The sequence below is a fragment of the Micromonospora sp. LA-10 genome (assembly GCF_051853095.1).
Classification (GTDB): domain Bacteria; phylum Actinomycetota; class Actinomycetes; order Mycobacteriales; family Micromonosporaceae; genus Micromonospora; species Micromonospora echinospora_A.
Genome location: NZ_CP195710.1, coordinates 6,086,813 through 6,317,498, shown reverse-complemented (window position 1 = coordinate 6,317,498; position 230,686 = coordinate 6,086,813). Strand labels below are relative to the sequence as shown.

The following is a 230,686-nucleotide window of genomic DNA, read 5'->3' as shown; positions in this document are numbered from 1 at the left end:
CATCAGCGTCACCCCGGGAGCCACCGGCACCACCGTCGACATGCAGGCGAGGATCACCGCATGAGCGCGTCCCTGACTCTGACCACGAGCGACCGACCCGACGGCGTACGCGTGCTGACCGCCGCCGGCGAGATCGACATGAGCAACGCGTCGTCGTTCGCCGAGGCGCTGGCGGAGGAGGTACGGCCCGAGGGCGAACCCCTGGTCGTCGACCTCACGAAGGTCGAGTACCTGGACAGCGCCGGGCTGGCCGCGTTGTTCCCGCACGCGGACCGGATCGCGCTGATCGCCGGTCCGATGCTGGAGCCGCTGCTGACCATCTCCGGGCTCGCCGACCTCACCACCGTCCGCCGCGCCTGACGTCGCCGCCCGGTCAGGAGGCGTTGCGCACGATCACCAGCGGCGAGTGGGCGTGGTGCAGCACCGCGTGGCTGACCGAGCCGAGCAGCAGCCCGCCCAGCGCGCCCCGCCCGTGCGCGCCGACCACCACCAGTTGGGCGTCCTTCGACTCCTCGACCAGCACCCGGGCCGGGGCGCCGCGGAGCGACCGCTGTCGCACCGGCACGTCGGGGTAACGCTGCGACCAGCCGGCGATCGACTCGGCGACGACGCGCCGGGACTCCTCGGCGAGCGCCTCCGGGTCGTACACCAGGGGCAGGATGTCGCCGGGGCCCATCGGGGTGGGGTACAGCCAGGCGTGCACCACGATCAGCGAGGTGCCCCGGCGGGCGGCCTCCTCGTACGCGAAGCCGACCGCCGCCGTGGACAGCTCGGAGCCGTCCACACCGACCACGACGGGGCCGTCCGCGCGCGCCTCGCCGCGCGTCACCAGCACCGGGCAGTGGGCGCGGGCGGACACCTGGAGCGTGACCGAACCGATCAGCAGGCCGGCGAAGCCGCCCAGGCCGCGGTGGCCGAGCACGATCAGCGCGGCGTCGCGGGACTCGGCGACCAGCACCGCCGCCGGCGCGCCGTCGACGACCACACCGGTGACGGGTACGTCCGGCGCGACCTTGCCGGCCTCGGCGACCGCCTCGGTGACGCAGCGTTCGGCCTGGTTACGCAGGCCGGCGCCGGCGGGCGCGCCAGGGGCCGGGGTGAGCGGCGCGCGGGTCAGCGGCCAGATGAACGCGTGCACCACCTGCAGCGGCCGGTTCCGGTCGGCGGCCTCGCGGGCGGCCACCCGGACCGCGTCCAGCGAGGTGGCGGAGCCGTCCACGCCCACCACGACGGGGGCCTGCGAGTGGATTGTCATGTCGTCCTCCTTCACTGGTCCTCAGCCTGCCCGTCAGGCGGCGGGCCGGGCAGGGTCCGGGGCCCCGGTCCGGGGGCCGTTGGTCCCGTGGAAGCGGCGGGTCAGCCGCAGCACCAGCCCGGGCAGCACGCCGATCGCGGCGCAGGCGAGCAGGTCCAGCGCGCTGAGCGGGGACGTGCCGAGCAGCTCGCGCAGCGGCGGCAGCAGCACGCCCGCCACCTGGAGGACCGCGGAGATCGCCACCGCCACCGGCAGCGCGAGGTTGCGCTCACGGGAGCCCGGGGTGCGGATCGCGCGGACGGCCAGCGCCACGCCCAGCTGGGCCAGGCCGAGCACCACGAAGACCACCGACTGCCACGGCCGGTCCGTCGCCGCGGCCCACACGCCGGCGCCGAGCGTCGCGGCGGCGATGAGCGCGCCGGTGACCAGCACGTCCCGGCCGAGGCCGCCGCCGAGCACCGACTCCTGCGGCGAGCGGGGCCGGCGGTTCAGCGTGCCCGGCTCGGCCGGCTCCGCGCCCAGCGCCACCCCGGGCACCCCGTGGGTGAGCAGGTTGATCCAGAGGATCTGTGCCGGCAGCAGCGGGACGGGCAGCCCGAACAGTGGGCCGAGCAGCATCACCGCGATCTCGGCGACCCCGCCGGCGAGCGCGTAGCGCAGGAACCGGCGGATGTTGTCGTAGATGCGGCGGCCCTCGCCGATGGCGGTCGCCACAGTGGTCAGATCGTCGTCGACAAGCACCAGGTCGGCGGCCTGCCGGGCGACCTCGGTGCCGCCGCCCATGGCCACGCCGATGTCGGCGCGGCGCAGCGCCGGGGCGTCGTTGACGCCGTCGCCGGTCATCGCGACCACGTGTCCCCGGTCCTGGAGGCCGGCGATGATGTCGAGCTTCTGCTCCGGCTGGGTCCGCGCGTACACCCGGGTGTCGGGGTGGGCGCCGCCCGGGTCGCCGTCGTCGCCGTTGGCGAGCGGGTCGCCGTCGCGCCAGAGCCCGAGCCGGCCGCCGATGGCGGCGGCGGTCGCCGGGTGGTCGCCGGTGATCAGGACCAGCCGGATGCCGGCCTCCTCGAAGCCCGCGGCGATGCCGGGGGCGGCCGCGCGCAGCGGGTCGCCGACCGCGACCAGTCCCAGCGGGCGCAGGCCGGTCGGCCGGGCCGGGTCCGGCGCGGTGTCGACCACGGCGGAGGCGACCGCCAGCACCCGCAGCCCTTCGGCGGCGAGCCGGTGCGCGGCGTCGGTCAGCTCGGCCAGCTCCTCGGCGCCGGCGTCCATCAGCGGCGGGGCCAGCAGGTTCTCCGGCGCGCCCTTGCAGACCACGAGGTAGCGCCCGTCGCCGCGGCGGTGCACCGTGGTCATCCGGCGCAGGTCCTGGTCGAACGGGGCCTCCGCCACCCGGGGCCAGGCCTCGCGGGTGGTCTCCGGGTCGAGGCCGCAGCGGGCCGCGAACGTGACGAGCGCCGCCTCCAGCGGGTCGCCGATCGCCGTCCACTCCGGCCGCTCGTCGGTCGGCGGGGTCAGCGTGGCGTCGTTGCAGAGCAGTCCGGCGCGGGCCAGGCCGCGCAGCTCGTCGGGGGCGCTCACCGGCTCGCCCCGGTGGTGCACCTCGCCGTCGGGCGCGTAGCCGGTGCCGGTCACGGCGTAGCGGTCGCGGCCGGGCACGACGGCGTGCTGGACCGCCATCCGGCCCTCGGTGAGCGTGCCGGTCTTGTCGGAGGCGATCACGGTGACCGACCCGAGGGTCTCCACCGCGTGCAGCCGCCGGGGAATGGCCCGGCTGCCGGCCATCCGGCGCGCGCCCAGGGCGAGCGCGAGCGTGACGACGGCGGGCAGCGACTCCGGTACGGCCGCCACCACGAGGCTCACCGCGGTGACCGCCATCTGCGTGACGGGGCGTCCGTCGAACACGCCGATCGCGAAGACCAGCCCGGACAGCACCACCGCGGTCAGGCCGAGCACCCGGCCGAGCGAGGACAGGCGGCGTTGCAGCGGGGTGGGCGCCGGGCGGGTCGCGGCGACCAGAGCGCTGATGCGGCCCAGCGCGCTCGCCGCGCCGGTGCGCATCACGGTCCCGGTGGCGCGGCCGGTGGTGACCACCGTGCCGGCGCTCGCCTCCTCCCCCGCGACCCGGGTCACCGCCACCGACTCACCGGTGAGCGCCGACTCGTCCAGGCTGAGCCGCACCGCGTCGGTGAGGTCCAGGTCGGCGGGCACCACGTCGCCGGCCTCCAGCCGGACCAAGTCGCCCCGGACCAGGTCGGCGGCGGGCAGCACGAGGTCACGGCCGTCGCGGACCACCCGCGCGGTCGGCGCGGCGAGCCGGTCCAGCGCCGCCACCGCCCGGTCGGCGCGTACCTCCTGCACCACGCCGATCGCCGTGTTGATCAGGACGACCAGCACGATCACCGCGGTGTCGGGGTAGTCGCGCAGCAGCGTGGTCACCACGGCGGCGGCCAGCAGCAGCGCCACCAGCGGGTCGGTGAGCTGGCGGAAGATCCGGCCGGCCAGCCCGCGCTTGCGCGGCGCGGCCACCGTGTTCGGCCCGTCGGCGCGCAGCCGGGCGGCCGCCTCGGCCGAGCCGAGGCCGGTCGCGGGGGCTGGAGAGATCTCGGTGGGCGTCGCTGTGCCCTGCCCGCCGTTGCTCACCACATTGCCCTCCATGTCGTCGCCGCCCGCGCCGGGCACTCCCAGCATGCCGCGCGACCCTACGTGGGTCGCAGGGCCGTGGGCCTGTCGGACCCGGGACCAACGGCCCCCGCGGCAAACGGGGCAGCGCGGCGCGCGGCGCGTCGGTAACGTCCGCGCGATGAACCGGACAGGCTACGCCACCGGGCCGAAACCGCCGTCGCGTCACCGGACGGCCGGCTGGGCGCTCGCGGTGCTCCTGCTCGCGTCCGCCGGCTGCGGCAGCGGATTCGGGGAGCAGAGCGGCGACGATCTGGCGCGCGACACCGCGGCGGTGGAGGCGAAGCAGCTCAACACGGAGCTGGGGCACCGCAACCGGGTCCGCGACGCCGGGTCGATCGCGGCCGCCGAGATTGTCCAGCAGGAGCGGGACGCTACGTCGGGCGGAGGCGGGACGGTCCGGCGGGAGGCCCTGGCGTGGTCCGGCCGCACCGCCGGGGACGAGCGGGCCACCGTCGACGTCCGGTTCGTGGTGACGGTGCCGGAGCGGCCGCCGGTGTCGATCGGCGGCGCGAGCAACACCGCCGGCGAGGCCGCGCGCTGCTACCGGTACGAGTTCGAGCTCTACCGCTACACGACGTACCACGAGATCGACTGTCCGAGCGGCCCCGCTCCCTCGCCGCCCACCGCCGCGCCGGTGCCGAGGGTGCCCGAGGACGGGCGGCAGCGGCTCACCGCCGTGCTGCGCACGGCCACCCCGGACACGCTGGCGGGCGCCGTGCGGGCGGCCTTCCCGCAGGACTGGATCACCGTCGACACGACGGTGCACGAGGGCGCGCTGGTCGCCGCCGTCGGCGTACCGGCCGAACGGGACTGCCTCCTGCTCGTCCGCACACCGGCCGGGAAGATCGAATCCCCCGGGTACGACCGGATCTGGCTGGAGCCGGGCGAGACCGGCTGCCGGACCGCGCTGTACGTCGCGCCGCCGCGCTGACGTGCCGGTTTGCCGCGCGGCCGCCGGGGCACCTGACGGTCATGACTGATCCGGAGCAGTTCCAGCGGCAGCAGGAGGGCGCGCTCGAGCGCGGGCAGGTGTTCCAGGACGCCGAGGGACGGCGTACCCGGGACCCGGGCGCCGGGGCGGAGAACGCGGAGAGCGAGGCCGACCGCAACGCCGAGCGCCTGGCGCGCGGCGAGGTGGGCCCGGGCGTCCCGCAGGAATGACCGTCAGCGGCCGCCTGTCAATGTAGCGTTGACGGGTGGCCCTGGACCGCCTGTCCGAGATCGCCGCGGCCCGGGTCCGGCTGGACGACCACGAGCTGGATCTGATCGACCGGGCGCGACACGACGGCGTCACCTGGGCCGACATCGCGCAGGCCCTGGGCCTGGGCAGCCGGCAGGCCGCCGAGCAGCGCCGGCAGCGTCTCGCGGCGGCCCGGCGGGCCCGCGTGGCCCGGCTCGACCCGGCCGGCTCCCCCGGCGTGCCGGCGCTCCGGGCCGCCGTCGCCGACCTGCACCGCTGGATCGAGGCGGACCGCTCGTGGGACGCCCGCTTCCCCCGCGCGGCGTTGACGCGCCGCACCTGCGCGCTCGCGCTCGACGCCACCGCCGGGCCGCTGTACGCGCTGGCCGCGCACCTCGCCGACGACCTGGCCGGGGCCGGGCCCCGGCTGCCGGCCCCGGTACGCAACGCCGCCGGGCGCATCACGGCGACCCTGTCAACAGGACATTGACGCCACGCAGCGCTATTGCCCCACCCCGACTCAGGTCCCGAGGATGAGTCCTCCAGACTCAACTCTCGGGGGAACCCATGCGCCGCAACGCCAGCCTGTTCGTGGCCATCTCGCTGCTGTCCGGCCTGGGCGGCAGCGCCATGGCCCTGGTCTCCGGCATCTGGATCCTGGATCTGACCGGTTCCACCGGGCTCGCGGCGCTGGCCGGCCTCTGCGTCTACGCCCCGACGCTGGCCGGTCCCTGGCTGGGCGGCCTGCTCGACCGGGTGCCCCGGCGTCCCCTGGTGATCGGCGTGGACCTCGTGCTCGCCGCCGCGTTGCTGAGCCTGCTGGCGGTTCGCGGCCCCGGCGACGCGTGGCTGATCTACGCCGTCTCGCTCGCATACGGGATCGGCTACGTGCTCGTCGACGCCGGTGAGACCGCGCTGCTGCCCGCCGCGCTCCCCCCGGCCCGGCTGGCCGACGTCAACGGCTGGCGGTCGAGCGCGCAGGAGGGCATGAAGCTGGTGGCGCCGCTGGCCGGGGCGGGCCTGTACGCGTGGCGGGGCGGGCACGTCGTGGCGGTGCTCGCCGCCGTCGTACCGGTGCTCGTGGCCGTCCTGTACGGCGCGCTGCGCCTGACCCGGGCGGAACCCGCTCCCCCGGCCGCCCCCGCCGCCGGGCTGCGGGACGGGCCGGCCGCGCTCCTGGCCCGGCGGGCGGTACGCGTGCCGGTGGCGCTCGCGGCGGTGTCCATCGCGATGTCCGGCTTCACCACTGCGGCGCTGTACGACGTGGTGGTGACGGACCTGGCGCTGCCGTCGACGTTCCTCGGCGTGCTGGCCAGCGCGCAGGGCGGCGGCTCGCTGCTCGCCGGGCTGGTCGTCGGCCGGCTCGTGCGCCGCCGCGGTGAGATCGCGGTGGGGGTCGCCGGCGCGGTCCTGTTCGCCGCCGGCTGTCTGGGACGCTGCCTGCCGTGGTGGCCGGGCACGCTCGCCGCCTCGGTGGTGATCGGCGTCGGCCTGCCGTGGACGCTCGTCGCGGCGGTCACCGCCGTGCAGAGATACACGCCGCGGGCGATGCTCGGGCGGGTCGCCGGGACCGCGAACACGGCGATGTTCGGCCCGATCACGCTGGCCATCCCGCTCGGGTCGGCGGCGGTCGCCGTCGGCGGCCGGCCGCCGCTGGTGGCTGCCGCCGTGGCGTGCCTGGCCGCGGCGCTCGCGGCGGCTCGCGGCGGGCGCCGCCCGAGCGCGACCGCCGTCGGTGGCGGCGCCGGACTGCGGGCGGCCGACCGGGACCAGCGCGTGGTCGACGCCCGGGTCCGGACGGGACCGGATGCGGCCCGCCCCCAGGGGTGACGGGGGCGGGCCGCACGATCGTCAACGCCAGGTGTCGGTGACGGCGCGGGTGCCGCCGGCCGGCGTGGTGAGCGTCCGGTTCGTGCCGGACTCCCAGGTCACCGTCCCGTCCGGGTTCTTCTTGACGTACTTGTACTCGACAGCGGTGTTCGCGGGCAGGTCGACGGTGGCCCGCCAGACCGGGTACGCGGCCGACGAGAGCGCCACGGCCGCGGCCGGGTTCCAGCTGCCGAGCGCCGGCGTGTTGCCGACGACGAACACGTTCTGCCCGTAGACGGTGGTCGCGGTGACGGAGAACGTGGTGGCGACCGCCGTGGAGACGGTGTCCCCACGGAACGTCTCGGTCACCGCGTACGTGCCGGAGGCCGGGGTGGTGAGCGTCCGGTTCGCGCCGGACTCCCAGGTGACCGCGCCGGCGGCGGTCAGCTTGACGAACTTGTACTCCACAGCGGTGGACCGGGGCAGGTCGACGGTGGCGCGGTAGACGCCGCCGCCCTGCGCGGTGAGCTTGACGCCGCCCGCGGGCGTCCACGACCCGAGCGCGGGGACGCTGCCGACGACGCGGACGTCCTGCCCGGCGGCCAGGTTCGCGGTGACGGTGAACGTGGTGGCGATCCGGTCACTCGGGCTGACCGTTGGGGACGCGGTCGGCGAGGCCGTCGGCGACGCGGTGGGCGACACGGTCGGCGAGGCCGTCGGGGACGGGCTCGCGCCGGGACGTGCGTTCACGTGGATCGCGACCGCGTCGTTGGCCGGGACGGTGACTGTGGCCCGGCCGCCGGACACGGTCACCGTGCCGCCGGTGCAGCCGCTCGCGGTCGCGACGCCGGAGATGACGTCGCAGTAGCGGCCGTCGGCGAGCCCGGTGGTGAAGGCGGCGGTGGTGGCGGACCCGGAGTCGTTGATGCCGATCCAGGCCCGGTCGCCGCGGTGGAAGCCGATCACGTTGCTGTTCACAGTGGTGAAGTCCGAGACGGTCTTCACCGGGCGGGCGGCGTTGGCCCAGCCGACCATGCCCTTGACGCCGGTGGTGCGGCTCAGGCAGGTCCAGGCGGCGCCGCAGACCGTGTCGGTGACCCGTCCGGTGCCGTCGTGCGGCGGGGACTGGTTGCGGTTGGACCAGGTGAAGCTGTCGTACACCGACGGCTTGCCGTGCGGGTAGGCCAGCGCGAAGTAGTTGGCCAGCACGTAGTCGGTGCCGTTCTTGTACGACAGGACCACGCCGTCACGCTCCAGGTCGTGGTTGGTGACCATGGCGAAGACGTTGGCGCCGGGCGCGTCGAGGTTCCAGTTCGGCACGTTCGCCAGCGCCGAGACGGAGCCCTGGAACGCCGAGCGGATGCCCTTGGCGTACGCGAAGTCGAGCACGTCGCCGTTGCCGATGTACGCGCGGGCCTGCAACGCGGGGTTGCTCGCCCCGTCGAAGATCTCCTGCGCGACGTACGGACGGCGGCCCTCGACGACGGTGTTGTTCAGCTTGCCGAGGATGGCCGCGAAGTCGTCCTTGCGGATGTGCTTGACCGCGTCGACCCGGAAGCCGTCGACGCCGAGCCCGATCAGGTCGTTGAGGTACGCGGCGATCTTGTTCCGGACCGCTTCCTTTTCGGTGTAAAGGTCCGACAGGGACAGCAGCTCGCAGCTGGTCACCTGGGCCTCGTTGTTCCAGTCGCTGATCGTGCCGCCGGTCGGGCAGTTGTCGCCGGGGCGGTGGAAGTCGCCGGCGCCGTACGGCACGGCCGGGTAGCTGTAGCCGGAGAACTCGGTGCCGGCGTAGCCGCGCGAGCCGGCCGGGTTGTTGGTGCCGGCCATGTGGTTGACCACCGCGTCGACGTAGACGCGCACACCGGCGTTGTGACAGGCGTTGACCATGGCCGCAAACTGCTGGCGGTTGCCGAAGCGGCTGTCCAGCTTGTACGACACCGGCTGGTACACCTCGTACCAGGGGTAGGCGCCGTCGGCGCTGGCGGGCAGCTGCACCGACTCCTGGGGCGGGGCCACCTGAACCGCGCCGTAGCCGGCCGGTCCGAGGTGGTCGGTGCAGGCGGCGGCGACCGAGGTCCAGTTCCATTCCCAGAGGTTGGCGGTCACCTCGCTGTCGTTGAGCACGACGGCGGCGCGGGCGGGTGCGGCGGTGGTGGTGGCGGCCGCGACGGCGACCGTGCCGCCCGCCGCGACGAGCGCGGCGGCGAGCAGCAGGCGACCGGCACGGCCGCGGGGGTGTGGCCTGACGGAATGCATGGCTGGGGGACCTCTTCCGTGGGTTCGAAAGGGTGAGCGGGGGTGGGGCGGCCGTCCCGGGTAGCGAACACCATGCGACATTCATGAAAGGCTTTGCAATACCTTGCGGCAAAGTTTTCGAAACCAGCAGGCAACACCGAGGCGCTTGGACGGCTTTCCCCCTGGCTTTATCCACGCAGGACGGTGCGAAGCGGGCGTCGGCGCGAGTCCCGAGGCCCGGGAAGGCCGGGCTGCTTCGCGGGACGGCCGCAAGTTCCGAGCAGGTTTTCCAACGTTTGCAGCCGGACGGTCAGTACCGCCGGCGCGGCAGCCATCCCAGGAAGCGCGCCCTGGCCTGGGCGAGCGGCATGGCCGGCATGTCCTTGGTGGCGGCGACGAGGCAGGCGCCGAGATAGACGGCGAGCCCCGCTGTCGTGCCGCCGAACTCGACGAGCAGCTGGCTCTGCTTGGTGGGACAAGGCCAGGCGGCGGCGCAGCCGCTGCACTGCCAGCTGGGCGGCAGCGGCAGGTGCGCGGGCGGGGCGTAGCGGCGGGCCGCGCTGTTGCGGCTTCGCCGGTCCGGGCGCCCGGCGTCCCGCGCCGGCCCCGCGAGACGCTGGCGGGCCCGGGTCAGCGCCGCGCCGACCTGGACCAGCGCCTCCACACCCACCCGCTGGGCCAGCACGGCGGTGAGCAGGTGATGCCCCAGCGCGTCGAACTCCGCCAGGGTCCATTCGCGCCGCTGGCAGAACTCGCGCAGCGCGTGGCCTTCGGCGCTCGACGGATGCGCCAGGGCTTCCTGCAACGTCTCCCGCACCGCGGCGCCCAGCGCCGGCTCGTGCCCGCGGAGCCGGCCCACCACACGATGATCGTCCACCAGTTGCCGGAGCGAGTCCGCGGCCGCCTTCCGGGCCACGTCCCGCGCGTACGCCATGTCCACCTGCGCCCCCTCGACCCCTCGCGACGAGCCACAACGGCGTCGACTTTCCCGCACCGTCCTATGCGGAGCTAGACCCGTCAGCGCACAGAAGGTGCGCCACTGATCGCTTAGCGCAAAAACCATTGATGGGATTCGGGATATGCAGGAATCCCATCAGGCAATAGCATTGAGAGAGGTGAGAATGTTTCGCGCTCGTTACGACGACTTCCATTTCCGGGCGAATGCGGCAGGAGGGCGACGTGAGGTCCCACTCCATCGCCAGCCACCACTTCAGCAGCCGGCGGCCGGACCTCATTCACCATTACCTCACCGAGGCGTACGGCACGCAAGGCATGCGCATCCGCGGCGGCGGCGGGTACCGGCTCAGCCACCGCCGGCTCAACGCCGGCTCGTTCCGGATGGACCAGGTGGCGCAGTCCGGCGATCTGCGCATCGAAGTCGAGCAACTCGATTCCGTCGTCGTGTGCCAGAGCACAAGCAGCATGGTGAGCCGTGTCAGTGACGGCGAACTGCGTCCCTTCCGCCCCGGGGACGTGTTCCTGAACGCGCATCCGGGCCGTCCGTACCGGATGCGGTGGCGCCGCGGCGAGGTGCTCCTGGTCCAGTTGGACATCGGCCTGCTGCACCAGGTCGTCTCCCCCGCGCCCGGCCGCCGGCCCGCGCCGATCCGGTTCACCGACCTCCAGTCGGCCTCCCCGGTCCTCGCCGAACACTGGCGGTCCACCGCCCGCTACGTCCGCCACGCCGTGCTGGGCAACCCCGAGGCGAGCCGCCAGCCGCTGGTGCTCGGCACGGCGGCGCGTACCCTCGCGACGGCCGCGCTGGCCGTCTTTCCCAACACCGCGCTGACCGACCCGACGCGCCAGGACCGGCGGGACGCCGGAGCGCCGGCGCTCCGGCGGGCCATCGCCTTCATGGAGGAGAACGCCCACCGGGACATCAGCCCGGCGGACGTGGCCGTCGCCGCCGCCGTGTCCGTGCGATCCCTGCAACTGGCCTTCCGGCGGCATCTGGACAGCACGCCGGCGGCCTACCTGCGGCGCATCCGGCTGGAGCGGGCCCACCAGGAGCTGTGCATGGGCGACCCGCGACGCGAGACGGTCAGCCGGATCGCCACCCGCTGGGGTTTCCTGAGCCACAGCAGGTTCACCGCTCACTACCGGTCCGTGTTCGGCATCCCGCCGAGCCGTACGCTGCACGGCTGACCGGACGAGCCCCGGCCCGTCGCGGCGCGACGGACCGGGGCTCGCTGATAATCGACGGATCAGGCCAGGTCGAAGCGGTCCAGCTCCATGACCTTCGTCCAGGCGGCGACGAAGTCGCGGACGAACTTCTCCCGCGCGTCGTCGCTGGCGTAGACCTCGGCGAGCGCCCGCAGCTGCGAGTTGGAGCCGAAGATCAGGTCGACCGCGGTGGCGGTCCACTTCACCTGGTCGGTCGCCAGATCCCGGATCTCGTACACGTGCTCCTCGGACTCCGACGTCTTCCACCGGGTGCCCGGGGAGAGCAGGTTGACGAAGAAGTCGTTGGTGAGCACGCCGGGCCGGTCGGTGAGCACGCCGTGCGACGCGCCGCCGACGTTGTTGCCGAGCGCGCGCAGGCCGCCGACCAGCACGGTCATCTCCGGCGCGGTCAGGTTCAGCATGTACGCCCGGTCAATGAGCAGCACCTCCGGCTGGGTCTTCTCACCCGGCCGCAGGTAGTTGCGGAACCCGTCGGCGCGCGGCTCCATCACCCGGAACGACTCGACATCGGTCTGCTCCTGGGTGGCGTCGGTACGCCCCGGGTGGAACGGCACGGTCAGCTCGACGCCGGCGTCCCGCGCCGCCTGCTCGACAGCGGCCGAGCCGGCCAGCACGATCAGGTCCGCCAGCGAGATCTGGGCGCCGCCCGCGGCGTTGAACTCCTGCTGGATGCCCTCCAGGGTGGCCAGCACGGTGGCGAGCTGCTCCGGCTGGTTGACCTCCCAGTTGCGCTGCGGCTCCAGCCGGATCCGCGCGCCGTTGGCGCCACCGCGCTTGTCGGTGGAGCGGTAGCTCGCGGCCGAGGCCCAGGCGGTGGAGACCAGCTGGGCGGTGGTGAGGCCGGACTCCAGCACCTTCGCCTTGAGCGCGGCGACGTCGGAGTCGCTCACCAGCTCGTGCGCGACGGCCGGCACCGGGTCCTGCCACAGCTGGGCCTCCGGCACCCAGGGGCCGAGGAAGCGGCTGACCGGGCCCATGTCACGGTGCAGCAGCTTGTACCAGGCCTTGGCGAACGCCAGCGCGAACTCGTCCGGGTTCTCCAGGAAGCGGCGGGAGATCTTCTCGTACGCCGGGTCGACGCGCAGCGACAGGTCGGTCGTCAGCATCGTCGGCCGGTGCTTCTTCGACGGGTCGTGGGCGTCCGGGATGATCGCCTCGGCGTCCTTGGCGACCCACTGCTTGGCGCCACCCGGGCTGGTGGTCAGCTCCCACTCGTAGCCGAAGAGGATCTCGAAGAACCGGTTGGACCACTGCGTCGGCTTGTCGGTCCACGTCACCTCGAGACCGCTGGTGATCGTGTCGCCGCCCTTGCCCTTGCCGTACGTGCTGAGCCAGCCCAGGCCCTGCGCCTCCAGCGGCGCGGCCTCCGGCTCGGGGCCGACGTGCTGGTCGGCGGGGCCCGCGCCGTGGGTCTTGCCGAACGTGTGGCCGCCGGCGATCAGCGCGACGGTCTCCTCGTCGTTCATCGCCATCCGGCGGAACGTCTCGCGGATGAAGTGCGCCGCCGCGAGCGGGTCGGCGTTGCCGCGCGGGCCCTCCGGGTTGACGTAGATCAGACCCATCTCGGTCGCGCCGACGCCGGCCGTCATCTCCTTCTCGGAGGCGTAGCGCTCGTCGCCGAGCCAGGCGTCCTCGGGGCCCCAGAAGATCTCCTCCGGCTCCCAGACGTCCTCACGGCCGAAGCCGAAGCCGAAGGTCTTGAAGCCCATCGACTCCAGGGCCACGTTGCCGGCGAGCACCAGCAGGTCGGCCCAGGAGATCTTCTGGCCGTACTTCTGCTTGACCGGCCAGAGCAGCCGGCGGGCCTTGTCCAGGTTGGCGTTGTCCGGCCAGCTGTTCAGCGGGGCGAACCGCTGGCCGCCGTCGCCGGCGCCACCGCGGCCGTCCTCGATGCGGTAGGTGCCCGCGGCGTGCCAGCTCATCCGGATCATCAGGCCGCCGTAGTGGCCGAAGTCGGCCGGCCACCAGTCCTGCGAGGTGGTGAGGACCTCGGTGATGTCCCGCTTGAGCGCCTCGACGTCGAGCGTGGCGAACTCCTTGGCGTAGCTGAAGTCCGGGCCGAGCGGGTTGCCCTTGTGCGAGTGGGCGTGCAGCACCGACAGGTCGAGCTGGTTGGGCCACCAGTCGCGGTTGGTGCGCGGACGACCGCCGGTCTTCGGGGTCGGCGAGTCGATCGCCGGGTTCTCGCTCTCGCTGCCGTGCGCGGTCACGGAGTCGTGCGCGACCGGGCAGCCGGCCGCCTCCTTGGCGTCCACGCCCTGCGGGCTGACGGGCCGGTTGTCCTGGGTGTCGCTCATCTGTTTCCTTCCGAACTGGCGGATCACTGGGCGGTGCGGTCGGCCGCGCAGCCGGGGCAGGTGCCCCAGTAGACGACCTCCGCCTCGTCCACCACGAAACCGTGGTCGTCGGAGGCGGTGAGACAGGGGGCGTTGCCGACGGCACACTCGACGTCGGCGATGGCGCCACAGGAACGGCACACGACGTGATGGTGGTTGTCTCCCACCCGAGACTCGTAGCGGGCCGTGGCGCCGGCCGGCTGGATGCGCCGGATCAGGCCGGCGTCGGTGAGTGCCCGCAGCACATCGTAGACCGCCTGGTGGGACACGGTGGGCTGCTCTGCGCGGACCAGCGCGATCACGGTGTCGGTGTCGACGTGCGGGTGGTCGCGCAACGCCGCGAGCACCGCCAGCCGGGGCCGGGTCACCCGCAACGAGGCCGCCCGGAGCTGCGTCTCGAAGTCGGCCGTCATGCGACGACCTTAGCCCGGTCTTTTGGAATGAATCAAGTTTTTGCCCAGGTGTGTCGGCCACCACCGCGGCCGTCCGCACACACGAAAACGGGGGTGCCGCGCCAGGCGCGGCACCCCCTCCCCGGAAGAGGGTTCAGGCGGCTGAGCAACTCGCGGTGGGCGTGTTGCTGTTGCCGTTCTTGTAGAGCGTGATGCCGAAGTTGTTGCCGTTGCCGTTGGGACGTGCGGTGAGCGTGCCGCTGGTGCCGCTGACCGACGCGTTCCAGCTGTTCTGCAGGCTCTGGCCGCCCTGGGTCTGGATGCTGACGACCCAGTTGCTGGTGCCGCTGACCGAGAAGGTCACGTTGAACCGGTCGCCCCACTCCTCGGCCCGGCTGACGCTGACCGTGCAGCCACCGTTGTTCGGCGGCGGGGTGGTCGGGTTGCCGCCACCGGTCCCGCCGATCGTGATGTTGGAGTTGCCGCTGCTCTGGTAGCCCTCGGTGGCCAGGATCTGGTAGTCGTGCGAACCGAGGTTCATGCCGTAGCGGGACCAGGCGTCGAAGTGGTTGCCCGAGGTGATCGTGCCACCCACGCGCTTCTGCTGACGGACGCTCCAGTACTGGTAGAACGTCCGCGTGCCCTCGATCGAGGGGGCGTTGACCCGCTGGGTGCGGTAGACGTCGTACGTGCCGCCGTCGGAGGACACCGAGCCCATGTAGCCGCTGCCCGGCGGGCGCCAGCTGCCCCAGCTGTCGACGATGTAGTACTCGACGAGCGGGTTGCGGGTCCACCCGTAGAGCGTCAGGTAGGCGTTGCCGGACGGGTTGAAGCTGCCGGAGTAGCTGACCGTGCGGCGGCCGCCCGGGTTCCAGCCCTTGCCGGCGACGAAGTTGTTGATGTTGCTCCACTGGGTGCTGTACTGACCACCGTTGCCCATGGTCATGGAGACGTTGCCACTGTCCTTCCAGAAGGAATAGAAGTAGCCGTTGTTGGTGCCGGTCGAGTTCGACGTGACGGTGGTGTCGGCGTAGGCCGGGCCGGACATGACCGCCGTCGTCCCGGCGGCGATCAGCGCCACGGCACAGGCGCCGCCGAAGAGCATCCGGAGGCGTCCGCGCCTGCGGATGCCCGGGCGGACGGGGGCGTCGTTCATGGACGGGTTTCCTCCCTGTGACGGCTGGCGCGGCCAGCCGGGTGGCGCGAGCTGCGAGCGCTCGTCCCTGATGGACGGCGGGACGGGCGACGCCGCGCCACGGCGGTGGACGGAAATCGACGTCAATCGAGATACGCCGATGGCCACAGTATTGGAGGATCGATTCACCGTGTCAACAAGTTCCGGAAATGTTGTGGAAACCCGAAGTACCATAAATCGGGCGTAGCGCTGCCGAGCGAGCCTGGCGAAGTCCTTCCGGAGGGATAGAGAGCGGGCTCGGGGAGTGGTGGCGACCGGAAGTTTCGGTGGCTTTCCGGATCAAGCCCGGACCCGCGCCCGGGCGCCGCTATCCGGTCGAGCCCAGCATCACCCCGAACACGCCGCAGCAGGCCACCCCGCCGACGACGAGCGTGAGGAGGGTGACCGAGTAGTTCGACCACAGGCCGAACCGCGTCACGTCGGTGCCGTACCCGTCGTGGACCCGGTTGCGCCACCCGCCGAAGCGGAACACCAGGTGGTGGGCGGCGCCCGGCTGGACCATGAGCGACGTGGTCATCAGCGGGACGCCCATGAAGTCGGTGTAGCGGATGTCGTGCCCGCCAGCCGGGACGGCGACGTGCCACGTGCCCTCGCCCGGGATCGCGACCAGCTGGCGGTCGATCTTGAAGCGGCTGGTGACCGGCGCGGGAATCATGTACGGCCCCCGGTTCACCGAGACCACGAGCACGCCGCACCCCGGCGGCGGGGCGATCGGGTGCGGGTAGGCGACCAGCGGGATGACGCCACCGTGCATCGGCGGGTACGGCTGCGAGGGGAGGTAGGACACGGCCAGATTCTGGCACGGTCGCGCCAGGTGTCGATCTCCCCCGGATCAGTCCGCGCCCGGCGCAGCGGCGCCAGCAAGCAGGCGCTGTCGCATCAGGAACTTGCGGACCTTGCCGGTGGGTCCCATCACCACGTCGTCGTCCGGGACGGTCACCACCCGGCGCAGCGTCGCGGCCACCGCCGGGCCGAGCGCGGCCCGGACCCGGTCGGTGCGGTCGCGCGCCGGATCCGCGTCCTCGGCGAGCAGGAGCAGCACGTCGGTCACGGTCGTGCCGTCCTCCCCCGCCGCCGCGACCACTGTGCAGTCACGGACGTCCGGGCAGTGCCGCAGGACGCGCTCCTCGGACAACGCGGTGTACAGCCAGGTCCCTCCACCCAGGTCGACCGCGTCGCTGGCCCGGTCGACGTGGTGGTAGTTCCCGTCGGCGTCGCGGTACATCAGGTCACCGGTCAGGTAGTAGCCGCCCAGCCGGGTGCGGTACGTGGTGACCGAGTCGTTCCAGTACCCGAGCGCCAGCGTCGGCGACTTCAGGCCGACGTGCCCCACCTGCCCCGGTGCGACCTCCTCGCCGGTGTCCACGTCGAGCAGCGCGATCTCGGCGAACGGGTACGGCCTGCCGACGCAGCGGTCGTAGCGGTCGCTGCCCAGCCGGTGGGTGATCCGGAACGCGCCGTGCCCCATTTCGGTCGAGCCGAGCATGTCGACGAACTTCGAGCCGGGGACGTCGACCATGCCGTCGCGGGTGTACGCGGGATGGCTGCCGACCGCGACCAGCCGGCGTACGTGCGACTCGTGCGCGCAGTCACCGGTGTTGAACCAGTTGCGCACCGAGCTGAGGTCACGGGTGGTGAGGTCGACCCGGGCCAGCTCGGACCAGGTCACCGCGAAGCCGAAGACGCCGGTGGGGCGCCACCGTTCGATCGCGTCCAGGATCGTCTCGGCGCTGCGCGCGAACGGGCCGCCCTGCGCGGACAGGCAGAGCAGCTGGTAGCCGTTGCAGAGCGCCTGGTTGAGCGTGATGATGCCGGCGGCGTGCGCGGCCGGCAGCGCGGACATCTCCCGGACCTCGCCGTACGGCCGGGACTCGGTGAGCCGGACCGCGCGGATCGCGGCGAACAGGCCGTGGTGCGAGTGGACGATCGCCGCCGGCACCCGGGTGGTGCCCGAGGAGTGGGTGATGACCACCGGGTCCTGCGGGTGGTGCCGGTGGTGCGGCGGGGCCTGCGCCGGGTCGCCGGCGCCGGTGTGCGCCGCGTCGCCGAGGACCGGTGCGCCGAGGTCGTGCCCGGCCAGGGCGGCGTGGTCGGCGTCGACCACCACCCCGGTGCCGCGCAGCCGCCGCACGAACTCGGCCGCCAGCTCGATCGGCATGTTGCCGTTCATCAGCGCCGGGATCGCGCCGAGCCAGGTCAGCGCCAGGAAGTTGAGGAACACGTCGGGCGCGGAGGTCACGTACACCGCGATCGGGTCGGCCCGGCGGACGCCGCGCTCCCGGAACCACGCCGCCCGTGCCGCGACCCGCTCGGTCAGGGTGGCGAGCGACAGCGGCGTCCACGCGGGGATGCCGTCGACGTCGACGTCGAACGTCACCCGGGGCATGTCCATGTCGGCGCCGTGCTCGGCCAGCCGGAGCAGCACGTTGCCCGCGCCCAGCTCCATGTCGGCCGCCAGCGTCGCCCGGAAGTTGTCGGCACCCAACGAGTGGCCTCCTCAGCTGACACACGTCACGGCCGCGCCCCGTACCGGCCGCCGAGCGGGGACACGATCAGGCTAGAGCGCCCACCACGCTGAGACAATGCTCGATGTACGCTCGGTCAGGAGACGTCGCGGTTGAACAGGTGCGACGACCAGAACAGGCTCGCCGCGGCCAGCCCGGACATGATCAGCGCGCCCTGCCACACCACGGCCTGGGTGATGTGGCCGGCGAACAGCGCCCGCATGCCGTCGGTGGCCCAGGCGAACGGGTTCCACACCGCGACCCGCTGGATCCACATCGGCGCCAGCACGAGCGGGATGAGCACGCCGGCCAGCAGCGACACCGGCTGCCCGACCGTGTTCACCAGCACGCCGAGGCTGTTCTCGTTGCGGACCAGCAACGCGATGTCGTACGAGATCGAGGTGCTCAGCAGCACCATCACCGACAGCAACGCGTACGACACCAGCAGGTTCGCCAGGTGCACCCGCAGGCCGAACGGCAGCGCCACGAGCGTGACCACCATGGCCTGCACCACGTTGAGGCACACGTGCATCAGCGCCCGGCCCAGCAGCAGGCCGGTGCGGCTCACCGGCGTCACCCGGCACCTGTCGATGATGCCCGCGCGCAGCGCGCTGAGCAGCCCGTAGCCGGCGAACAGGCCGCCGAACAGGCCCATCGCCACGAACAGGCCGGGCACGTAGATGCGGTACGCGTCGGCGTAGGTCGAGGCGCCCCGGTCGACCATCACCACCTTGAGGAACGGCGCGAAGAGGATCAGGTAGGTGATCGGCTGGGCCAGGCTGAACGCCACCATCACCGGGTTGCGCACCATCAGGCCGGCCTCCTGCTGGAAGATCAGCCAGGTGTCGCGGACGAGTTTCACGCCGTACTCCTCTCGGCGTCCGGTCACTCCGCGAGCGACCGGCCGGTCTTGGCCAGGAACACGTCGTCGAGGCTGGGCCGGCGGGCCTCGATCGCGCCGGGCTCGATGCCCCTGTCGTAGAGCGCCCGCATGACCTGCGGGATGGCAGTGGCGGCGCTGTCGACGTAGAGCCGCAGCGTGCCGTCGACCGGCTCGGCCGCGTGCACGTACGGCGCCTCGGCCAGCAGTTTCGTCGCGACCGGCAGATCGCCGCCGGTCTCGTCCGCGACGTCGGCGGAGGCGAAGTCGACAGCGACCACGTCGCCGGAGATCTCACGCTTGAGCGCCGACGGGGTGCCCTCGGCCACGATCCGCCCGGCGTCGATGATCGAGACCCGGTCGCAGAGGCTGTCGGCCTCGTCCAGGTAGTGCGTGGTGAGGAAGATGGTCATGCCCTCCTCGCGCAGCCGCCGGACCTCCTGCCACATCCGCACCCGGCTGGGCGGGTCGAGCCCGGCGGTGGGCTCGTCCAGGAACATCACCTGCGGCGAGTGGATGACGCCGAGCGCGACGTCGAGGCGGCGGCGCTGCCCACCCGAGTACGTCTTGATCTTCCGGTCGGCGAAGTCGTCGAGCTGGAACGCGCGGATCGCCGTGACGGCCAGCTCCTGCGCCACCGATTTCGACAGCCCGTGCATCCGGGCCTGGAGCACCAGGTCCCGCCGGGCGGTGGAGTCGTCGTAGGTGCCGCTGGCCTGCGCCACGAAGCCGATCCGCCGCCGTACCTGCGCGGGCGCGCGCAGCAGGTCGACCCCGGCGATGGTGGCCACTCCCCCGCTGGGCCGGATCAGCGTGGCGAGCATCCGCAGCGTGGTGGACTTGCCCGCGCCGTTCGGGCCGAGGAAACCGACGATCTCGCCGCGCCGTACCGCGAAGTCGACGCCGCGCACCGCCTCGACTGTGGTGGCGCCACGGCCACGTCCGACCCGGAAGGACTTGCGTAGGCCGGTGGCCTCGATCATCGAGCCTCCTCGTGCGGCGCGACGCCGGCGCGGGTGCGTCAGGTCAGGCTAGTTCGGCCCCGACGGTTGGACAACGGTCGATGCGTCAGGCCTCGGCGGCCGTCCGGGCCAGCGCGGCGAGACGGGCCGCCGCCGCGCGGGCGCCGCCGGCCGCCGCGAACGACTCCCCCACCCGGCGCGCTCCCGCCCGGTACGCCGGATCGTCGAGCACCGCGCTCAGCGCGGCGGTCAGCTCCGCCGGGGTCGCCGAGTGGAAGGAGACCTCCAGTCCGGCCCCGGCCCGGCGCACCTGCCGCGCCACAGTGGGGTGGTCGTGCCGGATCGGCGCGACCACCACCGGCACGCCGTGGGCGAGCGCCTCGGACACCGTGCCCAGCCCGCCGTGCGACACGAGGGCGTCCAGCCGGGGCATCAGCTCCAGCACCGGCACCCGGGGCGCGACGAGCACGTGCGGCGGCGGGTCGGGCACCAGGCCGGCGCCGGCGACGAGGATCACCTGGACCCGGTCGGCCAGCGGCGCGGTCGCCGCCGCCACCCGCCGGTAGAAGTCGGCGGCGAGGTGCTCGGCCATCGTGCCGACGGTGACCAGCACGTGCCGGCGGCCCGGATCCCACTGCGGCCAGGCGAACGCGGGCGCGTTCGGCCGCCGTCCCAGCGCCGGGCCGGTGAGCACGCAGCCGGGCGGCAGCGGCGCCGGGCCGGTGAGCGCCGTCGTGGTCAGGCCGATCACGAGGTACGGCGAGAAGCGCAGGTCGACCGTCTCGTCCACCGGCAGGTCGGTCATCGCCCACACCCGGCGGACCTGGGCGCCCACCCAGTCGGCGAACTCGGGCATCTCCTCGGTCGGCGGCGTCAGCTCCAGCACGCCGACGCAGAACGTCGCCCACGGCAACCCGCGGCGGTGCGCGGCGAGCGCGCCGGCCAGCGCGTACTGGTCGGCCACCACCACGTCCGGCCGGTACCGCTCGACGGCCGCGTCGGCGGCGTCGCGGATGAACCGGTTCGCGGGCAGCACGTGCCCCTCCCAGAGGCTGCGCACCGCTGCCATGCCGGACTCGCCGTCGGAGCGGTAGTAGCGCTTGCCGGTCGGGAACAGCGTGGCGTCCGGGCCGACCAGCGGGCGCAGGTCGCTGCGCGGCCCGACCCAGGCCACCTCGTGCCCGGCCGCCTCCAGCTCCTGGGCGATGGCGACCGGGGCGTTCAGATGGGACTCCACCGGCAGGACGACGAACAGGAAGCGAGCCACGTCGATATGATCGCACGCGCGTTGACATCCATCGGCGTCACTGATCTGATCCGTGTCGTGACGGTACGCGCATGACGGCGATCGACGCCGTCTCGGTGTTCCTGCCGCGGCGCCGGGTGCCGGTCGAGAGCCTGGCCGCGCCGCTGGGCCTGACCGACATGCAGGTCCGCCTGTTCCGCCGCTTCCACGGCCTGACCGAGGTCCGCCGCGACCCCGACCTGTCCCTGACCGACCTGCTGCTGCACGCCGCGGACGGCCTCACCGCGCTGCGCGCGCTGCGGCAGCGGGTGCGGTTCGTGGTGTACGGGCGGGCCTTCCCGGTCGTCACCCCCTATCCGGTCAACCCGCTGCACGAGGTGTGCCGCACGCTCGGGCTGGGCCACGCGCTCGCGTTCACGCTCACCCAGCAGTCCTGCGCCAGCGCGCTGGCCGCGATCGACGTGGCCGGGCGGCTGCTCGCGTCCGAACCGGACACGCCGGACGGCCCACCGCTGGCGCTCGTGCTCACCGGGGAGAAGGCGTTCACCCGCGACGCCCAGTTCATCCCGGAGACGTCGGTGTTCAGCGAGGGCGCCTCGGCCTGCCTGCTCAGCGCCGGCGGCGGCCGGGACCGGCTGCTCGCGTACGCCTGCCACCAGCGCGGCGAGTTCGACGTGGCCGGCGGCGAGTCCCCGGCGAGGTTCCAGCGGGCGTACCGGCCGGCCTTGGCCGAGGTGATCGGCCGGGCGCTGGAGCGGGCCGGCACGGCGCTGTCCGAGCTGCGGCTCGTGCTGCCGCACAACGTCAACCTGATGACCTGGAAACGGCTGTGCCGGCTGATCGGGCTGCCGCTGGACCGGGTGCTGCTGGACAACGTCACCGAGACCGGCCACGTGTTCTGCGCCGACGCGTTCGTCAACTACCGCACCGCCCGGCAGCGCGGCCTGCTCCGCCCGGGCGACCGGTACCTGGTCGCGGCGGTGGGCGCCGGGGACGGCGCGACGTTCGCCGCCATGGTCTTCGAGCACTGAACGGCGGAGGTCACATGACGACCGGAATCCGCCTGCTGCGGGCCGCGCGGCGCACGTTCACCGGCCCGGCCGCGCTGCTCGGCGACCCCGTGCTGCGCGAGCGCGCCGCCGGCTACCTGACGGACCTGACCCGGCCGTACGGGCTGCGGGTGCCCGGCGGCCTGTTCAACGCGCCCTCGGCGGCGCTGGGCCAGTCGTACGGGGAGATGGCCGCCGAGCTGATCCCCGCCGTCGTACCGCCGGACGAGCCGGTGGACCTGCTCGTGCTGGCGTTCGCCGTGCACGACATGCTGCCCGGCCGGGCCACCGCGGCGTATCTCAGCCACGTCTGCCCGGGCACCCCGATGTCGTTCGCGCTCTGCGACCAGGGTTCGGCTGCGGCGTTCACCGGGCTGCGGATCGCCCGCGAGTACGGGTGCCGCCGCGCCCTGCTGGTCACCGTCGAGCAGGCGGTCCTGCCGTACGACGCGGCGGTGGCCGTGCCGGCCCGCCACCGGGCCGTGGCCATGCTCTACGGCGTGACGACCGCCGGCGCCGCCCGCCACGGCGACGACCGCGCGACCGGCGGCCGCACCGACGGCGACGGCGACGGCGACGGCGACGGCGACGGCGACGGCGACGGCGACGGTAAGGCTGGCGGCAGCGGCGACGGTCGGGCCGGCGGTCCGGAGCGAATCGGGCTGGGCGGCGGAGCGCGGGTCACCGCGCTGCGCCAGCACGCGGACGTCCGCGGGGACGACGTGGCTGCGCTCGCCGCGGCCGAGGTGGCCGACCTGGCGGCCGGGCGCGGCGACGTCGCGGTCGTGCTCGGCGCGGACCTCGCGGCGGCGTGGCCCGGTCCCGGCAGCCACGCGGTGACGACCGGTCCGGGGAGACAGCCGTCCACCGGTGTCTGGTGGGCGCTGCTGGACCGGCTCGCCGGGGACGCGGCGCGGCCCCGGACCGTCCTGGCCGCCGACTACGAGCCCGGCCTGGGCTACCTGAGCGTGGTGGCGCTGGCGCCGGTGGACCGGTCAGAGCCCGTCGGCGAGCGCCGCGCGGACGAACGCGAGCAGCCGCTCGTTCGCCTCCGGGGAGCCGACCGTGATCCGGACCCCGGCGCCGGGCAGCGCCATGACCAGGATGCCGGCCTCCCGGGCCCGGTCGGCGAACGGCACGGCCCGCTCCCCCAGCGGTAGCCACACGAAGTTGGCCTCGCTGGGCGCCACGGTGAGCCCGAGGCCGCGCAGCGCGCCGATCAGGCGGGTACGTTCCGCCACCAGCTCGGTGCACCGCCGGGTCAGCTCGGCGCCCACCTCCGGCGTCAGGCTCGCCACCGCAGCCGCCTGGGCGAGCGCCCCGGGGAAGAACACCGCACCGGTGAGCGCGGCGGCCCGGGTGAGCCGGGGCGGCACCACGGCGTACCCGACGCGCAGCGCGGCGAGCCCGTACGCCTTGGAGAACGTGCGCAGCACGCAGACGTTGTCGTACGCCCGGTACAGGTCCATCCCGTCCGGCGAGCGCGGGTCGGTGACGAACTCGCGGTACGCCTCGTCCACGATGACCGGCACGTCGGCCGGGATCCGGTCCAGGAACGCCTCGACGTCGTCGCGGCGCAGCGCCGCCCCGGTCGGGTTGTTCGGGTTGCACAGCAGCACGCAGCGGGTCCGTTCGGTCACCGCGTCCGCCATCGCGGGCAGGTCGTGGGCGTACCCGTCCATCGGCACCGGCACGGCGCGGGCGCCCGCGTTGCCGATGATCAGCGGGTAGCCCTCGAACGACAGGGCCGGATGGACGACGTCCGGCCGGGGCCCGAGGGACTGCACGAGGTGCTGGCACAGCCCGGCCGAGCCGGGGCCGACGAGGATCGACTCCGGTCCCACACCCAGCCGCTGCGACAGCGCGGCCACCAGCGCCGCCGACGTGCGGTCCGGGTAGCGCTGCAGCGCCGCGGCGGCGTCGGTGACCACCCTTCGGACGCCCGGCAGGGGCGGGTAGGGAGTCTCGTTCATGGACAGGTCGGCCGGCGGGTGCGTCCCGACGGCGGTGCCAGGCGTCATTGTCGCTCACTTTCCGAGGGGACCGGCGGGGTGTGCGCGTGCCGGTCGGCCAGGAGCCCGAGCTGGTAGAGCCGGTCGACCGCGGACAGCGGCCGGACGGCGGTGCCGGAGAGGTTGCCGGCGGTGAGCCCGAGCAGGCGGGGGTTGGCGGCGGTGCGGCGCATCATCCGCGCGCCGAGCAGCTTCGGCAGCCCGGACACCGCGGTGATCATGCGGGAGGCGTTGTGGCTGACTGTCGCGACGTGGTCCAGGCGGGGCCGCCGTGCCGCCTCGAAGGCGAGCAGCGCCCGGTCCACCGCTTCCGGCTCCGGCGTGCCGCCCTGCGCCGCCAGGCAGGCGGCGAGCGTCTCGGCGTCGCCGAGGGAGCTGTTGACGCCCTGCGCCGCCATCGGGTGCACCGCGTGGGCCGCCTCGCCGGCGAGCGCGAGCCCCGGCACGGCCAGGCGCGCGCTGCGCAGCCGGTAGACCGCGAGCAGCTGGCGCCGGTCCAGGCTGGCGCGCAGGGCCGCGCCCAGCGGGCGGATCGCCGGCACGTCGGCGAGCAGCCGGTCGCACCACGCGCCCAGGTCGACGCGTCCCCGGAACTCGTCCGGCGCCACCTGCGCGTACAGGCGGCACCGCCCGCCCGGCAGCGGGTAGACCAGGCAGAGCCCTCGGCCGGTGCGGTAGGCGGACACCTCCTCGGCCACCTCGGCGCCGGTCACGTCGAAGGCGACCAGGCCGTGCGGGTACTCCTGGCGCCGCACCCCGATCCCGGCGCCGCGGCGCAGCGGTGACGACATGCCGTCGGCGGCGACCACCAGCGGCGCGCGGATCTCCTGCTCGGCGCCGTCCGCGACGACCCGGACGCCGCCGACGCGCCCGTCGCCGTCGCGCAGGACGTCTGTGACCCGCGCTCCCCACCGGATGCGCACGCCGGGGGGCAGCCGGTCGGTGAGCACGCGGCGCAGGTCGCCGTAGTCGGCGCAGAGGATCTGCCGGTACGCGCCGGGCAGCCCGGCGTAGTCCAGGCAGAGCAGCGGCTCCCCGGCCGGGTCGCGGATGGCCAGCCGCCCGACCGGGCGCGCGCCGGTGGCCCGCAGGGCGTCCAGCAGCCCCCAGGAGTCGAGGATGCGTACCGTCTCGGGCTGCAGGATCTCGCCCTTGGCGATCGACGCGGGGGTGCGCTGCCGGTCCAGCACCAGGACCCGCAGGCCGAGCGCGGCGAGCGCCCGGGCGCAGGCCAGACCGCCGGCGCCCGCGCCGGCCACCGCCACGTCGGTGGTCATCGGGTCACCGCGCCCGGCGCGACGTCCGGCCGCGCGGCGGCGCCCCGGCGGTACTCGCCGAGCGCCCGCAGCGCCAGCGCCTGGGTGATCACCGCGTTCGGGTAGCGCATGTGGTGGCGGATGTAGTTGCACACCCGGGCCGCCGGCCAGGTCCCGTCCGGCCCGGCCGCCGAGACCAGCCAGGCCACGCCCCGGTCCACCGCGCCGGCGGCGTCCGGGTCTCCGGTGGCGAGCAGGCCCTGGACCGCCCAGGACGTCTCCTCGACCGAGCCCGCGGTGCCGTCGCCCGGCCCCCACGAGCCGTCCGGCAGCTGGGTGTCGCACAGCCACCGGGCCGCCCGGCGCACCACCTCGTGCCGGGCGCGCCCGACCCGGGACAGCGCGCCGACCACGACAGCGGTGCCGGAGGTGTGGTCGCGGTACCAGAGGTTCTCGAACGTGCCGTCGGGCGCGGCCCGGGTCAGCAGCCAGGCCGCCGCACGGGCGATCGCGGGGTGGTCGTCCGGGTGGCCGGCGTCGTGCAGCGCGAGGATCGCCTGGCTGGTGATGGCCGGGCAGGGCCCGTCGTTGGCGAGCCGGGTGTCGCGTACCCACAGGCTCCACGAGCCGCGGCTGTCCTGGCGGCCGACGAGCCACGCCAGCCCGTCACGCAGGACCGGGTCGGCGTCGGCGCCGGGGAAGCCAGCCAGCGCGGAGAGGATCTCGGCCGACTCCAGCGTGACCGGCCAGCCACGCGCGTTCGAGTAGCTCCACCCGCCCGGCGGCACGTCCAGCACCTCGAACGCCTCCGGTTTACGGCCGGCGTGCAGGAACTCCCGGGTCGCGCGCAGCCGGGGGTCGTCGGCGTACCCGGCCGCGATCAGCCCGGTCGCCGCGTACCCGGTGCGGGTCAGGTCCAGGTTGGTGACCGCGTCCCAGGCGCCGTCGGGGCGTACCGCCCGGCGCAGCCAGCCGGCGACGGCGCGGGCGATGTCCGGCGCCTCACCGCTGCGGGCCAGGCCGAGCAGCACCAGCGCGGCCGGCCACGGGTCCTCGCTGAGCGCGCCGGTGCCGCCCTCGTGGTCGTGGATGGACCGCAGCAGCCGCAGCGCCACCGGCCGGGCCCGGCGCAGCGTGGCCCGGCGCAGGCGGCCGGTGGGCAGCAGGTCCGCCTGCATCAGGGCGAGCCCGACGAACGGCGCGGTACGGAACGACAGGCGCTGCCGGCGTACCCGGTCGAACAGGACGATCTCCAGTGGCAGCCGGCGCAGCGGGCCGGCCTCGGCGGTCATCCCGGCCATGGTGAGCAACTGGCGGCAGAGCAGGGAGATGGCCGGGTCGGTGACGGTGTCGACGCCGCCCAGCGCGGCCAGCCGGGCCCGGCCCGCCGCGATCGCCTCGGCGCCCTCGGACGGCGCGGTCAGGGCCAGCGCCGCGATCGCGACGGCGGTGGGCACGACAGCGGTTTCGGCGCCCACCACGCCGCCCCAGCCGCCGTCGTCGTGCTGCTGCTGGCGCAGCCACGCGGTTCCGGCGTCGACCAGGTCCGCGCAGCCGGCCGGGTCGGCGGCGTGCAGCGCGGCCACCGCGCCCGCGGTGCCCAGCACCGAGGCGGGCGGGTCGTCGCCGAAGGCCCCGTCGGGGCGACGGCGGCGGAACAGCGCCTCGGCGCCGGCGGTGACGGCCTTCCCGACGGCCTCGGCGGTCACAGTGGTCATCGGGCGTCCTCCACCGGTACTCGACTGTGTGTGGCGAGGGTCAGGCCCGCGACCGGCGGGCCGAGTTCGTGCCGGGCGCGCATGGCGCGCTGCGCGACCCAGGTCAGCACGACCATCGGCAGCGCGAGCGCGAGCTGCACGGCGAAGCCGAGGCCCAGCCCGACCGCCGCCGAGGCCAGCGCGACCCGCTCGACCACCAGGACCGAGTGCGCGCGCAGCGCCACCACGACCGGCATGCCGCCGCGCCGCCGCACCAGCGGGGCCAGCGCGACGACGCCGGTCAGCACGACCACGAGCACGGTGACCAGGTACGCGGTCCGCGCGCCCCGGCCGGCGAGCAGTCCGGCGGCGACGGCGGCGGCGATCGCGACGGCGTAGAGCGCCAGCACGGTCCGCACCGCGAACGGGACGCCCCGCCCGACCGGCAGCGTCCGGTAGCCGCCGGCGCGGTCACCGTCGATGTCGCGCAGCGCGCCGACCAGGTTGGACATCGCGTCGTGCGACCAGAACGCGACGACGAGCGCGAGCAGCACCGGGGCCGCCGAGGCGTGGTCCGGCGCGAGGCCGGCGGCGAGCGCGCCGTAGACGAGCGCGACCGCGCCGAGCGCGCCGCGCACCAGGTTGCCGGCGATGCCGCGGGCCTTGAACCACCTGCTGTACGCGACGATGCCGAAGCCGGCCAGCAGCGCGGCCAGTGTGGTGCCCCACCCGCCCAGCACGGCCAGCACGCCGAGCAACGCGAACCAGGCGCAGCCGCACCACAGCGCGGTGCCCGCGCCGAGGCGGCTGGAGGGGATCGGCCGGTGCGGTTTGCTGCCGGCGTCCAGGTGCCTGTCGAAGTAGTCGCCGAGGTAGTGACCGCCGAGCCAGCCGGCGGTCGGCGCGGCCCACGCCGACAGCAGCACCCACGGATGGTGCGGGCCGCCGGCCACGGCGGCGCCGGCCAGCCCGACGAGCCCGACGTACCAGAGGGTGTAGGGACGCCAGGTCTCGACGTGGGCCCGCAGGGCCCGCACGGCGGCGGCCGTGCTCACGCCGTCCCGCTCGTCATCCAGGCCGCGATGCCGGTGAGCACGTCCGCGCCGGCGGACGGGGTGAGCACGGCCAGCTCGGCACGGGCCAGCTCGGCGTGCCCCACCATCCGCAGGCGGGCACCGTCGACCGCGCCGACGTCGCGCAGCAGCGCGGCGATCCACTCGACGTCGCCGGGACCGGCGCCGCGCCGGTGCAGCACCGCCAGCAGCTCCACCCGGGTCGCGTCGGTGACCGCGTCGTACGCCAGCAGCAGCGGCAGCGTCGGGCGGCCGTTGTTCAGGTCGCTCGTCGCGGGCTTGCCGGTCTGTTCCGGGGTGGCCAGATAGGACAGCAGGTCGTCGCGGATCTGGAAGGCCATGCCGAGGTGCTCGCCGTACCGGGCCAGCGCGGAGGCCACCGGCTGGTCCGCGCCGCCGAGCAGCGCGCCGATCTCGCACACCGCGCGGAACAGCGCGCCGGTCTTGAGCCGGATCATTTCCGGGTACCAGCGGGCGCCCGCGTCCAGGTCGCCGACGAGCCGCGCCTCCAGCGCCTGCCCGCGGCACAGGTCCTGTCCCGCCTCGGCCAGCGCGGTCACGGCCGCGACGACAGCGCCCGGGGGCAGGCCCCGGCCGCCCTCCACGACGGCCTGGAAGGCGTGGAAGATCAGGTGGTCGCCGGCCACGATGGCGCCGGGGATGCCGTACGCCACCGGGACCGCCGGGCGGCCGCGGCGCAGCGTGTCGGCGTCGATGATGTCGTCGTGCACGAGCGTGGCGACGTGCAGGTACTCGGTGGCGAGCGCGGCGGCGAGGACGTCGTGGGGCGAGCCGCCCACCGCCTCGGCCGCGTGCAGCGTCATCATCGGGCGCAGCATCTTGCCCGCCGGCAGCAGCGCGTACCGCACGATCGCGTCGAGCTGGTCGGGTGTCTCGGGCCATCGCCGTCCGAGTTCGGCGCGCAGCAGCCGCCCCGATTCGCTGCGGGCGAGATCGTCGATGAAGGGCGGATATCGCGTGGAGCCAGCAACCGTCATGACGCGTCGACCCTTTCGCGAGGGATCGGCTAGTCGCCACGCGAGACGTTACCGGTGACCCCCTCCGCGAACAACCATTGATAAATGTGCACGGATATGGGTGGGCGCAAATGTCGTGACCGCAATTCTCAGCACATTGACCGATGCCCAGAGAAATCCGCCGTTCCACCCAGGGCCGCCATGTCGATGCATATACGTCAATGATCGGGCGCACGGGACGGCACCGGACAGGTGCGACGCGCCTCAGGCGCCGGCGGCGAACTCCATGAGCGTGAGCCCGTCGGCGCCGTGGTAGGTGCGCCGGGGCGACAGGCCCGCGGCGGCGGCCAGCCCGGCGTACTCGGGCACCCCGCGCTCGCGGCCACCGACGAGCACCAGCATCCGCAGGTCGTACGGGGACAGGTGCGGCACGTGCGGCACCGTCGGCAGCACCTCGATGACGAGCACCCGGCCGGCCGCCCCGGCCGCCTCGGCGCAGCGCCGCAGGATCGCGGCGGCGTGCGCGTCGCTCCAGTCGGTGAGCGCGCGCGAGACCACGTACACGTCGGCGCCGGGCGGCAGCGGGGCGAAGAAGTCGCCGGTCACGGTCTCGGCCCGGCCGACCAGGCCGCACTCGGCGAACGTGGCGGCGGCGGTGGCCACCGGCTCGGCCCGGTCGACGAGCGTGCCCCGCAGGTGCGGATGGGCGCCCAGCACCTCCCGCAGCAGCCCGCCGGCGCCCCCGCCCACGTCGACCACGTGGCGCGCCTCGTGCCAGGGGTAGAGCGCCGCGACCTCGGGCGCGGTGAACCGCTGCTGGCTGAGCATCAGCGCGTCGAAGTAGGCCCGGTGGTCCGGGTGGGCGTCCAGGTCGGCCCAGAAGTCCCGCCCGTGCACCTCGCGGTAGCCGGGCCCGCCGGTGCGGATCGCGTGCGGCAGCCCGGCCCAGGCCAGGTCCATCCGCGCGCCGAGGCCGCCGAGGTCCAGGTAGGCGCCGAGGCCACCGCCCTCACGGTCGCAGAGCAGCTCGCCGACGTCGGTCAGCGCGAAGACGTCCGGCGACACCTCGACGAACACGCCCCGGTGCGCGAGGTAGCGCAGCAGGCGGCCCAGCGCGGCGGCGTCGGCGCCGCAGGCGCCGGCCAGGTCGGGCAGAGCGGTGACGCCGTCGGCGATCAGATCCGGCACGCGCAGCGTCACCACCGTGCGGACCGCGAACGGGGTGGCCAGGTCGGTGAGCCGGTCGAGCCGCTCCGCCGCGTCACCCTCGATCGGGGCATCGATCGCCACCCGCGCCCTCCTCCCACGTCGCGGGCCGGCCTCGCCGCCCCCGCCGGCACCGAATGGTTCCAGGTGCACGGCGGGTGAGTCAACGACGACGGCTGGTGAGGACATTCACGGACGTGGAACAATGCGCGGACCAGCCGTGGCGCGCAGACCGGAGGGATCATCGATGACCACATCCATCGCGGCCGAGGTCCGGCTCGTCGCCGGCGCGCTGGGCGCCGAGGTCCACGGCATCGATCTCAACACGCTCACCGACGAGGGGTTCGCGCTGGTCCACGACCTGCTGCTGAAGCACCAGGTGGTCTTCCTCGCCGGCCAGACCGGGCTGACGCCGCAGGCGCACGTGGCGTTCGGCCGCCGCTTCGGCGAGGTCGAGCTGCACCCCTACCTGCCCCGGCTGGAGGGGCACCCGGAGATCGTCCTGATCGACTCCGCCGACGGCGGCAAGGTCGACGTCTGGCACACCGACATGACGTTCCACCAGAGCCCGCCGATCGCCTCGATCCTGCACCTGGTCCAGTTGCCCGAGGTCGGCGGCGACACCATGTGGACGAACCAGTGCCGGGTCTACGAGGCGCTGTCCGCGCCGATGCGGGACCTGCTCGACGGGCTGACCGCGGTGCACGTCATCCGAATCGGCACCGAGTTCACCAGTCGCGCGGAGCACCCGGTGGTCCGGGTGCACCCGGAGACCGGGCGCCGCTCGCTGTACGTCAACCGGCTGTTCACCTCGCACATCCCGCAGCTGACCCGCAACGAGAGCGACGCGCTGCTGGAGCACCTGTTCACCTTCTCCGAGAGCCCCCAGTTCACCTGCCGCTACCGGTGGCGGGCCGGGGACGTCGCGGTGTGGGACAACCGGGTCACCCAGCACTACGCGGTGAACGACTACGAAGGACTGCGCCGCGGGCAGCGGATCACCGTGCTCGGCGACCACCCGGCCGGGGACCCGCCGCGCTGGGAGCACTACGTGCCGGCGCCCGGCCAGCGCTACTGGCCGGACCGGGTCAACGCGGTGGAGAGCTACTGACCGCCGTTCACCAGGTGACCGGGAACGAGGCGATGCCGCCGTTCATCCGGTCGTGCCGCCACGGGATCTGCGCCGGCGGCACCGCCGGCGACAGCGCCGGCATCCGGGTCAGCAACGCGCCCAGGGACAGCTCCACCTGCATCCGGCCCAGCGCCGTGCCGAGGCAGAAGTGCGGCCCGAAGCCGAAGGTCAGGTGCGGGACGGCGGGCCGGCGGTCGATGTCGAACACGTTCGGCTCCGGGAAGAACCGGGGGTCGCGGTTGCCGGCCCACGGGACCGCCATCACGCAGTCCCCGGCCCGCATGGCGACGCCGCCGAGGACCAGGTCCTCCCGGACGACCTGTACCCGGAACATGGCGCTCACCGAGGTGTAGCGCAGGATCTCGTCGGTGGCCGCGGAGAGCTTCTCCGGCGCCGCGCGCAGCTTGGCCAGCTGCTCCGGGTGCTGGAACAGCGCGAGCAGTCCCGCGCTCGTCGAGTTGATCTCCAGCCCGCCGAGCAGCACCCCCATGGCCAGCTCGACCAGTTCGGCGTCGGCCAGCTCGTGGGTGCCGCGGACCCAGGCCGAGAGCAGGTCGTCGCCGGGCTCGGCCCGCTTGCGCGCGAGCTGACCGGCCAGGTAGTCCCGCAGCTGGGCCTGCGCGTCCGCGGCGTCGGCCGAGCCGTACGCGGTGACCGAGTTCAGCCCCTCGGTCCAGGCGTAGAAGCGGGGACGGTCGGCGGCCGGCACGCCGAGCACGTCGCACACCACGAACACCGGCAGCGGCGCGACCAGCCCGGCCACCACGTCGGCCGGGCGCGGGCCGGCGAGCATCGCGTCGACCAGCTCGTCCACCAGCCGCTGCACCCGGGGCCGGAACGTCTCGATGCGGCGCGCGGTGAACGCCCGGGCGGCCACCCGGCGCACCGCCGCGTGCGGCGCACCGTCCATGTTCAACTCCCGGGGACCGCCGCCGTCCGGCGTCGCGGTGGCGCCGAGCGGAAGCCGCGAGAAGCGGGGGTCGGCCAGGACCGTGCAGCAGTGCTCGTAGCCGAGCACCAGCCAGGCGGCCCGCCCGTCGGGCAGCCGCACCCGGCTGACCGGCTCCGCCACGACCATCTCCAGCAACTCGGCGGGAAGATCGCCGGTGAATGGTTCGAACGGATAGGAACGCAACCCGGAATTGACGCTCACCGCACCACCCGCCTGCTGATCGCGGCCCACCTCGGGCATCGGCTAAGACTCCAGCATCGGTTAGCCCGGCGTCAATATCCATTGCGGCCGTCCGCGGCCTTCCGCGTACCCGCGTCCATCACCTAGCATCGGTTGGCCAGGACTGCCGTTTCGCGCGCGGATTGGTGGGATTTGACTGCGGCTCTGCGAATTCTGATCTCGACGTGGGGCTGGCGGTCGCATTTCTACAGCCTGGTCCCGCTCGGCTGGGCGCTCCAGGCCGCCGGCCACGAGGTGCGGGTGGCCAGCCACCCCTCGATGGTCACCTCGATCAGCTCGGCCGGGCTCGCCGCCGTGCCGCTGGGCGCCGACGTCGACTTCGCCGCCGCGTTCGCCGGCCGGATCGGCGCGGTGGCCCCGCTCGGCGGGCCCGCCACGGCGGGCGCCGTGGAGCCGGCGATCACCGCCGACGGCGGGGTGGTCCGGTTCGCCGACGCCGTCCTCGACGAACTGGTCTCCTTCGGCCGGTCCTGGCGGCCGGACCTCCTCCTCTGGGAGCCGTTCAACCTGGCCGCGCCGGTGGCCGCCGCCGCGCTCGGCCTACCCGGCGTGCTGAACCTGTGGGGACCGGACTCCTCGACCACGCTGCGCCTGGACCCGGACTCGGTGATCGGGCCGCTCGCCGCCCGGTTCGGGCTCGCCGCCGCCGAGGTGGCGTTGGACGGCGTGCTGACGCTCGACCCGGTGCCGCCGCCGATGCAGGTGCCGATGCGGCGCCCCGGCCGCCCGGTGCGGTTCGTGCCGTACAACGGCCCGGCCGTGCTGCCGCCCTGGCTGCGCCGCCCGGCGGACCGGCCACGGGTGTGCGTCACGGCGGGCACCATGATGGCCGGCGCGGGCCTGGACGACCGGCTCGACCTGGCCGGGGTGATCCGCGCGGTCGCCGGGCTGGACGTGGAGGTCGTCGTCGTGGTCGAACCGCGCCAGCGCGCGGCGCTGGGGCCGGTCCCGGCCGGGGTCCGCCTGGCCGACGGGCCGCTGGCGATGCGGCTGGTGCTGCCGACCTGCGCCGCGCTGGTGCAGCAGGGCGGGGCGGGCACCACCATGACCGCGCTCGCGTACGGCGTGCCGCAGCTCGTCCTGCCGCAGGTCAGCGACCAGCACTTCAACGGCGCACGGCTGGCGGCCACCGGCGCGGGCACCTGGCTGACGGACGAGCAGGCCACCGGCGCCGCGGTGCGGGACCTCGTCGGCGAGCTGGTCGCCGACGGACCGTGGCGGCGCGCGGCGGCGCTGATGCGCGACCGGGTCCGCGCGATGCCCTCCCCCGCCGAGCTGGTGCCGACGCTCGCCGCCCTGGCCCAGGGCCGCCCGATCTGACCGCCCTCGAAGGAGTCGCAGATGACGCAGGAGCCACCGGCCGTCCCGTACCCGCTCGCGCCGGCTCCCACGATCTACCACCCGTCGCCGGACTACACCCGGATGCGCGAGACGTGCCCGGTGGCCCGGGTCGAGCTGCCCGACGGGGCGTGCGCGTACCTGGCCACCCGGCACGCCGACGTGCGGCGCGTCTTCACCGACCAGCGGTTCAGCCGGGCCGCCGCGGCCGGCCCGAACCGCCCGACCCGGGAGCTGGGCTCGCTCGCGGAGGACTCGCTGATCGGGATGGACCCGCCCCGGCACACCACGATGCGCCGGGCCGTGTCGCACGCGTTCACCGTCCGCCGGGTGGAGGAGCTGCGCCCGAGGGTGGTGGCGCTCGTCGACGGCATGATCGACGAACTGGTGGCCGCAGGTCCGCCCGCCGACCTGATCACCCACGTCTCCGGTCCGCTGCCGATCTCCGTGATCAGCACGCTGTTCGGCATCCCCGAGCGGGACCGGGAGCGGGTACGCCGGTGGTCGGACGCGCTCGTCGGCGACTGGGACGCCGACCCGGAGGCGCCCCGGGCCGCGCTGGAGGCGTTCCGCGAGCTGATCGAGCAGCGCCGGCACGAGCCCGGCGACGACCTGATGAGCGCGCTCATCGCGGTCTGGGACGAGCACGACGACCTGACCGAACGGGAGCTGGTCTCGGTCACCGCCGGCATCTTCGTCGGCGGGCACGAGACCACCACCAACCAGCTCAACCTGTTCCTGCTCGTGCTGGCCCGCCACCCCGAACAGCTCGCCGCGCTGCGCGGCGACGACCCGGTCGCGGTGGCCCGGGCGGTCGAGGAGCTGTCCCGCTTCATCCAGCTCGGCGACAACGGGGTGCTGCTGCCCCGGGTGACGACCGAGGAGGTGGAGCTGGGCGGCGTACGCCTGCCGGCCGGCGCCGCGGTGCTGCCGGCGATCGCGTCGGCGAACCGCGACGCCACGGTGTTCCCGGGCGCTGACACGCTCGACCTGACCCGCGCGCACAACCCGCACCTGGCGTTCGGCGCCGGCCCGCACCACTGCCTCGGCGCGGCGCTGGCCCGGATGGAGCTGCAGGAGGCGCTGGGCGCGCTGCTGCGCCGGCTACCAGGGCTGCGGCTCGCCGTCGACGAGTCGCAGCTGCGGTTCCGGCCGGGGCTGGTGGTGCGCAGCCTGGAGTCGCTGCCGGTGACCTGGGACCGGTGACCGGTCAGCCGCCCGCCGATCCCGGGGTCACCCAGGTCGGCGCGGCGGGGTCCAGGGCCGCCTCCACCGCCACCTCCTCCACGCCGCGCAGCAGCCGTTCCGCCTGCTCCTCGGTGAAGCACCCGAAGTCGAAGATCACCTGGAGGTGGACCGTCTCCGGCTGGTCCTCGACGGTGATGAACACCTGCTCGGGCAGGTGGTCCAGCGGGCCGTCCCAGACCAGGTACGTCTCGTCGGCCCGGCGGCGGATCCGCTCGGCGGTCACCGGATCGTCGTGCAGCCCGCCGTCGGCCGCCTGCCGCGTGACCACCCGCCGGTCGTTGATCCGGCAGCTGATCCGGGCCGGATATCCGCGTTCGGCGTCCAGCTGCTCGGAGACCTCCGCGAGCTGCGCCGGGTCGTAGTAGGCGTACTTCCCGGCCGAGACCGCGGCCCGGCGGGCACGCGCCACCACCTCGTCCACGGTGGTGTCGGCGGTGTCGACGCGCAGCACGCCGTTCTGGCTCAGCGGGGCGATGGCCTCGGCGAAGCCCGGCCGGAACCGGTTGCCGACGATGAGCTTGGCGGTGAGCGGGCTGACGCCGGTGGCCCGGCCGATCGCGACCGCGATGACCGCCAGCAGCACGCGCGAGGTGTCGGTGCGGGTCCGCGCCGCGATGGCCCGCACCGCCAGGTACGCCGCCGGGGAGCTGAACCGGCCGTGCCAGTACCGGTGCCCCCGGCGCCCACCGGCGGCCGGCTCGCCGAACGTCAGCGGCGGGATGTCCCGCAGGTGCTCCGCCCAGTGCCGGACGGCCCGGTCGCTGACCCGGCGCAGCGGCGGCGTCTCCTCCCGCCGGCCCAGGTCGAGGATCTGCACGGTGCGCGGGTCGGCGACCCGGCGGACCGGGCGGCCGGCCAGGCCCAGGTCGGCCAGGAGAAGCGACGTGGCGGTGCCGTCGACCACGAGGTGGTCGATGGTCAGCACCCGGTGCACCAGGGCGCCCCGGTGCCGGATCACCGCCATCTTCACCGACCAGTCGCGGTAGAGGTCGTAGTGGCTCAGCAGCCGGGCGTGGCCCAGGTCGTAGGCGAACGTGGCCACGTCGGCCGGGTCGGCGTCGTCCGGTACGTCCACCACGTCCAGGACCGTCTCGCCGCTCGCGGACACGACCTGGCACGGGCCGCCCCCGTCGCCGGCGCCCAGCCGCATCCGCAGCGCCGGATGACGGGCCATCAGCGCGGCGAACTCGGCCGCGACCTGCTCGACGGTGACGCCCGGCGGCACCGGGTGGGCGCCGCTGACGTTGTGCGTCCAGCCGGTCTCCCGCATGTCCTGCATGATCGCCTTCTGCCCCCAGGTCAGGGGCGCGGCGCCGGCGCCCGGCCCGGCGAACGCGACGGGAACGTGGGCCTGGACCGTCTGCGCGAACACCGGTCAATCAGAGCAACGGGCATCGGTGTGTGTCAACGCGACGGCGCACCGTTACGCTGCCGTCCATGCGCGACGCCGTGCGGGTCTGGGTGCTCGCGGCCGGGGCGGACCCGGACGAGCTGGCCCGGTATCGGACGGTGCTCGACCCGGCCGAGCGGGCCCGGGCCGCCCGGCTCGCCGCCGGCGCGCTGCGGGACCGGTTCACAGTGGCGCACGGCGCGCTGCGCGTGCTGGCCGGGCGGGCCACGGGCGCGTCACCGGGGGCGCTGACCTGGCGCCGCGGCCGGTACGGCAAACCGGCGCTGACCGGGCCGTGGCACGGCCTGCACACCAGCCTGTCCTACTCCGGCGATCTCGTCGCGGTGGCGCTCAGCGAGGGCCGCCCGGTCGGGGTGGACATCCAGCACGTCGCGCCGGGCGGGGACCCGGTGTCGGCGTCCGCGCGCTTCTTCCACCCGCGGGAGGCGCGGCACGTCGCCGCCGGATGCGACCAGGCCGCCCGGGCACGGCGGTTCGTCCGGCTGTGGGCCCGCAAGGAGGCGGCCGTCAAGGCGGCCGGGGGCCGGCTGTGGCCCAACCTCGGGATGCCGGTGGACCGGGCCGACGTGGTCGAGTGCGCCGACCCGGCCGGGTTGCACCGGCTCGCCGACGTGGCCGCGCCGCAGGGGTGCGCGGTGGCGGTGGCGCTGGCCGGCGACGAGCCGTACGCCGTCGAGTGCCGCACCGAACTCGGTGACTGTCGGTGACCACCACCGCACCCGTTGACACTCGCCGATGTCCCCTGCTCTGATGACTCCATGCTGGAGCGCGTGATCGACCCGTGGGAGCCCCGGTGCTAGAACACGACGCGCCGCCGCGGGACGAGGTAGTGGAACGCCTGACCGTGCTGCTGACCCGCATGCTGCGGCCGGACGCGCCGGTCACCGAGCAGACCCAGCTGATGGACGAGCTCGGCCTCAGCTCCTCGCTCGGCCTGGAGCTGCTGCTGACGCTGGAGGACGAGCTGGAGATCCAGATCGACGTCGAGGAGCTGGACGAGGACCGGATGGCGACGCTCGGGGACCTGGCCGACTACATCACCGCCAACTCCACCGCGCGCTGAGCATGCCCACTGTGGACCGGCCGAGCCTGAGCGTGGTGGTGCCCGCGCACGAGAACCCGTCCGCGCTCGACACCACCCTGCGCTCGCTGACCCGGCAGACGCTGCCGGCCGCCGACTTCGAGGTCGTCGTCGGCGACGACGGGTCGGCCGTCGCGCTGGAGCCGGTGGTGGACGCGTACCGGGGCCGGCTGCGGATCGAGTACGTGCGCAGCGAGCGCAACCGGGGTCGCAGCGCCAACCGCAACGCGGCGGCGGCCCGGGCCCGCGCGGCCACGCTGATGTTCCTGGACGCCGACACGGTGGCGCATCCCACGCTGCTCAAGCGGCACCGTGACTTCCACGCCGGACGCGCCGGGCGGCCCGGGGTGCTGCTCGGGCAGCGGTACGACCTCGACTGGGCCGGCGCGGACGCGCTGCGCCGGGGCGACCCGGTCGTGCCGGCGATGCTCGACGCCGAGCGCGGCGACCCGCGGCTGGAGGACACCGCCCTTCCGCAGCGGATGGCCGACTTCCCCAGCGCGCCCTGGGTGCTCGGCCTGACCCACAACGCGTCGGTGGACCACGAGTCGTTCCGGCGCGTCGGTGGCTTCGACGAGGCGATGGTCAAGTGGGGCTTCGAGGACCTGGAGTTCTTCTACCGGGTGTTCCACCTGCACGGCGCCCCGCCGGAGCTGTTCCGGCTGGACGTCGACGCGCTCTCCTACCACCTCCCGCACTTCCGCAAGACGTCCAACGGGATCGCCTCGATGGACAACATGAAGTACCTGCTGCGCAAGCACCTGCGGTACGACGTCGAGGCGCTGTACGGCATCAACACGTTCGGCCGGCACCTGGGCCGGATCCGGCTCTACGGCGCGGCGATCGAGGCGTACCGCTCCGGTGGCCTGGGCCGGCCTGCAGTGCTTCCGGAGTCGCTGCGCGACGAGCTGACCACGAGCGCCGCGCTGGTCGTCGGCAACGGCGTGTCCGCGCTCGACCTGGGCCCCGGGTCGCACACGTTCGACCACGACGCGCCGGTCGGCGAGACGAACTCCCACCTGCTCGGCACCGTGCTCCAGCAGTTCAAGGCGGGTGCGCTGGACGTGATCGTCAACGTCGACATGTGGCGCTGCCTGCTCCCCGAGGACCTGCCGGCGTTCCTCACCCGTGGGCTGCTCAAGGCCGACCGGATCGACCTGGTCGCCTCCCGTACCGGCCCCGATCAGCGCGCGCTGCTGCCGGTGCCGCTCGTCGCCGACCTGGACTACGTGGCCGACATGCTGCGCCCGCACTTCACCGTCGCCGTCGCCGCGTACGACGTCGCCACGGTGATCACGCTCCGCTGACAGCCGTTCAGGCGGGCCGTGCCAGGACGAGGCTGACGTTGTGGCCGCCGAAGCCGAACGAGTTCGACAGCACCGCTTCCACGGCCGTCGCGCGTGCCCGCTGCCGGATGTGGTCGACCTCGCCGTCGCGCTCCGGCTCCTCCAGGTTGCGGGTGGGCGGCAGCAGGCCGCGGCGCAGCGCCTCGACGCCGATGGCCGCCTCGATCACGCCGGAGACGCCGAGCATGTGCCCGGTCACGCCCTTCGTCGAGCTCAGCGGCGGCGGGTTCGCGCCGTAGACGTCGGCGAGCGCGGCCAGCTCGGCGGCGTCCCCGGCCCGGGTGCTGGTGCCGTGCGCGTTGACGTACCCGACGTCGCCGGGCGCCAGGCCGGCGTCGCGGACGGCCAGGCGCATGCACCGGGCCGCGCCGGCGCCGTCGGGGCGCGGCGTGGTCGGGTGGTGGGCGTCGTTCGTGGCGCCCCAGCCGAGCACGTCGGCGTGCCGGCGGGCGCCGCGCGCGGCGGCGTGCGCGGCGCGTTCCAGGACGAACACGCCGGCGCCCTCGCCGAGGACGAGCCCGTTGCGGCGGCGGTCGAAGGGGCGGCTCGCGGCGGTCGGGTCGGCCCAGCCGTGGGCGAGCGCCCGGGCGTTGCCGAACGCGTCGGCGAACGTCGGGAACAGTGGAGCCTCGGCGCATCCGGCGAGCACCACGTCCGCGTCGCCGGCGCGCAGGATGCGCAGGGCCTCGCCGATGGACTGCGCGCCGGCCGCGCACGCCGTGCCGATCGACGAGGTGTAGCCGTGGATGCCGAACTTGATCGCGATCCGGGCCGCGCCCATGTTCGGCAGCGTCCCGGGCAGCATGTACGGGCTGACCCCGAACCGCCCGCGCGCGGCCCGCTGGAGCACCTGCTCCTCCAGTGTGGACAGCCCGCCGACGCCGGAGACGACGACTGCCACCCGGTAGCTGTCGACGTCGTGGCCGATCCGCAGTCCGGCGTCGGCGAGCGCGTCCTCGGCCGCGCGCAGCACCATGACGATCGACCGGTCCACGACGCGGGACTCGGGGCCGGGCAGCACGGTGGCCGGATCGATCGGCGGGGCGAACGCGGCGACGTCGACCACGCCGTGCAGCGGATGGCCGGCCGGTGGCCGGGTGAGCCCGGAGCGGCCGTCGCAGACCGCGTCGAACACCTCGGCCGCGGTGGCGCCGACCGGGCTGACGAGCCCGATGCCGGTGACAGTGACCCGTTCGCGCACGCTCACCGGACCCGGTGCGGCCGGGCGCCGTGCCCTGGCATCGGTCAGTGCGCCGAGGCCGGCGCGATACGCGCCGCCACCGCCTGGCAGAACTCGCCGACGGTCATCATCGCGAGATCCTCCGCCTCGTCGTCGTCGAACGCGACCCCGAACCGGTCCTCCACCCGTACCGCGAGCTCGGCCAGGCCGAGGGAGTCCACGTCGAGCCCGGCCGGGCCGAAGACGGTGTCGTCGTCGACGTCGCTGACGTCGTACTTCATCTCGGTCAGTGCGGCGAGGAGGAACGCGCGGATCTCATCGGTCATGTCCGGTGTTTCCCTTCCACGGTGCCCTGGCGGCGCTCGGCCTGCTCGACGGAACCTCGGTGAGACACGGAACCGACACTCCGCGTAGCATCGACCTTACTCGATCAGGTTGGTTTGGCAAGGTACCCGGTCGGCCGATGGGCGGGCGCCGGTCAGCCGTACCGGCAGCCGGTCGTACCCGCGCAGCATCAGCGCGCGGCGCGGCCCGGGTTCGGCGGTCAGCGCCGGGAAGCGCTCCAGCAGGCGGGGCAGCACCAGCCGCCCTTCGGCTCGGGCCAGCGTCGCGCCGAAGCAGTAGTGCGGCCCGGCACTGAACGCCAGGTGCCGGTTGTCGGCGCGGGACGGGTCGAACCGGTCCGGATCGGGGAAGCGGCGCGGGTCCCGGTTCGCCGCGCCGGTCAGCACCACCACCGTCCGCCCGGCGGGCACCGGCAGGCCGGCGACCTCGGTGTCCGCTGCGGCGTACCGGACGGCGAAGTGCACCGGCGGCTCGTACCGCAGGATCTCCTCCACGTAGGACGCGGCGAGCGACGGATCGGCGCGCAGCTCGGCCCGCGCGGCCGGGCGCTCGGCGAGCAGCACCAGCCCGTTGCCGAGCAGGTTCGCGGTGGTCCGGAACCCGGCGTTGTACATGATGATCAGGTTGGCCAGCAGCTCGTCGGCGGTCAGCCGGCCGGGTTCGGCCTCGACGCCGCGCAGCAACGCGGAGACGAAGTCGTCACGCGGCGTCGACCGGCGCGCGGCGATCAGGCCGGTGAAGTACGCGGTCAGCTCCGCCGCCGCGACGTTGGCGGCCCGGACCTCGCGCATGGACCGGCGGCCGATCTCCAGCACCGCGTCGAACGCGCGGACCCGGGGCGGGAACCACTCCCGGTCCTCCTCCGGCACGCCCAGCAGCTCGCCGATGACATCGCTGGGCAGCCGCAGCGCGAAACGCGCCATGAAGTCGACGGGCCGGCCGTCCGCGCCGGCCTCGGCGAGCCGGTCGAGCAGGTCGTCGGCGATGCGCTCGATCGCCGGCTCCAGCGCGGCGACCCGGCGCGGGGTGAGCGCCTGGGAGAACAGGTGCCGGACGCGGAGGTGGTCGCGCTCGGCGGCGTTGAGCATTGACGACTGGAGGATCCGTGTCACCTGGTGCTGACGCCAGCGGACGCCGGCCCGGTCCAGGTAGTCGGCGCCGAGCACCCGGAACTCGGGGTCACGCAGCACCCGGTTGACCGCGTCGTAGCCGTGCACGACGAGCGCGTGCGGGTCGGCGGGCCGCAGCCGGGCCGCCTCCCCCGCCTCGTGCAGCCGGGCGTAGAACGGGTACGGGTCGCGCCGCACCTCGTCGCCGAGCAGCTCGTCGAGGGAGACGGGGACGCCCATGGCCACTCCTCGCGGTCACCGCAGTCCCGTGACCATAGACTCACCGCTGCCGATGTGTCCACGGACCGCCGGCGGTCACTCCTGGCCCGCCCCGCAGGCGTCCTCGCGTACGCCGGCGAGCATGTCGGCGGTGGTGTGCGCCTGGATGCCGGACGGCACCGGATCGGCGAACCGCGCGACGACCGCCCGGACGTGGCGCTGCGCGGGTTCGGCCAGTCCGTCGTAGACGGCGGTGAACAGGTCCCGGGCGGGCCGGCGCAGCCACCCGGGCGGAAGCAGCTCCAGTGGCAGCCGCGGGTCGAGCGTGGGGAACCGCCGGTAGGTGTCCATCACCTCGGTGCGGGCTCGCACCGCCGCCGGGCCGTCGACGGACTCCAGCCGGGACGCCAGCGGAGTCCACCGGCGCAGGAACTCCTCGTACTGGGCGCTGATCGCGGCGATGTCCCAGGCGTCGACGGGGGCGCGCTGGCCGGTGACGTCCAGCGCGTCCTGCCGGCCCCGGAACACGGTGACCGCGCCGGGCGCCAGTTGCGCCAGGCGCGACCGGGCCGGCTCCCCCAGCTCGTACGGGGAGATCCACAGTCCGTCGTACAGCGGCGCGAAGCCGAGCCAGCGCAGTTGCCCGCGCAGCGCGCGGCGTTGCGTGCCGCGGTCCTGCGGCAGCGAGAACGCGACCACCGTCCAGCATCCGTCCCACGGCTGCGGGTCGACTGTGGAGGCGACGATCCAGCTCCCGCCGGCGGAGAGGTCGGCGGCGACGGCGCGGCTGAGCCGGTAGAAGCTGTTGCGGCCCTGCCGGCTGCCCTCCAGCACGCCGCGGCGGGCCAGCCGGCTGATCGCGGTACGGGCACCGGCGCTCGTCACCCCGGTCTCGGCGAGCAGCTCGACGATCGCGGCGGACGGCAGCGGGGCCCGGGTACGCAGCGTGTAGTCGGCCAGGAGGGTCACCGCCACGCTCTGCGGAGAGGTGCCGGCCTGCCGCCGGGGCAGCCGGGGCGTGGGCGCCTCGTCCGGGTAGATCTCCTCGATGTCGAACGGGCTTGGCACACGCGCTCCGGGCTCGGCTCAGGGACGGAGCACCGACTCTAGACGAACGCCGCCGCGACACATCGGCGCGCTTCGATTGACAGTTCACCGCCCGACGGGAACACTATGTGCCATATGAGCGCGGAGCCGGGCCGGGCGAGCCACATTCCGTGAGCGAGGCGCGACACCGCTGCCGTCCGGGCGGCCGGCGCGGCGCGTGACCGCTCATTCCCGCCTGCACACAGGCGATCGAAGGAGTCTCCGTGAGAATCAGAGCCAAGATGGTGGTGGCCCTGGCCGCGTCGCTGGTAGCGGCCGGCCTGGTGATCCCCACCGTGCAACCCGCGTACGCGGCGTCGCTGACCGAGGTAACCAGCTTCGGCGACAACCCGGGGCGGATGCGCATGCACGTCTACGTGCCGGACAACCGCCCGTCCCGGCCGGCCACGGTGGTGGCCATGCACGGCTGCGGCGGTTCCGGCCCCGGCTTCTACTCCGGCAGCGAGTTCGCCGGGCTGGCCGACCGGTACGGCTTCATCGTGATCTATCCCAGCGCGACCCAGCAGGCCGGCTTCGGCAACTGCTTCGACACGTGGTCCGACGCGGCCAAGCGCCGCGGCGGCGGCAGCGACCCGGTGTCGCTCATCTCGATGGTTCGCTACGTGCAGCAGCAGTACGGCGCCGACCCGGACCGGGTCTACGCCACCGGCAGCTCGTCCGGCGGCATGATGACGAACCACATGCTGGCGCTCTACCCGGACGTCTTCAAGGCCGGCGCGGCGTTCATGGGCGTGCCGTTCAACTGCTTCGCCGGCGCCGCCGACTACCCGCCCGGGTCCAGCCAGTGCACCGGCGGGAACATGAACCGCACCCCGCAGCAGTGGGGCGACGCGGTCCGCCAGGCGTACCCCGGCTACACCGGGCCCCGTCCCCGGGTGCAGCTCTGGCACGGCACCAACGACACGCTCGTGCCGTACTCGCTGCTGCAGGAGACGATCGAGCAGTGGACGAACGTGTTCGGGCTCAGCCAGAACCCCACCTCCACCGACACGCCGCAGTCCGGCTGGAACCGGCGGCGCTACGCCGACTCCACCGGCACCGTCCAGGTCGAGGCGTACAGCATCCAGGGCGCCGGGCACAGCCTGCCGTCGTCCGGCATGGCCGCGGCGGCGGTGGCCTTCTTCGGCCTGACCACCACGCCCGGCCCGACCACGCCGCCGCCGGGACCGACCACTCCCCCGCCCGGGCCGACCACGCCGCCGCCCGGCCCCACCACGCCGCCGCCGGGTCCGACCACGCCGCCGCCCGGCACCGGCGCCTGCTCGGTGAGCATCGAGCTGAACGCCTGGAACAACGGGCTGACCGAGAACATCACCATCAGCAACACCGGCTCGACCGCGGTGAACGGCTGGTCCCTGGCGTTCACCCTGCCCGGCGGCCAGACCATCACCTCGGGCTGGAACGCCTCGTACTCCCCCTCGTCGGGCCAGGTGACGGCGCGCAACGTCTCCTACAACGCGGTCATCCCGGCCCGCGGCTCGACCACCATCGGCTTCCAGGCCACGCACACCGGCAACACCGCGCGACCCAGCTCGTTCACCCTCAACGGCCAGCCCTGCACGCTGACCTGACCGGAGCGCCTCGACACCGGTGACGTCCGGCCGGCGGCCCCGCGACCCGAACGGTCGCGGGGCCGTCGCGCGTGTGCGGAACGCACCGCGCCGCGTCGGCCGAGAACATTGAACCGGGAGGTTCAGTGTCGTACAGTGAACCATGTGGTCCAGCAAGAGACGCTCGACCGGGTCTTCGCCAGCCTGGCCGACCCCACCCGACGCGACATCCTGATCCGGCTCGGCACGGGTCCGGCCACCATCAGCGAGCTCACCGAGCCCACCGGGATGAGCCTCACCGGCATGCGCAAGCACGTGCGCGCGCTGGAGGACGCCGGTCTCGTGGTGACGCAGAAGGTCGGCCGGTCCCGGCAGTGCCGACTCAGCGAGGCCCCGCTGGACGCGGCGATGGCCTGGATCAGCTTCTACCGGCGCCTCTGGGCACGCCGCCTGGACGGCCTCGACGCCTATCTCACTCTCACCACGGAGGACCGCGACCATGACGCTCCAGATCCACCTGACCCGGCTCCTTCCGGGCACGCCTGAGGAGGCGTTCGACGCCTACACCGACGCCGGCAAACAGAAGATCTGGTTCGGCATCCTGGACGAGGAGCCGGGCATCGTGGAGATCGACGTCGACCTGCGGGTCGGCGGGAAGCAGACAGCGGTCTGGGGCCCCTCCCCCGACATGCTGTTCCGCGAGACGCAGACGTTCCTGGAGATCGACCGCCCGCACCGCCTGGTCACCGAGTCCGCCGGCAGCAGCCCGGACGGCGAGACGATGACCACCCGCGTCGAGGTCACCTTCGAGGAGAAGGACGGCGGCACACTGATGACTGTGACGCAGAGCGGCTTCCCGGCCCCGGAGCTGCGCGACTTCTTCGCCACCGAGGTGTGGACGGGGGCGTTCGCCCGCATCGAGGCGTACCTGGCGCGGGAGCGCGGGACGCTGCCCTCGTCCGGCTGACCCGGGCCGCGCCGTCACGGAGTGTGGTCGGATAGACAGCGGCGCGTCCCGCCTTTTGCCGACACCGTGTTGATAAGATCGCGACATGGTGTCGACAAATGTGAGAGGTGACGGCTGATGTTCCTGGCCATTCGCGAACTGGGGTTCGCGCGGCTGCGATTCGCCCTGATGGGGGCCGTGATCGCGCTGATCTCGGTGCTGATGGTGATGCTGTCCGGCCTGTCCGTCGGGCTGGTCCGCGACGGCGTCTCCGGCCTGCAGAACCTGCCGGTCACCTCGTTCGCGTTCGCCCACGGCGTGCAGCACGACTCGGCGTTCTCGCGCAGCGTGGTGGACGCCTCGGCGGTGGACACCTGGCGCGACCAGCCCGGCGTGGCGGAGGCGACCCCGTTCGGCAACACGCTCATCAACGGGCGTACCGACGGTGGCACCGAGGTCGACCTGGCGCTGTTCGGCGTCGAGACCGACTCGTTCCTGTCGCCCGCCGTCAGCGAGGGCGACCGGCTCGGCCCGGCGGACGGGATCGTGGTGAGCCCCACCGCGATCGACGCGGGCCTGCGCGTCGGCGACACCGTGACGGTGGACCGGCTGGGCACGCGGCTGCGCGTCGTCGGCGTCACCGAGCAGCAGGACACCTTCGGCCACGTCGACGTGGCGTACGTGCCGCTGGCCATGTGGCAGGCCGTCAAGTCCGGCACCCCGGCCGGCACGCAGGTGCCGGCGCAGGCCGCCCAGGAGATCACCGCCGTCGCGGTCCGCGCGGCCGACGGCGACTCGGTGGACCTGGCCGCGGGCGACAAGGCCGCCGGCACGGAGAGCCTGACGCTCGAGGAGTCCTACGGCGCCTCGCCGGGCTACACCGCCGAGACGACCACGCTCCAGTTGATCCAGGGCTTCCTCTACGCGATCTCGGCGCTCGTGGCCGGCGCGTTCTTCGCGGTCTGGGCGATCCAGCGCAAGCAGGAGGTCGCCGTGCTGCGGGCGCTCGGCGCCTCGACCCGCTGGGTGCTGCGCGACGCCCTCACCCAGGCACTGATCCTGCTGGCCGTCGCCATCGCCGTCGGCATGGGGATCGGCCTCGGCCTCGGCGCGCTGATCTCCGGCGGCAACGTTCCGTTCGCGTTGCACCCGCAGAGCATCGCCGCCGCCGCTGCCGGACTGCTCGTGCTCGGCCTGGTCGGCGCGGCAGCCGCCGTCGTCCGCCTCACCTCCATCGACCCGGCGACCGCCCTGGGAGGCAACCGATGAGCAGCCGGCCCACCCCGTCCCCCTCGACATCGGGCACCGCCCCGGCCGACCTCGGCCTGGTCATGCGCGGCGTCCACCTGCGCCACGGCGACGGCGCGGAGACCGTGCACGCGCTGGACAACGTGGACCTGACCGTCGCGCCGGGCGAGCTGGCCGCGGTCGTCGGGCCGTCCGGCGCGGGCAAGTCCAGCCTGCTCGCCGTCGCCGGCGGGCTGGCCCGCCCCGACCAGGGCACCGTCACCGTGGCCGGCCACGACATGACGGTGTCCAGCCGCCGGGCGCGCACCGAGCTGCGCCGCCGGCACGTGGGGTTCGTGTTCCAGTCGGGCAACCTGCTGCCCGCGCTGACCGCCGCCGACCAGCTGCGCCTGCCGCTGCGGCTGGGCGGGCGGCGGGACCGCGCCGGACGCGACCCGCTGGAGATGCTCGCGCACGTCGGCCTGGCCGGTAAGGCCGACCGCCGGCCGCACCAGCTCTCCGGCGGCGAGCGGCAGCGCGTCGGCATCGCCCGGGCGCTGATGACGCAGCCGTCGGTGCTGCTGGTGGACGAACCCACAGCGGCGCTGGACCGGGCCCGCAGCCACGACATCGTCCAGTTGCTCGCCCAGGAGGCACGGGAGCGGTCGGTGGCGGTGGTCATGGTCACTCACGATCACGACGTGCTGCAATACTGTGACACCGTCTACGAGATGATCGACGGCAAGCTCGCCACGAGCAGCTGACCGCGACGGCAGGGCGCGACGCGGACCCGGTGCACACACCGGAGACTTGGAGGTTGGCGTGCCGAAGATCCAGGCCTCAACCGTCGCCGAGCACCGGGCCGCCCAGCGGGCGGCGCTGCTCGACGCCGCCCGCGCCCTGCTGTCGCAGGACCCGGACCAGATCCCCAGCCTCGCCGACGTGGCGCGGCACGCCGGCCTGGCCCGGTCCAGCGCGTACTCCTACTTCAAGTCGCGCACCGACATGTTCGACGTGCTCGTCGCCGACACCTTTCCCCGGTGGTCGGCCTTCGTCGAGAACCAGATGGCCGAGGCCCGCACGCCGGGGTCGAGGATCCTGGCGTACGTCGAGGCCAACCTGCAACTGGTTGCCCGGGGCGACCACGCGCTGGCCCGGGCGATGGCGACCGTGGGCAACAGCGAGGTGCTGGCAACCTCCAGCCGGCTTCTGCACGACAGTCTCGAGGCACCGCTGCGCGCCGCTCTCGCCGAGCACGGGGCGAGCGACCCGAACCGGATGGCCGAGGTCATCCAGTCGATCGTCTACGCCCTCAGTCGCATGATCGAGAACGGCCTCGACCTTCCGGCGGCCACCGGCCTCGCCCGCGAGCTGCTCACGCCGTACGTGCGCACCGCCGCGGCCTGACCCGCACCCCCCGTCCCGCTCCGCGACCGCGGCTCTGACCGCCGTCGCGCGCGCCCGGCCGCCCGCCGGCGGCTGTCCCTCCGAACCGGACGGTGCGGGTCCGGCCGACCGAACGATCGACGCGACCGCCGCCCGGTAGCCGGGCGGCGGCACTGTCATCGGGTCCGGCCACCCGAACGATCGAGCCACGAATCGACGAACCTTGCCCGCCTGCGTTCCGCCTAGTGGAACAGCAGGTCAGAGGCGGTGCAGATGCATTAAGTTACCGATCAGTAGCCTGTTGACGGAGACCGGCGTCACCCCTACCGTTCCACTCAATCGAACGGCGTACGGTTCATCCGAACGCCCTCGGCCCAGCCGAGCGCGGCCCGAACAGGAAGCCCGGACATGCCTGACGACAAGCTTCTCGCCCTCCTCTCGCCCACCCGGCTCGGTCGTCTCACGTTGCGGAACCGGGTCTTCGTCCCCGGGCACACCACCAACTTCGGACTGAACAACGTGCCCACCGGGCGCCACGTCGCCTACCACGCGGAACGAGCCCGTGGCGGCGTCGGCCTGATCATCACCGAGGCGATCCGCGTGCACCCCACGAGCGCGGGCCGCAGCATCAGCCTCGGCAGCTTCGACGACTCGTCGATCCCGGCGTACGCGGCGGTGACCGAAGCCGTGCACGAGCACGGCGCGCGCATCTTCGCCCAGATCATGCACGCCGGCCGGCAGGCGAACGGGGACGCGACCCGCACCGCCGCCTGGTCCTCGTCGCCGGTACCGTGGGCGGCCGGCTCGCACGTGCCGCACGCGATGGGACGCCGGGACATCGCCGTCGTCGTCGAGGCGTTCGCCGCCGCCGCACGCCGGATGCGCGAGGCCGGCTTCGACGGCCTGGAGGTGCACGCCGGCCACGGCCACCTGCTGCAGCAGTTCCTCTCGCCGCACACCAACACCCGCGACGACGCGTACGGCGGCAGCCTCGAAAACCGGATGCGACTGACCCGCGAGGTGCTCACCGCAGTGCTGGCCGCCGCGCCGGACATGCCCGTCGGCCTGCGGGTCAGCGCCGACGAATTCCTGCCCGGCGGCCTCGACCCGGCCGCGGTGCTGGAGATCGTCGGAAAGCTGCGCGCCGACTTCCCGCTCGCCTACGTGCACGTCAGCCACTCCGCCTACCACGGCAGCTGGTCGCTGGCGACGCAGATGGCGGACATGAGCTTCGGCCACGCCCCGTTCCGGCACCACGCGGCGCTGTTCAAGCAGGAGTTCCCCGACCTGCCGGTGCTGGCGGTGTGCCGGCTGGACAGCCTGCCGGAGGCCGCCGAGCTCGTCGCCGCGGGCGAGGCCGACCTGGTCGGCCTGGCCCGCCCGCACATCGCCGACCCACACCTGGTCCGCAAGGCCGAGCAGGGCCGCCAGCACGAGGTGCGCGCCTGCCTCGCCTGCAACCAGGGCTGCATCGGCCGGCTGGAGACCAGCCTGCCGATCTCCTGCGTGGTCAACCCGGAGGTCGGCGCCGAGCGGGAATGGGCGCAGGCCTGGCCGGAGCTGCCCGGGCCGTCCGGCGCGCGGAAGGTCCTCGTCGTCGGCGGCGGTCCGGCCGGCCTGGAGGCCGCCCTCTCCGCCCACCGGGCCGGGCACCAGGTGTCGGTGGTCGAGGCGCGCGGGCACCTCGGCGGGCAGGTGGAGCTGGCCGCGCGGGTACCCGGACGGGAACGGCTCGGCCTGCTCACCCGCGACCTGGCCCGCGACGTCGAGGCCGCGGGCATCCCGGTACGCCTGGACCACCGGATCGGCGTCGAGGACGTGGTGGCCGGCGGGTACCAGGACGTCGTCCTGGCCACCGGCTCCCGGCCCACCCGGCGGGAGCTGCCCGGCGGCCCGCCGGTGATCGACATCTGGCAGGCCGTCGACGCCCTGACCGACCCCGGCTTCCGCCCCACCGGCGCTGTCGTCGTGCTCGACGACGAGGGCACCTGGGCCGCCGCCTCGGTGGCCGAAGGGCTGGCCCGGCGCGGCGCCCGCGTCCACCTCGTCTCCCCCACCTCCTCGGTGAGCGCCAAGATCACCACGTACTCGCGGCTGGCGCTGCTCAAGCGCTTCGCGGACCTGGGGATCGCGGTGCACCCGATGCGCACGGCGCGCCCGGCCGGCGCCGACGCGGTCGCCCTGGGCGGCCCGCTCGCCGGCGCCGACACCCTCGTCGAGGACGTCACCACTGTCGTCGACGCCGGCTCGGCGCAGGCCGCCGACGAGTTGTACCGGCAGCTCGACGCGCTGCCCGACGGCCCCCGGATCCACGTCGTCGGCGACGCGAACGCCCCCCGCACGGCCTTCGAAGCCGTCTACGAGGGACGCATGGCGGGTGCGTTCCTCGGCAGCTACGACACCGCGTCCGCAGATCGCGTGCGGTACGCCCACTGACCCGTCCATCCCGGTCGCGGCCCGCCGCGGACCGGTCCTCCCCCACCTGAAGAGGAGACAAGCATGCTGGACATCGAGGAGCGCCTCACCCTGGATGAGCGTTCCGCCGTGGACTTCGTCCTCGGCCTGCGCAAGCGCTGGGCGGACACCGTCTACCCGGCGCTGCGCGAGGAGTACGGCGCCACCGGCGCGGCGGCCGCCACGATCACCGACGCGAGCCAGGTGCTGCGCGGGCTTCCGCTCTACCCGTGGTTCAGCCACCTGGAGCGGGTGCAGCAGAAGATGCTGTGGAAGATCGCCGGCGACGCGGTGCTCAGCCGCCGCGAGGAGCTGACCGACCAGCTGACGTCGGTGCCCGAGCAGCCGAAGGGCTCGCTGGAGCTGAACCCCGACCTGGAACTGCCCGACTGGTACACCGACTACGACATCCACATCCAGCCCGGCAGCTTCTTCTCCGACGACATGTCGGCCTACGTGTACGAGTTCGGGGCGCGCATCGTCATGCTGCGCGACAACGACGGCTACAAGTTCCACACGCTGTTCGCCAAGACCGCCCTGCCCGAGCTGCCCGCGGTGACCCGGATCGTCGACATCGGATGCGGCTTCGGCAAGAGCACCCGGCCGCTGCCCGCCAAGTACCCGACCGCGCAGGTGATCGGCGTGGACCTGGCCGCGCCGGGTCTGCGGCTGGCCCACGCCGAGGCCGAGGCGACCGGACTGGCGATCGACTACCGGCAGGCCGACGGCCGGGCCACCGGCATCGAGTCGGGCAGCTGCGACGTGGTCACCGGCACGATGGTGCTGCACGAAATGCCGTCCACCGCGATCCGGGAAACGATCGCGGAGGCGGCCCGCCTGCTCAAGCCGGGCGGCTCGCTGCGCTTCCTGGAGTTCATGCTCACCGGCGACCCGCTGCGCGACGCCACCGTCTACGAGCACGCCGAGCGCAACAACGAGCCGTTCTTCCACGACCTGTTCGGCTCCGACCTGATCGAGGTCTGCGCCGAGGCGGGCCTGACCGACGTCTCGTGGACCCCGTTCGACGAGCGCCGCAACGGCGTCCAGCCGCAGGGCTGGGGCGACCGTCCCGAATGGCACTTCCCCTGGGCCGTACTGGCCGCGACCAAGCCGGAGGCGTGATGAGCACCGAGTTCGACTACTTCGGAGACCCCAAGGTCGGCAAGCTGCTCGACCTGGTGCTGCAGCTCTCCACCGAGCTGCACGTGACCCGGCAGCGGGTACGTGTGGTCGAGACGCTGCTGACCCGTTCCGGCGCGCTGACCGAGGGCGCCGTCGACGGGTTCGTCTCCACCGAGGAGGAGCAGCGGGTCCTCGACCGGGACCGGGACGCGCTGCTGGCCCGCCTGATGCGCATCCTCACCGAGCACGGCCCCGCGGAGCACCCGCTGCGGGACCAGTGGGAGGCGGCGCTGAGCGAGAAGACCGGCTGATGAGCGCACCGGACGCGCCCGGCCTGATCGACCGGTACCTGCAGCTGTGCGAGGACCGCCGGCTCGACGAGGCCGGGGACTTCCTCGCACCGCAGGCCCGGCTGGTCTTCCCGGGCGGCCGGGAGTACTCCTCGCTGCGGGAGATGGCGGCCGCGTCGACCGGGACCTACCGGTGGGTCCGCAAGCACCGGGACCGCTACCTGGTGGGTGACGACGACGGGCGGGTCACTGTGACCTCGCTCGGGCGGCTGTACGGAGAGTGGCTCGACGGCACGCCGTTCGACGGCATCCGCTACGCGGATGTGTTCGTGCTCGACGGCGCGCAGATCGTCGAGCAGCACGTCTACAACGACCTGGCACTGGTCGCGTCGCTCCGCGACGCCTGATGGCAACGGTCGCGTCGCTCCGCGACGCCTGATTCCCCACCTCCGCCGCCACGGCGGCGGAGGTGGTCTCCCCCGACTCACGACGAGGTGTGTGCATATGAAACGGAAGTGGGCACTGCTCCCGGCGGCTCTGGCCGCCACGCTGGTTCTCTCCGCCTGCGGCGGCGGCTCCGACGACGAAGCCGGCGGCGGCGAGGGCAAGGAGGCGAAGCTGACCATGGCCATCGCCTCGGCCGTCATCGGCCCGAAGGAGGAGGTGGCCGTCTACGCGGTCGCCAAGGAACTCGGCTACTTCGCCGAGGAGAAGCTGACCGTCGACACGATCAACACCGACGGCTCGGTCGCCGCCCTCCAGGCGGTCGCCTCCGGCAGCGGCGACATCACCCCGGCCGACGCCGGCTCGGTGCTCGGCGCGGCGGAGAAGAACGTGCCGGTCAAGGCCGTCGGCGGCCTGGTGCAGAACTGGCCGTGGGTGATGGCCGTCAAGCCGAACTCCCCGATCACCGGCGGCGCGGACCTGCGCGGCAAGAAGATCGGCGTGATCAGCCTGGCCTCCGGTTCGGCCCCGTACGCCCGCGCCTACGTCAAGGCGGCCGGGCTGGACCCGACCAAGGACGTCGAGCTGCTGCCGGTGGGCGTCGGCGCCCAGGCCGCCGCCGCACTCAACGACGGCAAGGTCGACATGCTGGCGCTCTACACCCAGGCGTACGCGGTCATCGAGAACGCCGGCACCGAGCTGAAGTACCTGACCAACCCGGACGTGTTCACCGGCATCCGGTCGCTGACCTTCAGCGTCGGCGCCCGTGACTTCGACGCCAAGAAGGACTCGTACGAGCGGTTCCTGCGCGCGGCGTACAAGGCGATGCTCTTCTCGGCCAAGAACCCCGAGGCCGCCATGAAGATCGGCTACAAGGTCTTCCCGCAGATCCTCGCCGGCAAGTCCGCCGACGAGCGGCTCAAGGCGGACACCGAGAGCCTCGTCGCGTGGCTGAAGACGGCCACGCCGGCCAGCGGCGAGCCGGAGCAGTTCGCCGACTGGGGCGCGATCAGCGACGACGAGTGGGCGAAGACCCAGGCGTACACCAAGGAGGCCGGCCAGATCTCCGGTGACGTCGACCTGAAGAAGCTCTGGGACCCGAGCCTGCTCTCCGGCGCGAACAACTTCGACAAGGCCGCGGTGCTGAGCAAGGCCGCGAACTACACCGCCTAGGCAGCGGAAAGCGGAAGGGATTTCGATGGCCACCAAGGCGACGGCCCGCCGGGCGCAGACGCAGGCTCCGGCATCGGTGTCGGAAGACTCCTGGATCGAGATCGACGGGCTGGACAAGGAATACCGGCCCCGAAAGTCGGCACCGACCCTGGCGCTGAGCGACATCAACCTGACGGTACGTCGCGGCGAGTTCATCTCGGTCGTGGGACCGTCCGGGTGCGGCAAGACCACTTTGCTGAAGATCCTCGCCGGGCTCAGCCCGAAGACCGGCGGCGCGGTAAGGATCGCCGGGCGGGACGTGACGAAGCCCCTTCCCGAGGTCGGGATGGTGTTCCAGGCACCGACGCTGCTGCCCTGGCGCACCATCTTCGACAACGTGATGGTGCCGGCGGAGATCCAGCGACTGGATCCCCGCCGGCACCGGGAACGCGCGCAGCAACTGCTCGAGATGGTCGGTCTCAACGGCTTCGAGCAGAAGTACCCGCACGAGCTCAGCGGCGGCATGCAGCAGCGGGCCGGCATCTGCCGCGCGCTCGTGCACGACCCGGCGGTGCTGCTGATGGACGAGCCGTTCGGCGCGCTCGACGCGATGACCCGCGAGTACATGAACGTGGAGCTGCTGCGCATCTGGCAGGAGAGCAACCAGACGATCGTGCTGGTCACGCACTCCATCCCGGAGGCGGTCTTCCTCTCCGACCGGGTGGTCGTGCTCAGCCCCCGGCCGGGCCGCATCGCGGAGGTCATGGACATCGACCTGGAGCGGCCGCGGGAGCTCGGCATCATGTCGTCCGACCGGGCCGGGGTCTACGTGGAACGGATCCGCCGACACTTCAACGCCGCCGGCGTAATCGACTGACGAGGGACAGCCATGGCAACAAGCAACCTGGTCCGCAAGCCGGCCCAGCCACCGGCGCCGTCCGCCCGGCCCGCCCGGCGCAAGTTCGACCTGCGGGAGAAGCCCCAGCTCTGGCTGGTCCCGACGGTCTTCGTCGTGGTCGTGCTGGCCTGGGAGTACGGCGTCCAGCTCCTCGGCGTGGACGAGTACGTCCTGCCGCTGCCGTCGAGCGTGGTCGAGTCGCTGTGGCAGCAGCTCGGCGACGACCAGTTCTGGGGTCACTTCTGGGTGACCACGCAGGAGGCGCTGCTCGGGTTCGTGATCGGTGTCGGCGCCGCTCTGGTGCTCGGCACGTTCATCTCCCAGATCAAGATCGTCGAAGCCACGCTGATGCCGTACATCGTGGCCTTCCAGACCGTGCCGAAGGTCGCCCTGGCCCCGCTGTTCGTGGTCTGGTTCGGTTTCGGCCTGACCAGCAAGGTGGTCATGGCCGCGGTGATCTCGTTCTTCCCGATGCTGGTGAACGTCATCGAGGGTCTGCGCGCGGCCGACGCCGACAAGATCCAGATGCTGACGGTGTTCGGCGCGAGCAAGACGCAGATCTTCCGGATGGTGCGGCTGCCCAGCGCGCTGCCGTTCATCTTCGCCGGCCTGGACATCGGCATCGTCTTCGCCATCCTCGGCGCGGTGGTCGGCGAGTTCATCGGCGCCAAGGAGGGTCTGGGCTACCTGCTGCTGCAGACGAACTACAACTTCGACATCGCCGGCATGTTCGCCGTGCTTGTGGTGCTGTCGGTGATGGGTCTGGTGGCGCACTTCGTGATCCGGCTGCTGCAGAAGCGGCTGGCCTTCTGGGCCGAGGACACGAAGGTGATCGGCGCGTGACGGCAGTTGACGGGACCGCCGTCACGTGTTGGGGGCACCGGTCGGGCGTGCGGCACGCCCGCCCGGCCGGTGGCCGGACCGGAAAGGCAGGACACAAGACATGAACAGCGATCCGAACCGGTTCGACGGCCGGGTGGCGGTGGTGACCGGGGCGGCCCGTGGCATCGGAGCCCGCATCGCGGCGACGCTCGCCGACCGCGGGGCCACTGTGGCCCAGGCCGACCTGCTCGACGACTGGGCCGAGGCCGAGCTGTCCGGCGGCGCGCACACCCGGCACCGGGTGGACATCCGGTCGGCCGGCTCCTGCGCCGCTCTGGTCGACGAGGTCCTGGACCGGCACGGCCGCCTGGACCTGCTGGTCAACAACGCCGGAATCGTCCGGCGCGGACCGGCGGCCACCATGTCCGAGCAGGACTTCACCGACGTCCTGGACGTCAACCTCACCGGCACGTTCCGGATGTGCCAGGCCGCGTACCCGGCGCTGCGCCAGACAGGCGGCGCGGTGGTGAACCTCGGCTCCACGAACGGGCACATCGCGGTGCTGAACACGCTCGGCTACTGCGTGAGCAAGGCCGGCGTGATGCACATGGCGCGCGTGCTGGCCCTGGAGTGGGCGCCCGACCGGATCCGGGTCAACGCCGTCGGACCGACCATCGTGCCCACCGACATGACCTCCGACGTCCGTGGCGACGAGGCGTACCTCGCGGACAAGATGGCGAGCATTCCGCTGGGCCGGATGGCGCAGCCGCAGGACGTCGCCAACGCGGTCGCCTACCTGCTGAGCGACGCCGCCGCCATGACCACCGGCCAGACGATCTTCGTCGACGGCGGCGTCACCATCCACTGACTTCCCCTGTCCGACCCCTTCTGTGAGGACCACCATGCCCAAACCGGATACCGCGGCCGCGCTGGCGGCCGTCGACGCCCACTTCGACGAGTTCGTCGAGGAGCTCCAGCAGCTGTGCCGCATCCGCAGCCGCCGTCAGGAGCCGGAGCAGATGGAGGCCACCGCCGAGTTCATCGCCGGATCGGTCCGCCGCTGGGGCGGCGAGGCCGAGATCATCCCGTGGGAGCAGTCGTACCCGTACGTGCTGGCCGAGGTGGCCGGCGAGGGCGACAAGGCGCTGCTGCACTTCACGCACTACGACGTGGAGGTCGAGCCCGCCGGTGACGACGCCGAATGGATCAGCCCGCCGTACGCGGCGGAGATCCACGACGGCCGGCTCTACGCCCGGGGCGTGGCCGACGACAAGGGCGTCATCATGTCCCGCATCCACGCGGCGGCGGCCTGGAAGCTGGCGGGGCTCACCCCGCCGGTGACCAACCGGATCATCTTCGAGGGCAAGAAGTGGCTGCACAGCCCGGGCCTGGGCTCGTTCGTGCAGGCGCACGCCGACCGTCTCGCCAGCGACGCGGCGCTGTGGGAGAACTCCTGGCTCGACGGCGAGGACCGGCTGCTGCTCAAGCTCGCCGAGAAGGGCGTGCTCTACCTGCGGCTCACCGCGCAGACCCTGCCGCGTGACCTGACCAGCCAGAACACCGCGCTGCTGCCGGCCGCCACGGCGCGCCTGGCCGCCGCCCTGGCGCAGCTGCAGCGGCCCGACGGCACCGTGACGATCCCCGGCTTCGCCGACGACGCCCGGCCGCCGACGGACGAGGAGCGGGCGCTGCTGGAGAAGGTGGCGTTCGACGGGGACTTCCTGCGCAAGCGGGCCCAGGTCGAGCGGTTCACCGGCGACCTGGACGACCAGGCCGCGGCCGTGGCCATCCGGACCGTGCCGACGCTGACGGTGGCCGGTATCGCCGGTGGCGACATGCGTGACGACGTGACGCTGGGCATCCCGTCGACCGCCTCGGCGAAGCTGGAGATCCGGCTGGTGCCGGGCCAGGACCCGGAGCGCGTCCTCGGTTGCGTGCGCGACCACCTGGCCGCGACCGGCTTCGGTGACCTGCGCATCGAGGTGATGGCGACCAGCCGGCCCAACCTCACCGACCACCGGGACCCGTTCGTCGCGCTCGTCGCGGACGCGGCCCGCCGGGTGTACGGGACCGAGCCCGTCATCGAGCCGTACACGCAGTGGATCGGCAACCAGGGTGTGATCGCCGACCGGCCCATCGTGGGCGTCGGCGTCTCCCGGGCCGACTCCGGCGTGGACGGCCCGAACGAGAACATCCGGCTCGACGACTACAAGGCCGGCATCAAGCACGTCATCGAGGTCATGGCGGCGCTGGCGGTGGCCGAATGACCCGGGCCCGCGGCGTGGCCCGCCGCGCCTACGTCGACCTGCCGTGGGGTCAGGTGCACTACCGGCACGGCGGCGACGCCGACGCCCCGGTGCTGCTGATCCTGCACCAGTCCCCGCTCTCCTCGGCCACCTACGACGCGGTGATCGAGCCGCTGGCCCGCCGCGGCCTGCGGGTGATCGCCCCGGACACGCCGGGCTTCGGCATGTCCGACGCGCCGCCGCGCCCGTGGTCCATCCCGGAGTACGCGGCCGGGGTGTGGCAGTTCGCCGACGCCCTCGGGCTGTCCCGGGTGCACCTGCTCGGGCAGCACACCGGCGCGATCGTCGGCGCCCAGGCGCTGATGTCGGCGCCGGAGCGGGTGCACCGGCTGATCCTGCAGGGCATCCCGCTCTACGACGAGCAGGAGCGGGCGGAGAAGAAGCGGTCGTACGCGCCCGGCTACGTGCCGGACCGCGACGGCGGGCACCTGAAGGTCATCTGGGACCGGGTGTACGGCCTGTACCCGGCGCTGACCCCGGAGGAGGCGAACCGCCAGGTCACCGAGTACCTGCTGACCGGTCCGGACTACGCCACCGCGTACCGGGCGGTGTTCGACCACCACGTCGACACGGCCGCCCTGGACGCGCTGCCCATCGTGCTGCTGCACGGCGGCGACGACCTGCTGGACCGGATGACGCCGCAGGTGCGGGCCGCGCTGCCCAGCGCCGAGCTGGTCACCATCCCCGGCGGCACCGACTTCGTGGCCGACGAGCAGCCGGAGGCGTTCGCCGACGCGGTCGCCGCGCAGGTGCACGCCGACCTGGGGCGGGAGGTGGCGGCATGAGCGTCGGCACCCCGGCGTCCGAGGCGAAGGTCGTACCGGCGAACACGGTCTACACCGCGAAGGTCGAGGTGTCCGGCGGCCGGGGCGGCAGCGCCCGGTCGCTGACCGGGTCGCTGCGGGTCGATCTGACCCGTCCCGCCGAGCGGGGCCCGGACGCGCCCGGCACCGACCCGGAGGAGCTGTTCGCCGCCGGCTACGCGGCCTGCTTCGACAGCGCGCTCGCCGTCGCCGCCCGCCAGGCCGGCGTACGGCCCGGTCCGACGACTGTCACCGCCTCGGTCTCCCTCGGGCAGACCGACGACGGCCGGTACGCGATCGCCGTGGTGCTGGACGTGTCCGCGCCGCAGTGCCCGCAGGCCGACCTGGAGCGCGCGGTGGAGCTGGCCGACCGGATGTGTCCGTACTCGAACGCCCTGCGGGGCAACACCGCGGTGGCGATCCGGGTCGATGGACACCGCTGACCTGACCCGGCCCGCGGCGGTCCGCCACCCGGCGGATCCGCCGCGGCCCGCCGGCCCGATGGCCCTGGCCGTCGGGCTCGGCGCGGTCTACCTGATCTGGGGCTCGACCTACCTGGGCAACCGGGTGGCCCTGGACAGCATTCCGCCGCTGGTGGCCACCTCGGCCCGGTTCCTGGCCGCGGCGCTGATCCTGTTCGCGGTGGCGGCGCTGTGGCGGGGGCCGGCGGGACTGCTGCTGCCCCGGCGGCAGTGGACCGGGGTGGGGGCCAGCGGGCTGCTGATGGTCGGCGCGGGCAGCGCGCTGCTCGCGCTGGGCCAGCAGTACGTGGCGACGGGTCTGACCTCGCTGCTGGTGGCCGGCATGCCGCTGTGGGTGCTGGTGCTGCGGCTGGTGGTGGGTCCGCGGCCGTCCCCGCTGGCGGTCGTGGGCGTGCTCGGCGGCGTGGTCGGGCTGGCGCTGCTGTTCTCGGTGCCCACGCAGGGATGGCACCTCGGCGGGATGCTGCTGGTGGTGCTCTCCACGATGGTGTGGGCGCTGGGCTCGACGCTGTCGCAGCGGCTGCGCATGCCGGCGGACCACCTGGTCGGCACCGGCTGGCAGATGCTCGTGGGCGGTGTCGCGGTGGCGGTGGCCAGCGTGGTCAGCGGTGAGCTGGGACGGTTCCGCCCGGGCGACGTGACGGGCCGGTCCTGGCTGGCGTGGACCTACCTGATGCTGGTGTGCACGGTGGTCGGCTTCAGCGTCTACACGTGGCTGCTGCGCAACGCGCCGATCCAGCTGGCGTCCACCTACGCGTACGTCAACCCGGTGGTGGCGGTTCTGCTCGGCATGATGGTGCTGGATGAATCGTTGTCCGGACGCCAGGTGCTCGCCGGCGCCGTGGTGCTCGCCTCGGTGGCGCTGGTCATCGCGCGGGAGCGACCCCGGCAGGCGGACGGCCTGCCACCCGGGAAGACGCCCGTGGCGCCCGCCTGACGCCCGGCCGTCCCGCCCAACGTCGACAGTGGAGGAGATAAGATGATCACCACAGCGGTTGTCGAGAGCGCCGCCGCCGGACGCACCCGCTCCGGCCTCGGGCGCGCCCTCGACATCGTCAACATCATCGCCGAACGGGCCCCGGAGACCCTCGGCGTGTCGACGATCGCGCGGGAGCTGGGACTGCCCAAGGCGGTCGCGCACCGGATCCTCAAGGAACTGGTGGCCGACAGCTTCCTCACCTTCAACGAGGAGACCAAGCGGTACCGGCTGGGCAGCGGCGCGCTGGCGGTGGGACTCGCCGCGCTGCGCGCGCTGGACGTGCCGGACATCGCACGCCGGTACCTGGTCCGGCTGGTGCGCGACAGCGGCGAGACCGCGACGCTGTCGGTGCGGCAGGGCTGGACCCGCGTCTACATCGACCAGGTGCTCTCGCCGCACGAGGTACGCATGTCGGTGTCGCTGGGCACCAGCCACGTCCTGCACTCCGGGTCGTCGTCGAAGGCGATCCTCGCGGCGCTGCCGGACTCGGAGGTCGAGGACTACCTCGACCATCACCCGCTGGACGCGGTCACGTCGGCCACCATCACCTCCACCGCGAAGCTGCGGTCCGAGCTGGGCCGGGTCCGCCGCCTGGGGTACGCGGTGAGCATGGGCGAGCGGCAGAACGGCGCGGGCAGCGTGGCCGCGCCGGTGCGCTACGCGACCGGGCAGGTGTTCGGCTCGATCTCGCTGTGCGGGCCGCAGAACCGGTTCACTCCGGAGGTGTGCGCCGCGCACGGCGCGCTCGTCGCCGCGGCGGCGGCGGAGATATCCGCCGAACTGGGTTTCCGGCCGCTGGCGCAGCGCGCCGCCGGCCGAACGGGTCAGGAACAGAACTGGGGAGGTGGAACAGGTGAGTGACGGACCGCTGACGGGCCTGCGCGTGCTGGACGTCTCGACGATCCTCGCCGGACCGCTGTGCTGTCAGATCCTCGGCGACTACGGCGCCGACGTGGTGAAGATCGAGCACCCGACCATGGGTGACAGCATGCGCGGCCACGGCAAGACCAAGGACGGCCATCCCCTGTGGTGGAAGGAGATCTCCCGCAACAAGCGGCTGGTCGGGCTGAACCTGTCCGCGCCGGACGGCGCGGCGCTGCTGCTGCGGCTGGCCGAGCGGGCCGACGTGCTGGTGGAGAACTTCCGCCCGGGCACGCTGGAGCGCTGGGGCATCGGCCCGGAGGAGCTGCACCGGGTCAACCCCGGCCTGGTGATCGCCCGGATCACCGGTTTCGGGCAGACCGGCCCGTACGCCTCCCGTGCCGGGTTCGGCACGCTGGCCGAGGCGATGAGCGGCTTCGCCCACCTGACCGGCACGGCGGACGGCCCGCCCACGCTGCCCGCGTTCGGGCTGGCCGACAGCATCTGCGGCATCGCCACCTCGTCCGCGGTGATGATGGCGCTGTGGCACCGGGAGCGTTCCGGCGGCCGGGGCCAGGTCATCGACATGAGCCTGCTGGAGCCGATCATGACCGCGGTCGGCCCCGGTCCCACCGTCTACGACCAGCTGGGCGTGGTGGAGCACCGGCAGGGCAACCGGTCGACGAACAACGCGCCCCGCAACACCTACCGGACGAAGGACGACTCGTGGGTCGCCATCTCCACCAGCGCCCAGGCGATCGCCGAGCGGGTCATGCGGCTGGTGGGCCACCCGGAGGTGATCGACGAGCCGTGGTTCCGCACCGGCGTCGGCCGGGTCGCGCACGCGGACCTGCTCGACGAGTACGTCGGGTCCTGGATCGGTGAGCGGACCCGCGACGAGGTGGCCGCGGCCTTCGCCGAGGCCGGCGCCGCGGTGGCCCCGGTCTACAGCGCCAAGGACATCGTCGAGGACCCGCACGTGCAGGCCACCGAGATGATCACCAAGGTCGACGACCCGGACCTCGGCGCGATGCGGATGCACAACGTCATGTGGCGGATGTCGGAGACGCCGGGCCGGATCCGCTTCACCGGCCGCTCCCCCGGCGCCGACACCGACGCCCTGCTCGTCGAGGAGCTCGGCTGCGACCCGGCCGAGATCGCCGACCTGAAAGCCCGTGGCGTCGTCGCCTGACGACGCCGACAGCCGAAACGCGAGGAACCCCGTGGGCACCACTGCCAGAACCGCCGACCGCCTGCTCGACGCCGTGCAGGCCGGCGTCACGATCTACGACCTGGGCCGGCGGCTGACCGTCGGCATGCCGCAGTCACCGAACCACCCGGCGTTCGGGCTCACCCTGCCGCGCCGCCACGGTGACATGGTGCGTGCCGACGGCGGCTCCGCCGCCAACGACCTGCTGGTCATGGGCACGCACGTCGGCACGCACGTCGACGCCCTCGCGCACGTGTCCCAGGACGGCCGGCTGCACGGCGGCGCCGACGCCGCCGCGGCGCAGGTCGGCGGCCGGTTCGACGAGCTGGGCGTGCACACCGTCGCGCCGATGGTCCGCCGCGGCGTGCTGCTGGACGTGCCCGCCACCCTGGGCCTGGAGAGCTGCGAGGCCGGCTACGAGATCACCCCCGCCGACCTGGACGCCACCGTGTCCCGGCAGGGCACGCCGGTGGGCGCGGGCGACGTCGTGCTCATCCGCAGCGGCTGGGGCCGGCTGTTCGACCACGCGGACCGCAACCAGTACATCGGCAAGGACTCCGGCGTACCGGGTGTCGGCGCGGAGGGCGCCACCTGGCTGGCGCAGCGGGGCGTGCACGCGGCCGGCGCGGACACCATCGCCTTCGAGTGCCTGCCGCCGGGCAAGGGCCACAGCACGCTGCCGGCGCACCGGATCCTGCTGGTGGAGCACGGCATCTACCTGATCGAGACGATGGCGCTGGAGGAACTGGCCCGCGACGGGGTGCACGAGTTCACCTTCGTCATGGCCCCGCTGCCGCTGTACGGCGCCACCGGCTCCCCGGTGCGTCCGCTGGCGGTGGTCGGCCGTGGCTGAGCAGACCCTGGGCCAGCACCTGGCCGCCTTCGCCGCCGACACCTCCGCCGCGACGCTGCCCGACGAGGTGGTCGCCAGCGTCCGGGCCCGCGTGCTGGACGTGCTCGGGCTCTGTGTGGCGGCGCAGCCGCTGCCGACCAGCCAGGCCGCCCTGGCCTACGTCGCCGAGCAGGGCGGCCGTGGCCAGGCCACCGCCGTCGGCGTGGACGAGAAGGTCCCGGCCGCGCTGGCCGCGTTCGCCAACGGGGTGCTGGCGCACTCGCTCGACTACGACGACACGCACCTGCCGTCGGTGCTGCACCCCAGCGCCACAGTGGTGCCGGCCGCGCTCGCCGCCGCCGAGCTGTCCGGGGCCTCCGGGCAGGAGACGGTGGCCGCCATCGCGGTGGGCCTGGAGGCGTGCGTACGGCTCGGCATGGCCGGGTACGACCCGGCGGCCGGCAACTCGGTCTTCTTCGAGCACGGCCAGCACGCCACCTCGATCTGCGGCACGCTGGGCGGGGCGGTGGCCGCGGCACGGCTGCTGAAGCTGGACGCGGGCGGCACGCTCGACGCGCTCGGGGTGTCCGCCTCGATGGCGGCCGGGCTGATCGAGTCCAACCGCAACGGCGGCACCGTCAAGCGGATCCACTGCGGCTGGGCGGCGCACGCGGCGGTCAGCGCCGCGCAGCTGGCCCGGCACGGCGTGACCGGCCCGCCGACCGTGCTGGAGGGGCGCTTCGGCTTCTTCCAGGCGTTCCTGCGCGGCGAGTTCGACGGCGACGAGATCGTCCGCGGGCTCGGCTCCGAGTGGGCGGTTCCCGGCATCTTCTTCAAGCCGTACCCGGCGAACCACTTCACCCACGCCGCCATCGACGCGGCGATCGCGCTGCGCGAACGCGGGCTGCCGCTGGACGAGATCGAGTCGATCACGCTCGGCGTACCCACGCCGACGGTGCGGACCATCGGCCAGCCGATCGAGCGCAAGCGCGCGCCGCAGACCGGCTACGAGGCGCAGTTCAGCGGCCCGTACGCGGTCGCCGCCGGCCTGGTCGGCGGTGGCGGTCTCGGCGTGGAGCTGGCCGACTTCACCGATGCCCTGGCGCACGACCCGCAGCGGCGGGCGCTGATGGCGCGGGTCGACGTGGTGGCCGACGAGCGGTGCGACGAGATCTTCCCGCACCAGTTCCCGGCGGTCCTGCGGATCGTCACCCGGGACGGACGCGAGTGGGTGCAGGAGGTCCTGGCCAACCGGGGCGGCCCGCAGCGTCCGCTGAGCGACGCCGAACTGGCGGTGAAGTTCCGCACCAACGCCGCCGCCCTGCCCGAGGCCACCGCCGCCCGCATCGCCGACGAGGTCCACCGGCTCGACCAGGCCCCCGACGTCCACGGCCTGATGGGCCTGATCAACCGCCGCTGACCCGAGCACGAGGAGCAACACCATGAGCACCTACGACCTGCTGTTGACAAACGTCCGCGTCGTCCGGCACGACCGGCCCGAACCCGAGCTGATGGACATCGGCGTCACCGACGGGCGGATCAGCCGGATCGCTCCGCACATCGACGCCGCCGGGGCCGCCCAGGTCGTCGACGGCGGCGGCCGGCTCGCCTTCCCCGGCGTGGTCGACGCCCACCAGCACTGGGGCATCTACAACCCGCTGAGCGAGGACGCCGTCTCGGAGAGCCGCGCGTCGGTGCAGGGCGGCGTCACCACGGCGCTGAACTACATGCGCACCGGGCAGTACTACCTCAACCGCGGCGGCCGGTACGCGGACTTCTTCCCCGAGGTCCTGGCCGCGACGCAGGGCCGCTCCTACATCGACTACGGCTTCCACCTGGCGCCGATGTCGAGCGAGCACATCGGCGAGGTGCCGTCGCTGGTGGAGGAGCACGGGGTCACCTCGTTCAAGATCTTCATGTTCTACGGCAGCCACGGCCTGCACGGCCGGTCCGCCGACCAGAACTCGTTCCTGATGATCCCGGAGGGCGAGCGGTACGACTACGCCCACTTCGAGTTCGTGATGCGGGGCGTCCAGGCGGCCCGGGAGCGTTTCCCCGAGCTGGCCGACGAGATCTCGCTGTCGCTGCACTGCGAGACCGCCGAGATCATGAGCGCGTACACCAAGCAGGTCGAGCAGGACGGCACGCTGCGCGGGCTGGAGGCGTACCACGCGTCGCGGCCGCCGCACTCCGAGGGACTGGCCGTGTCGATCGCGTCGTACCTGGCGCACGAGACCGGGCTGCCGAAGATCAACCTGCTGCACCTGACCTCGGAGAAGGCGGTCGACGCGGCGCTGCGGATGGCGCGGGCGTTCCCGCACATCGACTTCCGCCGCGAGGTGACCATCGGTCACCTGGTCGCCGACATCCACACCGCGCACGGCCTGGGCGGCAAGGTCAACCCGCCGCTGCGCCCGCGCGCCGACGTCGAGGCGCTCTGGGGGTACGTCCTGGACGGCAAGATCGACTGGGTGGTCAGCGACCACGCCTGCTGCAAGGACGAGGTCAAGTTCGGCGAGCCGCGCGACGACATCTTCCTCGCCAAGTCCGGGTTCGGCGGCGCCGAGTACCTGCTGCCGGGCCTGATCACCGAGGGCAACCGGCGCGGCCTGTCGTACCAGCGGGTGGCGGAGCTGACCTCGTGGAACCCGGCGCAGCGTTTCGGCCTGCGCAACAAGGGCGCGCTGGCGCAGGGCTACGACGCCGACATCTGCCTGGTCGACCCGAACTCGACCTGGACGGTGCGCGCGGAGGACTCCGAGTCGACGCAGGAGTACACGCCGTTCGAGGGCTTCGAGCTGACCGCCCGGGTCACCGACACCTTCGTCCGCGGGCAGCACGTGCTCGTCGACGGCAAGGTCGCGGGCGAGCCGTCCGGCCGCTACGTCGCCCGCCCGCAGCGGTAGGGGGAACGACTGATGGCGGCGGTGGCGCGCAGTTACCTGTACGTGCCGGGCGACCGGGCGGACCTGCTGGACAAGGCGGCCGGGCGGGGCGCGGACGCGCTCGTGCTCGACCTGGAGGACGCGGTCACGCCGGCCCGCAAGGCGCAGGCCCGGCAGACGGTCACCGGGTTCCTGGGCGCCGCCGCCCCGTCCGGACCCGAGCTGTGGGTGCGGATCAACAGCGACCAGGTCGAGGCGGACGTCGAGGTGCTCTCGGACGCGGCGGCCGGCGTCTGGGTGCCGAAGGCCGAGCCGGAGCTGCTCGCGGAGGTCGACGCCGCGCTGACCCGGGTGCAGCGGCGGCTCGGCCCGGACGCACCGGCGTTCCGGGTGGTGGCGCTGATCGAGACCGCCCGGGGCGTGCTCACCGCGCCGCAGGTGGCCGCCGCGCCGCGGGTGCTGCGGCTCGGCCTCGGCGAGGCGGACCTCGCCGGTGAGCTGGGGATGCAGCCGGGGCCGGACCGGGCGGAGTTCGCGCCGATCCGCTCCCAGATCGTCGTCGCGTCGGCCGCGGCCGGGATCGCCCCGCCGGTGGGACCGGTCGAGACGACGCTGCGTGACCCGGAGCGGCTGGAACGGACCACCCGGGCGCTGCTGCGACAGGGCTTCCGGGCCCGCAGCGCCATCCACCCTGGCCAGATCGCGACGGTCAACGAGGTGTTCACCCCCACCGAGGCGGAGGTGGCCAAGGCGCGGGCCGTGCTGGAGGCGCTGGAGCGGGCCGAACGCGGCGGCTCCGGGGTGGCCACCGACGCCGACGGGCGGCTGCTGGACCGGGCGGTGGTGCGTGCCGCCGCCGAGGTGGTGCGCCGCGCGGAGGCGTCCGCGGGCTGAACCGTACGTCCGGGCCGGGGACCGTCGGCAGGTGCGACGCCGCCGGTCCCCGGCCCGGCGCGCGTCCAGGGCATGTGCGGCGCCGGTTCTCCCACGAAGTCGAGAACGGACCGGGCGGGGCGCCCCACCGCGCCCCGCCCGGTCCGTTCTCGCCGTCCGGCCCGTTCAGACCACAGCGGGCTGGGCCTCGGTGGCCATGGCGAGCGAGCCGAGCAGCGCGGCGTCCTGCGCGAAGTCCGACAGCACGATCTCCGGCGGGTACGGCAGCGTCCGGGTGAGCCGTTCGGTCAGCATCGCCCGCACCAGGTCGTTGCCCGCGACGCTGCCGACCAGCACGATCCGCTGCGGGTCGAGCAGCAGGCAGCACGTGACCAGCTGGCGGGCCAGCTCGTCGACGCGCAGGCGGAGCTGGTCACGGATCGGGCCGGGCTGCTCCGCGGCCGCGCACAGGCCGGCCGCCCGGCCGTCCACGTCCAGCCGCTGCGCCAGCTCGTCCAGGGCCCGGCCGGAGAACGTCGCCTCCAGCATCGGCTCCAACCGGGGCGGCCAGCTGTTGTCGGTCAGCCCGTACGCGATCTCGCCGGACGCGCCGTGGCGGCCCGGCAGCACCTCGCCGTTGACGGTGACCGCCGCCGCCACCCCGGTCCCGAGCCCGACGACGAGTCCCGGATCGGCGTCGCGCAGCGCCCCGAGCCGCAGCTCGGCGTAGGCGGCGGCCTTCAGGTCGTTCGTGACCCGCACGTGCGCCACGCCCAGGTGGGCGCGGACCGCGTCGGCCAGGCGCAGCTGCTCCCAGCCGGGCACGTTCGGCGCCAGCTCGATGCCGTCGTCGTGGACCACGCCGGGCGAGGCGATGCCGGCCGCGACGATCGTGCCGCCGGTCTGCTCGGCGAGTTCGCGGGCCCGGTCCAGCGCCCGGGTGAGGGCCTGCTGCGCGCCCTGCTCGGCGTTCGTGGGCAGGCGCTCGGAGACGAGCAGCCGGCCGTCGGCGTCGCCCACGCCGATGGCCATCTTGGTGCCGCCGAAGTCGATGCCGAGCAGGCGTGGATTTGCCGGTCGTTCCATGGTGATGTCAGATCGCCCTTCGGGCCGTCGGTCCAGATCACGTGGTCGCCGCGACACGACGTCCGCGACCACGGCCAGCTGCGTCTGTCGCCCCGTCACGGGCCTACCCTCGCCGCGACCGCCTCGGCGAGAGCCGTGTCGGCACGGGTCAGCCGCTCGCGCAGCTCCTGCGCCCGCTCCTGCACCGTGTCGAGCATTGTAGACAGTCGCCCGACCTGGTCCCGGACGGCCGCCTCGCCGGGGCCGTCGGCCTGGGCCCGCCGCAGCACGAGTTCGGGTCGGACCGCGGCGGCCAGGAGGTCCCTGACCGCGGCGTCGTCGAGCGTCAGGCCGAGGTCGGCGGCGGTGGACCGCACGAGCTCCCCGGTCCACGTCGCCGGCGCGCCGCCGCGTACCAGCCGGCCGAGCAGCGAGTGGGCGCCACGGAACGGCACGCCGTGGCGGGCCAGCGCGTCGGCCGCGGCGGTGGTGGTGGCGCCCGAGGCGACGATCTCCTCGCCGGACGGCGGGCGCAGCGGGTCCAGCTTCGCGATCAGGCCGCCGAGCAGCGAGAAGAACCGGTACGCCCGGTCGTCGCCGTCCCAGAGCCGCGCCTGCACGTCGGTGGTGGCGTTGTTGGAGTCCTCCCACCACGCGGCGCCGACGTTGTTCAGCACACTCGCCGCGTCGGCCGCCGCGGCGCCGGCCATCGAGACGAGGTGCTCCAGCACCACCGGGTTGCGCTTCTGCGGCATGATGCTGCTGCCCTGGGTGAACTCGCCGGGCGTGACCACCCAGCCCCAGCTCAGCCAGTCCATCAGCGTGCGGGCCAGCCGGGCGCCGGTGGCGAGCGCCTGCGCGTTGAGCGTGGCGACCCGGACCAGGTGGTCCGCGCCGGCCACCGCCTCGTACGAGTTGACGATCAGCTGGTCGAAGCCGAGCAGGTCGGCCAGCCGGCGGGGCGAGATGTCCAGGTCGGTGCCGGCGAAGGCGCAGGAGCCCAGCGGCGAGCGGTTCATCTCGTCCAGCAGGTCGGCGTACGCGGCCGCCTCGCCCGCCAGCGCCTCGGCGTAGCCGGCGAAGACGTGCCCGATGCTCGTCGGCTGGGCCGGGCGGCGGTGCGTGTAGCCGGTGACCACCACGTCGGCGTGCCGGTCCGCGCGGTCCAGCACGGTACGGCCGGTGGCCAGCAGCGCGTCGAGCACCTGGAGCAACTGGTCGCGCAGCACCATCCGGAACACGCCCGCGTCGAGGTCGTTGCGGCTGCGTGCGAGCTGCACGCTGAGCTGCGACACCTCGATGCCGGCCGCGGCGGCGAGGCGCTTCTCCAGCGTGTAGTAGACGTCCTCGACGCTGCCGTCGTACTCCAGCTCCTCGGGCCGGTCCCCGGTGAGGGTGACCAGCCCGCGCAGCATCGTGGCGGCGGCCTCGTCGGTGATCAGTCCCTGCTCGGCGAGCATGACGACGTGGGCCTTGCTGGCCGTGACCATCGCCGGGTAGAGGTGGGCGACGTGGTGGTCGAACACCACGCGGAGGTGGTGCTGTTGATAGACGGTCAGTGACGGGCTCATGGTGGCCTCCCGAGGTGGTGCGTTGTCGCGCGGCAGGACGCGCGTGGTCATCCGGTCGCCTGTTGCGGCCGGTCGGCGCCGGGCGGTCCGGGCAGCGGCGCGGCCAGCCACGCCTCGACCAGCTCGCGCAGCCGGGCGCCCGCGGTGACGCGGATCCGGTCGCCGGCCTCCTCGCCGGCCAGCGAGACATGCCCCGACCAGCCCTGCCACGGGTCGGGCCGCGACTCCACGAGCACGTACGGGTACGGGGTGGGCAGTTTCGGCTTCGGCGGCAGGTCCGGCGCGGCGTCCAGGCGTACCGCGGCCGGGTCGAAGCCCAGCACCGCCGAGCTCTCGTACGCGCCGCCGTGGCCCCGGGCCGGCAGCTCACCGAACATCTCGGTGGTCTCGTCCGGGCCGACGAGCTGGAACCAGTTCACCAGCATCATGCTGGCCCGCTGCCGGCCGGACACCCACTCCATCGCGGCGCGGACGGTGGACATGTTGGCGTCGTGCCCGTTGACCACGAGCACCCGGGGGAAGCCCGCCTCGACGATGCCGGCGAGCACGTCGGCGAGGTAGCCGACGGCGATCTCCGGCCGCAGCGCCACGGTGCCCGGCCACTGCCGGGTCTGGCCCGGGCAGGCGGCGTACGGCGTGGCCGGGAACAGCACCGCCCGGGCGGACCCGGTGGCCAGTTCCCCGGCGAAGCCCTCGGCCAGGATCAGGTCGGTACCGATCGGCAGGTGCGGACCGTGCCACTCGACCGCGCCGACCGGCAGCACCGCCAGGTCGGCCGTCGCGGTCACGGCGGCGAACGCGTGCCCGGGCACCCGGGTGACCGGGAGCAGCCCTCCCCCGGTCCGCCACCGCTCGATCAGTTCGTCCACTGCTCGGCCCTCCGGGTCGCGGTCCGGCTGGTCTCCAGCCGCCCGGAGAACCACATCACCACGAAGATGAGCAGCACCTGGAGCATGCCGTAGGCGGCCGCGGTGCCCAGCTCGAAGCTGTACATCCGGTTGTTGATGGCGACCGAGATCGGCACCGTCGACGAGGTGTAGATGAGCACCGAGGCGACGAACTCGCCGACGCCGTGCACGAACGCCAGCAGCGCGCCGGCGAGCACGCCGGGCAGCATCAGCCGCACGGTGATCGTGTAGAACGCGCGCAGCCAGGAGGCGCCGAGGTTGCGGGCGGCGTCCTCCAGCGACGGGTCGATCAGCGCCAGCGTGGCGGAGCTGGACCGGAACACGATCGGCAGGAACCGCACGAAGTAGGCCAGCGGCAGGATCCAGAACGTGCCGACGAGCACCTGCCCGAAGCTGAACGCGTTGCCGGTGCTGAACGCCGAGATCAGGTTGATCGCCACGACCGTGCCGGGCAGCGCCCAGGCGATCATCACGGCCACGTCGAGCAGGCCGCGCCCGACGAACTTCAGCCGCCGCACCGCGTACGCGACGAGCACGCCGATGATCACGCAGCCGACGACCGCGAGCAGGCTCATCTGCACCGAGTTGAGGATCGGCTCGAACGCCTTGGGGTCGGTGAAGATGGTGACGAAGTTCTCCAGCGTGTACGTCGGCGGCAGCACCTCGGTGGTCCAGGACCGGTCCTCGGAGAAGGCGACGAGCGCGATCGCGGCGACCGGGGCGAGCAGGACCAGCGTGGCCAGCACCGAGGCGAGCGGGGCGAGCCAGCGGCCGATCGGGTTGGTGATCTCCCGCCGGACGGCCGAGATGCCCTTGGACTGCGACTGGTAGTTGCGCCGTCCCTCGTACCAGCGCATCGCCAGCAGGAAGATGATCGAGACGATGCCGAGCACCGAGGCGTACGCCGAGGCCATCGGCAGGTCGCCGTTGGTGCGGTTGATGTAGATCTGCATCGTCATGGTCTGGCTGACGTTGAACAGCAGCGGCGCGGTGTAGGACGCCAGCGACGTCATGAAGACCAGCAGCGACGCCGAGATCAGCGCGGGGGTGAGCATCGGCAGCAGGACCGTGCGCCACACCCGTGCCCGGCCCGCGCCGAGGTTGTACGCCGCCTCCTCGACCGACGGGTCCATCCCGGCCAGTGCCGCGGAGGCGGCCAGGAAGAAGAACGGGTACATGGTGAACGTGTGCACCACGAGCACGCCGGCGATGCCGTCGAAGGCCAGGACCGGCTTCTCGGTGCCGAGCAGCGCCTGCAGGCCGCGCGGCACGATGCCGATGTTGCTGTAGAGCAGCTGGAAGGAGACCGCGCCGATCAGCGGCGGCAGCGCCGCCGGCACCAGGATGATCGCCTCGATGAGCCGCCGGCCGCGGAAGTGGAACCGCTTGAGCAGGAACGCCATCGCCACGCCGACGATGCCGCAGAGCAGCACGCTCGCGGCCGAGATGAACAGCGAGGTGAACAGCGACTCGCGGGCCACCCCGGAGGAGGAGAGGAACTGGAGGTAGTTGTCCGTGCCGTTGGCGCTCACGCTCTCGCGGAAGGTGGCGAACATCGGCTGGACGACGAAGCCCCAGAGCACCAGGACCAGCGGCAGCACCAGCAGGTACGGGAACCACCGGGAGTTGGTCCCGCCGGCCAGGCGCCGGCCGAGGGCCACCGCCCAGGCGGGGGCGGTTCGGGTAGCAGCGGTCACGGCTTGACCACCCAGAGGCGCTCCGGTACGAGCCGCAGCCCCACCACGTCGCCGAGCTGGAGGCCGGCCGGCGCGTCGATCAGGGCGGCCATCACCTCGTTGCCGTCCACGTCGACGCTGATGTGGGTGGCCATGCCGGTGAACTCGACGTGGCTGATCCGGCCGCGCATGGCAGCCGTGTCGTCGTCGCCGCCGAGCGCGATGTGCTCGGGACGCGCGGAGACGAGCGCGGTGTCGCCCTCGCCGAGCCCGTGCCCGGCGGGGGCGCCGACGTCGATGGTGGCGCCGCCGGGCAGGCGCACCGCGACGCTCTCGTCCGTCGCGCCGGTCACCGGCAGGCTCAGCACGTTGCTGCGCCCGATGAACCGGGCCACGAACGCGTTCGCCGGCTTGTAGTAGATCTCGTGCGGGCTGCCGACCTGCTGGACCCGGCCGGATTCCATGACCGCGATCCGGTCCGACATCGCCATCGCCTCGGCCTGGTCGTGCGTGACGTAGATCGAGGTGGTGCCGCTCTCGCGCTGGATGCGCCGGATCTCGGCGCGGGTCTCCTCGCGCAGCTTCGCGTCGAGGTTGGACAGCGGCTCGTCGAGCAGCATGGTGCGCGGGCGGATGACCAGGGCCCGCGCCAGCGCGACCCGCTGCTGCTGGCCGCCGGAGAGCGCGTCGATGCGCCGGTCGCCGTACCCGTCCAGGTGCACCTGGGCGAGCGCCTCCTCGATCCGCCGGGCCTGGTCGGCGCGGGAGACCCGCCGGACCTTGAGGCCGTACGCGACGTTCTGCGCCACCGTCATGTGCGGGAACAGCGCGTAGTTCTGGAACACCATGCCGGTGTCCCGCTTGTTCGGCGTCCAGTGGGTGACGTCGTCGTCGCCGAAGTGGATACGACCGGAGGTCGGGAAGTAGAAGCCGGCCACCATGCGCAGCGTCGTCGTCTTGCCACAACCGCTCGGCCCGAGCAGCGTGAAGAACTCGCCGGCTGCGATGGTGACGGTGACGTCATCGACCGCCGCGGAGTCGCTCGACTTGGCGAAGCGCTTACTGACCGCCGTCAGTCGGACATCGATCATTTCTTGGGTCCTTCCAGGACGAAGCCGGGCCGTGCCGTGGCACGGCCCGGTTCCGAGCGTCTTAGCCCTTGCCCTTGATCTGGGCGTTCCAGTGGGTGATCCAGGCGGTCTCGTTCTTGCCGATCACGTCCCAGTCGACGTTCATCGGCTTGAGGTCGAGCTTGGTCAGCCACTCGGGCTTCTCGGCGATCTCGACAGCGGGGATCTGGAAGTAGTCCTTGGCCAGGCTGGCCCGCAGCGAGTCGTCGAAGAGGAACTCGAGGAACTTCTTCGCGCCCTCGGTGTTGCCGCCCTTGACGGCGGCCACGCCGTCGACGAGCACCGGCGCGCCGGAGGCCGGCATGACGTAACCGAACGGCATCTTCTCGTTGGCCTGCAGCAGGATGTCCTGGAGGTTCCAGGCGCTGACCACGCCCTGCTCACGCGACATCTTCAGGTAGAGGTCGCTGGGGTTGGCGGCGTACTCGACGGTGTTGGCGTCGAGCTTGCGCAGCCAGTCGTAGCCGGGCTGCGGGTTCGACCCGTCCGGGGTGTAGCGCTGGATCATCGAGGCGTAGATCGAGCGCATGGTGCCGGAGGCGGCCACGTCCCGGATGATGATCTTGTCTTTCCACTTCGGGTCGACCAGGTCGTCCCAGTCCTTCGGCGCGGTCTCCGGGGTCAGCGCCTTGTTGTTGTACATGATGACCTCGGGCAGCAGGATCTCGCCGAACCAGCGGCCCTCGGCGTCCTTGTACCGCGCGTCGATCTTCGAGGCGAACGACGGCTGCCACGACTCCAGCAGGCCCTCGGACGCGCCGGCGGCGAGACCCTGCTGGGTGCCGCCCCACCAGACCGACGCCTGCGGGTTGGCCTTCTCGGCGCGGACCCGCTCGAGCACCTCCTGGGCGCCCATGTTGAGCACCTCGACCTTGCCCTTGTACTCGGGGTTCTTGGTCGTGAACTGCTCGACGACGTAGTCGGTGACCGACTTGTCGCGGGCACTGTAGATGACGACCTTCTCGGCCGGCGCGGCGCCGGTGGAGCCGGTGTCGTTGTCGTCGTCACTGCTGCCGCACGCGCTGACGGCCAGCAGCGCGCTGAACGCGACGGCCAGGGCCAAACGACGTTTCATTGGTACCTCCATTTTGCGGGGGAACTATCGGAAGCGGAGAAAGACGGTGTGCGCCCGTCCCGGGGGCGCGGGCGGTGTGCGCCGGTCCCCCGGGGACGGGGTCGAAGGTCCGCGGGTCGCGCCCCGGAGCGGGGCGCGCCGCATCGCGCCGCGACCGGTCGTCCGGGATACGGACGCGGTCGCCGCGACGGTGACGGTGACGGTGGGTGGGGTGTCGGGTCGGAGGGCGTCGGGGTCGTCGGGGGCCGGGGTCGGGTGGTGGTCAGGGAAGCGAGGGCCGGGGCACCGCCGCGGAGAGCGCGTAGCTGATCGCTCCGTGCAGCACGGCCTGGTCGCCGAGGGTGGCCCGGCGCACCTCGGTGGGGGCCGGGGTGCGGGCGGAGACGAGGGTCTGAAGCTGGTCGAGGGCCGCGTCGTCGAGTTCCGCGGCGGCGCCGCTGAGCAGCACCAGTCCCGGGTCGACCACGCAGGCGCAGGAGAGGATCAGCCCGGCCCAGGCGCCGAGGACCTCGTCGAGGTAGTCGCGGGCGGGCGCCGACGTCGCGGCGAGCCGGCTCAGCTCCCGTACCGGCGAGTCGGGCCGGCGGCCCGGGTTGAGCGCGACGACCCGTTCCGCGATGGCGTTGACCGACCACCGGGCCTCGAAGTCCCCGACGCCGCTGTAGCGGCGCTCGGTCGCGCCGCCCAGCGGCAGGAAGCCGACCTCGCCGGCGGCCCCGCTGGCGCCGCGGCGGACCTTGCCGTCGAGCACGAGGCCGGCGCCGATGCCGTCGGCGACGTGGATCAGCAGCAGGTTCGCCACGTCCGCGCCGGCGCCGGCCACGCACTCGCCGGCGGCCATCAGGTTGACGTCGTTGTCGACGACCACGGGTACGCCGAGCCGCCGTTGCACGGATTCGCCGATCGGCCACGCCTCGACCAGTCCGACCGACGGCGCGAGGCGTACCGCGCCGTTGCTGGACACGCCGGGCACCGCGATCGCGACGCCGCGAAGCGAGGGCAGGTTGTCGCCGACCAGGTCGAGGACGAACTCGCAGACGGTCTCCACCACGTTCGCGCCGAGCCGCGCGACGCGGTGCGCGATGACCGCGCCCTCGCTGTCGGCGATCTCGCAGCTGATCCGGGGTGGCTCCAGCGACACCGCCGCGACGAGTTCGGCGCGGGGGTTGAACTCGAGCATCTCCCGGGGGCGGCCGGTGGTGGGCGCGCCGGGCCCGCGTTCGATGAGGTAACCCTCGGCGACCAGCTCCCGCACGAGCGCGGTCACAGTGGCCGCGGAGAGGCCGGTCATCTCGGCGAGGTCCACTCGGGACAGCCGCCGGGCCTGCCGGGCGGCCAAGATCACCGAGAGACGCTTGATCTCACGGGACCGCTCACGGCTGACCGGGCTGGTCGGGGCTTTGTCAGACACGCTTTCTTCCTAGTGAGAAAAAAATCAGACGTCAAGTAACGAGATGATCTCGGGCCCGCAGCCAGCGGAAAGATGGGAAGCGGCAAGCCGGGCGCGCCGGGCCACACCGACATGGCGCGCAAAACCGGGCCCTCGCCTCCACATTGGGCACCCAAAGCCGGACAAAGAGTCCCCTCTGGCCGGTGCCGCCCCGGGAGGCGGGTCGCTGAGCTGCGGGGATCGTTTCTTCGAATAAGGAAGAAAGTCGTCCGGACCTATTGACGACGGCTCCGCAAGATCCCTAGGTTACGGCCCGAAGGCCTTCCGGTGGACCGACCAGTCGCCACCGTGTGCACCGCTCACACCGTGACGGTGCGCGTACACCACCATCCCGTTGTCGAGCACCACGACCAGCGAGGACCCGACGGTCCTCTATGGACAGCTGTCCGCGTCACGACCCGGCGCGAGCCACCGTGTCAGCCGGCCCGCGCCGGGCCCGTGACCCGTCCCCCAGCCGCAGCACTCCCGCTTCGAGACGAAGAGGTATGCCCATGAGATGGCGCACCACGGCGGCGATCGCCATGTGCGGTCTGCTGTCGTTGGGCCTGGCCACTCCGGCCCAGGCCAACCCCCAGAAGGCAACACCGAAGCCACAGGCCAAGAAGTCCGACAAGCCCGTCGACCTGGACATCATGTTCATCGGCGCGCACCCGGACGACGAGGCAGGCCAGCTCGGCATGCTCGGATACTGGAACGAGTATCACGGCATGAAGGCGGGCGTCATCACCACCACCCGCGGCGAGGGCGGCGGCAACGCCACCGGCCTCGAAGAGGGCCCCGAGCTCGGCATCCTGCGGGAGGCCGAGGAGCGCAAGGCCGTCGCCTGGGCCGGCGTCAACCACATCTACAATCTGGACGCGCTCGACTTCTGGTACACCGCGAGCGCCCCGCTGACCGAAGAGGTCTGGGGTCACCAGGAGACGCTGTCCCGGATCGTGCGGGTCCTGCGCACCACCAAGCCCGAGGTCATCCTCACGATGAACCCGTCGGCGACGCAGGGCAACCACGGCAACCACCAGAAGGCGGCCATGCTGGCCGTGGAGGCCTTCTACGCGGCGGCCGACCCGAAGGCGTTCCCGGAGCAGATCAAGAAGGAAGGGCTCGAGCCCTGGCGGGTCTCCCGCATCTTCCAGACCGGCGGCAGCGGCACCACCGGCACCAACGGCCCCGCCTGCGAGACGACGTTCACGCCGGCCGAGGCCAGCAACGTCATCTTCGGCACCTGGCAGGGCTACGAGTCGGCGCGGCACGACGGCAACCGGTGGAACACGGTCCAGACCTGGGCCCGCCGGGAGTACGTGTCGCAGGGCTGGGGCAACAGCTCCTTCCCGACGACCAACCCGGCCAACATCGGCTGCAACCGGCTGACGCTGATCGACACCCGCACGCCGTACCCGGACCCGAACGTGGGCGCCGGCACCGGCGCGCTCCAGGGCGCCACCCTGCGTGCCCCGGGCGGCCTGCCGCTCGGCACCGAGATCCACGTGCGTCCGCGCACCTGGGAGGCCCTCGCCGGCCAGCCCATCACGGTCGACACGGTGCTCTACGCCGAGAAGGCCATCCCGGGCGCCAAGGTCACCCTGGACGTCCCGGCCGGCTGGACGGTGAGCGGTAACGGCAACGTCGGCACGCTCACCCCGCGCAAGGAGGTCGTGAAGACCTTCACTGTCACCCCGCCGGCGCAGGTCGAGGTGGGCACCCGTTTCAAGCTCAACGCCACGCTGACCAGCAAGAAGGACGGCAGCGGCACCAGCAGCGCCCGAGTGCAGGGCACCGCTCCGGTGCGCGGCACCCTGGAGCCGCTGGAGGAGATCGCCGACTTCCGCGCCTGGACGGTGCGGAACAAGACGCAGCAGCTCGACGCGCTCATCGAGTCCCTGCTGAGCATCCCCAGCGGCGGCACCCGCAGCGTCAAGGTCAACCTGACCAACCACGGCACGCGGGTCCAGTCCGGCACGGCGAAGCTGAACGTCCCCGCGGGCTTCTCCGTGGCCGAGCAGCAGCTGCCGTACAGCGGGCTCCAGCCGGGCGCCACCACCTCGGTGACGTTCACCGTCACGAACACCGACACGTCGCTGCCGACGGCCAACCGGGCGCCGGACAACGGCGCCTACCGGGTGCAGATCGAGACCAGCTACGTCGGTGGCAGCGCCACCGAGCCGGGCGTGTTCAACCTGGTCCCGACCACCACGATCCCGAAGGCGGCCACCGCGCCCACGGTGGACGGTCACGGTCACGACCACGAGTACACCGGCGAGGTCATCGACATCTCCACCCGCTGGGAGGGCACCGCCGCCCCGGCGTCGGACATCTCCGGCACCGCCCAGCTGACCCACACCGACGACGCCCTGTACGCCATCTTCAACATCACCGATGACGTGCTCGGCACCGTCCTGCCGCCGGAGGACTGCAAGCGTCCGCGGCGTAACGACAACATCGAGTTCGGCATCGACCCGCGCGGCAACTCGGCGAACACCTCCACGGTGTTCAACATGGCGCTCTTCCCGGCCACCCGGGACCCGGGCAACGGCAACCCGCCGTGCTTCGCCCGGGAACGGGACAACCACCAGGGCGGCCCGGAGACCGCGCCGGGCGTGGAGATCGCCTCCGTGGTGACCAGCAACCCGTACACCGGGTACCGGATCGAGGTCAAGATTCCGTTCAGCGTGCTGCCGGACACCATCGACCCGAGCCGGATGGGCCTGAACATCCTGGTCAACGACTCGGACACGCAGGACCTCAGCTCGCAGACCCGGGTCGGCTGGTCGACCTGGAGCGGCGTACGGGCCGACCCGTGGCGCTGGGGCAACGCGATCCTGCCGGACCTGCCGGCGAGGCCGGCGGCGCCCAAGGCTCCGATCATGCCCGACACCGCCGCGCTGAGCGTCGACTCGCCGCAGACCCTGCTGCAGTCGGTCTCGGACGGGGTGGCACCGGGTGGGTACGCCAAGCTGGCGGACAACACCGTGAAGCTCAAGAAGGTCAACCTCAAGGCCGGCAAGGTCTCGGTGGACCTCCAGGTGAAGAAGGCCGGCACCGCCCGGGTCTTCGTCTGGGACGGCAACCAGGTCGTGGCGCAGGCCCAGGCCGACCTGCGCAAGGACGGCACCCTCGTCCTGCCGCTGAGCGGGTCGCTCCCGGCCGGCACCTCGCTGCTCGTCTCGTACGAGAGCGGCGGCGCCACCACCGCTCTCGCGAAGCAGCTGAGCTGACGGTGAACGCGTCGACCTGACGCGCTGACGCGATGGGCCGGGCCGTGAGGTCCGGCCCATCGTGCCGTCTCCGGGCGGCTCAGCGTTCCGTTGCCGCGACCGGCCGAGGCCGGTCCGGCGACGGCGCGGCCGGGGCCGGCCACCAGCGGCGCGAGGCCAGCGCGGCCAGTCCGGCGCCGACGGTGTTGAGCAGGACGTCGTCCACCGAGGAGACGCGGTCGAGCCGCAGGACGTACTGCGCGACCTCGACCAGGACCGAGCAGCCCGCCGCGAGCGCCAGGATCCGCGGCACCGACGCCAGCGCCGCGAACCGCAGCGGGCCGAAGAATCCGAGCGCCGCGAACACCAGCAGGTTGCCCACGATCTGCACGGTGACCGTCAGCGGCCCGCTCGCCAGGACGGTGAGCAGGTCCCGCAGCGGCACCAGGCTCACCCGGCCGGGAACGGCGCCGGCCCGGTCACCCGGCAGCATGATCATCCAGACCCACGGCACGGTGCCGTAGACGATGCCGACCTCGGTCAGCGACCGGCGCCAGGCCGGCCCACCGCCGCGCCGGCGCGCCAGGAGCCACACCACCAGCGCGGCCAACGGCAACGCGGCCACCGTGATGAGCACGACCCCGTTGATCGTGCCGAGCCAGCCGTGCCACCCCTTGATCACGCCGCCCCCACTTTCCGTACGGCCGAGGACCCGCCCGGCCGGTGCGGGCCGGCGTCCCCCGACTCGCTCAGGGTGCCATCCTGCCCCCGGCGGTCCCGCCCTCGGCCCGGTGGCCTCCACCCCGGCAGCCGCGCCCGCAGGACGGCGGGGGCAGGAGCACGGCACGGGCCGGTGAGGTGAGTCAGCCCGGGCCGTTGACGCCCCGCCCCCACTTTGGTAAGACCTTAACATTATGGATGTCGCCACACTCTCGGCACAACGCCTCGTGCTCACGCTTCACCGCGCCACCACGCTCGTCGACCGCGTCGCCGACACGCACCTGCGGAACACGCACGACATGACCCTTTCCATGTTCGCCGCGCTGGTGACGATCCACGCGATCGGTCCTGCGCGGCAGAGCAAGATCGCCCAAGCCCTCGACGTGTCCAGAGCGGCCGTGACGCAGCGCCTGGTCGAGCTCGTCGCGCGCGGGCTCGTCGAGGTCGCTCCGGATGCCACCGACCAGCGCGCGAATCGCGTCGCCGTCACGAAAAAGGGCCGGGAACTCCTCGACGCGGCATGGAAAGGGCTCGCGGAGATCGACGACGGCATCGAGGACGGCATCGATCTCGAAGCGCTGCAGAGCGCCCTGGACACGCTTGCCGCCAACGCCGCACGCTATCTCGCCGGCCAGGAGGTGACGGCATGAGCGTCGCCGCCATCGTGGCCACCCTCGTACTCACCGCACTCGCTGCGCTCCAGGTGCTCGTCGCGGCCGGCCGGCCGTACGGGCGACTGGTATGGGGTGGGCAGCACGAGACACTGCCGCGGCGATTCCGCGTCGGCAGCGCAGTGTCGGTCGTCGTCTACGCCGTCATGGCCTGGGTGCTGCTCGCGCGCGCCGAAGTCTTCGGGCCTTTCAGGCCGTTCGTCGGCGTCGCGACGTGGGTGCTCTTCGGGTACTTCGCAATCGGGATCGCGCTCAACGCAATCTCGCGAAGCCGCGCCGAACGCCTGGTGATGACGCCCGCATGTGTGGTCCTGGCGGCGTGCTCGCTCACCGTCGCGCTCAACTGAACCCGAACCCCTTGACCGGCGGCGAAGAGTTGCGCGCGCCGGGATGCGCGCGCACCGGTCCGGCGCCCCCGGTAATGCGATTGCCGCACCGGCGGCGAAGCCGATTACCGGTTCCGGCCCGTCGATTTACGCGCACCAATTCGGGTACCCGATCGGTGCCCCAACTGCTGCGATCGACGCTGCGCACCGGGACCACTCTGGGTACCCGGACCAGCGCCAACGGGGCGCCGCACGCCCACCTCGCGCCGGCAAACAAAGCCTTTCCTAACGAAGGTAAGCCTCATCTTCGTCGGTCCGGGAGTTCACGCGAAAACGGCGACTAACCGCCGCCGACGCCGCATTCCGCTGCTACGGTGAGCACGATCCTCACTTCGGGCGGACAGGTTTGAAGCCCGGCCCGCACGGCTAATACCGAATGGCATTCGAGCACCACGAGGCCGGCCCATTGCTTCCCGCCGGCCCGCATGACTTGGAGGCACCATGAAGACCCTGTTGCAGTCTCCGCCGGTACGTGAATGCGCCGCCACCGCGTGCAGCTTCAACGACAACGGGTGTCACGCCCCCGCGATCACCGTGGCGGCGAGCGCCGACGCGGCGTCCTGCGCGACGTTCGTCGAGTCGTCGCTGAGCGGCGGGATCGCGGAGGTCACCGGCGCGGTGGGCGCGTGCGCCCGCGCCGAGTGCGTGTTCAACACCAACCTCGCCTGCACGGCCGAGTCGATCACGGTCGGCCCCGGCGCCACGGTCAGCGACTGCCTGACCTACCAGCCCGCCTGACAAAGCGGACACCACGCCCGGACGGGTCACGACGGTCACCGTCGTGGCCCGTCGGCGTTGTGCAGCACCCGACCCGCCGTTGCACAGGTAAGCCTTACCTATTACCGTCTGACCTGGGCCGACTTCACCCTTCCCGGCCGAGGAGACAGACATGGCGTTGCACCCCGCCGGGCGTCCGGCCCCGCCGGCCGGCCTCGCCCCGGTCGCCGCAGGGCCGTCGACGCTCCCGTCCACGCCCCGCGACGCCGTCGCCGCGCGTTGCGCGCTGAGCGCCGCCTCCTCGCTGCGGCTCACGCTCGGCGACACCACCGCCGACCTCCTCTCCGCCCACGCCGTCCTCCCGGACGGCACGATCGTCCTCGCCGTCGACGCGATGAGCCGCACCGGCGGCCTGCTGGTGGCCGCGCGCGGCCAGAGCGGCGCGGTACGTCTCGACGTGACACACCTCGCCCCGGTCGCCGTACGCTCCCGGGTACGCGCCCGGCTGCGGATCCTCGGCACCGCCCGCCGCTTCGACCCGGCCGCGCTCGACGCCTGCGACCCGGCCACCGTGATGTCGCTGCTCGACCTGCCGCCGGTGGCGTTGTGGGCGGTTGCCCCGGACGAGATCGTCCTCGACCGGTCCGCCGATCCCGTCGCGGTGGACCCCGGCGCGTACCGTGCCGCCCGCCCGGACCCGATCGCCGTCGACGAGGCCGCCCACCTCGCCCACCTGTCGCGGCACCACGGCGACGTCCTGGACCGGCTCGGCGCACGCGTCGACCCCGGCGCCGGGGCGACGCGGATCGTCCCGGTCGCGCTCGACGCCGAGGGCATCGTGCTGCGCGCGGAGCGGCCGGGCGGCCACACCGACACCCGGCTGGCCTTCGCCCGCCCGGTCACCGCAGGCGCCGGCCTGGCCGAGGCGCTGCGGACGCTGCTCACCTAGGACCTTCCGCTCCCTACGGAGCGCATCGCGGCGGCGGCGAGAACGCAGGCGGTGGTGACCGCGGCGAGCAGGAGGTGGTAGCCGCCGTACGCCAGAAGCACGGCGGCAAGCAGGGGCGCAGCGGCTTTGGCGGTGGTGACCGGGGCGGTGAGTCGCCCGGCGATGGTGGCGTAGGCGGCGGTTCCGTAGCGGTCGGCGAGGATCGCGGGGGTGGCGAGGCTGGCGACGCCGAAGCCGAGGCCGAATCCGGTGACGGTGATGACGGCGCCCACCCGGCTTCCCGCGGTGAACGGCATGGCGAGGACCGCGGCGGCCTGGACGGCGAAGACCGTGGCGACGACGGTGGTCATCGGGAGGCGGCGACGGGCGCCGGTGAGGACGAGTCGTCCGGCGACCGACAGGACGCCGAGGAGACCGGCGACGGCAGCGGCGAAGGTCGCGGGGTGGCCGCGGCTGGTCAGGTAGCCGACGAGGTGGACTCGATGGTGCCGGTCGCGGCGCCGTGCGCGACGAGGGCTGCGGCGAGGATCCAGAACCGCCGGTCGCGCATCGCGGAGCGGGCCGCAGCTTGTCGCGCGACGACAGGTGACGCCGCAGGGCCGGCCGGGGTGCGGTGCGGCGGTCGGCGGATGGCGAGGGCGTGCAGGGGGATGGTCACCGTGCCGTGGACGGCGGCAAGGACGAGGAGCGCGTCGCGCCAGCCGAGGTGGGCGGCCAGCACGCCGGTGAGCGGCATGAAGATGGTGCTGGCGAACCCCGCCACGACGGTGATCGCGAGCAGCGCGGTGGGGCGCCTGTCGGGGGTGAACCAGGAGATGACGACGGCGAAGGCGGGTTCGTAGAGGACCATCGCGCCGGTGATGCCGATGCCGACCATGACGACGTAGAGCTGTCCGATGGTTCGGACCTGGGACCAGGCGATCAGGAGGGCGGTCGCGGCGATCGAGCCGGCGGTCATGAGGGTTCGTCCGCCGTGCCGGTCGAGCCACCTGCCGACGGGTATGGCCATCAGCGCGCCGGCGAGGACGCTGGCGGTGAGGGCGCCGGTGACGGCAGTGGTGGAGGCGCCGAGGCCGGCGGCCATGGGGCCGAGGAGGACCGCGTAGGCGTAGTAGAGGGTGCCGTACCCGATGGTGCTGGTGACGGCGAGGGCTGCGACGACGCGCCACCCGTGACGCCCGCCGACAGTGGGGTCGGCGGGCGCCGTCGTGGTGGTCATCAGCTGGTGCAGCAGCCGCCGGTCTGGCCCCCGGCCGGGGTGTCGAGGCTGACCAGGGTGAGCGGTGCGGACAGCAGGCCCCCGGAGATCCCGGTCGCCAGCCCTTGCGCGGCCGGTGATGCCGCCGGGTCAGGGCCGCAGCAACTGTCGGCGCCGGTGGAGTCGGCGGGATTGCTGTTGCAGACGCCGGTCTCGGGCAGGTCGAGCTGGACGTCGCGGGCGGCGTCCCAGTCGCCGGCGAGAGCGGCGACGACGGAGCGGACCTGCTCGTATCCGGTGGCCATGAGGAACGTCGGCGCACGGCCGTAGCTCTTCATGCCGACGGCGTAGTAGCCGGCCTCGGGGTGCGCGAGCTCGGCGGCGCCGTGCGGGGGAACGGTGCCGCAGGAGTGCTCGTTCGGGTCGATCAGCGGGGCGAGGGCGCGGGTGGCGCCCATGACCGGGTCGAGGTCCAGGCGCAGCTCGGCCGCGATCGAGTGGTCGGGGCGGAAGCCCGTGGCGGCGACGACGCGGTCCACGGTGACGGACTCGTCGGTGCCGTCGGCGTGACGGACGACCACGGCGACCCGGCCCTCGGCCGGGGTGAGGGCGTGCACGGAGAAGCCGGTGAGCAGCCGGATGCGGCCGGCGTCGACGTGGTCGCGCAGCCGGGCGCCGAGCGCGCCGCGGGCGGGCAGGGCGTCGGCGTCTCCGCCGCCGTAGGTGCGGGCCGGGCTGGCCGAGCGGATCGCCCAGATCACCTCCGTGCCGGGCTCGGCGGCGGCCAGTTCGGCCAGCGAGAGCAGGGTGTTCGCGGCGGAGTGGCCGGCGCCGACGACGAGGGTGCGCCGGCCGGCGAAGCGGTGCCGGTCGCTGCCGAGCACGTCGGGCAGGGCGTGCTCGAGGAACGCTGCCGCGTCCTTCTCGCCCCGGGCGGGCAGGCCGGAGGCGCCGAGGACGTTGGGAGTGCCCCAGGTGCCGGAGGCGTCGATGACGGCGCGGGCCGACAGCTCGTCGCCGTCGGCGAGGCGGATCAGGAACGGCGTCTGTTCGCGGCCTGCAGTACGCAGCCGGTCCAGGCCGAGCCGGCTGATCGCCGTCACCCGCGCGCCGTAGCGCAGGTGGGGCTTGAGCTGCGGCAGCTCCGCGAGGGGCTGGAGGTAGTCGGTGGCCAGCTCGGCGCCGGTGGGCAGGGCGTCCTCGGCCGGGGCGACCCACCCGGCGTCGACGAGCAGCCGGCGGGCGGCCGGGTCGACGTTGTACCGCCACGGCGAGAACAGGCGCACGTAACCCCACTGCCGTACTGCCGCGCCGGCGGTGTCGCCCGCCTCCAGGACGAGGAAGGGCAGGTCACGCTCGCGCAGGTGGGCGGCGGCGGCCAGACCCACCGGGCCCGCGCCGATCACCACGACGGGCGGCTCGTCCAGGACACTCATCGGGAACTCCTCTGTATTGATAATTGTCGAATCAAGGAGGTGCGGTGGTGCCGCGCGGACGGCACGGACCGGGATCAGGTGACGGCGCGGCCGGCCGTCAGCAGGCTCCGACCGGATCGGGAGCCGGGCGGCCCATGACGACGTCGGCGGCGGACGGGAAGCATCCGACACAGGCGTCGTTGATGCGGTAATGGCGTGCGGTGCCGACCGGCTCGACGAGCACGAACCGCACCTCGGTGAGGATCTTCAGGTGCTGGGAGACGGTGGACTGGGCGAGCCCGACGGCGGCGACGATCTCCCCCACGCTCATCGGCCGGGCGTGGCGGGCCAGGTACTCCACGAGCTGCACCCGCGTCGGGTCTGCGAGTGCCCGGAACCACGAGGCATAGGTCTGCGCGGCGCCGCGGTCGAGGAGGTCGCCCACCACCACTCCCTCTATCGTTAATCGCCGATTAACGATCGAAGCGTAGCAGGTGCGGAACGGTGACCCGACGGGCGGTGCCCCCTTCTCAGCGGGGGGCGGTCAGCGCGTAGGCGGCGGTGCGGGCGCGGTCGTGGAGGCGTTCGATCCGCTGCGCGGTTGTGGACACCCGGGCACAGGAGTCGCAGAACCGGACCCCTGCCAGGACTGACAGCCGGCGACGCGGGAAGCCGAACATGGCGAGCCTCATTTCCTCGGGGAACTCCATCTTGATGCCTGTCTAAACAGAGATTTGCACGCTGATTAGATAGATGTCAACCTAGAGGCATGTCGAAGCACCAGGCGCCGATCCCGCTCCTCGACCTCAACGCCGACGCGCCCTGCTGTCCCCCGCTGGCGCAGCGCCGGGTCCCGGCCGAGACGGCCGCGGTGCTCGCACCCGCGTTCAAGGCCCTCGGCGATCCGGTACGGCTGCAGCTGATGTCAATGATCGCCTCCGCCGACGGCGGCGAGGCCTGCGTGTGCGACCTGACGCCGGCGTTCGACCTGACCGGGCCGACGATCTCCCACCACCTCAAGACCCTGCGCGAGGCAGGCCTGGTGGACGCCGAGCGGCGGGGCACCTGGGTCTACTACCGGGCGCGGCCACAGATCCTGCGCCAGCTCGCCAGCCTGCTGTCGATCGAGCCGACCGTCGCGACGCAGCGGTAGACCGCCGCTCGGCGTCCTGCGCTTCGATCCGCTCGATGCCGGCTTGACGCTCCCAGATTACTCAGCGATGATTGAGTCAATGGATACTGAGCCTTCATCCCTCGCCGCCCGTGCGCGGATCCATGCCGCGCTGGGCGATCCGGCCCGCCTGGCCATCGTGGACGCACTCACCCTGGGCGACGCCTCCCCCGGGGAGATCGCCCACGCCCTGGACATGCCGACGAATCTGGTCGCCCACCACGTCAAGGTCCTCACCGACGCCGGCCTCGTCGCCCGGGGCCGGTCGGAGGGCGACCGGCGGCGCACCTACCTGCGGCTCCGACCAGCCACCCTCTCCGCTCTCACGCCGCCGCCGCTGGCGGGAGCGCATCGGGTCGTCTTCGTCTGCACCCACAACTCCGCCCGCTCGCAGCTCGCCGCTGCGCTGTGGAAGCGACGCACCAGCGGCGACGCCGCGTCCGCCGGCACCAAGCCGGCACCCCGGGTCCATCCCCGCGCGCTCGCCGTGGCCCACCGCCACGCCCTTGACCTCAACCCGGGCGGCACCGCACACGTCGACGACATCGTCCGGGACGACGACCTGGTCATCGCCGTCTGCGACAACGCCCACGAGGAACTCACCGGGCCGGTCCGCCCCCGCCTGCACTGGTCCGTGCCGGACCCGGCCCGCATCGACACCGACGAAGCGTTCGAGGCGGCCTACGCCGACCTCGCCGACCGCGTCGACCGCGTCGCCCCGCACACCGCGGCGACCGCACCCGACGCGCACGCGCCGGCACCCATGACCCACGGGAGACACCCATGAGCACCGCCACCAGAGCCGACCACGCCCCGCCGGTGGTGGCACGCCTGCCGCGCCTCGACCGGTTCCTGCCGGTCTGGATCGGCCTGGCCATGGTCGCCGGTCTGCTGCTCGGCCGGATCGTTCCCGGCCTGGACGACGTTCTCGACGCCGTCGAGGTCGGTGGCATCTCCCTGCCCATCGCTCTCGGCCTACTGATCATGATGTATCCGGTACTGGCCAAGGTCCGCTACGACCGCCTCGACACCGTCACCGGCGACCGGCGCCTCCTGGTCTCGTCGCTGATCCTCAACTGGATCGTCGGTCCCGCCGTCATGTTCGCCCTCGCCTGGTTGTTCCTGGCCGACCAGCCGGAGTACCGCACCGGTCTGATCATCGTCGGCCTGGCCCGCTGCATCGCAATGGTCATCATCTGGAACGACCTGGCCTGCGGCGACCGGGAGGCCGCAGCGGTCCTCGTCGCCGTCAACTCGGTGTTCCAGGTCCTCGCCTTCGGCCTGCTCGGCTGGTTCTACCTGTCGGTGCTGCCGGGCTGGCTGGGTCTGGACGGCGCCGCGCTGGAGGTCTCCGGCTGGGAGATCGCCGGTAACGTGCTCGTCTTCCTCGGCATCCCCCTGCTCGCCGGCTACCTCTCCCGCCGCCTCGGCGAGCGCACGAAGGGCCGCGACTGGTACGAGCAGCGGTTCCTGCCCAGGGTCGGGCCCGTCGCCCTGTACGGACTGCTGTTCACCATCGTCGTGCTGTTCGCCCTGCAGGGCGAGGCCATCACCGACCGGCCGGCCGACGTGGCCCGCATCGCCCTGCCGCTGCTGGCCTACTTCGCCCTCATGTGGGCCGGCTCCTACCTGCTCGGCCGGGCCATCGGGCTGAACTACGAGCGCACCACCACCCTGGCGTTCACCGCGGCGGGCAACAACTTCGAACTGGCCATCGCGGTCGCGATCGGCACCTTCGGGGTCGCCTCCGGCCAGGCCCTCGCCGGCGTCGTCGGCCCGCTGATCGAGGTCCCGGTTCTCGTCGGCCTGGTCTACGTGTCGCTGTGGGCCCGCGCCCGCCTGTTCCCCGCCCGCGCGGCAACCACCTGAATCAGGGAGACCCGATGAGTGACAAGCCAAGCGTCCTGTTCGTCTGCGTGCACAACGCCGGCCGTTCCCAGATGGCCGCCGGGTGGCTGCGCCACCTCGCCGGCGACACGGTCGAGGTGCGCTCCGCCGGCAGCGCGCCCGCCGGCCAGGTCAACCCGGCCGCCGTCGAGGCCATGCGGGAGGTCGGCATCGACATCACCGGCCAGACCCCCAAGCTCCTGGCGTACGAGACGGCGGAGTCCTCGGACGTCATCGTCACGATGGGCTGCGGTGACGCCTGCCCCGTCTTCCCGGGCAAGCGGTACGAGGACTGGAAGCTCGACGACCCCGCGGGCAAGGGCGTCGACGCGGTACGCCCGATCCGGGACGAGATCCGCACCCGGGTGGAACGGCTGCTCGTCGAACTGCGCCCCGCCGCCTGACGCCCCTGTCGTGCGACTCACCATGATCCGGTCCTGGTTGCACCGGCAGGCGGCCGGTGTTGGTGCGACGATGCAGGCGTGGGAACTGCGAAAACTGCCACCCCTGCCATCTCGCCGCTGACCGGCGAGCCGATCAAGCGTGCCGACGCCGAACGCCTCGCGGGCGTCCTGAAGGCGTTGGCCGACCCGGCCCGGCTGCGGCTGCTCAGCCTGATCCAGTCCGCTCCGGAGGGCGAGGCGTCCGTAACCGACCTCACCGCGCCGCTCGGCCTCTCCCAGCCGACCGTCAGCCATCACCTCCGGATCCTCACCGAGGCCGGTCTGATCGAGCGGGAGAAGCGGGGTGTGTGGGCCTACTACCGCCTGGTGCCGTCCGCGATCTCGGCGATCGCCGAGTTGCTGACGCCGCCTCGTAAACGGCCGACGAAGAAGGTCCGCTGAGCGGGGGACTGCCGGGCTGCCGCGCGTGCCCGCCGGCCTGACCGGGCCCCGGAACGTCAGCCGGCCACCGGGAAGTTGGATCGGACGAGCGCGTCCGGGTCGTGGCGGCGCTTGACCGCCCGGAGCCGGTCGAGGACGGCGGGAGTGAACGCGTCGGCCACCGTCTCGTCCCGGTTGAGGAACGTCACCGGCTTGCGTCCGCTGACCGGCAGGGCGCCGGCGAGGTCCCGCTGGCGCGCCGTGACCGCCGCCGGGTCGGTGGCGGCACCGAACAGGTAGAGCGCGTACGGCTCGGTGAGCGGGCCGTGCGGGCTGTCGGAGGCCCGGGCGAGGGCGCCGCCCAGGTGCCGGAGCTGGACGCTCAGCAGCGGGGCGATCGGGTCGGCCAGCAGTGCCTCGGCCGCGTCGTCGTCGAGGCGGGTCAGCAGCTCGGCGCGGGAGATGCCCGGGCTGGGGTCGGTGGGTTCGGCCGTGATGCCGCCGAGTTCGGTGACCGGCATGACCCGCCTGCTGTCGGAGATCGGCGTCGCCAACCGGTCCAGCGGCGTGAGCAGGCTCCGCGCCCCGGCCTCGTCGCCGAGGTAGGTGACGTCGAGGGCCACCATCGGTTCGCCGCCGGGGAAGTGCAGCAGGTCCATCCACACGGTCAGCTCGTCGGGCGCGGTGGCGGTGATCCGCCGGAACGCCCGCAGCACGTCCCGTGACTGCGCCGCCGGCCACAGCATCCGTCCGCCGAACAGGCTCGGCGCGGGGTGCAGCGCGAGTTCGAGCGCGGTGACGATCGCGAAGTCACCGCCACCGCCGCGCAGCGCCCAGAACAGGTCGGGGTCGGTCTCGGCGGTGACGTGCCGGTGCCGCGCCTCGGCGTCCACGACGTCGAACGCGGTGACCGCGTCGGACACCCAGCCGTACGCGCGGCCGAACCAGCTCAGCCCGCCGCCCAGCGCCACCCCGGTCACGCTGACGACCGGTGAACTGCCGGGCAGCCCGGTGAGCCCGTGCGGCGCGGCGGCGGCCTGGAACCGGCCGGACGGCACACCCGCGCCGACCCGGGCCCGGCGGGCGTCCGGGTCGATCTCCACGGTGTCCAGGCGGCCGGTGCGCAGCAGGATCGTGCCGTCGGCACTGCCGCTGGCGCCGTGCCCGTTGGGCTGCGCGGCGATGCCCAGTCCGGCCGAGCGGGCGTACCGGACGAGCGCGACGACGTCGTCGGCGTCGGCGGCCTCGACAACGGCCACCGGCGACTGCTCGACGGCCAGGTTCCAGGCCCGGCCGGCCATGTCGAACCCGGCGTCCCCCGGCAGCAGGACCCGGCCCCGGACGGCGGAGCGCAGCGGGTGCGGGGCGTTCGTGATCGTGTCCATGAGCCCACACTAGGGTCGAAAAAGACCCGGACTAGGGTGCATTCGCATGACGGATTCGTGGGCCAATCCGGCGCGCCGGCTCGGCAGCGACCTGCATCTGGAACTGGCCGGCGCCGGTGGCCGCCGGTCCGCGCTCACCCGTGCCCTGCGGGAGGCCGTCCGGGACGGGAGGCTGGCCGCCGGCACCCTCCTGCCGCCGTACCGTTCCCTCGCCGCCGACCTGGGCCTGGCCCGCAACACAGTCGCCGCCGCGTACGCCGAACTGGTGGCCGAGGGATGGCTGGTCGCCCGGCAGGGGTCGGGGACGCGGGTGGCGCCGCGCGCCGAGCCCGCCCGGGTCGTCCGCGTCCCGAGGCAGACGCCCGCGCGTCCGGCCCCGGCCGTGCATCACCTGCGTCAGGGGCAACCGGATGCCGCCTCCTTCCCGCGCGCCGCGTGGCTGGCGTCCGCGCGCCGCGCCCTGACCGCCGCGCCGAACGAGGCGTTCGGGCCGGGCGACCCGCGGGGCCGCCCGGAACTGCGCCGGGCACTGGCCGCTTACCTGGCGCGGGCCCGGGGTGTCCGTACCACCCCGGAGCAGATCGTGGTGTGTTGCGGCGTCGCGCACGCGCTGCGGCTGCTCTTCGGCGGCCGGGTTCTGCGCGGCCCGCTGGCGGTGGAGTCCTACGGGCTACCGTTCCACCGCGCGGTCCTGGCGGCGGCAGGCGTGCGTACCGTCCCTCTCACGCTCGACGCGGACGGGGCCCGCACCGAGGAGCTGGCGGGCCTCTCCGGGGTGCGGGCGGCGCTGCTCACGCCGGCGCACCAGTTCCCCACCGGTGGCCCGCTGCATCCCGGGCGGCGTCTCGCCGCGGTGCGGTGGGCGGAGGCGCGGGACGGGCTGATCCTGGAGGACGACTACGACGGCGAGTTCCGGTACGACCGGGATCCGGTCGGGGCGGTGCAGGGCCTGGCCCCGGAGCGGGTGGTCTACCTGGGTTCGGTGAGCAAGAGCCTCTCCCCCGCGCTGCGTCTGGGCTGGATGGTGCTGCCCGAACGGCTCGTCGGCCCGGTGCTGGCCGCCAAGGGCGAGCGGGAGGCGTGGGCGGGCGTGACGGACCAGCTCACCCTCGCCGACTTCCTCGACTCCGGCCGGTACGACCGGCACGTGCGCCGGATGCGGCAGCGGTACCGCGCGCGTCGCGACCGCCTCGTCGCCACGCTCGCCGCCCACGCCCCGCACGTCACGCCGACCGGCGTCGCTGCCGGGCTGCACGCCGTGCTGCGCCTGCCCCCGGGCACCGAACGCGCGGCGGTCGAGGCCGCCGCCGGGCGGTCGATCGCGCTCGACGGGCTGGCCGGCTTCCGCCACCCGGACGCCGTCATGCCCGCCCCCGACGGCCTCGTGGTCGGCTACGCGACGCCGCCCGAGCACGCGTACGCCGCCGCGCTGGAGGCGCTGTGCCGCATCCTTCCCCCGGACCCCGCTCTCCCACCGGTCCGGCGGGACGGCCCTTGAGGACCGCGGCCCGACCCGGTAGAAACGGCGGGGCCGACAGGAGAATCAGCCATGACCGATATCGACGGGCGGTTGTCCGCGACGCCGCGTACGACCCTGCGCCGGATGAAGGAGAAGGGGCACCGCGACCGCGCCGCCCTCTTCGACGTGCTGCGGGCCGCCTTCGTCTGCCATCTCGGGGTGCTCGTCGACGGCGGTCCGATGGTGGTGCCGACCGTCTACGGGTTCGACGACCGGCACCTCTACCTGCACGGCTCGGTGGCGAGCCGGAGCCTCACCACCGACGCCGAGGTCTGCGTCACTGTCACAGTGGTCGACGGCCTGGTCCTGGCGCGGTCGGTGTTCGAGCACGGCGTCAACTACCGCAGCGCGATGATCTACGGCCGGCCCCGGTGGGTGACGGACACCGAGGAGAAGCTGCACGGCCTGCGGCTGCTCACCGAGCACGCCGCCCCCGGCCAGTGGGACCACGCCCGCCGCCCGAACCGCCGCGAGCTGGCGGCCACCGCCCTGCTGGCGCTGCCGCTGGCCGAGGCGTCGGTCAAGACGCGCAGCGGCCCGCCGGACGACGGCGACAGCCCGGACGCCGCGCTCGGACTCTGGGCCGGCGAGCTTCCGCTCGTCGCCCGCTGGGAGCAGCCGGTGACCGATCCGGCGCTCCCGCCGACCGCGCCGGTGCCGGCCCACGTGGCCGCCCGCGCGGGCACCCGCGCCGACCGGCGCTGACCGCCGGGGCGCCCGCGCTGCCACGCGACCGCCCCGGTCCACCGGTCCGCTACCGCAGTTGACGGGCCACCTCGGCGAGCGGCAGCCGGGGCGCGACGGCGGCGCGGGCGGCGACCACCGCCAGCGCCCGGGGCACGCCCGCGCAGTGGGCGATGATCTGCCGTACCGCCTCGCGTTCGGCGGTGAGGCGACGCTCGCCGAGACGGGCCGCCAGCAGCTCCCACGCCTCGCCGGCCGCCAGCTCGTCCACCACGACCGGACGCGCGGCCTCGCCGACGACCAGCCCGGTGAGGCGGTCCCGGCTGGTCACCACCACCATGCAGCCGGGGACGCCGGGCAGCAGCGGCCGCACCTGGTCGGCGTCGCGCGCGTCGTCGAGCACGATCAGCATCCGGCGCCCGGCGAGGATGCTGCGGTACAGCCCGGCGCGCGCGGCCGGGCCGCAGGGCATGCCGCCGGGCACGTCGAGCGCCTCGATGAGGCCGCCGAGCGCCTCCGCGGGCGTCACCGCGGGCCGGCGCGGGTCGCTGCCGCCGAGCTGGACGTGCAGCACCCCGTCGACGAACCGGGCGGCGGACCGGTGGGCCCAGCGCAGCGCCAGCGCCGTCTTGCCGATCCCGGAGCGTCCGGTCAGGACGCACACCACGACACTGGACATCCGCCGCGGTCCGCCGTCGAGCAGCCGGTCGAGTTGCCGCAGTTGTGCCGATCGGCCGGTGAAGCCGGGGATCTCCAGCGGCAGCTGCATGGGGCGGATCCGGGCCGGCGCCGGATGGGCGGGCAGGCCGAGCACGTCGCGCAGCAGCCGCACGGTCGCCGGCCGCGGACGGGTCACCCGCGACGACTCCAGGTTGCGGATGCTCCGGACGCTCAGTCCGGTGCGGGCGGCCAGTTCCTCCTGAGTCAGGTTGGCCCGTCGCCGAGCGGTAGCAATTTCGTCACCCAACGTATCCATGTAGCCGATCACAGCGTCGTCTCCGTACCGGTTCTGGTGGATTCGTGCAGGCGGACCACCACGCCGCGGCCACTGAGCGGGCAGTCAGCGGCGCCATTGCCGGTGATCTGCCGGTGAAGCGCCTGTTGGCCAGACGAGGTTAGGTCCACAGTGGGACCGACGCTATCGACCGCAGTCGAATTGCCACTTCGGCAGGCGGCGGGCTCGGCGTCGCAGAAGCACCACTTCCGGTCACTCTCCGCAAACCCTGATCCGTCCGGCGCGCCCGACGGGCGTCGCGCCGTCCAGGAGGACGAACATGCGAAGGTACGTCAGCGACACCGCCGAACTCACCGACGAGTACGGCATCCAGATCGGCCGCTGGACCCAGTACCGCGATCTGGGCCCGTTGCCGTTCGACGCCATGTGGTGCGTGATCCCGCCCGGTGGCAGCAGCACCGAGGACGTCCACCCCGAGGTGGAGTTCGCCGTGGTGACCCGCGGCACCGCCATCTACGAGGCGGGCGGCGAAAAGGTCGAGGTGCCGACCGGCGGGGTGATCCTGCTCGAACCCGAGCAGCGCCACGTCATCCACAACCCGTCCCCCGAACAGCCGCTCACCATCCTGAGCGTCTACTGGATGCCGCGCCCCGAGACCGGGCAGCCGGACGCGGGCGACGGGGCCGACCGTGCCTGACGGTCCGGCCGGGCGGGGCGCGGTTCTCCTGGTCACCCCGCCGCCGACCCCCAACGGTCCGCTGCACCTCGGGCACCTCAGCGGCCCGTACGTCGCCGGGGACATCGCGGCCCGCGCGTTGCGCGCCGCCGGCCGCCGAGTGGTCACCCAGTGCGGGCTGGACGCCCACCAGAACTACGTGCTCGCCCGGGCGGAGGCGCACGGCGAGACGCCCGCCGATACCGTCGCCCGCTACGGGTCGCTGATCCACGCCGCGCTGCGCGCCGCGCGCATCCGGTACGACGTCATGGCCGACCCGCTGGCCGACGAGGCGTACCGCCGGGCGGTGGCCGGCCTGCTCACCGAACTGGTCGAGGCGAAGGTGGTCGAGGTCGCCCCGGTGTCGCTGCGCGCCTGCGCGGCCTGCCGGCGGACCCTGCACCACGTCCGGGTCGCCGGGCGCTGCCCGGCCTGCGGGGCCGGCGCGAACGGCGGCACCTGCGAGGGGTGCGGCGGCTTCTGCACCGCCGCGAACCTGGTCGACGCGCTGTCGACCTGCTGCGACGCGCCACCGGAGCCGGTCACCCACACGGTCCCGGTGCTGCGGCTCGACGAGCACCGGGAACGGCTCGCCGAGTTCTGGTCCGGTGCGGTGCTGCCGCCCCGGCTGCGCCGGCTCGTCGCGTCGTACCTGGACGGCGGGCTGCCGGAGGTGCCGCTGGCGTACCCGACGGACTGGGGCATCGAGTGGGACGACGACCTGCGCATCGACGTCTGGGCCGAGATGGCCCTGGCCAACCTGCTGCTGCCCGCCCGCCACCTGCGGCCGGGCGCGGACACCCTGGCCGGGTACCTCGACGCGTGGCGGGACGTGGACGAGCAGTGGATCTTCCTGGGGGTGGACAACGCCTTCTACTACGCGCTGCTCATTCCCGCCCTGCACCTGGCGGCCGGGCTGCCCGACCGGCCGACCGGCCTGGTCGTCAACGAGTTCTACCGGCTCACCGGCGTGAAGTTCTCCACCAGCCGTGGGCACGCGATCTGGGCGCACGAGTTCCTGTCCGGCGAGGACCCGGCCGTGGTGCGGGCGTTCCTGAGCTGGGACCGGCCGGACCGCTACGAGTCGGACTTCCGGCCGGAGGTGTACGAGGCGTTCAAGGCGCGCTACGCCGCCACGCTCGCCGGTGACGTGCCCGGCCTGGACGGTGTGCTCGCCGACGTCGAGCTGACCCGGGGCGAGCAGGCGCTGCGCCCGGCGCACTTCGACCCCGCCACTGTCGTGCGGGCGGCGCTGGCCGCGTACCCCGGTGACCCGGACCGGGCGGCCCGCCTGCTCGGCGTCGTCGGCGGCGCGGAACGGGCGGGCTCCGATGGGTGAGCCCCGGGTGCTCGTCGTCGGCGCCGGCCTCGCCGGCGTCCTGCTCGCCCGGCGGCTGCGCGACGCGGGCGCCGAGGCGGTGCTGGTCGGCCCGCACGGCGGCGGCCCGGGCGGGCGGCACGCCGACGCCACCGCCGCCTCGGGCGGGCTGGTACGCGCCTTCGAGCCCGATCCGGCCGCCCGCTCCCTGGCCACCGCGAGCCTCACCGAACTGCTGGACGATCCGGCCCTCGCGACGGCCGCCGGGTGGCGGGCCACCGGTTCGCTCTACCTGCTCGACGCCGTCGGCGCCCAGGCGGCGGCCGGGGTGACCGGGGCCGAGGTGCTGACCCGCGACGAGGTCGCCCGGCGGTTCGGCTTCGACCGGCTCCCGGACGGCACGGTGGCGGTCTGGGAGCCCGGGGCCGGCCACCTCGACCCGGACCGGTTGCGCCGGGCCGTGCTGCGGGGCCTGGACCGGACCGAGACCACGCCGGTGGCCCGCCTCGGCGACGGCGCGGTCGAGCTGCGCGACGGCCGCCGGCTCACCGGCGACCTCGTCGTCGTGGCGGCCGGGGCCTGGACGCCGGGCCTGCTGCGCGCCGCCGGGCTGCCGACCACGTTGCGCACGAAGCACATCCAGTACGCCCACGTCCGCACCGGCCGGGCCGACCTGCCCTGTTTCGTCGACGAGACGAGCGGCCTCTACGGGCGGCCCGCCGGTCCGGGGCGCGTCCTTCTCGGGCTGCCCAGCGACCGCTGGGACGTCGACCCGCCGGCGCCCGCGCCGGACACCGGGCTGGCGGCGCGGGTCCTCGCGGTCGCCGCACGGCGGCTGCCCGGCCTGGACCCACGCCCGGACGGCCCGCCGGTCAGCGCCGCCGACTGCTACAGCGACCCGCCCGGCCTGGCCCTGCGCGCCGTGGCCGGCGCCGTGCACACCTTCACCGGCGGCAGCGGCGGCGCCGCCAAGACCGTCCTGGCCGCCAGCCGGCTCGCCGCCACCGCGCTGCTGAACTCCCGATCCGCGATCCGTGTCCCGCACGGCTAGACACAGAGGCAGACTGATGACGCAGACCTATCACACAGTGGGAATTGGCGCGGGGCCGGCGAACCTGAGCCTCGCCGCGATGTACGACGCGCTCGCGCCGCACGACATCGCGCTGTTCGAGGCCCGGGACCAGCCGGGCTGGCACGACGGGATGCTGCACAGCGGCGTACGCATGCAGACCGGCTGGGTCAAGGACCTGGTCTCGCTCTACGACCCGACGCACCCGCTGTCGTTCCTCAACTACCTGGTCACCACCGGCCGGGTCTACGCGCTGCTGGGCGCCGGGTTCGACACCATCCCCCGGATCGAGTACCAGCAGTACCTGGTGTGGGCGGCGGAACAGCTGCCGCGCATCACCTACGGCACCCGCGTCGACCGGGTCGAGTTCGACGGCGCGCTCGTCAGCCGCAGCGGCGGCACGGAGGTCGCCCGCTCCCAGCACCTGGTGCTCGGCAGCGGGACCGTCGCCTTCGTACCGGAGTTCCTGGACGCCCTGGACCCCCGGCACCTGTTCGTCGCCGACGAGCTGAACCGGCGCCTGGCCGGCGTGCCCGACGAGCCGGACCTGCCGTGGGTCGTGATCGGCAGCGGCCAGACCAGCGCGGAGTGCGTCGCGGCGCTGCTCGCCCGCGGCTGCCGCGACATCAAGTGGATCGGCCGGCGGTCCTGGTTCACGCCGCTGGAGGACTCCCCCTCGGCGAACGACCTGTACCGGCCCGCCTACCAGGAGGCGTTCCTCAACCTGTCCCGCGACGTGCGGGAACGGCTGGTGTCCGGGCAGATCCTGACCAGTGACGGCATCTCCCCCGGCACGCTGCGCGGCGTCTACCAGCACAACTACGAGGAGCGGCTGCGGACCGGGCGGTACCCGGTCACGATCATGCCGAGCCGTACCGTGACCGGCGCGCGGCAGCTCGACGGGGAGGTCGAGCTGGAGTGCCTCACCGCCGGCAGCGGCGAGGAGCGGCACCGGGCGGTGAACGTGATCGTCGCGGCGGGACGGCGGCTGGCCCCGCTGCCGTTCGATCCGGAGATGTCCGCGCTCATCGACGTGGACGAGCGCGGCGAGCCGGTCATCGAGTCGGACTACTCGATCCGGTGGAAGCACGCCGACGACCACAAGATTTTCGTGCTGAACCGGGGGCGGTACGTGCAGGGGCTCGTCGACTCCAACCTGAGCATCCTGCCGATCCGCAGCGCGATGATCCTGAACTCCATCGCCGGCCGCACTGTCTGCCGGTTCCGTGACGACTACGTGAGCACCCGGTGGGCGTGAGGGCGATGACGTCATTCGACTACGACGGCCGTGTCTTCGTCTCGGTGGACCACGACGCCGGTGCCGGCGCGGAGCCGCTGCGGGGGCACTACCACCAGCGTGGCGACCTGGTCTGGGCGGAGATCACCGGCGGCCCGGTGCGGCACGGCCGGCTGGCCGGCACCTGCGACGCGCAGGGCGTGGTGCGCTTCGCCTACCTGGAGGTGCTCACCGACGGCACCATAGTGGTCGGCGAGTGCGAGTCGCGGCCCGAGCGGCTGCCGGACGGCCGGATCCGGCTACGGGAGCAGTGGCGGCGGCACGGACCACGCCAGGACAGCGGCGTCTCCGTCATCGAGGAGGCAGCGCCGGCGCTCGCCGGAGGACAGGAGAGCCGGCGTCGTGTCTGACATCCAGATCATCAGTTTCGTCGCCGCCAGCCTGCTCATCATCATCGTGCCGGGCGTCGACTTCGCGCTCGTCACCCGGCAGACCGTCAGGTACGGCCGGCGGGCCGGGTTCGTGGTGCTGGCCGGGCTGTTCGTCGCCGCGCTGGTGCACGCGTCGTTCGCGACCGCCGGCCTGTCCGCCCTGCTGGTGTCGTCGCCGACGCTCTACACGGTGCTGCGCGTCGCCGGCGCGCTGTACCTGCTCTACCTGGGCGGCACGATCCTCTGGGCGACCCGGCCGCGCCGGGCGGTCCCGGCGGCGCAGCCGGTCACCGTCGGCGCGGGAGCCGCCGGGGCGGGCACGGACACGGACACCGGCGCCGCCGGGCCGGTTCCGGACCGGCCGGCCGCCGACGAGCCGCACGTGGCCCGCCGCTCGTTCGTCATGGGCGTCACCAGCCAGCTGCTGAACGTCAAGGTGGTCGTCTTCTACGTCTCGTTCGTGCCGCAGTTCGTCAAGCCCGGCGACGGGGCGGCGGCCCGTACGGCGGTGCTCGCCGCCACGTTCATCGGTCTCGCCGTGCTCTGGTGGGCCTGCTACATCATGCTCATCGACAGGTTGCAGCCCTGGCTGACCCGGCCGTCCGTGCTGCTGGTGATCGAACGGCTGACCGGGCTCATCCTGATCGTCCTGGCGATCCGGATCGCGCTGAGTCACTGAGCCGCCGAGCGACGACGGCGCCCGCCGACAGCGGCGGGCGCCGTCGGTCTCACGCGTTGCGGGGGCGGTGGGCGACGGTGAGGACGTGGGTGGTCGGCCAGTCGAGCGGCCGGCCGTCCAGGTCGGTGAGGGACGCGACGGGCGCGATCCGGTTGTCGATCACCCACTCGTTGCGCACCGGCGCCGAGGCCGGGCCGATCTCGAACCCCGCCTCGGTGAGCAGGGCCGTCCAGTCGGCGAAGCTCAGCCCGCAGAACTGCTCCTGCGTCTCCGACAGCCAGTTGTCCGTGTAGTCCTTGCGGGTCAGGTAGTCCATCGCGGCGCCCAGCGCCAGGCGCACCGCGCCGTCCGGGAGCGGCTCGTAGGCGAAGTCGAACGCGAAGTCGACGGCGAACTGGTCCAGCCGCGCCCGCGTCGACAGCCCCGCGACGTAGCGCCGGACCTCCGCCGAGGTCAGCTCGGCGAGGTCGCGGCGGGGCGCGGCCGGGTTGTCGCCGTCGTCGGCGCTCAGCCGCAGGATCACCTGCCGGCCGGGGTCGTCCGGGCCGCACACGTCGCTGTTGATCCAGACGCCGCCGGGCACCGTGTGGTCGTGGATGCGGCGGGCGAACTGCAGCAGCGACTCCCGCCGCCGCCCGTACGACCAGATCTCGTGGGTCAGCGCGAACGTGAGCGTGGTGTCGACCGAGCGGTCCTTGAACACCGCACCGCCGAGGACGTTGCGGTGGAAGAAGTAGACGTTGGCGTTGCGGAACACGCCCTGCGCCTTCTTGTGCAGGCACTCCTGGTAGAGGTGGCGGGCGACCTCCACGCCGATCAGGTCGCTCTCGCGCAGCGCGGCCTCGCGGTCGGCCAGTTCCAGGACCGCGCCCGCGCCGCAGCCGATGTCCACGATGCGGCCGGGCTGCACGTACCGGCGCACCGAGTCCCACTTGCGCTGCGCGGCCGTGGCGAACGCCTCCACGTACGTCCGGTAGTCGCGGGTCACGGTGAGGCCGCCCTCGTCGCCGACGAGCGGGTCGTTCACCACCGACCGGATCGACTCGACCAGGCGGTAGCGCTCGAACACGTCGATCGTGGCCGGGTGGGTCAGCCTGCGCCAGGTTTCGTCCCCGGCGGCCAGGCGCAGCAGCACGTCCCACGGCCGTTCGGGCGGCTCGGGCAGGCCCGGGTCCGCCTCGACCTGGGCGATCGGGAAGCCGAGCTGCTCGTACAGCTTCGCGACCTCCGGCGTTGAGCAGGCCAGCAGCGTGTCGGCGGCTGTGAGTTCGAGCCCGGTGGCCACCGCGATGGACTTCAGCGTCACCTCGGCGAACGCGTCGGTGTACGCGGTGTCGAAGATCGGCACCACCACCGAACGCAGCCCGCTCAGCACGCTGAACCGCTCGATCGCGGCTTCCCGCCGGTGATACGGCACCGGGTTGCGCCGGGTGTTCTCGTGGTTGGCCGAGGTCACCGCCCAGACCACTGTGGCCTCGTCCCCGGCCAGCTGCCGCAGGTAGTCGGCCTGGAACCGGGTCAGCAGGTGGTGCCGCCCCGGGAAGAGCACGAAGCGGGCCGGCGCGTCGGTCATGTTCCCCTCACCTGGGCCGATGGGCGGTGCGCGATCATACCGGGACGCTCCAGGAGCGCCAGAGACGCCCGTACCGGCCGTCGGCGGCGAGCAGTTCCGAGTGCGTGCCCTGCTCCACGATGCGCCCGTGGTCGAGCAGGACGATCCGGTCGGCGGCGACCGCCTGGCTGAGCCGGTGGGCCACGATCAGCGTGGTCAGTCCCTCGGTCGCGGCCAGCGCCGCCCGGTCCAGGTCGCGGGCGCCGGCGCTGCCGGCCTCGGCGGTGGCCTCGTCCAGCACGGCGACGGCGGGCGCGGCCAGCACCAGCCGGGCCAGGGCGACCTGCTGGGCCTGCGCCGCGGTGAGCCGGTGGCCGCCCTCGCCGACAGCTGTGGCCAGCCCGTCCGGCAGCGCGCGCAGCCAGGTGGTCGCGCCGACCCGGTCCAACGCGTCGAGCAGTTCGGCGTCGGTGGCGTCCGGGGCGGCCAGGCGCAGGTCCTCGGCGAGCGGTCCGGCGAAGACGTGCACCTCCTGGCTGACCAGCGCGATGTCGCGCCGGACGGCGTGCTCGCCCCGCTCGGTCAGCGGCACGCCGCCCAGGCGTACCGACCCGTCGGTGGGCGCGATGATCCCGGCGGCGATGCCGGCGAGCGTGCTCTTGCCCGCGCCGCTGGCACCCACGAGCGCGACCCGCTCGCCCGGCGCCAGGCGCAGCTCGACGTCGGCCAGGACCAGCGGGCCGTCGTCGTCGTAGCGGTGCCGGCGGACCGTGACGTGCAGCGCCGCCGGGCCGCGCCGCCCGGCCCGCGCGGGTGCCGGGCCGGACGGGGCGGTGTCGGGCAGCGTGGCCACGCCGACCAGCCGGGCGAGGCTCGCGCCGGCCTGGAGCACCGAGTCGGACTCCATCAGCAGCAGGCCGATCGGGTTGAACAGGCGGTGGAAGTAGAGCGCGGCGGTGGTCGCCGCGCCCACCGTCACCAGGTCGGCGCGGACCAGGAAGAAGCCGGCGACGAGCACCGCGGCCAGGCCGAGGAACTCCGACCTGTTGATCCGCAGCCCGAAGCGGGTGTGCAGGTTGAAGATCTCCAGTGACAGGTCGCGGGCCACGCCCGAGCGCTCGGCGATCGCCGTCACGTGCGCGTCCTCGGTCCGGTACGCGCGCACGGTGGCCGCGCCGCGCAGCGCGCCGGCCATCGCCTGCGTCCGCTCGCCGGTGGCGACGCGCTCGCGGGCGTAGTACGGCATCGACCGGCGCAGGTACCAGCGCAGCGCCAGCGCGTAGGCGGGCGCGGCGACCAGTCCGGCGAGGCCGAGCCGCCAGTCGAGCGCGACCAGCCCGAACACCGTCAGCACCACGGACAGCAGCGCGCCGACGAACGCCGGGCCGCTGACCGCGATCACGTTCGTCACCACCGCCACGTCGTCGCCCACCCGGGCCAGCAGGTCGCCGGTGCCGGCCCGTTCCAGCGTCGCCGAGGGCAGGTGCAGCGCCCGGTCGAGGACCCGCTCGCGCAGCCGGGCCAGCACGGTCTCCCCCAGGCGGGACGCGAGCGCGGCCCCGGCTGCGGTGAGCAGTCCGGTGAGCACGGCCGCGGCGGCGATCACCGCCACCCGGCCGGCGATCCGGGAGACCGGGGCGTCGGCGATGACGTCGTCGACGAGGCGGCCGAGCACCCAGGGGGCGACCAGCCCGCCGGTGGCGGCGGCGACGAGCACGGCGGTCGCGGCGGCGCTGAGGCCGGGCCGCCGCCGGAACTCCGCGCCGAGCGTCGTCCAGGTCCGCCGGGCGGTCGCGGTGGGCAGCAACGCCCGGGCGGGTTCGGCGGTACGCGGGTCAGCGGTCACCGCAGTGTCTCCTCGCGGTAGCGGGCGTCGGTGGCCAGCAGGTGTTCGTGCGGCCCTTCGGCGGCCACCCGGCCGTCGGCGATCACCACCACCCGGTCGGTGATCCGCAGCAGGGCGGGGCTGCTGGTGACCAGCAGCGTGCCCCGGGGCGCTTCGCGGCGCGCGCCGGCCAGTCCGTCGGCGAGCTGGGCCTCGGTGGCCGCGTCCACGGCGGTGGTGGGGTCGTGCAGCACCAGCACCGGCGGGTCGGCGTGCAGGGCCCGCGCCAGCCCGAGCCGCTGTCGTTGCCCGCCGGAAAGGTTGGCGCCCCGCTCGACGAGCCGGTGGCCGAGGCCGCCGGGGTGCGCGTCCACCACGTCGTCCGCCGCGGCCGCCCGGACCGCGGCGCGCAGGCGCCCCTCCTCGGTCCTGCTCCCGGCGGCGAGGTTGGCGGCCACTGTGCCCTCGAACAGCGTCACGTCGTGCGGCTCGACCAGCACGGCGCCGCGCAGCGCGTCGACGTCCAGGTCGTCGGCGGGTACGCCGTCGACGCGTACCGTGCCCCGGCGCAGGTCCGCGGGCACCCGTCCGGACAGCAGCGCCACCAGCGCGTCCGCGTCGGCCGGGTCGTACGCCAGTACGCCGACGATCTCCCCCGGGTCGACGCGCAGGCACACCCCGTCCAGCGCGGCGTGCCCGACGTGGTCGAGGACGAGCCGCGGCCCGTCCGTGCTCTCCGGCCGGGGCGCGTCGCCCGGCCGGGTCAGCGGCTCGGCGCCGAGCACGCGCGCGACCCGGGCGGCGGAGGCGCGGGCCATCGCGAACAGTTGCACGCACCAGCCCAGCGTCTGCACCGGTTCGGCGACGAACTGCGCGAGGCCGACCACTGTGACCAGTTCGCCGATGGTGAGCCGGCCGCGCAGGGCGAGCCAGCCGGCGACCCCGGCGACGGCGGCGAGGAAGAGGCCGTTCGCGGCGGTGGTGAGCCCGAGGTGCAGGCCCTTGGTGTTGGCGGCGCGCAGCGTCACGGCGAGGGCGCGCCGGCTGGCCTCGGCGTACCGGCCGGCGGCGTGGTGCTGGGCGCCGATGCCGCGCAGCACGCGCAGGCCGGAGACGAGGTCCACGGCGAGCGCCGTGGTCTCCGCGAGGGCCTCCTGCTGGGAGGCGCTGCGCCGGGACAGCAGCGGCGCCATCCGTTGCAGCGCCAGGACCAGCACCGGTACGCCGATGAGCACGCCGAGTCCGAGCGGGACGTCGATGACCAGCAGCGCGATCGCCGCGACGGTCAGCGCGCTCACCGCGGCGACGCCGAAGCCGGCCACCCGGACCACGTACGCGGAGAGCTCGGCGTCGGAGGCGGCGACCGAGAGCAGTTCGCCGTCGCGCAGGCCGGAGCGGTGTCCGCGCGGGTCGAGCGCGCGCTCGGCCAGTTCCACCCGCAGCAGGTGCGCCTCCCGTTCCACGGCCGCGAACGCCTGGCGGGCGCCGTTGCGGTAGGCGAACGCCAGCACGGTGAACAGGGCGGCGAGGCCGGCGACGGAGTACGCGAGCGCCCACGGGTCGCCGGTCACCACGGCCCGGTCGATGATGACGCCGATCGCCACCGGCACGAGCGCCTCGGTGACCTGGTGCAGCCCGAGCAGGCTAACGCCGATCAGCACCGGGCGGCGCTGGCGGCGCAGCGCCTGGCGGAGCACGTGCCGGGCGGTGACGGCGCTGCCGGGGGGAAGCGGGGACACGAGGGGATGCCTCCAGTGCTGGGAAGTGAGGACAGCCTAACCTCAGCTTCGCGGGTGGCCGCACCGCCGGGGGTGGCCGGGCTCACCACGCGCTCCGCCAGCGGGGCGCGATCACCGCCGGTAATGTTGATCAGGCCGAGAGTGTACGTAAATGTCCGCTGCCCCGAGGAGTGACAATGCTCGATCACGCATCCGGCCGCATCGACATCACGCGCCTGCGGGAAACGCTCGACGGCCGGTGGGCCGAGGTCCGCCGGGCGCACCGCGAACACCTCGACGAACGCTTCCTCCCGGTGTACGGCGAGACCGGCGACCAGGCCCGCGAGCGCATCACCCAGCTGCTGTCCGAACTCCCCGTCGAGCTGGGCATCGCCTCCGGGTTCCCCGCCGAGTACGGCGGCCGCGGCGACGTCGGCGCCTCGATCGTCGCCACCGAGATGCTGGCCCAGGTGGACCTGTCACTGATGGTGAAGGCCGGCGTGCAGTGGGGCCTGTTCGGCGGCGCGGTCGCCGCCCTCGGCACGAAGCGGCACCACGACGCCTACCTGCGGGACATCGTCGCCGGCCGGCTCTTCGGCTGCTTCGCGATGACCGAGACCGGCCACGGCTCGGACGTGCAGCAGCTGCGCACCACCTGCACGTACGACCCGCAGACGCAGACCTTCGACCTGCACACCCCGCACGAGGCGGCGCGCAAGGACTACATCGGCAACGCGGCCCGGGACGGGCGGATGGCGGTGGTGTTCGCGCAGCTGATCACCGGCGGGCGCCGCCACGGCGTGCACGCCTGGCTGGTGCCGATCCGCGACGAGCACGGCAAGCCGATGCCCGGCGTGACCATCGGTGACGCCGGATCCAAGGCCGGCCTGCTCGGCGTGGACAACGGGCGGCTCAGCTTCGACCACGTGCGGGTGCCGCGGAACATGCTGCTGGACCGGTACGCGCAGGTCGCCGAGGACGGCACGTACTCCAGCCCGATCGAGAACGACTCCCGGCGCTTCTTCACCATGCTGGGCACCCTGGTCCGGGGCCGGGTGAGCGTGGGCGGCGCCGCGTCGGCGGCCACCAAGTCGGCGCTGGCCATCGCGGTGCGCTACGGCGACATCCGCCGGCAGTTCAGCGACGCCGACGGCGACCGCGAGGTGCTGCTCAACGACTACCTGGCGCACCAGCGCAAGCTGCTGCCCGCGCTGGCCACCACGTACGCGCTGACCTTCGCCCAGTCGGAGCTGGTCGCGGCGCTCGACGACATCCAGGGCGGCGACGGGCCGGTCGACGAGCACCGGCAGCGGGAGCTGGAGTCCCGGGCCGCCGGTCTGAAGGCGGCGCAGACCTGGCACGCCACCCGCACCATCCAGATGTGCCGGGAGGCGTGTGGCGGCGCCGGCTACCTGTCCGAGAACCGCCTGCCCAGCCTCAAGGCCGACACCGACGTCTTCACCACCTTCGAGGGCGACAACACGGTGCTGCTGCAACTGGTCGCCAAGGGGCTGCTGACCGGCTACCGCGACGAGTTCGGCTCGCTCGACGGCTGGGGACGCGCCTCCTTCGTCGCCGAGCAGGTACGCGAGATGGTGCTGGAACGCACCGCCGCGCGGGCGCTGATCGCGCGTCTGGTCAGCGCCGTGCCCGGCCGCGACGACGAGGTCGCCGTCACCGACCGGGGCTGGCAGCTCAAGCTCTTCGAGGACCGCGAGGAGCACCTGCTCGACAGCGCGGTACGCCGCCTGCGCGGTGGCGCGTCCAGCAAGAAGGACCGCCCCTTCGACATCTTCAACGACGTCCAGGACCACGTCCTCGCCGTCGCCGCCGCGCACATCGACCGGGTGACGCTGGAGGCGTTCGTCGCCGGGATCGACGCCACCGCCGACCCGGCGGTCAAGGAGCTGCTGTCCCGGGTCTGCGACCTGTACGCGCTCACCGTGATCGAGGCGAACAAGGGCTGGCTGCTGGAGCACGGCCGGCTCACCCCGGCCCGCTCGAAGACCATCACCAGCGTGGTGAACGGGCTGCTCAAGGAGCTGCGCCCGTACATGCGCACGCTCGTGGACGGCTTCGCCATCCCGGACGCGTGGCTGCACGCCGCGATCCTGCGCGAGGAGCCCGCCCGGCAGGAGACGATGGCCGCGCACGACGCCGCCGGCGATCCGCAGGCCGTCGCGGCCTAGCCGGCCGGCACCACGGCCCCCGGGTCAGCCTCCGGGGGCCGGCGCGGGTTCCGGCCGGGCCGGTGGGCCGGGCGTCGCGGCGGGCTCGCCGTCGGTTGCCCGCGACGCGGCGTACGCGCCGGCGCCGAGCGCCAGGTACAGCCCGCCGAAGAGCCAGAACGCGGCGAACAGGAAGCCGCGCTCGGTCATCGCGAGGACCATGACCAGCGCGCCGGCCAGCGCGGTCACCGCGTACCCGGCCCGGATCCCGTAGGCGCACAGCGCGCCGGCCGCGAGCGGCCCGGCGATCCACAGCGCCGCGCCCATCCAGCCGACGCTGACCGATTCGCCGGCCGACGCGACCGCCACCAGTACGCCGGGCATCGCCACGACGCCACCGGTCAGGTAGCGCCACCACCGTCCACCGGCTCCGCGTCGCACGGCCCACGGCACGATCGCCGCCGCCCAGGCCATCAGCGCGAGCGGGAAGTAGTACAGGCCCGTCTCACCGGCCGCGCAGGCGAACATGGTCAGGACCGCCGCGCCGGCGAACCGTACCCCGGCGCGTACCCGGGCGGGCGCCACGAGCGGCGCGGCCGCGACGAGCGCCGGCAGCAGCGTGAGCAGTGCGATGCCCGGGCCCAGCCGGCGGAGGACGCCCTGCTCGCCGGCGTCGGCCTGGATCGGCTCCACCGGCACTGTGGACGGCAGCAGGAAGCTCACGCACACGGCGATCAGCACGCCGGCCGCCACCGCGACCAGGGACAGGGTCCGCCCGGCCCGGTCCGTGCGGTCCTGGGCGGGCAGCCCCAGTTCCTCCCGCGCCGCCCGGGCCACTTCCGGCGCGCCGCCGAGGCCGGCGAGGATCTCGCCGATGCTCCGTCCGCTGTCCAGGGCGTCGGCGATGTGCGCGCGGACATCCGCGACGATCTCCTCCGCCGTGCCGGACGGGACGTCCGACAACTCCGCGTCCAGCTCGCGCAGGTAGGTCCACGCCGCCTCCGGGAGGCCGTCGTCGCTCATGCTTCCTCCCCCATCAGATCGTCCACGTGCGGCTGGATCTCCCGCCACACCGCCGCGAACACCCGCAGGTGCGCCCGCCCCTGGTCGGTGATCGCGTAGTACCGCCGGGCGTGCCCCTGCTCGGGGGCCACCCACCGGGTCTGCACGGAGCCGGCCTGCCGCATGCGGGCGAGCAGCGGATACAGGCTGCCCTCGCTCGCGGTCAGCCCGCGGACGGCGAGCCAGTCGGCCAGCTCCAGGCCGTACATGTCGCGCCGCGAGAGCAGCGCGAGCACGCAGTACTCCAGCACGCCCTTGCGGATGTTCGTGGTGATCCGCTCACGTGCGCCGTCCATGCTTCGCAAGATACCTTGCTATGCAAGCCATCTTGCGAGGGGGCCGGAACGCGTACTGCCGGCCGCGCCCGTGGGCGCGGCCGGCAGCGTGAACCGGTACGCGAGGGGTCAGTGCCCGTTCAGCTTGCTCTGGACGAAATCGAACGCACGGTCGCCGATCTGCGGCGCGTACTGGTCGGCGGCCGCCACCGAGGCGGGGAAGTTCTCGCCGGCCCAGACCCGGCTCTGCCCGCACTCGGCGGCCCACTCCGAGTAGCTGTTCCAGGTGAGCATCATGTCGGCGGCCGGGGTCACACCCGGCTCCACGATCGAGGAGCCCTTGCGGATCGGGATCACGACGGTCAGCTTGTCCGTGCCGGTGAACCGGCGCGCGACCTGGGCGTAGGCGACGCAGACCGCCGCGTTGACCGACGGGTACTCCGGGGCGGCGATGGCGACCGAGCTGAGGTAGCTGCGCCACTCCTTGCCGGTGATGTCGTTGACGGTGCCCCGGCCCGGGCCGCCCCACGCGGTCAGCTTCTTGTTCGGGTACAGGTGGCGGATCGCGCTGAACGGCTGCACCGAGTCGTACTTGCGCATGTGGTACCAGGACGCGATCGCCACGTCGAACCCGGCGACGTCCGTCATCACGATGAACCGGACGGAGTCCTCGGTGTTGTACCGGCCCCGCAGGAGGGTGTGCGCGATCGCGCCGTACGGCGTGATGTTGTCGCTGAAGATCTCCGCGGCCATCTTCTTGTGGTCGTCCAGGCCCGCCGAGGCGCGCAGCACCTCGTCGGCCTGCTTCCGGTAGCCCTTCGGGTTCAGGAGGTGGTGGTTCGGCGGCGGGGTGACCCGGAACTGCTCGGGCCGCTCGAAGGTGATCGGCTTGGCCCGGCCGAACTGGGGCGTCGCGAACTCCTGCGTCAGGACGACCTCGCGCTTGGAGATGGTGTTCGGCTGCCAGCGCGACGGGAAGCGCAGCTCGTACGGGCTGTTGACCGGCCGGTAGCCGGTGTAGTCGGCGTACGGCTCACGGTTGTAGCGACGGCCGCCCTCGTCGCCGTCGCGGTTCGTGCCGTCGTTGCGGCGCACCGCCATCGCGTTCTTCGCGGCGAGGATGCCGATGCCGCTGGCGGTGGTCCGGTCCTCCGTGGTGACGGCCGGGTCCAGGCCCGCGGTGGCCATCATCCGCTGCCAGGTCGCCTCGTGCTGCGGGTAGAGCTTGCTGAGCGAGGTGTAGGCCGAGTAGATGACGGCGATGTTCTTGTTGCGCGTCGTGTGCTCCTCGGCGGGACGGCGGCCGATGGTGGAGAAGATGCCGACGGCGGTGGGGTGGTACGCCGCCAGGGCGTCGAACCACGGCAGTTCGATGAGCATGGCGCGGTCCGCGGCCCAGGACCCGGGCCGGCCGCTGTACTCGACCCGCGGCTCGGTGTTGAGGGCCGGGTAGATGACGTCGGTCAGGGCGTTCCCGTTGTCGAGGTCGAAGGTCGGCGCCTGCGGGGCAGCCGCCACACCGTTTGTCAGCGACGCCACCAGGGCGATCGCCGCGGCGACGGCCGCGACACCCCCGAGATGCCGTTTCCGCGGCCGCCTCAGAATGTTCACCGGGAATTCTCCTCTCCATTGGACCGCCGCAGAAATGTGCTCACCGAAAAATGAGGGCAGCGGATCGAAGGAACATTAACGCGCGTTATTCAAGCCGGTCCACTACTCGATCGGGTAGTGGCCGCGACAGTGGAATTCGACGCGCTGTCGGCAACCACCGTAAATATGCCGGTCGCCAATTTCACGCCCGGTCCTCCAGTTCCTGGGCGAACGCCAGCCAGGCGCCGGCGCACGAACGGGCCAGCTCGGCCACCGATTTGCGCCAGTACGGCGGCACGGCGTCGACGAACTCGCGCAAGGCGGCCGGCTCCACCACGTGCCCGTCGGCCCAGCGGACGAAGGCCCGGCCCACCTCGGCGTACTTCACCGCGGGGTCCCGGATCAGGTTGCCCCGTACCGCCGGCCAGTCGACGGGCGGCGCGGAGGGCTGACCGGGCCGGCGCCGGCGCGCCTCCGGCCCGTCGTCGGCGGCCGGCTCGGGCTCGGCCGCCGGTCGCTGCGGGGCCAGGACGGGGTCCCGGCCGGCCTGCAACCGGGCGCGCACGTCGCGCGCCGTGCCCACCGACACCCCGGCCTCCTTCGCGATGGCACGCAGGGGCGCGTCCGGCCGGAGCGCGATGACCGCGCTGGCCCGCCGCCGGCCCGCCGAGCCGTCCAGCGGGCGCACCCGCCCGTCCCGTCCCACCCGGCTGCCCTCCCGCGCCGCCGGTTGCAGCAGGCGGCGCCGGATGCCGCTCGCCGTGGTCGGCGACAGGCCGGCGGCCGCGGCGACGGCGCGATCCGACCACTGCGGAAACAACCGCAGGATGCGGGTGGCGGCGGCCTCCCGGTCGGCGCGGGACAACGGCAGCCCGTGTTTGATGTTGGCGTCGACGGAGAGCAGGAACGCCTCGGCGTCGTCGCCGTCGAAGAACGTCACCCGCACGGTCTCGTCGCCGCGCAGCTTGGCGGCCCGCAGCCGGTGCATGCCGTCGATCACCCGCATCGTGCCGCGCTGCACGAGGATCGGCGGGAGGTCGCGCATCGCGGCCAGCAGCCGGATGTGCTCGACGTTCTCGCCCGCCAACCGCGGGGAGTCACCGGGCAGCAGCGCGGAAACCGGAACCGTCTCGCCAAGCACAGACCGATCCTCCGTAGCTGCATCGGGCAGGGGAAATCTCTCGTCGTTGCCCTTCACTTCCAGCGTGTTTGAGCTGCCCCACATTGGAAACACTCGCTTCAGCTGAGACAGGATTCAGTGCGGATAGGATGAGGTGCGCGCGTCACCGATCGAAGGATTACACCTTCCCAGACATCATTGCGATGGGATTCCTGCTGAGCAACACCACCAGCGGTCCCGGCACGGGTAGTTGACACTACCCACGCAAGTAGTGGACGACGAACTGCGGCACGACTAGCCTGGCCGAATTTGCTCCGGCAGGTCTCCTTCTGTCAATTTTCCCGCAGTTCGGAAACGGTCGCCGCGAAGACCGGCGACGTCAGGCGGCGGCCTCCGGCCGCGCCGAAGGGCCGGGGCGCCGCGGTGCCGGCCCGACCGTCGCGGTGTCCTTGGCCCACGCCTCGATCAGCTCGGTGGCCTGGCCCGGGTTGAGCCGCGGGTCGCACAGCGAGGTGTAGTGCCGCGGCAGGTCCTCCTCGCCGGCCACCGAACCGCCGACGCACTCGGTCACGTCGGTGGCGGCGACCTCGATGTGCAGCCCGGCGGCGTGCTGCCGCTGCTGGTCGAGGATGTCGCGGAACAGCAGCGCCTCGGTGACCACGTCGGCGAGGTGGCGCGTCTTCAGGCCGACCGAGGCCTTGACGGTGTTGCCGTGCATGGGATCGCTCAGCCAGAGCACGGGGTGCCCCGCGTTCACCACCGCGCGGACGATCGGGGGCAGGGACTCCCGGATCCGGTCCCGGCCCATCCGCGGGATCAGCACGAGACGGCCCGGTTCGCGGCGCGGGTCGAGCGCCTCGCACACCCGCAGGACGTCGTCCGGGTCGGCGTCCGGCCCGATCTTGCAGCCGACCGGGTTCACCACTGTGGACAGCATCGCCACGTGCGCCTCGGCGGACCGGCGGGTCCGCTCCCCCACCCACGGCAGGTGGGTCGACGCCAGGTAGTGCTCGTCCGTGTCCGGATCCCGGCGGATCAGGCGGGACTCGTAGTCGACGACCAGGGCCTCGTGGCTCGACCAGGGCCCCTCGGTCCGCACGGCACGCCGGTTGCCCTCCCGGTGGGCGCGCAGGACCCGCTGCACCCGCTCGCTCGCCTCGTACGCCCACCACATGCGGCGCGGGTCGGCCTTGCGTGTGCCGGGCGCGGCCAGCTCGGAATTGATCATGTGGCCGCGGAAGGACGGGATGCTCAGCGCGTCGTGCCACTCCGTCGCCTGCGACCGGGGCTTGGCGAACTGCCCGGCCATCCGGCCCACCCGCAGCACGTTCTGCCCGGTGAGCTCACTGAGCCGGTCCCCCAGCCGGTCGATGACCTCGATCTTGTCCGACGTATGCCGGGGGGTGCACTCGTAGAGGCTCTCCGCGCAGTCGCCCAACTGCAGCAGGAGCCCGTCGGTCGACACCAGCTCCGACAACGCCTGCCGGAACCCCCGTACCTCCCCGGGCGGGACCAGCGGCGGGGCCGAGGCCAACGCCTGACAGGTCTCCGCGTACGCCGGGTGGTCCTGCCAGTCCGGTTGCTGGACCGCCGGCATGCCCTCCCAACGCCCGAGTGGGCTGCGTTCCGCCGTTGAACCGGATTGCTGCATCTGTCCTCCAGTCGAGAGTCAGCCGGACCGGCCGGTCGCGTGTGCGCGTGACCCGGCCGCCGGTGACGGCACGTCGCGCCTATCCGCCACCGCTTACGCGCTGGACCACGGCGTCGGGGTCCGGCGGCACGGTGTTTCCCCGCCAGGCGACGTGGTGGTCCGGCCGCAGCAGGACGAGGTCGCGTTCCCACAGCTCGCGGGCACGGGGGTCGGCCACCACGGTGTGGGTGACCGGCAGCCCCCGCGCGGCCGCCGCCGCCAGCAGCGGATCGGCGGCGCCGTCACCGGTGAAGTCCACGAGGGTGAACGAGGCCGGATCGAACCGGTCGAAGATCTGCTGCCCGTCGCTCAGCAGGAGGCTGGGCGGGCGGGCGCCGGGCCAGGTCGTCGGGGCGTACGCCCGCGGGTCGTCCGGGGGTTCCCCCGGGCCCTCCGGCCAGAGCACCGGCGAGCCGGAGTAGCGGTAGCCGAGTTCGATCCCCCGGTACTCGTTCTCGCCCCGCTCGGCGTCGAGGAAGGCCGCGACGGACGGCAGCGGGGCGCCGCCGCGCAGCAGCTCCCCCGCCCGCAGGTGCACGCCGAGGTGCCGGTGCGAGGTGTGCATGTTGCGCCGCCCCACCGGGCGACGTTCGGCGTCGTAGCTGTCGAGCAGCGCGGGGCCGCCGAAGCCCCGGAGTACCGCGGCGAGCTTCCAGGCCACGTCGACGGCGTCGCCGATGCCGGTGTTCATGCCGTACGCGCCGGTGGGGAACATCCGGTGCGCCGAGTCACCGGCGAGGAGCACCCGCCCGGCGCGGTACCGGTCGGCAAGCATGAAGCCGGGACGCCAGCGCGAGGTGAGCAGCACCTTGTCGATCCGCAGCTCGGCGCCGATCGTGTCGAGCAGGAACGCCTCCGGGTCGGCCGGCGGCTCGTCGAACTCGTTCGGGTCGACGCCGTTGACGTGCGCGGTCCAGGTGTCCACCTCGTCCTGCGCGATGATCACGTACCGGAACGCGAAGTAGTGCCAGAACCGGCCGTGCCGGTGCAGGCTGTCCAGGTCCCGGCTGGTGAAGTGCACCATGAAGGCGCCCGGCAGGCCGGGCACGTCGAAGCCCTCCTCGCCGATGCCGACGGCCCGGCGGACCTGGCTCGACGCGCCGTCGCAGCCGACGACGTACTCCGACCGCACCCGGACCTCGTCGCCGTTGTCGTCGGCGAGGACGCTGGTGACGCCCGCGTCGTCCTGGGTCAGCGAGTCGAACCGCACGCCGAGGCGCAGGTCGACCAGGGGCTCCCGCCGGCAGCGGGCCCGCAGGACCGGTTCCAGGTCGATCTGGGAGATCCGCTGGCCGGGCTCGGCCGGCTGGGTGCCGTCGTTGTGCTCGGCGATGCGGCGCCACTCCTGCGCCACCGAGGGCAGGCCCCACCTGGTGATCGGTTCACCGGCCAGGCCGGTCGACCAGATGACGTCGGCCCGGTGCTCGGGCGCGACGCCGGCGGCACGGACGTCGCCGGCGAGGCCGAACTGCCGGAGGAACTCCATGCTGCGGGCGTTGACGTAGTCCAGCTTGGGATGGACGGACGTCTCGAAGCCCTGATCGACGAGGACGCAGGCGACGCCGTGACGGGCGAGCGCCAGCGCGGTGACCATGCCGACCGGGCCCGCGCCCACGACCAGAACCGGTACCGGATCCACAGTTGCCTCCCGAGGGGGGTGTGGGGCGGCGGAGGGGGCCGCCCCACACCGTTGCGGATGTTCAGCTGACCGGGCTGGGCGCCCGGTCCTGGCGGCCGTCGCGGTCCTCGTCGTCCACGGCGGCCGGCCGCGCCGGTGCCGTGACGAGCGCTCCGGTGAGGGACCGGACCTGCATCTCGGCGAACGCGGCGTCGTCGCGCTCCCGGCTGGTGATCGAGCCGAGGAAGCCGAGCAGGAAGCCGACCGGCACCGTGATCAGCGCGGGCTCGACGTCCACGAACTTGAAGTTGAGGTCCGGGAAGATGGCGTCCGGCTCACCCGAGACGCCGTTGGAGAACAGCACCAGGAACGCGGTGAGCGCGAGGCCGCCGTAGACCGTCCACTGCAGGCCGCGGGTGTTGAAGCGGCGCCAGAACAACGCGTAGACGACGATCGGCAGGACCACCGCGCCGGCCACGTCGATCGAGGTCGGGATGAAGATGTGGGTCCGTACCGGCAGCATCACGACCGCCAGCAGGACGGAGCCGACGCCGATGATCAGGGTGTTGCGCTTGATGTCGCGCAGCTCGGCGACCGGGTCGAGCCGCCGCCCACGGAGCACGTTCAGGTCCTTGGTCACCGTCGTCACGGCGCTGTGCAGCAGCGGCGCGAAGACCCCGACGATCGTCAGGACCGCGACGCCGGCGAGCGAGCCGACCATCACCGGCCCACCCAGCTCGTCGGCGAGCTTGGGGAAGCTGATGTCGCGGTGGGCCTTGATGACGCCGATGTTGTCCCGGCCGAGGATCGCGACCGCGCCCAGCCCGACGACGGACAGGCACAGGTAGAACCCGACGATGATCATCGACGCCCACCCGGTGGACCGGCGCGCGTCCCGCCCGCTGGTCACCGCGAAGTTGCGCATGAACAGGAACGGGATCGCCGCTACCCCGACCGCGATGGCGAACAGCTTCGACAGGTGCACGAGCGTCGTCGCGCCCTCGCCGAACAGCCGGCCCGGGCCGAGCAGGTCGCTGCCGCTGGGCACCGGCGCCGCGTTGGCCTCGGCCCGCTCCAGCAGGCTGAACAGGTTCAGGTCGAAGCGGGCCAGCACCCAGGCGGTCAGCACGCCCACCACGACCACCGACAGCACCAGCTTGAACACCAGGATGCGGGTGACCCCGAGCATCCCGCCGAGGTACACGTACCCGACGGTGATCAATCCGACCACGAACACCGGGAGGACCAGGCCGACGAGGGCGTCGACGCCGAACCAGCGGTTGAAGATGAACGCGATGGCGGCCATCATGATCACCGTCAGCATGACGTACGTCAGCAGCGTCAGCACCGCCGAGGCCATCCGCGCCGGCCGTTCCCGGGTACGCACCGCGAGCAGGTCACCGAGCGTGTAGCCGCCCACGTTGCGCACCGGCCCGGCGAAGAGGAACAGCGCGAGCATGGTGCCCATCGTGAACGCGGTCATCAGCAGGATCGCGTCGTAGCCGCTGAGCGCGATGTGGCCGGTGATGATGTACATCGTCGAGTACATCAGCGGCGCGGATGCCACCGCCAGCGCGTTCTGCACCGGCCCGATCCGCCGGTCGGCCAGCAGGAAGCCGTCAGCGGTGGTGGTGCTGGCGCGCGCCGACCGGACAAGGTAGAGCACCGCGAGCGCGAGGACGATGGTGACCGGGACAGCGATCGCGGGCGTCGCCCACGTGTTGTCGACCGGGGGCGGCGGGTCGGCGAGGACGACGCTCATCGGGACGCTCCTTCCAGCTCGGCACGGATCTTCTCGCTCAGCGGATCGAGACGCGTGCGGGCGTAACGCAGGTAGAAGGCGGCGAGCGTCACCACGAAGGCGAACGACAGGAAGACGAAGAGCAGGCCCACGTTGACCGGGCCGGCCACCTTCTCCCGGAAGAAGTCCGGCGCGTAGGTGGCGAGCAGGCTGCCGAGGAACCACCATCCGAAGAAGGCGACGCTGGCCCAGAGCGTGAACGTGCTCGATCGTCGCCGTAGTTCCCTGAACTCTGCGCTGTGATGGACGGCGAGGTAGCGACCGCCGTCCGTTGCCGGAGCTGCCGTGTCCATTGCTCTCTCCCCCTGGTGAGAACGTCGCAGACGATGCGGAGATGGGTGCGGCGTCAGTCTCGGCGACCGCTCACGCTCCGGCATGGCTTAATCACGGGATTTCCGGGCGTGGGCGGCGCATTGGCGTGCCGGCTCCGGGCCGAACCGCGTGAACGGGTGATGTCCGCGCCCGGCCGGCGTCCGATGGTGACTGCATGACGTCGGCACTGAGAACCAGCGCGTGGACGTACGACGACTTCACCAGCCGCGAGCTGGACCCCGCCCGCTGGGCGATCATGTCGATCGCCGGCGCGGACGGCCGGACCCACAGGTACCAGGACCGCAACGCGCGCGTCCGTACCGGCGACGGGCGGCTGGAGCTGACCGTCGACCCGTTCACCCGCTTTCACGACACCGACCCCCGGCAGAACAACGCCAAGCAGATGTACCGGTCGGTGCGGCGCTTCGCCGTGCCGGCGGAGGGCGCGCTGACCGTCGAGGTGGAGATGGGCGTGCGGACGTACCGGCAGATCCCGCACGACCTGCTGGACGCGTTCGGCACGGTGGCGCTGTTCGACCTGGAGACCGGCGTCGTGTTCAACGCCGCCGCGACGAACGACACCGTGTACGCGACGGTCGAGCGCCTGGCGCTGCCCGGCGTGACCCAGCCGCACGAGCACTACATCCACCGGGTGGTCCTGGACGTGCCGACGGAGCCGGGCCGGGCGCACGGATACGCCATCACCTACCGGGCGCCGACGTCGGAGGTGGAGTTCCACGTCGACGGCCGGCTCGCCTACTGGGCGCGGGTCCCGGTGCCGGTGACCGGATTCCACGCCGGCATGGCGCTGTTCTCCGCCCGCGACCTGGCCCGGTACTCCCGCGAGCAGCGGGAGCACGGGCAGGGCGCGACCGGGTGGTGGGGGCCGTGGCGGATCGCCTCCGGCGTCAGATGAGCACGTCCCCGCCGTCGATGTTCAGGTTGACCCCGTTTATCGAACGGTTCGTCAGCAGGAAGTCGATCGCCTCGGTGCAGTCCTGCATGGTGACCGGCCGCCGGCTGAGCGCGCGGGTCGCGGCGGCCTCCCGCGCGGCGGGCTTGTCGCTCCAGAACGGCGTGTCGGAGACGATGCTCGGGTGCAGGGCGTTGACCCGGATCGGCGAGAGTTCCACGGCCAGGGTCCGCACCAGCGCGCTGATCCCGCCGTTGGCGGTGGTGACGGTGGTGGAGCCGGGATACGGCCGGTGGCTGGCCAGGCCGCCGAGCAGCACGACGGCGCTCTCGTCGGTCATCCGCGGGGCGAGGGCGTGCAGGACCGCCGTGTAGCCGACCAGCTTCACGGTCAGCAGCCGCGCCGCGTCGCCCGGCCGGTACGCGCGGACGGTGTTGTAGTCGCGGTCCAGCGCCGCGACCACGAGCCGGTCGACGTGCGGCACGTCGGCGAGCGCGTCCGCGATCGTCTCCGGCTCGGCCAGGTCGAGCGCGAGCCCCCGGGTCCGGCCGCCGATCTCGTCCGCGACGGTCTTGGTCCGGTCCGCCGAACGGCCGGTGATCACCACGTCGTCTCCGCGTTCGGCGCAGGACCGGGCGAAGTGCAGCCCGATCCCCGAGGTACCGCCGACGACCACGACCCGGGTCCGATCCGACATCGATGCTCTCCTCATCGTTGGGTGCTGCTCTGATCCGGACGTGCCGCGCCGGCGGCGCCCGCCAGCCCGTCCAGCACGTCCGCCGTCCACAACGGCACCGCGCAGCGGTCCGCGGCGTAGCGCAGCGCCATCAGGTGGTCCTCGCGCGACAGGTCGGCCAGCGCGTCCGCCACCAGGAACGCCTCGATGTCGCGGCTGAACGCGTCGCAGGCGGTGATCAGGCACCCCATGTGCGCGTACACGCCGCACACCACGAGCTGGTCCCGTCCCGCGCCGCGCAGTCGCTCCTCCAGGTCGCTGCGGAAGAACGCGCTGTAGCGCCACTTGGTCAGCACCGTGTCGCCCGGCTGCGGGGCGACGTCGTCGACGATGCCCCGGTCGTCCTCGGCGCTGCTCATGCCGGGGCCCCACAGGTCGTGCAGCAACCCGCGGTCCTGCCGGCTCATGCCGCCGGGCTGCGCGGTGTACAGCACCGGCACGCCGGCCGCCCGCGCAGTGGCGAGCAGCTTCGCGACGTTGGGGAGCAGCTCGGCCAGCGGTGACTCCCCGGCCGCGAACGGGCGCAGGAAGTAGCGCTGCAGGTCGTGCACCAGCACGGCGGCCCGGTCCGGGTGCGGACGCCAGGGCAGCGTGGTGCCGGGCAGGTCGCCGTCGCCGGGCATGCGGTACGGCGCGATCGGGGTCATGGCCATCGGTTCTCGCCTCCGGTTTGCGTGCGAGGGCGTCACACGTGCAGGGCCGCGCCGCCGTCGACGTACAGGTCGTGCATGGTCACGTGGCCCGCCTGGTCGGACACCAGATAGGCGACCGCCTCGGCCACGTCGCGCGGCTGGGCCAGCTTGCGCAGCGGGATGCCGACGCGGTACGCGCCCGGCGTGCCCTCGATCACCGCGCTCGCGTCGGCGCCCTCGCCGAGCATGGCCCGCAGCATGGGGGTGTCGGTGGAGCCGGGCGAGACCACGTTGCACCGGATGCCGTAGGCGGACAGCTCCAGCCCCAGGCAGCGGGTGAACTGCGCGGACGCGGCCTTGGAGGCGGCGTACGCGGCCATCTCGGTACGCGGCACCCCGGCGGCGTTCGACGCCACTGTGACGATCGCGCCACGACGGCGGTCCACCATCCGCCGCGCCACCGCCCGGGACACGTGGAACACGCCGTCGGCGTTCACCGAGAAGGTCCGGCGCCACTGCCGGTCCGACAGCTCGACGACCGGTCCGGTGTGCAGCACGCCGGCGGCGTTGACCAGGATGGCGACCGGCCCCATCTCGTCCTCGACGCGGCGCACCAGCGCGTCCACCGCCTCGCTGTCGCACACGTCGACGCAGTAGGCGCGCGCCGAGTCCCCCTCGGCGGCGAGCTTCGTCACGACTGTGGTCAGCGCCTCGGCGTTGCGGTCCACTGCCGCGACCTGCGCGCCCGCCCCGGCCAGCACACCGGCCACGGCGGCGCCGATGCCCTGCGCCGCGCCGGTGACCAGGGCGACCCTCGACTCGATTCCGGTCAGTTCCATCAGGCGCTCCCGCTGGTCGTGGTGGCTTTCTCGGCGTCGTACCCGAAGAGCCATTCGTGGCGGTCCAGGCCGGACGAGGACTGTGCGGCGACGTCCCGGCGGCGCTGGTCGGCGCCGTCGGCCAGGTGGAACATCTCGGCGTTGGCCCGGGACTGCCGCTGGATCCGGGTGGTCCGGGGCAGGCGGATCCGTTCGTAGCGGCGCAGCGCGGCGCCCAGGCCCGCCGGTTCCACGCCGGCCAGGCAGACCGCGAGCACCACCGCGTCCTCGACGGCCTGGTTCGCGCCCTGCGCCTGGAACGGCAGCATCGGGTGGGCGGCGTCGCCGATCAGGGTCACCCGTCCCGCGCTGAGCCGGTCGATGCTGTCCCGGTCGTGCAGCGCCCACCGGCCGACCCGGTCGGCCGCGGCGATCAGCCGGGTGACGTCCGGGTGCCAGCCCGCGTACGCGGCCGCGAGCTGCGCCACGTCGCCCCGGCCCGACCACGACTCCTGCCGCCAGTCGGTGGCGGGCACGGTCGCGCCGAAGCTCACCTGCCGGCCGGCGGACACCGGGTAGCAGACGCAGTGCTGGTCCGGCCCGAACCACAACTGCACCCGGGGTTCGGTGAGCAGGAACGGCACCCGCTCGGCCGGCACCAGCCCGCGGTAGATGGACTGCCCGGAGAAGCGCGGCCGGTCCGCCACGATCTGCTCCCGCGCGACCGAGTGGATGCCATCGGCGCCCACGACGAGATCCGCCGCGACCGTGGTGCCGTTGGACAGGTGCAGGTACGCCTCGTCGGCGGTCTGCGTCACGGCGGTGAGGCGGGCGCCCAGGTGCACCCGGTCCGGCGGCACCAGCGACAGCAGGCTGCTGTGCAGGTCCGCGCGGTGCACCACGTAGTACGGCGCGCCGAAGCGGCGTCCGCACGCGCTGCCCAGCGGGGTGCGTTGCAGCAACGTGCCGTCGTCCCAGCGGCGCATCTCGATGGCCTGCGGCGCGACCGCCACCGTACGCAGGCGGTCACGCAGGCCCAGCCGGTGCAGCAGCCGGGTGGCGTTCGGCGCCACCTGCACGCCCGCGCCCACCTCCATGAGCTGCTCGGCCTGCTCGTACACGTGGCAGTCGATCCCGGCCCGACGCAGGGCGGCGGCGAAGGCGAGCCCGGCGATGCCGGCGCCGGCCACGGCGACCCTCATCTGCGACATGTCGGTTCCCTCAGTAGTAGAGGAGCGCTTTGCTCCAGTCCTCGTCCGGACCGAACAGGCTGCGTGGCTTCACCACGTCCGGCATGCTGGTCAGCGCGTCGAGCGGGATCAGGGTTCCCGGCGCCAGGCCGGTGACCTCGCTGTCCACGCCGAAGGCGGCCCGGATCGCGGCGGTCAGCTCCGCCTCGGCGGCGACGCGGTGCGCGGCGGCCACCTCGATCTCGACCCGCAGCAGCGCCGGTTCCGCCTTGGCCCGCCAGAACATCACCCGGTACATCTCCGGCAGGGAGAAGACCAGCTCCTCCAGCTGGTGCTGGGTGATCGTGGTGCCGCCGACCCGGTAGCCGAACGCCGACCGGCCGAGCACCCGCACGGTGGGCAGCTTCCAGCCGCATCCGCAGTCGTCGTAGGAGACCGACACGTTGTCCTCGAGGTTGTACCGCAGCAGCGGCATCGCCTCCCGGAACAGCGGCGTGACCACGAGCTGGCCGTCGCCGTCCGCGCGGACGGTCCCGGTGCCCGGGTCGTACACCTCGAACAGCGCCCGGTCGGCCCACAGGTGCAGGCGGCCCTCGGGGCACTCCCCGGCCAGGCTGCCGGTCTCCGTCGAGCCGTACTCCTCGATGACCGGCACCCCCCACAGGCGGCTGATCCGCCGCCGGCGGGCGTCGGTCATCGGCTCGCCGCCGACGAACAGCGCGCGCAGCGCCGGGAAGTCGATGTCGGGCCGGTGCCCGGCCGCGATCGCCGCGGCGGCCCAGATCAGGCATTCCGTCGGCACCGACCAGGTGAGCGTGACGTCCAGGTCGTGCATCACCCGGACCACCCGGGCGTACGGCATCGCGAGCGACCGGTTGTCGCCGGGCACCACAGTGGCTCCGCGCAGCCGGGCGGCGGCGTGGGCGAGATGCCCGGTCAGCAGCAGCGCGTACGGCGTGCGGACCAGGAAGACGTCGTCGGCGGACATGCCGATCCACTTGCGGGCGAAGCGCTCCGCCAGGTCGGTCCAGTCCTCCGCGGTGTAGTAGGAGGGCGTGGGCTTCCCGGCGGTCCCGCTCGACTCGTGGTAGGTCGCCAGCCGTTCGCGGGGCACGGCGAGCATGCCGAAGGGGTAGTTGTCCCGCAGGTCCTGCTTGGTGGTCAGCGGCAGGTCGGCCAGGTCGGCCGGCGTCACCGGCGGGGCGCCGGACGTCAGCCGCGCCCGGTAGAACGGCGACCGGGCCGCCCAGGTGAACGTCTCCGCCAGTTGCTTCTCCTGGAGGCGCCGCAGGTCCTCGAGGCCGTGCCACTGGCCGAGCCGGGGCAGGCCCGAACTTGGCTCGCTCACCGCTTCTCCTCTCCTAGCAGTCGATGCGCGTTGTCCCAGGCGACGCGCCGCCACTGCTCCGGCGGCAGTCGCAACGCCTGGAACTTGGCCAGCTCCACGGCCGGGTGCTGCAGCGGGTACTCGGAGCCGAACACCACCCGGTCGTCGCCGAGGCGGCGCAGCGCCGCCTCGGCCACGCAGGTGTAGCCGCCGGAGGTCTCCAGCGCGATGTTCGGCTCGTCCTGGATCAGGGTCAGGGCGTAGAGGTCGATGTTGCCGATGCCGCTGTGCCCGAGCACGAAGCTCACCTGCGGGAACCGGCGGCTCAGGCCGACCAGGTCGGCCACGCCCGCGCCGGGGCGGTCCAGGCAGACCACGTACACCGGATGGTCGAACTCCGCCGCCACGGCCACCAGGTCGGCGACCCGCGGGTCGGTCAGGGCGACGCCGTGCACGGCGGGTGAGATTTCCAGGCCGCGGAACTCGGCGGCGCGGGCCCGGTACGCCTCGGCCGGCCGGTGCGGGTTGGCGAAGAAGAACGGCACCAGCCGGCCGTCGGTGCCGGCGCAGGCCGCCGCCACCGCGTCGTTGTCGGCGTCGGTTTCGACATGGCCGCCGGTGACGAGCTGGCGGGACAGCCGGTCCAGGTCGATGGTGCCGCCCGCGCACACCACCGCCCGCGCCAGCCCGCACTCGCGCAGCGCGGCGAGCAGCCGCTCCCGCGCCCCGGGCCGGGGCGCCAGGCGTACGTGGAAGTCCAGCACCGGCTGCGCGGTCATCGCCCGCTCCCCTCCCCGCCGCCCGTCACTTCTCGATGCAGAACTCGTCGATCGGGTAGCCGACGTGCCGCTTCTCCACCGGCAGGTAACCGAGCACCTTCGTGCCGGCGGTCAGCTCGGTCACGTTGAGCACGGTGCCGCCCGGCCCGAGCACGCGCACGTGCCAGTCGTCCTGGACGATGAGGTTGACCCGGGTCCCGGAGGGGGAGACCGCGTCGATCGCCAGCAGCGGACGCGTCTCAATCTTGACCCGGCCCACGGTGACGACCCGGGACTTCCCCTGCGAGTCCACGGCGAGCACCCGGCCGCCGGAGACCAGCTCGCTGAGGTAGTTGGTCCGCCCGCCGGCGGACAGCGTGTACGAGTGCAGCGCACCGGCGTTGACCCGGAACGGCCGGGTCGGCATGTACGGCAGCGGGTGCGTCTCGCTGCAGCACAGGATCATGCCGGTGGAGTGCGAGCCGACCAGGATGCCCTCGTCCAGGCGGAAGTTCGTGCACGTGTCGACGCAGGCGCGCTCGCCCATGCCGACCCGCCGGATGCCGGTGACCTCCAGCTCCACGAGCGACAGGTCCGCCGCCGTGCTCACCGCCGCGGTCCGCAGCTCGGTGGCCTCCCCCACGGCGCGGGGCGCCAGCATCACGCCGTCCGAACCGTGCTCCAGGACGCCGAAGACGATCTCCGCCTCCTCGACGTCGGCGACCTGGGTGATGATGCTGCCCTCCGCGCCCGCCGCGGCGGCCAGCACGATCTCCAGCGGGATCTTGGTGGGGTCGCGGAAGTACAGCAGGCTCCACCGGTCGTGGCGCGCGGACCGGCAGGCGTCCTCCAGGCTGTCCGCGTCGACGATCTCGACGAACCGGCCGAACTCCACGTCCGGGTACCGGGCCGCCAGCTCGGCGGGCTCGCCGTGCCGGGCCGGCTCGACGATCACCAGGTCGGCCGGTTCCAGCTTCTCCGGCAGCGCCTCGCCCTGCGGGAACAGCACCTTCTTCACCGTCGGGGGAAGCGTCTCCAGGTCGGCCGGATCGGCCGCCACGACGGCGTCCACCCGCTGATGGACCGCCTCCTCGACGATTGCCTCCTTGGCGCCGTTGACGTTACGGATGTCCAGCCAGCACAGCTTCACGGGTTTCTCCTCGGTGGACGGTCAGGGAGTCTCAGGACGTAAGGGCGAGTCGGTCGTCGACGTCGTACCGGTCCGGCACGTGCCGTGGCTCGTGCACCAGCCGGGCCACGGCGGCGGCCATCAGGCCGGGCTGCTCGGCCTGGAACACGTTGCGGCCCATGGCCATCCCGGCCACGCCGCCGCGCAGCGCGTCCGAGACGTACGCGAGCACCGTCTCGGTGTCGGCCGAGCGCGGGCCGCCGGCCACGATCAGCGGAATCGGGCAGCCGCGCACCACCTCGGCCATCTGCTCGGGCGTGCCCACGTAGTCGGTCTTGACGATGTCGGCGCCGAGGTCGGCGGCGAGCGTCGCCGCGTGCGCCACCAGCTCCGGCGCCCGGGAGTCGGTGATCTGCGGCCCGCGGGCGTACACCATCGCCAGCAGCGGGACGTTCCAGCGCTCGCACTCCCCCGCCACCGCCGCCAGGTCGGCGATCTGCCGCGCCTCCTGCGGTGAGCCCAGGTTGACGTGCACGCTGACCGCGTCGGCGCCCAGCCGCAGCGCCTCCTCCACGTGGGCGACCAGGTACTTGGCGTTCGGGTCCGGCGCGTGCCGGGTGCTCACGCTCAGGTGCACGATCAGCGACATGTCGCCGAACCAGCCGTGGTCGACGTGCCGCAGGCTGCCCTTGTGCAGCACCACGGCGTCCACGCCGGTGCCGGCGAGCTCACCGAGCAGCGAGTTCAGGTCGCCGCGGCGCAGCGGCCCGTCGGTGACGGAGTGGTCGAGCGGGACGACGAGCAGGCGTCCGTCGCCGCGCCGGAACAGTCGGCGCAGACGCAGGCCACGAGCGAACGAAGCGTTGAGTACGGCCACGGTTTCCTACCTCTCTCAGGCGGTGGCGGAACGACGGGAGGTCAGGGACGTGGCGTCCGCCGGCTCGGACCGGTCGAGGCGGAACGCGCGGTGCAGGGCTTCGACGGCGTCGACGGTGCGGTCCCGCGACACGATCACCGACAGCCGCATCTGGGAGGTGGAGATCCAGCTCGTCGAGATCCCCGCCTCGGCCAGCGCCGCCATCAGCCGGGCCGTGTGCTCGGGGCGGCTGAGCAGGCCCATGCCGACCACCGACACCTTGCCGACGTTCTCGTCGAAGTGGACCCCGCCGTCGAAGGACGCGGTGAGGTCGTGCAGCGCGGTCCGCACTGCGTCGGCCTGGCTGCGGCGGATGGTGAACCCCATCCGGAACTCGCTCTCGTGGGGTCCGGACCGGGCCACCAGGTCCGCCACCGCCCCGTGCGCGGCCAGCACCTCGAACACGTCGGGCGCCATGTCCCGGCGGCCGTCACGGCAGTGCACCAGCACGCGCACGACATCGGTGTCGTGGGTGACCGCCACCACGGCCCGCCGGGTCTCCAGCGGCCGGTCGTCCGGCCGGTCCACGACTGTCGTACCGGGCGCCTGCGACGCCGCGTTGCGCACGCGCACTTCGACCCCTTCCATGGCGGCCAGCTCGATGCATCGGGTGTGCAGGACCCGCGCGCCGGCGAACGCCATCTCCGCCATCACGCCCGGCTCGACCCACGGCAGGCAGCGGGCCGCCGGCAGGATGCGGGGATCGGCGCTGAAGACGCCGTCCACGTCGGTGTAGATCTCGCAGGCCGACGCGCGGAGCCGGGCCGCGAGCGCCACCGCCGTCGTGTCGGAGCCGCCACGCCCCAGCGTGGCGACGTCACCGGCCCGGTCGATCCCCTGGAAGCCGGTCACCACGGCGACCTCGCCCCGGGCCAGCGCCGCCTCCACCCGCGCCGCCCCGATCCGCGAGATCAGCGCGTCGCCGTGCCGGTCGGTGGTGTGGATCTCCGCCTGGTGCCCGGTCAGCGAGACGGCCGGCACGCCCAGCCCGGTCAACGCCAGCGCCATCAGCGCCGCCGACTCGGACTCGCCGACGGCCAGCAACTGGTCGAGTTCCCGGGACGGGCCCGCGGCGCCGACGTCGGCCGCCAGCCGCAGCAGGTCGTCGGTCCGGCTGCCGCGCGCCGACACGACCACAGTCACGGCCGAGCCGTCGCGCCGCGCCGCCGCGATCCGCAGGGCGGCGTGCCGAACGCGGTCGAGGGTCTGCAACGAGGTGCCCCCGTATTTCTGGACCAGTACGTCCACAGTCGTCTTCACCGCCCTCGTCGTATCGGCATTGCGGTCGACAGTAATCGCGGTCGATCTGCGTGGGCACTACTCGCCCGAGTAGTAGCCCGCCGATTCAGTCGTTCACGCCATAACGTCGGCGCGTTACCGGAAACACGTGATGCCGTCGGCGACAACACGTCATGCGCGACGCCTTTTGCCGGACGCAGTATCGACAGGCGATCTCTCAGGCAAAGGGAGCGACATGGACCGTACGGATTCGAACGTGGCCGGATTCCCGGATCTGCTGTCCGGTCTCGGCGGCGACGGGCGCGCCTTCGCCCTGCTGCACCGGCCCGGCGCGGCCGGGTGCGCGTACGTGGAGGTTCTGACCGGTGAGGTGTGCGACGTGGACACCCTCGGCGGACTGCCCCTGCCCGCCGAGCCGGCGACCGGCGCGCGGCACGACCTGCTCGTGGCGGTGCCGTACCGGCAGGTCACCGAACGGGGGTACGACTGCCACGACGACGGCGCGCCACTGCTCGCGATGCGCGTCCATGAGCAGTTCGGGCTCGACCGCGGGCAGGCGCTGGCGGGACTGCCCGAACGCGGCGTGCCGGTGACCGACGCCGACTTCGACCTCAGCGACGAGGACTACGCGGCGATCGTCAAGCGGGTGGTGGGGGACGAGATCGGGCTGGGCGCCGGATCCAACTTCGTCATCCGCCGCACGTTCACCGCGCGGCTGGCCGACTACTCGGTCGCCACGGAACTGGCGCTCTTCCGCCGGCTGCTGACCGGCGAGCTGGGTTCCTACTGGACGTTTCTGTTTCACTCCGGGGCCGGCACGTTCATCGGCGCGTCACCGGAACGGCACGTCAGCATGATCGACGGAACCGTCTCGATGAATCCCATCAGCGGGACCTACCGGCACCCCCCGAACGGCCCGGCGGTTTCCGGCCTGCTGGAATTCCTGAACGACCGGAAAGAGGCGAACGAACTCTACATGGTCGTCGACGAGGAACTGAAAATGATGGCGCGGATGTGCGCATCCGGCGGCGGCCAGGTGCACGGCCCGTTCCTCAAGGAAATGGCGCGCGTGACGCACTCCGAGTACATCCTGACCGGCCGCAGCGAGCTGGACGTGCGCGACGTGCTGCGGGAGACGCTGCTCGCGCCGACGGTCACCGGCAGCCCGATCGAGAACGCGTTCCGGGTCATCACCCGCCACGAGACGACCGGCCGCGGCTACTACGGCGGCGTGCTCGCGTTGATCGGCCGTGACTCGGCCGGCAGCCGTACGCTCGACTCGGCCATCATGATCCGCACCGCCGAGATCGACGGCGCGGGCACGCTCCGCCTGGGCGTCGGCGCCACCCTGGTGCGGGACTCCAAGCCGGAGTCCGAGGTGGCCGAGACGCGGGCCAAGGCGGGCGCCATGCGCGCCGCGCTCGGCCTCGGCGTCGACCCGGACGGCCCGGACGGCGGGCGGACGACGGCCGTGCGGGCGCGTTCCTCACTGGCCACCGACCCCCGGGTACGGCGGGCGCTGCGCGAGCGCAACACCACACTGTCGAGGTTCTGGCTCGACGGTGCGGAGCGGCGAACCCCGAACCCGGCGCTGACCGGGCGTCGCGTGCTCGTCGTCGACAACGAGGACACGTTCATGGCCATGCTCGACCACCAGTTGCGGGCCCTCGGGCTGCGGTCGAGCATCGCCCGGTTCGACAGCCCGCTGCGGCCGGAGGGACACGACCTCGTCGTCGTCGGTCCCGGCCCCGGCGACCCGGGCGACCTGACCGACCCGCGTATGCGGACCCTGCGCGGGCTCACCCGCGACCTGCTCGCCGGGTCGGTGCCGTTCCTGTCCATCTGCCTGGGCCACCAGGTGCTCGCCGCCGAACTGGGGTTCCCCCTCGCCCGGCGCGCGGTGCCCAACCAGGGTGTGCAGAAGCGGATCGACCTGTTCGGCCGGCCGGAACTCGTGGGTTTCTACAACACCTACACCGCCCGCTCCGCGCACGACGTGGTGGCCGGCGGCCGGCGGGGCCCGATCGAGATCAGCCGCAGCCCGGACAGCGGTGACGTGCACGCGCTGCGCGGCGCGGGATTCCGGTCCGTCCAGTTCCACCTGGAGTCCGTCCTCACCCAGCACGGTCCGCAGATCCTGGGTGACCTGCTGGTCTCCCTGCTCGCCGACGGTGCGGGCGCCGCCGCGGCCGAGGCGGCGGGACGGCGCGGAACCCGCCAGTGACGCCTGAGCGTTCAACTGTCCACGTTGACTGCCGTCGTGGCGTCCCCGCATTCTCCCGAGAACACATCGAGGCACCGGACCGGAGGCAACGCCGTGGATGAGGCCACTCCCCGCACTCCCGTCGCGGCGCGGCCCACCCGGTCGCCGGCCACCGCTCCGGTGTGGCTGGTCGGCGTGGTGGCCACCCTCGCCGGGGCCGTGGCAGCGGAGGCGTTCACGCTCGCCGCGCGGGGCTTCGGCGTACCGATAGAGGCGGCCGGCGTCTGGGAGGAGCAGGCGCAGGCGATCCCGGTGGGGGCCATCGCCCGCAGCGTCGTGCTCTGGTCGATCGGCGGGATCGTCCTGGCGGTGATCGTGGCGCGGCGGGCCCGGCGGCCCGTGCGTGCCTTCGTGGCCGGCACCGTCGCGTTCACCGTGCTGTCCCTCGCCGCGCCCGCCTTCGCCCGGGACACCGCGGTGTCCACGCAGCTCGTCCTCGCCGGCACCCACGTGATCGCCGGCGCCGTGATCATCTCCATCCTGGCCGCGCGGCTCGCCGCGTCCGCCCCGAACCGGTAACCCCGGCACCACGTCGCGGCCACGGTCCCCCGTGGGTCGCGACGCGGGCGGGCCACGGAGCTGCTCCGGTACGCCGTGGAGCTGCGCTCGATGACCGCCGGCACGGACACGTTCCGCCGCGAGTTCGCCCGCCACGAGCCATGCCCACCAACCTGGCCAACCAGGCCGGTCCACCACCCACTGATCCCGCCGCCACCCTCCCGATCCCCGCGATCTTGCACTTTCGGCCCCCGCAAAAGAGGCATTCCCGGCAAGGCAAGGACGGTAAGTGCAAGATCGGCGCCGACGGTCAGGGCAGAGGGCAGGCCGTCAGGCCCGTCGGCGGCTCAGCCGCGGGCTGCGGGCTCGAACACCTCGACCAGGTTGCCCGCCGGGTCGGCGATGAGGAACTGGCGGCCGCCGGGCCCGGCCACGACGTCGCTGCGCAACGTCACGCCGGCGCGCTCCAGCCGCTCCCGTTCGGCGTCGAGGTCCTCGACGATCAGGTGGATGCGGTTGCGCCCGCACCCGGCCGCGTCCGCCGGGGTGACCCGGGCGCCCGAGCTGGTCGGCCCGGACAGCAGGAGCCGCAACGGCCCGCGCACCACGTCCGCGAAGGCCGGCGGGAACGCGGTCGACACAGTGAAACCCAGGTGGGTGGTGTAGAACTCGATCGCCGCCGACACGTCGTCGACGATGTAGCGGACGCTGGCCAGGCCGTGCAGGTCTGCGGTCATGCGAGTCCCCTCAGTGTGCGTGGCTCGTGCTGGCGAAGGGCGTGGTGACGCCGTCGTAGACGAGCCGCAGCATCATGCCCTGCTCCTGGTGCGGCAGGTTGTGGCAGTGGTTCATCCAGACACCCGGATTGTCCGCCCGGAACGCCACCTCCCACACCTCTCCGGGCCGCACGTCGAAGGTGTCCATCCACAGCGGGCTGCCGGAGTAGCGCCGGCCGTCGCGGGACAGGATCAGCACCGGATGGCCGTGCAGGTGCCACGGGTGGGTTTCGAGGCTCCGGTTGACCACTGTGAAGCGCACGACGTCTCCCTCCCGGACGAGCTGGTCGGGGACGGAGGGGTGTGCGCGACCGTCGACGGTCTGGGCGTAGGCCGGCTTTCCGTCGACCATGGCCAGGGCTCGGTCGAGGACGATGGTGAAGTGGCGGTCGGCGTCGTCGGCGTCGAACGGCACGGGCGCCGGCTCGCCGTATTCCAGCAGGTCGAACTCGGGCCACCCGGCGGTGTCCGGCAGCGGACGGTCACCGCCGCCGACGCCGGACGGGCGCAGCATGACGCCCTGGTCGGAGTCGTTGTCGAGCAGCAGCGTGACCTTGGCGTCCGGCATGGTCAGTGTGACGTCGTACCGGCCTCCGGCGGGCAGGCGGAGCCCGACCTCGCGCACCTCGCCCGGCTGGTTGAGATCGCGGCCGTCGACGGCCACCACCCGGAAGGGCGAGCCGACGACGGCGAACCAGTGCGGGTTGGAGTCGGTGTTGATCAGACGCAGCCGCACCGGCCGGCCGGGGCTGACGTCGTGGACGGCGCGGCCCTCCTGGTCGCCGAGGATCACGACGTCGTCGAACGTGTGCACCGGTAACGTCAGGTCCAGCCCGCGCTCCGCCTCCGGCCGATCCTCGCGCGGCGTCACGACGAGCGTCCCGTACAGCCCCTTGCGCACGGCGGGGTGCGACGCCTGGTGGGTGTGGTACCAGTACGTCCCCACCTGGTCCGCCTGGAACCGGTAGACGAACTCGCCGCCGGGCTGCACCGCGTGCTGCGTGGCGCCCGGCGCGCCGTCCTCGCCGCACGGCACGTCGTACCCGTGCCAGTGCACGGTGACGCCGTCCTCGATGTCGGCGTTGCGGAGCGTCACCTCGATCAGGTCGCCCTCGGTCGCGGTGATGGCCGGCCCGGGCAGCCGCCCCTCGTAGCTCCAGGCGTCGATCGGACGCCCGGACGGAATGGTCACCGTGCCCGTCCGGGCGGTGAGCACGTGGCGTCGCGCCGTGCCGCCCGCCGCCGGAGCGCCGGGGCCGCGCAGGTCCGCCACGGAGACCTTCGGGCGGGCGCCGCCGGCGTGTCCGGGGCCGCCTCCGGTGACCATCGGCTCGGGGTCACGGAAGAGCAGGCCGACGCCGGTGGCGCCGGCACCCGCCGCGACCACTCCCCCGGCCACGCCGAGGAACCGGCGGCGGGACAACGCCGAGGGCCCGGCCGCCGCCGGCGTGCGCTCCGGGGAGCCGGCCTCGGCCGCCGACGGCGACTGTTCGGGGGAGCCGGCCTCCGCGACCTGAGCGGCGGGTCGTCCGACCACCCGCGCGGTGAGCAGCGCGGCGGCGCAGACCAGGGCGACGGCGATCAGCGCGGTGCTCCACGTCAGCGGGTACCCGGCGGTGAACGTCACCACCAGGCCGGCCAGCGCGGCGAATCCGGCGGTCAGCAACGCGACCAGCGCGCCGGCCGGCAGGGCCGCTGCCGGCGACTGCCGGGCCGCGAGCAGGCGCGGGCCGGCCAGGAGCACCGCGACGAGCGCCGCGGCGCCGAGCATCGGCAGCCCCAGCAGGACCTTCTCCTGGACGAACCACCAGCCGCGGTCGGCCAGCAGCGCCACGGTGCCCAGGCGGGCGACGGTCACCAGCACCGCGGCGCCGAGGAGCGCCAACGCGATCCGGTGGCGGCCGAGAGCCGCCGTGACACCCGTTGCGAACCACGTCGCGACACCGAGCAGTGCCACGACGTGGTCCACGAGGATCCATTGGAGCGTGCTCATGACGCCGTTCGCGCCGAGTCGGCCGCCGGGCCGGTGACCGTCGTGCCCACGCCGGGCGTGCTGGTCGTGTCCGGCGCCGCCCGGACGCTGCGCAGGATGACGCGGGCGACGGCCACCATCACGAGCCCGTTGACCGCGTGCAGGCCGAACACGTACCGGCCGGCGGCCGAGTCGCCGGCCGAGTCGCCGAACGCCTTGGCGATGACCGCGATCAGGGCCTGCAGGATGCCCAGTCCGGCGACCAGGCCGGACAGGCCGATGATCCGGCCCGGCATCCGCATCACCGCGGCGGCCACCGTCAGCACGACGGCGACCAGGATGCTCCCCAGCCCCAGGATCCGATGGGGGCGGAACGCCTCCTCGGTGGCCTCGTTGCTGAACGCGCCGCTGGCGGCCAGGAAGAACTGCACCACGAGCACGAGCAGCAGGAACGCTGCCAGTCCGGCGAACACTTTGCGCATGGGACTCCCCTTCGGGTCGGTTGGGTCACCGGGGTGTTCGGTCGGCAGCGCCGGTCAGGCGGCGCGCCGGGAGCGGGTGAATGCCAGGCCGCCGACGGCGATCCCGATCAGCGCCAGCACGACTGCAACGATGGCGCCGCCACGGCCGTTGCCGCTGCCGACACCGCCGTCGGAGCCGGCCAGGGCGACAACGCCGGCGATCAGGCCGGCCGCCGCGAGCACCAGCGCTGCGATCGCGTTGCCACGACCGCCGCCGCGCCCCGCGGAGCGCAGCGCCCACCCGCCCAGGACGAGGCCGAGCAACGCGAGCGCGAGCGCCAGCACGGATCCGGCGCGGCCGGAACCACCGTCACCGTCGGCGGCCGTCACCTGCGCGGCCGCCGGTGCGACGAGTGCGAGCCCACCGAGGACGCCGGCTGCGGCGGCGGTGAGCAAACGACGGATGAACATGGAAGCCCCTTCGGCTGCGGGAACAGGCATCTGCGCCAGCGTAGGTAACGACCCCGCTACGGGTCGTCATGCCGAAGGAGACAATCGATCTACTGCGGTGACGGTATCCGCGGGCTCCGGCGTCTGCACCGGGAGCAGCCGCATACCGCGTTCGCAGCACTGCCGGGCCGGCTGACCGGCCGGTTCGCCCGGTCAGCGATTGCCGGGTGACACCAGGCCGGACTCGTAGGCGAAGACCACCAGCTGCGCGCGGTCGCGGGCCTGCAACTTTGTCATGGCGCGGTTGACGTGGGTCTTCGCGGTCAGCGGGCTGATCACCATACGATCGGCGATCTCGTCGTTGGACAGGCCCCGGGCGGCCAGCGCGACCGCCTCGCGTTCCCGGTTGGTCAGCTCCTCCATGCCGGGCGTGACGTCCGCGCAGAGCGGCTCCGACACGTACCTGTTGATCAGCATCCGGGTGATCGACGGCGCGAGCAGCGCGTCCCCGCGCGCGGCGACCCGCACGGCGTGCAGCAGGTCGTCCGGCTCGATGTCCTTGACCAGGAAGCCGGTGGCGCCGGCGCGCAGCGCGTGGAAGACGTACTCGTCGAGGCCGTAGTTGGTGAGGATGACGACGCGCACCCCGGCCAGCGCCGGGTCCGCGACGATCTGCCGGGTCGTCTCGACGCCGTCCATGACCGGCATCTGGATGTCGATCAGGGCGAGATCGGGCAGGTGCTGCCGGGCCAGCGCCAGGCCCTCCCGGCCGTTCCCGCCCTCGGCCACCACCTCGATGTCGTCCTCGGCGTCGAGGAGCGCGCGGAACCCGCTGCGCAGCAGCGGCTGGTCGTCGAGCAGCATGATCCTGATCATGGGACGCGCACCACCGGAAGCTCGGCCTGGACGGTGAAGCCGCCGCCGGTGCGGGGTTCCGCCCGCAGCCGGCCGCCCAGCGCGAGGACGCGCTCGTGCATCCCCAGCAGCCCGACGCCGGGCACCGTGACGGCGCCCGGCCGGGCCGTCCCGTCGTCGTCGATCCGGATGCTCAGCGCGTCCGGGCGGTAGTCGATCCGGACCGCGGCGGCCGCGGCGGAGGCGTGCCGGGCGGTGTTGGTGAGCGACTCCTGGACGATCCGGTACGCGGTGCGGCCCACCGCCTCCGGCACGTCCCGCTGGTCACCCTCGATGGTCAGCGTGGTGGCCAGACCGATCTTCTCGGCCCCGGCCAGCAGCTCCGGGAGGTGGTCGAGCCCGTGCGACGGGGACTTGGTCAGGTCGCGCAGCGTCTCCAGGGTCGCGCGCAGCTCCCGGGTCGCCGCCCGGCCGGCCTCCTGGATCGCCAGCAGCGACTCCGGCACCTGCTCGCCCCGCTTACGGGCCAGGTGGACCGCGACCTCCGCCTGCACCTTGATGATCGAGATCTGGTGGGTGAGCGAGTCGTGCAGCTCCCGGGCGATGTGCAGCCGCTCCTGGGTGGCGCGCAGCCGGGCGGTCTCCTCGCGGGTGCGTTCCGCCTCGTCCGCCCGCCGTTCGGCCTGCCGCAGCGCCTCACCGGCCGCCGCCGCGGCGATCAGCCAGGCCAGTTCGAGGACGCCCCGCGACTGCGCGAGCGCCTCCTTGAGGGCGCCGTCCGTGGGCGAGACCATGATCGCCAGCGGCAGCACGACGAGCAGGGCGGCGCTCGCCCCGAGCGTGACGAGCCGGTGCCCGGCCCGGACCGCCGCGTAGACCGCGAACAGGTACGCGATGGCGGGCACCCCGAAGCCGAGCGCGTTGTAGCCCACCACGCACAGCCCGGTGGCGACCAGCACGGCGACCGGGGCCCGACGACTGGCGGCAAGCGCCAGGCCGCTCGCCGCCACCAGCGCGAAGCCGAGCAGACCGAGGCCCTCGGGGGCGGGATGGTCACCGGCCAGCGCGCTGATCATCAGCACCGCCGCCACAGCCACCGCGATGACCCAGTTCTTCACCCGGGCCCACACACTGGACAGTCCAGTCGTCATATTCGCACTTTAGCGGAGCGCGCCAGTGTTGAACCCCGAGCGAACAGGCATTGATCCCGGTTCCGCCGCCCGGCGCGTTCTCCGGCCGCGTGTCACCCCGGCCGGGCGGCGGAACCGGCAGGTGTTCAAATGAAGTTCACCGCGCCCGGCTTCCATTTGTAGTGCGACTCGAGTTTGTAGTACTCCCCCTTGGGGGTCAGCGCCACGCCGTAGACGAACTTGCGGTCCCCGCCGCCGTACGGGACGCTTTTCACGAACTTCTCGATCTCCGGTTCAACGGGCACCGGAAGCGTGGTCAGGTCCGTGGTCGCCGCGGCATAGCAGATCCGCTCGATCTCCGGGGAGTCCCAGCCCAGCGTGATGTAGAGCCCGAACGCCCCGGCGCCGAGCCGGAGCATCTGCTCGCTCGGCTCGGCCATCCCGGTCCGGCGCAGCGTCGACCGGATGGTCTCCGGCTCGAAGCACTCACGCGGCACGTCGTTGAAGTAGACGTTCACGGTCCGGGCCGGGTAGTCGAATCCCAGCACGCCGACCCGGTCGTCGAGGCCGTGCCGCGTGAAGAAGTCGGCGTTCGCGGCGAGGCTGCGGGGCATCGCCGGAATGTCGGCGAGCGCCGTGGCCACCTGAAGCTCGTCCGGGGCGAAGGCCGCGTAGATCTTCTTGAAGCCGCCGACCACCCCGAAGTCGATGCCGTGGCTCTCCACCGGGCAGCGCCGGTGGACCTCGGAGAGCAGCGCGCCGATGGGGTGGTCCGTGCGCGGGGTGAGGCCCCGGGTGAGCGCCGAGGCGTACGGGTCCCGGTCGTCCGGATGCGTCCGGAACCGGCAGTCCAGCTCGCCCGCGTGACGCAGCGCGGTCGCCACCCGGAAGGCGACCACCGCCTCGGGATGGGCGAACGCGTCGCCGTACGCGGACAGGATGGGCCAGACCCGTTCGCGCGAACAGGGCACGTCCAGCTGCCGGGCCGATTCCTCGATGGTCGAGTAGAGCTCGGCCACCTCGGGATTTCCGGACATCGATCCTCCAAGCGTGGGTCGTTCGGTCAGGGCGGCCGGCGTGGCCGGTCCTATCGCGGCTCGTAGACGCGCTTGTGGCCGGAGAGCCCGGCCAGCCGGTACGGCCCGGTGGTCACCGCGGGCGCCGGATAGTCGCCGCCGTCGACCGGGAAGGCGTGTTCGTGCAGCTCCCGGTACGTCGCGTAGTCGATCTCCTGCCGTCGGTCGATCGCCGCGCGGTGCTGGTCGGGTCGCGTGTGCGCGCGGTACCCGGGCACGACGGTGCCGGCGAAGAACTCGGCGACGCTGCCGGAGCCGTAGCTGAGGAAGCCGACGGTCCGGCCGGTCAGGTCGTCGGCGGTGTCGAGCAGCGCCGCGAGCCCGAGATACATCGACGCGGTGTAGCTGTTGCCGATCTCGGCGTTGTACGCGGTGGTGTGCCCGATGGCGCCGGCGACCAGCGCGTCGTCGACGTCGCGCCCGCAGTAGTTGAGCAGGTGCCGGTGCGCCTTGTCGGCCATCCTCGGGAACGGCTGGTGATAGCAGAACGCGCCGAACTCGTCCAGGCTGCGACCGCCGCGCTCGGTGTAGTCCTTCCACGAGCCCTCCAGCGCCTGCAGGTAGGCGGAGATGGACTCGTGCCCGTCGACCAGGGCGGTGGTGCGGTAGTTCGGCCGCCAGAAGTCCATGACGTCGGCGGTGAACATGCCCGACGGGTCCTCGACGCGTACCAGCGCCGGGTCCGCGCCGACGAGCATGGCGACCGCCGCGGCGCCCTGGGTGGCCTCGCCGGGCTCGCCCAGCGCGTACTTCGACACGTCGCTGGCGATCACCAGGACCTGCTGCGACGGGTCGCGGTGCACCAGGCCGATGGCGAACTGCAGTCCCGCCGTACCGCCGTAGCAGGCCTGTTTCAGCTCGACCACCCGGGTGGCCGAGGGGAGGCCGAGCAGGGAGTGGACGTGTATCCCGGCGGCCTTCGCCTGGTCGACCGACGACTCCGTGGCGAACACGACGGTCCGGATCCGGTCGGTGCCGTGGCGGGCGACGACCGGCGCCGCGGCGGCGGCAGCCATGGTCACGATGTCCTCGTCCGGCGCGGGCACGCTCATCGCCCGCAGCCCGATGCCACGGTGGTACTTGGCCACGTCGGCGCCGTTGGTCGCGGCCAGGGTCTGGTGCGTCAGCACGTGATGCGTCGTCGCGGCGGACAGGTCGTGGATGCCGACGGCTAGTCTCTCGGCCATCGTCAGGCTCCGATCTTCGTGGTCTCGGTCGGGCGTTCCAGCAGGACGTGCGCCCGCATCAGCTCGCCGGGGTTGGTCTGCGCGGCGAGCAGGGACAGTTCGCCGCAGAGCACCGTCGCGGCCGCGATGACCGCGAGCCGGCGGGCGTTCTCCCCCGGATCACGCGAGGCGCGGCAGCCGAGCCGCTCCAGGTTCTCCTCGACGAAGCCGAGCCCCTTGCCGTTGCCGACGGTGCCCACGATCAGGTTGGGCAGCGTGCAGGAGAAGTAGAGGTCGCCGTCGCGGTCCTCGGCGACAGTCACGCCCTGGGAGCCCTCGACGATGTTCGCGGCGTCCTGGCCCGTCGCCAGGTAGAACCCGAGCAGCATGTTCGCGTAATGGGCGTTGGCCGAGCGGATACCGCCGGCGAGCAACGTGCCGATCATGTTCTTGTGCACGTTCAGCTGGGCGATCGCGGCCGCCGCCGTGTGCAGTCTCTGGTGGACGATCTCCCGCGGTACGAGCAGCTCGGTGACCACGTTCTTGCCCCGGCCGAGAATGCCGTTTATCGCGGTGGCCTTCTTGTCGGTGCAGTAGTTGCCCGAGATCGAGCCGTACGAGATTCCCGGAATGGTGTCCAGGATGTGCTTCAGCAGCGCGTCGGCGGCCAGCGTCGCCATGTTGTGCCCGGACGCGTCGCCGGTGGTGAAACTGAACCGCAGGAACAGCAGATTCGCGGTGATCTCGTGGTGGAACCCGATCAGCTCGACGAACCTGCCGCAGGTGCGCACGATGTCACGCAGTTCGTCGAACCGCGCGTCGACCTCCAGCGAGGCCAGGTAGGCGGTCTGCGCGTCCTTGGCGCGCACGAACACCGAGCGGGTCATTCGCTCGTCGACGAGCGTGGCGACGATGCCCGCCTCGACCATCCGGGAGATCTTCGCGCCCCGGCCGACGGACGGCCAGAGCGGCGACTCGTACGTGGCGAGCGGAACCTCCGTCTCGATCTGCGCCACGTTTCCCGAGATCCGCACGGGACCTACCCATTTCATGGGCACACCGGCGATCGCGTCGTTCATCGAATGCCTCCGATCATCTCGTGGGTGGCGCCGGAGCGGGTGGCGAGGCGGTGGGTGTCGATGCCCCGGGCCGCGCAGAACGCGTTGAGCCGGCCCTGGATCAGCAGGTCGCAGCGGGTCAGGTCGGCCGGGGTCCGCGCGCCCAGGGCGGTCATCAGGGCTTCGATCTGGTCGAGCCAGGTGGAGATCAGCGACAGCAGCGCCGGCACGCCGCCGTCCAGGAGCGTGCGCAGGAACAGTCCGGACGCCCCGGCGGCGCCGGCGCCGAGCGCCAGCCCGCGAACCACGTCGAGCGGGTTGCGGATGCCGCCGGAGGCCAGCACGGGCAGGTCCACGCCCTGGGCGTCGAGCAGGCAGGCGGGTGTCGACTGCCCCCACCCGTCCAGGAAGGAGTAGTCGGCGGCGTCGCGCCGGTCGTTCTCGATCCGCGCGAAGTTCGTGCCGCCGCGGCCGGCGACGTCGGCGACCCGGACGCCCATGTCCCGCAGCCGCAGCAGCGTCTCGCGGCTGAGCCCGAAGCCGACCTCCTTGACGATCACCGGCACACCGACGCCGGCGACGATCTCCTCGATCCGCGGCCCCCAGGCGGCGAACGACCGGTCCCCCTCCGGCATCACCGTCTCCTGGATGGTGTTCAGGTGGATCTGCAGCGCGTCGGCCCGCATCAGGTCGACGGCCCGCCGGGCCCGCTCGACGGAGGCGGTGGCGTTGACGTTGGCCATGATGAACCCGTCGGGGTTCTCCCGGCGCATCACGCTGAACGTCTCGGCCACCGACTCGTCGGCGAAGTAGGCGCTCATCGACCCGGTGGCGATGGGTACGCCGGTCTCCCGGGCCGCGATCGCCAGGTCCCGGTTGATCAGGCCGGTCTTGGTGCTGCCGCCGGTCATCGCGTTGATGCACAGCGGCACCGGCCAGTCGATGCCGCCGAACGAGGTGGCCAGCGAGACGTCGGACCGGTCGATGCCGGCCAGGGCGTGGTGCACGAAGGACACGTCGTCGAACTCGTGGTGACCGCCGAGCCGGTCCTGCTGCTCGGCGGCGAGCCGGACGTGGTCGTCCTTGCGGTTGGCGATCATCACGCGCTCCCGTTCGTCTGATGGACCTGGATCGGCATGGGGAGCACCCCGGCGGCGGCCCACTGCTCGCGCAGCCGCGCGGTCTGCGTCGCGGCGGTGGCGTCCAGCAACGCGATGCCGCAGTCCCCGCCACCGGCGCCGGACGGCTTGGCCGCGCCGCCGACGGTCTCGGCGGCGTCGCACAGCGCCGTCAGCCGGGGGGTGAAGATGCCGAGCCGGACCTCGTCGTCCAGCTCGGCAAGCACGTGCCGGGCCCGCCGGACCTGATGCAGCAGTTCCTGGTCGTCGCCCCGCTCCAGCGCGTCGATGGCGGTACGGACGCACTCCTGGCTCCGGCTGGTGAAGCTCCATCGTGCCGCGCTGCCCCGCCACCGGGAGGCGGCCAGCCGCCCGGTCAGCGTGCTGCTGCTGGCCGGCTCGCCGGTCCAGCCCACCTCCAGCGCGAGGCCACGCGGTGGCGGCAGCCGCCGGACCCGCAGGCCCGGCCAGGGCGCGCGCATCGTCGCCTCGACGCCGCACCGCCGCGCCATCTCCCGCACGGCCGCGCGGTCGGGCGCCTGGTAGGCGAGCCAGCCGCCCCAGACGCTCGCGGCCAGATCACCGCCGGAGGCGTCGGCGCCGTCGCGCACCGTCGCCAGCATCGCCAGCCGGAAGCGCGATTCGAGGGACAGCTCCACCCCGTGGTACGCGGCCACCGCGGTCACCGCGGCGACTGTCACCGCTCCGCTCGACCCGAGGCCGAACTTCGTTCCGCCCCGGTGCAGCCGGCTGGTGATCGCCACCCGCATCGGCAGCGGGCGCAGCCCTCGCCCGGCCAGGAGTTCGCCGACCACCTCGATCGCCGAGACCACGGCGCCGAGGGCGTCTGGCGCCGGCTGCCCGTCGTCCGCGCCGACGAGCCGGCCGTCCCGCCACCGCAGACGCGCCTGCTCCGGGCAGAGGTCGGAGTCGACAACGAGGTGGGCGTCGGCGCCGGAGACGGTGACGTCCACTCCCCGGTCGACCGCCACCAGCAGCGCCGGGTGCCCCGGCTCCAGCACCGCGTACTCACCGGCGATGAACAGCTTGCCCGGCGCGTGGCGGCGCACGGCGCCCGGAGGAGTCACGGCCGGCTGCCCGGGTCCGGCCGGGCCGCCGGCCCCGGTCCGGCGACGACAACGGCGCAGCCCGGCGCGGCGTCGCGCAGGGTGTCGGCCACCCGGTCGGCGTCCGCGCGGCGGCAGAGCACCTTGACGTTCGGTCCCGCGTCCATCGTGGCGTAGGCGGAGACGCCGTCGGCGCGCAGGCGCAGCACGGCGTCGAGCACGGCCACCGTGACCGGTGCCAGGTAGCGCACCGCCGGCCGGGCGGCCAGCATGGTGGCGTGCATGCCGAGGGCGTTGCGTTCGGCGATCTCGCCGACGGCGTCCAGGTCTCCCTGGAGCAGCGCGGCCCGCATCTCGGCCAGGTCGGCGCGGCCGGAGGCGACCCACGACGGATAGAGCGGGGAGGTACGGACGGTTCGCCGCATCCCCTCGCGGCTCGACACCGCCTTCGGCCCGGCGTCGACGATCGCGATCACCAGCGCGACGTCGAAGGGCGCGACCGGCACCGGCTCGGCGTAGGAGCCGAGGTCCGCGGTGGCCCCGGCGCCCGGGCCCGCGTGGCACATCGCGAAGCCGCCGAAGATCGACCGGGAGGCCGACACGGATCCCCGCCGGGCCAGGCGGGACAGCGCGGTGGTGTCCAGGTCGAGGCCGTACGCGGCGGCGCCGGCGAGTGCGAGAGCGGCGAATCCGCTCGCCGAGGACGCCAGGCCGGCGCCGGTGGGCACGGAGTTGCGGGTGTCGACGCAGGCCCGTTCCGTGCGCCCGGCCAGCTTCCGTACCAGTTCCAGGAAGGTGACCACGCGTTCCCGCCGTTCGCCGTCGGCGGGCGAACCGTCGAGGACGACCTCGTCGGCCGTCGCGCCGCTGTCGATCCGGACGGTGGTGGTGGTCGGGAAGACGTCGAGCGTCATCGACAGGCTGTCGGCGTACGGGATCATCAGCTGCTCGTCGCGCTTGCCCCAGTACTTGATCAGCGCGATGTTCGGATGGGCCACGGCGGTCGCCGGCCGGTCGAGCGCGGGCGCGGACGGCTCCGCCCGGTGGTCAGTCGTCATGGCCGGTGAACCTCCCCATCGGGACGGTCCAGGTGCGGACGGCGCCGGCCTGCTGGACGCTCCGCACCACCGCCGCGGACTCCCGGCGGTCCCCGGCCAGCGCGATCATGCAGCCGCCCAGCCCACCGCCACTGATCTTGGCGCCCGGGCTGCCCGCCGCGAGCGCGGCGTCGACCATCCGGTCGATCCGGTCGGTGCTGATGCCGACGTCTCGCAACAGCCGGTGGTTCTCGGTCAGCCGCGCGCCGAAGTCGGCGACCCGGCCCTGGAGCAGGTCGTGCGCCGCCGCCTCGGTCAGGCTGGTCACGCGGCTGACGAACTCGTCGCGCGTGCGCGGGGAGCGCTCGAAGGCGCCCCGCAGCAACTCCACGGCGTCGCGGGTGCTGCCGCTGACGCCGCTGTCGGCGATGACGAGCACCGCGTCGAAGCCGGCCGGGCCCGGCAGTCGCGCGGCACGCGCGGCGCCCGCCATGGCGACCGGCAGTTCCCGGCCCACGCCGTTGCGGAAGATCAGCGGCGCGGTCGCGCCGGTGGCCAGGGCGTCGATGCCGCTGGCCCGGCCGTGCGCCACGTTCTCCGAGGTCTGCACCAGATCGAACACCGTGGCGGCGTCGAGGCGGCGGTCGAACGCGTCCGCGAGGGCCAGCACTGCGGCGCGGGCGCAGGCGGCGCTCGACCCGAGCCCCCGGCCCTGCGGGATGGCGCAGTCGACGAGCACGTCGACGCGCATCGGCTCGGTGACGGCGGCCCGCTGACGGAACTCCGTCACCAGATGTTGCAGGCCGTCGGTGGGCAGCGACGTCACCTCCGGGCTCTCCAGTCCGGCGATGGCGAAGGAGATCTCGTCGCCGCCGTCGCCGCCGGCCCGCCGCGCCTTCGCCACGGCGGTCAGTTGCGGCACGGGGACGGCGAGCGCCGGAGCGCCGTACACGACGGCGTGTTCGCCCAGCAGGATGGCCTTGCCGTGGGCGCGGCCGGTGCCGAGGCGGCCCGGCCCGTCATTCCGGCCGTCGAGGACGCCGCGGGCGACGACGGTCACCGGTTCCGTGGACATCACTGGGCCCGCTGGGTGGCCTTGATCGCCATGTCGGCGAGCTGATGTTTCGCGGGGGCGGTGGCGCTGCTCGCCTCCAGCGCGGCCAGCGCCCGCTCGGTGCGCAGCGAGATCTGCCGCTCGATCTCCTCGACCGCGCCGACGTCGCGGAAGATGGCGCGGATGCGGGCGATCTCCTCGTCCGCGAGGTCCGTGCCGACCTTCGCCCGCAGGTAGGCCGCCGCGTCCGGGTCCCGTTCGTCGGCGCGCTTGAGCGCCGTGGCGAGCAGGACCGTCCGCTTGCCCTCCCGCAGGTCGTCGCCGGACGGCTTGCCCGTCACCACCGGGTCGCCGAACACGCCGAGCAGGTCGTCGCGCAGCTGGAAGGCGATACCCACGTCGGCGCCGAAGGCCCGGTAGGCGGCGAAGAGGTCGTCGTCCGCGCCGGCGATCGCGGCGCCGAACTGCAGTGGCCGCTCCACCGTGTACGACGCGGTCTTGTACTGGTTGATACGCAGCGCCGCGTCGACGTCCTCGCTCCGGCTCACCTGGCTGATCAGATCGAGCAGCTGGCCGTACATGACCTCGGAGCGCACCGCCGACCACACCGGCGAGACCCGCACGTGCGCGTCGGCCGGCAGGCCGGAGGCGCGGACCAGCACGTCGGCCCAGATCAGGACCAGGTCTCCGATCAGGATGGCGGTGCCGGTGCCGAACGTTCCCGGGTCACCGGAGAAGCGCCGCGCCCGATGCCGTTCGGCGTACGCGACGTGCGCGGCGGGATGGCCGCGGCGGGTCTGGGACGCGTCGATGATGTCGTCGTGGATGAGGCCGGACGCGTGCAGCAGCTCGAACCCGGCGCAGGCGTTCAGCACCGCGCCGGCCACCGGGTCCTCCGGGTCGCCGCCGGCGCCGATCCAGCCCAGCCAGGCGAAGGCGGGCCGGATGCGCTTGCCGCCCCGCAGGACGTAGCTCTCCAGCTCGGCGACCAGGGCCGCGAAGTCGTCGCCGAGCTCATGTGCCTCGGCGCGGCGCTCGGCGAAGAAGTCCCGCAGCGCGGCGTCGACGGGCGCCGAGTCGGTGACCGTCCCGAGATATCCGACGGTCATGCCCGCGTCTCCCGATCAAGACGGCAGTCACCATTACACTCACGCATCTCGGACTCCCCTGGATTCGCTGGACCAGTCGCGTCGAGCGGCGATTAGTCGATTCCGTTCCGGACGTTTGCGCCGGCGCGGAAACGACGCCGATCTCCCCATCGGCGCCGCCATTTCGTCCGCGCCGGCACGCCGAGTCCGGCATGGCCTGACAGTAATCGCGGCCCGTCACCCTGCCCACTACTCACGCGAGTAGTGCGCGCTGCCAGCGACGTCGCCGACGAACGGCCGCAGATCCCGTATAACTGAGTAGCCCGCCCCGGTCCGGCGTTCAACTGTCCAAGACGGACGGTCGAACGCGGTGGGACATCGGCTCGCGGCGCACGTCGGACGATTCAGCAGAGGAAAACGGGATGGTCATCATGAATCGCATGGCGGGGCGCGAGCAGGAATTGTCCTCATTGGGGGAACTGCTCGACGCCACCGTGCGGGGATCCGGGGGCTGCGTCGTCGTCGACGGGCCGTTCGGCATCGGCAAGACCCACCTGCTGAAGGTCACCGGCCTGGAGGCGGCGGCCCGCGGGCTGACAGTGGTGGCCGGGCGGGCGAGCGTCACTGATCAGCCGGTGCCCGTTCACCTGCTCGTCAATTTCCTGCGCCACGCGATGCCCGGCGAAGCGGCGGTCGAGCAGCTCGCCCAGCCGGGCGCCAACCCGTTCTGGCTGATCGACCGGGTCGGCGACCTGGTCGAGGTCGCGGCGCGCCGGCGCCCGCTCGTGGTCGCCCTGGACGACGCACAGCGCATCGACGACGTCAGCGCCCTCGCGCTGCGCGGGCTCGTGCCGCGGCTGGCGTCCTCGCCGGTGCTCTGGCTGCTGGCCCGCCGGCCGGTTGCCGCCGGGTCGATCGCCCAGCACGCCGTCGACTGGCTGGCCGAGCACGCCGCGGTACGGGTACGGCTGCGCGAGCCGGGCGAGGAGGCGGTGGCGGACCTGTGCGCCGGCATCCTCGGCGCCCGGCCGGACGCCTCCGTCCTGCGCTGGGCGGCCCGCTGCGGCGGCAACCCGAAGGTGATGGAGATCGTCTTCAGCGCGTTCATCAAGGCCGGCCAGATGATCATCGTGGACGGGGCGGCGTCGGTATTGTCCGACGAGCTGCCCGACGGTGTCCCCGCCGCCGTCCGCGGGCTGCTGGAGGAACTGCCGCCCCCGCTGCGGCGCCTGCTCACGGCCGGCAGCCGGCTCGGCCACACGTTCCCCGTCGACCGGGTGACGGGCCTGCTCGACGGGTCCGCCGCCGACGTGTCCGCCGCGATCGACGAGGCGGTACGGGTCGGGCTGATGCGGCGCGACGGCGCGGAGCTGACCTTCGCCCACCAGGTACTCGGCGAGGCGCTTCGCCACGCCGCGTATCCGGAACCGGAACGCGCCGGGCCCGCATCGGCGCCCGCGCCGGCGGCGGGCGACCCGGTCCGGCGCGGGCGGCCCGATCCGCGGCCCGTGCCGACCCACTCCCCCGCCGGCCTACGCGTCACGCGCTCCGCGCCGGACACGGCCGCGCCCGCCGCGACAGCGGGGCCGCGCTCCGGCCGATGCGGGTGCGACGAGGTGGTGGCGGCCGCCGTGTCCCACCTGGAAACCAGATCCGCCGAGGCGCCGCGAGCGCTGGCCCGCGCGCTGCGCCTGCTGGCCGGGGCGGGACGGGCCGCCGAGGCCGGCCGCCTCGCGGAGGTGATCCTCCGCCGTGACCTCCCGGCGGACGCCGAGGCGCAACTCGTGCTCGAACTCGGACACGGCATGCGGGCCGCCGGCAGCCACCGCCTGGCGGCCGGCTTCCTGCGGCGCACGCAGGCCCGCCACGACGTGTGCGAGCTGGACCGCGCCAAGCTCGACCGGGCGCTCGCGGACACCACGAAGCACCTCGGCGGCGCCGCCCCCGCCGGGCCGGAGCCCCGGCGCCCGTCACCGGGCTGCGCGCCCGGCCGGCGGCCGCTGTGGACCTGGCTGGTCCGGGCGCTGGGCGCGGCCGATCAGCTCGACGAGGCGCAGGCGGTGCTGGACGCCGTACGACCACTGGCGCAGGAGCCCTCGCACACCGGCTCGGAGTCGCTCTGGCGCGGCCACCGGGCCGAGCTGCTGGCGGCGGCCGGGCGGCTGGACGAGGCACGCGCCGAGGCGGAGGCGGCGCTGCGGGCCGCCGACCACTCCCGGCCGGCCGACTGCGTACCGGCGCGCCTGGTCCTGGCCCACCTGAGCGTGCACCACGGTGACCTCGCCACGGCCAGCGACCAGTTGCGGGCGGCCGAGCGGCTGGCATCCGCCGACGACGCGGCGCGGATGGACTGGGCGCTGGCCCGGTTCCATGCGGCCAGCGGCCGTCCGGCGATGATGGTGCAGACGCTGATCAACGTCGCCGGGCAGGTCGTACCCGATCCGCTGCTGTTCACCGAGGCGCCGGCCGCCGCAGCGACGCTCGTACGCCACGCCCACCGGGCGGGGCTCGACGCGGAGGCCGAGCGGGCCGTGGAGGTCGCCCGGCGCGTCGCCCGCGGCAACCCGTTCGTCCAGTCGCTGGCGGCGGCGGCCGAGCACGCAGCGGGTCTCCTGCGCGACGACCCGGCGGCGCTGCTGCGGGCCGCCGATCTGCACCGGCTCGCCGGCCGTACGCTCGCGGCGGCCGCCGCGGTGGAGGACGCGGCCCGTAGCACCCGGGACCGGGCCGAGGCCACCCGTCTGCTCGAAGCCGCGACGGACGCCTACCGGGAGTGCGGCGCGCGACGCGACCTGGAGCGCGTGGAGGCCGAGCTGCGTGGCCTGCCGGCACACAACGTCCGCCCGTTGGTCCCCGACCGGCCGCGGTCGGGGTGGGAGAGCCTGACCAGCGCGGAGCTGCGGGTCGTACGGGCCATCGTGGACGGGATGACCAACCGCGAGGCGGCGAGTTCGCTGTTCCTGTCCCCGCACACCGTCGACAGCCACCTGCGGCGCGTCTTCTCCAAGCTCGACATCAACAGCCGGGTGGAACTGACCCGCTGCTTCATCGCGCACGAGGCGGTCCGGCCGGCGCTGGCCACCACACGCCAACCGGCGTCCGCCGGCTGAACCGGCCGACCGGCGTACGCCGGGGCGCGGTTCGACCGGCGGACGCCGGGAATGCGGTTCAGCTGGCCTTGCCGGTCATGGAACCGGCGCCCCAGTCCTGGTCGCCGCTCATGGAGTAGATCGCCGCCCGGCTGGAGTACGTGGCCGCGGCGTGCGCCAGCTCGGCCCGGGTGTTGAAACCCAGCTTCCGGTAGATCTTCCGCAGGTGGTAGTTGACCGTGTGCGCGGACAGGTGGACCTGCTTGGCGATCTGCCGGTTCGTCAGACCCACGCTCACCAGGTAGGCGATCCGCTGCTCCATGTCGGACAGGGTCGACCAGCAGCTCGCCGGTGGGGTGCCGGTCTCCTCCGGGCGGGCCGGCGTCACCGGCCGTCCCCCCGCCTGGGCCTGCGCGGCGTAGAGCTTGGCGAGTTCCTCGGTGGCCAGCGCCACCGAGATCGGGTCCCGCGACTGCACGATGATGAGCGACAGGGCCGCCGGGGCGCTGTTCGCCAGCGCGTGGGCGTGCATGGCGGTGAGGCTGGCGACCTGGATTCCGGGGTTGTCCGCGGCGAGCCCGTTGACCGTGTCGAGGACGCGGCGTTCGAGGTCACGGTCGTCCACGTCGCGGGCGAGCAGGACCAGGAAGGCGGCGGCGCTCGGCACCTCGACGTAGAGGCGGCGCTGCGTCGGCAGGCGGTGGTGCTTGCCCGCCAGCAGCTGGGCGGCGGCCCGCGGGCCTTCCTGCTTGACCGTGATCAGCACTTCGGCCCAGGAGTACTGCACCGAGTCGAGGACCACGTGGCGGTCCGCGTCCCGCTGCCCCAGCCTGAGGTACTCGATCGCGGCGGGCAGGTCCCCCATGTAGAAGGAGGCGGTGCTGAGCACCGCGTAGGCGAGGGGCCGCAGCATCGGCACCGCGTCCCCCTCCACGGCGGTGGTGGCCAGCGCCGCCTCGCGGCGCGCGTCCCCGATCCGCCCCGCCTGGAGCAGCAACCGGGCCCGCATCACCGCCGGCGCGGCAGTCCAGATCGGCGCGGGCAGTCCGCGCAGACCCGCTTCCGCCTCGTTGATCAGTGCCTCGGCCTCGTCGAACTCGCGGAGGTTCGCGAGTTTCCCGGCGAGCGCGAGCTGGGCGTGCAGGCGCCACACCGGTTCGGCCTCCGCGCCCGCCCGCACCGCCGCCCGTCCCAGCTTCAGGCCCTCCGCCAGCTTTCCCGCCGACCACAGCCCGGTGGACCGGGCGGTCAGCGCCATCGCCAGCGCGGCGTCACCGGACTCGGCGTCGCGTTCGCGCAGGATCGCCTCGGTCACCGGGTCGCCGCCCTCCCCGCCGAGCAGGAGATCGGCCAGCACCAGACACGCCTCCGCGTCACGCCGGGCGGCCGGCGACGCGGCCGGGCCGGCGAGAACCGCCTCGGCGACGCGTATACCGGCTTTCGCGTTCCCGTTCATTATCAGGCGGTGCGCCCGGGAACAGGATCCGGTGGCGTCCTCCCTGGCCGCGCTCACCGGCGCGGCAGGCGCGGCGTCCGACCGGCGATTCCGGTCGGCCGCCGGGCGCCGTCGCCCGGAAAGGCTCATCGCCTCACGTCGTAAGGCGTCGCGGGCGGGCCCGGGAATGGACTCGATGATGCCGCGCAGCAGGAAGTCGCTCTGAAAGGCGAGCTGATGCTCGGCGGTGACGACGAAGCCTGAGGCGATCGCCTCGTCCACCGGCGGGAGCAGGGCCGCCGACGATCGGCCCAGCATTCTCGAAACGTCCTCCAGCATGAAGGATCTGCCCAATGCGGCGGCCACCTTCAAGAACTGCTGACAGCCGGCGCTGACATCATTCAATCGCCGCATGACGAAACTCAGCACGCGCCGGGGAATTCGCCGGGACACCAATTCCGCCCGACCGTTTCTTTCCCGGATCAATCCCTCTTCGGCGAGCCCGCGTGCGAGTTCGGCGACCAGGTGCGGATTTCCGCCGGCGCCGCTCGCGAAGTCAATCACCTCGCGGTGCACGTCGACCCCGAGGATCTCGCGCAGGACCTGCTCGTCGCTCCCTTCGCCCCACGGCTGGGACGCCGGCCCCCCGGCGGCGAACACCGGATTTCGTGCTGCGTCTGTCGCCTGGTTCTCCCGCGGCCGTCCCGTTGTCATAATCCCCCCGGAATATGCGCACACAGCTCAAGAAAAGCCTGGACTCGGCGGTGACGCTACCCCACAGCAACAACATTTGCCATCGATCACCGTCGTCGCTCATCATAGCTATCCGGCAGGCCCGGGCGCAGCCGTCATATATCAGGCAGCATCCCGCTGATATCGGACTTAACTAAACAATGCCACGATTGGCAGAACTCGCTCGCATGACCGAAATAGCCCTCGCCGCGAGCCGCCCGGACCGGCGGGCCGAACTCCTGACGACCCCATTGAACAGGTGAAACAGGCTTCGGCCGTGCAACGGCGCCGCGCCGGGCGGTCCGGACCCGACCGGTCCCCGGGCGCATCGGCGGCGGCGGGTGACCGCGCCGCTCTGCCGACAGAGAAAGCGCAGGATACGGCGCTGACCGGATACCGACAGGTGTACTGCAAATGGAGTACCGCAAACGTGGTAGCAGCAGCCAGGAAGTGCCTGCATCCGTACGGCGACACAGAAGTGCCTGTTCACGACCATTAGGTAGAGCGCTTATTGACTTGAGGAGAAGATGATGCCTACCGAGACTCCCCGCACAGACGGAGTTCTGGCGGGATTGGCGCGGTTCTGTTACCGGCGTCGTCGACTGGTGCTCCTGACCTGGGTCGTCGGCGTCATCGCGCTGGCGTTCCTGGGCTTCCGCTACGGCGCCGCCCCGGACAACGTCTACTCCGGCGGAGACTCCCACTCGGCACGAGCCCAGGCCCTGATCGAGAAGCACTTCCCCGAGCAGCGGGGAGACACCCTCACCCTGGCCATCAAGGCCGAGCGGGGGATCGACGACCCGGCGGCCCGGCAGAAGATCGAGAAGGTCATCTCCGATCTGGACGCCTCACCGGTGACCGGGCCGATCGTGTCGCCCTACGACGACCGCAACCTGGTCACCTCCGACCGCCGCATCGCCCGGACGACGATCCCGCTGACCTCGATGGACGTGGAGAAGGCCGAGGCCAAGCCGCTCGTCGACACGGTCAAGGACGCCTCCGGCGACGGCGTGACGCTGGGGCTGGGCGGTGAGCGGGCGGAGAAGGCCGAGACGCCGCCGCAGGGCCCGGCCGAGGCGGTCGGCGTGGTGACCGCCGCGGTGATCCTGTTCCTCGCCTTCGGCTCGCTCGTGGCGATGGGCCTGCCGATCGTGACCGCGTTGCTGGCGGTGCTCGGCGGGGTCGCGCTGATGAAGCTCGTCGGGCACCTGGTTCCCTCGCCGGACTTCACGGTGCTCATCGCGGTGCTGATCGGCCTCGGTGTCGGCATCGACTACGCGTTGTTCATCCTGACCCGCTACAAGGACAGCCTGGTGGAGGGGGACGACCCCGAGAGCGCCACCGTCAAGGCCATCACCACCGCCGGTCACGCCGTCCTCTTCGCGGGCACCACGGTGATGATCGCGCTGCTGGGCCTGATCGCCATGGGCCAGAAGATGATGAACGGCGTCGCGCTCGGGGCGTCGGCGACAGTGCTGGTGACGATGATCGCCGCGGTCACGCTGATGCCGGCCTTCCTGGGCTTCGCCGGCTACAAGATCCAGGGTCTGCGCGTGCCGCGCCGGGGCCCCCTTCGCCAGACCGACGCCGACTCGTCGAAGCAGCAGCGCCGCACGCTCGCCGAGCGCTGGGCCGGCGTGGTCCAGCGCCGTCCTGTCACCGCCGCGCTCCTGGCCACCGCGGTCCTGCTGGTGCTGACCGCGCCGATGCTGTCGATGCGGCTGAGCCTGCCCGACGCCAGCGTCCAGCCCCGTGACCGCAGCAGCTACACCTCGTACGAGATCCTGTCCGAGGGCTTCGGCCCCGGCTACGGCGCTCCCCTGATCTTCGCCACCGAGGTCGGCGACGGGAACAGCGACCTCGGCCCGGTCGTCGCCGCGGTGAGCGGCACCGAGGGCGTCGCGTACGCCACGCCGCCCCGGATCAGCCAGGACGGGCAGGCCGCCGTCTTCATGGCCTTCCCCCGTACCGGCGCCCAGGACGAGGCCACCGCGGATCTGGTGCACAAGTTGCGCGACGACGTGCTGCCCGCGGCGTCCGGCGGCCGCGAGGTGTATCTCGGCGGCCCGAACGCCGGCGCGATCGACCTCGCGGAGGAGACCAGCTCGCGGCTGCCCGTGATGATCACCGTGGTCATCCTGCTGTCCCTGCTGCTGCTCGTCGTGCTGGTGCGGTCGGTCACCATCGCGCTCCAGGCGGCGGTGATGAACCTGCTGTCCATCGGCGCCTCCTTCGGTGTGCTGGTGGCGATCGTGCAGTGGGGCTGGCTCGGGTCCGCCCTCGGCTTCCCCACCTCCATGCCGATCACGACATGGGTGCCGATGATGATGTTCCCGCTGCTGTTCGGCCTCTCCATGGACTACGAGGTCTTCCTGATCTCGCGGATCCGCGAGGAGTACGAGCGCACCGGCAACACCCGCCAGGCGGTGACCCGCGGTCTGGCCCGGACCGCAAAGGTGATCACGGCGGCCGCCGCCATCATGATCGCCGTCTTCACCACCGGCATGCTCGGTCCCGACGTCTCGGTCAAGCAGGTCGGCCTGGGTATGGCCGTGGCGGTGTTCGTCGACGCCACCATCGTCCGGATGATCCTCGTCCCGGCGGTGATGGAGCTGTGCGGCAAGGCCAACTGGTGGATGCCCGGACGGCGGGCGAAGACGGCCCCGGTTCCCCCGGCCGGGGTCGAGGAAGCGGCCAGGATCTGAGCCCCTTCCCCCAAAGAGTGCGGGGAACCCCTGGACGGGTTCCCCGCACTCGCTGTCGTCCGGAACCGACGTAGGGTCACGCCATGCCCGAGCTGCTTCCTCCCCTCGTGGTCGCCCCGATGGCCGGAGGTCCGTCGAACCCGGCGCTGGTCACGGCCGCCGCCCGGGCCGGCTCGGTCGGCTTCCTCGCCGCCGGCTACCAGTCCCCCGAGGCCGTCGAACACGAGATACGCGCCGTGCGCGCGGCCGGCGTGCCGTACGGACTCAACATCTTCGTGCCGACCCCGGCCGAGCCGGACCCGGCGCCGGTGGGGGCGTACCGCCGGTTGCTGCTGCCGGAGGCGGAGCGGTACGGGGTGGATCTTCCGCCGCCGCGCCTCCACGACGACGACCACTTCGCCGCGAAGGTGGACGTGGCGGTGGCGTACGCGGTCCCGCTCGTGAGCTTCGCGTTCGGCGTACCGCCGGCGGGCGTGGTGCGGGCGCTGCGCGACGCCGGATGCTACGTGCTGATCACCGTCACCTCGGCCGACGAGGGCCGCCGGGCGGTCGCCGCCGGCCCGGACGCGCTCGTCGCGCAGGCGGGCACGGCGGGCGGGCACGCCTCGACCACCGATCCGGCCGGCTACCGGCCACGCGGCGAGGCGCGGGACCTGCTCGCCGCCGTACGGGCGGTCACCGACCTGCCGGTCGTCGTGGCCGGCGGGACGTCGTCCGCCGAGGATGTCGCGCGGCTGCGCGCGGCCGGCGCGGCGGCGGTCCAGAGCGGCACCGCGTTCCTGCTGGCCGACGAGGCCGGCACCCGGCCGGCGCAACGCGCCGCGATGCTCTCCGGCGACTTCCGCCGGACCGTGGTCACCCGGGCGTTCACCGGTCATCCGGCGCGGGCCCTGCGTAACCGCTTCACCGACGCCTACTCCGAGGCGGCGCCGGTCGCCTACCCGGCGGTGCACCACCTGACCGCGCCGATCCGGGCCGCGGCCGCGCGTCTCGGTGACGCCGAGGCGCTGAACCTGTGGGCCGGGACCGGTTTCGCGTCCGCCGCGCCGGGGCCGGCCGTCGACATCGTCGCCCGCCTGACGGGCTGACGGCTGGGATGCCCTCGCGGGCGGGCGGGCCGGCCGGGCGCGGTCGCTCCCCGGCGGGCCGGCTCCACCTGGTCTGCCGGTGCAGCCGGCCGGCCGGTCACCGGCGCCGCTGCGGCCCGGTGTCGACAGTCGTCAGGATGCGGCGGGACCGGCGGTGCCCAGGCCGGCGGGGTTGCTGATGACGCAGCGCCAGGCGCCGTCCGCGCCGCGCCGGAGCACGTCGACGGCGGTGCCCTCGATCCGGAGCGGGGTGCCGTCGGGCCCGGTTCCCTCGTGGACGTAGTCGTTGATCACCAGAGCGATGTCGCCGGTGACGTACTGGTGGCGGACGGCGACCTTGATCGGCAGGAAGTGCTGCTCCTCCCGGCTGCGCGCGCGCCTCTCCTCGCCGGTCAGGACCGTGCCGGGGGCGAGGATCAGCAGGGCGTCCGGCTCGTAGAGCCGCTCCAGCTGGTCGAGATCGCGGTTGTTGAACGCGCGCTCGAACAGGGGCAGGAGCGCGGCGGGGTCGGTGGGTGCGGCGGACTGTTCCGCGGAAGCGTTCGACATGGGCGCAGCACACCCGGATCAGGACGGACCGGTCAACGGCGACGAGCCGGTTCTGTCAGGTCGCGGGCCCTGTGGACGCCGAGGTGACTAACTAAGATCCGCGCCGTTTGCCGTACGGGTCGCGGCCGACAGGATGCCCGTAGATGGTCCATGCGATGCCCAGGCGCATCGACTCGTGAGGAGCGTTCCTGTGATCAAGGTGGCAATCATCTTCCACTCCCGCAGCGGGAATACCTACCAGATGGCCGTGGCCGCCGCGGCAGCGGCGGTGAAGGCCGGCGCGGAGGCGCAGCTCTACAAGGTGCCCGACCTGCCCAGTCCGATGGTGCTCGACCACAAGGCGTACGCGGAGCTCAACGCCGAGACCGCCGACGTTCCGGTGGCCACCCTCGCGGACCTGGTCGCGGCGGACGCCATCATGATCGGCACTCCGGTGCACTACGGCCTGCCGGCTCCGCAGATCCTCGACTTCATCGACCACTCCGGACCGGTCGCGATCCCGGGTGATCTGGCGAACAAGGTGGTGTCCGTCTTCGCGTCCGGCTCGATGCCGCACGCCGGTCAGCAGGCGGCCATCCTGGCGCTGCACAACTGCATCTGCCACTGGGGCTCGCTGATCGTCCCGAACGGCTCCAGCGTGGAGGTGCTCGGCCTGCCGAACAACGGCGCTCCGTACGGCACGTGCAGCGTCTCGCGGCACGAGGCGAACAACGTCCACGAGGACAACCTCGCCGCCATCGAGTACCAGGCGCTGCGGCTGGTCGAGGTGGCCACCGCGTACAAGATCGGCCGCGAGCAGACCACGTCGGCGATCAAGTACGTGGACCGCCGGCTGCTGGCGGAGAAGTTCGGTCTCTGACTCCGACGTGAACCGGCCCGCCCGGCGCGGGCCGGTTCGGCGTGTCCGGGGTCAGGTGGCGCCGACTCCGGCGCGGGCGGTCAGACCGTCGAGCACGTACGCCAGCCCGAGCGTGAAGTTCGTGTCCCAGTCGTCGTCGAGCAGGTGCCGCTGCGCGGCCAGGGTGGGATAGCGGGCGCTGTGCCGCTCCAGCATCAGCTGGCCCTCCCGGCGTTCCTCCGCCGACCACCGCAGCGTGGCCTGGCTGGCCGCGGAGCCCTGGACGTGGCTGTAGAGCACCCAGCTCGCCGCGGTGACGTCCCGGGAGGTGAACCCGCCGCGGGTCAGGGCGGCCTGGAGGAACTCCATCCAGGACAGGAAGCCGGGGCCGACCGCGGGACGCCGGCGCATCACCGTCGACCACGGGTGCCGCAGCAGCGCGGCGCGCCGCTCGGTCAGCAGCGTCGTGACGTCCGCCCGCCAGTCGTCGCCCGGTGGCGGTGGCGGCGTGGCGGCGAACACCGCGTCGACCGCGAGGTCGATCACGTCCTCCTTGGTGTCCACGTGCCAGTACAGCGTGGTGGTGCCGACGCCCAGGCGGTCGGCGAGGCGGCGCATGGTGAGCTGCCCGATGTCGTTCTCGTCCAGTAGCTCGACCGCGGCGGCCGTGATGCGTTCGACGGTCAGTGGCGGATCGGGCCGCCCGGGGGACGTGGTCCGCAGCCACAGACTCCGGCTCCGCTCCGCCATGCCGTCACCTGCCTTGCCCGAAATCTGCCTGTTCCGCCCGTGAGCGTAGTACATTGGACGGGTACCGGAACGTTGTTCGAGTGCCGGACCGTCGTTCGACTCTCGCGCCGGCGAAGAGGTGAGGCCAGATGAGACTCGTGGTGTTCGGCGCGAACGGCCCCACCGGCCGGCTGGCCACGGAGATGGCAATGTCCCGGGGGCACGACGTCACGGCCGTGACCCGGCGTCCGGAGTCCTTCCCGCTGCGGGGCGAGAGCCTGCGGGTGGTGGGGGCGGACGTGCTGGACGCCGCCGCCGTCGACGCCGCCGTCGCCGGTCAGCAGGCGGTGATCTCCGCGCTGGGCGTGCCGTACACGAAGGAGACCGTGCGGACCTACTCCCAGGGCGCCGCCAACATGATCGCCGCGATGCGGGCCCACGGCCTGCGCCGGCTGGTCTGCGTGACCTCGACCGGCACCAGCGGCGAGCACGCCGAGGGCGAGACGTTCACCTTCAAGAAGATCATCGCGCCCATCCTGCTGCGGATGGGACGCACCGTCTACGACGACATGGCGCGGATGGAGAAGGTGGTGGCGGAGAGCGGTCTGGACTGGACCGTCATTCGCCCGGCGGGCCTCTTCGACGGTGACGGCGTCACCGACTACCGGGCCGAGCCGCGCCGGCTCCCCGGCCGGTTCACCTCCCGTACCGACCTGGCCGACCTGCTCGTCCGGGAGGCAACCGAGGACATCCACGTCGGCCAGTTCATCGACGTGGTGACCACCACCGGCGCGCCGACCTTCGCGCAGATGTTCATCCGGGAGGCGCTGCACATCGGCAAGTGACCGCCGCCCGCCACGCGGGCCTCCCGGCGACCTGCGCCTCGGCCAACCACTGTGGCCCCGAGGGCGGTGCCGGCAGCACCTCGACCATCCTCGCCGCGGGTTCCAAGCTCGTTTGCATTCGCCGCCGCGCCGCGAGGAGGCAGGATGCTGCTGGACGAGGACCTGACGGATCTGTGTGACGACATCCTGGCCGGGCTGCCGCGCAGTGATCAGCGACGGCGCGGCCGGGAGTACGTCCGCGGGCTGCTGCTGGCCCGGGGCCGCAAGTCGATCCGCAACATCGCCGCGATCTCCACGGAACCCGCCGCGGAGCAGGCGCTGCACCATTTCGTCAGCGACTCGACCTGGGACTGGATGCCGGTCCGGCGGGCGCTCGCCCGGCACGTCACGCGGCTCTGCGGGGCACGGACCTGGGTGCTGCACCCGACGCTGATCCGCAAGGCCGGAACGCACTCGGTCGGTGTCGGCCGCCGGTACTCGCCGGGCCTGGGACAGTCCCTCAACGCGCAGCACGCGGTGGGTCTCTGGGCGGCCTCGGCGAACGTCGTCACCCCGGTCAACTGGCGGCTGCACCTCAACGAGGACTGGCTGTCCGACGAGAAGCGCCGGCGGCGCGCGGCCATCCCGGACGACGCGGTCACCCAGTCGCTCGGGGCCTGCACTGTCGAGACGTACCTGGAACTGGGGGCGCCGACTGGTGAGCTGGTCGTGGTGGACGCGCGGGAGATGGACGTCGAGGCGGTGGTCCGGCGGCTGCGGGCCGCCGGAGCGCCGGTGCTGATCCGGGTGCCCGCCGGCCTGCGCCTGGTCCCCGCCGCGGGTTCGGCCGCTGAGCCGGCCGGCGACCTGGCGGCGACCGCGCGGCACCAGCGCCGGCCGGTCTTCGGGCTCGCGGCGAGCCCGCCGGTGCTGGCCGGCACCGTCGCGGTGCGGCTACCAAGCACCCGCAGCCACGATCCCCTGCTGCTGGTGGAGCTGAGCGCGCCGGGCCGCCGCGAGCCCGGCCAGCTGTGGCTGACCAGCCGCGGCGACATCGGCCTCGCCGACCTGGTCCGCCGGACGGCGCTCGTCCGCCGGGTCACCGACGACCTGGAGGCCACCGGGGACCAGGTGGGTCTGCGGGACTTCACCGGCCGGTCGTACCGGGGCTGGCACCGCCATGTGACGCTGGCGTCGGCGGCGCACACGGTGCTTGCGATGCACAGCCGGCCGGAACCGGCCCTGCGACGCACCTCCTGACGCGGGCGGGCGCCGGTGCCCGTGGGCCACCGGCGCCCGCCCGGCTCAGGTGGCCTGGAGCAGGGTCATCCCCATCGACATCCCGCCGCCGAAGGCGGTGAGCAGCACGAGGTCGCCGGGGCGGACCCGGCCGGAACGGCACAACTGGTCGTAGGTGATGGGCACCGCGGCGGCCCCGGTGTTGCCGTAGGCGGTGTACGTGGTGGCGACCCGGTCGAAGGGCAGCCCGAGCCGCTCCGCCATCGAGGCGAGGATCCGGCCGTTGGCCTGGTGCGGCACCAGATGCCCGAGCCGGTGCGGCGGTACGCCGTGCTCGGCCAGGAACGCCTCGATGCCGGCGACCACGTGCGTGTCGATGAATTCGCGCACCCCGCGGCCGTCCATCCGGAAGTGGTGCGAGCCGTCGCGGAGCGTCTGCTCCGAGGCCGGCATGCGGCTGCCGCCGGCCGCCACGCCGATCAGCCCGCGTGCCTCGGCGAAGCTGAGCAGCCGGGCGGCCACGACCCGGTGCGCGCCGCCGACGCCGATCACCGCGGCGCCGGCCCCGTCGCCGAAGAGGACCACGGTGCGGCGGTCCTGCGGCGACAGGATGCGCGAGTAGACGTCCGCGCCGATCACCAGCGCCGGCCGGTCGCCCGCTGCCGTCACCAGCCGCTCGGCGACCGCCAGACCGTAGCTGAAGCCGCTGCACACCGCGTTGACGTCGAACGCGGCGGTGCCCCGGCCGGCGCCGATCTCGTGGGCGACGACGCTGGCGGTGGGAGGTTGCGGCGAGTCCGGCGTCGAGGTGGCCACCACGACGAGCGCCAGGTCGGCCGCGTCGACGCCGGCGTCCGCCAGCGCGACGCGTGCCGCGCCGATCGCCAGGTCGGAGGTCGCCTCGTCCGGCTTGGCCCACCGCCGGTGCCGGATCGCGGTCTTCTCGAACACCCAGTCACCGGTCACCCCGGCGTGCTCGGCCGCCTCGTCGTTCGTGACCACCCGGCCGGGCAGGTACGAGCCGGTGCCGAGCACACCGATCGGCCGATCGCCACGCGAATAAGTAAGCATGCGCCAGGTCCATTTCTTCACCAGCCGTCGATCGCAAGAATGCGATAGGACGGGCACCGACTTCGCGGCGAATAGTGTCGACGGTCCACCAGACCAGACCTGCGGTCAATGTATGGCAACCGAACCGGGCAGGCAACCGCCGGAACCGACGTGACATATTAGCGGCGACCGCCTTGGCCAGGCGCGCCCCGATCACCACGATGCGGATGTGGACGCCAAACCCGTAATCGGTCCGGCCGGGTCACCGTGGATGGATGCCATCGACGTGCACCATCACATTATTCCCGATTTCTATACCGCCGAGCTTCGCGAATTGGGCGGTTCCACTGTTCTTTCCGGAGTCGACCGTCCCACCTGGAGCCGGTCGGGCAGCCTCGCCATGATGGACCGGCAGGGAATACGCGCCGCGATCGTCAGCCTGTGGCCGGGAGTACCCTCGCTGGACCGCGCCCGGAGCCGCACCCTCGCGCGGCGGCTGAACGCGTACCTCGCCGAGTTCGTGGCGGCCGGCGACGGCCGCTTTGGCGCGTTCGCGGTGCTGCCCTTCCCCCACCTCGACGACTGCGTGGCGGAGTTCGTGCACGCGATCGACGTGCTCGGCCTCGACGGGCTCGGACTGCTCACCAACTACGACGGGCTCTACGTCGGCGACCGCCGGCTCGACCCGCTGCTGGCCGAGGCCGAGCGGCGGCGTACGCCGATCTTCGTCCACCCGGCGGTGCCGCCGGCCGCCGGCCAGCCCAGCTTCGGGCTGCCGCTGTCGCTGTACGAGTTCCCGTTCGAGACGGTGCGGCTGGTGGCGCAGCTGCTCTACAACGGGACGCTGGAGCGGTTCCCGGAGCTGCGGATCATCCTGCCGCACGGCGGCGGTGGGGTCACCTACTACGCCGACCGGCTCACCTACGGCCCGGTCATCAACGGCGACCTCGCCGACCGCCTGCCGGACGACCCCCTCGCCGTGCTCCGCCGCCTCTACTTCGACGTGGCGATGTGCGGCCGGCACGCGCTCGCCTCCCTGCAGCTGTTCGCCGACCCGGAGCGGGTCCTGGTCGGCTCCGACTACCCCTTCATGCCCGAGTCCTTCGGCGCCTCGATCGGTGCGGGAGTGGCGCGCCACGCGGACCTCGATCCGCGGTGGTGGGCCGCGGTCAACCGGTCCAACGCGGCGAAGCTGTTCGCCCGCTTCCCCTCGACAGGAGAGTGACCACATGCTCGACGACACGCTTGTCGACGCGTACCTGAACCGCATCGGTGTGGCCCGGCCGGAGCGGCTCGACGCCGAGGCGCTGCGGCTGCTGCACGCGCAGCACGAGCTGACGGTGCCGTTCGAGACCATCGACTACCACCTCGGCAAGGAGATCTTCATCGACGAGCGGGTGGTCGAGAAGATCGTGTACCAGAACCGCGGCGGCGGCTGCGGTGAGATCAACAACGCGTTCCACTACCTGCTGGAGGCGCTGGGCTTCGACGTGACGCTGCACCAGGGCCGGGTCTGGCTCGGGCACGAGTTCACTCCGCCGTACAACCACTCGGTGACCACCGTGCGCATCGGCGAGCAGCGGTGGCTGAGCGACGTCGGCCTGGGCCGCAGCAGCCGCTACCCGCTGCTGCTGGAGTCGCCGCAGGCGCAGGAGGACCCGCACGGCACGTTCTCCACCAAGCGGGTCGCCGACAACGCCACCGACGTCTTCCGGGCCGACGCGCTGCAGTACCGCTTCTACGACGAGCCGGTCGTGGCCGCCGACGGCATGCAGGTCCTGTGGTGGTACCGCACCTCACCGGACTCGCCGTTCCTGCAGAACCTGTCCTGCACGCTGCCGACCGAGAACGGGCGCATCATCCTGCGGGAGAACAAGCTCGTCGTCATCGACGGCGACGAGCGGCGCATCGAACGGCTCAGCAACGACGACGACCTGCTGGCGGCGTACGACAAGTACTTCGGCATCAAGCTGGACGCGCCGCCGAAGCCCAGCCCGCACGCCAAGAAGTCGATGCGCATGTCGTACGAGCGGGACTGAGCCGTGCTGACCGACGAGCAGGTGCAGGGCTATCTGGACCGGATCGGCGCCGCGCGCCCCGAGCGGCCGGACCTGGCGGCGCTGCGCGACCTGCAGGAACGCCACACCTTCACGGTGCCGTTCGAGAACCTCGACTACCACCTGGGCCACGAGATCTACATGGACGAGCGGGTGCTGGACAAGGTCGTCCGCCAGCGCCGCGGCGGCGGCTGCTTCGAGATCAACACCTCGCTGTTCTTCCTGTTGCGGGCGCTGGGTTTCGCGGTGACGCTGCACCAGGGGCGGGTTTGGCTCTCCGGGCGGTTCAACGGCCCGCACAATCATCTGATGCTGACTGTGGACCTCCCGGAGACCGGCTCCCGCTGGCTGGTCGACGTCGGGTTCGGCAAGAACAGCCGTCACCCGTTCCGGCTCGACGCCGCCGAGCCGTATGTGGACCCGCACGGCCGGTTCACCACCGAGCGGGTCGAGCCCGGAGCCGTCGACGTGTACCGCAACGGCGCGTTGCAGTACCGGTTCTACGACGGGCCGGCCGACCTGTCCGACTTCCGGCAGAACCTGTGGTGGTACCGCACCTGCCCGGACTCGCCGTTCCTGCGGAACATGTTCTGCACGCTGCCCACCGCCGACGGGCGGGTCACCCTGCAGGGCGACGTGCTGACAGTCATTTCCGGCGACCGCCGGACCGTCGAGACGCTCACCGACGACGACGCGCTCCTGGAGGCGTACCGGCGGTGGTTCGGGATCGTCCTGGACAAGCCGCCGACACTGAGCCCGTACGCGGACCAGTCCTCGCGCATGGCGTTCTTCCAGAGCGACGACGGCGGGCCAGGCCGCCGATGACGACAGTGCGGGCCGCCTACGTCGACCGGCTGGGCCCGGCCACCGGGATCCGGTACGGCGACTTGCCCGTGCCCCGGCCCGGCCCCACCGACGTGCTCGTCGACACGCTCGCCACCACCGTCAACCACGTCGACACGTTCGTGCGCGCCGGCACGTACCGTACGCCGGTCCCGCTGCCGTTCGTGGTGGGCCGGGACGTGGTGGGCGTCGTCGCGCACGCCGGTGACGGCGTCGCCGGTTTCCGTCCCGGCGACCGGGTCTGGTGCAACAGCCTGGGCCACGGCGGGCGTCAGGGCGCGGCCGCCGAGCAGGTGGTGGTGCCCGCGGATCGGCTGTACCCGCTGCCCGCGGCGGCCTCGGCGGAGGCGGTCACCGTCCTGCATCCGGCCGCCACCGCCTACCTGGCGCTGGCGGTGCACGGCCGCCTGCGACCCGGTGAGACGGTGGTGGTGGGCGGTGGCGGCGGCAACGTCGGCGCCGCGTTGATCACGACGGCGACGGCGCTGGGCGCGCGCGTGGTCGCCACCGCGGCGCCCCGGGACGAGGCGTTCTGCCGGGCCGCCGGCGCGGTCGAGGTGGTCGACTACGCCGCGCCCGACCTGGCTGACCGGCTCGCCGCGTCGTGCCCGGAGGGCGTCCACGTCTACCTGGACACCTCCGGGACCAACGACCTGGACCTGGCGGTCGGGCAACTCGCCGTACGGGGCCGCATCGTGCTGCTCGCGGGGGCGCGGACCCGCCCGGCGCTGCCCGCCGGTGAGCTGTACACGAACGACAGGTCGATAGTCGGTTTCGTCATCTCGCTCGCCACGACCGCGGAGCTCGCGGAGGCGGCCGTCTTCATCAACCGGCTGCTCGCGGCCGGCCGGCTGCGCCCGCGCGAGGTGGTGCGCCTTCCGCTGTCCGCGATGCGGGAGGCGCACCGGATGGTGGAGGACGGCGAGATGCGCGGGCGGCGGGCCCTTGTCGTACCGGACGGCGCGGCGTCACAGCTCGGTGAGCAGGCGGTGCAGGCGTAGCGCGAGCTGGATCTCCAGCGCCCGCGCCGGGAGTTGCCAGGTGGGGCCGAGCAGGCGCTTCACCCGGTCCAGCCGCCGGGTGACTGTGTTCGGGTGCATGTGCAGCAGCTCCGCCGCGTTGGTCGGGCTGCGGCCGGCCTCGAAGTACGCGTCGAGCGTGCGGGCGAGGTCGCCGTCGCGGTGCCGGTCGTAGTCGAGCACCGGCTGGAGGGTGGCGTCGATGAACTGGTCGATGCCCTCCCGGCCGGCCAGCAGCATCGGCAGGAAACCCAGCTCGCGTACCGACACGCCGCGACCGGCCAGCTCCATCATGATCATCACGTCGAGGCAGCGCAGCGCCTGCCGGTAGCGCACCGCCACCTGCTCCGGCCCGGAACCGCTGTCGGACGCCGCGGCCGTCACCGGCCGGCCGAAGAGCGTGCCCGACTCCTCCGCGGCCGTCCGGGCGATCTCGGCCGGGTCGGCCTCACCCGGCAGCAGCAGCACGATGTCGTCGTCGTGCAGCGCGGACAGACCGTCACCACGGGCGGCGAACGCCGCGCTCCACATCGACGCCCAGTGCGGGCTGACCCCGTCCGGCCGCAGCACCACCACGACGTACGGCCGGTCCAGGCGCACGCCGAGCCGCCGGGCCCGCTCGACCAGCGTGCCAGTGGGCTGCGGCGTGGTGATCAGCTCGTTGAGCAGGGCACGGCGGGCCTGGCTCTCCCGGCTGTCGTCGAGCTGCCGCAGGATCACCGCCGCCGCCTGGGCGATCAGGAGCAGGAGCTGCCCGTCCGGGTCGGCGAGCGGGCTGTCCATCTCCAGCAGCAGGTCTCCCATCCGCCGGTCGCCGGCCAGCACCGGGACGACCAGGCGGCGGCCGTCCGGCGTGCCCGGCCCGGCGGACCGGCTCGCGGCGACCACGAGACCGTCGTCGGTGCACAGCCGCACCGACGCGCCGAGGCGCCGGTCGGCCTCCACGACGAAGGCCCGCGCGTCGCCACGGGCCACGGCCAGGTCGATGAAGCCGTAGTGCGCCGAGCGCAGCGTCCGCAGCCGGTCCAGGTCGGCGGCGGTACGGGCGGACTGCTGCTCCAGCCCGTAGAGCCGGGCGATCGCGACGTCCAGCAGTTGCGTCTTCTCCATCGCGGCACCGGCGAGCCGGGCGAACGAGGTCAGCTGGACGCGCTCACCCGCGGTGACCGTCCGGGGGCGACGATCGGCGAGGTACAGCGCGGCGACGGACCGGCGGGGAGCGTATCCGCGCATGTGGCCCAGACGCACCGCGACCACCGCGTGCAGCGGCCCGTCGTCGTCCGATCCGGACACCGGGGCGTCGGGCGGCGGCCCGGAGTCCGCGTCCCCGCACCACAGCGCCGACCCGTCCAGCAGCGCCGCGCCGGAGGGGTGGTGACCGGGCAGGTCCAGCGGGCCGCCCTCGTCGGGGCCGTCCGCCGCCCGTACCGTGATCGTGGGTCCGTCCTCGGACACGACCGCGACGAAGGCGGCCGGCGCGTCGAGCAGCCGCCGGCCCTGACGCGCGATGTCCCGCAGCAGGCCGCTCTCGTCGTGCGGCACCGCGGCGTCGTCGGCCGGCTCGGCGACCGCGCCCGGCACGGCGTCGTCGGCGGAGCCGGCCGGTAACGGCGCGTCCCCGGGCACGGCGGCGCCTTGTTCCGTGCTCCCCCCCATGGCTCTTCCCGTGTCCGTAGTCGCGTCGCGGATCTGCGCCGGATTATAGGCGTCCCGGTCAAGGACGACGTCGAACCTGATGAATCAGAGTCGAACACTTTGACCCTTCGGGAAGCCGATAACGACGATTCTCCGCATGGCCGAAACCGAGACCACAACGCCACTGTTCGAATCGCAGGCGGAAATCGTCGTCGACGCCACTCCGGACGAGGTCTACGCGCTCGTCAGCGACCTTCCCCGGTGCCGGGAGTGGAGCACCGAGTGCACCGGAGGCGAGTGGATCAGCGGCCGTCCCGGCGCCCCCGGGGCGGTGTTCCGCGGCCACAACCTGCGGAGCGAGGACGTCGTCGCCTGGGCGCCGGTCGTCCGTGGCGTCTGGACCACGGAGTCGCAGGTGCACACCGCGATCCCCGGCGTCGAGTTCAGCTGGGCGATGCGGGACAGCCGCGGACGCGCCCAGAGCAGCGTGTGGGCCTTCCGGATGAGCCCGGAGGGCGCCGGCTGCCGGCTGACGCACCACTTCCGGATGGACCAGCCCACCGAGGGCATTCGCAAGATCACCCAAGACATGGACGACGACGAGCGCCGGCGCTTCGTCACCGAATGGGGCGCAAAGGTCGGCGCCGATCTGCAGGAGACGCTGCGCCGCCTCAAGTCGATCATCGAGAACGAACGGTAGGAGCCGGACATGTTGCTGCAGACGATCGCCAATCGCGGCATCCGACTGGGCACACTCTTCGACCGGGCCGCAGCCCGGCACCCGGACAACAGCATCACCCTCGACCACGACCTCGACGTGGCGCCGGAACTCGGCCGGCGGCTCACCGTCGGCGCGGTCGCCGGCCTGGTCGCCGACCTGGCCGCCCGCCTGCACGCCGCCGGCGTACGACCGGGCGACCGGGTGGTGGTCTACAAGTCGCACAACTTCGACATCACGCTGAGCGCGTGCGCGCTGGCCCGGATCGGGGCCGTGCCGGTGCTCCTCTCCCCCCACCTCGACCCCACCACCGTGGTTCACCTGATCCGCCGGGTCGGCCGGCCGTACCTGCTGACCGACCGCGCCACCCTCGACCGTGGACTGTCCGACACCGTGTTCCCGGCGGTCGCCGGGGTGCTGCTCGCCTCCGGTGAGCATCCGTCGGCCACGTCGCTGCGTGCCCTGACCGGCGTGCCCAACGTCCCGCCGATCCTCATGTCGCCCGATCACCCCACCCTGGTCACCCACACCTCCGGCACCACAGGGCTGCCGAAGCTGGCGGTGCACACCGGACGGACGCTGCAGGCGCGCTACCGCCCGCAGGCGTCGGTCGCCGCACTGGTGCGGCGCCGCTGCCCGGTCGCCATCCACGTCTCGTTCGTGCACTCGCGGCTGTTCACCGCGCTGGCGATCACGATGCTGCGGGGCTTCCCGCTGCTGGTGCTCGCCGACAACGACCCGGACCAGGCCACCGACCTGTTCCTGACCCACCGTCCGGGCGTGCTGGAGACCCACCCGAACTCGTTCCTGCGGTGGGAGCGGCTGGCCGACGACCCGCGTGCGCCGCTGGCCACCGTGCGCTACTTCAGCAGCACCTTCGACGCCATCCACCCGCGTACGGTCCGGCGGATGCTCGGCGCCTCCGCGCATCCCAAGCCGGTGTTCGGCCAGCTGTACGGGCAGAGCGAGGTGGGCCCGGTCGCGGCCCGCGCGTTCACCCGCCGCCGGCGGGAGGACGCCGACGGGCGCTGCGTCGGCATGCCGTTCCCCGGCATGACCGACATCCGGGTGGTCAGCCGCAACGGACGCCCGCCCACCCGGGACAACCCCGGCTACATCGAGGTACGCACCGACGGGCGCATCGTCACCTACCTCGGCGAGCAGCAGCGGTACGAGGGCCAGCGCCACGGGTCGTGGTGGCGGATGGGCGACCTGGGCTACCGCACCCGGTGGGGCTGCCTGCACCTGCTCGACCGGGAGGTCGACGAGATCGACGGGTTCGGCAGCACGCTGGCGGTCGAGGACACGCTCTTCACCCGGCTGGACGAACTCGTCGAGGTGATCATCCTGCCGGCGCCGGACGGGCCGCCCGTGCCGGTGATCTGCACCAGCGAGGACCTGCCGATCGACGTCGACCGCTGGGCCGGCGCGGTCGCCACGCTGCCCCCGATGGCCCGTCCGGTGCAGCGGCGCCTGGCGGACCTCCCGCAGACCGCCACCACCAAGATCAAACGGTTGGAGCTGGCCAAGCAGCTGCTCGACCGGGACAGCGCGGCCGGATGAGCACCCGGACGCCCGTGCGGGTGGTCGTGGCCGGGGGCGGCATCGGCGGGCTCGCCACGGCCCTGGCGGTGGCGGCGCACGGGCACCACGTGACCGTCCTGGAACGCCAGCCCGAGTTCACCGAGCTGGGCGCGGGCATCCAGCTGGCCCCCAACGGCCTGTACGCGCTGGACGCGCTCGGCGTGGGACCGGAGGTCCGGGCCACCGCTGTCGCCATGGCGGAACTGCGGTTCATGGACGGTGTGGCCGGCACCCACGTCACCAGCATGCCGCTGACCGAGGAATACCAGCGCCGGTTCGGCAGCCCGTACGTGGTGGTGCACCGCGCCGAGTTGCACCGCCGGCTGCTCGACGCCGCTCGGCGGCTGCCCCGGATCACGCTGCGCCCGGCCGCCTCGGTGGCCGGGTACCGCCAGAGCGCCGCCGGCGCGGCCGTGCACCTGGACTCCGGCGAACAGATCACCGCCGACATGGTCATCGGCGCCGACGGCATCCACTCCCGCATCCGCCGCCAGCTCGTCGGCGACGGCGAGCCGCGCAACTCCGGCATCACCGCGTACCGCGCCATCGTCCCCATGTCCCAGGTGCCCGCCCGGGTACGCCGGGACGCGGTCACCTGGTGGGCCGGACCGGACTGCCACTTCGTGCACTACCCGATCAGCGGCGGGGCGTACCTGAACATGGCCGCCAGTCACGCCGACGGCGCGCCCACGCTGTTCGCCGGCCGGCCCACCACCGGCGCCCTGGTCCGGGCCGCGATGTCGCGCCTCGGCGCGGTCGACGACCTGCTGCGCCTCAGCGAGGAGTGGCGGGCCTGGGTGCTCGTCGACCGGGCGCCGGTCGACGACTGGGCCGACGGCCGGGTCGCCCTGCTCGGCGACGCCGCGCACCCGATGCTGCACTACGCCGCGCAGGGCGCCTGCCAGGCCCTGGAGGACGCGGTGGTGCTCGGCGACCTGCTCGGCGACGGCGCGCAGCCGGTGCCCGAGGTGCTCCGCCGCTACGTCGCGCAACGGCGGGAGCGGACCGCGGCGGTGCAGGCCGTCTCCCGGGACAGCATCCGGCTCTGGCACGCCGCCGGGGACGCGGCGACGGCCCGCAACCGGGCGCTCGCCGCCATGGCGCCGGAGGAGTTGCACACGGCGGTGGCCTGGATGCACGGCGCCCGGGTGCGCGGCGAGCGCCCGAGCGAGGCCGTGCGATGACAGGCCCGCGGCATCTGCGGATCTGCATCGTCGGCGCGGGCCCGCGCGGGCTGTCCGTCCTGGAGCGGCTCTGCGCCCAGGAACGGCACGAGCGGGCCTGCGCCAGCCTCACCGTGCACGTGGTGGATCCGGCCGCGCCCGGCGCCGGCGCGGTGTGGCGCACCGACCAGTCCCGGCTGCTGCTGACGAACACCGTCGCCTCACAGATCACCGTGTACACCGACCCGAGCTGCCAGTTGGCCGGGCCGATCGAGCCCGGGCCGAGCCTGTACGAGTGGGCCAGGAGCCTGGCGTCGGTGGGCCCGCTGGGCGCGTTCGACCGGGACGTGCTCGACGAGGCGCGCGCGCTCGGCCCCGACGACTATCCGACCCGGGCGTTCTACGGCTACTACCTGCGGGCCAGCTTCCGCCGGATCGTGCGCCGCGCGCCGCCGCACGTCTCGATCCGGTGCCACCGCTCCCGCGCGGTGGCCAGCGCCGACACGTCGGGCGTGCCGGGCGGCCCGCAGGGCGTACGGCTGGCCGACGGCACCCGTCTGCACCACCTGGACGCCGTGGTGCTGGCCCTGGGTCACGCCGCCGCCCGGCTGGATCCGCGGCAGGCCCGCACGGCGAGCCTGTCCCGGGTCCACGGACTCACCTACCTCCCCCAGGCCAACCCCGCCGACGTCGACCTCAGCCACATCCCGCCGGGCGCCCCGGTGCTGCTGCGCGGGCTGGGCCTGACGTTCTTCGACCACCTGATCCTGTTCACCGTCGGCCGGGGCGGCAGCTTCACAGAGGAGGGCGGGCGGCTGCGGTACCGGCCGAGCGGCGCCGAACCGAGGTTGTCGGCCAGTTCCCGCCGGGGCATCCCGGCGCACGCCCGGGGCGACAACCAGAAGGGTGTGACCGGCCGGCACCTGCCCCGGCTGCTGACCGCGCAGGCCGTGGCGCGGCTGCGCGCCCGCCGCGCCCGCGGCGAGTCGATCCGGTTCCGCCGCGACGTGTGGCCGCTGATCGCCGCCGAGGTGGAGAGCGTCTACTACGCGACGCTGCTGCGCCGCACCGGGCACGCCGACCGGGCCGAGACCTTCACGCTGCGCTACCTCGCGACACCGGCCGAGCGGCGGCCGGCGCTGCTCGACGAGTACCGGATACCGCCGGCGCGGCGCTGGGACTGGGACCGGCTGGCCCACCCGTACCGCGGCCGCGAGTTCCGCGACCGGGACGACTTCCGGGCCTGGCTGCTGGACCACCTGGCCCGGGACGTGGCGCACGCGCGAGCCGGCAACGTCGACGGGCCGCTCAAGGCCGCGCTGGACGTCCTGCGCGACCTGCGCAACGAGATCCGCCTGGCGGTCGACCACGGCGGGATCGACGGCGACTCGTACCGCGACGAGCTGACCGGCTGGTTCACCCCGTTCAACGCCTTCCTCTCCATCGGCCCGCCGGCCCGGCGCGTCGAGGAGACGATCGCGCTGATCGAGGCGGGTGTGCTGGAGCTGACCGGGCCGGACACCCAGATCGTCATCGACACCGAGACACCCGCGTTCGAGGCGACGTCCCGGACCGTGCCCGGTCCCCCGGTGCGCGCCGGCGTCCTCATCGAGGCGCGGCTGCCGGAACCCGACCTGCGCGGCACCGCCGACCCGTTGCTGCGCCACATGCTCGACACCGAACAGTGCCGGCCGTACCGGATCCCCTACGACGGCGGCACGTACGAGACAGGAGGACTCGCAGTGACCGAACGTCCCTACCGGGTCGTCGACGCCCAGGATCAGCCGCACCCCCGCCGGTTCGCGTTCGGTGTGCCCACCGAGTCGGTGCACTGGGTGACAGCGGCCGGCATCCGGCCGGGCAGCGACTCGGTGATCCTGGCCGACGCCGACGCGATCGCCGCCGAGGTGCGCTCGCTCGCGCCGGCCGGACACGCGGTGGCCGACCGCGCGGCCTCCGGGCCGGCCCGCTTCCCGGGGGTGATCGTGTGATCGACACCCTGGACGTGGCGGTGGACAGCGGCCTGCTCTCACCGGTGCGCGCCGGCACGAGCATCGAGCCGGTGGTCGGCGACCGGGCCTGGTTGCAGGCCATGCTGGACGCCGAGGCGGCGCTGGCCCGGGCCCAGGCGCGGCTGGGCACGCTGCCCGCCCAGGCCGCCGCGGTGATCACCCGGACCGCCCGGGCCGAGCTGTTCGACCTGCGGGAGGTCGCGTTGGCGTCCCGGGACACCGCGAACCCGGTGGTGGCGCTCGTCGCCCAGCTGACCCGGGCCGTCGCCGAACTCGACCCGGCCTCCGCCGAGTACGTCCACCGTGGCTCCACCAGCCAGGACATCCTGGACACCGCGGCGATGACCGTCTCGCACCGGGCGCTCACCGTCATCGACGACCACCTCGCCGCCGCCGTCGACGCGCTCGCCGGACTGGCGCTGGCCCACCGGGACGTGCCGATGGCCGGACGTACGCTGGCCCTGCACGCCGCCCCCACCACGTTCGGGCTGAAGGCGGCGGGCTGGCACCGGCTGCTCTGCGACGCCCGGGTGCGACTGTGGCGGGTACGCGACCAGGGCCTGCCGGTGTCGCTCGGCGGCGCGGCCGGCACGCTGGCCGGCTATCTGGAGTACGCGGGCCTGGACGGTGCGGCCGAGCCCGACCCCGGCTACGTGGACCGCCTCGTGGCGGCGTTCGCCGAGGAGACCGGCCTGAGCCGGCCGACGCTGCCCTGGCACACCCTGCGTACGCCGCTGGCGGACCTCGCCGCGGTGCTCGCGTTCGTGACCGGCGCCCTCGGCAAGATCGCCGTGGACGTGCTCTCGCTGGCGCGCACCGAGGTGGGCGAGGTGGCGGAGCCGGCGGCCAGCGGGCGCGGCGCCTCCTCCGCGATGCCGCACAAGCGGAACCCGGTCTTCGCCACGCTCATCCGCAGCGCCGCGCTCCAGGTGCCGCCACTGGCGGCCGGGCTCACCCAGGCGCTGGTCAGCGAGGACGAGCGGTCCGCCGGCGTGTGGCACGCCGAGTGGCTGCTGCTGCGCGAATGCCTGCGGGTCACCGGTGGCGCCGCGGAGGCGGCCGTGACGCTGACGCGGGGGCTCGTGGTGCGCCCGGAGCGGATGGCGGCCAACCTGGCGCTGACGCGGGGCCAGCTCACCTCCGAGCGGATCGCCGCCCGGCTCACGCCCGCTGTCGGCCGGGACCGGATCAAGGAGGTGCTGACCCGGGCCGCCGCGGAGGCCGACGCGACCGACCGTACGCTGCACGACGTCCTGGCGGAGGCGCCGGAGCTGCGGGGCCGCTACACCGCCGGGGAGCTGGCCCGGATCGGCGATCCGGCCGGCTATCTCGGCGCGGCGGGCACGCTGGTGGACGGCGCGGTCGTGGCCCGGGTGGCGTCGCAGCCGGCCCGGCGCTGACCTCCGCGCCCACGCGAACGGGCCGCGGTCGGACGCCGGGTCGGATCAGCCGATGCCGTCGACCGCGGCCCGGAGCGCGCTGATCGACGGATCCCAGGTGAAGTTCAGGACGGGGATGCCGGAGGCGGCGGCGTTGCTGTCACCACCGAGGACGACCGCCCGCGGTTTGCCGGTGCCCTGGGGGACCACGAGATACCAGTTGCCCTTCACGTTCGCGATGAACACGTCGTCTGCCTCCTGGTCGGGCGGGTTCGGGTTGGCGACGTCTCCGGCCCAGCTCTCGAAATCGACTGTCGCGCGGAAATCCGTCGGGCTGGCGGTGTTCAGCCAGAGGCTGGTGTGCACGTGCGCGCCGACGCCGTACTCGCTGCCGTTGGCCGAGGCGCCGGAGTACGCGATCGTCTGGCCCCGCGACACACGCTGACCGGGTGAGACGGCGATCGCGGACAGGTGCAGGTGCCGGCTGTAGTTGCCGTCGTCGTGGGCCATCCCGACGACGCGCCCGGTCGCCGTGGAGGTGTCGGCCTTCACGAAACGGATCGTGCCGTTCGCCGCCGCCATGACCGGGGTGCCGGTCCCGACCGCGTAGTCGGTGCCCGGCTCGGCCGAGGGCGGCGTCCGGTTCCGGTGGTCCTGCCAGGAGCTGGAGATGCGGACACGCCCGCACGGCCGCTGGTAGCCGCCGGCGGCGCGGGCGGAGCCGGGCAGCAGGGCGAAGGCGGCCGACACCCCGGACGCGGCCAGCGCGGCGCCGGTGATGAGCCCTCGTCTCGACAGGCCACGCAGGTAGGCGATGCCGGCGAGGTCCTCGGGCGGCGGAGCGCCGCGACCGACGCCCGAGGACGACCCGTCACTGAGGATCATCGATGCAACGTAGGCCTACTTCCGGTCGAGGGCAAGGGTTTGCAGGTTCGCGTCGGGTGCGTGTGTCACGGGCAGGGCCGGCCGGGGCAGACGTCGATCACCTTGCCGGTGAGCAGGAACACCGCCTTCTGCCGCTGCGCGCCGGGCTGCGCGCGCGGGAACTCGTGCGAGTCCTCGCCGTACTCCGGGCCGGCGGGCGCGAGGTTCGTCGGCGGTGGCGCGTACGCCGCGCCGCTGTTCCAGACCACCATCGCCGAGCCGGCGTACGGGTACCTGCGGATCGGCGCGATGCCCCAGAACGGCCGCACGTCCGGCGACCAGCCGTCGGCGAGCGCCGGGGTGTGGAGGCGGGCGCCGATGGTGCGGGCCTGCACCTCCGCCGCCGCGGTCGAAACCTGCTGGTCGGCGAAGGCCACGTGCATCAGCACCCGGTGCGCCGGGGTACGCGGCAGCGGCCGGTCGGTCATGTGCTGGGCGTACCCGTTGGCCTCGGACCGGTCCCACAGCATCTGCAGCAGCGCGAAGATGAGCTGCTGGTCGATCTTGTCCGGGTAGTAGCCGTCCATGACGTTCTGGAACGGGGCGAAGTCGACGCTGCGTTGCAGCAGCGTGGAGTAGTTCATCGCGGGCACGCCGAGCACCGAGCGGGTCCAGTCCTGGGCGATGGCGGTCAGCGCGCCGCCGTTGATGCCGCCCTGGCTGTTGCCGTCGTAGTGCAGCCCGCCGGCCAGGTTGATCAGCGGCCGTCCGGCGGCGTCCCGGAACGCCGGGTGGGCGGCGAACCCGTTGCGGTGGATCATCGTCCGGCCGAGGAAGAGGAAGTTCAGGAAGCTCTGCTGCAACCGGTCGGCCACCGCGGGGAAGGCGCTGAGGTCGGTGAAGGCCCCGGCGACGTACGGGACGTCGGCCGCCGCCATGCCGATCCAGCTCGTGGCGCAGAAGGTGAAGTCGTACGTCTGCGACATGGTCTTGACGTTGCCGGCGTTGATCTCCGTCGGCCGGCCGAGCAGCCCGTGGCCGTAGAGCGACAGGTGGGCCGGCTTCGCGGCGGACGCGCTGCGCGGGATGTTGCAGACGAAGTCGGCGGCCACCGTCGTGCCGGACGGGGTGGGCAGCGCGTTCGGCGTCGGCGGCGTGCCGTCGCCGCCGGGCGGGCCGTAGTGCAGCCGGGAGCCGGGACCGCCGTCGCCGGTCAGATAGGACGGTACGGCGACGGTGCCGGTCACCTGCCGGGCGATCAGCGGGTCCTGCTCGGGCGTGTAGTCGGTGACCTGGTTGACGGTGAACGTGGGGGCGCGGCGGCCGAGCGCGGCGAACGCGCTGTCGCGGACCGCCAGCATCCGCCCGGTCAGGCCGTGCCGGCTGGCCACCGTGAAGTCCCAGGCCAGGTAGAGGCTGTGCCGATTGACGCCGGCCCGGCTCAGGTCGGCGAGGATCCGCTTCATCTGCGGCGCGCGCGGGTCCCGCCGGTCCAGGCCGGCGCCGGTCACGTACGCGCGGAACGCCTTCGGGGCCGGGATCAGCGCGCCGTCGCCGTCGCGCATGCCGCGCAGGCCCACGACGTACCGGGCGCCCTCGGTCAGCGCCACCGCCGGCCGGATGATCAGCACCTGCCGGTCCGGGCTGCCGGCGGCGTGCGCGTCCAGCTCGGCCCAGTACGGCGTACGCCTGCCGGTGCGGGCGTCGAGCAGCACGATCGGCGCGTCCGGCGCGAGCGAGCGGCCCACGTCGGTGACCGGCGCGATCCGGGTCCGCGTCGCGTCGAGACCGGGTACGCGCGCCAGGATCGGCGAGCCGGGGCTGAACCCGTCCTGCCGGTTCCACTCCGCCGGGTCGATCGGCACGCCGAGCACGTTCGCCGGCATCGCCGAGGCCGCGAACCGCACCCGCTTGCCGGTCGGGGTGCTGCGATCCGGCACGGTGAAGTAGTCGTTGGGGAACGGCAGCAGGCAGGCCGCCGGGTCGATCGGGTCGCAGGACCGGTTCCCGGCCGGGGCGGGAGGCGCGGAAGGCGCCGCGGCGGCGCCGGAGCCGAGCAGCACGGCCGATGCGGTCACCAGCGCGGACACGGCGAGACGGAGCCGTCTGGGGGTGGGCACGCGTGTCTCCTTCGACATCGGAGGGTGGATCACGGTGGTGGGTGGTGCTGTTCTTCCTACGCTCGTGAACGGATCTCGGCAAGGGATCGTCGTCGCGGGCGCCGCCGAGGGTCACCGCGCCCTGGCACTGCCGGATCAACGACCGAGAATCCGCAGGTCACCGGCACAGTCCTACGGTGGGTCACGAAGCACTCACGTCCACTGGAGGACGTCATGACCACACCCGCCCCCACACCCCCACCTCAGCTCCAGGTCGCCCTCGGCACGGCCGGGGACCCCGGCTCGGTGCACGCCGTCACTGACACCGGCACGGTCCTGCTCGTCACCCACTACCCCGCGTCCGGCGCCGGCCGGCTGCACATGCTCGACCCGCGTACCCTCGCGCCGGTCCGGCCGTCCATGCCGGTCGGCCACGAGCCCCGCGCGGTGGCCTGGCACCCCGGACGCGGTCAGGCGTACGTGATGAACCGCGGGGTGCAGAGCTACAGCGTCTCCCGGTGCGACCTGGCCACCGGGACGGTCACCGACATCCCGATCGGCTTCGGGCTGATCGCGATCGCCGTGGACCCGGTGGCCGACCTGCTGTACACGGCCGACTGGGCGCACAAGCGGCTGCACGTCATCGAGCTGGCCGACACCACGCAGCGGCGTACCGTGCCGCTGCCGTCGGCGCCGAACCGTCTCGCGGTGGCCCCGGACGGCACCGTCTACGCCTCGCTGTACGTCAAGGGTCTCGTCCCGGCCGACGACGCGCTCGCCGTGCTGCGCCCGGACGGGACGCTCGTCGTGGCGCCGATCGAGCCCGCCCACCTCCAGCCGGGCGGGGTGGCTGTCGCGCACGACGGGATGATCTACGTCGGCTCGCTCGGCGGCGGCACGGTGCACCCGCTGTTCGGCGTGCACGACCCGGACACCGGCCAGCGGCTCGGCGCGGTGGCGAGCGCCGCGGGCGTCCGCGACCTCGCGGCCGTGCCGGGACTGTCCCGGGCCTGGCTGGCCACCGACAAGGGCGTCCAGCTCGTCGACACCACCAACCCGTACGCGCCGCGCACGCTCGACCCGATCACCACCGGGCACGCCCCGTACGCGGTGGCGGTCACCGCCGACGGCACCGCGTACGTGGGTGACGTGATGGACGGCACCGTGTCGCTGATCCGCCCGGATGTCGCGGACCTGCCCCTGGAGGCGGTCGCCACGCTGCTCACCGAGGCGGGTTTCGCCCCGGCCACCGGGCTGGGCGCGGCGATCCGGGCGTACCAGACGTTCCACGAGCTGCCGGTGACCGGGCGGCCCGACGCGGTCACCGCCGCCCACCTGACAGCGCCCGGCTGCGGCACCCCGGACCGGACGGCCGCCGCCGGTTTCGTCCTGCAGGGCGGGCACTTCCGGCACACGAACCTGACCTACCACCTCGGTGACATGACGATGCCGTGGGGCCGGGACGACTTCACCGACGCGCTGAAGCACGAGCTGATCGAGGTGTCGCTGGACGTGTGGCGCGAGGTGCTCGGCGAGGACTGGTACGGGCCGTTCGAGTTCACCCGGGTCTTCGACCCGGCCGAGGCCGACATCGTCTTCTCCGTCGGGGACGACCCGGTCTTCCACGACACCGGGTGGTTCCGGACCGTGTACGCGGTGACCAAGTGGGGCGCCGCTCCCGGCTGGCCGGACGCGGGCGGCCAGCTTCCGGTCATCTTCAACCGGAAGATCAACTGGGACGCGCACGGATACTTCGACGTCGACCTCCACGGACCCGACTTCCGGCACGTCGCCACCCACGAGATCGGCCACGCGTTCGGGCTCAACCACGGCAAGAGCGGCAACGTGATGCACCGCAACGCGAGCTGGTACCGGGTGCCCAAGTCCGACGACCGCAACGGCTTCCTCGCCATGTACGGGCGGCTGCCGCTCGCCGACGGCGTCGGCATCCGGGTGCTGCCCGAGGTGGACCACGTCGCCTACTCCGACTGCGAACGGCACCTCGTGGTGCACTACCCCCAGGGCGACGGGTGGACGTGGACGCGACTCACCGCGGACGTGGACGCGCCCCGGATGAACCGCGGCAACTCCCCGTCCGCGTTCTTCGCCCACGACGGCGTGCCCTCGTACGTCTACGCCGGGGACGGCGGCCACGTCTACCAGATCTGGTACAACCAGGGCCAGTGGTGGTGGGGTGACCTGACGCAGGACAGCGGCGGCCCGCCCGCCGTGCGGTACGGCACGCACGCCTACCGCAACGGTGACACCCAGCGGGTCGTCTACAGCGCCGTCGACGGCCGGACGATCCGGCTGTCCCAGGCGCCCGGGCAGGGCTGGGTCTGGCAGGACGTGTCGGTGGAGGGCGCGGTCGCCGCCGACGGCATCCCCTACGCGTACGCCGACGGCGTCACCGGCCTCGACGTGATCGTCTACCGGGACGCCGAGGAGCACCTGCGGATGCTGTGGGAGGGCCCAAACGGCTGGGGGCAGATGTCGCTGACCTGGGCCACCCAGGCGGAGAATCCGCTGCCGCTGACCATGTTGCCGGTGTGGGGCGAACATCGGGCCGGCGAGCGGCACCGGGTGTTCGGCGTCGACCACCAGCAGCACGTCCGGATGTTCGCCGTCGGCGACGACGGCGTCTGGCACACCCGCTCGCTGACCGCCGAGCTGGGCCTGCCGGAGTGCGTTTCGTCGGCGGTGCAGCGGCTGCCCGGCCCGGACGGCGCGCCCGACACCTGGCTGCTGGTCGTCGCCGACCTCGACGGCGGGCTGTGGGAGCTGACCGGCGACGGCGACACGTGGCAGGCCGAGCGGGTGCAGATCGACGGCATGCCGCCGGTGGGCCGCAGCCTGCTGTCGGTGTGGCCGGGCGGCGGCCGCCTCCAGATCACCTACACCGCCGCGAACGGCAACATCCAGTTGCTGTCCCGCTCGCTCGGCGACCACGACTGGCAGCGCACCAACCTGACCCGGGTGTCCGACGTGGTCTGAGCGGGCAGGCGGAGTTCCGCCGGCCCGGCGAGGGTTGTCACCCGATCGCCGGGTCGGCGGGCTGCCGTGCCGCCACGAGCCGCGGCGGCCAGTTCCGGACCCGCGACGGGTCGGCCCGGTGCAGGACGGACAACCGCTCCCCCACCGACAGGGCCCGGGACAGTCCCCCGCGCACCTCGTAGCCGGCGGTGACGAACTTGGACACGTAGTGGATGCCGACACTGATCACGACCAGACCGAAGACGTACGCGTCGCGGTCGTGCAGGAAGCCGGCCTGCAGACCGGCCGCGATGACGCAGATGACGGTCGCGTAGAGCAACATGGACCACCACCACTGTTCGAAGCCCCGCGCCACCCCGTCGCCGGCGGGCGGCACTGTCGAAAGCCCGCTGGCCTCCCCGGCCCGCAGGATCCGCCGGCTGAGCAGCAGGAGCAGGAGGTTCGTGATCGAGACGGCCACGGCCCCGGCCGCACAGCCCCACGCCCAGAGCGTGGGCTTCCAGAACACCGACAGCAGCACGGTCGGCAGCGCGACGACGCACATCGCCCGCACCGCGACCTCCGTACATCGGGCCAGGGCGCCGGGAATATGCCGCGCGGTCAGCCGCGCCAGCACGCTCTGGTAGTACTTCGCCCCGACCAGCGCCTGGCCGAAACCGATGATCACGGCCGCCCTGAGGTCGGCCGGAGGCAGCGGTTTGGCCGAGAAGGTCAACACGTCGTCGACCTTCCACAGGGCCGTCTTGGCGCAGATGAACCACCAGCAGGCGGTCGCGACGAGCGAGAACCCCATCAGGTACGTGTCGTGCGTGACCTTCGCCGCCCGGGCCACCCGGAACTGCCTGTACTGCGTCCGGACCTCCCGGGAGGCGGGCGCGAGCCGGGCGACCCAGCGCCGCAACGCCGACCGGCTCGTCTCCGACTCCTGCGCCGCCAGGTCGAAGGTGACAGCCATCAGCCGGTGCAGGTCGTCGAACCGGAACGGCCGGTCCGGCAGGAGCAGCAAACGGTCCTTCGGCTGCTCCTCGATGAAGTCGTCGAGCAACCGCGCGATGGTGGGACTGATCGCGTAGACGCGGTCCGGCACCCGTCCGTCGCGCGCGGCGCTGCCCACCATCACCTGGATCAGGATGATCCCCAGCGAGTAGACGTCGGCCACCTCGGACTGGCCGCGGTTCTTCACCTCGGGCGCGATGTAGACGGCGTCGTCGTGCTCGGCGATGCCGACCTGGCGGCTGTACAGATGGTTGACGCCGAGATCGATGAAGCGGATCCGGCCGTCGGACAGGATGATGTTCCCGGGCGACAGGTCCAGGTGCTGCCGTTCCCGATGGTTCACGTCGACCGGTTCCGCCCGCGCCAGCCGGTGCAGCGCCTCGGTGAGCAGGAGCCCGACCTGACGGGCCTTGGCCACCCGCTCACCGGGCGACGGCATCGAGCTCTCGAACGCGGCCAGGTGGTCGCCGAGCGTCTCGCCCTCCTGGTAGGGCATCAGCACCCACTGGTCGGTCGACGCGACGGGATGCACGACCACGTCGGGTGTGTTGCGCGCGCCGTACCGCACCGCGTACTCGTCGGTGGCCTGCGCCACCGAGGTCAGCTTGCTCCACGGGAACAGCACGCACTTGAGCACCAGCGCGGGACGCAAACCGGACTCGTCGACCGGTTCGCGCGTGGTGGCCCGGAGGATGAACGAGGTGGTCCCCGCCCGGTGGTACGCGAGCGAGTCGAAGTCGATCTCCCCCCACCTGCGCATGTCGATCTCGGAGGCCGGCCGGCTCACGCCCGGACGCCCACCCGGCCGGTAGAGCGCCCTGATGGCCGCCGACACCGGCGTGCTGCGGAACAGCTCCCGGCAGTAGTCGTCCGAGGCATCCTGTTTGGCGCGCTCCGGGGGCTCAAAGCGTCGGTCGAGGAGCGTGACGTTGAGGCAGAGGAAGGCCAGCAGCGCCACCACCGGCGGATCGTGGGGATCCGGTGCCTCTCTCAACCGGGTGAGCGCCGCCTGACAGCCGTCCAGGAAGGCGCCCACCCCGTACACGGACTCATGGTCCGCGGCCGTGTCCATCAGGTCGGCGAGGATCTGGTGTGCGGCGGCCAGCCGAGCTTCGGCCGGCGACCCCAGCAGCCGGCCGGTCTCGTCGGCGCTGTTCCGGCCCCGGATCTCGCCGAGCAGGAGCTGCCGGACGGCCTGGACCACCTCGCCGTCGGGCGCGGCGCCCCGTCCCTCGTCCGCCACACCGCCAACCATAGGCGACCATCAACGTGTTGTGGAGTGCGCTCCCAGTGGACGATGACGGTCGCGCCCGTCGGGCGGCACGCCGAGGGCGGCCGACAGGTCCCGCCCGGCCTGCTCGATCCCGCCGGCAGTGACCAGGGCGAACACGAACCGGTCCGGCCGCAGCACCACCAGGTCGGCGCCATGGCGCCGCAACCACCCGCCGAGCACCCCGTCGGCGTCCACCACGTCGACCCGGCCCGGTCCGCCGGGCGCCGGAGGGCCGGCAAGCGGATCCGGCAGGTCGGCGAGCGACGTGCCGGACGGGTGGACCGCCACGAACCGCACCGGCAGCCCCGACCGCCACGCTCCGAGCGGGTTGTCCGTACCGGCGCGACCGAGCACGACGAGACCGTCGCCGAGCGCCTCGTCGAGCAGCCGCTCCCCGGACGCGCCCGGGACGAGGACCCGCGGCTGGGGAAACATCGTCCCGACCACGCCGGCACGCCGCCCGCCGGCCATCAGGCCCCGCCGGTACGCCGGCACCGGCTTGAACTCGAACCGCTCCACGAACCGCCGCACCCGGGGGATCGTCTGCACCGCCCGCAGCGCGGTGTCCCGCATCCAGGCTGCGGACCGGTTGCGGGCCAGGAAGACGTGCCCCAGCCGGACGCTCGTCTGTGCCATCTCCACCGTGTGCGGGCGCCGCTCGGTCTCGTACGTGTCCAGGACGGCTGCGTCGGCGGCCCCGGACAGCACCAGGGCCAGCTTCCACGACAGGTTGGCCGCGTCGCGCAGGCCGCTGCACAGGCCCTGACCCATGAACGGCGGCATCTGGTGGGCGGCGTCGCCGAGCAGGAACACCCGTCCCTCCCGCCACCGCTGCGCGATGAGGTGGTGGAAGGTGTAGACCACAGCGCGGGTGACTGTGAACCGGTCCGGGTCGACGTACGGCGAGACGAGCGCGGCAACGGTCTCGGGCCGCCGCATCTCGTCCTCGGTCTCCCCCGGCCGCAGCATGAACTCCATCCGGTAGCTGCCCGCCGCGCCTGGCGACACAAACGCCGGACGCCGCCAGTCGCACACGAACCGGGTGTCCCCGACCCGTACCGCGTCGGGCGGCACGTCGCCGGAGACCGCCAGCCACGGCTCGGCGTAGCTCGCCCCGGACAGCGGGATCCGGACGGCGGCGCGGGTGGCGCTGCGCGCGCCGTCGCAGCCGAGCACGTACCGGGCGCGGACCGTCCGCCGCTGCCCGGTGGCCACGTCGGACAGCAGCACGGTGACTCCGTCGTCGTCCTGGGTGAGGCCGACCAGCTCGGTGCCGAGCGAGAGCTGGACGTGCGGGAACCGGTCCAGCCCGGTACGCAGCGTGTGTTCCAGCCGCGGCTGGTCGAAGAAGCGCAGCGGCGCGTGCCCGTACCCGAAGTCGGTCTCGGACAGCGCCATCCGGGCGAAGACCCGGCCGGCGCCGTTGACGTACTCGACGAGCGGCGGCGCGACAGTGCCGTCGCGGATCTCGTCGAGCAGGCCGGCCTGCTGGTAGATGCGCATCGCCTCGTCGTCGCAGGAGAAGGCCCGCGGCTGGCCGTGCGGGGCCGCGCTGCGCTCCACGACGAGCGTGCTGACGCCGCGGGCGCCGAGCAGGTTGGCGGTGAGCGCGCCGACCGGCCCGCAGCCGATGACGGCGACCTCGACCTCCTGGACCGCCTGACGGTCCGGCGGCTGAACTGATCCCATTGTGGTGCCCCTTCGGAACATGGTCCCGGACGGCTCGGGCCGTCCGACGCCACCAGGGCACCAGCCCGGCGTGGAAAGGGTGTGGAGAAGGCGTGGAGGCGGGCCTCCACACCGGTCAGAAGGCCGCGAACCGTCCAAGCAGCAGCGCGGCGCCCTGGTCGGCGGCGATCCGGGCGCCGAGGTCCCACTCCGCGCGGTCGCGGCGCGCGGCCCCGCGGATCCGGTGCAGCTCGGCGACGACGACGCGCTCGCCGAACCGGTCCGCCACCGCCAGTCCTTCCGTGGCCAGCGTCGCCGCGGTCTCCGCACGGCCGGCGGTCAGGTACGCCTCGGCCATCGCGGCGCACGTGATGGTCCGGGTGGACCGCAGCCCGGGACGGTAGAACTCGTCGGCGGCGGCGCGCATCGCGTCGAGCCGGCCGTGGTCGCCGCCGCGCGCGGCGGCCCACTCCAGGAAGTACGCGCCGGTCGCCGTCATGTGCGGCAGGCCGGTGGCCCGGCCGATGTCCCGGCACCGCCGTCCCGCGGTGTCGGCCGCCTCCACGTCGTGTTCCTGCATCGCCAGCCAGGCCGCGTAGAGCGCCGCGTTCGCCCGGCCGTACGGGTCGTCCAGTTCCTCGGCGAGAGCTTCGGCGTCGGCGATGTCCGCCCGGGCGCCGGCCGGGTCGCCGCGCATCGACCGCACGAGCGCCCGGAAGTTGTGGCAGGCCAGCACCGGACGCCGGCCGACCTCGCGGCGCAGCAGCGCCCGGTCGACGGTACGCAGCCGTTCGATCCCGGCGCTGAGCCGCCGCTCGCCCTCGGCCTGGCGGCCGGTGAAGTAGCCGACCGCGCCGAGCAGGTATTCACCGGCCACGGCGATCAGCCCGCTGCCGTCGTCCGCGGACCGCACCAGCCGCCCGGCGAGGTCGGCGCAGATCGCGAACTCGGCCCGGTTGGCGGCCAGCTCACCCAGCGCCCAGAGCGCGTGCCGGAGGTCCGTGTCCGGCCCGACGAGCGTCAGCAGCTCACGGGCGCGGGCGCAGACGAGGTCGACGGCGTCGCTGCCGACGCCGACGGTCATCTGCAACAGCGACGCGCGGTGCAACTGGACGGTCAGTTCGGTGGACGCCGCCTCGGGCGAGACCTGGGCGGCCGGGGCCAGCCGGTGCGCGGCGCGTTCGAGGTGACCGAGCGCGTCCTCGTAGGCGACCCGCCGCGTCGCGTCGTCTGCGGCGCGCAGCGACCACCGCAGGTGGTCCTCGCCATGGCCGAGGCCGATCGCCTGACCGTAGTGGCGGGCCAGTTCGGCCGGCGCGACGCCGGCGGTCCGCTCGTACGCGCTCGCCAGCCGGGCGTGCAGCGCGGCCCGGCGCGGTGGGACCAGCTCGGCGTAGGTGACCTCGGCGATGAGCGGGTGGCGGAACGTGACGGCGCCCGGCCCGGCCTCGGTGACCAGGGCGGCCGTGTACGCCGGGGCGAGCGCTTCGGCGAGCGCCGGGGCGGTGGTGTGCAGCGCGGCCGCCATCACCTGCAGGTCCAGGTCGTGTCCGGCCACGCTGAGCAGGTCGAGGCAGCCTCGGGCGGGCTCGGGCAGCCCGCCGAGCCGCAGCCGTACCGTGTCGCGGATGCTCGGCGGCAGCTCCGCGTCGGCCGCCGGGTCGGTCCGGGACCGCAGCAGCTCGGTGAGGAAGAACGGGTTCCCGCCGGTACGGGTGACGAGCCGGGCCACCACCGGCTCCGGCGGCGCCGTCCCGGTCCGGTGCCGGACGAGGTCGGCGACCGAGGAGGCGTCCAGCCCGGCGAGCCGGAGCTGACCGAAGTCCCGCCCGCGGGCCAGCTCGGCGACCGTCGCGACCAGGGCCGGGTCGTGGTCGTACGGCCGGAGGGTGGCGACCACGAGCGCCCGGGACGTGGACAGGCCGGCGGAGAGGAACCGCAGCAACAGCAGCGAGTCCGGGTCGGCGGCGTGCAGGTCGTCCAGCACGACCAGCAGGCCGCGCCGCCGGGACGCCGCGTGCACCAGGTCGGCCGCCGCCTCGTACACCTGGAACCGCGCCGTGGGGTCGAGGCCGCCGCCTTCCGCCGGGCCGGGGGGCGACCCGGCGGCGAACCCGCCCAGGCGGCTGGCCGAGCCGGTGGCGCCGGCGTCCGGCATCGCGGCGAGCGCGCGTACCACCTGGTTCCACAGCCAGAACGGCGGCGCCTGCCCGACGTCGGGACAGCGACCCCAGACGACCGGCACGCCGTCGGTGGCGGCCTGGGCGCCGAGCGCGGCGGCGAGGCTGGTCTTGCCGATGCCCGCCTCCCCCACCAGGGCCAGGACGCGACCGCCGCGCCGGGTGGCCGCGTCGAGCGTCTCGCGCAGCCGGGCCAGCTCGGCGCCGCGCCCCACGAGCGGGTCCGCGCGCCGGTCCGGAGACGCACCCGCCGCTGCCGGTTCGGCGGCGTCCGGCCGGGTCCCGGCCGTCCGCAGGACGTGCCGGCCGGCCACCGCCGGGGGTCCGGGCTGCGCCGGTACGGCCTGCTCCAGGATCAGCCGGTGCGCCGCCCGCATCTGCTCACCGGGGTCGAGCCCGTACTCGGCGGCGAGGACCCGGCGGCCCTCGTCGAAGGCCGCGAGCGCCTCGGTCTGCCGGCCGGACCGGTGCAGCGCCAGCATCAACTGCGCGCGGGCCCCCTCGCGCAGCGGATTCGCCGACACGAAGCGGCGCAGCTCCGCCAGCAGCGGCGCGTGCCGGCCGGCCGCGACGGCAGCCGTCAGGCGGCCCTCCTCGGCGGTGAGCCGCAGCTCGGCCAGCCGCGCGACCTCCGGACGCACCGCGTTCAGCTCGCCGACGCCGGCGAGCGGCTCGCCCCGCCACAGCGCCAGCGCCTCCGCGTACGTCCGCTCGGCGGCCGCCGGCTGCCCGGCCGCGAGCGTGTCCGCTGCCCGGTCCACCAGGTGTCCGAATCGGATCGCGTCGACGGCCTCGGCGTCCACCCGCAGCTCGTACCCCCGGGGGCGGCTGCGCAGGACGCGCGCCGGCTCGCGGTGGGATCGTTCGGGCTCCACGGCCCGGCGCAGCCCGGCGATGTAGGTGCGCAGCGTCGTGTGGGCGCTGGCCGGCGGTCGCCCGTCCCACAGCGCCTCGACCAGCCAGTCGGCGGCGACGAACCGGTTCGGCCGCAGCAGGAACAGGGCCAGCAGGGCCCGCTGCTTCGGCCCGCCGAGCGGCACGCCTCGCCCGTCCCGGTCGATGCCGGGCGGACCTAGCACCCGGAACCGCACGCCATCACCCTTACGACGACCCCCACCTGTCCGGTGCCGAGTATCGCAGCGGGGAGGCCACATCGGACATCGGCGAACCGGCTGCGGTCCGGCGCGTTCCGCGTGTCATTCGGCGAACGTGCAGGTGACGGGCCGATGTGGTGGGAGCGGTACCAGGCGGGGCCACAATTCGGGCCGTCCGGTCGCTACACTCCCCGAAAACGCCCGTAACCCCCATCGACGGGCGGCGCTGACCAGAATCGAATGGAGACGCCTGTGACCCGCGACAAGGCGGCACCCCCCGGCATCGACCTCAACGTTCCCAGCGTCGCCCGGGTCTACGACTACTTCCTGGGCGGCAAGGACAACTTCGAGGTAGACCGGAAGGTCGCCGAGCACGCGCTGCGGATCACGCCGGACGGGCCGGCCGCCGGCCAGGCGAACCGGGCGTTCCTGCGCCGGGTGATCCGGTTCCTGGTCACCGAGGCGGGCATCGACCAGTTCCTCGACCTCGGCTCGGGGCTGCCCACGCAGGGCAACGTGCACGAGGTCGCCACCGAGCACAACCCGGCCGCCCGCGTGGTCTACGTGGACAACGACCCGATCGTGCTGACCCACGGGCGGGCGCTGCTCGCCGCGGAGGGCACCGCGACGGTGATCCAGGCCGACGTCCGGGAACCGCAGGAGATCCTCAACGACCCGGACGTCCGCCGGTTCCTCGACTTCGACCGGCCGATCGGGCTGCTGCTCTTCGCGATCCTGCACCACCTCGGCGACGACGAGGACCCGCGCGCGGTGGCGGCGGAGCTGATCGACGCGATGCCGTCCGGCAGCTACGTGGCGATCTCGCATTTCCGCGACCCCGGCGAGCGCGACCCGGAAGGCTCCCGCAAGGCCCGCGAGGTCGAGCGGGTCTTCAACGAATCGCTGGGCACCGGCCGCTGGCGTACCGACGAGGAGATCCTCGCCTTCGCCGACGGGCTGACGGTGCTGGAGCCCGGCCTGGTCCCACTGGCCGAGTGGCGTCCGGACCCGGACGCGCCCGCGCCGGAGCAGACCGACACCTACCACACGTTCGTCGGGCTACTCGCCCGCAAACCGTAGGTCCGGCCCGGTCGCGCCGTCGATCGACACCGTCGCCAGCAACGCCGGGTGGTCGGTCGTCCCGCGCATGTCCACCGGCCGGTGGCAGCAGATCGTGACGTCGCCCGTCGTCACCATCTGCTGCCGGGCGCCGTCGTCGATCCGCCGGTAGCCCGCCGGCACGCACGACCGCACGTCCGGCGTGCCGCCGACCCGCAGGTTGAGGTCACCGGCGAGCACCGTCGGCGCGTACCCGCCGTCGCGGCGGATCGCCGGCACCACCGCGCCGACCAGTTGCGCGCACTGGGCCAGCGCGACCTGGCCACTGGTGTTCGCCAGATGCGTGGTGCAGGCGTGCAGCACCCCGGCGGCACGCAGGCAGAGCCAGACCCGCTCCTCCGGGTCGGCGAAATCCTGCGCCGGGTACGTACCGCGGTGCACGGAGGGCCGGGCGCCGCGCGCGTCGAGGCGGGTCACCAACCCGATCCCGTACGGCTGGCCGTTGTTGCAGTAGGTGGGCGCGGCGTTGGGTCGGTCGCCGGCGGCGTGGAACGCGGACACCACGGTGCCGCCGGGACGGGCGGCCCGCAGCGCGCGCTCCAGCGTGTCCACGTCGTCGCGGCAGATCTCGTTGAGCGTGACCAGGTCGGGCCGCTCGGCGGCGATCACGTCGGCGGCCTGCCGGACGGCCCGGCCGGTGTAGCAGCCGGCCCGGCCGCTGTTGCAGAGGTTCATCTGGAGCACCCGTAGCGTCGCCGACCCGGGCTCGCCGAGCGGCGCCGACCCGGCGGGCAGCCCGGCCACGACGAGCAGGCACACCAGGGCCAGCACCCGGCGGGCGCGCCGGGCGGGACGGGTGGCGGGCTGCCGGGACAGCGGGGCTCCAGCGGGTACGGGCGGCGGGGTGCCGGTGATCCTATCCCCGGGATCGCTGTCGCCGCCGTCCGGCCAGGCGCCCCGGCGGGCCTACCTCGGCACAGCTCGGAACCACGCCTCGCGGTCGGCCGGGTCGGGTCCGCGCCGGCGCAGCGCCGGAGCCTCCTCACCGGTGACCGGCGCGTAGTGGTCGAAGGTGGTGGTCAGGACCGCCTCGCCGCCGGTCAGGTCGGGAAGAGCAGCGACGACCTGCGGGACCCGCGCGGACGGCAGTGTGCCGCTCACCTCCAGGTATCCGCCGGCCACGCCGGTCCCGTGAACGACCGCTCCGAGCCGGGCGAACAGCGCCAGCACCGTCTCCACCGCCTGCTGGGGAAGGTCGACGTCGAACCGCTCGACCGGCTGGCACACCCGGGTGCCGGCCCGGCGCAGCGCCGCGGCGACCACGACCGGGGCAAGGTGACGGAAGTCCGCCGCCACGGTCGAGATCGACTTGTCGAACTTCTGGTGCGGCCTGCTCTGCCGGGGGAGGTACTGCGAGGCCGTCATGGTGACCACGCAGTCGGTGACCGGCCAGCCGTGCCGGCCCTGCCGCAGCGCGGCCCGCACACCCTCCTCCGTGGCGGCGACGAACGCCGGCGGCAGCCGACCCCGCTCGACACCGGGGCGGAACTCGATGCCGTGCCCGACCGGGGCGGCCTCGATGCGCAACCCCAGCCCGGCCAGGTACGGGTTGCCGCGCTCCCGCACCCGCTCCTCGGCGGCGCCGGTGCCGGCGACCCGTTCGATGCAGGCGGTCAGCGTGCCGGAGAACCGCACCCGGACGCCGTACCGGTCCTCCATGAGGGCGGCCAGCACCTCCTTCTGGACCTCGCCGTGCAGGCGGATCACCGCCTCCGCCTGCTGCTCGTCGAGGCGCAGGTCCACCAGTGGGTCCTCGTCGGCCAGCTCGGCCAGGCCGGCGAACATCGCCAGGCGCTGCTCCGGTTCGACCGGCTCGACCACCGCCTGCCGGGTCGGCGGCGGGAACCGGTAGCCGTGCCGCCGTGGCGGCTGCCCGATGTGCTGTCCGATCCGCGCCGACACCCCCCGCACCGCGGCGATCTGACCGGCGGAAACCGCCGTTCGCACCAGCACACCCTCGGGCTCGATGACGGCGATCTGGGTCACGGTCTGGGGTCGGGACCCGGCGAGCAGCACCCGATCCCGTACGCGCAGCTGCCCGGACCACAACCGCAGCCAGACCCGCCGGCCGTGCCCGTCCCGGTCGACGGCGAAGACCGTGCCCGCCAGCGGACCGTCCAGGGTGTCGCCGTAGGGCAGCAGGTCGGCCAGGACGTCGCACAACTGGCGCACCCCGGCTCCCGTGATCGCCGAGCCGCACGCGGTCGGGATCAGCTCGGCGCGGCGTACCCCGTGGCGGATCGCCCGCCGGACGTCGCGGGCGCGCACCGGCTGATCCGTCAGCCACCGCGCCGCCACCGCGTCGTCGACCTCCGCCACCTCCGCCACCACCGGTTCGGCGTCGAGGCGCACGGCACGCACCCGGGCCTCGCGCCCGCCCTGGCCGGAGACCGTGGTGAGCAGGACCGGGCGTGCCCCGAGCCGCCGGCGTAGCTCGGCCGTCACCCGGCCGACGTCGGCACCGCGTCGGTCGACCTTGTTGAGGAAGAACACCGTTGGTACGCCGATCCGGCGCAGCGCCCGCCAGATGGCGACGGTCTGCGGCTGGACGCCCTCCACGCTCGACACCACGAGTACGGCGGCGTCCAGGACGGCCAGCGAACGCTCGACCTCCGCGATGAAGTCGGGGTGGCCGGGGGTGTCCAGCAGGTTGATGCTCAGATCACCGATCGTGATCGAGGTGACGGCCGCCCGGATGGTGATGCCACGGCGACGCTCCAACTCCATCGAGTCGGTTCGCGTCGTGCCGGCGTCGACGCTGCCCGGCTGGGCCACGGCGCCGGCCTCGTAGAGCAGGCGCTCGGTCAGGCTGGTCTTTCCGGCGTCAACATGGGCGACGATTCCGAGGTTCAACAATGCCAAGGCAGAACTCCACGGTAGGACGGTCAAGGGTCCGAAGCGTGGAAGTTGCTCGCATTGTCTCTCCTCGTCGTGATGGTGGTAGCGGGCGTTCGCCGCCGGTGTGCAGTCCCACCCTGCACCTCTGGCGCGACCCGTCGCCACCGAATTCGGTGGCGACGGCTCCGGTCACGGACGGCCCTGGTCGCAGTTCGCGCTGGTCAGCCGGACGGTGTACTCGCGGTCGTCGGACGTGATGCCGGACGGCACGCCGTCGAAGTGGGCCTCCACCTTCTCCCAGCCCCGGCGCTGCTCGTAGTGCAGGTGCGGAGCGCCGGAGTTCCCGGTGCTGCCGACCCGCCCGAGCTGGTCGCCGCGGGCCACCCGCTGACCGGCCTCGACCAGCGGCGGTTCGAGCAGGTGCAGGTACTGCGTCTCCCACTTCCCGCCGTGGTCGATCTTCACCCAGTAGCCGCCGCCCCGCCCCTTCGGCCCGTTCGGGTCCTGCGGGGTACGACCACCCAGGGAACCGTTGATTCCGGCCACGGTGACGGTGCCCGCGGCGGAGGCCAGCACCGGCCGTCCCCACGCCTCGCCCCGGGTCGGAACAGGTCGATGTCGTAGTCGTCGTGCCCGGGATAGGTCGAGAGACGCCACGTCTCACCGCAGGCCACCGGGAGCTGGAAGGCCGGTCGCGGGCCCGGCGGCCGCAGCAGCGGCACCACGACCACAGCGGCGGCGCCCAGCGCGGCGAGAACGGCGGCGACCAACGCGACGCGGGCCAGGCGGCGGCGCGGCCGACGAAGGGGACGTGGGTCGCGCGGACGCTGGGTGCTCATCGCTTCGAGCATGACACGGACGCCCGGTGGCCCAGCACCGTTCCCGGGCCACCTGGCTCACTCCTCCTCGTCGCCGCCCTCGTCGTCGCCGAAGGAGTCGAAGACCTCGTCGGCGACCATGCCGCCGGCGAAGCCGAGCGCGGCGCCACCGACCACGCCCGCGGCGACAGCACCCATGCCCGGGCCACCGTGCCGCTCGTGGTGCTCCTCCCTGTGGTGGCCGTACGCGGCGTGCCCGTAGCCCGACGCGCCGTAGGCGGGCTGCCCGTAGCCGTGCCCGGCGTGCGCGCTCCGGTAGCCGTCGAGGGACTGACGGACCCACGCGTCGACCTGAGCGGCCCAGTCGACCTGGTCGGCATCGGTGTGCGCGACGTGGTAGCGGCCGAAGGAGTCATGGCCGCCGGAGAACAGGCCGCCGCGCTTGTCGAACTCCAGCACGACGTCGACGCCGTACTCGTTCGCGACGAAGGTCAGCTCGACCTCGTTGACGGCGTGGGCGTACTGCGGGGCGGCGTAGTACTCGATCTCCTGATAGAACGGCAGGCTCTGGCGCAGCCCCGAGATGTGCCCGCGTTCCAGGTCGGCACCCTTGAATCCGAATCCGAGCCGGCCGAATCCCTCCAGGATGCGTTCCTGCACCGGCAGCGGGTGCACGTACACCGGGTCGAGGTCGCCCTTGTCCACGGCGCCGCGGATCGCCACCTCGGTACGCAGGCCCATCGTCATGCCGTGCAGGCGCTGCCCGTACAGGTCGGTCACCGGCGTCTCCCACGGCATCGCCACCTGGAACGGCAGCGACATCTGCTGCCCCTCGGACAGGCGCAGGCCACCTGCGACCTGGACGCGGTGGAACTCCACGAGGGCGTCGTACTCCTCCTCGGCGCCCTCCATCTCCACCCGGGTGACCAGCCCGACGGTGATGTGGTCGATCTCCACGTCGTGGCTGCCACCGGTTAGGTTCACCTGCCCGCCCAGCATCAGCCCCGGGCGGGTACCCGGATTGGCCAGGACCGTGTCGACGGCGGGGCCGCCCACCCCGAACGCGCCCAGCATCCTCTTGAACGCCACGAACATCTCCCTCGACGACCACCGGACGCGCGGCACCCGGAATCCGGCGGGAAAGTCACCTGGATCCCTTGCGCCACAACGAGATCAACGGCGTCCATAGTGGATCACACCGCGCCGGGAGACTACCAACGCCACCTGAGAAGTAGCTGAACGTATTCGCGCCGTCACTGTGGGATGTCGACCGGCGTGGGGCGCCGGAACAGCCGCAGCAGGCGGGCGGCGACCTCGCCGTCGCCCCGAACGACGACGTCGGCGGCATGCAACGGCACGCCGCCGAAGACGACCGAGCGGAAGACCCCGACGCTCGCCTGGATCACCAGGTCGGCATCGGCGACGTCCGCGCGCACCACGTCGACCCGTCCGTCCTCGACTGTGACGAGCAGGCTGTCGCCGTCGAGACCAAGCTGACACCGTACGGCGAAGTCGCCCGCCGCGGCCGGGTCGAAGGTGGTCTTCATGGCGAGGGCCAGCGCGTCCACGCTCAGCTGCGCCGACGAGGTCAGCGGGCTCCGGCTCCCCCACCGGGCCAGCCCCAGCAGCGCCGGTTCGAGGTCTCGTCCCCATTCGGTCAGCTCGTACGCCCGGACGCCGGCCGGCGGGCCGAGACGCCGGCGGCGCACCACTCCCGCCTCCTCCAGCTCGGCGAGCCGGGCGGTGAGCATGCTCTGACTGGCGCCGGGCAGGCCGCGCCGCAGGTCGGTGAAGCGCTTCGGCCCGAGCAGCAACTCACGGACGACAAGCATCGCCCACCTGTCGCCGACCAGGTTGAGCGCCCGGGCCAGGCCGCAGGGGTCGTCGTATACGCGCGCCATGCCGCCGATGGTATCGCTACAGCACTTCATGGTGCTAAATTCGCACCATGACGACGTACATCCTGGTCCCGGGAGCCGGCGGCGACGCCTGGTACTGGCACCGCCTGGTCCCCCTGCTGGAGCAGCGCGGCCACGAGGCGATCGCCGTCGGCCTGCCCGCCGCGGACGACAGCGCGGGACTGCCGGAGTACGCGGACACGGTGGCCGACGCGGCCGGTGACCGCCTGGACCTGGTGGTGGTGGCCCAGTCGATGGGCGGCCTGACCGCGCCGCTGGTCTGCGGCCGGCTGCCTGTCGCTCGGCTGGTCCTGGTCAACGCGATGATCCCGGCGCCCGGCGAGACCGGCGGCGACTGGTGGACCAACACCGGCCAGGACGAGGCCCGCCGTGAGTGCGACAGACGCGAGGGCCGCTCCCCAGACGGGCCGTTCGATCCGCTCGTGTACTTCTTCCACGACGTCCCCGAGGACATCACCGCGCAGGCCATGGCGGGCGGGTCACCGCAGTCGGGCACTCCGTTCGCGCAGCCCTGGCCGCTGGACGCGTGGCCCGACGTGCCGACCGAGGTCCTGACCGGCAGCGCGGACCGGTTCTTCCCGGCCGAGTTCCAGACCCGGGTGGCCCAGCAGCGGCTCGGCGTCACGCCCGAGCGCCTGCCCGGCGGCCATCTGGTGGCCCTCAGCCGGCCCGAGGCGCTGGCCGCCGCGTTGGACCGCTGACGCCCACCGGTCCCCGCCGTGGCGGGGACCGGCAGACGCCGCACCGGGCGCATCAGGAGCCGGCGATGTCCGTGGTGAACGCAAGCTCGCGGCCGGCCTCGATGTCACCGGCGAGCGCCTCCAGGCGAGCCTTGGCCAGCGCGTAGGAGTCGGAGCCGAGGACCTGGTGCAGCGGCGCCGCGCCGCCGACGGCAACCTCGATGATGGCTGCGGCGGCCTTCACCGGGTCACCGAGCTGGCTGCCGGGCATCGCCAGGTGCGCCTCGGTCATCTCGCGGATCGCCTGGTAGCCGTCGGCGGTGCTCGCCGGCAGGCCGAGCGAGGACGTACGCAGGAAGTCGGTACGCGTGTAGCCCGGCTCCACGACGTTGACCTTGATGCCGAACTCGGCGACCTCGGCCGCGAGCGCGTCCGACAGGCCCTCCAGCGCGTACTTCGCCGAGCAGTACAGGCCCCAGCCCGGGAAAGCGGTGAGGCCCAGGATCGAGGAGACGTTGACGATGTGGCCGCTGCGCGCGGCGCGCATCCCGGGAATGACCGCGCGGAGCACGTTCCAGACGCCGAAGACCTGCACCTCGAACATCTTCCGCACCTCGGCGTCGCCGGCTTCCTCGACCGCGCCGAGGAAGCCGTAGCCGGCGTTGTTGACCACGACGTCGACGGCGCCGAAACGGTCGGTGGTGGCGCGGACCGCCGACGCCACCGCCGCCTCGTCGGTCAGGTCGAGTTCGAGGGGAAGCAGCCGCTCCCGGTCGATCGGGCCGAGGGCCGCGTCGAGGCGCTCGGCGGAGCGGGTCGTCGCCGCGAGGTTGTCGCCCCGGTCCAGCAGGTGCCGGACCAGTTCGAGGCCGATGCCGCGGGAGGTGCCGGTGACGAACCAGGTGGCCGGACGGGTGGTCGGGAAGGACATGGGAAGCTCCTGGGTCTCGGTGCCGTAGCGTCCCGGCTGGGAACACATCCCATGCTGCGGACGAGAAGGGGCCGCGAACACGGCGAGGCAGGCCCAGCGCTGCCTGGGAACGACACACCCACCCAGACGGTGTCGCCGACCGCCGCTCGCGGCCGATCATTGGGTCATGGCGGGACACTCAGAACTCGGCCGGTTCCTTCGCCGGTGCCGGGCCGCCCTGACGCCGGAGGACGTGGGCATCGCCCCCGCGACGCACGGGCGCCGGGTCCGCGGGCTGCGCCGGGAAGAGGTGGCGTTGCTCGCCGGAGTGAGCGTCGACTACTACACCCGGCTCGAACAGGGCCGGCACACCAGCCCGTCGGCAGCGGTCGTCGAGGCCCTCGCGCGCGTCTTCCAGCTCGACGCCGCCGCGAGCGCCCACCTCGCCGACCTGGCGCGGCCCGTCCGGCGCGGCAACCAGGAGACGCCCGCCCAACGGGTACGTCCGGCGATGCACCAGCTGCTCGCCTCCATGACCGAACACCCCGCGCTCGTCCTCGGACGCCGCACGGACGTGCTCGCGTCGAACGCCCTCGCCCGTGCGCTGCTCACCGACTGGACGCTGCTGCCGCCACGGCAGCGCAACTACATCCGGTGGATCTTCCTGGACCCGGGCGCCCGCGACGCCTTCCTGGACTGGCCCACTGTGGCCGCCGAGGTGGTCGGCACCCTGCGTCTGTACGCCGGCCGCAATCCCGACGATCCACAGCTCAGCCGGCTCGTCGGCGAGCTGACCATCAAGAGCCCGGAGTTCCGTACCTGGTGGAACGGGCACTACGTGCACGAACGCACGTACGGCATCAAGCGGATGCGCCACCCGGAGGTCGGGCCGATCACGCTTCGCTACGAGGCCCTCGCGATGCCCGGTGACCCGGACCAGACGCTGTTCATCTACACCACCGACCCCGGCAGCGCATCGCACGACAACCTGCGCCTGCTGGGGTCGCTGGTGGCCCGGGCCGGGTCGACGCCCGGCGCCACGTCGTCCACGCGGGCGCCGCGCGGCTGAGCCGGCCCGAGCGCGAACCCGGGCCGGCCCATCTTCCAGGCAGCGGTCAGACGCTGATCCGTCCGGCTCCGGCGCCCGCCGTCACGACGGACTTCACGTCGCAGGCGGCGTCCATCGTGTACGGGTACGGAATGCCGGCGACACTGCCGCCGGCCTGCCCGGCCCCCGAGTTGACGAAGCAGTTGTTGCGGGCGACCAGCGATCCGGGACCGGACGAGCCCTCGCCCCGGTGGTAGGGGTCGGCCGTGTTCTCGAAGTAGTTGCCCTCCACGAGCACCCCGGCGTTCACCGTCGACGCCACGCCGTAGCCGCCGACGTTGCTGTAGAGGTTGTTGTAGACGTGGACCGGGTTGCCGAAGCGCACCCGCGGGTGGCGCTGGTTGGAGCCGTCGAACCAGTTGTGGTGGTAGGTGACGCGCAGGTGCCCGACGTCCTGGCTGCCGTTGTCGTCGCTGTGGCCCAGCAGCATCGACTTGTCGTGACCGTAGACGCGGTTCCAGGACACTGTGACGAAGTCGGAGCCGCGCTTGATGTCGACAGCGCCGTCGTACCCGTTGGTGAAGCTGTTGTGGTCGATCCAGATGTTGGTGGCCGACTGCTCGACGTTTATGGCGTCATCGCTCCAGTTGCGGAAGTTCAGGTTGCGCACGATGACGTTGCGGTCGCCGCTGACGGTGAATCCGCAGCCGGAGATGGTCGCGCCGGCGTTGCCGAGGATCGTCTTGTTGGAGCGGACCCGCAGCATGCCGGAGCAGGAGATCGTGCCGGACACCCGGATGACCGCGGCGCTGGACGACCCGAGTGCGCTGGACAGGGCGGACGCGCTGGTCACCGTGGTGACGGCGGCGTTGCCGCCGCCGGTGGTGCCACCGTTCTGGGTGGCCCAGCCGACCAGTCCGGTCTGCGGCGTCCCGGGAGTGCCGCCGCCCCCGATCGGGACCAGCTGCCACTGCTGGTTGGCGCCGTTGAGGTCGGCGTACTGGGAGATCCGGCCGCCGTCGGCGGTGGACCATTCCCAGACCTCGACGGCCTTGTTGGAGTGCCGGTTGATCAGGCGGACGTAGCCGCTGTCCGAGTCGAGGACCCGGAACTGCTGGTTGGTCGCGTTGAGGTCGGGCCACTGCCGGTACTCCGCGCCGTCAGCGGTGTTCCACTCCCACAGGTCGACGACCTTGCCGCTGTTGCGGTTCTGCAGGCGGTAGTAGCCGCTGCCGGAGCTGACGAACCGGAACTGCTGCCAGGCACCGTCGTTGCGGGACCACTGCTGCAGCGGCGCGCCGTCGGCGGTCGAGGTGCCCGTGACGTCGAGGACCTTGCCGCTGTTGCGGTTGACCAGCACGTACCAGGCGTTGGTGTCGATGGTGGCGGCCTGGGCCGAGGGCGACACGGCGACCGCGCCGACGACGCCGACGACGAGGGCGCCGGCCGCGGCGACCAGGGACCGCCAGCGGTGCCGCCGGCGCCTTTCGGGGGTGGTGAGAGCCGTTGTCACGGGAACTCCTCCGGTGGACGGTGGTGGTGGTGGTGGTGTGGTGGTGGTGCGGGGGGTGCCTGCGGCGCTCAGCACCAGTTCAGCGTCGAGTTGACCCGCGTGACGTTGCTGATCGTGTTGTTCGCTCCGCCGCAGGGACTCTGGGTGATGTTCGTGTTGGTCACCGTCAGGTTCTGGAAGCGGATGCCGGAGGAGATCGGGAACTCGGTCCGGGAGGCGATGCGCACCTCGCCGCCGCCGGTCACCGTGCCGGACACCCCGGCGATCGTGACGTTGTAGCAGTTCTCCACGAGGATCGAGTTGTTGCCGGTGTTGGAGATCGTCACCCGGTCGATGACCGCGCCGCCGGACTCCGACACGCAGAAGATCCCCCGGCCGCCACCGGACGCGATCACGGTGCCGACCCGGATGTTCGTCGGGTACGAGTTGCCGACCCGGCCGTTGCGGTTGGCCATCCGGAACGCCGCGTATCCGGTTCCCGCGCCGGCGCCCTGCGCGTCGACGGTGCCCACGGTGGCGTTGATCGTGTCGTTGAGCAGCAGACCGGAGTAGCCGGTGTTGCGCGCGGTGACGGTGCCGATGGTTAGGCCGTCCACGCCGTACGTCTCGACGCCGTGCGCGCCGGTCCCGGACACGTACACGGTGTCGATGCGCACGTTGCGCACCTTGACCGCCCGGTCGCCGCCGTGGTTGTCGATCCGCACGCCCAGGCCGCCGGACAGCCGCATGTCGATCTGGCCGAGGGTCAGGTTGTTGACGTTGCGCATGAAGATCCCGTAGAGCGGAGCGCCGGTGAGCGTCAGGTTCTGCACCTCGACGTCGGTGGTGCCGCGGGAGTAGACCGGCGCGTAGTCACCCGATCCCGAGCCCGTCACGTTGATCGTGCCGCAGACCGCGAGCGTCGTGTACGACGGCAGCGACAACCGCGAACCCGCGCTCATCGAGCCGGAGCCGCGCACCACCACCCGCTGCTTCGCGGTCCGTCCCGCCGACAGCGAGTTCACCGCGGCCTGCATCGCCGCGAGCATGTCCGAGCCGGTGTACACGGTCGACGATCCGTTACGGGACGTCCAGGTGCCGCCGTTCAGCACGGCCTCGGCCTGGTACGAACCGCTGCCGCAACCGGTGCTCGGCGGTGGCGTCGTCGGTGTGCCGGTATCCGTGCGGACCAGCTGCCACTGCTGGTTGGCGCCGTTGAGATCGGTGTACTGGCTGATCCGGGCGCCGTCGGCGGTCGACCGCTCCCAGACCTCCAGGGCCTTGCTGGAGTGCCTGTTGATCAGACGGACGTAGCCGCTGTCCGAGTCGAGGACCTGGAACTGCTGGTTCGTGCCGTTGAGGTCGGGCCACTGCCGGTACTCCGCGCCGTCGGCGACGTTCCACTCCCACAGGTCCACCACCTTGCCGCTGTGGCGGGCCCGCAGCCGGTAGTAGCCGCTGCCGGAGGAGACGAACTGGAACTGCTGCCACGCGCCGTCGTTGCGGGACCACTGCTGGATCACCGCGCCGTCGGCGGTCGAGGTGTCCCGGACGTCCAGGACCTTGCCGCTGTTGCGGTTGACCAGCACGTACCAGGCGCTGGTGTCGATGGTGGCGGCCTGCGCCGGCGGCGCGGCCACCACCGCGACGCCGACCGCGCCGGCCAGCGCCGCCACCAGGGCCAGCACCAGGCCGGCACGCCGGCGGCGTGGGGCGCCGGGCGGCGACGTCACTGCGGGGTTGAGCATCGTGGACCTCCAAGAAGGGGTACGCCGAGGGGGGCCTGACTGTTTTCCGGGCGCCTACTCCAGGTGGAAGGTGGCCGCGGCCCGGTCGGCGCCGGTGCTCACCGCTTCGAGCTGGAGCAGTCCGTCGCGGTGGCGGACGTAGCGGCCGCTGTAGTTCTGCGATTCGAGTGAGAGCGCCTCGGCCGCGGCCAGGCCGGGGCGGCGCTGGAAGCTCGCGTCGTTGTCGAACAGGGCCGAGCCGTCGTCGCGTTCGACGTAGAGGGCGAACGCGCGGTGCCGCAGGTAGTAGCCGGGGAAGTTCGTCGACTCCAGGGACACCGATCCGCCGCCGGCGAGGCCGGGGACGATGCGGAACTGCGAGTCCGCCAGGTTCGTCACGTTCGGCTCGACGCGGGCCCGGTAGTCGTAGTGCCGGACGTAGCTCGTGGTCAGGTCGTACGACCGCAGCCGCACCGGGGTGGCCCCGTCGGGCAGGGGGATGCCGAAGTTCGGGGTGCCGTCGGCGTTCCAGTAGAGCTTCTGGATCCGGGTCCGCCGGTTCGGGTCGTTGAGCGGGTCGCCGCTGATGTCCCGGTAGTTGCGGTCGTGGTAGACCAGGATGTCGCTCTGCCCGTCCTCGGAGACGGTGAAGGAGTTGTGTCCGGGGCCGTACTGGCCGGTGGCGGCGCTGCTGGCGAACACCGGGCTCGGGCTCTTGCTCCAGGCGGCGGCGTCGAGCAGGTTCGCGCCGGCGGACGCGGTCAGCATGCCCAGGCAGTAGTTGGCGTCGGTGGCGCTCGCCGAGTAGGTGAGGAAGACCCGGCCGTTGCGCTGGATCACCGTCGGGCCCTCGGCCACCCGGTAACCCCGGGTCTCCCAGTCGTACGTCGGGACCACCAGCCGGGTCACCGTGCCGGTGATCTGCCACGGGTTGGCGCCCATGCGCGCGAGGTAGACGTTGGAGTTGGTGGAGATGCCGGGCTCCTGCTGGGCCCAGGTCAGGTACCGCACCCCGTTCACCACGAACGTCGAGGCGTCCAGGCTGAACGTGTCCCACGGCGTGGTGATGCGGCCGCGTTCGGTCCACGAGCCGGACAGCGGGTTCGCGCTCGCGTTCTCCAGCACGTACATCCGGATCCGCCACACGTCGTCGGTGCGTCCGGCGGCGAAGTAGACGTACCACTTGCCGTTTATGAAGTGGATCTCCGGTGCCCAGATGTGGGCGCCCATCTCCCCGCTGGTGTGGCGGCGCCAGATCGTCGTCTCCGCAGCGGTGGCGAGCCCTTGCAGGGTGGTGGCCCGCCGCAGCACGATCCGGTCGTACTCCGGGACCGTCGCGGTCATGTAGTAGTAGCCGTCGGTGTGCTTGACGATGTGCGGGTCGGCGCGCTGGTTCACCAGCGGGTTGGTGTAGTTCACGGCCGGTGCGGCCTGCGCGGGTCCGGCCACCGGCAGGCCGGCGGTCACGGCGAGCACGGCGAGCACCGCGGCCAGGACCGGCCGCAGGCGACGGCGGGCGGGCGCCGCGCCGGCCCGGTGGGCCGTGCGGAGCAGGTCTCGAAGCGGCATGTGCCCTCCCAGGTGGGCCAGGTTTCGGGGGTGGTCCCGGGTCAGTAGACGTAGGGCCAGGCGACGGCGTCGTAGCCGATGCGGTTGACGCCGAGCAGCGACGCGCCGTTGTCGGCGTAGTAGTGGTAGAAGAGGACGTCGCCGTCGGTGTCGGCGAGGACCGCCTGGTGGCCGGGCCCGTGCACGCTGCCGTGCGAGGCCAGGATCTGGGTGCCGCCCCCGGCGAGCATGTCCCGGCCGGCGCGGTCCACGAACGGACCGGTCGGGCTCGCCGAGCGACCGACCATGATCCGGTACGTGCTGGCGGCGCCCTGGCAGCATCTGTCGAACGAGACGTACAGGTAGTACCAGGAGCCGCGCTTGACCAGGATGGGCGCCTCGATGCCGGGGCCGTAGTTCGCGAGCGCGTACATGGCGGTGCCGAGCCGGCGTCCGGTGGCCGGGTCGATCGGGATCATCTTGATGCCGGACCAGAACGAGCCGAAGGTGAGCCACCAGCGGCCCTGGTCGTCGACGGTGAGGTTCGGGTCGATGGCGTTGAAGTCGTCGGTGGTCCGCGACTCGACGACCAGCCCTTCGTTGGTCCAGCTTCCGGAGGCTCCGGTGGTGCTGGTGGCCAGGAAGATCGCCGAGCGGTTGGAGCCGAACGTCGACGCCGAGTAGTACAGGAGGTAGCGCCCGTTGCGGTACGACAGGTCGGGCGCCCAGAGGTTGCGCGAGCCGCCGGTGTACGTGGTGGTCCACGGCGCGCCACCGGGGAAGACGGCGCCCGCGTTGCGGTAGGCCACCCGGTCGGCGGAGGTCTTCAACGCGATGTTGTCGCCGGTGTGCGCGACGAGGTAGGTGCCGTCGGGGCGTCTGACCACTGTCGGGTCGTGCACGCCGATGTCACCGGTGACCCGGCCGGGCTGCGGATAGGCCGGCGCGGGGGTGGTCGGCGCCGGGGTGGTCGGCGTCCCGCCGCCGAGGCGGATGAGCTGCCACTGCTGGTTGGCGCCGTCGAGATCGGAGTAGCCGGCCAGCCGGCCACCGTCGGCGGTCGACCAGCCCCACACGTCGATCACCTTGCTCCACTGCCGGTTCACGAACCGCACGAACCCGCCCGTGGAGTCCTGCAACCGGAACTGCTGGGTGGCCGACGACCGGTCGGAGGACTGCACGAGCTGGGTGCCGTCGCCGCCGCTCGGCAGCTCCAGCACCTTGCCGCTGTGCCGCGACCGCACCTTGTAGAACCCGCCTCCGGCGTCCACGAACTGCCACTGCTGCACCGCGAGGTCGTTGCGCGTCCACTGGTTCACCGGCGCGTTCTCCGCCGTCGACCAGTCGTACAGGTCCATCGCCTTGCCGCTGTGCCGGTTCACGAACACGTACGACGCGGACGTGTCCACAGTCGCCGCCGACGCCGGCGGCACCCCGGCCAGCACCCCCGCGCCGAGTGCCAGGGCCGCCGAAACCGCCACCGCAACCGTCCGCGTCCTCTGAGCGGTCCCTGCCACCGTAACCTCCCGCGCTTGGTCGCTTCCGCTCCCGAGACCACGAGACGGGGCGAGCGATCATGGCAGCGGCGTTACATCCGGGTTACCAGTCATGTTTTCGATAACATAGACGACTGTCAAGGTGATGGCAGCCTCGAAGCTTTCGGAAGGCTTGCTTGCGGTCGGATCGTCACCCGTCTCGGAGAACCACAGTGGCAAGTGGTTAGCGTTAACAGTCCGGGCGGGTCGGCCCGGACGACACCCGACGTCCGTCGGTCACCGCGGTTCGTCCGGGCCCCTGTCGCTCGCGTCCACGAGGGAGACGGGAGTGCCCAGCTCCACAGTGCGGGACACGGTGCAGAGCCGGTCGTGTGACTGCCGCAGAGATCGCGGCAGCACCTCGCGGGCCCGGTCGCCGTCCGCGCCGGGCGGAAACGCCACCGAGAAGGTGACCGTGAGGTTCCGCATCCGGTTCCCGGCCTCCGGATCACGGATCTTGTCGCCGGTCACAGTGACGGCGAACCGGGTCGGTTCGGCGCGACGGCTGGTCACCAGGTCGACGTCGACGGCGGTGCAGCCGCCGAGCGCCGCCAGCAGCAGTTCCACGGGCGTGAAGGTCGCGTCCTCCCCCGTACCCATCGACATCTCGCCGCCACGGGCATTGCGCACGACGTACCTGCCCACGCTGGTGCGCTCGATCTCCACCGACCGGAGCGTGTCCTCACTCATGGGACGAACCTACCGAAAGCACTCCGCGAACGCGCGATAGGCCGGTGTACCCGGCAGCCCGTCGCGAACGGCGAACACCACGAGGTCGAACCGGTCGACCACCCGGAGCGCGTCGGCGAACGCGCCGGCCACCGTGATCGGGTCGTGCCGGAGCACTCTGCACCCACGCCAAGCACCAGCACCAGCACCAGCACCAGCACCAGCACCACTGTCGGACACCGTGCGAGACGCCACCTCCAGCGCGAATCGGGTCCACCCGAGCGTGCTCCAGTTGGTTGCCCGGGATCGCTCGCTCAGGCTGGGCGCCGCCGGGTCCAGGAAGGCGTGGTGCACGGCCTGCGAAGTGCAGAGCCTTGACGCCCAACGGGTGAGCCCGACTTTTTTTGTCGGACTCACCCGCTGGATCGGTCGCGATCCTAGGAATGACTTCGCATACAATTTGAGCGGACGGACTCGATATTTGCCGTCGCGGCAACAATGCACCACTCGAATCGACTTGCCCCGTCGAAGAGCCATCCGATTTGCTTGGTGGTGCCCTCTACTGGCTCTGCATATCGGTTCCAGCTTCCACCAGCCACCACGTCTCGATTCATAACGAAGTAACGAGACGCTCCAGGAACCGCCTCCCACGAGAGCTGCACGTCCGTGGGAGATACCATCTGGGCGGCGGTCAGAACGGGTGCTCCCAGCTCACTCATACGACAACTCGACCCCGAAGACTCGTACGAGCCGTTCCGGGCTACGACACACCATTCCATCAGATCAGCTCCATCAAAGAGCCAACCAATGTTCGTGCTCGTGCCGCTAACTGCGTCGTACCGCGTATACGCGCCAGGCAGGCTTGTCCTGACGTTTCGGACCATCACCACGTATGAAGCGGCTCCAGGCACCGCATCCCACGTCAGCTTGACGTCCCATGACGACGTCATTCTGGCAGATCGTAGATTCGTGGGGCCGGGCACACCGGCACCCGGAATCACGGCAGGCCCGACACTCGGATAGCCCTCCCCTGCGGAATTAACAGCGGAGATGACCACTGAGTACCTGTGTCCGTTGATAAGGCTGGGCAGCCTGATCTGCCTACCACTGGTGAATTCCGAATCCAGCACTGCGTCCGGGACATCGTCGTCGAGGAAGAAGACCCGATAGCCACTGACCGTGTCGCTGTAGGCTCCCGTGGATGCCTGCCAGCTCACATCCACATAGCCGGAGCCAGGGATGGCCCTGATTCCGGTTGGACCACTTGCCGTCTTAGGGTTCGCGGTCGCCTGCGCGATGGAGGATTGCGGCCCGATGCTGTCACCACGTGTAGGCACGACGTAGAACTGATATTTCTTGCCTGGAATAACCCAACTTAGCAACCAACTGTACGCCGGTATCTGAAGGGCGGATCGCTCAAATTGCGATCCGGCGATATCCGCATCGCGTTGGTACAGCCAATAACCGCTCGCCCCATATACGTGACTCCAACTCAACTTGATTCCCGCGTCCGTCGACGTCGCCGTCATGCTGGCCGGTTGCTCCAGTTGCAGGCCCGGCACGGAAGACGGTATCGACCCGAACGTTCTACCCAGCCCGAACTGCGACGAAAGGACGTTCCCAAATGCGCGGGCTATCTTGTACTCGCCTACGCCGTTGGGGTGGAGCCCATCGTAAGCATCCCTGGCCGGGTCGTAGCCAGTGCTGATGTCCACCAACCGAACCGGCGAACTTGTGGTGTTCATCGAACCAACAGCCGGCCCCAGCTTTGAGTTATAGGAGTCGATCTTTGCATTTAGATCAGGCTGAATGGAAATAGGCGTACGGTGGACGACGTTCGCGATAAGAATGCGGATATCAGGCTTAGCCGCACGCGCGTTGGCGACAAGAGTCCTCATGTCCGCTATGAGCCCGTCGGGGCTCGACACTCCCCAACCAAGGTCGTTGAAGCCCAACTCGACCAGAAGATATTTGGGCTTCTGTTCAGTCACCCGGAACTTGACGTCGCCCATCGCCTGATGGGCTTGTCGACCCCATTGCGCGAAGTGGTCACTGTCGAAGCTGCGCCCATCACGATATGTGCCGTTAAAGCTTGGCGCAGCAGTCTCATCTGGAAATCCGGCCGGCTGGGCGGGAGGCAGTTTCGTCGTACCTCGGTACGGGCCAACAAAATTCGTCGACAGACCCGACGTATCGAAATGCTGCTTGAGACGGTAACGCCAGGTGTAGTCGCCTTCCAAGCCCTGACTAATAGAGTCGCCGACCACCATCAGCGTATTTTCGGACGCATTTACGTAAACGATCTTGGCGTTCTGCGGGAAGTTGTCACTGCCGCAGACAACCCCTGCCGCCTGGAACTTGTACTCCACTCTAACGTATTGAGAGTATCCACTACTAGCCTTGAGTCCGATATTGATCCCTCGTGGACCGAGGTCAACCCCGCCGTTGAAAGTCACCGCCTTGGCAGTTTGGGTTGAAAAGTAGCCATCCTGCAAATAGGGTGCGGTGTAGTTTGACTGAGGAGCATCATCGCAGTCGAACTCCGTGACGTCAGCCCCATACCGCTGCCCGCCGAGCCACTCCTCCGCCCGGACATACGTCATTCCTGAGTCTATCCCGCTGATGAAGATCTTCCCGTGGACAAACTTGAACTGTGACTGGACATACGCTCCGATGCGGTCAGTGAGGTCAGTCTGCCCTTCGTGCGTCTCCCGGGAATTGCTAATGTGGCTAGTTCCGCCAACCTCCCAACCTGTCCCCTCCCCCTTAATTCCGAACTCGATCTCAGATTCAGCTGTTGTACCATACCTCCATGTCGTCTTGACGCTGGTGTCGCCGTGGTATTCAAGGACGTTCACCCATTCGACCGTATAGACCATAGGCACATAGATAATCGAGGAGGCGAGCAAGTCAGCCTTCGCCGGGGAACCGCTGAGAAATCGCTTCTTGCCGCTCTTTTGATCCGTAGCAAAATGTGTCTCACGAGCAACCGAGGCGGACGCCTCTGGCTTAGCCTTGAAAGAGGACCAGCCCTGCCCGTTCCAGTGACGGGAGAAGCCCTCAATCTTCTGCTCACCCTCCTTGGTGGTGGTTACCATGAGCAGGTTCAGCCAGCCTTGCCGCTTGGCCGCGATACCTACAGCTGCCGCAGTCGGTCGGCCGCGCAGGGCGTAGCTTCCCTTTGAGTCGGTCTCCGTCGATCCGATCCGGACCATCTCACGCTTTACTCCGAGGTCCCCTGCGTCGGGCCACCAAAAAAGGTCAACGCGTGCAGCAGGTACCCGCTTGTCATTGGTTAGCGTCTGCCGTTCGATGCGGCCATCCTTGTCGAACTTCGCTTTGCCCGTAACCACCACGCCGGTTACGACTAGGCTTTCCGGCAATGTCGCGGCAGCCGCTGGCCCGCCTATCAGGACAATAGCCAGTGCCGACGCCAGAGTCGCGGCAATCTTGCTGGAGACTCTTTGTCTTTTCACGCGCCTTCTTCCCATGTCGACGGGCAGAGCCAACATCCACAGACTCGGAACTGATTAAGTCTTACTTCAGGATGACCCGACCCGAGACGGGTCGCACTCACTGTTCAGGGGCGCGCATACCATCAGCGCATTTGTGCCTTCGGACTCCAGTTTGCGCGAACCCGCCTCGTATCTCACTTCATACCGAGGCCAGTGCCAGGCACCGTCCTTGTCAATCCGCACCACAACGACTAGTTGGTACGGCTCAAACGGCTCAATCGTGGCCCCCTTGGCCAACTGATACGCATCTCTGCTCGTTTGAGGTGGCGGAAACGGGGCCTCTCCAATTCCGACCGCCGTGCTCACTCCTGTGAGATTCCAGACCCACGATTCGACCACCGTTGCCCCCGAATGCTTCTGATCTGAGACAAAGGATACTTCAGTTATTCTGATTGGATCCGCACTGTTGTTCTTGATGATCGTCACGCCAAAGACGACTTGCGTTCCCACAGGCCGTGCGATGCTCACGAAGGTGCCACCCGGACCGACGTCCAATGGTTCACCGGTTGATGATGAACAACCGGACGTGGCAATGATCACGCCAGTCAGTCCGCCAGCTAAAAGAAGGGCGCGCTCGCTTCGTGCGATACCAGGAATGGCCAAGTCTCCTTCTACTGGACGAACGTAAACAGGAATACCTGCCCCGATGCCATGTCTCGTACCTCTGGCAGGGGGTATTGACGTTCGCTGCGCAGCGTGAAGCAATTGGACCACATCCCGGCTTTGCGCGTTGCCCCTTGAAGAAGCCCTTTTCAACCGAATTGGGAGCCTTTCGGCTGGCTGGAAGAGGATCTGGACACGCCACGCGCCCCAGCGTTGGAGCGTGCTGTGACACCGGCCGGCGGGCGTCCCTCGACGGTGGCGATCGAGCGACTTCCGGACCGGCAAACCGGCGCTCACGTACCGGCGCCGAGCTGCCACATCCGAAGGCTCCTGATCCGCGCGGCCCGGCCCGTGGCGCTCGGCGATCGCCCCGTCGGAAGACGTACGGTGAAGCGGGCTCCTCGCCCCGGGTGGCCCTCGGCCTCGATGGTGCCGTGGTGGCTGGTGACGACCTCCTGGAGCAGGGCCAGTCCCAGGCCGAAGCGGCGGTCTCCGGCGCCCGCGCCCCTGTGGAACCGGTCGAAGATCCGCCGGGCGTCCGCCTGGTCGAAGCCCTTCCCGGTGTCGGCGATCACGAGCTCGGCGACGTTGTCCACGGCCCGCAGCGTCACGGTGATCCGGCCTCCCGCTGGGGTGTGGGCAAGCGCGTTCGCGAGCAGTTCGCCGACGACCCGGCGCAGGGCCGAGTCGACGCCCGGCACCGGCAGCGGGTCGCCCGGGACGTCCAGGACGAGGGTGACCTGGCGCTCGGCTGCGCGGTCGCTCTCGGCGGCGACGCTCGTACCGATCAGCGCGGTGAGGTCGACGGGCGGATCCGGCTCCCGGTCGGCGGGCGCGGCGGCGAGCCGGGCCGAGAGCAGCAGGTCGTCGACGATCTCGCCGAGCCGGCGGGTGGTGCCGATCAGCCGTTCCAGGTCGTCCAGGTTCGTGGCGGCGTCGTCGTTGCGCGCCCGGCGCGCGATCAGCTGGGCCCGGGTGTGCACCTGGGCGATCGGGGTGCGCAGTTCGTGGCTGGCGTCCGCGACGAAGCGGCGCTGCCGGGTCAGCGCCTCCGCGAGTGGCGCGACGGCACGGCGGCCGACGAGCACACCGGTCAGCACGGCGGCGAGCAGCCCGGCCACCGCCGCGAGGCTGAACGCGAGCAGGAGGTGCCGGCGGTCGGAGAGCTGGAAGCGGGCGTCGAACACCGCCTGGACGACGGTGTCGCCGCGGGCCTCGGTGCGGACGTGGTACGTGGTGCCGTTACGGGCGACGGTCGTGATCTCGGTGGTCCGGTTCGCCGCCACGGTGGTCAGCGCGTCGTGCAACGGGAAGCCCGGTGGCGGCGGGTTCGCGCCGGTGCGCACGGTGGCGCCGTCGTACCGGAAGATCCAGCTGCAGGCGGGCGGCCCGGCGATCGTCCCGTGTTCCGTGCCCCACGCCAGCTCACGCTGGATCTGCGCCTCCTGGCCGCGGACCAGGACCGCGTAGGAAATGCCGCCGGCCAGCAGCAGCAGGGCGCCGATGGCGAGGCCGACGAGCAGGCCGATGCGTAGCCGGGCCCGTCTGACGATCACCTTCTCGGCCGCCTCCATCAGAGGGTCCCGAGGCGGTAGCCGAGCCCGTGCACGGTGCGTACCACCGCGCGGCCGAGCTTGCGCCGCAGGTAGTAGACGTAGGTGTCCACTATCGACGCCCCGGCGGCCTCCTCGAAGACCTTGCGGCGCAGCACGGATCGCGGATGTACGGCGTTCGGCCGGGCCGCCAGCACCCGCAGCAGCTCGAACTCGCGGGTGGACAGCGCCACCCGGGTGCCGTCGGCCAGCACCGCCTCGCGCGGTCCCAGGTCGAGCCGCCCGGCGCCGATGCACAGCACGTCGGTCGGCTCGGGCCTGCGCCGGCACAGCGCCCGCACCCGGGCGCTCAGTTCGTCGAGGTCGAACGGTTTGATCAGGTAGTCGTCGGCGCCGGCGTCCAGGCCGGCGATCCGGTCGTCGACGGTGCCGAGCGCGGTGAGCATCAGGGTCCGGGCGGGGATCGCCCGGGCGCGTAGCCGGGCGACCAGGTCGAGGCCGTCGAGCGCCGGCAGCATCCGGTCGATGACCATCACGTCGTAGGTGCGGGTCAGCCCGAGATGCAGCCCGCGCTGGCCGTCGAAGGCCCGGTCGACCAGGTAACCTTCGTGGCCGAGCGTCTCGGTGAGCATCTCGGTCAGATCCGCGTCGTCCTCGACCAGCAGCAGCCGGTTCGATGTTCCGCCCCGCATATGTTAACGATCCCATAGATGACGGCCGATGGAACCATCAGTATTTGCCTCTTCAACTATCTGAAACCGCCAGCGCGGGCGCCCGTACGGTGTCGGGCTCCTGGGCCTCCCGGCGCTCGATCCAGCTCAGCGCGGGCGTCGTCATCAGCGTGGTGACCAGCGCGACCACGACCAGCACTGTGAACAGGGCCGGGTTCACGATGCCCGCCTCCAACCCGACGTTCAGCGCGATGAGCTGCATCAGGCCACGCGCGTTCATCAACGCGCCGACCCGCAGCGCGACGCTCGACGGCTCGCCCCGCAGCCGGGCCGCCGCCCAGCAGGCGCCGAACTTGCCGACGATCGCCGCCGTCACGCAGGCCAGCGCGAACAACAGCACCGGCGGCGAGCCGAGCAGGCCGAACTCCGTACGCAGGCCCGAGTAGGTGAAGAACAACGGCAGGAAGAGCGTCGCGGCGACCGGGGTGAGCGTGTCCACCACCTTGTCGGTGTTGTCGGTGCGGGGCATCACCACGCCGACCGCGAACGCGCCGAAGACCGCGTACAGCCCGATCTCGTCGGTGTACCAGGCGACCAGGAACAGCAGCGCGACCGTGCCGAGCAGCCGGGCGCGGTCGTTGAGGGCCCGATGGGTCATCAGCGCGGCGGCGGCCGTGCGCCCGCCGTACCAGAGCACCAGCCCGAACAGGACCGCTCCGCCCGCGGTGACGATCGCGGGACCGGCCCGGCCGGACGCGACCGCCAGCACGGCGGCCAGCATGATCCAGGCGACCACGTCATCGATCGCCCCGCTGGCCAGGGAGAGCGTGCCGTGCCGGGTGCCGGCGTGCCCTTTCTCGGTGATGATCCGGGCCAGCATCGGGAACGCGGTGATGGCCAGGGCGACGCCGACGAACGCGGCCGAGACCCCGAGTGCCGTCCCGTCGGCCTGGATCGGCACGACGCCCGCCGTCACCAGCACCAGCAGCACGCCCAGCAGCAGCGGCGCGGTGACCCCGGCCAGCGAGATCACGCCGGCGGTGCCGGCCAGCCCGGTGACCCGGTGGGCGCTGAACGCGTACCCGGCCTGGAACATGAACAGCACCAGGCCGACCTGACCCACGACGTAGAGGACCGGGAGCAGGGGGGCCGGGAACAGGGCGTCCTGCACGTCCGGCAGGAGGAGCCCGAGCAGCGACGGGCCGAGCAGTACGCCGGCGAGCATCTCGCTGACCACGGCGGGCTGACCCGCCTTGCCGAGCAGCCACGCGACCCCTTTGCAGAAGATCAGGATCACGGTGACCGCGATGAAGAACCGTGGCGCAAGCTCCGTTGGTGTCATCGGACAGCCCTCTCGAAGTAGTCGGTGCACAACCGCTGCCGGCGGGCGTCGAGCACCATCCAGGTGCCGAACACCAGTTGCCGGACGCTGCGGCCCACGTCGGCCCACCGGTCCCGCGATCGCATCGCGGCCAGCCGCAGCCGCCCCGGGCCGGTGAGCCCGGCCGGTGTCAGATACGCCGGTCCCCGGCTGGGCAGCGAGCGGGTGTGTGAGGCGGAGGAGGTCAGGACGTACCGGCGCAGCACCTCGCGGGTCGCGGCGCGCATCATCACCGGCGCGACGCCGCGGGCCGGGCAGGCGCGGTTCGCGACGACCCCGTACGGGATGAAGTGCGCGTCGCCGCGCTTGAGCGTGAGCCACCGGTCCGGGTCGAACCGGTCGTCGGCGGCGGTCCCGCCGCGGTGGAACGCCAGGTAGTTGAAGAGCAGCACCGTTCCGGCGGGCAGGGACACCCCGGTGGGCAGCGTGATCGGCGCGGACGTGATCCGGTGCGCGACGCCGAAGAGCGGATGCACCCGCAGCGTCTCGTCGATCACCCGGTCCAGCGCGTCGTCACCGGCGAGTTCCCGCTGGACGCCGGGGTGGGTGGCGAGGGCGAGCAGCACGTGCGCCATCGCCTCGGACATCTGCACGACAGCGGTGTTGAAGAAGGCGCCCTGGAGGTACCAGGCCGTCTCCTGGGTGGTGAATGGCGGCGGCAGCGTCACCGGGCAGGTCCCCGCCTCGATCCGGTCGCGCAGATACGCGGTCAGCCGCTCGCGGCGCCGCATGTGCCGAAGTCCGGTGCACTTCAGCCCGCTGACCACGTCGTCGGCGTTGGCGACGATCAGCGCCCGCGCCTGCGGTGGGCACGCCTCACCGAAGACGAGCTCGTAGTAGACCTCGGCCCAGACCGGCATCATCAGGTCGCGCAGCCGGACGTGGCTGGTCCGGTCGGCCGGCAACCGGTCGAGGACGCGCCGCGTGGCCGCGGTGGCGAGGTCGTCGCAGCGCTGGCGGCGTACCGCGAGCACCCGCCGGGTCGTGGCGGCCACGGTCCGGTAGCGCTCCCCCGGCTCCAGATGTTCCTGGTGCATGTGCGGTCCGGGCGCCAGCCAGTACCAGAACAGGTCCGACAGCCCGGCTCCGCGGCTGCGTCCGTCCGCCGCCGGATCGGCGTACACCCGCTCGAAGTGCTCCATGCCGACAACGGGGCCCGGCACCGGCACGCCTTCGACGCCGTTGACGGTGACGAACACCCATTCCCGCAGCCGGACGACGGTGCGGGGCAGCCAGTACGGCACGGTCCACGCGATCCCCGCCAGGACCGGCAGGACGATCAGGGCGCTCATCCGCACGCCACCGTGGCGACCAGGTCGTCGCGCAGGTCGGCCGGCCCGGCGACGCCGGCCAGCGTCAGCGCCCGGTCGAGGTCGGCGTGGAGCAGGTCGAGCACGTGGCGTACCCCGGCGGCGCCGCCCACCGCGAGCCCCCAGAGCACCGGGCGGCCGACCAGCACCGCGCTCGCCCCGAGCGCCAGCGCCACCAGAACGTCGGCGCCCCGCCGCACACCGCCGTCGAGCAGCACCGGCACCCGCCCGCCGATGGCCTCGACCACTGCGGGCAGCGCGTCCAGGGTGGCCAGCGCGCCGTCGAGTTGCCGGCCGCCGTGGTTGGAGACCAGCAGACCGTCGAGACCGTACGAGACGGCCAGCGCCGCGTCGGCCGGGTGCAGCACCCCCTTCAGCAGGATCGGCAGCGCGGTGACCTCGCGCAGCCAGGCGATCCGGGCCCAGTCCAGCCCGGCGTCCATCTGGATGTCGCGCACCCGGCCGGTCGCGTCGCGCATGTTCTCGCAGCTCATTCCGGGCGGCAGGTCGGCGAAGCCGTGCCGCAGGTCGCGTTCCCGCCGGCCGAACACGGGCGAGTCGACGGTGACGACCAGGGCGGTGCACCCGGCTGCCTCCGCCCGCCGGACCACCGACGCGGTGAAGTCGAGGTCCGGCTGCGGGTACAGCTGAAACCAGAGCGGCCCGCCGGCGGCGGCGATCTCCTCGACCGGCCGGGTGGCCGCCATGCTGACCACCATGATCGTGCCCGCCTCGGCGGCGGCGCGTGCGGTGGCCACCTCGCCCTCGGGGTGGGCCAGCCGGTGGAACGCGGTCGGCGCGATCAGCACCGGCATGGAGATCCGGCTGCCGAACAGCGAGATCCGCAGGTCGCGCCGGCGCACGCCACGCAGGACGCGGGGCACCAGGTAGCGCCGGGTGAAGGCCGCCTCGTTGGCGCGCACCGTACGTTCCTCGCCGGCGCCGCCGGAGAAGAAGTCCCAGTGCACCGGGTCCAGGCGGCCCCGCGCGTCGGCGGCCAGGTCGGCCAGGTTCAGCGCCGGGCCGTCCAGCGCCACGTCGAGCGGACGCATCTCAACTGCTCAGGCAGCCGTCGAGGAACGCGACGAGCGGCGCGACGTGGGTCTGCGGCCGGTCCCATCGGTTCTCCAGGTTCTCCGCCAGGTGGTGGGTGGCGACGACCTGGCCCGCCCGGTGGTGGCGGACGACCGGATGCAGGTAGGCGGCGTCGTGGGCCTGGCCGGGTACGTCCTGGGCTACTCGGTTGACGGTGACGTCGAACGGATCCACCTGGTCGTGCTCGGGGCCGTACTCCAGGGTGACCACGAAGGCGTGCTCGTAGTCGTGGTCCGGGGTGCGCAGGCCGGTGCCGGTGAAGTACTCGACCGGCACCTCGTCGTGGTAGCGGGCGTCGGATCCGGCGACGGTGACCACGTCGGCGAGGAAGCCGAACTGCTGCCACAGCGCGGAGGTGCGGTTGACCCGCGCGATGACGGCGTCGGCGATCAGCTCTCCGGTGGCGTCCAGTTTCTCCGCCGGCCACGGCGTGTCCCCGTACCGTCGTTCCAGGATCCGGTGCAGCGCCCGTACGCCGTACCGGAAGCCGTGGATGAAGCCGCTCGTCGAGCGCTTGAAGTCCCGTTCCTGGCTGATCGTGCCGGCGAAGTACAGGCCGGGCACGTTCACCGACTCCCACGCCGGGGTCTGCGCCGGGAAGCGGTCCCGGACGGCGAGTTGCGGACGGCAGGTGTCGTCGAAGATGGACGCGTCGAAGGCGAACCCGGTGCAGACGAGCACCCGGTCGTACCGCAGCTCCTTGACCACCTCGTCGGCGCGGGAGAACGAGAACGTCACCGTGAAGCCGTCGCCGTCGCGCTCGATGCGTCTGACGTCGCCGTCCAGGATCGCGTTCGCCGACTTCAGCTGGTAGGTGTCCAGGAAGTTGTTGTTCACCGCGCGCAGGTGCCCCACGTAGTGCGTACGCCAGGCCATCCGGATCGAACTCGGCCCGGCCACGTGGATCAGCGTGGTGGTCTCCATCAGGTTGTCAGCGGTCTCGAACGCGGAGTTCCCCTTACCGATGATCAGCACCTTCTGGTCGAGGTAGTCACGCGGGTCGACGGGCATGTCCGCGTACTGCTCGGCGAGCTCCAGACCCGGGATGTCCGGCCGGTACGGCTGGGAGACGCCGGTGGCGACGACCAGCCGCCGCGCCCGGAACACCTCCTCCCCCGCCCGCACCTCGAACACCCCGTCGACCTTGCCGACCGACGTCACCCGGGAGTTGTACCGGACACGCGCCCCCGTCTTCGCGGCGAAGTCGGCCAGGTAGCGGACCATCACGTCGGCGTCGGGGAAATAGCGTTCCGTGTAGCCGGTGAACCGCAGCGCCGGGTCGTCGCTCAGCAGCGAGTTCCAGTCCAGCCGCAGGTTCAGCTCCGGGTCGTCCGAGCCGGTGTGCGGCTTGTTGATGGAGATCAGTTGCCGGTGGCGGGGATAGGTGGCGAAGAACGCCCCCGGGATGTCCGCCTGTTCCAGGACCAGATAGTCGCGTCTGCCGTCGGCCTCCAGCAGAGCCGCGAGTTGCAGGCCGGCCGGTCCGGCTCCGACGATCAGGTAGTCGAGCGTCATGTGCGTCCACCCTCAGGAGAAAGAAACGGAGAAATCCGCGATCACGTCGGCGGCGCGCCGCACGTCGGCGTCCAGCGGCCGGTCCGGGTCGATCGGCGGTACGGCCGCGGCCAACGCGGCCAGCGCCTCGGCACAGCCGGACGCGGTGGGCGCACGCGCGCCGACGTACGCCGCTTGGCGCAGCCCCACCGCGAGCGACCCGATGATCAGGTGCAGCAACCGGGTCTGATCCAGCGCCCGCAACGCGGCCTGGGTGCCGAGCGGGACGACGTCCTGGTTGTGCAGGTTGGTCGGCACGCTCTGCATGCTCGCGGGCATGGTGTCCCGGCGGATCTCGGTGATCAGGGCGGTCGCCGCCAGTTGCACGCCCTGGAGTCCGTGCTGCTGTCCCGGGCCGGCGGCCAGCATCGGCGGCAGGCCACCGTTGCGGTTCGGGTCGACGAGCAGATCCAGTTGCCGTTCCGCGAGGTTGCCGACCTGCGCCACGACCATCGACAGCACGTCGGCGGCGAACGCGGCCGGCTGCCCGAAGAAGTTGCCGCCGTGCACGACGAGGTCCTCGCCGGGAAAGAACAGCGGGTTGTCGGTGACGCTCGCGAGGTCGGCCGCGACGACGGCGTCGACGTAGCGCAGCGCGTCCTCGGCGGCGCCGAGCAGTTGCGGCGCGCACCGGATGCTGTACGGCTCCTGCAACGGACGCGCCCCGGACGCGACGAGGCCGGCGCCGACCCGGCGCATCCGCGCGCCCACGTCGACCGCGCCCGGATGGCCGTACGCCCGCAGCAGCCGGGGGTCGAGGAACTGCGTGTCGCTGCCGAGCAGATCGGCGAGCAGGCAGGTGAGCACCTGGACCGCCCGGTGCGCGGAGCGGGCCGCGTCCAGCGCCAGCGCTGTCGCCGCGGTGGTCAGCGAGGTGCCGTTGACCAGGGCGAGGGCGTCCCGGCCGTCCAGCGGCAGCGGTTCCAGGCCAGCCCGCTTCAGCGCCTCGGCAGCCGGCAGCCGTACCCCGTCCAGGTAGGCGTGGCCCCGGCCCCGTAACGCCTGGGCGGCGGCGCCCAGCGGGATCAGGTCACCGCTGGCGCCGACCGAACCCAGCCGGGGCACCGCGGGGACGAAGGTGGTCGCGAGCATCGCCGCGAGGGTGTCGATGACGTGCGGGGAGACCCCCGACGCGCCCCGGGCCAGCGACGCTGCCCGCAGCAGCAGTGTCGCGCGGACCACCTCCGGGTCGAGTTCCGGGCCCTGACCGGCGCCGAGGTGGGCGAGCGTGTTGTCGGCCTGGTCGCGCAGGTCGGCGCGGCCCGCGTACCCGACGAGGGCGCCGAAGCCGGTGGTGGCGCCGTACACCGCGCGGTCGTCGCCGAGCACGGCGGACAGGAAGGTACGGGCGGCAGTGACCCGCTCCCGGACCTGCGGTCCGACCACGACCTTGACCGGGTCGCGGGCGGCGCGGAGATCGGCGATCCGCAGTGGGACATCGAGGTCCACCTCTGTCGTCATGCGATCGCACCCTAGAGACGAATTCTCAAAGCGCTCTGAGATCGAGTCGCTACGTTGCGGCGCATGACGGTCGACTATCTGATCATCGGAGCCGGACCGGCCGGGTTGCAGCTCGCTCACCTGCTGGAGCGCGACGGCCGCGACTACCTGGTCCTGGAGGCCGGCCCGGCGCCGGGCACGTTCTTCACCACCTACCCCCGGCACCGGCAGCTCATCTCGATCAACAAGGTCTGGACCGGATCCGACGATCCGGAGTTCAACCTGCGCGCGGACTGGAACTCGCTGCTCACCGACGATCCGGCGCTGCTGTTCAAGAACTACAGCCGGCGGTACTTCCCGGACGCCGCCGACCTGGTGCGCTACCTCGCCGACTTCGCCCGCGGCCTACGGGTCAGGTACGACACCCGGGTCACCCGGATCGCGCGCGACGGCGACCTGTTCACCGTCCAGACCGGCGACGACACCGTCACCGCCCGCCGCGTGGTCGTCGCCACCGGCGTGTCCCAGATGTACGTCCCGCCGATCGAGGGCGCCGCGCTCGCCGAGCGGTACGACACGGTCAGCGTCGACCCGGACGACTTCACCGACCAGCGCGTCCTCATCATCGGCAAGGGCAACTCGGCCTTCGAGACCGCTGACGCCCTGGTCGAGACGGCCGCCGTCATCCACGTCGCCGGCCCGCACTCGATCAAGCTGGCGTGGCAGTCGCACTACGTCGGGCACCTGCGCGCGGTGAACAACAACTTCCTCGACACGTACCAGCTCAAGTCGCAGAACGCGGTCCTCGACGGCGTCGTCGAGCGGATCGCCCGGCGCGACGACGGCGGCTACCGGATCGACTTCCGGTACGCCCGCACCGTCGAGGCGATCCGGCAGATCGACTACGACCGGGTCATCCTCTGCACCGGATTCCGGTTCGACGCGAGCATCTTCGACCCGTCCGCCCGGCCCCGGCTCGTCATCAACGACCGGTTCCCCGAGCAGACCCCGGCGTACGAGTCGGTGAACGTGCCCGGCCTCTACTTCGCCGGCACCCTCACCCAGCAGCGCGACTTCAAGCGCTCGACGAACGGGTTCATTCACGGCTTCCGGTACGGCGTGCGCGCCCTGCACCGGATCCTCGGCGCCCGCCACCACGGCACGCCGTGGCCGGCCACGCCGCTGGAGCCCACTCCGGAGGCGATCGCCGACGCGGTCATCGCCCGGATCAACCGCACCTCGGCGCTGTGGCAGCAGTTCGCCGTCCTCGGCGACGTCGTTGTCATCTCCGGCGACACCGCGCTCTACCACGAGGAGGTGCCGGTCGCGTACGTGCAGGACGGCGGCCTGGGACCGGAGCCGTTCGCGTTCGTGGTCACCCTGGAGTACGGGCCGGACCACGACCAGGTCGACCCGTTCGACGTCACGGTGCCCCGGATCGCCGAGAACGACGCCGCGCACGCGCACGACGCCAGCTACCTGCACCCGGTCGTCCGGGTGCACCGCGGCGGCCGGGTCGTCGCGACGCACCACCTCGCGGAGAACCTGGAGAACCACTGGAACCTGCCGGACGTGCACCACCAGCCGCTCGTGCTCTTCGTCAAGGGCGTGCTCTCCGATGCCGGCTGAGGTCTGGCCGCAGCCCGTACTTGACCTGCTCGCCACCGGTGACGACCGGCCCGTCTTCGAGGACGGCGACCGGACCGTCACCACGGCCCAGATGTACCGGCTGGTCCGGCGCATCGCCGCCGGGCTCCGCGCCGCGGGGGCCGGCCCCGGCGTCGGGGTGGCCCTGCGGCTCGGCGTCACCGCGGAGGCGTTCGCGGCGATCATCGCGGCGTTCGCGGTCGGCGCCCGGGTCTCCGGGATCCGCCCCGACCTGACGCCGGCCCACCGCGCCTGGCAGCTCGGCGAGAACACGCTGCTGGTCGACGACGCCCGGGTCGCCGAGCTGGCGGGCACCCCCGACGACGGCAGGCCGCTGATCGCCGCCGGACGCCCGGACGACGTCGCCCGGATCGTCTGGACCAGCGGCAGCACCGGCAGCCCGAAGGGCTGTGCGCAGACGTACGCGGCGATGAGCGCGGCCTGGGCGCCGTACCCGGATCGCTGGCCCCCGGCGATCGCCGACCTCGCCACCCGGCTGCGGCGTTACCTCGTCTTCGGGTCGCTGAGCAGCCAGGTGATGCTGGAGTACGCCATCCTCACCCTCGCCGCGGGCGGCACCCTCGTCGCGGCGCGGCCCCCGGGCTTCCCCGGCATGATCGCCCGGCACCGGGCGACCGCGAGCGTCATCACAGTGGGCAAGCTGTACCAGCTCGTGCAGGACCAGCGCGCCGATCCGGTCGACCTGAGCAGTCTGCGGGCCCTGCTGGTGTCCGGTTCCCCGCTCGCGCCGGGCCGGCTCGCCGAGGCGCTCGACGTGCTCGGCCCCGTCATCTTCCAGGGCTACGGCCAGACCGAGACCGGAATGATCACGATGGTGACGCCGGCCGAGATGCTGGCGTCCCCGGCCGCGCTCGCCTCGGTCGGCCGCCCACCAGCGGTGACCGCGCTGTCCATCCGGGACGCCGACGGCCGCCCCGCCACCGAGGGAGAACTGTTCGTCCGCACACCGGCGCAGGCCGCCGCGTACTGGAACGATCCGGCCGAGACCGCCGACGTGTTCGTCGACGGCTGGGTCCGCACCCGCGACCTGGCCCGGCTGGACGACGACGGCTACCTGCACCTGCTCGGCCGCATCCGGGACGTCATCATCGTGCACGCCAACCTGGTGTACGCCGGCCCGATCGAGCGGATTCTCGCCGCCGACCCCACAGTCGCCGAGGCGTACGTCGTCGGCCGCCCCGACGACGTCACCGGGGAGGCGGTGCACGCCTACGTGGTGCCGGCCGCCGGGCACACGCCGGATGCCGATCGGCTGCGTGCGCTGGTGGTCGGGGCACTGGGGGAAGCGTCGGCGCCGCGGACGATCCGGTGGATCGACCGGGTGCCGGTGGGGCCGAGCGGCAAGCCGGACAAGCGCGCCCTGGCGGACCTGACGCCCACATGATCTTCACCGGTGGGCCACCGGTGACCTACCATCCGTGCATGACAGTCCTCGACGCCGCCGCGCTGCGTACCCGCTCCAGCCTGCGGAGAACCGCCGTCGGGTTCGCCGCCCTGTGGTCCGTCGCCCTCGCCGCGTTCGCGGGCGTCAACATCCTGATGGGGGCGCGAAACCGGGACTACCTGTTGCAGTACGGCAGCGACGCGGGTGACCGGTTCGCGACCGGCGCCATCCTGCTGCTGTCGTGGCTCGGCATCGTCGCCGGCGTCGGCCTCGCCACGTGGATCACCACGCTGATCGTGCTGGCGCACACCCCCGAGATGCACAAGGGACTACGCACTCGCGTGCGCGTGGCATCGGCGGTGGTGCTCGTCGGCACGCCGGTCGTCACCGTCGCCGCGCTCGTCCTCGCGTACACGCTGATCGTGCCGTGGATCTACGCGGGCGTGCAGGCCTGAGGCCCGCGTCTCCGTTCACTGTCGAAGCGGTCGGACAGACGAAAGCGTTCGGGGCAGCGTCACCACCATCTCGATCTGCGCGTCCGGAATCTCCGGCACGCGCGCGTCGGACCGCGTAGCGACCGCACCTGTGGGAGCCCGTCCCCGGTCAAGACGATCGTCACCGGGTCCGCTCGCGGGAATGCCCTGGCGGTGCTGTCCCGCAACGCCCGGTGCCCGGGACATTCGCACGACACCCGCAGTGGGTCCGGGCACCGGGCGAGAGCGCCGATCAGCCGCCGGACGCCGTCGGCATCGACCGGCCAGGACCAGTCCATGTCCCACGGCTCCTCCCCGGGCGGCGGGAAGCAGTCGTGGTCGAAGCGCACGAGAAGGCCGGCCCCGCACTCCGGACAGGCCGTCAGGTCGGTCCAGCGATAGCCGATCTGGTGCCCCGCGGTGCCGTGCGGCACGCCCTGGCTGCTGATACGGACAACGATGCGCTGGTCCGACCGGCACGCGACGCAGATGCCCATTGCTACCCCACCCTCCGGTCCGGCCTCTCCACGGTAGAGCGGGGATCACCTACGTGACGCGGTAGGCGGTGTAGCGCACCCGGTCGGCCTCGCGGATCGCCGACGCCACAAACACGCACTGCTCCAGCACGGCGAGTGCGGGCACCGACGTCTCCAGTCGTACGCCGAGACGGAAGTAGTACTCGGCGGGGTCGACGGCGTCGCCGCGCAGCAACGCTTCGAGGATCTCCGGGCGGCCGCTGCGGACGCCGAACGTCCGGAGGTAGACGTGGCCGCCGTCGGCGGTGCGCGCCGAATAGCGGGTGTCGATCTCGATGGCGCCGTCGGAGCGGACCAGCTGCCAGTCGGCCCCGCCGGGGAGGATGTCGGCCTCGAACAGGCCGGTGACCCGGCCGCCGACGACCGGCACCACGCGGCGGTGGCCCGCGCGGGTCACCCCGTGGTCCTCCAGCGCGCCGAGCCGCACCTCCACCTCGAACGCGGCCTCCAGACCGGGAACCGCCGGGGCGCTCACCGGGCCCCGACCGGAAACTCGGCGCCGTGACCGGCGGGTCGGCGCGTACTCATGGGGTGTCCTTGGTGTCCGCGAGCGCGTCGCGGAGGCGTTCCAACGCGGGCACCGCGGCAGCGAGGGCCGCGCGGTCCGCCGCCGGCAGGGTGGCCGCGGCGCGGGCGACCAGGTCTCCGCTCGCGAGGTCGAAGCGGTCGAACAGGTCGAGGGCCTTCGGAGTGGCCAGAACCTCGACGTGGCGGTGGTTGCCGGGACGGGGACGACGCTCGACGAGACCGTTGCCCTCCATCGTGGTGAGCAGGTTGCTGACCGTCGAACGGCTCAGGCGAAGTCGTTCGGCCAGTTCACCCGGGCCGGACACGGTGCCCCGGGGCAGAGCCCGCACGATCTCGATCTGCGCGTCCGGGATCTCCGGCAGGTGCTCGGCGGCCCGGGCGGCGGCGAGCAGCGTGCGGCGCAGCGGTGAGATCACCGACGCCAGGCGTGCCGCGTCCAGCTCGGGCGTCTCCGGGCCGGTCACGGCAGGACGCCCGAGAAGACAGTCGGCGTCAGGGAGGCCCGTTCGTTGAGATCGGCGGGCAGGAACCCGGCCGCCTTCTTGTAGCCGGTGGCGATCTCGGTCAGTTCGTCCGGCGGGATGACGTCGTGGATGTGCGCGAAGCCGTCCGGCGCGCGCTCGCGGGCGAGCACCATCACCTGCTCCGGGCCCTGCCGCCGGTTGCTCAGCACGAGCGCGGTGGTCGCCGGCCGCCGGTCCGCCTCGTAGGCGTCGAGCGCCGCCCGGACCGTCGGCGCGGCGGCGAGGTGGAAGGCGAGGGTACGCGCGTCCAGGATCGCCTGCGACGCCCCGTTGGAGCCGTTCGGGTACATCGGGTGTGCCGCGTCTCCGAGCAACGTCGTGTTCCCGTGGGCCCACGTGTCGATCGGGTCGCGGTCCACCATGGGGTATTCGAGGATCTCGTCGGCGGCGGCCAGCAGCTCCGGCACGTCGAGCCACGGGAAACGCCAGTCCGCGAAGAGCGCGACGACCGGCGCGGGGTCGACCGTCCGGTTCCAGTCCGCGTTCGGCCCGGCGAAACCGGGGCCGCGACGCTCCGCCACGACGTTGATCAGGCCGGGACCGATCGGGTACGCGACGAACTTCTGTTCCGCGTCCCCCGCCATGATCATGGTTCGCCCGTCCAGGAATCCGGGCGCCCGGGCCGTCCCCCGCCACAGCGTCAGCCCGTTCCAGATCGGCTCGCCCTCGTCGGGCTGATGTTGCCGGCGCAGCGCGGAGTGGATGCCGTCCGCGCCGACGATCAGGTCGGCCGCGACGCTCACCTCCCCCGCTGCCGTGGCGAAGCGCGCGACGCCGTCGTGGACGCCGACGAGCCGGTGGGCGGTGCGCACCGCGTCGGCGCCCAGCCGTTCCCGCACCACGGCGAGCAGTTCCATCTGGAACCGGCCGCGGTGCACGGAAAGCTGTGGCCAGCGATATCCGGCGTCCAGCCCGCGCGGCTCGCTCCAGATCTGCTGCCCGTACCGGTTGTAGTAAGCCAGTGTGCCGGGCGCGGCGCCCAGCCTTTCCACGCGTTCCCCGACGCCCAATTCGGTCAGCTCCCGGACGGCGTGCGGGAGCAGATTGATCCCGACGCCGAGTGGGCGCAGCGCGTCGGCGCGCTCATAGACGGCGATGTCACGGAAGCCGGCCCGGTGCAGGCTGAGGGCGGTGGTGAGGCCACCGATCCCAGCGCCCACGATCACGATCGCCAAGTCGTCGCTCCCTTCGCCACCGTGCCACCAACCGCACAGTTTGGTCACAAAATCGTCGCCCGTCAAGACGTATTTTCATCGAGGTGGACCACTCCGATCGCAATGCGATTCCTCTTATCAGAATTCTTGACAATCAATCACCTCTGCATGACGCTGATCGACGCGGTCGGATGGTTCACCTCTCCTCGCCGGCCCCCACTCCTCCGGATGCACCAGCGGTTCGCACGGAAGGGCTCGTCCATGAAGAAGGTCACCGCCCTCGCTGTTCTGGCCGGCGTCGCGATCGCCCTCACCGGCTGCACGGACTCCGACGCCACCGATCCGTCCCCCGGGGCGAGCGGCGAACTGCGCAAGGTCCGCGTGGCGGCGCTACCGATCAGCGAGACCGCCGCGCTCTGGGGCGGCATCAAGGCGGGCATCTTCCGGGAGCAGGGGCTCGACGTGGAGGTGGTGCCCGCACAGGGCGGCGCCCAGGCCATCCCGGCCCTGATCAACGGCGACATCGACTTCGCCATCGGTCAGCCGTTCGGCCCGTTCCGTGCCGACCTGCAGCACCTCGGCGTGGTGATCATCGGGAACTACGCGTCGTCCTATGCCGACGGTGACGACATCAACGCCGTGGTGGCCTCGGCGAAGTCCGGCATCACCCGGCCGTCCCAGCTCGCGGGGCGAAAGGTGTCGGTGAACAGCCTGGGCGCCGCCGGCGACGTCACGATCATGGCGGCGGTCGAGAAGGACGGCGGCGACCCCGCCAAGGTCAAGTTCGTCGAGGTGGCCTTCCCGGACGCGCCCGCCCAGCTCGCCGCCGGCAACATCGACGCCGCCTGGGTGACCGAGCCGTTCATCACCCAGATGCGCAAGCGCGGCGACGTTGTCGTGGTCGCCCCGTACCAGGCCACGGTCCCCGGACTCACCACCCTGACGACGATCACGTCGAGCAAGCTGAAGGACTCCGACGCCGCGCTGGTCGCGGACTTCTCGGCGGCGATGAAGAAGACACTCACCTGGGCCAAGGATCCAGCCAACGAGAAGGATCTCCGCCAGGCCATCAAGGACAACCTCGAACTGCCGGAACCGGTGGCCGACTCCGTACGGCTCCCGGCGTTCGGGTGGGAACTCGACCGGGCCGGCCTGGAGCAACTGGCGACGCTCGCCCAGAAGTACCGCGTCCTCGACCGGCGACCCGACTTCGACCGTCTCATCCAGCAGCAGTAGCCGGCGATGCGCAAGATCCTGCTGGGCGCCGTCGGCCTGCTGGGGTTCCTCGTCGTCTGGCAACTCGTCCCGACCCTGGGGTTGGTCGACCCGCAGTACCTGCCGTACCCCACCGACGTGTTCGGACGGCTGGCCCAGGAGGTCCGCGACCTGGCGTTCTGGCGGCGGGTCCGGCTCACCATGACGTCGTGGGCGATCGGCCTGACGGTGGCGACGCTCGCGGCGGTCGCGCTGGGGACCGTGGTCGGGCTGGTGCCGTTCCTGCGTCGCGCGACGCACACGACAGTCGAGTTCCTGCGACCGGTGCCGTCGGTCGCGCTGATCCCGCTCGCCGTGCTGATGTTCGGCCTGCAGATGCGCGCCGCGCTGGTCATCATCGTCTACGCCGCGTTCTGGCAGGTGTTCGTGCAGGTGATCTACGGCGTCGCCGACGTCGACACCGTCGCGCGGGACACCGCGCGCAGTTTCGGCCTCACCCGCGCCGAGCGGCTGCGCTACCTCGTCCTGCCGACCGCTCTGCCGTACCTGATGACCGGCCTGCGCCTCGGCGCGGCCGTCGCGCTCATCCTGGCCGTCACCGCCGAGATGGTGATCGGCAACCCCGGCCTCGGGCGCATGATCGAGCTGTCCCGCTCCGCCGGGGACGCCGTCGGCCTGTACGGCCTGGTCGTGGTCACCGGGCTCCTCGGCCTGCTGGTGAACGTCGTGTTCCGCTTCGTCGAACGCCGCTCGCTGGCCTGGCACCAGTCGGTGCTCGCGGACGAGGCAGCCCGATGACCGCCCTCGGCGTGCGCAAGGCCCGCCCCCGCGGCCCGGGCGTGCGGGCCGCCGAGAACGTCCTGTTCGCGGTCGGGCTTCCGGTCCTGGCCGTGGGGCTGTGGGCCGTCTGGTCCACCCGGTCGACGAACCGGTTCCTCGTCGGCCCCCGCGCGCTCCTCGACGCGTTCCGGCAGACCTGGATCGGCCCGGCGTTCGTCGAGGACGTCCTGCCCAGCGTGTACCGGCTCCTGATCGGCCTGTTCGCGTCGATCCTGCTCGGCGTCGCCGCCGGCGTCGTCATCGGCCGGCTCCGCCCGCTACGCGAGATCCTCGAACCGCTGCTGGAGTTCTTCCGCGCGATTCCGCCGCCGGTGCTGATCCCGGTCGCGATGCTCCTGCTCGGCATCACCGACACCATGAAGGTCGTCGTCATCGTGTCCGGCGCGATCTGGCCGATCCTGCTGAACACGATCGAAGGCGTCCGGGCGACCGACAGCGTGATGCTGGAGACCGCTCGCTCGTTCCGGATCTCCCGGTGGGACCGGCTGTGGCTGCTGATCCTCCCGGCGGCGAGTCCGCGCATCATGACCGGCGTCCGGCAGGCGCTCTCGGTGGCCCTGATCCTCATGGTCATCTCGGAGATGTTCGCGTCGTCGGCCGGGCTCGGCTACCGCATCGCCTACTTCCAGCGGAACTACCTCATCGCCGAGATGTGGAGCGGCATCCTCCTGCTCGGCCTCATCGGCGTCTTCCTCGCCGTGGTCTTCGGTGTCGTCGAACGCCGCGTCCTGCGCTGGTACCACGGAATGAAGGAGGTCACCCGTGCCTGACGCGATCCCCCTGCTACGGGTCGAGCACCTGCGCAAGGTCTACCCCGCCGGCCGGGGCGAGGTCGAGGCGATCGGGGACCTCAGCTTCACCATGGATACCGGTGAGCTGCTGTGCGTGGTCGGCCCCTCGGGCTGCGGGAAGACCACGCTCCTGAAATGCCTCGCCGGACTGCTGCGGCCCACCAGCGGCCTCGTCGAGATGGAGGGCTCGCCGGTGACCGGGCCGAGCCCGGCGATGGCGGTGGTCTTCCAGGAGTACGGCCGCAGCCTCTACCCGTGGCTGACCGTCCGCGGCAACGTGGAGCTTCCGCTTCGCCACAAGCGACTCTCCCGCGCCGAACGCGCCCGGTTGGTCGCCGACGCCCTCGACGCGGTCGGGCTGCCGCAGTCGGCGCGCAGCCACCCGTGGCAGCTCTCCGGCGGGATGCAGCAACGGGTGGCCATCGCCCGCGCCATCGCGTACCAGCCGGACGTGCTGATCATGGACGAGCCGTTCGCCGCGGTGGACGCCCAGACCCGCGCGGACCTGGAGGACCTCGTACGCCGGCTGCACCTGACCCGCGGGATCTCCACAGTCTTCGTGACGCACGACATCGACGAGTCCGTGTACCTGGGCCAGCGTGTGCTCGTCCTGTCGAACTCACCGACCCGGGTCCAGGAGGACCTGGTGATCGACCTCCCCCGGGAACGCGACCAGCTCACCACCCGCGCGTTGCCCCGGTTCACCGAACTGCGGACCCACGTCTACGAGCAGATCCAGCGGGCCAAGCGCGGACCGGCCGAGGCGCCCCAGCCGACGTCCTGACGGTGCCCCGCTGGTGCCCCGGCCCGGCGTGCAGGCGCGGGCCGGTGGTCCCGCCCGCACGGGTCCACCGGCCGTGCCGGCATCGATCGTCGCGGATCTACGGTCGAGGTGACGGACCGATGGAGGGCGGAAACATGATCGGCACCCTGGTGGAGAACGGTCTCACGGCGTTGGCCGCCTACGACTCCTACGGCCAGGAACAGATCGACGCGATCGTGAAGAAGGCGTCGGTGGCCGCGCTCGGCCGGCACGCCGAACTCGCGATGCTGGCGGTCGAGGAGACCGGCCGCGGCGTGTTCGAGGACAAGGCGGTGAAGAACATCTTCGCCTGCGAGCACGTCACCAACCACATGGCCGACGTCCGCACGGTCGGCGTGATCGCTCAGGACGACATCACGGGCATCACCCAGATCGCCGAGCCGGTCGGGGTGGTGGCCGCGGTGACGCCCGTGACGAACCCGACCTCGACCACCGTCTTCAAGGCGCTGCTGGCCCTCAAGACCCGCAACCCGGTCATCTTCGCCTTCCACCCGGCGGCGCAACGTTGCAGCCGGGAGGCGGCCCGCACGGTCCGCGACGCCGCCGTCGCCGCCGGCGCGCCGGAGCACTGCATCCAGTGGATCGACGAACCGTCGGTGGCCGCGACGAACGAGCTGATGCGGCATCCCGACGTCTCGATGGTCCTGGCGACCGGCGGCAACGCCATGGTCCGGGCCGCGTACTCCACCGGCAAACCGGCGCTCGGCGTCGGCGCCGGCAACGTCCCCGCGTACATCGAGGCATCGGCCGACGTGGCCCGCGCCGTGAACGACGTGGTGCTGTCCAAGTCCTTCGACAACGGCATGATCTGCGCCTCCGAGCAGGCCGTCATCATCGACGACGCGATCCGGCCGGCGGCCCTCGCCGAGTTCCGGCGACTGCACGCCCACATCGCGACGCCGGAGGAGAAGTCGCTGCTGGAGAAGCTGCTCTTCGGCTCCGGGAAGCTCAACCCGGACGTGGTCGGACAGCCGGTGACCTGGATCGCCGAACACGCCGGTTTTCCGGTCGCCCCGGCCACCTCGATCATCCTGGTCCCGGTCGACCGGGTCGGCCCGGACGAGCCGCTGACCCGGGAAAAGCTCTGCCCGGTGCTCGCCCTGCTGCCCGCCACCGGTCACGACCAGGCCTTCGAGTACGCCGAGCAGATGGTCGAACTCGACGGGCTGGGCCACAGCGCCGTCATCCACACGCGCGACGCCGACCTGGCCGAGGCGTACGGCCGCCGGGTCAAGGTCGTCCGGATCATCTGGAACGCACCGGCCTCGCAGGGCGGCATCGGCGACATGTACAACGCCTTCCTGCCGTCGCTGACGCTGGGCTGCGGAAGCTACGGCCACAACTCGGTGTCGCACAACGTCACGGCGGTCGACCTCATCAACATCAAGCGGGTCGCCCGGCGTACCAACAACCTCCAATGGTTCAAGGTTCCGCCGAAGATCTACTTCGAGCCGAACGCGATCCGCTACCTCGCCGACATGCCCGACGTGCACCGGGTCACCGTGGTGACCGACCACACCATGACCAGGCTGGGGTACGTGGACCGCGTGCTGTCCGTGCTGCACCGCCGCCGCGAGCAGGTGGCCCTGCAGATCATCGACGACGTCGAGCCGGAACCGAGCGTACGCACCGTCGACCGCGGCGCGGAGCTCATGCGCTCGTTCCGCCCGGACACCATCGTCGCGCTCGGCGGGGGTTCGGCGATGGACGCCGCCAAGGTGATGTGGCTGCGCTACGAGCACCCCGAAGTGGTCTTCGCCGATCTGCGAGAGAAGTTCTTCGACATCCGCAAACGCGCCTTCAAGTTCCCCGCCCTCGGCGCGCTGGCGCAGCTCGTCTGCATCCCGACCACCTCCGGCACCGGAGCCGAGGTCACCCCGTTCGCGGTCATCACCGACACCGAGTCCGGCAAGAAGTACCCGCTCGCCGACTACGCGCTCACGCCGAGCGTGGCGATCGTCGACCCGGTCCTGGCCGCCGACCTGCCGGCGGTGGTCACCGCGGACAGCGGCTTCGACGCGCTCACCCACGCGATCGAGTCGTACGTGTCCGTCTATGCCAACGACTTCACCGACGGTCTGGCCCTGCACGCCGTCCGGCTCATCTTCGGCAACCTCGCCCGGGCCGTCCACCAGGGCGCCGCGGACCCGGTGGCCCGCGAGAAGATGCACAACGCCGCGACGATCGCCGGCATGGCGTTCGGCAGCGCCTTCCTCGGCATCGTGCACGCCATGTCGCACACCCTGGGGGCCACCTTCCACGTCGCGCACGGGCGCACCAACGCGATCCTGCTCCCGCACGTCATCCGGTACAACGGCACCGTGCCGGGCAAGCTCACCGGTTGGCCCAAGTACGAGACGTACCAGGCGCCGCAACGCTTCGCCGACATCGCCCGTACCCTCGGGCTCCCCGCGGCGACCGACGCGGAAGCGGTCGAAGCGCTGGCCACGGCGATCGAGCGCCTGCGCGACGAGGTCGGCATCGAGCCGTCGTTCGCGGCCGTCGGCGTGGACGAGCGGGCCTTCCTCGCGGCGCTGCCGCAACAGGCGCTGAACGCGTACGAGGACCAGTGCGCGCCGGCCAACCCCCGGATGCCGATGCTCGGCGACATGCAGGAACTGATGCGCGCCGCCTACTACGGATCGACGGCCGCCGGCTGACCCGCCGGTGACCGCCGCCTCGCTCAGGAGGGAGAGGTCATGAAGGGAACAGTGCTCCAACGGCCCGGACGGTGGCTCACCTGGGGAGCCACCGCGATCGAGGTGGACGCGGCGCTGCCCGGTGACGAGTTCCTCGCCGATCCGGACGTCGTCTCCACCCGGGCGGTCACCATCGACGCGCCGCCCGAGGCGGTCTGGCCGTGGCTCGTGCAGATGGGCAGCGGTCGCGGTGGCGCCTACACCTACGACTGGATCGAGAACCTGTTCGGGCTCGACATGCACAGCGCCGACGCGATCCTGCCGCAGTTCCAGCAACTCGCCGGCGGCGACGAACTCCCCCTCGGCAAGAACGGGCCCGCCATGCGTGTCGAGATCCTCGACCCGCGCCGGACGCTGGTGTTCCGGTCCGCCGACGGCGCCTGGGTGTGGGGCTTCCACCTGCGACCGGACGGCGCGGGCACCCGGCTGATCAGCCGCAACCGGATCTCCCTGGCGGGGCGTACGGAACCGGCCCGGGCCGCGTACCGAGTGGTGATGGAACCGGGCAGCCTGGTCATGGAACGCCGGATGCTGCTGGGCATCAAGCAACGCGCCGAAGGGACGTCATGAGCCTGCCCGACCGGCGCGTGGCAGTCGCCATCGAGGGCCGAAGGTCCCGCGTCTTGCGGCCTGCGGCCCCCGGTGGACGAGCCCGCCTGGGCCTAACCTGGGTCCAGACAAGACGAGATCAGTGAAAGGAAGCACGGTGACCGCGGTCGAATCCGAAATCCGTACGCTCGCCGAACTCGACGACACCGAACTCGCCGGTCTGGACGCGTGGTGGCGGGCGAACAACTACCTGACCATCGGGCAGATCTACCTGCAGGGCAACCCACTGCTGCGCGAGCCCCTGTCGGCCGAGCACATCAAGCCGCGCCTGCTCGGCCACTGGGGAACGAGTCCCGGCCTGTCGCTGATCTACGCGCACGTCTCCCGGCTGATCCGGCACACCGGCCAGCAGGCGATCTACCTGGCCGGTCCCGGTCACGGTGGGCCGGCACTGGTGGCCGCCGGCTATCTGGAGGGCGCCTACAGCGAGATCTACCCGGACGTCAGCCAGGACGAGGCCGGGATGCTGCGCCTGTTCCGGCAGTTCTCCAGCCCGGGCGGCATCCCGTCGCACGTGTCGGTGACCACCCCGGGCTCCATTCACGAGGGTGGTGAGCTGGGTTACGTCCTGGTCCACGCCTTCGGCGCGGTGATGGACAACCCGGACCTGCTGGCCATCGCGGTGGTGGGCGACGGTGAGGCCGAGACCGGGCCCCTCGAAGGTTCCTGGAAGGGCGTGTCCTTCCTCAACCCCGAACGCGACGGCGCGGTCCTGCCGATCCTGCACCTCAACGACGCCAAGATCTCCGGACCCACCGTGCTGGGGCGCAAGGACCCCGAGGAGGTGCGCCACCTGCTGCGCGGCCACGGCTACGACGTCATCGAGGTCGAGGGCTCCGACCTGCCCGGCATGCACCACCGCTTCGCCGCCGCCCTCGCCACCGCCTGGACGAGGATCCGCGACATCCAGACCGCCGCCCGTGACGGCTCCTGGGACGGCGCCCGCCCGACCTGGCCGCTGATCATCCTGCGGTCGCCGAAGGGCTGGACCGGCCCGGACTCCGTCGACGGGATCACCGTCACCGGAACGTGGCGGTCGCATCAGGTGCCGCTGTCCGGCGTCAAGGACAACCCGGAGCACCTCGCGCTGCTCGAGCGCTGGCTCAAGTCGTACCGTCCGGAGGAGCTGTTCGATTCCACCGGCGCGCCGGTGGAACTGATCCGGGACCAGGCTCCCGACGGTGATCTGCGGATGAGCGCCACCCCGCACGCCAACGGCGGGCTGCTGACCCGGGACCTGGACCTGCCGGACTTCCGGTCCTACGCGATCGACGTGCCCCGGCCGGCGCAGCAGCGGGCCGAGTCGACGCGCAAGCTGGGCGAGATGATCCGCGACATCTACACCCGCAACGCCGACCGGTTCCGGTTGTTCTGTCCGGACGAGACCAACAGCAACCGCCTCGGCAGCGTCTTCGACGTCTCCGACCGCGCCTTCATGGAGCGGGTGACGCCGGAGGACGTGGCGATCAGCCGCGACGGCCGGGTCATGGAGGTGCTCAGCGAGCACAACTGCCACGGCTGGCTGGAGGGCTACAACCTGACCGGCCGGCACGGCATGTTCGCCACCTACGAGGCGTTCGCCATGGTCAGCGCCTCCCAGACCGTGCAGCACGGCAAGTGGTTGCAGGAGGCCAAGCACCTGCCGTGGCGCGCGAAGGTGCCGAGCCTCAACGTGCTGCTCACCTCGACGGCGTGGCGCAACGACCACAACGGCTTCTCCCACCAGGGGCCGGGCCTGATCCAGGTGGTGCTCACCCAGCGGGGCGACGTCGCCCGGGTCTACCTGCCGCCGGACGCCAACACCCTGCTGTCGGTGGCCGACCACTGCTTCCGGTCGCGGTCGTACATCAACCTGATCGTCATCGACAAGCAGCCGCAGTTGCAGTACCTGTCCATGGACGAGGCGATCGAGCACTGCGCCCGCGGCGCGGGAATCTGGGAGTGGGCCGGCACCGACGACGGCACCAGCGACCCCGATATCGTCCTCGCCTGCGCCGGTGACGTCGTCACCATGGAGACGGTCGCGGCGGCGCAGATCCTGCGCGACCGGCTGCCCGGTCTCAAGGTCCGCGTCGTCAACGTGGTCAACCTGATGACCCTGGTCCGGCCGAAGGACCACCCGCACGGCATGAGCGAGACCCTGTTCACCGAGCTGTTCACCGACGACGTCGACGTGGTCTTCTCCTTCCACGGCTACCCGGGCGCGATCCACCAGCTCGTACACGGCCGCCCGGACGCGGACCGGTTCCGCGTGCGCGGCTTCATCGAGCAGGGCACGACCACCACCCCGTTCGACATGACGGTGCGCAACAAGGCATCGCGGTACCACCTCGTGATGGACGCCATCAACAACGCCAAGCGCCTTCCGCGCGGCGCGGCGGAGCTCAAGGAGTGGTGCCGCAGCCAGCTCGACCGCCACGAGACGTACGTGGTGGAGCACCTGGAGGACATGCCCGAGGTTCGCGACTGGGCCCTCGGCGACTGGGCCGCACGCGGCTGAGGTCGACGGAGACGGTGGCGCCGGCCGGCGTCACCGTCTCCTTCCGCGTATGCGCGGGTCCGTCGTCAGAACACGCGCGTCCGGCGCGTCCCGGACGCGAGGCCCGCGATCGGGCCGACCGCGCCGTCGTGTCCAGGTTGCCGGCGCTCTCCCACCAGGTCGACGTCCATGACGGCCGGGCTGCCGTCCGGCTCCTCGAACTCCGCGTCGGCGCACCGGACCCGTTCCAGGTCCCGGCCGGTGACCACGCCGACGCGAGCCTCGTCGAACGCCTCGGGCAGATCGGTGACGAGCCAGACCGCATCGCCCTCGGCGACGACCGTCGCCGTCGCGGCGCCCAGTACCCGTGGCTCGCGTTCACCCGCGAACGGCCGCGCCGCCGCGGCGTAGGCGTTCGCCCGGGCGTACACGGGTTGTTTCACGTCGAGGTACTTCTGCTGGTCGCTGGGCGGCTGCTCGCCGAGGCGGGTCAGGTACTCCGCGAACGACGCGGGATGGCCGTCGTATCCGGCGGTGCCGCCCAGCGGTGACCCCTGACCCTCCGCGCCCGTCCCGTAGGCCGCGCCCGGGTCGCCGCCCAGGAAGAGGTTCCCCACGTGCCTGTCGTCGCCGCCGTAGATCACCGCGTAGCCGGCGACCTGGGTGCTGTGCGGCAGGTGGTACGGCGTGGCGCGGTCCAGCACCGGCTCCAGCCGCAGCGTGCCGCAGATCAGGTTGTTGACGAAGGCGCCGCCCTGGCTGAACAGCTCCAGCGCGGCGGGTGAGCCGAAGACGTTGTGTTCGACCAGGTAGGGGCCGTGGCTGACCTCGACGAAGAGGTCCCGGCAGTTGTCGTGGTAGACGTTGCGGGAAAGCCGCGTGCCCTGCGCCTGCCAGTCCAGCCAGGTGCCGAGCGAGCAGCCGTGAATGCGGTTGTGCCGGATCACCACGTCGATGGCGGCGTGCAGCTTGATGCCGGCGATCTCGTACCCGTAGAACTCGCGCTTCACGCCGATGCCGTGGATGTGGTTGTCCTCGATCGTGGAGAACGCGCATCCGAGGTGACCCACTATCGCGTTCTGGCCGCAGTCGTAGATCGTGTTGCGGCGGATCACGTGCGAGCCGATGTGCTCGCGGTCCCACCCGATCTGGCGGGCCGCGAAGACCGACTCCAACTGGTACTGGTAGCCCGGCTTGTCGCCGCGCAGCGCCGAGAAGTTCTGCCCGGTGGAGCCCTCCTTCCCGATCGAGATCGCCGAGCACTTGGCGTCATGGATCACGTTGTCCTCGATGACCCACCCCTTCGCCCAGCCGGGCCCGATCAGCCCCGGCTGGTCGGCGGTCGGCGGCGCCCACGGGCTGGCCGCGTGCGCCATCTCGAAGCCGCGGACGGTGATGTAGTCCAGGTGCGGCTGCTCCGGGTGGAACACGCTGCGGCGTACGTTGATCTCCACCAGTTCCGTGTTCGGGTCGGCGCCCTGGAAGTTGGCCCAGATCGTCGTCTGCTCACCGACCTCGGCGTACCAGACGAGCCGGGTCTGGTCGGGATTGCCGACCGGGTGGGTCAACCCGGTCCAGTCGTCGACGACCTCGGTGCGCCGGGGCGGGTCGTCGACCTCCGCCCGGGTCGCCACCTCGAAGAAGCTCAGGCCGTTGAGGTAGACGTCGCCGAGGTGCCGGCGTGGCGCGCCGCCGGGGTAGACGATCCAGTCACCGGTCACCTCCTGGGCGAACGGGTTGAACGAGCCGAACAGCGCGTTGTCGACTGTTGCCCGCCACACCGTTCCGCCGTCGGGCTCCCAGCCCGTGACGCGTTCCGATCCTTTGATCACCACGTGCTCGCCGGGCGCCGCCTCGTAGGTGATGCGGCGGGAGTCGCTGAGGCCGCCGTGGCGTGGCTTCACCCACTCGCGGTACTCCCCCGCGTGCACCACCACCGTGTCACCGGGCTGCGCGACGCCGGCCGCCCGGTTGATCGTCCGGAACGGCCGTTCGGCGCAGCCGTCGGCGTGGTCCGAACCGCTTGTCGCCACATGGAACACCGATGCCATCCGGGGAGCCCTCCTTGTCGGTTGTTCTTCGGCCCAGCGACGGGCGTCCGCGGCCGTTCACGTCCACACCGGCAGGTCGATCGCGGACGGGTGGGCGCCGCCGTGGGAGATCTCCTGCTCCGCCCGCACGGTGGTGGCGGCGGTGGCGGCCGGTTCTCCGGTGCCGGGGTTTCGGGCGTAGCGCGGATGCGCTCCGGAGCTGACCTGCACGGCGACGCGGTGGCCGGCGGCGAAGCTGTGGAACGCCGGCCACAGCGGCACGTCCAGCTCGACGAAACCGTCCTCGTCGGGCTGCGGGTCGGTGTCCGCGGCGCCGACGCCGCCGATACGGCGGATGCCGTCGCTCACGCTCATCGAGCGGCCGTCGGGGTGCACGTCGCAGATCCGCACGAACACGTCCGCGCTGGCCGCCGTCGAGCGGAACCGGACACGGGCGGTCGGCTCCCCGGCGACGACGATCGGGTGGGCCAGCGGTGGGCTGCGGAAGACGGCCACGTCCGCGCGGCGTTCGTGGGCGCTGTTGTCGACCGGCCCCGGGGCCGGGCCCATGCCGGGGCCGCCGAGCGCGGGTGTGGGCCGGTCGGGATCGTATGTGTAGCGGGTGCTGCCCGCGCCGGGGACGGCCGGGTCGAGCAGCCCTGACGGGTGCAGGTGCCACCGCTGCGCAGCGGTGCCCGGCGGCGGCCACGCGGGTAGGTCCCGCCACTGCTCCGCGCCGGTGAGGAAGGCCCGCACCGGCGCCGGCCGGGTCGTGGGCGCGTCCGCGAAGTGTTCCTTGAGGAACGCGATCGACTCGGCGAGAAACGGGCTCTGCGCACTGCTGTGGCCCCACGGTCCGATGGTCAGCCGGGGCGGACGACCGGCCGCGGCGAGCTGGGCGTAGTTGCGCAGCTGCCAGGGCAGGAAGATGTCGTACCAGCCGGTGGCCATGTACACGGGCGCGGTGACGTCGGGCACCGACGCGGTGTGCGACTGCCGGGTCCAGTAGTCGTCGGTGAGCTTCTCGTGGGCCAGCCAGTCCTGGTACCAGCTGATCGGGTGGCCCGCCACCGCGGTGTCGCCGCGGGACAGCGGCAGCACGTCGAAGGCCGCCGCCAGTTCCCGGTCCGGCCGCCGCGCGAGCCGGGCCCGGACCAGGGCGCCGCGCAGGCCCCGCAGGTCCATCAGACGTGACCAGCCGAGCGAGCCCTCCAGCGAGAAGGCGCCGTTGGTCCAGGTGATCGGGCCGAAGTCGGCCATCGTGACGTTCAGGCACAGGGCGTCCGGGGCGTTGCCGGGGTCGTCACGGCACATCCGTCCGGCCACTGCCCACTGGGTGTAGCCGAGGTAGCTCTCCCCGTACGTCGCGACGGCGCCGGTGCACCACGGCTGGCGGCGTACCCACCGGTGGGTGGCCATGCCGTCGCGCTGCTCGTCGAGCTGGGGCCGGAAGTTGCCACCGGAGCCGCCGGTACCGCGGCAGCTCTGCGCCAGCACCGTGAACCCCGCGCCGGCCAGCGCCGGCGCGTGGGTGAGCGAGCCGTGCCGGCCGTACGGCGAGCGCACGACGATCGTGGGCAACGGCGGTTCCACCGCGCCGGACGGCTGGTAGAGGTCCGCGACCAGTTCCACGCCATCGTCCATCGGCACGCGCAGCCCGCGCCGCACGGTGAAGGTGTACGGGGGCTCCGTGGCCGCCTCGCGACGGGCGCGCCGGAGCCGGCCGGGCCGTAGGCGGCCAAGAACTGTCATCGCTCACCCTCAGCTTGCCCGAGGCGGTTCACGGCATCGACACTCATGGCGGTGTCGTGCCCGTACGAGAAGGAGCGGAA

Annotated in this window: 197 protein-coding genes and 1 pseudogene (1 of these 198 only partly in view); 90 read left to right on the top strand and 108 right to left on the bottom strand. The window is 72.7% G+C overall.

What is annotated here, in order from left to right; all coding sequences use genetic code 11:
• Both ACSDG8_RS29320 and ACSDG8_RS29315 read left to right on the top strand, forming a co-directional pair.
• On the top strand, positions 1–64 hold the final stretch of the coding sequence (locus tag ACSDG8_RS29320; protein ID WP_439427451.1) for a SpoIIE family protein phosphatase. Its footprint begins 4,088 nt before the window's first position; only the last 64 of its 4,152 coding nucleotides appear in the window; its start codon lies beyond the left edge, outside the window; it ends in the stop codon at positions 62–64.
• The gene (locus ACSDG8_RS29315; RefSeq protein WP_210892313.1) at positions 61–360 is read left to right on the top strand and encodes an STAS domain-containing protein; all 300 of its coding nucleotides are present in this window, start codon (positions 61–63) and stop codon (positions 358–360) included. Before ACSDG8_RS29320 ends, ACSDG8_RS29315 begins: the two co-directional genes overlap by 4 nt.
• 13 nt (positions 361–373) lie before the next feature.
• Here ACSDG8_RS29315 and ACSDG8_RS29310 read toward each other — a convergent pair whose 3' ends face one another.
• Complete coding sequence (locus ACSDG8_RS29310) at positions 374–1,255, bottom strand: universal stress protein (protein WP_210892312.1); 882 nt, start codon at positions 1,253–1,255, stop codon at positions 374–376.
• A gap of 33 nt (positions 1,256–1,288) precedes the next feature.
• Positions 1,289–3,946 carry a cation-translocating P-type ATPase gene (locus ACSDG8_RS29305; RefSeq protein WP_210892310.1) on the bottom strand — a complete coding sequence of 886 codons (2,658 nt, stop codon included), beginning with the start codon at positions 3,944–3,946 and terminating at the stop codon, positions 1,289–1,291.
• Positions 3,947–4,058: 112 nt separating this feature from the next.
• Here ACSDG8_RS29305 and ACSDG8_RS29300 point away from each other — a divergent pair, with 112 nt between their 5' ends.
• The 4 genes from ACSDG8_RS29300 to ACSDG8_RS29285 all read left to right on the top strand — a co-directional run bounded on the left by ACSDG8_RS29300 (position 4,059) and on the right by ACSDG8_RS29285 (position 6,950).
• Positions 4,059–4,871: a hypothetical protein gene (locus ACSDG8_RS29300; RefSeq protein ID WP_247678082.1), complete on the top strand. Its 813-nt coding sequence runs from the start codon at positions 4,059–4,061 to the stop codon at positions 4,869–4,871.
• 41 nt (positions 4,872–4,912) lie between these two features.
• Positions 4,913–5,101: a ribonuclease gene (locus tag ACSDG8_RS29295; protein ID WP_439427450.1), complete on the top strand. Its 189-nt coding sequence runs from the start codon at positions 4,913–4,915 to the stop codon at positions 5,099–5,101.
• Between the two features lie 35 nt (positions 5,102–5,136).
• Positions 5,137–5,610, top strand: coding sequence for a hypothetical protein (locus ACSDG8_RS29290; protein ID WP_439427449.1), 474 nt, complete (start codon positions 5,137–5,139; stop codon positions 5,608–5,610).
• 77 nt (positions 5,611–5,687) lie between these two features.
• Positions 5,688–6,950, top strand: coding sequence for an MFS transporter (locus ACSDG8_RS29285; protein ID WP_439427448.1), 1,263 nt, complete (start codon positions 5,688–5,690; stop codon positions 6,948–6,950).
• A 21-nt stretch (positions 6,951–6,971) separates the two neighbouring features.
• Here the strand turns inward: ACSDG8_RS29285 and ACSDG8_RS29280 are convergent, their stop codons facing one another.
• Together ACSDG8_RS29280 and ACSDG8_RS29275 are read right to left on the bottom strand one after the other, a co-directional pair.
• Positions 6,972–9,188 (bottom strand): carbohydrate-binding module family 20 domain-containing protein, encoded by a 2,217-nt coding sequence (locus ACSDG8_RS29280; protein WP_439427447.1) that lies wholly within the window; start codon positions 9,186–9,188, stop codon positions 6,972–6,974.
• 289 nt (positions 9,189–9,477) lie between these two features.
• Positions 9,478–10,107 carry a hypothetical protein gene (locus tag ACSDG8_RS29275; protein WP_247678080.1) on the bottom strand — a complete coding sequence of 210 codons (630 nt, stop codon included), beginning with the start codon at positions 10,105–10,107 and terminating at the stop codon, positions 9,478–9,480.
• A gap of 239 nt (positions 10,108–10,346) precedes the next feature.
• Between ACSDG8_RS29275 and ACSDG8_RS29270 the strand changes: the two genes are divergently transcribed.
• Positions 10,347–11,312, top strand: a complete 966-nt coding sequence (locus tag ACSDG8_RS29270; protein ID WP_439427446.1) for an AraC family transcriptional regulator — start codon at positions 10,347–10,349, stop codon at positions 11,310–11,312.
• Positions 11,313–11,371: 59 nt separating this feature from the next.
• Here the strand turns inward: ACSDG8_RS29270 and katG are convergent, their stop codons facing one another.
• The 8 genes from katG to ACSDG8_RS29230 form a co-directional block, all read right to left on the bottom strand.
• Positions 11,372–13,648 (bottom strand): catalase/peroxidase HPI, encoded by a 2,277-nt coding sequence (gene katG, locus ACSDG8_RS29265; RefSeq protein WP_210892300.1) that lies wholly within the window; start codon positions 13,646–13,648, stop codon positions 11,372–11,374.
• Positions 13,649–13,671: 23 nt separating this feature from the next.
• Entirely contained in the window at positions 13,672–14,100 is a 429-nt protein-coding gene (locus tag ACSDG8_RS29260) for a Fur family transcriptional regulator (protein WP_210892298.1), read from the bottom strand.
• A gap of 133 nt (positions 14,101–14,233) precedes the next feature.
• Positions 14,234–15,235 (bottom strand): glycoside hydrolase family 11 protein, encoded by a 1,002-nt coding sequence (locus tag ACSDG8_RS29255; protein ID WP_210942388.1) that lies wholly within the window; start codon positions 15,233–15,235, stop codon positions 14,234–14,236.
• 346 nt (positions 15,236–15,581) lie between these two features.
• Complete coding sequence (locus tag ACSDG8_RS29250; protein ID WP_210892294.1) at positions 15,582–16,061, bottom strand: hypothetical protein; 480 nt, start codon at positions 16,059–16,061, stop codon at positions 15,582–15,584.
• A gap of 45 nt (positions 16,062–16,106) precedes the next feature.
• Positions 16,107–17,759, bottom strand: a complete 1,653-nt coding sequence (locus tag ACSDG8_RS29245; RefSeq protein WP_439427445.1) for a class I adenylate-forming enzyme family protein — start codon at positions 17,757–17,759, stop codon at positions 16,107–16,109.
• Positions 17,760–17,875: 116 nt separating this feature from the next.
• A complete protein-coding gene (locus ACSDG8_RS29240) occupies positions 17,876–18,640 on the bottom strand; it encodes an ABC transporter permease (protein WP_210892292.1) in 765 nt (254 codons plus the stop codon).
• A 23-nt stretch (positions 18,641–18,663) separates the two neighbouring features.
• Positions 18,664–19,641, bottom strand: coding sequence for an ATP-binding cassette domain-containing protein (locus ACSDG8_RS29235; RefSeq protein WP_439427444.1), 978 nt, complete (start codon positions 19,639–19,641; stop codon positions 18,664–18,666).
• An 85-nt stretch (positions 19,642–19,726) separates the two neighbouring features.
• Entirely contained in the window at positions 19,727–20,887 is a 1,161-nt protein-coding gene (locus ACSDG8_RS29230; protein ID WP_439427443.1) for a glycosyltransferase, read from the bottom strand.
• Between the two features lie 71 nt (positions 20,888–20,958).
• Here ACSDG8_RS29230 and ACSDG8_RS29225 point away from each other — a divergent pair, with 71 nt between their 5' ends.
• Positions 20,959–21,897 carry a 3-oxoacyl-[acyl-carrier-protein] synthase III C-terminal domain-containing protein gene (locus ACSDG8_RS29225; RefSeq protein ID WP_210892286.1) on the top strand — a complete coding sequence of 313 codons (939 nt, stop codon included), beginning with the start codon at positions 20,959–20,961 and terminating at the stop codon, positions 21,895–21,897.
• Positions 21,898–21,911: 14 nt separating this feature from the next.
• On the top strand, positions 21,912–23,075 hold the full coding sequence (locus ACSDG8_RS29220) for a 2-hydroxy-acid oxidase (RefSeq protein ID WP_439427442.1): 1,164 nt from the start codon (positions 21,912–21,914) through the stop codon (positions 23,073–23,075).
• Here the strand turns inward: ACSDG8_RS29220 and ACSDG8_RS29215 are convergent.
• From ACSDG8_RS29215 to ACSDG8_RS29190, 6 genes and pseudogenes are all read right to left on the bottom strand, one after another.
• Positions 22,986–23,888: pseudogene (locus ACSDG8_RS29215) on the bottom strand (aminotransferase class I/II-fold pyridoxal phosphate-dependent enzyme); the annotation flags it as partial. The gene ACSDG8_RS29220 and the pseudogene ACSDG8_RS29215 overlap by 90 nt on opposite strands.
• A gap of 44 nt (positions 23,889–23,932) precedes the next feature.
• The gene (locus ACSDG8_RS29210; protein ID WP_439427441.1) at positions 23,933–25,204 is read right to left on the bottom strand and encodes an FAD-dependent oxidoreductase; all 1,272 of its coding nucleotides are present in this window, start codon (positions 25,202–25,204) and stop codon (positions 23,933–23,935) included.
• Positions 25,201–26,901 (bottom strand): prenyltransferase/squalene oxidase repeat-containing protein, encoded by a 1,701-nt coding sequence (locus ACSDG8_RS29205; protein WP_210892281.1) that lies wholly within the window; start codon positions 26,899–26,901, stop codon positions 25,201–25,203. Before ACSDG8_RS29205 ends, ACSDG8_RS29210 begins: the two co-directional genes overlap by 4 nt.
• Entirely contained in the window at positions 26,898–27,935 is a 1,038-nt protein-coding gene (locus ACSDG8_RS29200; protein ID WP_439427440.1) for a UbiA family prenyltransferase, read from the bottom strand. Before ACSDG8_RS29200 ends, ACSDG8_RS29205 begins: the two co-directional genes overlap by 4 nt.
• A complete protein-coding gene (locus ACSDG8_RS29195) occupies positions 27,932–28,951 on the bottom strand; it encodes a polyprenyl synthetase family protein (protein WP_439427439.1) in 1,020 nt (339 codons plus the stop codon). The genes ACSDG8_RS29200 and ACSDG8_RS29195 overlap by 4 nt, the downstream gene beginning before the upstream one ends.
• A gap of 243 nt (positions 28,952–29,194) precedes the next feature.
• Positions 29,195–30,220 (bottom strand): methyltransferase, encoded by a 1,026-nt coding sequence (locus ACSDG8_RS29190; protein ID WP_439427438.1) that lies wholly within the window; start codon positions 30,218–30,220, stop codon positions 29,195–29,197.
• Positions 30,221–30,383: 163 nt separating this feature from the next.
• Here ACSDG8_RS29190 and ACSDG8_RS29185 point away from each other — a divergent pair, with 163 nt between their 5' ends.
• The gene (locus tag ACSDG8_RS29185; RefSeq protein ID WP_439427437.1) at positions 30,384–31,247 is read left to right on the top strand and encodes a TauD/TfdA dioxygenase family protein; all 864 of its coding nucleotides are present in this window, start codon (positions 30,384–30,386) and stop codon (positions 31,245–31,247) included.
• Between the two features lie 7 nt (positions 31,248–31,254).
• Here ACSDG8_RS29185 and ACSDG8_RS29180 read toward each other — a convergent pair whose 3' ends face one another.
• Positions 31,255–32,421 (bottom strand): cytochrome P450, encoded by a 1,167-nt coding sequence (locus ACSDG8_RS29180; protein ID WP_439427436.1) that lies wholly within the window; start codon positions 32,419–32,421, stop codon positions 31,255–31,257.
• Positions 32,422–32,592: 171 nt separating this feature from the next.
• On the opposite strand from ACSDG8_RS29180, the gene ACSDG8_RS29175 reads away from it, so the two are divergent.
• Together ACSDG8_RS29175 and ACSDG8_RS29170 are read left to right on the top strand one after the other, a co-directional pair.
• Positions 32,593–33,780: a nucleotide disphospho-sugar-binding domain-containing protein gene (locus tag ACSDG8_RS29175; protein ID WP_439427435.1), complete on the top strand. Its 1,188-nt coding sequence runs from the start codon at positions 32,593–32,595 to the stop codon at positions 33,778–33,780.
• A gap of 21 nt (positions 33,781–33,801) precedes the next feature.
• Positions 33,802–35,004, top strand: a complete 1,203-nt coding sequence (locus ACSDG8_RS29170) for a cytochrome P450 (protein ID WP_439427434.1) — start codon at positions 33,802–33,804, stop codon at positions 35,002–35,004.
• 4 nt (positions 35,005–35,008) lie between these two features.
• On the opposite strand, the gene ACSDG8_RS29165 is transcribed toward ACSDG8_RS29170, so the two are convergent.
• Positions 35,009–36,418 carry a condensation domain-containing protein gene (locus ACSDG8_RS29165; protein ID WP_439427433.1) on the bottom strand — a complete coding sequence of 470 codons (1,410 nt, stop codon included), beginning with the start codon at positions 36,416–36,418 and terminating at the stop codon, positions 35,009–35,011.
• 65 nt (positions 36,419–36,483) lie between these two features.
• Between ACSDG8_RS29165 and ACSDG8_RS29160 the strand changes: the two genes are divergently transcribed.
• The 3 genes from ACSDG8_RS29160 (at position 36,484) to ACSDG8_RS29150 (ending at position 38,845) form a co-directional block, all read left to right on the top strand.
• Entirely contained in the window at positions 36,484–37,164 is a 681-nt protein-coding gene (locus tag ACSDG8_RS29160) for a 4'-phosphopantetheinyl transferase family protein (RefSeq protein WP_439427432.1), read from the top strand.
• Positions 37,165–37,250: 86 nt separating this feature from the next.
• Positions 37,251–37,520, top strand: coding sequence for a phosphopantetheine-binding protein (locus tag ACSDG8_RS29155; RefSeq protein WP_210892260.1), 270 nt, complete (start codon positions 37,251–37,253; stop codon positions 37,518–37,520).
• An 11-nt stretch (positions 37,521–37,531) separates the two neighbouring features.
• Positions 37,532–38,845: a glycosyltransferase gene (locus tag ACSDG8_RS29150; RefSeq protein ID WP_210892258.1), complete on the top strand. Its 1,314-nt coding sequence runs from the start codon at positions 37,532–37,534 to the stop codon at positions 38,843–38,845.
• A 7-nt stretch (positions 38,846–38,852) separates the two neighbouring features.
• On the opposite strand, the gene ACSDG8_RS29145 is transcribed toward ACSDG8_RS29150, so the two are convergent.
• The 4 genes from ACSDG8_RS29145 to ACSDG8_RS29130 form a co-directional block, all read right to left on the bottom strand.
• Positions 38,853–40,091 carry a beta-ketoacyl-[acyl-carrier-protein] synthase family protein gene (locus ACSDG8_RS29145; RefSeq protein WP_210892256.1) on the bottom strand — a complete coding sequence of 413 codons (1,239 nt, stop codon included), beginning with the start codon at positions 40,089–40,091 and terminating at the stop codon, positions 38,853–38,855.
• A 38-nt stretch (positions 40,092–40,129) separates the two neighbouring features.
• Entirely contained in the window at positions 40,130–40,390 is a 261-nt protein-coding gene (locus ACSDG8_RS29140) for an acyl carrier protein (RefSeq protein WP_210892253.1), read from the bottom strand.
• Between the two features lie 96 nt (positions 40,391–40,486).
• Positions 40,487–41,758: a cytochrome P450 gene (locus ACSDG8_RS29135; RefSeq protein ID WP_210892251.1), complete on the bottom strand. Its 1,272-nt coding sequence runs from the start codon at positions 41,756–41,758 to the stop codon at positions 40,487–40,489.
• 75 nt (positions 41,759–41,833) lie between these two features.
• Positions 41,834–42,805: a PaaX family transcriptional regulator gene (locus tag ACSDG8_RS29130; protein WP_210892249.1), complete on the bottom strand. Its 972-nt coding sequence runs from the start codon at positions 42,803–42,805 to the stop codon at positions 41,834–41,836.
• Between the two features lie 242 nt (positions 42,806–43,047).
• On the opposite strand from ACSDG8_RS29130, the gene ACSDG8_RS29125 reads away from it, so the two are divergent.
• The 24 genes from ACSDG8_RS29125 to ACSDG8_RS29010 all read left to right on the top strand — a co-directional run bounded on the left by ACSDG8_RS29125 (position 43,048) and on the right by ACSDG8_RS29010 (position 66,387).
• A complete protein-coding gene (locus ACSDG8_RS29125; protein ID WP_439427431.1) occupies positions 43,048–44,415 on the top strand; it encodes an extracellular catalytic domain type 1 short-chain-length polyhydroxyalkanoate depolymerase in 1,368 nt (455 codons plus the stop codon).
• Between the two features lie 144 nt (positions 44,416–44,559).
• Positions 44,560–44,940, top strand: a complete 381-nt coding sequence (locus ACSDG8_RS29120; RefSeq protein ID WP_210892245.1) for an ArsR/SmtB family transcription factor — start codon at positions 44,560–44,562, stop codon at positions 44,938–44,940.
• Complete coding sequence (locus ACSDG8_RS29115; protein WP_210892243.1) at positions 44,894–45,361, top strand: SRPBCC family protein; 468 nt, start codon at positions 44,894–44,896, stop codon at positions 45,359–45,361. Before ACSDG8_RS29120 ends, ACSDG8_RS29115 begins: the two co-directional genes overlap by 47 nt.
• Before the next feature lie 117 nt (positions 45,362–45,478).
• A complete protein-coding gene (locus tag ACSDG8_RS29110; protein WP_439427430.1) occupies positions 45,479–46,609 on the top strand; it encodes an ABC transporter permease in 1,131 nt (376 codons plus the stop codon).
• A complete protein-coding gene (locus ACSDG8_RS29105; protein ID WP_210892239.1) occupies positions 46,606–47,331 on the top strand; it encodes an ABC transporter ATP-binding protein in 726 nt (241 codons plus the stop codon). The genes ACSDG8_RS29110 and ACSDG8_RS29105 overlap by 4 nt, the downstream gene beginning before the upstream one ends.
• A 58-nt stretch (positions 47,332–47,389) precedes the next feature.
• Positions 47,390–47,974: a TetR/AcrR family transcriptional regulator gene (locus ACSDG8_RS29100; RefSeq protein ID WP_210892237.1), complete on the top strand. Its 585-nt coding sequence runs from the start codon at positions 47,390–47,392 to the stop codon at positions 47,972–47,974.
• 387 nt (positions 47,975–48,361) lie between these two features.
• Positions 48,362–50,389 (top strand): FAD-dependent oxidoreductase, encoded by a 2,028-nt coding sequence (locus tag ACSDG8_RS29095; protein ID WP_439427429.1) that lies wholly within the window; start codon positions 48,362–48,364, stop codon positions 50,387–50,389.
• Positions 50,390–50,452: 63 nt separating this feature from the next.
• A complete protein-coding gene (locus ACSDG8_RS29090) occupies positions 50,453–51,529 on the top strand; it encodes a class I SAM-dependent methyltransferase (protein ID WP_439427428.1) in 1,077 nt (358 codons plus the stop codon).
• The gene (locus tag ACSDG8_RS29085; RefSeq protein WP_210892232.1) at positions 51,529–51,840 is read left to right on the top strand and encodes a hypothetical protein; all 312 of its coding nucleotides are present in this window, start codon (positions 51,529–51,531) and stop codon (positions 51,838–51,840) included. The genes ACSDG8_RS29090 and ACSDG8_RS29085 overlap by 1 nt, the downstream gene beginning before the upstream one ends.
• Positions 51,840–52,226, top strand: coding sequence for a hypothetical protein (locus ACSDG8_RS29080; protein ID WP_439427427.1), 387 nt, complete (start codon positions 51,840–51,842; stop codon positions 52,224–52,226). Before ACSDG8_RS29085 ends, ACSDG8_RS29080 begins: the two co-directional genes overlap by 1 nt.
• A gap of 97 nt (positions 52,227–52,323) precedes the next feature.
• Positions 52,324–53,436: an ABC transporter substrate-binding protein gene (locus ACSDG8_RS29075; RefSeq protein ID WP_210892228.1), complete on the top strand. Its 1,113-nt coding sequence runs from the start codon at positions 52,324–52,326 to the stop codon at positions 53,434–53,436.
• Positions 53,437–53,461: 25 nt separating this feature from the next.
• Positions 53,462–54,292 (top strand): ABC transporter ATP-binding protein, encoded by an 831-nt coding sequence (locus ACSDG8_RS29070; RefSeq protein WP_210892225.1) that lies wholly within the window; start codon positions 53,462–53,464, stop codon positions 54,290–54,292.
• Between the two features lie 12 nt (positions 54,293–54,304).
• Positions 54,305–55,156, top strand: a complete 852-nt coding sequence (locus ACSDG8_RS29065; protein ID WP_184686489.1) for an ABC transporter permease — start codon at positions 54,305–54,307, stop codon at positions 55,154–55,156.
• Between the two features lie 100 nt (positions 55,157–55,256).
• Positions 55,257–56,003 (top strand): SDR family NAD(P)-dependent oxidoreductase, encoded by a 747-nt coding sequence (locus tag ACSDG8_RS29060; protein WP_210892223.1) that lies wholly within the window; start codon positions 55,257–55,259, stop codon positions 56,001–56,003.
• Positions 56,004–56,037: 34 nt separating this feature from the next.
• On the top strand, positions 56,038–57,402 hold the full coding sequence (locus ACSDG8_RS29055) for a M20/M25/M40 family metallo-hydrolase (RefSeq protein ID WP_030499076.1): 1,365 nt from the start codon (positions 56,038–56,040) through the stop codon (positions 57,400–57,402).
• Positions 57,399–58,226, top strand: coding sequence for an alpha/beta fold hydrolase (locus tag ACSDG8_RS29050; RefSeq protein ID WP_210892221.1), 828 nt, complete (start codon positions 57,399–57,401; stop codon positions 58,224–58,226). Before ACSDG8_RS29055 ends, ACSDG8_RS29050 begins: the two co-directional genes overlap by 4 nt.
• Positions 58,223–58,687, top strand: a complete 465-nt coding sequence (locus ACSDG8_RS29045; RefSeq protein ID WP_210892219.1) for an Ohr family peroxiredoxin — start codon at positions 58,223–58,225, stop codon at positions 58,685–58,687. Before ACSDG8_RS29050 ends, ACSDG8_RS29045 begins: the two co-directional genes overlap by 4 nt.
• The gene (locus tag ACSDG8_RS29040) at positions 58,674–59,663 is read left to right on the top strand and encodes an EamA family transporter (RefSeq protein ID WP_210892217.1); all 990 of its coding nucleotides are present in this window, start codon (positions 58,674–58,676) and stop codon (positions 59,661–59,663) included. Before ACSDG8_RS29045 ends, ACSDG8_RS29040 begins: the two co-directional genes overlap by 14 nt.
• 42 nt (positions 59,664–59,705) lie before the next feature.
• Complete coding sequence (locus ACSDG8_RS29035; protein ID WP_210892215.1) at positions 59,706–60,566, top strand: IclR family transcriptional regulator; 861 nt, start codon at positions 59,706–59,708, stop codon at positions 60,564–60,566.
• Complete coding sequence (locus tag ACSDG8_RS29030) at positions 60,559–61,758, top strand: CaiB/BaiF CoA transferase family protein (RefSeq protein ID WP_210892214.1); 1,200 nt, start codon at positions 60,559–60,561, stop codon at positions 61,756–61,758. Before ACSDG8_RS29035 ends, ACSDG8_RS29030 begins: the two co-directional genes overlap by 8 nt.
• Positions 61,759–61,789: 31 nt before the next feature.
• Positions 61,790–62,629 (top strand): cyclase family protein, encoded by an 840-nt coding sequence (locus tag ACSDG8_RS29025; protein WP_210892212.1) that lies wholly within the window; start codon positions 61,790–61,792, stop codon positions 62,627–62,629.
• Complete coding sequence (locus tag ACSDG8_RS29020; protein WP_210892210.1) at positions 62,622–64,028, top strand: MmgE/PrpD family protein; 1,407 nt, start codon at positions 62,622–62,624, stop codon at positions 64,026–64,028. Before ACSDG8_RS29025 ends, ACSDG8_RS29020 begins: the two co-directional genes overlap by 8 nt.
• 22 nt (positions 64,029–64,050) lie before the next feature.
• On the top strand, positions 64,051–65,514 hold the full coding sequence (locus ACSDG8_RS29015) for a dihydroorotase (RefSeq protein ID WP_210892208.1): 1,464 nt from the start codon (positions 64,051–64,053) through the stop codon (positions 65,512–65,514).
• A gap of 12 nt (positions 65,515–65,526) precedes the next feature.
• Positions 65,527–66,387, top strand: coding sequence for an HpcH/HpaI aldolase/citrate lyase family protein (locus ACSDG8_RS29010; RefSeq protein ID WP_210892206.1), 861 nt, complete (start codon positions 65,527–65,529; stop codon positions 66,385–66,387).
• Positions 66,388–66,552: 165 nt separating this feature from the next.
• Here ACSDG8_RS29010 and ACSDG8_RS29005 read toward each other — a convergent pair whose 3' ends face one another.
• From ACSDG8_RS29005 to ACSDG8_RS28975, 7 genes are all read right to left on the bottom strand, one after another.
• Positions 66,553–67,452: an ROK family protein gene (locus ACSDG8_RS29005; protein WP_210892204.1), complete on the bottom strand. Its 900-nt coding sequence runs from the start codon at positions 67,450–67,452 to the stop codon at positions 66,553–66,555.
• 95 nt (positions 67,453–67,547) lie between these two features.
• Positions 67,548–69,053: an argininosuccinate lyase gene (locus ACSDG8_RS29000; protein WP_439427426.1), complete on the bottom strand. Its 1,506-nt coding sequence runs from the start codon at positions 69,051–69,053 to the stop codon at positions 67,548–67,550.
• Complete coding sequence (locus tag ACSDG8_RS28995; protein ID WP_210892202.1) at positions 69,050–69,871, bottom strand: creatininase family protein; 822 nt, start codon at positions 69,869–69,871, stop codon at positions 69,050–69,052. Before ACSDG8_RS28995 ends, ACSDG8_RS29000 begins: the two co-directional genes overlap by 4 nt.
• Positions 69,859–71,607, bottom strand: a complete 1,749-nt coding sequence (locus ACSDG8_RS28990; protein ID WP_210892195.1) for an ABC transporter permease — start codon at positions 71,605–71,607, stop codon at positions 69,859–69,861. The genes ACSDG8_RS28995 and ACSDG8_RS28990 overlap by 13 nt, the downstream gene beginning before the upstream one ends.
• Positions 71,604–72,677: an ABC transporter ATP-binding protein gene (locus ACSDG8_RS28985; protein ID WP_210892194.1), complete on the bottom strand. Its 1,074-nt coding sequence runs from the start codon at positions 72,675–72,677 to the stop codon at positions 71,604–71,606. The genes ACSDG8_RS28990 and ACSDG8_RS28985 overlap by 4 nt, the downstream gene beginning before the upstream one ends.
• Before the next feature lie 61 nt (positions 72,678–72,738).
• The gene (locus ACSDG8_RS28980) at positions 72,739–73,791 is read right to left on the bottom strand and encodes an extracellular solute-binding protein (RefSeq protein ID WP_030499061.1); all 1,053 of its coding nucleotides are present in this window, start codon (positions 73,789–73,791) and stop codon (positions 72,739–72,741) included.
• 262 nt (positions 73,792–74,053) lie between these two features.
• Positions 74,054–75,202: an ROK family transcriptional regulator gene (locus ACSDG8_RS28975; protein ID WP_210892192.1), complete on the bottom strand. Its 1,149-nt coding sequence runs from the start codon at positions 75,200–75,202 to the stop codon at positions 74,054–74,056.
• Between the two features lie 530 nt (positions 75,203–75,732).
• Here ACSDG8_RS28975 and ACSDG8_RS28970 point away from each other — a divergent pair.
• Complete coding sequence (locus ACSDG8_RS28970) at positions 75,733–78,453, top strand: sugar-binding protein (protein WP_210892190.1); 2,721 nt, start codon at positions 75,733–75,735, stop codon at positions 78,451–78,453.
• Positions 78,454–78,532: 79 nt separating this feature from the next.
• Here the strand turns inward: ACSDG8_RS28970 and ACSDG8_RS28965 are convergent, their stop codons facing one another.
• Entirely contained in the window at positions 78,533–79,114 is a 582-nt protein-coding gene (locus ACSDG8_RS28965; RefSeq protein WP_210892188.1) for a VanZ family protein, read from the bottom strand.
• Positions 79,115–79,346: 232 nt separating this feature from the next.
• Here ACSDG8_RS28965 and ACSDG8_RS28960 point away from each other — a divergent pair, with 232 nt between their 5' ends.
• The 4 genes from ACSDG8_RS28960 (at position 79,347) to ACSDG8_RS28945 (ending at position 81,875) form a co-directional block, all read left to right on the top strand.
• A complete protein-coding gene (locus ACSDG8_RS28960; RefSeq protein ID WP_210892186.1) occupies positions 79,347–79,802 on the top strand; it encodes a MarR family winged helix-turn-helix transcriptional regulator in 456 nt (151 codons plus the stop codon).
• Positions 79,799–80,170, top strand: coding sequence for a hypothetical protein (locus tag ACSDG8_RS28955; protein WP_210892183.1), 372 nt, complete (start codon positions 79,799–79,801; stop codon positions 80,168–80,170). Before ACSDG8_RS28960 ends, ACSDG8_RS28955 begins: the two co-directional genes overlap by 4 nt.
• A 480-nt stretch (positions 80,171–80,650) precedes the next feature.
• A complete protein-coding gene (locus ACSDG8_RS28950; protein WP_013286940.1) occupies positions 80,651–80,947 on the top strand; it encodes a DUF1540 domain-containing protein in 297 nt (98 codons plus the stop codon).
• Between the two features lie 151 nt (positions 80,948–81,098).
• The gene (locus ACSDG8_RS28945; protein WP_210892181.1) at positions 81,099–81,875 is read left to right on the top strand and encodes a DUF2470 domain-containing protein; all 777 of its coding nucleotides are present in this window, start codon (positions 81,099–81,101) and stop codon (positions 81,873–81,875) included.
• Here ACSDG8_RS28945 and ACSDG8_RS28940 read toward each other — a convergent pair.
• The 5 genes from ACSDG8_RS28940 to ACSDG8_RS28920 all read right to left on the bottom strand — a co-directional run bounded on the left by ACSDG8_RS28940 (position 81,872) and on the right by ACSDG8_RS28920 (position 85,198).
• Positions 81,872–82,225: a hypothetical protein gene (locus ACSDG8_RS28940; protein ID WP_210892180.1), complete on the bottom strand. Its 354-nt coding sequence runs from the start codon at positions 82,223–82,225 to the stop codon at positions 81,872–81,874. The genes ACSDG8_RS28945 and ACSDG8_RS28940 overlap by 4 nt on opposite strands.
• A gap of 107 nt (positions 82,226–82,332) precedes the next feature.
• Entirely contained in the window at positions 82,333–83,094 is a 762-nt protein-coding gene (locus ACSDG8_RS28935; RefSeq protein ID WP_210892177.1) for an MFS transporter, read from the bottom strand.
• A complete protein-coding gene (locus tag ACSDG8_RS28930) occupies positions 83,094–84,509 on the bottom strand; it encodes an FAD-dependent oxidoreductase (protein WP_439427425.1) in 1,416 nt (471 codons plus the stop codon). Before ACSDG8_RS28930 ends, ACSDG8_RS28935 begins: the two co-directional genes overlap by 1 nt.
• A 97-nt stretch (positions 84,510–84,606) precedes the next feature.
• Positions 84,607–84,933, bottom strand: a complete 327-nt coding sequence (locus ACSDG8_RS28925) for an ArsR/SmtB family transcription factor (protein ID WP_374223489.1) — start codon at positions 84,931–84,933, stop codon at positions 84,607–84,609.
• 85 nt (positions 84,934–85,018) lie between these two features.
• Positions 85,019–85,198 (bottom strand): hypothetical protein, encoded by a 180-nt coding sequence (locus ACSDG8_RS28920; protein ID WP_210892170.1) that lies wholly within the window; start codon positions 85,196–85,198, stop codon positions 85,019–85,021.
• A gap of 59 nt (positions 85,199–85,257) precedes the next feature.
• On the opposite strand from ACSDG8_RS28920, the gene ACSDG8_RS28915 reads away from it, so the two are divergent.
• The 5 genes from ACSDG8_RS28915 to ACSDG8_RS28895 all read left to right on the top strand — a co-directional run bounded on the left by ACSDG8_RS28915 (position 85,258) and on the right by ACSDG8_RS28895 (position 88,391).
• Positions 85,258–85,641 (top strand): ArsR/SmtB family transcription factor, encoded by a 384-nt coding sequence (locus ACSDG8_RS28915; protein ID WP_439427424.1) that lies wholly within the window; start codon positions 85,258–85,260, stop codon positions 85,639–85,641.
• Positions 85,642–85,720: 79 nt separating this feature from the next.
• Entirely contained in the window at positions 85,721–86,446 is a 726-nt protein-coding gene (locus ACSDG8_RS28910) for a helix-turn-helix domain-containing protein (protein WP_439427423.1), read from the top strand.
• Entirely contained in the window at positions 86,443–87,528 is a 1,086-nt protein-coding gene (gene arsB / locus ACSDG8_RS28905) for an ACR3 family arsenite efflux transporter (protein ID WP_247678076.1), read from the top strand. The genes ACSDG8_RS28910 and arsB overlap by 4 nt, the downstream gene beginning before the upstream one ends.
• Before the next feature lie 14 nt (positions 87,529–87,542).
• The gene (locus ACSDG8_RS28900) at positions 87,543–87,950 is read left to right on the top strand and encodes an arsenate reductase ArsC (protein WP_210892164.1); all 408 of its coding nucleotides are present in this window, start codon (positions 87,543–87,545) and stop codon (positions 87,948–87,950) included.
• A gap of 78 nt (positions 87,951–88,028) precedes the next feature.
• On the top strand, positions 88,029–88,391 hold the full coding sequence (locus tag ACSDG8_RS28895) for an ArsR/SmtB family transcription factor (protein ID WP_210942389.1): 363 nt from the start codon (positions 88,029–88,031) through the stop codon (positions 88,389–88,391).
• A gap of 56 nt (positions 88,392–88,447) precedes the next feature.
• Here the strand turns inward: ACSDG8_RS28895 and ACSDG8_RS28890 are convergent, their stop codons facing one another.
• On the bottom strand, positions 88,448–89,755 hold the full coding sequence (locus ACSDG8_RS28890) for an FAD-binding oxidoreductase (RefSeq protein ID WP_210892159.1): 1,308 nt from the start codon (positions 89,753–89,755) through the stop codon (positions 88,448–88,450).
• A gap of 46 nt (positions 89,756–89,801) precedes the next feature.
• On the opposite strand from ACSDG8_RS28890, the gene ACSDG8_RS28885 reads away from it, so the two are divergent.
• Entirely contained in the window at positions 89,802–91,253 is a 1,452-nt protein-coding gene (locus ACSDG8_RS28885; RefSeq protein WP_247678075.1) for a PLP-dependent aminotransferase family protein, read from the top strand.
• Between the two features lie 51 nt (positions 91,254–91,304).
• Positions 91,305–91,979 (top strand): pyridoxamine 5'-phosphate oxidase family protein, encoded by a 675-nt coding sequence (locus ACSDG8_RS28880; RefSeq protein ID WP_210892157.1) that lies wholly within the window; start codon positions 91,305–91,307, stop codon positions 91,977–91,979.
• A 49-nt stretch (positions 91,980–92,028) separates the two neighbouring features.
• Here the strand turns inward: ACSDG8_RS28880 and ACSDG8_RS28875 are convergent, their stop codons facing one another.
• Entirely contained in the window at positions 92,029–92,934 is a 906-nt protein-coding gene (locus tag ACSDG8_RS28875) for a helix-turn-helix domain-containing protein (RefSeq protein WP_247678074.1), read from the bottom strand.
• Positions 92,935–93,232: 298 nt separating this feature from the next.
• Between ACSDG8_RS28875 and ACSDG8_RS28870 the strand changes: the two genes are divergently transcribed.
• Genes ACSDG8_RS28870 through ACSDG8_RS28845 form a run of 6 tightly spaced genes read left to right on the top strand, consistent with a single transcriptional unit; the run spans position 93,233 to position 98,362 of the window.
• Positions 93,233–93,610 carry a cupin domain-containing protein gene (locus ACSDG8_RS28870; RefSeq protein WP_210892153.1) on the top strand — a complete coding sequence of 126 codons (378 nt, stop codon included), beginning with the start codon at positions 93,233–93,235 and terminating at the stop codon, positions 93,608–93,610.
• Positions 93,603–94,967 (top strand): class I tRNA ligase family protein, encoded by a 1,365-nt coding sequence (locus ACSDG8_RS28865; protein ID WP_210892151.1) that lies wholly within the window; start codon positions 93,603–93,605, stop codon positions 94,965–94,967. Before ACSDG8_RS28870 ends, ACSDG8_RS28865 begins: the two co-directional genes overlap by 8 nt.
• Positions 94,960–95,997: an NAD(P)/FAD-dependent oxidoreductase gene (locus ACSDG8_RS28860; protein WP_210892149.1), complete on the top strand. Its 1,038-nt coding sequence runs from the start codon at positions 94,960–94,962 to the stop codon at positions 95,995–95,997. Before ACSDG8_RS28865 ends, ACSDG8_RS28860 begins: the two co-directional genes overlap by 8 nt.
• A 16-nt stretch (positions 95,998–96,013) precedes the next feature.
• Positions 96,014–97,273, top strand: coding sequence for a lysine N(6)-hydroxylase/L-ornithine N(5)-oxygenase family protein (locus tag ACSDG8_RS28855; protein WP_439427422.1), 1,260 nt, complete (start codon positions 96,014–96,016; stop codon positions 97,271–97,273).
• A gap of 5 nt (positions 97,274–97,278) precedes the next feature.
• Positions 97,279–97,662 carry a hypothetical protein gene (locus ACSDG8_RS28850; RefSeq protein WP_247678073.1) on the top strand — a complete coding sequence of 128 codons (384 nt, stop codon included), beginning with the start codon at positions 97,279–97,281 and terminating at the stop codon, positions 97,660–97,662.
• Complete coding sequence (locus tag ACSDG8_RS28845; protein WP_210892143.1) at positions 97,655–98,362, top strand: LysE family translocator; 708 nt, start codon at positions 97,655–97,657, stop codon at positions 98,360–98,362. The genes ACSDG8_RS28850 and ACSDG8_RS28845 overlap by 8 nt, the downstream gene beginning before the upstream one ends.
• 49 nt (positions 98,363–98,411) lie before the next feature.
• Here the strand turns inward: ACSDG8_RS28845 and ACSDG8_RS28840 are convergent, their stop codons facing one another.
• The 3 genes from ACSDG8_RS28840 to ACSDG8_RS28830 are packed head-to-tail and all read right to left on the bottom strand — an operon-like array spanning position 98,412 to position 103,478.
• Positions 98,412–99,935: a class I SAM-dependent methyltransferase gene (locus ACSDG8_RS28840; protein ID WP_210892141.1), complete on the bottom strand. Its 1,524-nt coding sequence runs from the start codon at positions 99,933–99,935 to the stop codon at positions 98,412–98,414.
• A gap of 34 nt (positions 99,936–99,969) precedes the next feature.
• Complete coding sequence (locus ACSDG8_RS28835) at positions 99,970–101,760, bottom strand: ABC transporter ATP-binding protein (RefSeq protein ID WP_210892139.1); 1,791 nt, start codon at positions 101,758–101,760, stop codon at positions 99,970–99,972.
• Entirely contained in the window at positions 101,757–103,478 is a 1,722-nt protein-coding gene (locus tag ACSDG8_RS28830; RefSeq protein ID WP_210892137.1) for an ABC transporter ATP-binding protein, read from the bottom strand. The genes ACSDG8_RS28835 and ACSDG8_RS28830 overlap by 4 nt, the downstream gene beginning before the upstream one ends.
• A gap of 176 nt (positions 103,479–103,654) precedes the next feature.
• Here ACSDG8_RS28830 and ACSDG8_RS28825 point away from each other — a divergent pair, with 176 nt between their 5' ends.
• On the top strand, positions 103,655–105,646 hold the full coding sequence (locus ACSDG8_RS28825; RefSeq protein ID WP_210892135.1) for an acyl-CoA dehydrogenase family protein: 1,992 nt from the start codon (positions 103,655–103,657) through the stop codon (positions 105,644–105,646).
• Between the two features lie 24 nt (positions 105,647–105,670).
• Here the strand turns inward: ACSDG8_RS28825 and ACSDG8_RS28820 are convergent, their stop codons facing one another.
• From ACSDG8_RS28820 to ACSDG8_RS28785, 8 genes are all read right to left on the bottom strand, one after another.
• A complete protein-coding gene (locus ACSDG8_RS28820; RefSeq protein WP_210892133.1) occupies positions 105,671–106,648 on the bottom strand; it encodes an HAAS signaling domain-containing protein in 978 nt (325 codons plus the stop codon).
• Positions 106,645–106,983, bottom strand: coding sequence for a PadR family transcriptional regulator (locus ACSDG8_RS28815; RefSeq protein ID WP_210892131.1), 339 nt, complete (start codon positions 106,981–106,983; stop codon positions 106,645–106,647). The genes ACSDG8_RS28820 and ACSDG8_RS28815 overlap by 4 nt, the downstream gene beginning before the upstream one ends.
• Positions 106,984–107,091: 108 nt before the next feature.
• A complete protein-coding gene (locus tag ACSDG8_RS28810) occupies positions 107,092–108,573 on the bottom strand; it encodes a vanadium-dependent haloperoxidase (protein ID WP_210942390.1) in 1,482 nt (493 codons plus the stop codon).
• Positions 108,574–108,754: 181 nt separating this feature from the next.
• Complete coding sequence (locus ACSDG8_RS28805) at positions 108,755–109,693, bottom strand: ParB/RepB/Spo0J family partition protein (protein ID WP_439427421.1); 939 nt, start codon at positions 109,691–109,693, stop codon at positions 108,755–108,757.
• A gap of 358 nt (positions 109,694–110,051) precedes the next feature.
• On the bottom strand, positions 110,052–111,269 hold the full coding sequence (locus ACSDG8_RS28800) for a 3-deoxy-7-phosphoheptulonate synthase (protein ID WP_210892125.1): 1,218 nt from the start codon (positions 111,267–111,269) through the stop codon (positions 110,052–110,054).
• 133 nt (positions 111,270–111,402) lie between these two features.
• On the bottom strand, positions 111,403–113,001 hold the full coding sequence (locus ACSDG8_RS28795; RefSeq protein ID WP_210892123.1) for an FAD-dependent monooxygenase: 1,599 nt from the start codon (positions 112,999–113,001) through the stop codon (positions 111,403–111,405).
• A 61-nt stretch (positions 113,002–113,062) separates the two neighbouring features.
• Positions 113,063–114,742, bottom strand: a complete 1,680-nt coding sequence (locus ACSDG8_RS28790) for a solute symporter family protein (RefSeq protein WP_439427420.1) — start codon at positions 114,740–114,742, stop codon at positions 113,063–113,065.
• Positions 114,739–115,074, bottom strand: a complete 336-nt coding sequence (locus ACSDG8_RS28785) for a DUF485 domain-containing protein (protein WP_210892119.1) — start codon at positions 115,072–115,074, stop codon at positions 114,739–114,741. The genes ACSDG8_RS28790 and ACSDG8_RS28785 overlap by 4 nt, the downstream gene beginning before the upstream one ends.
• A gap of 194 nt (positions 115,075–115,268) precedes the next feature.
• Between ACSDG8_RS28785 and ACSDG8_RS28780 the strand changes: the two genes are divergently transcribed.
• Complete coding sequence (locus ACSDG8_RS28780; RefSeq protein WP_210892117.1) at positions 115,269–116,009, top strand: DUF6081 family protein; 741 nt, start codon at positions 115,269–115,271, stop codon at positions 116,007–116,009.
• Here the strand turns inward: ACSDG8_RS28780 and ACSDG8_RS28775 are convergent.
• Genes ACSDG8_RS28775 through ACSDG8_RS28735 form a run of 9 tightly spaced genes read right to left on the bottom strand, consistent with a single transcriptional unit; the run spans position 116,002 to position 124,772 of the window.
• Entirely contained in the window at positions 116,002–116,703 is a 702-nt protein-coding gene (locus tag ACSDG8_RS28775) for an SDR family oxidoreductase (protein WP_210892115.1), read from the bottom strand. The genes ACSDG8_RS28780 and ACSDG8_RS28775 overlap by 8 nt on opposite strands.
• A gap of 11 nt (positions 116,704–116,714) precedes the next feature.
• Positions 116,715–117,395 carry an isochorismatase family protein gene (locus ACSDG8_RS28770; protein ID WP_210892113.1) on the bottom strand — a complete coding sequence of 227 codons (681 nt, stop codon included), beginning with the start codon at positions 117,393–117,395 and terminating at the stop codon, positions 116,715–116,717.
• Positions 117,396–117,427: 32 nt separating this feature from the next.
• A complete protein-coding gene (locus ACSDG8_RS28765) occupies positions 117,428–118,213 on the bottom strand; it encodes a 2,3-dihydro-2,3-dihydroxybenzoate dehydrogenase (RefSeq protein ID WP_210892111.1) in 786 nt (261 codons plus the stop codon).
• Positions 118,213–119,403: an FAD-dependent monooxygenase gene (locus ACSDG8_RS28760; RefSeq protein ID WP_210892109.1), complete on the bottom strand. Its 1,191-nt coding sequence runs from the start codon at positions 119,401–119,403 to the stop codon at positions 118,213–118,215. Before ACSDG8_RS28760 ends, ACSDG8_RS28765 begins: the two co-directional genes overlap by 1 nt.
• 10 nt (positions 119,404–119,413) lie before the next feature.
• Complete coding sequence (locus ACSDG8_RS28755; RefSeq protein WP_307856098.1) at positions 119,414–120,730, bottom strand: phenylacetate--CoA ligase family protein; 1,317 nt, start codon at positions 120,728–120,730, stop codon at positions 119,414–119,416.
• Positions 120,727–121,488: an amidohydrolase family protein gene (locus tag ACSDG8_RS28750; protein WP_210892107.1), complete on the bottom strand. Its 762-nt coding sequence runs from the start codon at positions 121,486–121,488 to the stop codon at positions 120,727–120,729. Before ACSDG8_RS28750 ends, ACSDG8_RS28755 begins: the two co-directional genes overlap by 4 nt.
• A 25-nt stretch (positions 121,489–121,513) precedes the next feature.
• On the bottom strand, positions 121,514–122,617 hold the full coding sequence (locus ACSDG8_RS28745; protein ID WP_210892106.1) for a 3-dehydroquinate synthase II: 1,104 nt from the start codon (positions 122,615–122,617) through the stop codon (positions 121,514–121,516).
• A gap of 31 nt (positions 122,618–122,648) precedes the next feature.
• Positions 122,649–123,473, bottom strand: coding sequence for a 2-amino-3,7-dideoxy-D-threo-hept-6-ulosonate synthase (locus ACSDG8_RS28740; protein ID WP_210892104.1), 825 nt, complete (start codon positions 123,471–123,473; stop codon positions 122,649–122,651).
• Between the two features lie 15 nt (positions 123,474–123,488).
• On the bottom strand, positions 123,489–124,772 hold the full coding sequence (locus tag ACSDG8_RS28735) for an aspartate kinase (RefSeq protein WP_210892101.1): 1,284 nt from the start codon (positions 124,770–124,772) through the stop codon (positions 123,489–123,491).
• Between the two features lie 214 nt (positions 124,773–124,986).
• On the opposite strand from ACSDG8_RS28735, the gene ACSDG8_RS28730 reads away from it, so the two are divergent.
• Both ACSDG8_RS28730 and ACSDG8_RS28725 read left to right on the top strand, forming a co-directional pair.
• The gene (locus tag ACSDG8_RS28730; protein WP_439427419.1) at positions 124,987–126,975 is read left to right on the top strand and encodes an anthranilate synthase family protein; all 1,989 of its coding nucleotides are present in this window, start codon (positions 124,987–124,989) and stop codon (positions 126,973–126,975) included.
• A gap of 93 nt (positions 126,976–127,068) precedes the next feature.
• Positions 127,069–127,533 (top strand): DUF6069 family protein, encoded by a 465-nt coding sequence (locus tag ACSDG8_RS28725; RefSeq protein WP_439427418.1) that lies wholly within the window; start codon positions 127,069–127,071, stop codon positions 127,531–127,533.
• A gap of 326 nt (positions 127,534–127,859) precedes the next feature.
• Here ACSDG8_RS28725 and ACSDG8_RS28720 read toward each other — a convergent pair whose 3' ends face one another.
• From ACSDG8_RS28720 to ACSDG8_RS28655, 14 genes are all read right to left on the bottom strand, one after another.
• A complete protein-coding gene (locus ACSDG8_RS28720) occupies positions 127,860–128,249 on the bottom strand; it encodes a VOC family protein (RefSeq protein ID WP_210892095.1) in 390 nt (129 codons plus the stop codon).
• 10 nt (positions 128,250–128,259) lie between these two features.
• Positions 128,260–130,281, bottom strand: a complete 2,022-nt coding sequence (locus tag ACSDG8_RS28715) for a multicopper oxidase family protein (RefSeq protein ID WP_210892093.1) — start codon at positions 130,279–130,281, stop codon at positions 128,260–128,262.
• A complete protein-coding gene (locus ACSDG8_RS28710) occupies positions 130,278–130,742 on the bottom strand; it encodes a DUF6220 domain-containing protein (RefSeq protein WP_210892092.1) in 465 nt (154 codons plus the stop codon). The genes ACSDG8_RS28715 and ACSDG8_RS28710 overlap by 4 nt, the downstream gene beginning before the upstream one ends.
• A 54-nt stretch (positions 130,743–130,796) precedes the next feature.
• Complete coding sequence (locus tag ACSDG8_RS28705; protein ID WP_247678071.1) at positions 130,797–131,192, bottom strand: DUF6223 family protein; 396 nt, start codon at positions 131,190–131,192, stop codon at positions 130,797–130,799.
• Between the two features lie 192 nt (positions 131,193–131,384).
• Complete coding sequence (locus ACSDG8_RS28700) at positions 131,385–132,047, bottom strand: response regulator (protein ID WP_073827932.1); 663 nt, start codon at positions 132,045–132,047, stop codon at positions 131,385–131,387.
• Positions 132,044–133,177 carry a sensor histidine kinase gene (locus tag ACSDG8_RS28695; protein WP_247678070.1) on the bottom strand — a complete coding sequence of 378 codons (1,134 nt, stop codon included), beginning with the start codon at positions 133,175–133,177 and terminating at the stop codon, positions 132,044–132,046. The genes ACSDG8_RS28700 and ACSDG8_RS28695 overlap by 4 nt, the downstream gene beginning before the upstream one ends.
• A gap of 125 nt (positions 133,178–133,302) precedes the next feature.
• Positions 133,303–134,193 carry an aromatic prenyltransferase gene (locus tag ACSDG8_RS28690; protein ID WP_439427417.1) on the bottom strand — a complete coding sequence of 297 codons (891 nt, stop codon included), beginning with the start codon at positions 134,191–134,193 and terminating at the stop codon, positions 133,303–133,305.
• 50 nt (positions 134,194–134,243) lie between these two features.
• Complete coding sequence (locus ACSDG8_RS28685) at positions 134,244–135,419, bottom strand: hydroxymethylglutaryl-CoA synthase (RefSeq protein WP_210892090.1); 1,176 nt, start codon at positions 135,417–135,419, stop codon at positions 134,244–134,246.
• Between the two features lie 2 nt (positions 135,420–135,421).
• Positions 135,422–136,432, bottom strand: coding sequence for a hydroxymethylglutaryl-CoA reductase (locus ACSDG8_RS28680; RefSeq protein WP_439427416.1), 1,011 nt, complete (start codon positions 136,430–136,432; stop codon positions 135,422–135,424).
• Positions 136,433–136,473: 41 nt separating this feature from the next.
• Positions 136,474–137,556: a type 2 isopentenyl-diphosphate Delta-isomerase gene (gene fni / locus ACSDG8_RS28675; protein WP_210892088.1), complete on the bottom strand. Its 1,083-nt coding sequence runs from the start codon at positions 137,554–137,556 to the stop codon at positions 136,474–136,476.
• Entirely contained in the window at positions 137,556–138,662 is a 1,107-nt protein-coding gene (locus ACSDG8_RS28670) for a phosphomevalonate kinase (protein ID WP_439427415.1), read from the bottom strand. The genes fni and ACSDG8_RS28670 overlap by 1 nt, the downstream gene beginning before the upstream one ends.
• The gene (mvaD, locus tag ACSDG8_RS28665) at positions 138,659–139,699 is read right to left on the bottom strand and encodes a diphosphomevalonate decarboxylase (RefSeq protein WP_439427414.1); all 1,041 of its coding nucleotides are present in this window, start codon (positions 139,697–139,699) and stop codon (positions 138,659–138,661) included. Before mvaD ends, ACSDG8_RS28670 begins: the two co-directional genes overlap by 4 nt.
• A complete protein-coding gene (mvk, locus tag ACSDG8_RS28660) occupies positions 139,689–140,753 on the bottom strand; it encodes a mevalonate kinase (protein ID WP_439427413.1) in 1,065 nt (354 codons plus the stop codon). The genes mvaD and mvk overlap by 11 nt, the downstream gene beginning before the upstream one ends.
• Complete coding sequence (locus ACSDG8_RS28655; RefSeq protein ID WP_439427412.1) at positions 140,753–141,841, bottom strand: polyprenyl synthetase family protein; 1,089 nt, start codon at positions 141,839–141,841, stop codon at positions 140,753–140,755. Before ACSDG8_RS28655 ends, mvk begins: the two co-directional genes overlap by 1 nt.
• A 419-nt stretch (positions 141,842–142,260) precedes the next feature.
• Between ACSDG8_RS28655 and ACSDG8_RS28650 the strand changes: the two genes are divergently transcribed.
• Positions 142,261–144,930, top strand: a complete 2,670-nt coding sequence (locus ACSDG8_RS28650; protein WP_210892078.1) for a helix-turn-helix transcriptional regulator — start codon at positions 142,261–142,263, stop codon at positions 144,928–144,930.
• A 58-nt stretch (positions 144,931–144,988) separates the two neighbouring features.
• Here ACSDG8_RS28650 and ACSDG8_RS28645 read toward each other — a convergent pair whose 3' ends face one another.
• Complete coding sequence (locus tag ACSDG8_RS28645) at positions 144,989–146,662, bottom strand: LuxR family transcriptional regulator (protein WP_210892076.1); 1,674 nt, start codon at positions 146,660–146,662, stop codon at positions 144,989–144,991.
• 1,019 nt (positions 146,663–147,681) lie between these two features.
• Between ACSDG8_RS28645 and ACSDG8_RS28640 the strand changes: the two genes are divergently transcribed.
• Entirely contained in the window at positions 147,682–149,781 is a 2,100-nt protein-coding gene (locus ACSDG8_RS28640; RefSeq protein ID WP_439427411.1) for an MMPL family transporter, read from the top strand.
• A gap of 83 nt (positions 149,782–149,864) precedes the next feature.
• Entirely contained in the window at positions 149,865–150,869 is a 1,005-nt protein-coding gene (locus ACSDG8_RS28635) for a nitronate monooxygenase (RefSeq protein WP_439427410.1), read from the top strand.
• Positions 150,870–151,001: 132 nt separating this feature from the next.
• On the opposite strand, the gene ACSDG8_RS28630 is transcribed toward ACSDG8_RS28635, so the two are convergent.
• Positions 151,002–151,418, bottom strand: coding sequence for a YybH family protein (locus ACSDG8_RS28630; protein ID WP_439427409.1), 417 nt, complete (start codon positions 151,416–151,418; stop codon positions 151,002–151,004).
• Positions 151,419–151,608: 190 nt separating this feature from the next.
• Here ACSDG8_RS28630 and ACSDG8_RS28625 point away from each other — a divergent pair, with 190 nt between their 5' ends.
• Entirely contained in the window at positions 151,609–152,277 is a 669-nt protein-coding gene (locus tag ACSDG8_RS28625; RefSeq protein ID WP_084212922.1) for an NAD(P)H-dependent oxidoreductase, read from the top strand.
• A gap of 51 nt (positions 152,278–152,328) precedes the next feature.
• On the opposite strand, the gene ACSDG8_RS28620 is transcribed toward ACSDG8_RS28625, so the two are convergent.
• Positions 152,329–153,006, bottom strand: coding sequence for a TetR/AcrR family transcriptional regulator C-terminal domain-containing protein (locus ACSDG8_RS28620; protein WP_439427408.1), 678 nt, complete (start codon positions 153,004–153,006; stop codon positions 152,329–152,331).
• A 128-nt stretch (positions 153,007–153,134) separates the two neighbouring features.
• Between ACSDG8_RS28620 and ACSDG8_RS28615 the strand changes: the two genes are divergently transcribed.
• Positions 153,135–153,830 (top strand): NAD(P)-dependent oxidoreductase, encoded by a 696-nt coding sequence (locus ACSDG8_RS28615; RefSeq protein WP_210892060.1) that lies wholly within the window; start codon positions 153,135–153,137, stop codon positions 153,828–153,830.
• 144 nt (positions 153,831–153,974) lie between these two features.
• The gene (locus tag ACSDG8_RS28610) at positions 153,975–155,069 is read left to right on the top strand and encodes an IS701 family transposase (RefSeq protein WP_439427407.1); all 1,095 of its coding nucleotides are present in this window, start codon (positions 153,975–153,977) and stop codon (positions 155,067–155,069) included.
• 45 nt (positions 155,070–155,114) lie between these two features.
• Here ACSDG8_RS28610 and ACSDG8_RS28605 read toward each other — a convergent pair whose 3' ends face one another.
• The gene (locus ACSDG8_RS28605) at positions 155,115–156,119 is read right to left on the bottom strand and encodes a 3-oxoacyl-ACP synthase III family protein (protein WP_439427406.1); all 1,005 of its coding nucleotides are present in this window, start codon (positions 156,117–156,119) and stop codon (positions 155,115–155,117) included.
• Between the two features lie 250 nt (positions 156,120–156,369).
• Here ACSDG8_RS28605 and ACSDG8_RS28600 point away from each other — a divergent pair, with 250 nt between their 5' ends.
• From ACSDG8_RS28600 to ACSDG8_RS28585, 4 genes are read left to right on the top strand one after another with little or no spacing between them, the layout of a single operon-like run.
• Positions 156,370–157,323, top strand: a complete 954-nt coding sequence (locus tag ACSDG8_RS28600; RefSeq protein ID WP_439428079.1) for an amidohydrolase family protein — start codon at positions 156,370–156,372, stop codon at positions 157,321–157,323.
• 4 nt (positions 157,324–157,327) lie between these two features.
• Complete coding sequence (locus ACSDG8_RS28595; RefSeq protein ID WP_210892054.1) at positions 157,328–158,137, top strand: arylamine N-acetyltransferase family protein; 810 nt, start codon at positions 157,328–157,330, stop codon at positions 158,135–158,137.
• Positions 158,138–158,140: 3 nt separating this feature from the next.
• Entirely contained in the window at positions 158,141–158,980 is an 840-nt protein-coding gene (locus tag ACSDG8_RS28590; protein WP_210892051.1) for an arylamine N-acetyltransferase family protein, read from the top strand.
• Positions 158,977–159,999 (top strand): NADPH:quinone reductase, encoded by a 1,023-nt coding sequence (locus tag ACSDG8_RS28585; protein WP_247678069.1) that lies wholly within the window; start codon positions 158,977–158,979, stop codon positions 159,997–159,999. The genes ACSDG8_RS28590 and ACSDG8_RS28585 overlap by 4 nt, the downstream gene beginning before the upstream one ends.
• Here ACSDG8_RS28585 and ACSDG8_RS28580 read toward each other — a convergent pair.
• A complete protein-coding gene (locus tag ACSDG8_RS28580) occupies positions 159,967–161,643 on the bottom strand; it encodes a helix-turn-helix domain-containing protein (RefSeq protein ID WP_210892049.1) in 1,677 nt (558 codons plus the stop codon). The genes ACSDG8_RS28585 and ACSDG8_RS28580 overlap by 33 nt on opposite strands.
• A 166-nt stretch (positions 161,644–161,809) precedes the next feature.
• On the opposite strand from ACSDG8_RS28580, the gene ACSDG8_RS28575 reads away from it, so the two are divergent.
• The 5 genes from ACSDG8_RS28575 to ACSDG8_RS28555 are packed head-to-tail and all read left to right on the top strand — an operon-like array spanning position 161,810 to position 168,529.
• The gene (locus ACSDG8_RS28575; protein ID WP_210892047.1) at positions 161,810–162,352 is read left to right on the top strand and encodes an SRPBCC family protein; all 543 of its coding nucleotides are present in this window, start codon (positions 161,810–161,812) and stop codon (positions 162,350–162,352) included.
• A gap of 9 nt (positions 162,353–162,361) precedes the next feature.
• Positions 162,362–163,933 carry a class I adenylate-forming enzyme family protein gene (locus ACSDG8_RS28570; protein WP_439427405.1) on the top strand — a complete coding sequence of 524 codons (1,572 nt, stop codon included), beginning with the start codon at positions 162,362–162,364 and terminating at the stop codon, positions 163,931–163,933.
• Complete coding sequence (locus ACSDG8_RS28565; protein ID WP_439427404.1) at positions 163,930–165,138, top strand: FAD-dependent monooxygenase; 1,209 nt, start codon at positions 163,930–163,932, stop codon at positions 165,136–165,138. Before ACSDG8_RS28570 ends, ACSDG8_RS28565 begins: the two co-directional genes overlap by 4 nt.
• Positions 165,135–167,108, top strand: a complete 1,974-nt coding sequence (locus tag ACSDG8_RS28560) for an FAD/NAD(P)-binding protein (protein ID WP_210892041.1) — start codon at positions 165,135–165,137, stop codon at positions 167,106–167,108. Before ACSDG8_RS28565 ends, ACSDG8_RS28560 begins: the two co-directional genes overlap by 4 nt.
• A complete protein-coding gene (locus ACSDG8_RS28555) occupies positions 167,105–168,529 on the top strand; it encodes a class-II fumarase/aspartase family protein (protein WP_210892039.1) in 1,425 nt (474 codons plus the stop codon). Before ACSDG8_RS28560 ends, ACSDG8_RS28555 begins: the two co-directional genes overlap by 4 nt.
• A gap of 45 nt (positions 168,530–168,574) precedes the next feature.
• On the opposite strand, the gene ACSDG8_RS28550 is transcribed toward ACSDG8_RS28555, so the two are convergent.
• Both ACSDG8_RS28550 and ACSDG8_RS28545 read right to left on the bottom strand, forming a co-directional pair.
• A complete protein-coding gene (locus ACSDG8_RS28550) occupies positions 168,575–169,393 on the bottom strand; it encodes a M23 family metallopeptidase (protein WP_210892037.1) in 819 nt (272 codons plus the stop codon).
• 65 nt (positions 169,394–169,458) lie between these two features.
• Complete coding sequence (locus ACSDG8_RS28545) at positions 169,459–171,492, bottom strand: hypothetical protein (RefSeq protein ID WP_210892035.1); 2,034 nt, start codon at positions 171,490–171,492, stop codon at positions 169,459–169,461.
• 213 nt (positions 171,493–171,705) lie between these two features.
• On the opposite strand from ACSDG8_RS28545, the gene ACSDG8_RS28540 reads away from it, so the two are divergent.
• Positions 171,706–174,465, top strand: a complete 2,760-nt coding sequence (locus ACSDG8_RS28540; RefSeq protein WP_210892033.1) for a matrixin family metalloprotease — start codon at positions 171,706–171,708, stop codon at positions 174,463–174,465.
• 37 nt (positions 174,466–174,502) lie between these two features.
• On the opposite strand, the gene ACSDG8_RS28535 is transcribed toward ACSDG8_RS28540, so the two are convergent.
• The 3 genes from ACSDG8_RS28535 to ACSDG8_RS28525 all read right to left on the bottom strand — a co-directional run bounded on the left by ACSDG8_RS28535 (position 174,503) and on the right by ACSDG8_RS28525 (position 181,673).
• Positions 174,503–176,704 (bottom strand): protein kinase domain-containing protein, encoded by a 2,202-nt coding sequence (locus ACSDG8_RS28535; protein ID WP_210942393.1) that lies wholly within the window; start codon positions 176,702–176,704, stop codon positions 174,503–174,505.
• A gap of 21 nt (positions 176,705–176,725) precedes the next feature.
• The gene (gene mhpA / locus ACSDG8_RS28530) at positions 176,726–178,423 is read right to left on the bottom strand and encodes a bifunctional 3-(3-hydroxy-phenyl)propionate/3-hydroxycinnamic acid hydroxylase MhpA (protein ID WP_247688002.1); all 1,698 of its coding nucleotides are present in this window, start codon (positions 178,421–178,423) and stop codon (positions 176,726–176,728) included.
• A gap of 115 nt (positions 178,424–178,538) precedes the next feature.
• Positions 178,539–181,673, bottom strand: a complete 3,135-nt coding sequence (locus ACSDG8_RS28525) for a BTAD domain-containing putative transcriptional regulator (RefSeq protein ID WP_210942395.1) — start codon at positions 181,671–181,673, stop codon at positions 178,539–178,541.
• Positions 181,674–181,916: 243 nt separating this feature from the next.
• On the opposite strand from ACSDG8_RS28525, the gene ACSDG8_RS28520 reads away from it, so the two are divergent.
• Positions 181,917–182,756 (top strand): SAM-dependent methyltransferase, encoded by an 840-nt coding sequence (locus tag ACSDG8_RS28520; protein ID WP_247678065.1) that lies wholly within the window; start codon positions 181,917–181,919, stop codon positions 182,754–182,756.
• Here the strand turns inward: ACSDG8_RS28520 and ACSDG8_RS28515 are convergent.
• The 5 genes from ACSDG8_RS28515 to ACSDG8_RS28495 all read right to left on the bottom strand — a co-directional run bounded on the left by ACSDG8_RS28515 (position 182,736) and on the right by ACSDG8_RS28495 (position 188,352).
• Positions 182,736–183,566 carry an endonuclease/exonuclease/phosphatase family protein gene (locus ACSDG8_RS28515; RefSeq protein ID WP_210892025.1) on the bottom strand — a complete coding sequence of 277 codons (831 nt, stop codon included), beginning with the start codon at positions 183,564–183,566 and terminating at the stop codon, positions 182,736–182,738. The genes ACSDG8_RS28520 and ACSDG8_RS28515 overlap by 21 nt on opposite strands.
• 135 nt (positions 183,567–183,701) lie before the next feature.
• Positions 183,702–185,648 carry a GTP-binding protein gene (locus ACSDG8_RS28510; RefSeq protein ID WP_439427403.1) on the bottom strand — a complete coding sequence of 649 codons (1,947 nt, stop codon included), beginning with the start codon at positions 185,646–185,648 and terminating at the stop codon, positions 183,702–183,704.
• Between the two features lie 174 nt (positions 185,649–185,822).
• Positions 185,823–186,209, bottom strand: coding sequence for a M23 family metallopeptidase (locus ACSDG8_RS28505; protein WP_439427402.1), 387 nt, complete (start codon positions 186,207–186,209; stop codon positions 185,823–185,825).
• Positions 186,210–186,529: 320 nt separating this feature from the next.
• Positions 186,530–187,540: a sporulation protein gene (locus ACSDG8_RS28500; protein ID WP_210892020.1), complete on the bottom strand. Its 1,011-nt coding sequence runs from the start codon at positions 187,538–187,540 to the stop codon at positions 186,530–186,532.
• A 164-nt stretch (positions 187,541–187,704) separates the two neighbouring features.
• Complete coding sequence (locus tag ACSDG8_RS28495; protein WP_210892018.1) at positions 187,705–188,352, bottom strand: winged helix-turn-helix transcriptional regulator; 648 nt, start codon at positions 188,350–188,352, stop codon at positions 187,705–187,707.
• A gap of 47 nt (positions 188,353–188,399) precedes the next feature.
• On the opposite strand from ACSDG8_RS28495, the gene ACSDG8_RS28490 reads away from it, so the two are divergent.
• Positions 188,400–189,071: an alpha/beta fold hydrolase gene (locus ACSDG8_RS28490; protein WP_210892016.1), complete on the top strand. Its 672-nt coding sequence runs from the start codon at positions 188,400–188,402 to the stop codon at positions 189,069–189,071.
• 52 nt (positions 189,072–189,123) lie between these two features.
• Here the strand turns inward: ACSDG8_RS28490 and ACSDG8_RS28485 are convergent, their stop codons facing one another.
• Entirely contained in the window at positions 189,124–189,981 is an 858-nt protein-coding gene (locus tag ACSDG8_RS28485) for an SDR family NAD(P)-dependent oxidoreductase (RefSeq protein WP_210892013.1), read from the bottom strand.
• A 166-nt stretch (positions 189,982–190,147) separates the two neighbouring features.
• On the opposite strand from ACSDG8_RS28485, the gene ACSDG8_RS28480 reads away from it, so the two are divergent.
• Positions 190,148–191,029, top strand: coding sequence for a helix-turn-helix transcriptional regulator (locus ACSDG8_RS28480; protein ID WP_210892011.1), 882 nt, complete (start codon positions 190,148–190,150; stop codon positions 191,027–191,029).
• Between the two features lie 46 nt (positions 191,030–191,075).
• Here ACSDG8_RS28480 and ACSDG8_RS28475 read toward each other — a convergent pair whose 3' ends face one another.
• From ACSDG8_RS28475 to ACSDG8_RS28410, 14 genes are all read right to left on the bottom strand, one after another.
• On the bottom strand, positions 191,076–192,521 hold the full coding sequence (locus ACSDG8_RS28475; protein ID WP_210892009.1) for a pectate lyase family protein: 1,446 nt from the start codon (positions 192,519–192,521) through the stop codon (positions 191,076–191,078).
• Between the two features lie 68 nt (positions 192,522–192,589).
• Positions 192,590–194,248: an RICIN domain-containing protein gene (locus ACSDG8_RS28470; protein ID WP_439427401.1), complete on the bottom strand. Its 1,659-nt coding sequence runs from the start codon at positions 194,246–194,248 to the stop codon at positions 192,590–192,592.
• Between the two features lie 54 nt (positions 194,249–194,302).
• Positions 194,303–195,796: a family 43 glycosylhydrolase gene (locus ACSDG8_RS28465; RefSeq protein WP_439427400.1), complete on the bottom strand. Its 1,494-nt coding sequence runs from the start codon at positions 195,794–195,796 to the stop codon at positions 194,303–194,305.
• A 41-nt stretch (positions 195,797–195,837) separates the two neighbouring features.
• The gene (locus ACSDG8_RS28460) at positions 195,838–197,256 is read right to left on the bottom strand and encodes a family 43 glycosylhydrolase (protein ID WP_439427399.1); all 1,419 of its coding nucleotides are present in this window, start codon (positions 197,254–197,256) and stop codon (positions 195,838–195,840) included.
• A 291-nt stretch (positions 197,257–197,547) separates the two neighbouring features.
• Positions 197,548–198,000, bottom strand: coding sequence for an OsmC family protein (locus tag ACSDG8_RS28455; RefSeq protein ID WP_210892003.1), 453 nt, complete (start codon positions 197,998–198,000; stop codon positions 197,548–197,550).
• Between the two features lie 9 nt (positions 198,001–198,009).
• Positions 198,010–198,156 (bottom strand): hypothetical protein, encoded by a 147-nt coding sequence (locus ACSDG8_RS28450; protein ID WP_247688004.1) that lies wholly within the window; start codon positions 198,154–198,156, stop codon positions 198,010–198,012.
• A gap of 260 nt (positions 198,157–198,416) precedes the next feature.
• Entirely contained in the window at positions 198,417–201,491 is a 3,075-nt protein-coding gene (locus ACSDG8_RS28445) for a GDSL-type esterase/lipase family protein (protein WP_210892001.1), read from the bottom strand.
• An 899-nt stretch (positions 201,492–202,390) separates the two neighbouring features.
• Entirely contained in the window at positions 202,391–203,671 is a 1,281-nt protein-coding gene (locus ACSDG8_RS28440) for a sensor histidine kinase (RefSeq protein WP_210891999.1), read from the bottom strand.
• A complete protein-coding gene (locus ACSDG8_RS28435; RefSeq protein ID WP_247678062.1) occupies positions 203,671–204,342 on the bottom strand; it encodes a response regulator transcription factor in 672 nt (223 codons plus the stop codon). Before ACSDG8_RS28435 ends, ACSDG8_RS28440 begins: the two co-directional genes overlap by 1 nt.
• A 52-nt stretch (positions 204,343–204,394) precedes the next feature.
• On the bottom strand, positions 204,395–205,663 hold the full coding sequence (locus tag ACSDG8_RS28430; RefSeq protein ID WP_210891997.1) for a cation:proton antiporter: 1,269 nt from the start codon (positions 205,661–205,663) through the stop codon (positions 204,395–204,397).
• Positions 205,660–206,994 (bottom strand): cytochrome P450, encoded by a 1,335-nt coding sequence (locus ACSDG8_RS28425; protein WP_210891995.1) that lies wholly within the window; start codon positions 206,992–206,994, stop codon positions 205,660–205,662. The genes ACSDG8_RS28430 and ACSDG8_RS28425 overlap by 4 nt, the downstream gene beginning before the upstream one ends.
• Positions 206,991–208,064, bottom strand: a complete 1,074-nt coding sequence (locus tag ACSDG8_RS28420; RefSeq protein ID WP_210891993.1) for an alpha-hydroxy acid oxidase — start codon at positions 208,062–208,064, stop codon at positions 206,991–206,993. Before ACSDG8_RS28420 ends, ACSDG8_RS28425 begins: the two co-directional genes overlap by 4 nt.
• A gap of 1 nt (position 208,065) precedes the next feature.
• Positions 208,066–209,622 (bottom strand): NAD(P)-binding domain-containing protein, encoded by a 1,557-nt coding sequence (locus ACSDG8_RS28415; RefSeq protein WP_439427398.1) that lies wholly within the window; start codon positions 209,620–209,622, stop codon positions 208,066–208,068.
• A 12-nt stretch (positions 209,623–209,634) separates the two neighbouring features.
• Positions 209,635–211,122, bottom strand: a complete 1,488-nt coding sequence (locus tag ACSDG8_RS28410; protein ID WP_247678061.1) for an HAL/PAL/TAL family ammonia-lyase — start codon at positions 211,120–211,122, stop codon at positions 209,635–209,637.
• Between the two features lie 63 nt (positions 211,123–211,185).
• On the opposite strand from ACSDG8_RS28410, the gene ACSDG8_RS28405 reads away from it, so the two are divergent.
• From ACSDG8_RS28405 to ACSDG8_RS28395, 3 genes are read left to right on the top strand one after another with little or no spacing between them, the layout of a single operon-like run.
• Positions 211,186–212,730: an NAD(P)-binding domain-containing protein gene (locus tag ACSDG8_RS28405; RefSeq protein WP_210891989.1), complete on the top strand. Its 1,545-nt coding sequence runs from the start codon at positions 211,186–211,188 to the stop codon at positions 212,728–212,730.
• Positions 212,720–214,153, top strand: coding sequence for a class I adenylate-forming enzyme family protein (locus ACSDG8_RS28400; protein ID WP_210891987.1), 1,434 nt, complete (start codon positions 212,720–212,722; stop codon positions 214,151–214,153). Before ACSDG8_RS28405 ends, ACSDG8_RS28400 begins: the two co-directional genes overlap by 11 nt.
• 38 nt (positions 214,154–214,191) lie before the next feature.
• A complete protein-coding gene (locus ACSDG8_RS28395) occupies positions 214,192–214,608 on the top strand; it encodes a hypothetical protein (protein ID WP_210891985.1) in 417 nt (138 codons plus the stop codon).
• A 564-nt stretch (positions 214,609–215,172) separates the two neighbouring features.
• Here ACSDG8_RS28395 and ACSDG8_RS28390 read toward each other — a convergent pair.
• From ACSDG8_RS28390 to ACSDG8_RS28380, 3 genes are read right to left on the bottom strand one after another with little or no spacing between them, the layout of a single operon-like run.
• A complete protein-coding gene (locus ACSDG8_RS28390) occupies positions 215,173–215,637 on the bottom strand; it encodes a DUF3237 domain-containing protein (RefSeq protein WP_210891974.1) in 465 nt (154 codons plus the stop codon).
• A 49-nt stretch (positions 215,638–215,686) separates the two neighbouring features.
• Positions 215,687–216,154 (bottom strand): MarR family winged helix-turn-helix transcriptional regulator, encoded by a 468-nt coding sequence (locus ACSDG8_RS28385; protein WP_210891971.1) that lies wholly within the window; start codon positions 216,152–216,154, stop codon positions 215,687–215,689.
• Positions 216,151–217,380, bottom strand: a complete 1,230-nt coding sequence (locus ACSDG8_RS28380; protein ID WP_307856114.1) for a flavin-dependent oxidoreductase — start codon at positions 217,378–217,380, stop codon at positions 216,151–216,153. The genes ACSDG8_RS28385 and ACSDG8_RS28380 overlap by 4 nt, the downstream gene beginning before the upstream one ends.
• A 249-nt stretch (positions 217,381–217,629) precedes the next feature.
• Here ACSDG8_RS28380 and ACSDG8_RS28375 point away from each other — a divergent pair, with 249 nt between their 5' ends.
• The 7 genes from ACSDG8_RS28375 (at position 217,630) to ACSDG8_RS28345 (ending at position 226,845) form a co-directional block, all read left to right on the top strand.
• On the top strand, positions 217,630–218,604 hold the full coding sequence (locus ACSDG8_RS28375; protein WP_210891967.1) for an ABC transporter substrate-binding protein: 975 nt from the start codon (positions 217,630–217,632) through the stop codon (positions 218,602–218,604).
• 6 nt (positions 218,605–218,610) lie between these two features.
• A complete protein-coding gene (locus tag ACSDG8_RS28370; protein ID WP_210891965.1) occupies positions 218,611–219,381 on the top strand; it encodes an ABC transporter permease in 771 nt (256 codons plus the stop codon).
• Complete coding sequence (locus ACSDG8_RS28365; RefSeq protein ID WP_210891963.1) at positions 219,378–220,193, top strand: ABC transporter permease; 816 nt, start codon at positions 219,378–219,380, stop codon at positions 220,191–220,193. Before ACSDG8_RS28370 ends, ACSDG8_RS28365 begins: the two co-directional genes overlap by 4 nt.
• The gene (locus ACSDG8_RS28360; protein ID WP_210891961.1) at positions 220,186–220,998 is read left to right on the top strand and encodes an ABC transporter ATP-binding protein; all 813 of its coding nucleotides are present in this window, start codon (positions 220,186–220,188) and stop codon (positions 220,996–220,998) included. Before ACSDG8_RS28365 ends, ACSDG8_RS28360 begins: the two co-directional genes overlap by 8 nt.
• Before the next feature lie 119 nt (positions 220,999–221,117).
• Complete coding sequence (gene adhE / locus ACSDG8_RS28355) at positions 221,118–223,697, top strand: bifunctional acetaldehyde-CoA/alcohol dehydrogenase (protein ID WP_210891959.1); 2,580 nt, start codon at positions 221,118–221,120, stop codon at positions 223,695–223,697.
• A 39-nt stretch (positions 223,698–223,736) separates the two neighbouring features.
• A complete protein-coding gene (locus ACSDG8_RS28350; RefSeq protein WP_210891957.1) occupies positions 223,737–224,306 on the top strand; it encodes an SRPBCC family protein in 570 nt (189 codons plus the stop codon).
• A gap of 136 nt (positions 224,307–224,442) precedes the next feature.
• The gene (locus ACSDG8_RS28345; RefSeq protein ID WP_439427397.1) at positions 224,443–226,845 is read left to right on the top strand and encodes a phosphoketolase family protein; all 2,403 of its coding nucleotides are present in this window, start codon (positions 224,443–224,445) and stop codon (positions 226,843–226,845) included.
• A 65-nt stretch (positions 226,846–226,910) separates the two neighbouring features.
• On the opposite strand, the gene ACSDG8_RS28340 is transcribed toward ACSDG8_RS28345, so the two are convergent.
• Positions 226,911–228,875 carry a right-handed parallel beta-helix repeat-containing protein gene (locus tag ACSDG8_RS28340; protein ID WP_210891954.1) on the bottom strand — a complete coding sequence of 655 codons (1,965 nt, stop codon included), beginning with the start codon at positions 228,873–228,875 and terminating at the stop codon, positions 226,911–226,913.
• A 57-nt stretch (positions 228,876–228,932) separates the two neighbouring features.
• A complete protein-coding gene (locus tag ACSDG8_RS28335) occupies positions 228,933–230,606 on the bottom strand; it encodes a CocE/NonD family hydrolase (RefSeq protein WP_210891952.1) in 1,674 nt (557 codons plus the stop codon).
• Positions 230,607–230,686 lie beyond the last annotated feature (80 nt).

Bases quoted from the DNA above. Each gene is read 5' to 3' on its own strand.
- ACSDG8_RS29170 (WP_439427434.1), top strand. From the start codon at position 33,802: ATGACGCAGGAGCCACCGGCCGTCCCGTACCCGCTCGCGCCGGCTCCC.
- ACSDG8_RS28720 (WP_210892095.1), bottom strand. From the start codon at position 128,249: ATGACCGCAGACCTGCACGGCCTGGCCAGCGTCCGCTACATCGTCGAC.
- ACSDG8_RS28630 (WP_439427409.1), bottom strand. From the start codon at position 151,418: ATGTCGAACGCTTCCGCGGAACAGTCCGCCGCACCCACCGACCCCGCC.
- ACSDG8_RS28465 (WP_439427400.1), bottom strand. From the start codon at position 195,796: ATGCCGCTTCGAGACCTGCTCCGCACGGCCCACCGGGCCGGCGCGGCG.
- ACSDG8_RS28855 (WP_439427422.1), top strand. From the start codon at position 96,014: ATGACGCAGACCTATCACACAGTGGGAATTGGCGCGGGGCCGGCGAAC.
- ACSDG8_RS28900 (WP_210892164.1), top strand. From the start codon at position 87,543: ATGAGTGACAAGCCAAGCGTCCTGTTCGTCTGCGTGCACAACGCCGGC.
- ACSDG8_RS28400 (WP_210891987.1), top strand. From the start codon at position 212,720: ATGCCGGCTGAGGTCTGGCCGCAGCCCGTACTTGACCTGCTCGCCACC.
- ACSDG8_RS29005 (WP_210892204.1), bottom strand. From the start codon at position 67,452: ATGGAACGACCGGCAAATCCACGCCTGCTCGGCATCGACTTCGGCGGC.
- ACSDG8_RS29300 (WP_247678082.1), top strand. From the start codon at position 4,059: ATGAACCGGACAGGCTACGCCACCGGGCCGAAACCGCCGTCGCGTCAC.
- ACSDG8_RS28940 (WP_210892180.1), bottom strand. From the start codon at position 82,225: ATGACCACCGTCGTCGCCACGGTCTTCGCCGTCCAGGCCGCCGCGGTC.
- ACSDG8_RS28760 (WP_210892109.1), bottom strand. From the start codon at position 119,403: ATGTCGCAGATGAGGGTCGCCGTGGCCGGCGCCGGCATCGCCGGGCTC.
- ACSDG8_RS28910 (WP_439427423.1), top strand. From the start codon at position 85,721: ATGGATACTGAGCCTTCATCCCTCGCCGCCCGTGCGCGGATCCATGCC.
- ACSDG8_RS29045 (WP_210892219.1), top strand. From the start codon at position 58,223: ATGAGCGTCGGCACCCCGGCGTCCGAGGCGAAGGTCGTACCGGCGAAC.
- ACSDG8_RS28785 (WP_210892119.1), bottom strand. From the start codon at position 115,074: ATGGACACGGCAGCTCCGGCAACGGACGGCGGTCGCTACCTCGCCGTC.
- ACSDG8_RS29040 (WP_210892217.1), top strand. From the start codon at position 58,674: ATGGACACCGCTGACCTGACCCGGCCCGCGGCGGTCCGCCACCCGGCG.
- ACSDG8_RS29220 (WP_439427442.1), top strand. From the start codon at position 21,912: ATGACGACCGGAATCCGCCTGCTGCGGGCCGCGCGGCGCACGTTCACC.
- mhpA (WP_247688002.1), bottom strand. From the start codon at position 178,423: ATGGGATCAGTTCAGCCGCCGGACCGTCAGGCGGTCCAGGAGGTCGAG.
- ACSDG8_RS29225 (WP_210892286.1), top strand. From the start codon at position 20,959: ATGACGGCGATCGACGCCGTCTCGGTGTTCCTGCCGCGGCGCCGGGTG.
- ACSDG8_RS29205 (WP_210892281.1), bottom strand. From the start codon at position 26,901: ATGACCACTGTGACCGCCGAGGCCGTCGGGAAGGCCGTCACCGCCGGC.
- ACSDG8_RS28955 (WP_210892183.1), top strand. From the start codon at position 79,799: ATGAGCGTCGCCGCCATCGTGGCCACCCTCGTACTCACCGCACTCGCT.
- ACSDG8_RS28605 (WP_439427406.1), bottom strand. From the start codon at position 156,119: ATGCTTACTTATTCGCGTGGCGATCGGCCGATCGGTGTGCTCGGCACC.
- ACSDG8_RS28775 (WP_210892115.1), bottom strand. From the start codon at position 116,703: ATGTCGGATCGGACCCGGGTCGTGGTCGTCGGCGGTACCTCGGGGATC.
- ACSDG8_RS29050 (WP_210892221.1), top strand. From the start codon at position 57,399: ATGACCCGGGCCCGCGGCGTGGCCCGCCGCGCCTACGTCGACCTGCCG.
- ACSDG8_RS29075 (WP_210892228.1), top strand. From the start codon at position 52,324: ATGAAACGGAAGTGGGCACTGCTCCCGGCGGCTCTGGCCGCCACGCTG.
- ACSDG8_RS28595 (WP_210892054.1), top strand. From the start codon at position 157,328: ATGCTCGACGACACGCTTGTCGACGCGTACCTGAACCGCATCGGTGTG.
- ACSDG8_RS28765 (WP_210892111.1), bottom strand. From the start codon at position 118,213: ATGGAACTGACCGGAATCGAGTCGAGGGTCGCCCTGGTCACCGGCGCG.
- ACSDG8_RS29295 (WP_439427450.1), top strand. From the start codon at position 4,913: ATGACTGATCCGGAGCAGTTCCAGCGGCAGCAGGAGGGCGCGCTCGAG.
- ACSDG8_RS28430 (WP_210891997.1), bottom strand. From the start codon at position 205,663: ATGACACCAACGGAGCTTGCGCCACGGTTCTTCATCGCGGTCACCGTG.
- ACSDG8_RS28960 (WP_210892186.1), top strand. From the start codon at position 79,347: ATGGATGTCGCCACACTCTCGGCACAACGCCTCGTGCTCACGCTTCAC.
- ACSDG8_RS28550 (WP_210892037.1), bottom strand. From the start codon at position 169,393: ATGATCCTCAGTGACGGGTCGTCCTCGGGCGTCGGTCGCGGCGCTCCG.
- ACSDG8_RS28620 (WP_439427408.1), bottom strand. From the start codon at position 153,006: ATGGCGGAGCGGAGCCGGAGTCTGTGGCTGCGGACCACGTCCCCCGGG.
- ACSDG8_RS28370 (WP_210891965.1), top strand. From the start codon at position 218,611: ATGCGCAAGATCCTGCTGGGCGCCGTCGGCCTGCTGGGGTTCCTCGTC.
- ACSDG8_RS29185 (WP_439427437.1), top strand. From the start codon at position 30,384: ATGACCACATCCATCGCGGCCGAGGTCCGGCTCGTCGCCGGCGCGCTG.
- ACSDG8_RS28825 (WP_210892135.1), top strand. From the start codon at position 103,655: ATGCTCGATCACGCATCCGGCCGCATCGACATCACGCGCCTGCGGGAA.
- ACSDG8_RS28560 (WP_210892041.1), top strand. From the start codon at position 165,135: ATGACAGGCCCGCGGCATCTGCGGATCTGCATCGTCGGCGCGGGCCCG.
- ACSDG8_RS28770 (WP_210892113.1), bottom strand. From the start codon at position 117,395: ATGGCCATGACCCCGATCGCGCCGTACCGCATGCCCGGCGACGGCGAC.
- ACSDG8_RS28395 (WP_210891985.1), top strand. From the start codon at position 214,192: ATGACAGTCCTCGACGCCGCCGCGCTGCGTACCCGCTCCAGCCTGCGG.
- ACSDG8_RS28890 (WP_210892159.1), bottom strand. From the start codon at position 89,755: ATGGACACGATCACGAACGCCCCGCACCCGCTGCGCTCCGCCGTCCGG.
- ACSDG8_RS28610 (WP_439427407.1), top strand. From the start codon at position 153,975: ATGCTGCTGGACGAGGACCTGACGGATCTGTGTGACGACATCCTGGCC.
- ACSDG8_RS28715 (WP_210892093.1), bottom strand. From the start codon at position 130,281: ATGAGCACGCTCCAATGGATCCTCGTGGACCACGTCGTGGCACTGCTC.
- ACSDG8_RS28950 (WP_013286940.1), top strand. From the start codon at position 80,651: ATGAAGACCCTGTTGCAGTCTCCGCCGGTACGTGAATGCGCCGCCACC.
- ACSDG8_RS28705 (WP_247678071.1), bottom strand. From the start codon at position 131,192: ATGTTCATCCGTCGTTTGCTCACCGCCGCCGCAGCCGGCGTCCTCGGT.
- ACSDG8_RS29310 (WP_210892312.1), bottom strand. From the start codon at position 1,255: ATGACAATCCACTCGCAGGCCCCCGTCGTGGTGGGCGTGGACGGCTCC.
- ACSDG8_RS28435 (WP_247678062.1), bottom strand. From the start codon at position 204,342: ATGCGGGGCGGAACATCGAACCGGCTGCTGCTGGTCGAGGACGACGCG.
- ACSDG8_RS28490 (WP_210892016.1), top strand. From the start codon at position 188,400: ATGACGACGTACATCCTGGTCCCGGGAGCCGGCGGCGACGCCTGGTAC.
- ACSDG8_RS29195 (WP_439427439.1), bottom strand. From the start codon at position 28,951: ATGACGGTTGCTGGCTCCACGCGATATCCGCCCTTCATCGACGATCTC.
- ACSDG8_RS28375 (WP_210891967.1), top strand. From the start codon at position 217,630: ATGAAGAAGGTCACCGCCCTCGCTGTTCTGGCCGGCGTCGCGATCGCC.
- ACSDG8_RS28350 (WP_210891957.1), top strand. From the start codon at position 223,737: ATGAAGGGAACAGTGCTCCAACGGCCCGGACGGTGGCTCACCTGGGGA.
- ACSDG8_RS29140 (WP_210892253.1), bottom strand. From the start codon at position 40,390: ATGACCGATGAGATCCGCGCGTTCCTCCTCGCCGCACTGACCGAGATG.
- ACSDG8_RS29095 (WP_439427429.1), top strand. From the start codon at position 48,362: ATGCCTGACGACAAGCTTCTCGCCCTCCTCTCGCCCACCCGGCTCGGT.
- ACSDG8_RS28645 (WP_210892076.1), bottom strand. From the start codon at position 146,662: ATGCTGGGCCGATCGTCGGCGGCCCTGCTCCCGCCGGTGGACGAGGCG.
- ACSDG8_RS29260 (WP_210892298.1), bottom strand. From the start codon at position 14,100: ATGACGGCCGACTTCGAGACGCAGCTCCGGGCGGCCTCGTTGCGGGTG.
- katG (WP_210892300.1), bottom strand. From the start codon at position 13,648: ATGAGCGACACCCAGGACAACCGGCCCGTCAGCCCGCAGGGCGTGGAC.
- mvaD (WP_439427414.1), bottom strand. From the start codon at position 139,699: ATGACGACTGACCACCGGGCGGAGCCGTCCGCGCCCGCGCTCGACCGG.
- arsB (WP_247678076.1), top strand. From the start codon at position 86,443: ATGAGCACCGCCACCAGAGCCGACCACGCCCCGCCGGTGGTGGCACGC.
- ACSDG8_RS29085 (WP_210892232.1), top strand. From the start codon at position 51,529: ATGAGCACCGAGTTCGACTACTTCGGAGACCCCAAGGTCGGCAAGCTG.
- mvk (WP_439427413.1), bottom strand. From the start codon at position 140,753: ATGTCCACGGAACCGGTGACCGTCGTCGCCCGCGGCGTCCTCGACGGC.
- ACSDG8_RS28815 (WP_210892131.1), bottom strand. From the start codon at position 106,983: ATGGACGGCGCACGTGAGCGGATCACCACGAACATCCGCAAGGGCGTG.
- ACSDG8_RS28695 (WP_247678070.1), bottom strand. From the start codon at position 133,177: ATGACGACTGGACTGTCCAGTGTGTGGGCCCGGGTGAAGAACTGGGTC.
- ACSDG8_RS28970 (WP_210892190.1), top strand. From the start codon at position 75,733: ATGAGATGGCGCACCACGGCGGCGATCGCCATGTGCGGTCTGCTGTCG.
- ACSDG8_RS28860 (WP_210892149.1), top strand. From the start codon at position 94,960: ATGGGTGAGCCCCGGGTGCTCGTCGTCGGCGCCGGCCTCGCCGGCGTC.
- ACSDG8_RS28485 (WP_210892013.1), bottom strand. From the start codon at position 189,981: ATGTCCTTCCCGACCACCCGTCCGGCCACCTGGTTCGTCACCGGCACC.
- ACSDG8_RS28920 (WP_210892170.1), bottom strand. From the start codon at position 85,198: ATGGAGTTCCCCGAGGAAATGAGGCTCGCCATGTTCGGCTTCCCGCGT.
- ACSDG8_RS28685 (WP_210892090.1), bottom strand. From the start codon at position 135,419: ATGGCCGAGAGACTAGCCGTCGGCATCCACGACCTGTCCGCCGCGACG.
- ACSDG8_RS28600 (WP_439428079.1), top strand. From the start codon at position 156,370: ATGGATGCCATCGACGTGCACCATCACATTATTCCCGATTTCTATACC.
- ACSDG8_RS28710 (WP_210892092.1), bottom strand. From the start codon at position 130,742: ATGCGCAAAGTGTTCGCCGGACTGGCAGCGTTCCTGCTGCTCGTGCTC.
- ACSDG8_RS29280 (WP_439427447.1), bottom strand. From the start codon at position 9,188: ATGCATTCCGTCAGGCCACACCCCCGCGGCCGTGCCGGTCGCCTGCTG.
- ACSDG8_RS28570 (WP_439427405.1), top strand. From the start codon at position 162,362: ATGTTGCTGCAGACGATCGCCAATCGCGGCATCCGACTGGGCACACTC.
- ACSDG8_RS28520 (WP_247678065.1), top strand. From the start codon at position 181,917: ATGGAGACGCCTGTGACCCGCGACAAGGCGGCACCCCCCGGCATCGAC.
- ACSDG8_RS29080 (WP_439427427.1), top strand. From the start codon at position 51,840: ATGAGCGCACCGGACGCGCCCGGCCTGATCGACCGGTACCTGCAGCTG.
- ACSDG8_RS29255 (WP_210942388.1), bottom strand. From the start codon at position 15,235: ATGAACGACGCCCCCGTCCGCCCGGGCATCCGCAGGCGCGGACGCCTC.
- ACSDG8_RS28480 (WP_210892011.1), top strand. From the start codon at position 190,148: ATGGCGGGACACTCAGAACTCGGCCGGTTCCTTCGCCGGTGCCGGGCC.
- ACSDG8_RS28335 (WP_210891952.1), bottom strand. From the start codon at position 230,606: ATGACAGTTCTTGGCCGCCTACGGCCCGGCCGGCTCCGGCGCGCCCGT.
- ACSDG8_RS28650 (WP_210892078.1), top strand. From the start codon at position 142,261: ATGGCGGGGCGCGAGCAGGAATTGTCCTCATTGGGGGAACTGCTCGAC.
- ACSDG8_RS29110 (WP_439427430.1), top strand. From the start codon at position 45,479: ATGTTCCTGGCCATTCGCGAACTGGGGTTCGCGCGGCTGCGATTCGCC.
- fni (WP_210892088.1), bottom strand. From the start codon at position 137,556: ATGATCGCCAACCGCAAGGACGACCACGTCCGGCTCGCCGCCGAGCAG.
- ACSDG8_RS28820 (WP_210892133.1), bottom strand. From the start codon at position 106,648: ATGAGCGACGACGGCCTCCCGGAGGCGGCGTGGACCTACCTGCGCGAG.
- ACSDG8_RS28730 (WP_439427419.1), top strand. From the start codon at position 124,987: ATGGACCGTACGGATTCGAACGTGGCCGGATTCCCGGATCTGCTGTCC.
- ACSDG8_RS28405 (WP_210891989.1), top strand. From the start codon at position 211,186: ATGACGGTCGACTATCTGATCATCGGAGCCGGACCGGCCGGGTTGCAG.
- ACSDG8_RS28700 (WP_073827932.1), bottom strand. From the start codon at position 132,047: ATGATCAGGATCATGCTGCTCGACGACCAGCCGCTGCTGCGCAGCGGG.
- ACSDG8_RS29115 (WP_210892243.1), top strand. From the start codon at position 44,894: ATGACGCTCCAGATCCACCTGACCCGGCTCCTTCCGGGCACGCCTGAG.
- ACSDG8_RS28655 (WP_439427412.1), bottom strand. From the start codon at position 141,841: ATGACCGTCGGATATCTCGGGACGGTCACCGACTCGGCGCCCGTCGAC.
- ACSDG8_RS29000 (WP_439427426.1), bottom strand. From the start codon at position 69,053: ATGACCACGCGCGTCCTGCCGCGCGACAACGCACCACCTCGGGAGGCC.
- ACSDG8_RS28875 (WP_247678074.1), bottom strand. From the start codon at position 92,934: ATGGATACGTTGGGTGACGAAATTGCTACCGCTCGGCGACGGGCCAAC.
- ACSDG8_RS28455 (WP_210892003.1), bottom strand. From the start codon at position 198,000: ATGAGTGAGGACACGCTCCGGTCGGTGGAGATCGAGCGCACCAGCGTG.
- ACSDG8_RS28750 (WP_210892107.1), bottom strand. From the start codon at position 121,488: ATGACCGCGCAGCCGGTGCTGGACTTCCACGTACGCCTGGCGCCCCGG.
- ACSDG8_RS29060 (WP_210892223.1), top strand. From the start codon at position 55,257: ATGAACAGCGATCCGAACCGGTTCGACGGCCGGGTGGCGGTGGTGACC.
- ACSDG8_RS29035 (WP_210892215.1), top strand. From the start codon at position 59,706: ATGATCACCACAGCGGTTGTCGAGAGCGCCGCCGCCGGACGCACCCGC.
- ACSDG8_RS29055 (WP_030499076.1), top strand. From the start codon at position 56,038: ATGCCCAAACCGGATACCGCGGCCGCGCTGGCGGCCGTCGACGCCCAC.
- ACSDG8_RS28780 (WP_210892117.1), top strand. From the start codon at position 115,269: ATGACGTCGGCACTGAGAACCAGCGCGTGGACGTACGACGACTTCACC.
- ACSDG8_RS28340 (WP_210891954.1), bottom strand. From the start codon at position 228,875: ATGGCATCGGTGTTCCATGTGGCGACAAGCGGTTCGGACCACGCCGAC.
- ACSDG8_RS29160 (WP_439427432.1), top strand. From the start codon at position 36,484: ATGCGCGACGCCGTGCGGGTCTGGGTGCTCGCGGCCGGGGCGGACCCG.
- ACSDG8_RS29135 (WP_210892251.1), bottom strand. From the start codon at position 41,758: ATGGGCGTCCCCGTCTCCCTCGACGAGCTGCTCGGCGACGAGGTGCGG.
- ACSDG8_RS28850 (WP_247678073.1), top strand. From the start codon at position 97,279: ATGACGTCATTCGACTACGACGGCCGTGTCTTCGTCTCGGTGGACCAC.
- ACSDG8_RS28935 (WP_210892177.1), bottom strand. From the start codon at position 83,094: ATGACCACCACGACGGCGCCCGCCGACCCCACTGTCGGCGGGCGTCAC.
- ACSDG8_RS28410 (WP_247678061.1), bottom strand. From the start codon at position 211,122: ATGACGACAGAGGTGGACCTCGATGTCCCACTGCGGATCGCCGATCTC.
- ACSDG8_RS28985 (WP_210892194.1), bottom strand. From the start codon at position 72,677: ATGATCGATGTCCGACTGACGGCGGTCAGTAAGCGCTTCGCCAAGTCG.
- ACSDG8_RS28615 (WP_210892060.1), top strand. From the start codon at position 153,135: ATGAGACTCGTGGTGTTCGGCGCGAACGGCCCCACCGGCCGGCTGGCC.
- ACSDG8_RS28445 (WP_210892001.1), bottom strand. From the start codon at position 201,491: ATGTTGGCTCTGCCCGTCGACATGGGAAGAAGGCGCGTGAAAAGACAA.
- adhE (WP_210891959.1), top strand. From the start codon at position 221,118: ATGGAGGGCGGAAACATGATCGGCACCCTGGTGGAGAACGGTCTCACG.
- ACSDG8_RS28840 (WP_210892141.1), bottom strand. From the start codon at position 99,935: ATGACCGACGCGCCGGCCCGCTTCGTGCTCTTCCCGGGGCGGCACCAC.
- ACSDG8_RS28885 (WP_247678075.1), top strand. From the start codon at position 89,802: ATGACGGATTCGTGGGCCAATCCGGCGCGCCGGCTCGGCAGCGACCTG.
- ACSDG8_RS29315 (WP_210892313.1), top strand. From the start codon at position 61: ATGAGCGCGTCCCTGACTCTGACCACGAGCGACCGACCCGACGGCGTA.
- ACSDG8_RS28575 (WP_210892047.1), top strand. From the start codon at position 161,810: ATGGCCGAAACCGAGACCACAACGCCACTGTTCGAATCGCAGGCGGAA.
- ACSDG8_RS28880 (WP_210892157.1), top strand. From the start codon at position 91,305: ATGACCGATATCGACGGGCGGTTGTCCGCGACGCCGCGTACGACCCTG.
- ACSDG8_RS28425 (WP_210891995.1), bottom strand. From the start codon at position 206,994: ATGAGCGCCCTGATCGTCCTGCCGGTCCTGGCGGGGATCGCGTGGACC.
- ACSDG8_RS29305 (WP_210892310.1), bottom strand. From the start codon at position 3,946: ATGCTGGGAGTGCCCGGCGCGGGCGGCGACGACATGGAGGGCAATGTG.
- ACSDG8_RS29010 (WP_210892206.1), top strand. From the start codon at position 65,527: ATGGCGGCGGTGGCGCGCAGTTACCTGTACGTGCCGGGCGACCGGGCG.
- ACSDG8_RS28690 (WP_439427417.1), bottom strand. From the start codon at position 134,193: ATGTCCGGAAATCCCGAGGTGGCCGAGCTCTACTCGACCATCGAGGAA.
- ACSDG8_RS28565 (WP_439427404.1), top strand. From the start codon at position 163,930: ATGAGCACCCGGACGCCCGTGCGGGTGGTCGTGGCCGGGGGCGGCATC.
- ACSDG8_RS28870 (WP_210892153.1), top strand. From the start codon at position 93,233: ATGCGAAGGTACGTCAGCGACACCGCCGAACTCACCGACGAGTACGGC.
- ACSDG8_RS29070 (WP_210892225.1), top strand. From the start codon at position 53,462: ATGGCCACCAAGGCGACGGCCCGCCGGGCGCAGACGCAGGCTCCGGCA.
- ACSDG8_RS28945 (WP_210892181.1), top strand. From the start codon at position 81,099: ATGGCGTTGCACCCCGCCGGGCGTCCGGCCCCGCCGGCCGGCCTCGCC.
- ACSDG8_RS29090 (WP_439427428.1), top strand. From the start codon at position 50,453: ATGCTGGACATCGAGGAGCGCCTCACCCTGGATGAGCGTTCCGCCGTG.
- ACSDG8_RS28980 (WP_030499061.1), bottom strand. From the start codon at position 73,791: ATGAAACGTCGTTTGGCCCTGGCCGTCGCGTTCAGCGCGCTGCTGGCC.
- ACSDG8_RS29285 (WP_439427448.1), top strand. From the start codon at position 5,688: ATGCGCCGCAACGCCAGCCTGTTCGTGGCCATCTCGCTGCTGTCCGGC.
- ACSDG8_RS28470 (WP_439427401.1), bottom strand. From the start codon at position 194,248: ATGCTCAACCCCGCAGTGACGTCGCCGCCCGGCGCCCCACGCCGCCGG.
- ACSDG8_RS28415 (WP_439427398.1), bottom strand. From the start codon at position 209,622: ATGACGCTCGACTACCTGATCGTCGGAGCCGGACCGGCCGGCCTGCAA.
- ACSDG8_RS28635 (WP_439427410.1), top strand. From the start codon at position 149,865: ATGCCCGAGCTGCTTCCTCCCCTCGTGGTCGCCCCGATGGCCGGAGGT.
- ACSDG8_RS28495 (WP_210892018.1), bottom strand. From the start codon at position 188,352: ATGGCGCGCGTATACGACGACCCCTGCGGCCTGGCCCGGGCGCTCAAC.
- ACSDG8_RS28790 (WP_439427420.1), bottom strand. From the start codon at position 114,742: ATGAGCGTCGTCCTCGCCGACCCGCCGCCCCCGGTCGACAACACGTGG.
- ACSDG8_RS29105 (WP_210892239.1), top strand. From the start codon at position 46,606: ATGAGCAGCCGGCCCACCCCGTCCCCCTCGACATCGGGCACCGCCCCG.
- ACSDG8_RS29015 (WP_210892208.1), top strand. From the start codon at position 64,051: ATGAGCACCTACGACCTGCTGTTGACAAACGTCCGCGTCGTCCGGCAC.
- ACSDG8_RS29065 (WP_184686489.1), top strand. From the start codon at position 54,305: ATGGCAACAAGCAACCTGGTCCGCAAGCCGGCCCAGCCACCGGCGCCG.
- ACSDG8_RS28440 (WP_210891999.1), bottom strand. From the start codon at position 203,671: ATGGAGGCGGCCGAGAAGGTGATCGTCAGACGGGCCCGGCTACGCATC.
- ACSDG8_RS28800 (WP_210892125.1), bottom strand. From the start codon at position 111,269: ATGCCGGCGGTCCAGCAACCGGACTGGCAGGACCACCCGGCGTACGCG.
- ACSDG8_RS28585 (WP_247678069.1), top strand. From the start codon at position 158,977: ATGACGACAGTGCGGGCCGCCTACGTCGACCGGCTGGGCCCGGCCACC.
- ACSDG8_RS28540 (WP_210892033.1), top strand. From the start codon at position 171,706: ATGACCACACCCGCCCCCACACCCCCACCTCAGCTCCAGGTCGCCCTC.
- ACSDG8_RS29235 (WP_439427444.1), bottom strand. From the start codon at position 19,641: ATGATCGAGGCCACCGGCCTACGCAAGTCCTTCCGGGTCGGACGTGGC.
- ACSDG8_RS28915 (WP_439427424.1), top strand. From the start codon at position 85,258: ATGTCGAAGCACCAGGCGCCGATCCCGCTCCTCGACCTCAACGCCGAC.
- ACSDG8_RS28420 (WP_210891993.1), bottom strand. From the start codon at position 208,064: ATGCGTCCGCTCGACGTGGCGCTGGACGGCCCGGCGCTGAACCTGGCC.
- ACSDG8_RS29210 (WP_439427441.1), bottom strand. From the start codon at position 25,204: ATGACCACCGACGTGGCGGTGGCCGGCGCGGGCGCCGGCGGTCTGGCC.
- ACSDG8_RS28365 (WP_210891963.1), top strand. From the start codon at position 219,378: ATGACCGCCCTCGGCGTGCGCAAGGCCCGCCCCCGCGGCCCGGGCGTG.
- ACSDG8_RS28930 (WP_439427425.1), bottom strand. From the start codon at position 84,509: ATGAGTGTCCTGGACGAGCCGCCCGTCGTGGTGATCGGCGCGGGCCCG.